Consider the following 214,973-nt stretch of genomic DNA (forward strand, 5'->3'; position numbering starts at 1 on the left):
GTCGAGATTGAGAAATCGATCAGCTTTTCCATCGAAGGCACTGAGATTTCCGCTGCCGTCACTTTTTTAGCCCCGAACTGGAACGACAACCCTGTGTACCGCTATCGGCCGGCGAAAACAGCAAACAGCGCGCCAAGGTGGTATAGGGAAAGGGATGGGTCTGACTGAGTTGTGCCTCAGCTCATTTCTATCAAGTTGGGTTGCGCGGTCTCCCGCCACCGCTGCTTGATGTAGACCTCGGTGGTGGCCTTACTCTTGTGCCCGCACAGCAACTGGATTCGCTCGATCGGCACGCCGGCGAGCCACATGTCGGTGGCGCCCTTGCCCTTGAGGTCTCGGAAGCCGAAGGACGCCATCGGCTCTTTCTTCCGCGCCTTGCGACGCTCATTGGCCACGGCGATCGAGCGACGCAACATCGAGCTCAGTCCGTCGTAGTCGTAGGCCTCGCCATCCAGGCGATGCACGAGCGGCTGACGGAGCTTCACGATGTTGTCCTCGGTGCCGAGCGCGCGGTCGAGAAGGTCGTTCACGCTCTTCGGCAGCTCGATGACGATGTCGGTCCCGGTCTTGTTCTGGCGGTGCTTCAGCAGGCGCTTGCCACCTTCCTTGACCAGGTTCTCCGAGGTCCAGTAGACGATGTCGCTTTCCGGCCGCTGCAGCGTGCGGTACGCCAGTTCCATCATCAGGCGCTCGCTGGCGCCGGCCACGGCGTAGACCTCCTTGAACTCGTCGTGGGTGACGTAGCGCGTGCGCCTCGTCTCCTTGTTGCGCTGCACGCCGCTCGCGCGCAGGCACGGGTTCACGAGCAGGCCGGGCACCTTGCCCGTGCGGAGCAGCCAGCTGAAGCATGCCGAAAGACATGCCCGTTCCCTGTTGGCAGGCGTCGGGCGGCCGAGCTCGGCCATCGTGATCAGGAAGTCCTGCACCATGGCCGGCGTCACATCGAGCGGGGTGCGCGGCGGCGCGAAGAACGTCCGCAGCGCGCCGCGGGTGCGGGTCTCGGTGGGCGGGACGATGGCGTCTTCGTAGTCGTCGTAGGTCCGCTGTTTGAGGGTACCGCCGTGGACGCGCTTGGCGCAGTGCAGCAGGAACTGGTCGAGCCAGTACACCATGGTCCCGTAGAGGCTTTCCGGGTCGTTGTGGATCCTCGCCTTGCGGTTGGCTTCGTCCTTGTCGGTCCCCAGGCGCTCCCACTTGCCGTTCTGGTGGACGTAGTAGAACGCCCCGTGGTTGAAGTAGACGCGCTGCTCGAGGTCGAGCGCTGATTTGCGGCGGCGGCCCATGTGGGTGTTGATCCTATGCAGCTTTCTTGCGGCCGAACAGCGCGATGACTGCTGCACGATCGCCGGTGGTGGGGCGCGGTGCGCCGGATTCAGGGTTGCCCGCGGCGGCCAGTTCCTCGGCTGCGGCCTGGGCGCGGCCGCTGAGCACGGCCTCGGCATGCGCGCGCACGACCAGGGGGCGGCCGTTGGGCTTGCGGTTGACGATCAGGCCCAGCGACTGCAGCCGCTTCACCTTCGCCGCGTGCGAGTTCGGGCCCAGGCCTTCGCAGATCTGGTCGATCTCGGGGTCGGTCAGGAACATGCCGTTCATGCCAGCTCCTGCAGCGCCGCAGCTAGCGCGCGCCTGCCGCGCTCGGCGAGGTGATCGCGGCACGCCGATTTGTCAGAGAAGTACGGCCACTTGTCGTCGGGGCGGATGGCGGGCTTCCCGCAGACCGCACAGCCCTCGATGAAGCGCTTCTGCCGGCGGGCGTCGGCCACCAGCATCGGGTGCAGCTCGGTGAAGTCGTCGTTGGCGACCAGGCACTCGTCGGGCAGCAGGGCGCGGAAGCCGTCGCGCACGCGCGGCGCGCCGTAGTAGGCGCCGGCGGCGAGGGCGTCGATGCCGCGCTGCAGGGCGGCCAGCGCCTCGGCGTCGCGCGGCCGCTCGTAGGAACCAACGAAGGCGGCGACGCGCGCGGTGCGGTCCTCGGTCCAGTGCTCGCAGAAGTCCCACAGCCGCACTACGTCGCCGGGCCGGAGCTCGACGCTGTGCAGCTTGCGGGCCTGCGGCTTGGCCGAGGCCCAGGCGTGCACGTTGCTGAAGCCGGCGTTGAGCGCGACCAGGTACACCCAACCGGTGCAGTCGAGGTGCGGATCGACGTTGGGCGCCCAGCCGTAGAGCTCGCACGAGCGCGTGTTCTCGGTGCCGACGACCTGCATGCGGGGATCCTCGTTCTGCACGAGGGTCATGGTGTTGGCCAAGGCCTCGCGCACGAAGCGGTGCTCAAGCACGGCGGGCGGGATCTCGATGTGGCCGACCACGGCCAGCGATGCGGGCGTCATCGCTTCTGGATCCACTTCAGCGCCTCGTCGCGCGCGGCATTGAGTTCGGCCATGCGCACGGGGTCGCCGCCGGCGCGATCGGGGTGGTACCGGCTGGCCAGGCGCTGGTAGGCGCGCCGCACGTCGTCCTCGGTGGGCAGCAGCAGGTCCCCTAGCTCGAGCACCAGCTGCCAGTCGCGCTTCATCCCGGCGACGATGGGCGGCGGCAGCGCCGCGAAGCCGGTGAAGGCGCGCTCCAGCACCACCGCGCCGCCGTGGCGCTCGATGGAGCGCATGGCCTCGATGGTGGCGGCCAGGGCCGCGATGTTCTGCTCGACCTTCGTGTAGCGATCGATCGCCATGCAGCGCGGCGCGACCGACCATGGGTCGGCCCAGTACACCGCGGCGCCGGGGTCGGCGGGCTGCGCCTGATCGCTGCGCGGCAGTCCGTCGAGGCGCAGGCGCAGGTTCGTGCTCAGCACCAGGTCATCGTCGCGCACGCCCATGCGCTCGAGCTCGGCGCGCAGGCGCTGGGTGGCCTCGGCGATCGTGATGCTTTGCACCGAGCGCCAGCTGCCGGCCTTGGATTGCTTCGTCGTGCCGAACTTGCCGAAGGCGCGGCGCTCCGCGGCGGTGCGCTTCCAGCCCGGCGGCCAGCACAGAGGGAATGCGGTGATCGTCATTGCTTTTGCCGCTCCTGCCACGCAGCGTTCTCGATCGCCCAGTGCCAGCGCGACCAAGCGCACCACGAGCCGACGCACAGCACGAAGATCGCGCCCAGCCAGTAGGCGTAGGCGGGCCATGGCAGGCTCGGGAACAGCAGCAGGGCCGAGCTGGCGGCCGTGCCGAGGATCACCAGCGTCAGGATGAGGAAGTCGATCCACATCACGCGGCTCCTTTTGCTTCGGCGACGGCGGCGCGGTAGGCGTTGACCGCAGCCTGTGCGATCTCGGCCACGCGGTCGCCGTCATGGCCCACGGTCGAGAAGTCGGCCGCGCTCATGGTGCCGTAGCCCCAGGCCGACCATGCGCGCGTGCAGTCGTAGGCGTCCCCCAGGGATTTCGCCACGGCCTCGCAGACCGCGTCGAAGCCCTCGGCGCTCAGGTCGGGCGCCGCGGCCGCGCGCTGCTCGCGATACCAGTCGAGCAGCCACATCACGAAGGCGAACGCGATCAGGAACATCAGGACAGCCCACTCGAGCATGTCCTTCCATTGGTCGACGGTCCAGGTGCTCATTGCGCGGCTCCCTTGGTGTCGCCGGCAGTAGCGGCCGGATCGGATTCGAGCGCTGCCTTGTTCTTCGCTTTGACTTGGTCGAGCATCGCGCGCAGGTCGGCTTCCGCGTGCTTTGCCCATTCGCTGCCGTGGCTCAGGTAGCGCATCAGCAGGAAGTGAATCACCGCGGCCTGTTCGTGCTCGGCCTTCGTCTTGATGTCGGTGCCGCAAAGACGCAGGGCCTGCGCGAGGCGGATGCACGTGAAGTTCGGCCGGCCGAGGATAGCGATCAGGTCGTCGTTCAGCGCCGCGAGGTCTCCCGCGTCGTTGCGCTGCACGGGAGCGAGCTGGTTGGCCGCCTCGGCCTCAGAGAGGCCGTGCAGTTTCAACCACGCTGGGTTGAGCATCTGCCCCTGCTCGATGTCGTGCGGGTCGTCGATCCACTTCGGCACGGGTGCCGGCTGGGCGAGCGAGTCGCGGTAGAGCGACAGCAGGAGCCGCGCCTTGCCGATGGATCGTGTCAGCACGTCGACGCTGTCCGTCGTCTGCGCGCGGTACAGCTCGTTGTGCAGGTCTTGCAGCAGGTCCGGCGCAGCCTCGCCGGGGGCCAACTGGGCAGCCGCTTCGAACCGTCGCTCGCACGCGGCGGGATCGTCGGCGAACTTCTGGCACGAGCAGGTGCCGTCGGGCGCGCAGAACGGTACCGCCGGTGTGGCCGCGAGGCGCGATGCGGCCGCGGCCAGCAGCTGACGCGCCAGGCCGCCAACGCCGTGCGGCACCAGCGCACCGGCGGCGTCGAGCCGCAACAGAGAGTCGATGCTCTTGATGAGGGCGGCGTTGTCGCCGCGGAAGGTGTCGTTCATTTCGGGTCGCTCCATTTGACGCAGTCCAAGGTCGAGCAGCGGCCGGTGGTGCGGCCGTCGATCGCGCTGGCGGTGTAGGTGAGGTTGCCGCCGCACTTCGTGCAGCGGATGGTTCCCTGCGTGGTCTGCGCAGGGCGGAAGTGGGGTGGGGTGCAGTGCTGGCGGCGCACCTCGGCCATTGCGCGCGCCACCGCACTGGAGAAAGCGCCGAAGCCCGGCCGCGTCATGGCCAGACCCTGATCGCGAACACGTGGACCGGCGACGGACCGAAGTGCTCGTGGGTGATCGTGGCGAGCTCGTAGCCGCGGAAAGGCAGCTCGAGCCGGCGCGCGGCATCGTTGGCCGGCGGGTAGCCCATGGTGAGCACGATCCCGCTGTAGAAGCGTCCCTCGAGCCGACGGCACCAGTAGGCCGTGCGGAGGCGGTATTCGAATCGCTTCTTGCCGTCGCGGATCTGCTCGAAGTACTCGCGCTTGAGCGGGAGGTGCAGCAAGCTGGCCGGTACCGGCGGGAACGGCTCGGTGTTGACCACTTCAGGCGGCGCCATGCTGAGACCTCCCGGCAGGGTCGAAGGAGGAGCGCTCGTCGGCCCAGGTGCGAACCTTCGCGATCAGCGCGCGCGCGGCCTTGCGGCGCTGGCGCGCGTTGCCGGACGGCCTCGTGTCCATCCACTCGATGTGAGCGGCGGTGTTGCACCAGGGGCAGGGGATATCGCCGCCCGACGTCAGGCCGCCGCCCGGCTCGTCGCAGCTGTCCAGGTCCCACATGAAGCCCTCGATGCAGGTCCCGTCCGGGTAGCGAGCGCCGAAGGTGGGCGCCTCGTAGTTGCAACCCAGGGGTTTAGGCATGGGTGGCCTCCCCGGGAAATTGGTGCCACGTGCGGCCGTCGAGCAGGCGGCCGGCGGCGCTCTTGCCGACCATCGACATGGTCGCAACGTCGGCGTTCTCGTCGCGGCCTTCGTCGGACAGCGGATCGACCATGGTGCCGTCCGGCCTGATCAGCGCGACCTTCTTGCCCTCGACGGTGCCGAAGGCTGGCTCGCCGGCCGAAACCCATTCCCCGTGCTGCTTGAACAGGAACGGCACGCCGACCGCCTGGCACTGATCGCGCAGGCTACGGGCCCAGTCGGGATGCATTGGCCGCGCATGTGGACCGCTCTCGCCGCCAGCGATCACCCAATGCAGCAGCGGCTTGTATCGAGTGCCGGGTTCGCTGAACCATGGCAGGTGCAGATCGACCGGGCCCAGCAGCGGCTCCATGCTCAGAAACCGCACGCGCGCTGGTACCCAGAGCAGCTTGGGGAGGTCGCGGTCGGCCTCGGCCTGGTTGACCACCGTAGCGCCGATCCAGACGTTCGCGGGCGCATCGCCCTCCAGCCAGCGCTCGATCCAGCGAAGCAGCGCGACGGTGGCTTCGGCCGCAGTCGTGAGCCGCTCGCGGAGCCATTCCGCTGCCGCCTCGAGCCGGCTGCGCCAATTGCCGATGCGCTTCGACAGCAGCAGCCAGTCGAGGTCCGGCGTGATGCGGATCAGGCCGAGCAGGTCGACCAGCAATTCCACGTCGACCGCGTTGTCGAGCCAGTCGGCCAGGCTGGCGCAGAACACGCGCTGCCGGCGTCCGTGCTCGGCGAAGAAGGCTTCGTGCTGGGCGTTCCAGCGACGCGGCTTCGCCCAGTTCGATGGGCTGGTGCGATGGCGTTCGGCGTGCGGGCCCCAGGTCTCGATGCCCCTGGCCCGCAGCACGCGGACCGGCGTGCTGACTTCCGCATAGCAGCCGTCGCAGCCGCCGCCGCACGTGGCGGCGGTGGAGACCTTCGTGCAGCCGATCCACGGGTTGAAGGTGTGGTCGCACCACTCGATCTTCGTGTCAGCGGCCACTGCGAGCCTCCCTGACCTGGTAGACCATCTCGTAGCGGCCCATCGCGAGCGGGGCGATCGGCTTGAGATCGATGGTGACGACGAGGCCGCGCTCGCGCGCGCTCTCGATGAGGTGCTGCGCGGCCATCTGTAGCGCGATGATGTCGTTCGCCCTGCTCGGTGCCGGCGTGGTGTCGATGAGGTGCATCACTATTCCCCCGCGCCGAACAGCAGGGGCTGCACGGCGCCGTTCTGGTAGACGACTGGCATGACCGTGTCGGCCGCGGGCTCGTCGCCCTCCCAGCCGTCGGGCCACGTGTTGGCGGCGATCAGCGCGCGGATGCGCGCCTCCTCGTCGCTATTGATGAGGCTGATCTGCGGGCGGCCCTCCGCGCGCGCCGCGTCGTTGCATTCGGTCTGGATGGCGAGGATCCGCTCGAGGCCCATCGTGCGTGCCTCGAGCGTGATTGGGCCCATGCGCTGCGGGTTCTTCGCGATGCTCCCGTCCTTGAGCCGCTCGAGCCCGGCCTTCTTGATCCTGTGCTTCGGCTCCCGTAGCTCGCGCCACAGCGGCTTGATGCCCTTGAGCGGCCGCAGGTACTGCCATTGCGGCACCAGCAGCACCGTGTCCAGCGCGGTGTCCTCGGCCGCCAGCGCGCAGCCGACGCAGCCGGTGCGCGCGTTGATCTCCTCGGCCTCGTCGCCGCCGTAGGCGTCCGCGATCATGGCCGTGCTCCAGTCGCCGAAGTCCGCCTCAGGCGCCCAGTGCTTGAGCCATTCCCAGACGTGGCACACCCGCCAGTGCAGCAGGGGCGCCAGCGTTGCGATGCGGCCGCGCAAGCCGCGCGCGTTGGGCAGCACCTGCTGGTACCAGCCCTGACCGCACTCGGCGCCGTCCTTGCCGCACGACATCTCGATGCGGCGGTCGCGGATCGCGCTCTCGCCCTGACGCACGCCTGTGATCATCAGGATCTGGCCGTCGAGCTGGTCGAGCCGATCGCGCAGCGCCTGCTCCATCGGGTCGATCTTGATCTGGCGCGTGCACCACCGCAGCGTGTTGTTGTTCGGCGGCGGCACGCCGCGGCCGAGGATGTAGACCATGAATCGCTTGTCCATGGGCGCGGTCACCACCTCGACGCGGATGCCGCGCTCGCGCAGCTCGTCCATGATCTGCTCGGCTGCGATTGCCAGCGGCGGCAGTTCCTGGCGCGTGTCGGCGTAGAAGACCGTCAGCGTCTCCGGCGCGCGGATCTTCCCGGTGTCGATCAGCCAGGTGACGACCGTCAACGTGGCGCTGCTGTCTTTGCCGCCCGACCAGGCAATGCCCCAGTGCGGGTGATCGGGCCCGTAGGCCTGCAGCGACTGGATCGTGAGCTCGATGCTCTCGGTCATCTGCAGGCGCTGGCCGCCGTCGAAGAAGCTGGGTTGGTGCTTCATACTGCTGGCCTCACAACCAGGAGAAGACGATGGCTACCTTGGACCCGAACAGCCTGCCCGACGCAGTGGAAATGCTGCGAAACCAGCATCTCAGTGCGCGAGATTTCGTGATGGAGACGCTCAAGATCCCTGTGAACAGAGAGGACTTCGCTATGGTGCTGGTCGGTGTATTGCAGGTCCTTGCAACAAACGAGCTGACCCTTGCGCAGAAGAAAGCGAAGGCGAAGTAGGGAATGCCGAAGCCCACCCGCACCGCAAAACAGCTGCGCGAACTGTTGCTCGAGCGCATCGAGGCCGTCCCTGACCTGGCAGGCCAGGAAACGGACGTGCACCGCGGCGGCGTGGTCGGCACGGGCGGCGACGGCGAGGGCGGCCCGAACTGGACCGTGCCGGTGCTGACAGACCGCGGCACCCATCGCGCTGACATCGCGCGGATCATTCGCGACCTGCAGCGGCAATACGATCTTGAGGACTGAGCCTGGCGCTACCGCCTCGCGCAAACGTGCAATGACACCATGATCGAGAAGCCTTTTTACGCTCCTGTCGCGACGCCGTATCGCGGGTACACCATCACGGCGGTCGCCCCAGACGTCAACGGGGAGCCTGCGGTTTCCACGTGTTCGATTCGTCGTCCGGACGACACGATCTGCGCGGTTGCTGTCGTCGGCCCGTTCCCGAGTAGAGAAGCTGCCCATGCCGCCATGCTTGAGGCCGCGAAGCTCAAAATTGACGAGGAACTGGCGGGCTGACATCAGTTCGCCCCCCTGACGGTAAGCGCCATAGCGACGTCGCGCACCCAGATCGGCTGCGCTGACAGCATGAAGGTCTCGCCGGTCATCGCCAGCAGCAGCGTGGTGCCCATCACCTCGGCGATCGCGCACGCGGCGTCGCTGGGCACTGCGTTGCCGATGCGCTCGCGCCAGGCCTGGTCGCTCAGGCCGTCCAGCTCGAAGCGCTCCTCGGGATCGAACAGCGATTGCAGGGCCGCGAGCTCGAGCGTCGTGAAAGGGCGATGCCACGTGCCGTCGAGCGCCTGAATGCGGCACACCACTTTGTCGGCCGCGGCGGGCATGCGCGGGTCGGCGACGCTCCACCGGCCGTTGTCGTGGCCGGCGGCCGCGCTGACCGCGCCGGCGGGCTCGTTCCACGACGTGACACCGTAGTGGCCGGCCGTCAGGTAGGCGTCGCCCTTGCTGCGCTGGATGCCGCTGCGAGGATCGGCCACCGCGTAGGCTCCCTGGCCGGTGGTGCTGCCACTGATCACGGTGCCGGCGGGCTCGCCGAAGCTGGTCACCGAGTACTTCGCGAATGGCAGGCCGGGCTGCCGCGGGTCTGCGACTGCGGTGCCGCCCGCCGACGGCCCGGTGCCGGCCGTGACCGTCGTGCCGGGCTTGTCCCAGGGCACCACGCGGAACACGTTGTTGTGGCGCACGCCGCTGGCGCGCGGGTCCTGCACCGCGTAGGCGCCCGAGTCGTCGCCGCCGATGACGGTGCCCGCGCTGGAATCCCACGGGGTCACCGCGTACTTGGCGAACGGCTTGCGGTCCTGAGGGCCGCGCGGGTCGGCGACGCTGAAAGTGCCCTGACCGGGCGACTTCACGCCGATCACCGCTCCCATCGGCTCGGCCCAGTCAAGCACGCCGTATTGCTGGTACTGCAGCGCGGCTGCGGGCGCGCGAGGATCGGCCACCGTGAAGCGGCCATTGCTCGGACGGCTTGATCCAGCTACCACGCCGAGCGGGTCGCCCCACGGGTGGACGCCGAAGGCGCGGTGATGCGCGCCCTCGGTGCGCGGATCAGCCACCGAAAACGCGCCATTGCTGGGGCCGCTGCGCGCCGCCACCAGCTTCGAATGGTCCTCCCAGCGGGTGACGCCGTAGGCGCCGGTGCCCTCCTGCGTGCTAGGCACGATCAGGTAGTCACGCAGGTGCCCGTTCTCGACGGCTAGCTTGTTCAGGCTCCGCCAGTCGCTGCCGGCCTCGACGAAGGCGAGGCGAACCCAGGTCTTCCACTGCAGCGCCGGAATGCGGTGCATCGGGCCGGCGCGCTCGTCGCCGGGCATCAGCATGCGGCCGAGCACGTCGCCCACGGCGCGCAGCGGGCGCTTCTCGGGCTCGTAGAGGAACGGCGGCACTTTCTCGATGTGCCTCGCAACCAGCAGGAAGCGCTTCCTGCTCTGCGCCAAGCCGCCGAGCTCGCCGCAGTCGTGCGTCGTCTCGGCCACGGCGTAGCCGTAGCTGCGCAGCAGGCTGGTGATTTGGTCGAGCAGGTGGCGCCCGCGCGTCGCGATGCGCGGCACGTTTTCGAAGACGAAGAGCTCGGGCGGATCGTTCTTCCAGGCCTCGAGCATCAGCCACACGCCGCGCAGCGTGAGCCGATTCAGCGCCTGGTACTTGTCGCTCTTGCTCTTGCCTTCGGCGAGCAAGCCGCTGAAGCCCTTGCAGGGCGCCGAGAGGAAGATGATGTGCGGCCGCTCGCCGCCCGCGGCGCGGTGGATGTCGGCCGGCATGGCCTCGCGCCAGCCCGCCGGCGGCGGCCGGCCATGGAAGGCCTCGAACTGGGCCCGGTCGAAGAGGTCGAGCACGGTGCCGGTGGCGTTGGCGAGACGGTTGAAGTCGCGGATCGCCGCGGCGTCGACGTCGATGCCGCCGATGCAGCGGAACTTCGCCTGCAGGTTGCCGACGCGCGGGTTGGCTTTGTTGAAGCCTCGCGCGCCTCCGCCCAGGCCGACGAAGGCGTGGAAGTGCCGGATCTCGACGTGCTTCATGCCGGCGCGTCCCCGCTGGGCTGTGCGGCGCCGAGCATGCGCGAGCGGATGGCCTTGGCCGCACCGCTCAGCGGCCGCGCGAAGCCAGCGCACTGGGGGGACTGGCGCATCATTCGGACGTCGTCGACCTGCCGGTAGTCGATGCTCGGCTCGCGCGGCTGGAGAGCGCGGCAGTCGAGCGCGGCTGCGGCGGCCGCACTGTCGCTGATGTCGATGGCCTCGCGCACGGCCTCGACGGTAATGCCGAGGGACTGCGCGGCGGCGTGCATTGCCGCCTTTCTGTCCTGGCCAAGGGCGAGGGCGCGCGCGAGCGCGTCCTTCACCTTCTCGATGGAGATGACGGCGAAGTCCATGCGGCTCAGTCCTTCGACGTGTCGGCGAAGATCTCTTCGGCCGTTTTGCCGCCCTTGCGGCGGCTGGCGGTGGCCGGCGCGTCGTCCTTGGGCGGGTCCTTCGGAGCATCGTTCGGGAACGGCCAGGGGCCGCCGTCCGCGGCCTGCTGCTGCTCGCCTTCGGGCTTCGAGGCAGCCGCCGGCGCGCTGGCAGCGGAATTCGCTTCGGTGTCTGCGTCGTCGAGCTGCTGCTGGCGCACTTCGGGCTCGAGCAGTTTGATCGGCACCTCGCGGCTCTTGAGCATCGCGAGCTCGGCCAGCACCATCTTCGGCACGTCGACCATCTCGAGGCTCCACCACGCCGCCACGGTGCCGCCTTCCTTGGCCTGGAAGCGCCAGTTGTCGAGCGAGGCATCGGTCACCGGCAGGTTGGATTTTCCGCCCATGCCGTGATCGATCTCGCCGCGGTAGCCGGTCAGCTTCTCGGACCACGACACCTTCTTAATGTGGCGAGCCATCGCGGTGAGGTGCGGCAGGTCGCTGATCTCTTCGACGCCGGGCAGGGTCTGCCGCTTGTCCTTCGCGCTGTTGGCAGCGGCCTCGCTCTTCGTAAAGAACGCGGTGCGCAGCGCGCCGTCGAAGTGCGACAGCACGTAATTCGGAAGGTCGGCCTGCATGTTGAGGCGCACGCCCGGGTTCGCGCCTGGCGGCCGGTTCTTCTGGCTCAGCAGGGTGACGTCGAGTATCTTGACCTTCGTGAACTCGGGGAGAGAAAACATGGAGTAGCTCCTTTGGGTTGGCGGGAATGAAAGAGGGCGCCGCTCGCGCGGGCCGGCCGGGAATGGAGGAGGAGGGAGGAGGAGGGAGCCCGGCCGGCTCGAATCGCCCGAAAAGGGGTGTCAGAACGGGATGTCGTCGTCGAGCTCGGGCTCGGGCCGCTTCAGCAGCGTGCAGGCCTCGACGGGCGCGTCGGCGGTGCGCCGCATCTCGGTCGCGTGCAGCACGTAGAACGATTTGCCCGGGTACACCGTGGCGAGCCGCTCCGCTTCGTCGGCCGCGGCCTTCGCGCTGTGGTGCTCGTGGCGAGGGGGACGCTCCCCCTCGGGACTCCACACCAGCCAGAACTCGAGGTGCTCCACGATCAGGCCGCGATCAGTTCGGCCGCAGCGCCGGTGGCCGCGAAGTAGACGACCTGGGCCGCGCGCACGTCGACGATCGCGCTGTGCGCGCCCTCGAGCTTCTTGCCGGTGAAGAACTCGTAGGCTTCGCCGAGGTTCGCGCTCTTGTGGTGGAAGCGCTTGGCCGCCTTCATCTTGGCCGTGGGCGGCAGCTTGAGGATCGGCGTGCTGATCAGCTGGGTGCACGCGGCCTTGCCGGCCTTCCACTCGTCGGCCGTCTCGGCATCCAGAAAGCGCATGCACGCGATGCGCGCGATCCGGGCGTCGAACGATTCGTTGTGGCCAATGCGGATCTCGGCGCGGCGCCACATCGACAGCAGCATGCGCAGCGCAATGTGCTCGGGGATGCCGACCTGCAGCGCGAGGTCGGTGGTGATGCCGTGGATTTCGGCGGTCTCGTCGGGAATCGTCCAGCCGTCGGGCTTCACGACGACGTCCAGCGTGCTGTAGACGCGCTGCGTCTCGAGGTCGACCAGCTCGGCGCCGACCTGCACGAAATGCGGCTGGCCGGGGTGCTCGCTTGGCTCATTGAAGAGCGGCAGCGCCTGGGTCTCGAAGTCGTAGAAGAGGGCGAGTTTCATGCTGCTTCCTTGAGTTGGCCGACGTGGCCGTTGTTGATCCACTCGGCCGCGACGGTCGCGGGGAGGTCGGAGGGCAGCGCCTTCAGCGTGCCGAAGAGGAGCGCGGTGTCGAGCTCGCCGTTCTGGGCGAGCACGTCGAGCCACAGCAGCAGGTCGCCGCGGCCCTGGGCGTCGAGCACATCGAAGCGATCGAGCACCAGCAGCTTCAGGCCGGACTGGAAGCTGATCGCCTCGGCCACCATGGCGTCGGCGCGCCAGCGCTCGGACTCGCTCAGCAGCCGGTACTCGCGCGCGCTGCCGCCCGGCGTCAGGCACGTGATCGACATGTCCGCCGAGATGCCGATGCGCAGCCATTCCGCGTCGAGGGAGCTCTGCTGCAGGCGCGTGTTGATCGGGTCGAGCGCCTCGGCGAGCATCTGGCCCGGGATGCCGTCGGGTGCGAGGTCGGCCGCGAGGGCGTCCCAGGCGACGACGTCGGCGTGGTGGCCGGCCGCGGTGGCGGTCTTCGATGCCGCTTCCTTGCCGGCCTGCACGAGCGCCTCGAGCTTGGCGACCTCGGCCGCGGCGTTGGCGCGCTTCTGCCGCAGCGTGGCCAGCCCTTGCGTCGCGGCGTCGATGTCGGACTGCTTCGGCGCGGCGGGCTGCTCGCCCTCGGTGAGCGTCTTGAGCTCGACGGCGGCGTCGCGCGCGGCTTGCAGGTCGCGCTTGTCGTTGGCGACTGCGGAGCGCAGCAGCTCGCGCGAGCGGACTAGCTCAGGCAGCGCGGCAGCGGCTTCTTCGTCGCGGACTCCATCGGGCACGGTGTGGGCCTTCAGCTCGCCGCCGGCCAGTTCGACCAGGCCGCGGCAATGCGGGCAGGTCAGGGGCTGCGTCGGCGCCGCGCCGGCAGCCTTGGCTTCGGCCTCTTGCACCTTGGCTTCCCAGCCGGCCAGATCCTTCTCGTCGGCCGCGAGCTTCGTTTCGACGCGCGCCACGCGCTCGGCCGGCGCGCGGAGCGCCTCGATGCGAGCCTCGCGCGCGGTGTGGGTGCGCATGTCGGCCTGCAGCGCGCCGAGCGCTTGGTTGGCCTCGGCGATCTGCTTGTCGGCGTCGGCGAGCTGCTGCTGCGCGGCTGTGAGCGCGGCCGGGTCGGTCGAGACGGCGGGCGCGGCCCAGCTGGCGGCCTTCACCGAGCCGTAGGTCTCTCCCGTGAGCGCGCGCCACGCGCCCTTGGCCTCGGTGGCCTTGGACTTCGCCTCGGTGCATGCGGCGTCGAAGCCGGCGCGCAGCGTTGGCGCCACGCGATCGACGCGGGCTTTGTCGTGGCCGGCGGCGAGCAGGCGCTGGGACACCGTCTCCGGGGTGATCTTGATGCCCATCAGCCCGAAGAGGAAGGCGCGGCGCGCCTTGTCGTCCATGCTGCTGAAGCGCTGCGCGTCGAGCACGTAGGGCAGGGCGGCCGGCGGCGTGAAGCCATTGCTGCGCGATGCCTTGCCGCTGGGCAGCACGATGCTCGCGGTCTCCTCGCCGATGCAGACCTCGGCGAAGCCGTTCTTCTCGCCATCGTTCACGAGCGCGGCGTATTCCTTCTTCAGCTCGACGCGGACCGTCTCGCCGGTGAGCGCCATGCGCACGGCTTCCTGCAGGCTGCTCTTCCCGGCGTAGTTGCCGCCGCCGAAGAGGGTGATGGGCCGATCGAGCGCGACGTCGGCGCGGCGGATGCCGAGGAAGTTCTCGGCGGTGATGTGGGTGATCTTCATGGTGGTGGTGCTCAGTCGACGGAGGGAGCCGCGCCGCGGGCGCGGCGGCTGGTGGGCGCCGGTGCCGGCGCGGCGGGGGCGGCAGGCGCGCCCTCGAGTTCGGTGGCGCGGCGCTGGTAGACGTCGCTGAGAACGGCGCGCTGCTCCTCGGTGGGGTTCAGGGCGCGCAGGCTGTCCATTGCTGCGTCGAGCGTGTCCTGGTCCTTGCAGGCGGCCAGCTTCTCGGAGAAGGCGTCGACGTCCAGGCCCGCGGGCTGCGTGGCGCCGGCGGCGGCACCGGATGCGGCGGCCGGCTCGTCGACGGCGCCGGGGCCCCGCTCGTCGCGCGAGTCCTCTGCGGTGTTCTTCTGCACGACCTCAGCGCCTCGCACGGGCTGGGTGCTCAGGTCCTCGACCGAGACGCCGGTCACGCGGCCCTCGTGGTCGACATCGAGCACGATCGCGTCCTGTGTCTCTTCCGTGGTGCGGCCCATGCCCATGACGATGTCGGGGGCGTGGATGTTCCCGAAGAAGCTGCCGGCCCGGTACTGCAGCATGAGGTGCCGCATCTCGGTCTGCCACTTCGAGCCGGACTTCCCGTACCAGCCTTCCTCGACCGCGAGCCGCATGCTCACGGGTGCGGACTCGATCACCGGCAGATTCGCGGCCTTGGCTTGGTCGAGCGTGCGGATCTGCGGCGGGAAGGCCACATTGCCGGGGAGGGCCCAGGCAACGCATTCCAGGTTCTCGACCTCGACGCTGATGTCCTTGAAGTCGTAGCGATTGAGCTGGCGGTTCCAGCCCTGCTTCTCCCGGTAGGTGGCCTTGATCACGCCCTTGTTCTTCACGTCGAAGCGCAGGGGCGTGAAGCGGCCGCTGGCGTTGATGGCGGCGATCTTGTATTGGCCGCTCCAGGTCAGCCGACCTTCGATCACGTTCGCGTTCTGCATCACCGCGGCGATGCTCATGCCCACCGACTGCGCGACCTCGATCGCGATCAGGCAATTGCCGAGCGCCGACGGGTTCTCGACCATCTCGACATTGCCGTCGCGACCCTTCTTCTCGGTGAACTGCCGGAAGGCGGCCGGCACGGCGTTGGAGGTCGACAGCGCGCGAGCGATACGCTGCGCCAGCTCGAAGCCTCGCAGCGAGAACATGCTGACGACGTGATCAGCAGGATCGGGCACGGTGGCGACCTGGTGCTGCTGCTGGCGCAGTTGTTGGACGCTGGCGGTGTTGACGGCCGGGGCCGCCACGGTTGCTGTTGCAGACATGGCTTTTCCTTCTTCGAGTGGGGGTCAGTCGTGGAACTTGCAGTGCGAGGCGTATGCCGGGCAGTACTTGCGCGAGCACAGCGTCGACTTCGGGTTCGGCGGGAACACGCCGCTCTTCAACATGCCGGCCGCGATCTCGATGAGCCCGGGCGTCTTGTCGTCGCCGAGTAGCGGGGTCTTCACGTCGGCGATCTCGCCCGTAGCACAGGGCGTTTCCTTGGTGGTCTGCAGGCCGATGATTTCGGCGGGGCCGTCCAGGCGCTCGCCAGTTGCCTGCTCAGCCATCAGCGTGTAGATGCCGAGCTGAATGTGGTGGCCCTTCGTCACTGCGCGCCGGCCGCCGCGCTCAAGGATCTCGGTCGCGCGGCTGCCAGTCTTCACGTCGGATATGCCCTTGCGGCCATCCTGCAGCTGTCGCACGCGGTCCGTGGTGCCGGTGACGCGCACGGTGCCGTGCTTCGTCGCGATGTCGAGCGCCGTGCACTTCACTTCCACCGCTGTGTAGGTGCGCGTCGGCGCGATGTCGTTGCAGTAGCGCGCCGTGAGCTTGACTGCGTAGGTGTCAGCAAGGGCCGGGGTGAGACCTTCATCCCAAGCGACCTCGTTCTCCGGCGCGGCCAGGGCTGCGCGCGAGGCGTCAACAGCATCGGTGACCGAAATGAACTTGCCGTCCAGGATGGACTGGTCGTAGGCCGCGGTGCCGACGTGCACGGCCGTGCCGAGATGCGCGGCGCCGCCCGAGAGGCTGCGCAGGCCGAAGATGTTCTGCCAATACCATTTGTACGAGCAGTCGAAAAGGCTGGGCCAGGAGCTGGCGCGCACGACCGCGAGGGGCCTGGTGTCGGTGGTGTTCACGAGTGCGGGACCTTTCAGCGATAGAAGAAGTGGAGGAGGACGCCGGCCGCTGCGATGCAGGCGGCGGCGACGAAGAAGGCGCGACGCGCCAAGGTGAGGAGGGCGTCGATCGCGGCGTAGGGCTGCGCGATGGGCTCGGGCGTGTCCGGGGGGAACGCGGCGGCGCGCGGGCCGCGCGTGTTGTCGACTGCGATGCGAACGGCCATGGCGGTCTCAGTGGTAGTTGTTGAAGGCGATGGCGACCACGAACCCGACCAGACCCGCGATGAAGAGGGCGATGTCGGCGAGGGTCTGCTCGAGGCGGCTCACGCGCGGACCTCTTGGCTCAGGCGCTGTTCGCGCGCGGCGTACATGTCGGCGAGCGCTTTGTGGTGCTCGGCCGCGGCCTGGTGCTCGAGGCGTGCCTGCTGGGCCTGCTGCAGCTGCTGGCGCGCGATGCGCTCCGCAGTGAGCGGCGCGAAGGGGGAGAAGAGTTTGCGGATCACGATGGCTTCCTCGCGTTGACGGCAGCCACGACCGCGGCGCACTGCGCCACGTCGAACCACCCGATGTGGCACTGCTCGACGTCAGCGATGCCGAGCGCGCTGGCGAGCCATGCATAGGCCTCGCTGCGCGTCATGGAGCCCTGCTGCCAGAGCGGGTTGAAGACTTGCTTCGCAGCCTTTCGCGCGCGGCGAATCTCAGGCGTGGCCAGCGTTCCGAGTGGAATACCGGTGAAAGGATGCAGGCCGACATAGGAGTCGCAGCCGGTGCACATCAAAGCCCAGGGCCACTCGCCGTACTCGCGGCCGTAGATCGTTGCGTTTGAGCCGATCCAGACCCGAGAGCCGCAGTGCGGACATATCTCGGGTACGGGCAGCGGGTTCGACACCCGTGCAACGGCGCGGCGCGATGGGGCCCACGGCGTGACTGGCGATGTACGCTTCGGACGAAGCGGTGCCAACTGCTCGGCGATCGTGCGGCTCATGCGACACCCCTGCGTGCTTTGATGCAGTCCCGGTCGTGCTCACCGAGCCAATCGCCGCAGTGCGGGCAGCGGTTCGGCTTGTGCTCGGCGGCCTGGGCGCCGCGCTCGACGGGCGCGCGCTCCTGGGACTTGATCTGCCAAACTGGCGCCGTGACGTAGCCGCTCTGTGCGGTCCCGAGGTCCTCGCGCAGAACAAACAATCCACTGGCGAAGGCCTCGTCAGCGATGGCCTCGTTCTCTTCCCATTGCTTCACGTAGAAGCAGTCGGCGGGCAGGCGGCTCGAGTCGTGCGAGCACTCCGGCCTGTACATGTTGACGCTCAGCGTCGCGAGGGGACCCTCATCGGTCACGAGCTGCACGGCGACGGGGCCGTCAGCGCGTTGGTAGTGCCCCCGCAGGACCGTGACTTGGCCCCAGCGGCGCGATTGGAATGTGCCGACGGTGTTCATGCGGTCCGCCCGTTGCGCTGCGAGAGGTCCAGCTCGCGCTGGGCGAAGTGAATGGCGAACAGCCGCGCCGCGGCATCGCCATCCACCGTCTGCACGCTGATCGCGGCCTTCACCGCGCCCGCCAGCACGTGCATGCTGTCGAAGAGGAAGTGCGGGCCGTTCACAGCGCACCACCGTGGCGGAGGTCCAGCTCGAGCGCGCTGCGCTGCTGGTCCTGCTGGAGGAGGCCGCTGTCCTTGGCGGCCGCGTAGGCGCTGTCGAAGGCAGCGAGCTGCTCTTCGGAGAACTCGAAGGCGTCGGGGTGGCGCTTGACCTCGGCGCGCTCGCGGCGCGCGTCACGGCGCCGCGAAAGGTTGGACTGCGTGAAGCGGCTCATCACGCTTCAACCGAGAGGGCGCCGACGTTGCTGTGGCCATCGTTGCCGAGGTAGATCACCTTGGCGGCCGTCGGCGCCTTGCAGACCTTGAGGCGGTCGCTCATCTTGGCGAGCTGCCGGTGCACCAGCCGCGTCATGTCCTCGCCGTAGTTGCCCGGATTCATGCCGTTGAGCAGGCCGCGGCGGAAGTCGTGCGCCGTGGCCACCAGCGGGATACCCCAGAAGCGGCACACCGCCGCGATCGCCTTGTCGACCAGCGCGTCGGAGCAATCGCGGTTGCAGAACACGTAGTCGGCGCCGAAGTGCACCTGCTCGCCGTCGACCATGGCGTAGGTGCTGCCCTTCAGGTCGATCGAGCCGTCGAAGTAGGAGCCCTTGAAGACGTGCGCGACGGCTTCGACCTGCTTCTCGTTCGGCCCGTCAGTCCAGCGCACGCGGACGCTGGCGCCGCCGCTGTAGACGTCCGAGCGGACCGAGAACTTGACCCCGGGGAACGCTTCCTTGAGCGCCTTGCGAATGAGCTTCGCGGTTTCGGCGCAGCTGATGAATTTCGTCATGCCCATCTCCTGTGTTGATGGGCTGCACTTTAGATGAACCTAAAGTAAAGAGTCAAGGAAAACCTAAAGAAATCTACGTTTGACTTGTCTGAGGTGCTTCAGTGGCTGAGACAGTGCGACGACGTCTGACGGTCTGCGTTCCGGGAACGGCCGAAGATGTCAGACATGTCTGCCCTTCGCCATTTGGCCGTCACCGTCATCCAGTCCGCCAGCAAGGCCTACCGCTGGTGCATAGGGGAGCTCACACCCGACGGCAAGTGGTCAGCCGTCGACGAGCAGGAGGAGGCCGCCAAGGACTACAGCGCGGCAATGGCGGCCGGCCTAGTACAGCTGCAAGGGTTGGTCGAAGATCTGGCGGTCGGGCCGCGCGAGGAGGATCCGGAAGCGCCACCGCCCAAGCGGAAGGAAGGGCTGTTTGGGTTCGGGTTCGGCGTGCCGCAGGCGTAAAAAAGCCCGCCGGAGCGGGCTGGTGGATCTGCATCTGGTCGATGTGGCCGCCGTCACCCTCTAGGTATCGGGCTCTCGCTGAGGGGCGCCCCCATTTCACACAGCAATGCAATTCGCGGCACCCGAATCCCGGGAGCAAGACGGCCGCAAACGACAAAGCCGCCCGAAGGCGGCTCAACGAGATCGCTCGGCATGCCGAACGAGCGCTAGCGACTGACTGTTAAGTAGCCGAACCCTGCGAGCAGGTCTTCGGACGGACCGACTCTTCCAGGTTGGAAGTGCACGCCCAATCGGCATTCGCAGCGGTGTAAGTGAAGGTGATGGTCTTGCCCTTCAGCTTGTCATTGACGCCTTCCGTCTTAAACGTCGCCACCAGGGCGCAGGTCGTGGAGGTCGCTGTGGCCACGATGCCGTTAACGTACTTACCCTTCAGCGTGAAGTTGTTGGCTTCGTTCAGGGCGCCAGCAGGGATTGCGGGGGTGGGGTTAGCGCCAGTCGTCGCGTCCACTGCCGCGTTGGTGCTGCAGGCTTGCGCCAGACCATTGCTGCCGGAGATGTCCATGACGGGGGTCTTCAGGCCGGCAAGCAGGTTCATCGCTTCCGTGGTCTGCGCGCGCGCCGTGTAGTTTTGGTACTGCGGCAGTGCGATTGCGGCCAGGATGCCGATGATCGCCACAACGATCATCAGTTCGATCAGCGTAAAGCCGGCTTGTGCGCGGCGAGCGAGAGTACGACGGTTCATGAGAATCCTCTGTTGGGTGGTCTTAACCGGAGGCCCTCCCCCGGCTGCAAGGTTCTTTGCAGGGCGCGTGCCAGGCGGGCCGTAGGCGGGAAAGACAGCAAAAGTTCTCAGAAGCAGGTGGACTTCACAGTGTCCAGAGCACTCAATGTCGCAACATTTGACACAAAAAGAAACGGACTCGACAAAAATGTCAAATGGACGACCGTGCGCGACGACCCAGCGTTACAGACACAAGCGCCCGCATACCTGCTTCCAGCGCGGTAGTGCCCCACGCGGTTATGGCGTGGTCGCCGCAGCGGGCAAGCCAGCCGGCGCGATCGAGATGGGCGCCATCGAACATGCCACCGGCCGTAACGGGCATGAGGTGTATTCGGTTGTGCTCGAGCAGGGGGCCGCCATGCTCCCACTCAGTGCTGAAGCGCGGGACAGGGCGCTCCCCGTGGCCATCTTCGTAGTAAACAAGACCCACATCAACGAATCGGACGCGTTGCCCGAGCGATTTGGCGACCCACATGTCGAGGTCGCGGTCGCTCAGGTTCTTGATCGTGGGGGCGAGCTCCGTCGGGGCCAAGACCAACAAGTCACTGACGAGTTGATCTACGGAAACGCTGAAGAACTTGGCAAGCGCGGAAAGCTCTGAAACGCCAGGTTCTCCGTCGCCGTTTTCCCATCGAAGGACGGTGCGAGTATTGACGCCGACGGCCGCGGCCAACTGACCTTGCGTTAACTGGCGAGCATTGCGCATGCTCTTGAGGTTCGGGACTTTAGATTCGGCCATGAAAGAATGGGCAATCGCGGGGTGAGTGTGATCACTAGCAGCTGAAGGTGTTGCCGGCGCCGCGCACGCAGAAGCGGCCGTCAGTGCCTTGGAGGTTGCCGCCTGCGACCCGGTTGTAGCGGACTCCGTTCTGGCTTCCCCAGCAGCCGGAGGCATCGCACCCTACCAGCGGGCCCGGCGCCGATGCTGCGCGCTCCTGTTGCTCGCGCTCGTATTGCTGATCCGCCGGCCCGCCACCGCCGTAGTAGCCGCGTCGCGCGGACCAGTTGGGGTTGCGGTTTCTCTCCCCGCCGTAGCAGCCGCGACGAGGAGAGACGGTGTCGCAGCCCTCGGCGTCCACTGCAACGCTCGGTGGGTGCATCGGCTCGAGCTGGCCGCGCTGAGTTGGCGCGCCCATCATGGCCGGGCCGCCTACCATCCCATCGCTCGTTGGCTCCTGAATGCTCCGAGAGGCGTTCTCGATGCTCCGCATGTTCCGCTCACGCCCATAGACCTCGTTCTCCCATCGGCGGTCGGTAGCGTTAGCGCCGAGCACGCGGACAGCACTCTTTGAACCGGTGGGGCAGGGCTGATCGCTAAAGGACGTTTTCCCGGCCGCGTCCACACATCGATGGACTTGAGCCGCAGCACCTGAAGCCATGCAGATAAAGAGAGCGGCGATGGCGATCCGATGGGGCATTCATCACCTCTTGGCTAGAGAAGGGTGCCCGTCCAGACCGCGTGCCCAAGCACCTCGAAATCGAGTTCCTCGGCTTCGGCGTAGATCTTGACCTTCGGGCTGAAATTGGAATTCTCTGCGGTCGCCACGACCCCAACGCCAGGCATCTTCGTGAGCCGCTTGATCAGCAACTCGCCGTCCACTCGAAACGCAAAGAATCGACCGTTGAGGTTGCTGTTGTCGGAGGTGTTGACAAGTACGACAGCTCCGTCACGGATCTTGTCTTCGTTGCTATTGCCGACGGCTTCCACGACCACGGCGCGCCCCGCGGGGATGCCCAACTTTCGAAGAAAGTCTGCTCGAAAAGACAGCGGCGGCTTGTCCTCAACGTGATAGACGATCTGGCCGGTGCCGTTCGAGAACTTCACGTCCGCGCGGCGGACCTGCACGAACTCCTCTTCTTCATCGTCAAGCGGCCCTCGATCATCGAAGCCGGTTTCGAAGTACCGATCGGGAAGGCGGAGTTCGAGTTCGATCTTGCGCGCCGAACGTTCCCCAAAGGCAAGACGGGAATCGAGCAGCTGGGAGATTCGGCCTTCAGAAAGGTTTGCCGCGCGAGAGAACTCGAGCTGGCTGCCGTTGTACGGCGCAGCGTCAATCAGCGCTCGCAGTCGGCGCTTCCGGTGCTTGGTCATCTCGTCCATCTTTAGGAGAGCGTAAACAAGTTGACTTTAGAAAAACCTTGACCTATCGGTTTAGGTTGACCTAAAGTTCAAGCCATGCACCTCAAACCATGGCTCAACGAGAAGCGGGGCCGCGCGACGGCCCTTGCGAAACACCTAGGCGTGTCCACTGGCCGCATCACGCAGATGGCCGATGACGGTGTCCCCGACAAGTTCAAGTTGAAGGTGCGCGACTTCTCCCATGGGACCGTCACCCTCGAGGAAATGGTCCGCGCACGCACGGCCCCCGACGACTCCACCCAGCAGGCGGCCTGAGTCATGACGCACCAAGACGTAATCGACGCCCTGGAGCAGCTGGGCCGCAAACGCAGCGCTGCATATCGAGAAGAGGAGGCACGCATCGCAGTCGAGCGGACTCGGCTGCAAGCCGAGTGCGCCCGGATCGGGCACTTCTTCGCCAAGTCGCGCTGGCCGGGTGACCTGCGCGCGGTTCGTATCTGCGTCTTTTGCTGCGCGGACGAGCCGAGTCCAGCAAAGCCGGATTGAATCGTGGCGAATCAGTCCAAATCGCTCGGCCGCGTCAGAAGGCGGTTGAACGTCTCTCGCATCACTGCGAGCTGCGCGTCTTCGATCGGCTGGTTTAGCGACGACGCGTCGAACTGCTCCAAAAGGGTCGGTAGAAGCCTGTATATCCCCTCGCGGTCGGGCAGCTTGGAGATGAGGTGGTGGAGCACTGCCTCTGTCGCGTTCTGCCGTGCCATCAGCGACCGGGCGAACCGCCTGAGATCGTCGATTTCCCTCTTCGTCTGGTCGTCCATTTTGTCCGCCCCTCGCGGGGTCCAAGTTGTGGTGACTCGGATTCTGCCCCGCGAGGGCGCGGACACCTCGGAGGTCTGACCCATGTTCGACCTCATCAACCAGCTTCCCGTCGGCGTGCAGGCCCTGTTCTTCGTCGGCGGCCTGGTGATCGCCGCCTGCATCGGCGGCCTCTATCTCGATGACGTCGCACGCCGGCGCCGCGCCCGCGACGCGGCGCTGCTCGGCGTGAAGGCGCTCGAGCAGTGCAAGCGCTAGGTCACCGATATGCGCCCAGCCATCCGTGTCTTTTCTGACGTTTCCGTCGCTCGCGCTGCTTGCCAGCGGGGTGCCTCCCAAGGCATCGGCAAAGGCGTTCGGGCACGTCAGAAAGGGCATGTTTTTCGGGTTCGGCATGCCTTCAGTTTTGCCCCGCGCCAACGGGTCATTCAACAGGTAATCCCATTTGATTTCTTCATAGAGGCACCTATGGAACAGCTGCAGCTCGCGCTGCTGGGGAGGCTCGACGCGCCAAGCGTCGTGGACCCGAGATTGATCGCCAAATGCACCACCTACCGCGACGCGGTGAAGCTCTGCTGGGAGTTGCGCCGTGTGCGCAACATGACGAAGTCGCAGCTCGCCGAGCGCGCCGGCCTCTACGCGCCGCACGTCACCACCTACCTGCGCGACAGCAAGCGCCAGCGCGATCTGCCCGGCTGGGCCGTGCGCGGCTTCGAGTGGGCCTGCGGCAATACCGCCATCTCCCAGTGGCACAACGTCGGCGCGAAGCTGGCGGTGGTCGAGGAGATGTCCTTCCTGCGGGCCGCGGCATGAGCGCCAGCGGTAAGCTCCTGGCGCTGCTGCGCGCCATCCACGAGCACGCGCCGCTCGACGGCACGGGTGTCAGCTACACCCAGATGTCGGCGATCACCGGCATCCCGTACCGGCTGCTCATGGCGAAGACCTCGCACCTCAAGGCGCGCGGCCTGATCGAGCGCGCGAACCCCGACGCGCCGAATCGAGACCAGGCCTTCTTCCTCGCCACATCCGCCGGCCGCGCGCTGCTGGCACCGCCGCCGGCCGAGCCGGTGATGGGCGAAACGATGGTGGCCGCCGCGATTCGCGCGCGGCCGGCGCTCGCGACGGTGTGGGGAGCCGCGTGATGGAGTACTCGGAGTTCCTCCGCTCCAAGGTCCAGGTCGCGCAGTCGCTGGGCTTCGAGATCACCGACAGCGACGTGAACCCGCTGCTGGCGCCGTTCCAGCGAGCGACCGTGCGCTGGGCCGTGGCCGGCGGGCGCCGCGCCATCTTCAAGCGCTTCGGCCTCGGCAAGACCTTCGACCAGATCGAGATCGTGCGCATCGTGCGCAACCACGCCGGCGGCATGGGCCTGATCGTGCTGCCGCTGGGCGTGCGCCAGGAATTCCTGATCGACGCACTCAAGCTGGCCACCGGCGACGACCCGAAGTTCTCGGACGCGCAGCGCGCCGAGCTGGTCGCGTGGCAGGCCGCGGGCCCGGGCCGCGTGCCCAAGCTGAAGTTCGTGCGCTCAATCGATGAGTGCGACGACCCCGAGGGCATCTACCTCACGAACTACGAGACGGTGCGCGACGGGAAGCTGGACCCCGAGAACTTCACCGTGACCAGCCTCGACGAGGCCGACTGCCTGCGCGGCTTCGGCGGCAGCAAGACGTTCCGCGAGTTCATGGCGCTGTTCGCTGGCGATGACCGGCGCAACATGCACCGGCGCGTGCGCCGCGGCGGCGTGCCGTACCGCTTCGTGGCCACGGCGACCCCGAGCCCGAACGAGTATGTCGAGCTGCTGGCGTACTGCGCCTACCTCGGCGTGATGGACGTCGGCCAGGCCAAGACGCGCTTCTTCAAGCGCAACAGCGAGAAAGCCGACCAGCTCACGATCCACCCGCACAAGGAGCGCGAGTTCTGGCTGTGGATGGCGAGCTGGGCGCTCTTCGTGCAGTTGCCGTCGGATCTCGACCCGAGCTTCTCCGATGAGGGCTACGTGCTGCCGGAGCTCGATGTCCGCTGGCACGAGATCCCGAGCGACCACAGCGAGGCCGGCGCCGACTCGCGCGGCCAGGGCCTGATGTTCAAGCACCAGGCCATCGGCGTCGTCGATGCCGCGCGCGAGAAGCGCGACAGCCTGCCGGCCCGGCTGGCCAAGCTGCAGGAGATCCGCGCCGAGGACCCCGCGGCGCACCGCGTGATCTGGCACGACCTCGAGGCCGAGCGCCACGCGATCGAGCGCGCCATGCCGGAGGTGGTCACCGTTTACGGCTCGCAGGAGCTGGAGGAGCGCGAGGCCTCGGTCATCGCGTTCGCGAATGGCCGCATCCGCGAGCTGGCGGGCAAGCCCGTGATGCTGGGCGCCGGCTGCAACTTCCAGCGGCATTGCCACTGGGAGGTGTTCCTGGGCATTGGCCACAAGTTCAAGGACTTCATCCAGGCGATCCACCGCGTGCAGCGCTTCCTGCAGGAGCACACGGTGCGCGTCGACCTGATCTACACGGAAGCCGAGCGGGAGGTGCGCCGCAACCTCGAGCGGAAGTGGCAACAAGACATCGAGCTGAGGCAAAAAATGAGCGAGATCATTCGCACCTACGGGCTGTCGCGCATCGCGATGGCCCAGACCCTGGCGCGCGCAATGGGCGTGCCGCGTGTCGAAGTCGCGGGCCCGGGCTACACGCTGGTCAACGAGGACTGCGTGCAGGAGACCCGCCGCATGCCCTCGGACAGCGTCGGCCTGATCCTGACGTCGATCCCGTTCTCGACGCAGTACGAGTACTCGCCGAACTACGCGGACTTCGGGCACACCGACACCAACGAGCACTTCTTCGAGCAGATGGACTTCCTGGTGCCGGAGCTGCTGCGCGTGCTGCAGCCCGGACGGGTGGCCGCCATCCACGTCAAGAACCGCATCGTGCCCAGCGGCATGGTGGCTGGCGTCGGATTCCAGACCGAGTACCCCTTCGACCTCGACACCGTGGCGTGCTTCCGTCGGCACGGCTTCCACTTCGTTGGCCGCAAAACGATCGTGACTGACGTGGTGCGCGAAAACTCGCAGACCTACCGCCTGGGCTGGACCGAGCAGTGCAAAGACGGCTCGCGCATGGGCTTCGGCATGAACGAGTACCTGCTGCTGTTCCGCAAGGCACCGACGGACGCCTCCCGCGGCTACGCCGATGTGCCGGTGGTGAAGGACAAGGCGAAGTACTCGCGCGCGCGCTGGCAGGTCGACGCGCATGGCTTCACGCGCTCGAGCGGCGACCGGCTGCTGCAGCCCGAGGACCTGGTCGGCATGCCGGCCGACGTGATTTTCAAGCTGTTCAAGGCGCACTCGCTGCGCGAGGTCTTCGACTTCGAGCACGACGTGCGGATCGGCGAGGCGCTGGCCGCCAAGGGCATGCTCCCGCCCTCATTCATGCTGCTGCAGCCGCAGTCCTGGCACGACGACGTCTGGACTGACATCACGCGGATGCAGACCCTGAACAACGCCCAGTCGGCGGCCGGGCGCGAGATGCACTTGTGCCCGATGCAGTTCGACATCGCGGACCGAGCGATCACCCAGTACTCGAATGCCGGCGACGAGGTCTACGACCCCTTCGGCGGCCTGATGACGGTGCCGTACCGGGCCATGAAGCTCGGGCGGCGCGGCCGAGGCTGCGAGCTCAGCCCCAGCTACTTCGCCGACGGCGTGCTCTTCTGCGAGTCCATGGCGCGCGAGCTCAGCACGCCCAGCCTGTTCGACCTCATCGAGGTCGATTCCGCCGCGGAGGTCGCATGACGTCTCTCGCGATCGCTCGCAATCTGCGGAAGGGAGGCTGATGGCCCGCGCACGCAACATCAAACCCGGGTTCTCCACAAACGAAGATCTCGCGGAATGCTCCTTCCAGGCGCGGCTGTGCTTTGCGCTGCTGCCGACGCTGGCAGACAGGGAAGGGCGCCTCGAAGATCGACCGAAGCGCATCAAAGGTGAGCTCTTCCGTTTCGATTCACTCGATGTCGAGCCGCTGCTGGTCGAGTTGGAGCAGCGGGACTTCATCCTGCGCTACGAGATCAACGGGCAGCGCCTAATCCAGATCCTCGCCTTCGGCAAGCATCAGAACCCTCATCATCGGGAGCCGCCGAGCACGTTGCCAGTGCACCCGAGCCTGAGGCTTGATGGGGATGGCAAGTACTTCAAGCCTGAGGCCGACCCACCTTCCGATGAAGGTAAAGCCTCGGTCGAGCCTGAGGCGGATGGTGCATCGGAAGTCGATGAAGCCCCGGGCAAGCCTGAGGCCAGCCCAGGGCTTGCCCCCCCAAGAGACGACTTGGCAAGGGGGTCTAGCCGTGCTGATTCCGGATCCCTGATTCCTGATCCCCCTTCCCGGATACCGGATTCCGGAACCCTGATCCCTGATCCCGGACTGTTTGCGGGGGCGCCTCCGGCACCGCCGCCGCCGGCTGCACCGCCGCCAGCCGCGAAGCCGCGCAAGGCGGCCGAGCCAAAGCCCGAGGCGCCGACGGTGGGGACCTGGAAGGCCTACGCGAACAGCTACGAGGTCCGCTACGGCGTGGCGCCGCTGCGCAACGCGATGGTGAACGGGCAACTGGCGAACCTGGTGGCTCGAATCGGCGCCGAGGAGGCGCCGGCCGTGGCGGCGCACTACGTCCGCAGCAACAACCAGCGATACGTCCAGGCGGGCCACTCCGTCGGAATGCTGCTCATGGACGCGGAGAAGTTGCGCACCGAGTGGGCGACCGGCCGCCACGCCACGGCCACGCAGGCGCGCCAGGCCGATCAGACCCAGACCAACGCCAATGCCTTCGCCGGCATCCTTGCCGAGGCTCGGCAGAAGGAGGCCCATGGCCAGCATTGAGCTCATCCAGGCCGTCGCGGTGACTGCCGAGCTTTGCGGGCGCACCTTCAGCGAAGCCGCGGCGCGGATGTTCGTCCAGGACCTATCGCTGTACCCGGAGGCGGCCGTTCTCGGCGCGCTGACGCGGTGCCGGCGCGAGGTACGCGGCGTGCTGACGGTGCAGGACGTGGTCAGCCGTCTCGACGATGGCCGCCCGGGCGTCGATGAAGCGTGGGCGATGCTGCCCTTCGACGAGCAGATGTCGGTCGTGTGGACCGACGAGATGTCGGCCGCGTTCGGCGTGGTGCGCCCGCTCCTGCGCGAGGGCGACCGCACCGCCGCGCGCTTCGCATTCCGTGAGGCGTATGCGAAGGCGGTGAACGCTGCGCGCGACGCCGCGCGGCCGGTGTCGTGGTGGGCATCGCTCGGCCATGACCTAGAAGGGCAGAGCGCTGTCTTGCGAGAGGCGGTCGACAAAGGGCGCCTCACGCTCCAGCAGGCGCAGGAGAAGGTGCCGCAACTGCCCGGCGCCGCTAAGGTGGCGGCCCTCGCGCTGGGCGCCATCGCTCGCATCGAGGTGAGCCATGACCACTGAGACCGACGGCCGGCAGTACCGATGCCTCGTGAACTTCTGCCCCATGACGGGCGGCATTTTTCTCGCAGGGCCGCATGCGCCTGGCATCTGCTGCTACCACTACGGCATGACCGGCCGCGAGGTCGAGCGCGTCACCCAGATCCTGCTGGACTGGGAGTGCGTGACCTACGAGATCAACGCCTGTCGCACGGCTCACCTGAAGGTCGAGATCGACAAGGCCGCCCTGGCCAAGGCCTGGACTCGACTGCAGCCGGCGCTCGGCGGCCAGTACGCGGCCGAACTGGCACCACCGGTCGACTGCAGCTATGGGCAGTGGGGACATCGGCTCGTGAAATTCGTGGAAGCCCGCGTGCGCGAGGCCATCCAGAAGAAGCAGGAGCCATCCCCTGTCGCGCCGTTCGAGGAATTCGAATGATCGAGAAGGCCATCACCCTGCACAAGCTGCTGCGCCTAGGGGCGCTGGATCCTGATGACGCCCGCGTCATCTGCGGCTGGGGCCCGGACGTGTTCCACGAGGCGCTGCATTGCGGCATCGAGTTCGGTCTCGTTGCTTGGTCGCGCCACCCGTCGAACCACCAGATGACCCACATCGCGGCCGCTTTCGATGGCCGTCTCGCCGAGGCGCGCGCGTTGACGCGGGCGATTCCCACCACCAGTCAAGTGCGCGTCGCGCGCGCATCGAAAGGAGACCTGTGATTCTTCAATTCCACGTGCCGGGCCAGCCCTACGGCAAAGGCCGCCCACGCATCGGCAAGGTGGGCGCCCATGCCCGCATGTTCACGCCCGAGAAGACCGTGAACTACGAGAACCTCGTGAAGTACTCGGCGCAGCAGGCCATGGCCGGCGCGGCGCTGATCGAGGGGGCCTGCGACGTCAAGCTGCGCATCGACTGCCAGATCCCGGCGAGCTGGTCGCAGAAGAAGCAGCGCGCCGCGGCCGCCGGCGAGATCCGACCGACAAGCAAGCCCGACGCGGACAACGTCATCAAGGCCGTATTCGACGCGATGAATGGCGTGGTGTGGAAAGACGACGTCCAGGTGGTCGACATCGCGGTGTCGAAGTTCTACAGCGTGGCGCCCGGCGTCGGCGTGCGCGTCGAACTGCTCGGCGCCGACGCGCCGGCGCAGGTGGACCTACTCGGAGCTGTGGCATGAAGCGGCTGCGCGAACGAATCCTGGACTGGGCCCGCGGCCGCCGGCCCGATGTCGTGATCGGCGGCGAGGAGCGCCCGTACCTCCGCCGCTGGTGGCTGATCCCCCGCAACCCGATCTTCAACGTCTACGTGCACGAGTTCCTGCGCAGCGACGACGACCGAGCCCTGCACGATCACCCATGGGTGAATCTGAGCGTTCTGCTCGAGGGGCAGTACACCGAGCACGAGATCCTCGCGGGCGGCGTGCACCAGAAGACCGTGCGCAGCGCTGGAGATTGGCGCTTCCGCCGCTCCGGCCGCATAGCCCATCGCATTGAGCTCACGCACGGGCGCTGCTGGACGCTCTTCATCACCGGGCCGCGGTACCGGCACTGGGGATTTCATTGCGAGCGCGCCGGCTGGGTGCACTGGCGGCTGTTCACGAGCGACGACGGCCAAGACGTCGGGAAGGGTTGCGACCAATGACGAAGCCATCTGCCATCCTCATCATGAAGGCCCAGCCGCTCGAGGCCTGGAGCGAGCGCGACCTGTCCGTCGTGCGCCGCTTTATCTTCGACGGCATCCGCGGGCTCAATGCCCAGCACGAGGCGCGCTGGCGCCGGTTCTGGGGTCGCATCTGGAAGGCCGAGCCTGGCCAGGTCTTCCAGCTCGACAACGTGGTCGAGCGCTCGGGCCCGTTCCACCGCATGCACATGGGCATGGAGCAGCGGCTGTTCGAGAGCCAGGAGCGCTGGGGCCAGCTCGAGCCCTTCCGCAACTGGCTGAAGACCGGGGCAGGGTGGGGCGAGTACCAGCGGCACGACGGCGGCCCCATGAAGTTCGTGCCGCGCAGCACCGCCTACGAGCACTGCAGCGACGACGAGATGCGCGAGGTCCACGAGGCCATGGTGGCGTTCCTGCGCACGCCCTACGCGCTGCGCCGGCTGTGGCCGCATCTTCCCGAGCCGCGGCGCCAGGAGATGCTCGAGACGGTGCTGGCCGACCGCCGCGAGGGAGCCGGAGCATGAAGGAGCGCTCGATCGCGCGCCGCGCGCCGCACCAGCACCGCGATCCTGATCGCGTTCGCTCGACGCCGACCCCGTCGACTGCGTTCCGGATGCCCGCAGCGATCGGCGCCGCGCCGGCGCCCGCGCGGCCGAAGACGGCGCGCGCTCGGAACCCGCACCTGCTGGGGATGGTCCGCGGGCGGCCGTGCCTGCTGCTGGTGCCGGGCATCTGCGTTGGTGGCACGGACACCACCGTGCCCTGCCACAGCAACCTCATCCGGCACGGCAAGGGCCTGGCCCGCAAGGCCAACGACCAATACCACGTGCCCGGCTGCGTGGCCTGTCACCGGTGGCTCGACCAAGGGCCGGCGCCGGCTGAGAAGAAGCTGGCCACCTTCATGCGCGCGCACGCCGACCAGGTGCTGCACTGGCGCGCTGTGCTGGCCGACATGTCGCTGCCGCAGCGCGACCGCGACGCCGTGCGCTGGGCCCTCGATCTCCTCAACGCGACCCCGGTGGTCCTGTTCACCCCATGAGCGCCGCCCTCACGCCCAAGCAGGCCGACGTGCTCGCGTTCATGCGCGAGTTCTTCGCCGAGAACGATCAGCTGCCGGCCGGCCCGGAGATCGCGCGCCATTTCGGCTTCCGCAGCCCGAATGCCGGCTTCGAGTACCTCATCGCGCTCGAGAAGAAGGGCTGCATCGAGCGCAACGCCGTCGGCCGGTACCGTTTCACGAGGAGCACGCCGTGCACCGACGCCGCGAGCCAAAGCTGAGCCTGCTCGAGCGGGCCGTGATCGAGAAGCAGTGGCACAGCACCACGGTCACAGCCCGCATCCACACGCTGATCGGCAACAGCAGCGAGGGCATGGTCAATGCCGCCGGCCGCGTCTTCTTCGTGGTGCTGGGCGCTGCGGTGGCCGAGCACAGCGATGCCGAGCAAGTCGACATCCGCATCATCCGCGGCGCCGTCAACTCCGTCTTCGACCTGGCTGGCCAAGAAGACATTTCCGATGAGCGCCGCGCCTCGATCGACAGCGGGCTGCGCGCGGCCGAGCGCCTGGTGCCGACCTTCGCGCGCCGCAGCCTGACCGATTCCGCGTGCGAGCTCGAGCTGAAGCTGCGCGGCCACCACGTCCACATGAGCGACTTCGCCGCGGTGCTGGCGAACCTCGCGCCCCAACACGCCACTCCCACCACCGGAGCCCGATGAACCAGAAGCCACCACCGCCGCAGCGCCGCAACGTCGGCGAGCTGGTCTACCAGACGATCCTCGACCTGCACAACGCCGGCCGGATCGCGACGCGCTCCGTCGTCAAGGAGATGACGGGCCAGAGCTACAGCGTGGTCGACGACCACGTCAAGCGGATGCTCGAGGACGGCCGCCTGCGCCGCGTCGCGCCCGGCGTCTTCGAGCCGGTCGAGGATCTGCCGCCGGCGCAGGCCATCTCGCTGACCGTGCTGCCCAACGGCATGGCCAAGCTCGAGGTCGGCGACACCTGCCTCGACCTCAACCCTTCCGACCAGCGCCGCATCGGCTCGCTGTTCCGTGGCAGCGCCGAGGAGCTGGCCGGCCTGCAGAACGCGCGCGAGCTCGCCGACAGCGTGGCCGAGCTGCGCCGGCACCAGGTCGCGGCCGCGGCGCGCGAGAAGGACCGCGACGACGTGCTGCGCAAGCTGCAGGGCATCCCCGAGCAGACCGAGATCACCTTCACATAACCGGCCGCGAGGCCACAACCCCGGGCTCCGGCCCACTTCAACCAGGAGAAGACCATGAACCTCAGTTCCACCAGCGGCCTAACGATGGGCCGCGCCATCCCCGCCATCCCCGCCGGCGACGCCCAGCCGCGCGAGCGCGAGATCCCCGACCTGCTTGGTCAGCTGAAGGACGCCGCGGAATCCGCGTCGACGTCGCTCGGCATGCTGGTTCAGCGCATCGGTCCGGTCATGCGCGCGGAGGGCCCCTCGGCCACCGGCAGCGCCGTCGAAGGGCCGGCCTACACCGATCTCGGCGGCGCGCTGCACGATGTGCTGCGGCGCGTGCGCGGCCTCGACACGCAGGCCCGCGACGCTCTCAGCCGCCTCGAGCTGCCCTGAGGAGCACGCCGGCATGATGCCCAGGAAGAAACTCAACCCCAGGGGCTTTGCCGTGGGAGTGCTGATGCGCGCGGTCGAAGACGCGGCGCTGGCGCCCGTGCGCGCCGAGGCCGAGCAGAAGCTGACCGCCTGGCTGACGGCGGCCAAGGCGCGCTACCAGGAGCGCTGCGGCGACAGCATCCCGAACGAGGCGGCCGAGGAGTGCGCTCAGACCTGCTACTCGCTGAACTGCATGACGGGCGCGCCGGGCCACTACACGCCGAGGCCCTTCGCCGAGTGGCCGGACCCGGTCGAGGCGGCCGATGAGGACATGGCGCGCTGGGCGCAGCCGGGGGCTGCCGCGTGACGGTCATCGTTTGGGACGGCAAGACCCTGGCCGCCGACCGAGAGGCCGGCACCAGGTACATCAAGTGCACGCTCATGACCAAGATCCAGCGCCTGGCCGACGGCCGCCTGCTCGGCGTGGCCGGCGACGCCGCGCTGGCGCGAGAGCTGGCGGAATGGGTGAAGGCCGGCGCGAAGCCGGACAGCTTTCCGGCCGAGTGCCGGCCGGGAAAGGCCAACACGGCCATGGTGATGGTGATCACGACGGCCGGGCGCGTGCAGGTCTACGAGTCCGGCCCGTACCCGCTGGAGTTCCTGAACGACCGGCACGCGATCGGCGCCGGCACCGATGCCGCGCTGGCGGTTTTGGCCCTGGGCCATGACGCGGAGACGGCGGTGCGGATTGCCAGCGAGGTCTGCAACGGTGTCGGCGGGGGCATCGACATCCTGCAGCTCGCCGGCCACGTGTCGGCACCCCAGTAGGGATTGGGCGCGCAGTGGGGCGGCCAGAAGATTCGGGCCTGTCAACACATTGAGGCCCCCATGACCACCACCGTCCACATCGCCATCACCGGCAACAAGCAGGTCGCCGTCGAGACCGAGTCCGGCGCGACGCTCCTGCAGCCCGGCGCTCACCATGCCTTCCTGGTCCACGGTGACGGCGAGATCAAGATCCGCGAGCACGGCGATTTCGTGGGCGCGCCCGAACTGCCGCTGGTGCGCACGCTCCAGCCCGCGCCGAACGCCTGATCACCGGCAGGGTCCGCCGCGCGTGCGCCGCGCGGTGGCTAAGCGGGCGCGCCCGACCTGGCCGGTGACCAGCACCACTCCTCCCCGCCATGGCAAGGGGTTCCCGCCGATAGCCGCGGCACACCACCTCGGAGGTTCTCCCTCATGGCTCACGCCCGTTCGTTCCGCTCGTTCGCCGTTCTCGTCGCTGGCTGCATGCTGGCCGTGGCCGGCGCCTGCTCCACCGCGTTCCACCAGGCGCGCTGCATCGTGGTCGCCGCGCGCGACTTCGCGATCGAGACCGCGCGAGCCGTGGTGGAGAAGTTCGAGCAGCCGGCGCTGCGCCTGGCCGCCCGCCCGGTCGATCTGGTGCAGGCCTGCGCCCACGCCTTGAGCCTGGCCAAGCGCGAGCGGCCCCGCCTCATGCCGGGCTGGCACATGTGCCCGTCGACCTGATCACCCCGAAGGGCAAGCCGCTGTAGCAAGAGCAGGGCCGGAGGCAACCGCTGACCTTTCGAGAATCGCCCTCTCTGTCAGAGAATTGACCTTCTAATGTTTTGGAGGGTCGATGGTTGAAGATGAAGACGCGAAAGTTCGGCGCAACTTGGTCGCTGTGTCCTCTGTAATCTTGCTGCTGGCTTGGCTCGATGTGCCGCTTTCGGCTATTGCTGGAAGACTTCTCGGCGAAAAGCCTGAGTCCGCCACTTTTGTATTGCCAGCCTGGAAAGTTTGGTTAGCAGGTTTGGTACTGCTGAACTATTGCCTCGTGAGGTACCTGTACTCGGATGAGGCAGAAAAAGGAAGGAGTGCGCTTGCGATCGCTCAGCAGGCGCGGTTTGCGGAACTTCTAGAAAGGCATATCGCTCGACTCGGCCGCGCTATCGAGCGACGAGCGCTCCCACCAGGCGCGTTCCGTGACTCCATCAATTCGTTCATCGAGCAAGTGGGGCGCAATCGTGGTCGGTCCGACGACTTTCGAACGGCTCGAATTCACGCGAAGCTGTCCCGTGCCAGTGGAGGGCCGCCAGCACTTGGACTGGACCACAATCTGTCGATCGTTCTATCGTTTGACAGAGACCTGGGCGCTAATGCCACCAGGAGCGTCACTCGCTATTCGATGAGTCCGCGGTTGAATTGGTGGATGAATCGGCGCGCAGAAGTGGAGGCCGCCGTACTGTCGAAGGGAGCTGTCGCGCATGCGTGGCCGCTGGGGATCGCTGGCGTGGCGGTCGCGGTAATACTCTGGAAGCTTGGGCGCGCAATCCTTGATCTGCTGATCTAGGCGACCCCCACTAAGGTTCGCAAGTTCGCACCGCCCCGGGAATCATCCCGGCCCATGACAGACGCGCGCGAACCTGAAGACAAGCCGATAGCCCACTGGCCGACCATCGAGGCCGACTTCCGCGCCGGCATCAAGAGCATCCGCCAGATCGCCCGCGAGCACGGCCTCTCCGAGACGGCGATCCGCAAGCGGGCCAAGGCCGAGGACTGGACCCGCGACCTCTCCGCCGCCATCCAGGCCAAGGCCGACGATCTGGTTCGCAGGGAAGCGGTTCGCAATGAAGTTCGCGCTGCGAACCAAATCCCCGACAAAGTCGTCGTCGACGCCAACGCGAACGCTGTCTACCGCGTGCAGATGGCGCACCGCGCCGGGCTGACGAAGCTCTCCGCGCTGCGCGACGGCTTGCTGTCGGAGCTCGAGCAGGCTGCCACGCCGACGGCCGCGCCGGCGCCAGAGGCCGCCGACGGTGAGAAGGGTGAGGACGCGGCCGACCCGCAGCCCGCGCCAGGCTTGACCCTGCCGACGCGCATCGCTGCTCTGAAGCAGCTGTCCGAAGTCGACGAGAAGATCCGCCGCGGCGAGCGCGAGGCCTACGGCATCGACAAGATCCAGCCTGACGAAGGCGGCATCGTCAGCAAGCTGACCGACGCCGAGCGCGCCAGCCGTCTGGCCGCGCTGTTCGCGATCGCGCGGAAGAGGGCGGCCGATGGCGCCTGACATCGACGTTCCCGAGCTCGTGAAGCTGATGCCGTTCCTCTCGGACGGCGAGCGGGCCGAACTCGACCTGCTGCTGACCGACGGCCTGCCGCTGTGGATGCCCCAGGTCGGCCCGCAGATGGCCGCGCTGGAGTCGAAGGCCGACATCCTCTTCTACGGCGGCTCGGCCGGCGGCGGCAAGACCGACCTGCTGCTGGGCGCGTCGCTCACCGAGCAGGAGCACAGCATCATCTTCCGGCGCGAGGCCGTTCAGCTGGTCGGCATCGAGGAGCGTATGGCCAAGATCCTGGGCACCCGCAAGGGTTACAACAGCCAGGACGGCGTCTGGCGCCTGCCGGGCAAGCGCGTGCTCGAACTCGGCAGCGTGAAGGAGCCCGACGACTGGACGAAGTACCAGGGCCGGCCCCACGACGCCAAGCTCTTCGACGAGATCACCCACTTCCTGGAGCTGCAGTTCCGCACGCTGATCGGCTGGATGCGCACCGACAACCCGAAGGTGCGCCAGCGCGTGATCTGCGCCGGCAACCCTCCGACCAGCAGCGAGGGCGAGTGGGTGATCAGGTTCTGGGCGCCCTGGCTCGACCCCAAGCACCCGAACCCGGCCAAGCCGGGCGAGCTGCGGTGGTTCGTCACCGACGAGGCCGGCAAGGACATGGAGGTGCCCGGGCCCGAGCCGGTGATGGTCGGCAAGGAACTGATGACGCCGAAGAGCCGGACCTTCATCCCGTCCAGCGTCGACGACAACCTCTATCTCAGCACCACGGGATACAAGGCCACGCTGCAGGCCCTGCCGGAGCCGCTACGCTCGCAGATGCTGCGCGGCGACTTCCTGGCCGGCCGAACCGATCCGGTCTGGCAGCTGATCCCCACGGAGTGGATCAAAGCGGCCCAGGCGCGCTGGAAGCCCAAGGACAAGAAGGGGCCGATGACGGCCCTTGGCTACGACGTTGCCCGCGGCGGCCTCGACAACTCGTCGGCCGCGCGCCGGCATGGCAGCTGGATCGACGAGCTCGTGACGGTGCCTGGCATCGCGACCAACGACGGCCCCAAGGGCGCGGCCTTCGTGGTGCCGCTCATCCGCAACGGGGCGCCGGTGGCTGTGGACGCGATCGGCGTCGGCACCTCGGTGCTCGACTTCCTCGTGGGTCTCGGCGTGCTCTGCGTCCCCGTCGTCGGCTCGGAGAAGAGCGACGCCATCGACAAGACCGGCAACCTTCGCTTCCGCAACAAGCGCGCCGAGATGTACTGGCTGCTGCGCGAGGCGCTCGACCCCACGGCCGAGGACCCGCTTGCCCTGCCGCCCGATCCCGAGCTCACCGCCGACCTCTGCGCCGTTCGCTACAAGGTTGTGCAGCTCGGGCGCTTCGCCGCCATCCTGATCCGTGACAAGGACGAGATCCGCGAGGAGCTCGGCCGCTCGCCCGACAAGGGCGACAGCGTCGCGCAGACCTTCCTTTCCGACATCCCCGAAGCCGTCGCTCTAGCCGAGACCTCGCCTCGCGAGGATCCCGACTGGCGCTCTTTCTGAGAACCACCATGACAGCCCTGACCACCGAGCTCAACGGCCCGCGCACCGGCGCGCCCGACACCGACATGCAGACCGGCGCGCTAACGCTGCAGGAGTTCACCGACTTCTTCCACGAGATCGAGGAGCAGCCGGCCTGGCGCGCGAAAGCCGATCGCGAGATGGAGTACTACGACGGCAACCAGCTGAGCTCGGAGATCCTGCAGAAGCAGCAGCAGATCGGCATGCCGCCCGCGATCGAGCCGCTGATCGGGCCCGCGATCGATGCCGTGCTCGGCCTCGAGGCGAAGACCCGCGCCGACTGGCGCGTGCTGCCCGACTCGCAGGATCAGAGCGGCGACGAGGTCGCGCAGGCGCTCAACTTCAAGCTGAACCAGGCCGAGCGCCACAGCAAGGCGGACAAGGCCTGCTCGGACGCCTTCAAGACCCAGGTCGCGGCCGGCATCGGTTGGGTCGAGGTCTCGCGCAACCCGAACCCCTTCCAGTTCCCGTACCGGTGCAAGTCCATCCACCGCAACGAGATCTGGTGGGACATGCTGGCCACGGAGGAAGACCTCAGCGATGCCCGCTACCTGATCCGCCGGCGCTGGACGCCCACGGTGCAGGCCAAGCTGTTGTTCCCGGCCAAGGCCGACCTGATCGGCCAGGTCGTCAGCGGCTGGCCGATCTACGAAGGCCTAGGGTCCACCGAGGGCGGCACGTCGACCGACCTGGTCAGCGCATGGGACCAGCAGCGTGGCTGGAGTGTCGAGGAGCAGCAGTGGCGCGACATGACGGGCAAGCGCGTGTGCCTGTTCGAGGTCTGGTACCGGCGCTGGAGCCGTGTGCTGGTGCTCAAGATGCCCGACGGCCGCGTCGTCGAGTACGACAAGCGCAATGCCCTGCACGTGCAGTTCGTCGCCATCGGCGCCACGGTGCCGGAATGGGCGATCGTGCCGAAGATGCGAGTGTCGATGTGGATGGGCCCGCACCGCCTTTCCGACGGACCCACGCCGTACCGGCACCAGAAATTCCCCTACGTGCCGTTCTGGGGCAAGAAGGAGGATCGCACCGGCGTGCCCTACGGGTTGGTGCGCGGCATGATGTACATGCAGGACAACGTCAACGCGACGAACAGCAAGCTGCGTTGGGGCCTGGCCGCGGTGCGCACGACGCGCACCAAGGGCGCCGTCAACGGCACCGATGCCCAGTTCCGGCGCGAGGTGGCACGCGTCGATGCCGACATCCTGCTCGACCAGGTGCACATGTCCAAGCCTGGCGCCACATTCAAGGTCGAACGAGACTTCGAGCTCAACCAGCAGCAGTACCAGATGCTCCAAGACTCGCGCGCGGGCATTCAGCGCGTCAGCGGCATCTCGCCGAGCTTGCAGGGCGCACAGAGCGGCGCCAACTCCGGCCTGCAGGAGGCCACCCAGCTCGAGCAGAGCACCCAGGCCCTGGCCGAGGTCAACGACAACTTCTCGACCAGTCGCGCCGAGGTCGGCGACCTGCTGCTGTCGCTGCTGGTCGAGGATGTCATTGGCAAGGAAGAGGTCGTCACCATCAAGGGCGACCCGCTGCGCGACGAAAAGCAGGTGCGGCTCAACGTGCCGGCCCAGGACGAGGACGGCATCACCTATCTCGACAACGACGTCGAGCGCACGAAGCTGAAGGTCGCGCTCAACGACGTGCCCAGCACCCCGAGCTACCGCAGCCAGCAACTGTCGGCCATGTCGGAGGCCTTCAAGGCCATGCCGCCGCAGTTCCAGCAGGTCGCGATGCCGTACCTGATTGCCCTGATGGATCTGCCGAACCGCGAGGACATCATCAAGGCCGTGCGCGAGGCCGCGCAGCAGATGACGCCCGAGCAGATGCAGGAGCGCATCGACGAGGCCGTCAATCAGGCCCGCATGGCCGACGCCCGCGACCTCAAGCTGCAGGAGCTGTCGCTGCGGTATCCGAAGGAGAAGCTCGACGCCGAGATCGGCAAGATCCTGGCCGACTCCTTCAAGACGGTGGTCGAGGGCCTCTACTCGGCGAACCAGACCGCGGCGACCATTGCGATGAACCCGGAGATTGCGCCGGTGGCGGACGCCGTGGCCGAGGCCGCGGGCTATCGGCAACCGACGCCGGCAGGTGTCGATCCGAACCTGCCGGTGCCGGCCGGGCTGCCACCTGCTGCGGTGATGGACGCCACGGGGACGCCGGGTGTCGCGGAGAACACCAGCCCTGCGCTGCCGCCGGTGGCACCGAGTCCAGGTTCGCCGATGGATGGTGGCGGACGCGGCATCGAGACCGAGCGCACGAGCGATAACGTGCCAGCCTAAACAAGTGTCAGGTTAAAGTTGCCCGTGTTCTGGAAGTCGATCGATCGCTCTCCTAATCCGGGCAACTCGAGCGTCATCCGCATGGCTGAAGTGAAGGTGCCGACCAGTTCCTGACCTGACAAGTGTCCGATGGCCTCGTATGTCATCTGGAAGTGCATGTCTACCGGCGCGTCGCCTTCTTGCCAAGTGTTGATGTCGATTGAAGGGGTTCCTTTCGGCACCACGACTGATTTCGAAGCTCGAAACGTCGTAGGGTGCGCTGGATCGGTCGAAAACACATCCTCATCGGAAAGCAGCTCGACAAAATTAAGGCCGATCTGCTCGTTCATAGCTTGCAATTTGGCTACAGCCACCTCGGAACGGTAGGTTAATGAGATCCCTCGCTCTGGCCTTCGGGTAACGAAGCCATCGACGATGAAAAGCGTCAGCCGATCGACCGGGGCAATAGGCGGTTCCAATCTTTCCACCCGGAGACGTCCACTGCTAATGCGCGCAGTGGACCGCAGTCCGGGCCCGAGAGGCTCTCCTTCATCGATTTGCACGTCAGGGAAGTCGCGCAACAGACTTGCCGGAGCCAAGGTATTGAGGATCGCCTGCATTCTCGCCTCAAGTTCTTCGAATTGAAATTCCAATGCAGGCGGGGCGTCTGGTCCCCGGTTGGTGACATAGAGCCGGAATAGTCGCCCATTCGTCACCAGAAAATAGACAGCCCGGACATCTGGGTGGTTTGCATAGGACCATGCCTGAGCCTCAATCAATTCGTCCAATACCTCGGACGGCGCCTTGGCCTCTATCACCCAACGAACCTTTCCACCTGCCTCGAGGATGTAGTCGGCCTTCCCTCGAAGGGGCGGATCGGTCGCTTTCTCGCGTCCGAGTTGCGTCCGGCTATAGCGCAACTCGAGCTCCCTCCGCACGTTGTGAACGGTGCCGGTTTGATAGCCCAGCCTCCAGATGAGGGGTGCGAGCACTTCTTCTCGAACATCCGCTTCATTCATCGCCTCGAACACTGGCGCTTTCGGTCCCATGGTCTGACCCTCCTGCAGCAAGCGTAGCGCAGGGTGAAGTACCACCCCCAGTAGGGTTCGCCCGCTTGTCCCTCCCTCGACACCATCACGCCCAGCAACGCCATCCCGGCGAAGCAACCACCAAGACCTTTGGCGGCCACGGCGAGATGTGGCAAGGAACTGGAACACATGGCAAACATCGAGCAGCTACTGGAACAGCACGCGGATGCCGACGGCAACGTGAGCGACGAAGCGATGGCGCGCCTCCTGACGGGCGGCCTCGAGGGCGAAACCGCAGCACCACCGGCTGCGGAAACCGGCGCGCCCACCGCCGGCGCCGACGCAGCGAACCCCGACGACACCCCCGCGGCAGCACCGGCTGCACCAGCACCCGCGTCTGCAGCGGGCGCACCGGCCTCCGCGCCGGCGGCACCGCCCGCAGATGCTCCGGCACCCACGCCTGCCCCGGCACCCGCTGCAGCTCCGGCCGCAGCGGAGTCGGAGCAGGTGATCCTGGCAAAGGATGGCAAGCACACCATCCCGTACCAGAAACTGGTGAGCGCTCGGGAAGAAGCGAAGGCGGAGAAAGCGCGCGCCGACGAGGCGGAGCGCCAGGCGGCGGAGCTGCGCGACCAGCTGGCGAGGGCGAAAGCTCCCGCCGCTGCGCCGGCGCCGGCGCCGGCCGCTGCGCCGGCGGCGCCCGAGGCGCCGTTCGGCGATTACTCGGACGAGGCGGTGAGGAAGGGCGTGAACCAGCTCGTGGCGGATGCCCTGGGCAAGTTCAAGTCCGAAGTCGCTGCTGAGCTCGAGCCGGTCAGGAAGCAGGCCGCCGAGACTGCCGCCGAAGCGCACTTCCGCGCCATCTACAGCAAGCACCCCGACACGGATTCCGTCGTCGAGAGCGCCGAGTACCAGCAATGGCTCACCGCGCAACCGTCGATCGTGCGTCGTACGTACGAAGCCGTGCTCGAGAAGGGGACCGCTGCAGATGTGATCGAGATGCTGGATGCCTACAAGGCTGCTCGACCCGCCACCGCGCCCGCGCCGGCGCCTGCCCCCGCCGCGGCACCTGCCCCGGCCGTGGACCCGCAGAAGAAGGCCGACCAGGTCATCGCCACCGTCAAGCCGAAGACGCCCACCAGCCTGACGGATGTTCCGGCCGGCTCGCAGGCGGTCCACGACGAAGCGGAAGCGATGGCCGAGATGAGCCCGCTGGACCTCATGGCCAAGTTCGAGGGCAAGACGCCCGCGCAGATCGAAGCCCTGATGCGTCGGCTGGTTTGACCACACCCCGCCACACGGAGTCTTGAATGTCGAAAACCAACATCCCGTACGGCTCGCCGCTCGCGCTCAAGGCGCAGTCGGTCGGCCTCTTCGCTGCCACCATGCAGCGCCTCACGCAGATCAACCGGCTCACCGGCCAGATGCCCACGCAGGCCGACGCCGAAAGCAAGCTGCGGGTGCAGTCCAGCACCGACATGCCGATCGTGCGATGCATGGACCTGACCAAGGTCGCCGGTGACGAAGTCACCTTCGACCTTGTGAACCCGATCGGCGGCAAGCCGATCATGGGCGGCCGCATGGCCGAGGGCCGCGGCGAGCGCCTGGACCTTCAACAGGACAAGCTGCGGATCAACCAGTCGCGCAAACCGATCTCGGCTGGCGACACGATGACGCAGCAGCGCACGCCCCACCAACTGCGCCAACTCGCGCGCGCGGCCGGGCAGGGCTACATGCTTCGCCTGGAAGACCAGCGCACGCTGGTGCACCTGGCCGGCGCCCGCGGCTACCACAGCAACATCGAGTGGGCAGTGCCGCTCGAGACCGATCCGGACTTCCCCGAGATCATGGTGAACCCGGTGAAGGCGCCCACGCGAAACCGCCACTTCATGTCGACCGGCACCGGTATCGAGCAGATCAAGGCCTCGGGCAACGAGATCTCGATCGCGACCACGGACGTGATGAACATGGACGTGGTCGATGCCATCGCGACGGTGATCTCGTCGATCCCGCTGCCGCCCCCGCCCGTCAAGTTCGAGGGCGACTCGATGGCCGACGACGCGCCGCTGCGCGTGCTGCTGGTCTCCGCCGAGCAGCACATGTCCTTCGTGAAGTCGGGCAACTTCCGCCAGCTGCAGGCCTCGGCCATGGCCCGGGCCCAGCAGGCGAAGAACAACCCGCTGTTCGTGGGCGATGCCGGCCTCTGGGCGAACGTGCTGCTCGTGAAGATGCCCAAGCCGATCCGCTTCTACGCGGGCAACGTGCTGCGCTGGTGCGCGAGCCTCACCGACGAAACCGAGACGACCACCGATGTGGTACCGGCGAGCTTCGGAACCGCGTTCGCGGTCGATCGCGCCATCCTGCTCGGCGGCCAGGCGCTGGCCGAGGCCTGGGGCAAGAACAGCCGCTCCGGCAACCCGTTCTTCTGGAGCGAGAAGGAGCTCGACCACGGCGACAAGCTGGAAGTGCTGATCGGCTCCGTCGGCGGCAAGAGCAAGGTGCGCTTCGACGTGAACTACGGCGACAGCTACCAGCCGACCGACAACGGCGTGATCGCGATCGACACCGCGGTCGCCATCGCCGGCCAGTGATCAGTGGGGCCGGCTGCGGCCGGCCCTCCTGACACTTTCCACCAAACGAATCAGGAGCCTCAACATGGCAACCATCTCCCGCAAGTTCTCGTCGACGCAGTTCGGCGGCACGCCCTACGGCAACAAGACCACGCACCACTTCGTGCTCGAGACCAACGCCGCCGGCGCAGTCGTCAACAGCGACAGCACGGCCGCGATCGGCGCCACCGACAAGGTGCGCCTCGGCATCCTGCCGCAGGGCTTTCGCCTCGACGACGCCATCGCCATCATCTCGGACGCCTTCACGGCCACCATCACCGGTGACCTCGGCTTCGAGTACGTGGACGGCGTCGACGATGCTGCGGTGCCGCAGGACGCCGACTACTTCTTCGCCGACCTCAATGCCGCGGCGACCGGCCGCACGCGCATGGCGCTGGCGAACAAGCCGGTCACGCTGCCGAAGGACGCCTACCTGATCTGGACCAACCAGGTCGCGGCGCACGCCTCGGTCGGCCGCGCCGACTTCTACGTCGACGGTGAGGACCGCGGTCCGCTGTAACCCCTTTCGTCGAGGGCCCGTTCCGGGGCGGGCTTCGGTCCGCCCCTTTTTACTTCCGCAGGAGATACCGATGAACCGAGAACAGATCGCGCAGGTGGCCCACGAGGTGAACCGCGCCTACTGCGCCTCGCTGGGCGACACCAGCCAGCCGGCCTGGGCCGACGCGCCGCAGTGGCAGCGCGAGAGCGCGCTGGCCGGCGTCGACATGCACCTCAAGAATCCCGATGCGTCGCCCGAGGCCAGTCACCTGAACTGGTACGAGGCCAAGCTTGCCGACGGCTGGGTCTACGGCGAGGTCAAGGACACCGAGAAGAAGGAGCACCCCTGCATGGTGCCCTACGAGGAGCTGCCGCCCGAACAGAAGGCCAAGGACTACCTGTTTCGCGGCGTCGTGCACGCCCTGGCCGGTGTCGCTGCGGCCGAGCCGCCTGTCGAAGGCAATGTTTCGCCCCCGGCATTCCACCCACCCATTCCCGCAGGGCAGTCCGTACCGGCGCAGGGCGTGCGCTACATCGGCCGTCGGGAGACCCACGACGACACGCTGTACGGCTCCGGCACGTGGGCGCAGGGCCAGGTCAAGCCGGTGTCCGCCGCGCTCGGCCGCCGGCTTCTGCGCCACCGCGACGTCTTCGAGGAGGTCGAACTCAGCGATCCCGTCGTGGCCGGCGCGGTCGTGCAGCCCGTCAAGGCGGGCGAGACGCCCGACGAGGCATCCCAGGCGCTGCGCGACCAGGTGCAGAACATGGACAAAGCCGCGCTGAAGGAATTCGCGCAAACCCACTACCGGGTGAAGGTCGACGGTCGCCTGTCGCTGACGGACACCCGCTCGCACGTCATCCAGCTGATCGACCGCTACGGCGCGAACTAATCAGCCACCGAAAGGAATGCCAATGAGCACCGACTCCATTGAGAACGCCATCCTGGCGGCTGGGAAGACCGCCCCGCGCGTCACGCCATCCGACATCGAGGCCGCCATCACCGGCACCTACTATTTCACGGCAGCAAACGGAGCCGAGGGTGCCCGCCTGGAGCGGCGCGGCCACCTCGCCGGCGCTGGCGATCAGCACGAAGAGTTGGGGCTGCTGACCTTCTGCGTACTGGTGCTGCGCAACGGTTTCACCGTCACGGGTGAGAGCGCGTGCGCCAGTCCGGAGAACTTCGACGCCGAGATCGGCCGGAGGATCGCGCGGGCGAATGCGGTGCAGAAGATCTGGCCGCTGATGGGCTACGCGCTCAAGCAGCAGTTGCACGACGCCGCGAAGGGCTGAGCCATGAACCTCGCCGAACTCATCGAATCGTTCCGGGTCGACGCTGACGACCAGTCGAACAGCGTTGGTGGCGGTGACGCAGACGCGCTTTGGAAGGACACGGATCTGGCGCGCTGGTTCGGCGAGGCGGAGGAGGAGGCGGCCATCCGAAAGCGGCTTCTCTTCGATGACTACACGCTTTCGATCGTGAGCATCAATGTGGTGGCCGGTCAGAGCTCATACCCTCTCGACTCGCGCATGTTCGAGATTTCCCGGGCACGGCTGCTGAATGCGAGCACCGGCCGATTCCTCGAGGACCTCTACATCACCAAGCGGGACGCGCTCGACCAGAGCTGCCCGGGCTGGCGTGATGAGCGTCGGAGGCCCAAGACCATCGTGCAGGACGACACCCGTGTGATGCTCCCCGGCATCGTCGATCGCGCTTACACGCTGCGCCTTGAGGGCTACCGCACGCCGCTGGCGCCGATCACCGCGGACAGCGATCCCGAGAGCACGACACCCGAGATCGGTGCGGTGCATCATCGCTTTCTTGTGCACTGGGTGCTACACCGGGCATACAGCAAGCCTGACAGCGAAGTCTTCAATCCCGAGAAGGCGGCAACCGCGCTTGCCGCATTCGAGCAGTACTTCGGGCCGCGGCCGGACGCTGATCTTCGTAAGGATCAGCAGGCTGACCAGCCGCACCACAACACCTCCTGGTGGTGACCACCCATTAGGGTTCGACGGGTCATTGTCTGCCGGGAACACTGCCCGGCATGGCAATGCGCACCGTCGATCTCGGCACCTTCGCTCCCGGGCTGAACAATCGGCTTCAGCCGACGCAGCTCGGCCGCACGCTGGCCGATCGATCGCGGGCGACCTTCTTGTCCGCGGGCGAGAACATCGACATCACTGGCCGCGGCTACCTCAAACGTCGCCGCGGCATAGCGTTGGCGCGCGCCGGCGCGGCAACGCATTCGGTCTGGGGCGATGACGCCGAGGGCTACTGTGCATTCGGGAGCGACCTCCTGCGCCTGGAGCCGGTTGGCGACGAGCTGGCTGCCACGACCGTGCTGTCCGGCCTGCCCGAGCTGGCGCCGATCAGTTACACCCGCATGCCCGATGGTGATGTTGTGTGGTCAAACGGCCAGCGCATCGGCCGACTGCGCGCAGCTGCTGCGCTACCGCTCGCGACACTGCGGCCGCAGGTCGTGCCGTCGGTCTCGGCGATCGCAGGCGCGCTGTCCGCTGGTCGGTACCAAGTAGCGTTTACCGAGATCGGGCCGCTGGGCGAGTCCGGCTCCACGCCCCCAGTCGCGATCACGCTGCCGGATTCGGGCGGGCTGCGCATCACTGGCCTCGGCCCGAGCACCATCGTCTACATGACCGGGCCCAACGGCTCGGTTTTCAACGCGATCGCTACGGACGGCGACATCGTGACGCTGGCCAACAGCGGGGCCATGCTGCGCACGCTGCTGCTGGCGGACATGCCGGCGGGCTCGACCGTGCGGCACTACAAGGGCTCGCTGTTGGTCGCGGCCGGCAACCTGCTGTTCAAGTCGGAGCCGTTCCTGTATGGGCTGTTCTCGCCGTCGCAAGGCTACATCCCGTTCCCGGCCCCCATCACCGTTGTGGAGCCCTGCGAAACCGGAGTCTTCGTGTGCGCGGACCGCACCTACTGGCTGGCCGGCGGCCTGCTCGATACGGCGCCCGCGGTCGTGCTGCCCTACGGCGGCCTGCAGGGCTCGGGCGGCTCCGTGCGTACGCCGGACGGCCAGGGCACGCAGCAGGCCTTCTGGCTGTCGCCGCGCGGCCTCGTGATCGGCACGCCCGACGGCGCGGCGAACAACGTTCAGGAGCACGCGCTGAAGTTCGGGCGCGCGCGTGCTGGCGCAACGCTGTTCCGGGAACAAGACGGCGCCAACCACATCCTCTGCGCGCGGCAGGAGCCGGCGCGGCCCCTGGGCGCGGCGCAGGGCTTCTTCGCCGTCGAAACCATCGTCAAGGATCTTGACCCATGAACCACCCTCAAGCAGGCGTGCTGTACCGCGCGCTTTCGTGGAGCCCGGATGGCCGGCTGCTCGCCGACGACCCGCCCCGGCTGAACCGCGTGCCCATGGAAGGCCTGAACTTCCTGCTCGGCTTGGCCTTCAAGAGCGTCACCCAGGTGCCGACTTGGTACATCGGCCTCTTCGAGGGCGACTACACGCCCACTGGCAGCGAGACCGCGGCGACGATCTCCAGCGTCGCAACCGAGTGCACTGCCTATACCGGCGCGCGCAAGGAGTTCGATGAAGGCGCCGTCTCCGGTGGCTCGGTAAGCAACGCCGCGAGCCTGTCGGAATTCGTCTTCACTGCCGACAAGACCGTGATGGGCGCCTTCATGGTGTCCGCCTCCGCCAAGGGCAGCACCGCGGGCGTTCTGCTGAGCGTCGTGCGCTTCGCTTCTCCGAAGGTGCAGGCCAGTGGCTCGAAGCTGCAGGTCTTCGCCGGCCCGACCGCAACCCCCACTCCCTGAAAGGACCAACATGCTCAAGCTCTCGACCGGCCTGCGCAACTACATGCTCGACACCGGCGCGCTCAAGGCTGCGCTGGCCGGTGGCGAGATCCGCATCTACGCCGGGACAGTCCCCGACACCGCCGATGCGGCGCTCGGCGGCGCCACGCTGCTGTGCGTGGTCAAGAACGGTGGCGCGGGCATCAACTACGACGCCTCTGCCGCGGGCGGCGTGTTGGCCAAGGCTCCCGGCGAGACCTGGAGCGGCACCAACGTCGCCACCGGCACCGCAACGTTCTTCCGTCACGTGCTGGCGAGCGATGACGGCACGCTGTCGACCACGCAGCGTCGCATCCAGGGCACGCTGGGCACCGGCGGGACCGATGGCGTCCTGACCAGCGTTGCGCTGGTGAGCGGCGCACCGCAGGCGGTCGACTTCTACACCACGGCTCTGCCGAGCGGCTGAACGTGGCGCTGATCTTCGAGGACCTGTTCGCAGGAGCGGTCGACACGCTCCTGTCGAGCCACACCCCAGACCTCACGGTCGGGCCGCTGTGGCTCGACCGGTTCTCGGACGCGCGCGCCAAGCTCGACGGGGGAGGCCACGCGGTGCCAGGTGCCTCGGGTGGCATCCCCTACATCCGCAGTCGGCTCGAGTTCGAGCTGACGGGGGAGGAAAGCAAAATCGAGGCGACCGTGGCCTCGCGCTTTGCTTCCGGCGACGGTCAGCTGCGCCTGCGCCTCTACCGCCTGAGCGGGCCCGACACCACGTTGGGTCCGGGCATCGTCGAGTTCACGACGTTCGTAGAGAACTTCGGTGGCCACCTAACATTCAACAACACGGTGGGTGTTGAGAGCCTGGCAGGCGTCAACACGAACCAGACCCAGCGCCACGGCAGTTCGGACAGCTACGTCATCGATAGCTTTCACGTGTTCAAGCTGCTGGTTGACCCGAGCGCGTTGGAGGCCTCGCTGCTGATCGACGGGGTGCTCATCATCAACATGCCTGCCAATGCCTTCGCGAGCACGGACGGGCTGCTGACCGACTGGGGCGTGCGCATTGACTGGGACTTCGACGGACAGCCGGGATCCGTGTTCCTGTCCGAAGCCTTTGGCGTCGACATGGGCACCGACGGCCCCACGCCTCCGGGTCCGCCACCCGACTTCTGGACGAACTTCGTCAACACGCGCGAGGTCGCATGAAGCCGGTCAAATTCCGCGATGGCTTCAGCGGGCAGGGCGGGATGGATGCGCAGTTCCTGGATTCATCGTCGCCCGTGCCCTTCCTGAAGAAGCGTCGCTTCGACCCGGCGACCGGCGGCCAGGTCGTCGCGCACAAACGCGGCGACTTCCTGGAGGTGACCCGCGACGCCGTGCTCGAGGATGGGTTCTACAGCATCGGCATGATCGGCGAAGAGAAGCGCGTGGTCGGCTCGGCCAGCGCGCGCGGCCGCTTCACCGATCGCGGCACCTTCGTTTCCGACGAGGGCCTGGTCGAGGTCGAGCGCATCCGCTACTACGGCCTCGGGCTGGGCCTGGACACCACAGCAGCGCTGCTGGGCACGGCAACGGACTTCGACGGCAAGCCCTGCAACGCCTACAAGCTGCAGACCTACCGCACGCGCAACGGGCGGCGCTTCGTGCCGTTCTACGACTTCTTGGCCTTCGCGCCTTTCGGGTACGGGACGCAGTTCACCTTCGTGCCGGGCGAGGTCTACGGGCCGACCGGCGCGCGGCGCTTCCAATCGGCCTACGCCTACCAAGGTCTGACCGAGGCAGGGCAGCACTACCACGCCTTCCTGCGCGATGACGGTGACGGCCGGGAGCTCGGTGGCACGCTGCACCTGCCCAACCAGCTCGCGAGCTTCCCGACGGTGCATCGCGTGTCGCCCGGGCAGTACGTGATGATGGGCGCCTACCTGCGGCCGCACTACTCGGGCTCAAGCGTCGACGCCGCCGCGTGCCCAGGCCTGACCTTCCAGTTCTCGAGCGATGGCGGCGCGACATGGGCCGAGGGCGCGTCCCATGAGCTGTTCTCCGAGTTCTTCGACACCGTCCAGCCGCTGCCCATCGCCGCCTACGCCAGCATGTTCAACACCGCGGTGAACGCCTGCGGCCTGTACGCGGCGCCGCTGAGCGCCGGTCGCGCGTTGGCCTACGCTGTAGTGCCCTACGCGCCCAATCCTGGCGTCGACTTCGTGCTGCGGGCGAAGGTGAAGCTGGGCATCATCAACGCGAGCGCACGCACGCTGTTCGGCACGCTCACGCTGTTCGATGGCGAGGTGAACGCCGCGCTCGCGTTCTGGAGCGGCGGGTGCGTGGGCGTTGCCGGCGGAGCGGTGGTTGTGACGCGACCGTTGGCCTCGGTCTACACCAACATCCAGAACGAGCCGCCGGTGATGCTGTTCACGCCCGATGGCGTCAGCGTGCAGATGATGCCGCCAGGCCCGCAGCCGAACTACCGCATGGGCGTGGTCACGGCGATTGCGCCGGGCGTGCTGGTCGCGCCGATGTACGACGGCGCGCACTCGCTGTATGAGTCGCGCGACCGCGGTGCCTCGTGGCGGCGCCGCGCGTTGCTTACAGACCGCGCGGACGCGCCGGCGCCGGAGGTCGGGACGTTCCAGCTGCAGCACTTCGCCGCGCTGACGTTCCTGCGCCGCAACGGGCAGCCGGCCGGCGGCACGCCAGGCACGCCGTGGGCGTCGGACAGCCGCATCGCGCCGCCTGTGCTCTGAGGATCTCCATGACGAACCAACTCATCAGAAACGGCTACAGCTACACGGTGCCCGAGGTCCCGTACCAGCCGGCGCGGCCGGCGTACTGGAGCTCTGAGACGCGCACCGGCGTGCGCATCGGGCCGCCGAACACCACGCGCGGCGCCTGGGTGACCACGACCGACCCGGTGACGAACCGCACAAGCACGATCTGGGACCCGAACTACCCCGTCAACCAGTCGCCGCTGATCCCCTACACCTACACGGTGCAGGTCTTCCATCCGGCCAGCGCCGAGGTGATTGGTTCGCCAGCTTTCGCTGTCGACGTGCCGCCGCAGGGCTGGACCTCCTTCGCGCACTCGATCGCAGCGGCGCGCGGCGGCGCGCGCATCAGCTACAAGGTGCCCCAAGGCGTAATGGGCGCGGTAGTCGGGGTCACCCGCGAAGCCGGCGCGCCGCCCGCGGGCTACGGCCACATCCTGAACGGGCTACTCTTCACTGGCGGCGTCATCAAGACGCTGACTGGTGCGCCGTTGGCGAGCTACCTGTCCAGCGACACGATCCGGATGGACGTCGCCGCCGGGGGCCTGGCCGTCTTCCTGAAGAACGGCAACGTGATCGGCACGCAGCTCTCTGCTGTGCCGCCCGGCGCCGACCTGTTCATGGCGGCTACGCTGTTCAGCGCGGGCGACAACGTCGACGAGCCCGCGATCGGCGTGTACCGTTCGGGCGGCGTCGCGGGTGTCTTGCCGCCGGCGCGCGGGCTTCTCAGTGAAAGTGTGACCGCCTCTCAGTTCGTCACCTACATGCCTGCGGTCGCGGGCTCCCTGAGCGTCGGCAACGGAATCCGCGCCAGCACGCCTGCGGCGACCGGCTTCCTGGCCAGTATTGACTTCGCGCAGATCGCGGGCGTGTTGCCGGCGCTACAGGGCGCGATGTACGGCGGCACGCCGGTGGTCGTGTCCAACAACAAGGTGATCGGCTCCATGCCGCCGGCCTCGGGCGCGATGAACGTGGTGTCCGGCCAGGTCTTCACCAGCGCGGGGCAGGTGAGGGCGGCCAGCGGCTTCCTGTCGGACCATCCGGGCGGCCAGGTGATCGGACTCGCCGCGGCGGCGGTTGGCACGCTCGGTGCAGAGTCCTCGCAGACCCTGCGCTACATGCTCGACGGCATCGCCTTCGGCGTGCGCATGGAGGCCTTCGGCGTCAACCTGGCGGACGCGCGCGACGCCTTCGTGGTCGACATTCCCATGACCGGTCTCGGCGTGGTCGTCGTCGACATGCGCGATGCATTCGGCTTCGACGTGCCACTGAACATCGCTGGCGGCGTGGACCTTGCCGATATCCGTGAGGGCTTCCTCTTCGATGTTGCGCTGAGCACGCCCGGCGCGGACCTCGAGGTGCACGTCGTGAACCTCGACGGAAACGGCAGTACGACCTACGCCAACTATGGATTCAACAGCTTCGCATGCATCGGCGGCCGCTACTACGGCGCGAAGCTGGGCGGCCTGTTCCTGCTCGAGGGCGACAACGACGCTGGCGTGCCGATCCAGGCTGCCATCTGCCCGGGGAAGCTCGACTTCGGGAACAGCCAAGAGAAGACCGTTGCAGAGGTCTACCTGGGCGTCGCGTCCGAAGCGCCGATGCTGCTGAAGGTCGCGGGGCCAGCCGGCGCCTTCAGCTACGAGGCGATGAGCCATTCCGCCGAGCTCAAGCAGCACCGCTTCAAGCCCGGAAAGGGCCTCAAGGCGAACTACATCACCCCCGTCTTCTACAACCAGGACGGCGCGGACTTCGAGATCGACCACATCGAATTCATCGTCGCAGACCTCACGCGAAGGACCAAGGCATGACCAACCCCATCAATCCTGGAGACCTTGTCTCGATCCCAGACCCGAGTGGCGGCGGTGCCGGCGCGCCGGTCGTAGTTTCCCAGGTCATCAATGGCAAGTGGCGCAACGCGGTGACGTTGCTGAACGCTTCGTCCGAACGTGCCGATGACGCGATCGCGTTGACCGATCCCGCTCCACAGATCCCGCTGGTGGACTTGGACACCAGCTACGTGCCGCCGCTGAAGCCGGTGCTGCCGGACAACAACCCGGCCGACGCGAAAGCTATCTTCGACGACGCTCGCGACGAGATCCACGACGAAATCACGCAGGGCTTCGTCGACTACCTGCAGACCTACTTTCCGGACCGTTCCTACTTCGATGCCGCGGTCAGCTGGATCAATCGCGCGCTCACCACGGGCGGCAGCGGGATCAACATCGCTGTGGAGCAGCAGCTGTGGGAGCGTGGGCGCGCGCGCCTGCAGACGGAGGCGCTGCGCGCCGAGAACGACGCCATCCAGAGCTTCGCCAACCGCGGCTTCCCACTGCCTCCAGGAGCGCTCGTGCACCAAGTGCAGCTGATCCGCCAGGACACGCGGGACAAGCTCGCCGAGCAGAGCCGCGACATCAGCATCGAGGCCTTTCGCGCCGAGCTGGAGAACGCGCGGCTGGCCGTGCAGCAGGCGCTCGACGTCTGGATGCGCGCGATCGCCAGCGCGAGCAGCTTCATCACCACGCTGTTGCAGGGCAATCAGGTTGCCTCGAGCTTGGCCACGGCCATGGTCAGTGTGCGCAGCGATCTCGCGCGCAACCTGGTTGCGCTCTACCAGGCCGAGAGCGCGGCGCTCGAGCCGCGCGTGCGCTTGGCGATCGCCGATGCGCAGCTCAAGCAGGCCGGCAACGAAGCGAACCTGCGATCGAAGAACCTGACTCTCGGTGACCGGGTGCAGGCCGCGATCGCGGCTTTGACGACGACCACCCAAGTCGCAGCCGCGTCGCTCAATGGCATCAGCGCGGGCGCGAGCATCAGCGGGAGCGATTCCTCGCAAGTCTGACACCCCCCGTAGGGTTCGCGCGGAAGCTCTTGCGTCGGCACGATGCCGGCATCCAAGGAGCCTCCCATGACCATCCAGATGGGCGCAACGCTGCGCAACGCGCGCAGCGCCGCAATCGAAACCACCATCGGTACGACGCCGAAGATCCAGATTCGCACCGGCGCGCAGCCTGCCAATTGCGCGGCGGCCGACAGCGGCACGCTGCTCGCGGAGTTCACGCTGCCTTCCGATTGGTCGACCCAGGCGAGCGGCGTGCTGACCTTCAGCGGCGTGCCGTTGTCCGCCACGGCTGGTGCCGCCGGTACGGCCGGCCACTACCGCATCAAGGACAGCGCGGGCACCACCACGCACATTCAAGGCAGCGTGACCGCCACGGGCGGCGGTGGCGACCTGACCGTCGACAACGCCGTGATCGCGAGCGGCCAGACCGTACAGATCACCGGCTGGACCATCACCGAGGGCAACGCCTAAGCCATGGCCGATCCCGTCACTTTCAGCGCTTCGCGCAAGGGTGCGGGGGTAACGCTGAGCGGCGGGGACCTGACCGCCACGTCGTCGCAAGCCGACAGTGTGCTCACCAACAGCTCGAAGACGTCGGGCAAGTGGTATTGGGAAATTCTGGTCGGCACTCAGAGTCAAGCCGACTACGGCACGGTGGGACTTGCGTTCGTTACCCAGAACACCGGTTCCGGCACTTTGTCCCCGTACTACTGGCTGTCGGGCGGCAACACGTCCTGGTCGTCCCCCGGAGTGAAGTGGGTGGCCGGCAACGTGCTTGGCTTCGCCCTCAACCTTGACGACCTCGTCAGCGGTCAGCCCACGAATGCGCGCGAATTTCGCGTCTATAAGAACGGTACGCTCGTCGAAACGGCGTACCCGAATACGAGCACAGCGGCCGTCTCCCCAGCAGTCGGGGATGTGTACGGCGACACCTCGACCTTCGCCTACACCGGCAAGTTCGCTTCGTCTTCGTTCACGTACACGCCTCCGAGCGGGTTCCAGGCGCTGACGGCAGACGCGCCGTCTGCTGCCATTGCTGGCGCACAGACACTCGCTGGTGTATCGCAAGCGGCGACGGCCACCGTTGCTGCGGCAGGCACAGCCTCCTTCACCGCCGTGCAGGCGCTCGCCACCGTAGCCCAGGCGGCCACCGCTGCCGAGCTGGCGAAGCTGGTTGCCACGCAGACCTTGGCTGGTGTAGCGCAGGGTGCAGTCGCTTCCGTGCAGGCGAAGACCTCGGCCGCTCAGACGCTGGCCGGCGTAGCGCAGGCAGCTACAGGCGTGGTCACCGGCGCGTCGGGATCGTTCTCTGGCGCGCAGACGCTCGAGGCCGCCGCGCAGCTCGCCGCGGCGGCCGCGATTGCCCGCGCGAGCGCTGGGCAGGCGCTAGACGGCGTAAGTCAGGGCGCGGCCGCCGCGGCGGGTGCGCGCGTCGCTGCCGCGCAGACGCTGGACGCAGCAGTGGGAGCGGCCACGGCCATCGCGATCGCCAGTGCACACGCCGCGCAGACCCTGGCCATCGTCTCGCAGGTCGCCACAGGCACCGTGTCCAACACCATCAGCCGCATGGTGGGCGCGCAGCTGCTGGCCGGCGTGCTGCAGGTCGCGCGCGTGCGTCACGCCTATGCCGTCGAGCGCAACGAGCGCACGGTGCGCGTGATCGCCGAGGACCGCAGCATCCGAGCCGTGCCCGAATCCCGCCGCGTCGCGATCGTCGGCGAGCGCCGCGCCGCGGCCTTCACCGACTGAGAGACCTCCATGGCCACCCAGAAGCCCACCACCTACGTGCTCGACCGGGGCGACCTCGTGATCGAGAAGGATCCGAACGCGGTCCTCGACTACGCCTTCGACTGGTCAGCTTGGCTCGCGCTCAACGGTGGCGACACCATCGCGTCCGTCGAGTTCGTCGTTGATCCCTCGCTCACCGTTGTCGACTTCGGCTTCGACGGCACGACCGCGACGGTGTGGCTCTCCGGCGGCGTGAAGCCAGTCAGCGGCCCCAACAAGCTGCGAGTCACGTGCCGCATCACGACCAACAACAACCCTGCGCGGATCGACGATCGGTCCGTGTTCCTCAAGATCGTGGAGCGGTGATGGACGAGAAGCCAAGCCTGGACCCCATCGAGGTCGCGCGCGTCGCAGCCGGACTGCTGATGTCGGCGAAGTTGGCTGCTGTGGTCGGCCCCTACTCGCTGATCTTGCTCGCAGCGATCGCGGGCGCGGCGATCCGGCTGGCGAATCGCCCGTCGACCGGCCGCTCGGCCTCGTTCTTCTTCTTCCTCGGCGCGACCTTCGCGTCGCTGGTGCTCACAGTGCCGATCGCGTCCCTGGTGGCCAGCTACAAGGACACGTGGGAGGCGCAGTGGTTCTTCATGCCGCTGGCAGTGGCGCTCGCCTACACCGCCGACCGCTGGAAGGACATCGCCAACGTGCTGGTCGATGCCGTGAAGACCTTCATCCGCAACTGGGCGAACAAGGGCTCCAAGCCATGAATTATGACCTCCTGATCCTGCTGCACTTCGCAGCCAACGGCCTCGTAGGCGGCATCTGCGTCTGCCGGCTCGGGAAGATGCACGGTGTGCTGATGCGGGTAAAAGCCCAGTACATCGGCCTGCTGGTGATGTCGGCTGCCAACGGGTTCTCTCCGATCCTGTTCTCGCAGTGGCCCACGGCGGTGTCGATCCTCTACGTGCTGTGGGTGTTGTTCATCCTGTGGAGCGATGGCTACCAGTGGCGAGAGGGCGCGCCGAAGCCAGCGCTCAGCGCAGACCACTGGGTGATGGGCGCCGCGGCGCAGGCCTGGTCGCGGGGGCGCGAGTTGCTGCGGGAGGCTCGGAAGAAGCTCGTCGAGCTTGCACGGAGGATTCGCCATGGCCGCTGAGCTGCACCTGGGCGCGGAGGGAACCTACCTCTGCCACTACTTCGAGAAGCTGAAGCTGCGAGCCTATCCCGACCCGCACTCGCCACTCTTCAAGGCGCTGACGGGCGACAGCATCGATCCCTACTCACTGCAGGCTGTGCCGGCGAAGTTCGCCCAATTCAGCGGCGCGCCGTGGACTATTGGCTGGGGCGACACAGGGCCCGACGTCGTGCCCGGCCTCGTGATCACCGCCGAGCAGGCTGACCAGCGCTTCGCGCGGCGCATGTCGACGGAGTTCGAGCCCGGGGTGCGTGCGGCCGTGCGCGTGGCGCTGGCTCAGAACGAGTTCGACGCCCTGGTCTCGATCTTCTACAACGCGGGCGTAGGTGCGCTCGGCAAGTCTACGCTGGTGCGCAAGCTCAATGCCGGCGATCGTGCCGGAGCGGCCACAGAGTTCTCGCGCTGGAATATGGCCGGCGGCGAACGCAGCAAGGGGCTGGATCGCAGGCGAGAGGCCGAGCGACTGGTGTTCCTGGGCACTGCGGCGCGCGAGGCCATCGCGACTGCGCTGCGCAAGTTCTCATAGGCGGAGGCGACAGATGCCCGACCTGCGCAACTACCTGCTGCTCGCACTGGTGGCGCTGGCCGGCGTGCTGGGCCTGTCGACCTGGCACTACCGCGGGCAGGCCAAGACGGCGGGCTTGGCGCTGCAGGTTCAGAACGCAGCGGTGGTGGCTACGAACCGCGCCGCCGCGCAGCTGCTCGAGCAGCGCACCAAGGAACGCGATGCCAAGCAAGCCGCACTCGATAAGCGCCACCAGGCGCAGGAGAAGACCGATGCAACTGCTGTCACAAAAATCGCTGCTGACGATCGCCGCCAGCGCAGCGCTCCTGTCGTTGTCCGGGTGCGCGACTGCGCCCGCGATGCCGGGGGCGGTGGTGGAGGCGCCCCAGGTGGTGCCGCCACCGCCGCCGAAACTGGTGCAGGAGACGCCACCGCGGCCAGTGGGCTACTTTCGGAAGCTGGTGCTCGACGCCTTGCAGACGCCCTGACCGAGATCGAAACGATGAGCGCGGCCTATGCGTCGTGCCGAACCCGGGTCGTGGACTGAGCGCTGACGCGGCTACGCGGAAAGCGTGGTGTCCGAAGAGCCGCCTTTGAGGATCTGCTCCAGCGCCAGCTTGCCGCCGATCTTCACAAGGTCGAAGGACAGCGCCAGGCCTTTATCCTTGGCGGTCTTCTTCAGCCTTTCCCAGACGCTCTGCGAGCGGATGGTTGCCAACAACTGGTGACCTTCCCACGTCAAGTCTGGCAGCATCAATCGATCTCTGTCGCTGTCGTCGGCGCGAATGCCCTTCACGAAACCGGCTTCGCCGAGCAAGAGAACATGGCGCGCCCGGACATCTGCGGCTGTCTCTCCGTCGTAGTCGGCTTCGAAGCTGGCTTCATTTTTCTGCAGAGCGGACATCTCCTCGATCTCGGTCAAAACATCTCGGACTAGATCCCAATCGAGCTTCATGACGTTCCTCGTTCCCGTTCGGAAGCAGCAATAGTACGACGCCCCCGGTAGGGTTCGACCCCGCGCGAGGGCGCGCGAAGAATGCCGCGGAACCTCAGGAAGCTCCCATGGCGACACAACTCTTGCCCGATCAAACCGGCTACGGCGTGCGCCGGCCGCCCGCGGCGCCCGCCCCCGTTGGCACCGTGCCGCCCCCAGCCGCTGGCGATGTGATTGGCCGCCGGCCGACGATCAACATGGGGATGGCGGATGTCGTGCCGCCGCCGCAGATCGCGCCGAGCGCCGCAGGTGCTCCGGTCGCTGCGTCTTCGCCTACGGGCGTCGCAACTCAGGCGCCAGCAGCGGCACCGGCAGGTGAGCTGATCGGCCGACGACCTGCCGTCAACATGGGCGCTGCGGAGGTGGTGCAGCCGACGAGGTTGCCCGCCGTGGCGAGCGCGGCCGCCGCGCCGGCCGCAGCTTCGGGTCTCGGCCTGCCGGTGGCGCGCGCCGTCGGCGGGGCAGGGGTTGCACTCGGAGTCGGGCTCGAGGGCAAGCAGGTCTACGACGTGGCGACGAATCCGAATGCGACGGGCCTTGATGTTGCCGCGCAGACCGCACAAGGGGTGGGGCGCCTAAGCGCCGCGGGCGCCGGCGCGAGTGGCGGTGCGGCCATGGGATCGGCACTCGGGCCTGCTGGCTCCGTCGTGGGTGGCCTGATCGGCGGAGGCCTGGGCTACTTGGCCGCTGACCGCGCGATAGCCGGTGGCCGGGCAGCGCTGGGCGCGGATCCGCGCGCGCCAGTCGACCGCCTCACAGTTCCGGCGCCGGTTGCTGCGCCCGACCCGCAAGGCGGCGGTGGTGCAGCATTCGGGATCTACCCGCGGCCGAGCAGCCAGTTCAGCACGAACCTCAACGACGCGGCGCTGCAGCGCGGCGTTATCGCGACGGGACCGCGCAGCTTTGCGCCGGCGACGCCGGTCGGCACTGGCGTTGCCGCAGCAGCGCCCGCGGCGCGGCTGAACAATCTGACAGACCCGCGCAGCCTCGAATACCAAGGCGGTGCGACGCCCGCGGCCGGGGTGGTGTCCGCAGCACCGGCAGCGTACGGCGAGCCCTTGGCCGACTCGATGGCGGGCCTCGGCGCGCTTCCGCCTGCCGCGGCACCTGCAGCACCATCCGGTCTTCCTCTCGGCGTCACGCGCAGCGGGAACAGTTTTTCCGGCACGAATGTCGGCACGCCAACGGCTGCTGATCCGAATGCCCTCGGTGGATTGGCCGACACGAACGCGCGCCTCGCGCGCCTGCAGGCCTCGAATGCTTCGGTCCCGCAGGGTGCATTGACGGTGATCGAGAACCCGGGCCCAGCGGCAGCGCAGTCGATGTTCGACGGCGCGGCGCTGCGCACGTTGGCCGCGCGAGGCGCGCCTCCGGGCCGCAATGGAGCGCAGGTCTTCGCGCAGCAGGTCGATGCTGCTCTGACGCCGCTGCAGCAGCGTGCGCAGGCTGCAGCCCTCGCCACGCGCGAGGCCGGCGACACACAGCGCACCTTGATCCAGGAGCGCGCGACTCAGGCGCGCACCGCGGCGCAGACAGCCCAGCAGCAAGAGGCCAACGCGATCGATCGCGCCCGTCTCGGCATCGAGGCCGTGCGCGCCAGCACCGCAGGCCTGCCAGCCGGCTATCGGCTGAAGGCCGACGGCAGCGGCCTCGAGTTCATTCCTGGCGGCCCGGCCGACCCTGACACCGCCAAGGGCAAGAACGCGCTCACCGAAGGGCAGAGCAAGGCGCTGCTGTTCGGCTCGCGCATGCAGACCGCCAACAAGATCCTCGGTGACCTGCAGGCCTCCGGGAAGTTGTTCTCCACGCCGGGGGCAAACACCCCGGTCGTGGGCGGTCTCGTGAACCTGGTGAACAGCGAGCAGGGCCAGCAGCTCGATCAGGCCAAGCGCGACTTCCTAAATGCGACGCTGCGCCGCGAGTCGGGCGCCGTGATCTCGCCAGCCGAGTTCGACAACGGCGACAAGCAGTACTTCCCGCAGCCCGGCGATTCGTCGAAGGTGATCGAGCAGAAGCGCCAGAACCGCGAGGTTGCGATCCGAGGCATCCTTGCCGAGGTGCCGAATTCGGAAGCGCGTGCGGCAACGGTCGTGGGCAACGCCGGGAACGCCGCCGCGCCTGCCACGCTGCCGGCCGGCATGTCGCGCCAGGTGGGAACCTCTGGCGGCAAGCCGGTCTACGAAGACGCGCAGGGCCGGCGCTTCATCGGGAGCTGAGATGGCGCTGAAACCCTTCGACGGTCAACTCGACGCCGCGCCCGCGGCACCCGCGCTGCAGCCGTTCAACGGCCAGCTCGACACCCCGACGCCGAGCGTCAGTCCGGTCGCCGGGTTCCTGGCTGGCGTCGGCCGCGGCGCCCGCGATGTCATCGACACCGGCGCGCAGCTGCTGGCCACCGGCTTCGACAAGGTGGCCGGTACGAAGGAGGGCGAGCGCGTCGCTGCCATCAACAAGGCCGGCACCGACGAGTTCCGGCGCGACTTCGGCGGCAGCACGGCCGCCGAGGTCGGCCGCGTGGGCGGGCAGATCGCAACCACGCTGCCGGTGGGAGGCGCGCTAGGCCTTGGTGTGCGCGCAGCTGGCGCCGCGGCCGCCGCGCCGCGTGTGGCGGCTCTGGGTGAAGCCATCGCTTCGGGCGGACTCAGCGCGCAGGGCGCGGGGTTGGGCGTCCGCACCGCTGGCGGCGCGATCTCGGGCGGCGTCACGGCCGGCCTGGCTGACCCCGAGCAGGCCGGTACCGGCGCCGCGTTGGGCGCCGCGGTCCCCCCCGTGGCGCGCGGCTTCGGCGTCGCTGGCCAGGCCATTGGAAGGGCCGTCCGAGGCCCTGAGGTGCCACTGGGCGTGCGGCAGGCCGCACAGGATGCGCAGGCCCTCGGCTACGTCATTCCGCCAACGCAGGTCGCGCCCACGCTTGGGAATCGCATCATCGAAGGCTTGGCCGGCAAGATCACCACGGCGCAGAACGCCAGCGCGCGCAATCAGGAGACGACCACGGCGCTCGCCAAGCGTGCTCTCGGCGTTGCCGACAGCGATCAGCTGACGCCCGAGCTGTTGCAGAACATCCGACAGCGCGCCGGCGCCGCATATGACGCGGTGGGCAGCACCGGCACTATCACCCCGTCCTCGGCCTATACCAAGGCACTCGACGACATCACGGCACCGTACCGCCGTGCGGCCCAGGGCTTCCCCGACGCGGCCCCGAACCCGGTCATCGCGCAGATCGACTCGCTACGGTCCGGCGCCTTCGATGCGCGCAGCGCGATCGACAAGATCCGTGAGCTCCGCGGCATGGCCGATGCGGCGTATCGCCGCGGCGAGAAGGACATGGGCAAGGCCTTCCGAGACGGCGCTGGCGCGCTAGAGAACGTGATCGAGCAGCACCTGGCCACGAATGGCTTCCCGCTCGTGATGCTCGATGAGTTCCGCAACGCGCGGCAACTGATCGCGAAGACATATTCGGTGGAGCGTGCTCTCAATCCAACGACAGGCAGCGTCTCGGCGAAGGATCTTGCGGCGCAGCTCAAGCGAGGGCGGCCGCTGTCGGGCGAGCTCCGGCAGGCCGGCGAGTTCGCCACCGCTTTCCCGACCGCTGCGCAGGTGACCGAGCGCGTAGGCAGTCGCCCGCAGGCCTCGCCGCTCGACTGGGCGCTGGCTGGTGGGCTAGGCGCGATCTCGGGGGGAAATCCTCTGTCGCTGATCGGCCTCGGTGCGCGACCAGCAGCTCGAGCTGCAGCACTCTCAGGGCCGATTCAACGGGCGCTAGCCGCAGCGCCGCCTGCAGCGCTGCAGCCCGCGCTTGGCGTCAGTCGCGCTTCTCAGGCGATTGGCCGGGCCGCTCCAGTCGTCCTCTCAAATCGCGACCAGTGAGCCCGCAGTAGATTCCCCAGACCAGAGCAGCGACGGCTACGAAGATGAGCTTGCCGATCTGGTAGGTGGTGAAGGTCATCGCGGGAATGTATCAGGGCTTCGAGCGCCGCTCGCGCCGCCATTCCCAAGGCGCCATCGCCCGCTTGTCCACCCAGAGCCCGGCGCCCTTCGCTCGGGCCTCCTGCTCGGCGAACTCGTACTGGCCGCGCTCCTGCGGCGTCTGCTCGCGTGCGTAGTCCCGGTACCACCATGCGAGGCCCAGCGTGATCATGGCCAGGCCGGCGTCGAGCGTAGCCGGGCCGCGCGGCGCCGAGGCTGGAGCGACGTGCACGCGGCACACGCTGCGGCCGTAGCGATCCGTCTTGCGGCAGTCGAGCTCGACGGTCTTCATGTAGACCAGGTCGGACATCGCCTGCTTCGCGCGCTCGCCGAATGGCTGCCGCTTTTCCGGCGCGTCGATGCCGTTGAAGCGCACCTTCACCTGTTCGTAGCTGCCCGCGGCGCCGCAGCGCGCGGTGATGGTGTCGCCGTCGCTGACGCCGACAACGAGGCACGTCCGGGACTCGGCCGCGGCGAAGAAGGGCAGGGCGAGTAGGGCAGCAAGGATGCTTGCTTGCCGGAAAAGTCTATGCAGGCTGCCCCCAATTTTTCGCTAGTAAAATTTTTGACGCTCGGGCATCCGCTCGACCGTGCGACCGCGATGGCGCACCCGCCGATCGCTCGTGGCACGGCGCCCGCTCTGACACTGTGTGCATCGGGGACTCTAAGTTCAACCTTTGGAGTTCCCTGCATGGGCACACATCGCATTTCGACCCTTCGAAGCCTCGCCTGCAGCGCGCAAGATGGTAAATGTTTTTACTGTTATCGAGCGATGGGTCGCGAGGTCACGGCCGAGCATCTGAAGGCTCGCATGGACGGCGGCCGCAACGCGCGCGAGAACATCGTTGCGGCCTGTCGATACTGCAATCAGCAGCGCCACGCGCTCTTTGGCCGAAGCGCGCCAGGCCCTGACACCTATGGGTTCTACGTTTTGTTGATGTTGGCTGCTGGTCTCTGGGGGCCTGATCACTCCGGCACCTCGGCCCCGAAGCGAGCAGCAACGATTGCGCGGCCGACAGCGACGCGCGGCGTGGCCCCTTCCTGCCAGGGCGCTCGGCCGTCCGGGAAGCGGCTTCCAGGTTTGCCAGTGACGATCGCGCACCATGTGTGGCCCTTCCCGGGCATCGGCGCGACGTGAATGGCCTCGCGCTCGAGCAGCCGGTCGAATGCCGGCCAGTCGTTGACGTAGTCGATGACGACCGGCTCGCCCAGGGCCTTCGCGATCCAAGCATTGAGCGCCGCGCCGGCGAGCTCGGCAGTCTTCATGCGTCGGGGGTTCCGAGCAGCGCGACCTCGGCGCCGTCGGCCGCGACCATCACGCCGGGCGTGCCCTCGGTGAGCTCGATCGGCACGCCCATGTGCACCATGCTGTCGGTCGGCGGGAAGCTACCTATGACGCGCAGCCGCTCGTACTCCTTGTGCTGCGCCGGCGTGAGGATGAACTTCTTCGGGTAGGTGTTGCCCGTGGCCTTCCAGTGCGCAACGAGCTTCTCGGTCATCGAGAGGTAGAGGGATGCCATGCCGCTCACCTCGAGCCGCGGCGGATCTCGACAGGGCCGATGCCACTGTAGACGGTCGAGCCGTCCTTCAACGAGGTGACCGTCCAGCGCTCGCCGGGCGTCACCTTGTAGTCCCCGGGCGCCAGCCGCAGCTCGGTTTCGTCGTGGGCTTCGGCGCTGTACCAGGTCGGCGTGCGGAGGATCGTGGACTCGGAGGGGAAAAATTCAGCTTGCATGGTTCGATTGTCGAGGGTCGCACTATCCGAGCTTTTCGCTCTTCATGCCGATGCGGGAGACGAGCCATGCTTGCAACTTTTCTTCTTCAGGTGTCTTTGCCCTACCGTTGTGCTTGATCTGGTTGCGCTGCATTTCTTCCGCCGTTTCGGGCAGGCTGCGCACCTCTCGGGTGCTCATGATCGGCGTGGCCTCTGGACATCGCTGCGCCGCTTGCTCGATCGACATCTTGAAGCTCGACGGGTGCGGCTTCTTCTTCCAGATGCTCGGCGGCATCATGAATGTGAAGTACTCGACGTCTTTCATGGTCAGAACGGCACATCTTCTTCACTGGCTGGCCAAGCCTGCGGTGCCGGCGTGTGCGGCAGTTCAGGCTTCGGGCTGTTCTCGTAGTGCTCCTGCGCGACCTCTTCGGGAGATCGTGCCTTGAGGACCGGGTAGAGGGCTTCTCCAACCTCGATCAGATGCTCGTGATTGGCTTGGCCGTCGGCGGCCCTGTTCCAGGCATTGGTAAAGCTGGAAACCCAGGCGAAACGGTCTGTGGCTGCTGTCATCGGAATCTCCGAAAGTACTGGATGGGTGTACAGTATCTTCTCGGCCCCGGTTGACCGTCAACGGGTATCCGAGCGCAGAATCTAGACCATGTGCACCCGTTACATTTCCGCTGAGGACCGCGAGATCGAAGCCTTCTGGGCGATCGACCGGAAGACCAATCGCCGCAACGACTGGAAGAACCTGCTGCAGGTGTTTCCGCTGTCAGGTGCAGCCTTCATACGCCGCGCGCGCGACGTGACGGAGTACGAGCGGGAGATGGTGTTTGGACAGTGGGGGATGATCCCGCCGTGGTCACCGACGCACATCCCTCAGGCGAAGCAGACGAAGGAGCAGAAGGAGAAGGACCAGCCGGGCAAGAGGCTCAGCACGGTCAACTCGCGCACCGACCGTATGGAGAAGTCCTTCACTTTTCGCAATGCGTGGAAGCGGGGGCAGCGGTGCATCATCCCGGCCAGCAGCTTTGATGAGCCCAACTGGGAAACCGGGAAGAACGTCTGGTGGCGCTTCCGTCGCGCCGACGCGAAGCCTTGGGGCCTGGCTGGTCTTTGGGACGTCTGGAAGGACCCAAAGACCGGCGAAGAGTGGGACAGCTACACGATGCTCACCCTCAACGCGAACCTTCACCCGTTGATGTCGCGCATGCACAAGATCGAGATCGATCGGAAGACGGGCCAGGAGATCTTCGACAAGCGGTCGGTCGTGCCGCTCGAGGAGCACAACTTCGATCGTTGGCTGACGTGCACCGTGGACGATGCGCGGCAGATGCTCGAGCTGCCGTCAGCGGACTTGATGGCGGCCGGCCCGGCTGGAGAAGGCGGAGCGCCAGAGGCCGAGGAAGAGGCCGCCGAGGCTTGAGGACTACCGCGGCGGCCAGGGCCCGAGGCACCGGGCCAGCCACGGACCCACAGCCTTCAACCTGAGGTTGCGCTCGCGCGCGGCAATCTCGGTCTCCAGGAACTCGGGCATCTCGAATGTCAGGGTGACGTAGACGAGCTTCGCAGCTCGCCGCGGCTCACCATCGAGCGCAAGCGGATAGATCGCGTCGCAGATCGAGTGCAGCCAGTCGTCGTCGACGGCGCCATCGGCAAGTTCGTGGAATTCATCGTGGAACGCTCGCCGCCAAGCCTCCTGCGCGGTGAGGGGATGGCCAAGCTCGTCGTGTGAATCTGGCGGGGTCCACATGGGCCGGATGGTAGCGGCGCGGCGTGTGCCGAACTACTGGATATTTGGCGACTGCCAAATAAACGGCCTAAAAAGGAAAAGCCCTGCTACCTTTTGAGTAGCAGGGCATCCAGAGGCCTTGCGGCTTATAGTGGCTCCTCGACCTGGGCTCGAACCAGGGACCTACGGATTAACAGTCCGGCGCTCTACCGACTGAGCTATCGAGGAACAAGCCTCAGATTATAGCGTCGTTTTTGAGGGTCTGGCAAACCGACGCAACTTTTCGCTAAAAAAGTTCAGAGCGCGATACTCACGCCGAGCCGCAGCGTGCGCGGTGCGCCCGGGAACAGGTAGACGTGGCTGAACTGATAGGGCGATTCCTTCCAGTAGCGGCGATCGAAGACGTTGTCGACGGCCAGCGACCAGCTGGTGTTCACGCCGTTGAGCCTGGTGTCGTAGCGCAGCACCGCATCGAGACGCGTCCACGACGGCAGGCGGATCGAACCATCGAGCAGCACGTTGCGCCGGCCTTCGTACGACAGCTGTCCCGCGATCTCGAGGCCCGCCACCGCGGGCACGCGGTAGGCGACCTGCGCGCGCAGCACCTGCTTGGGCACGTTGGTCGGCGACTGCCCGTTGAGCGCGGGATCGGCCGTGCTGCCGCGGCGCTTCGCATCGATGACCGACACGCTGCCGTCGAGCCGCCAGGGTCCCTGGTTCCATTGCGCGCCGGCCTCCAGCCCGCGATGCACGGCGCGGCCGTCGTTGCGCACCGTGCACGATTCGCCGCAGGCATCGAGGTTGGTCAGCGGCCGCGAGATGTCGAACCACGCGAGCTGCCAATTGAAGGCCTCGTTGCCGCCCTTGAGGCCCAGCTCCCATTGCCGCGACGCGAGCGCCGCGAGCGCCTGCCCCGCATTGCTGTAGAGGTCGGGCCGGTTCGGCACCACTTGCGATTCCACGCCCTTGCCCCAGCTCGCATAGGCCAGCAGCTCGGGCCGCAGCACGTAGCTCACGGCCACCCACGGGGTGGTCACCTCCTGCTTGTAGCCGGTCGGGTCGGAGCCGTCGTTGCCGATGCTGCTGCGGTCGAGCCGCGTGTGGCGCACGCCGACCCAGGTGGTGAAGCGCTCGTTCCAGCGGATCGCGTCCTGCAGGGTGAGCTCGGTCGAGCGCTCGTCGCGGTTGGTCTGCGGCGTGGCGGCGTCGGGCGCCGGCGGCACGAACGAGGTCGCCCAGATGTTGCCGGTGCCCGCGTAGTTGTAGGCCTGGTTCTGGAAGCGGTTGCGCACGCGGCTTTGCAAGAGGCCGATGCCGAGCTCGTGCCGCACGCTGCCGGTCATCACGTTGCCCTTGAGGTTGAGGCTGCCCGCGGTCTGCGTGCGGCGCTCGTTCTCGCTGCGGAAGTCGTAGACGTCGAAGGTGCCGTCGCTGCAGTAGCGGTCGTAGTTGCCCTCGGCGCCGCAGCCGAAGGCGTAGGCCAGGCGGTCGTCGGTGCGCAGCCGCTGCCGGCCGATCTGCGCGCTCCAGCGCCAGTCGGCGTTGATGGCCTGGCTGAAGCGCAAGGTGCCGGTCAGCGCATCGAATTCCGAAGGCTGCGACCAGGGCTGGTTGTTGAGGTTGATGCGCGGATCGACCGGCGCCGGCAACCGGGCACCCAGCAGGCTGTAACCGTTCTGGCTCGGCTGCGTCTTGCGGCTCTTCTCGATCTCGAACTCGAGCACCGAGTCGCGCGTGATGCGCCAGTCGGCCGCGAGCGAGAACAGGTTGCGGTTGCCGTCGAGGTCGTGCACCAGCGGCTTGAGGTTCTCGGCCGCGACGTTGATCCGGTAGCCGAACTCGCGCTGCGCGCCGAAGCGTCCGCCGAAGTCGACCGCGCCGAGCAGGCTGCCGCGGCTCGTGGTCTCGATGCGCACGGTGCGCAGATCGTGTTCGGTCGGCCGCTTGACCACGTAGTTGACGAGCCCGCCCGGCGCGCTGGTGCCGGCCTGGATGCCGCTGGTGCCGCGCAGGATCTCGACGCGCTCCTTGTTGTCGAGCGGGATCGAGGTCTCGGCGCTGATCGGCAGGCCCTCGCGCCGATAGTTGAAGCGGTTGTCGAGCACGAAGCCGCGCACCGTGAGGTAGTCCCAGTAGCCGGCTGAGTTGTAGGCATCGGTCACCGAGGCATCGAACTGCGTGAGGTCGGCGAGACGGCGCGCGCCGCTCGCGCGCAGCTGGTTGCTGTCGATCACGGTGGCCGACAGCGGCAGCTCGCGCAGCGGCACGTCGCCGAAGCCGCTGACCTCGGCCGGCGGCGCGACGGCGGCCGGGTTCACGGTCACGGCGGGCAGCGCGGTGGTGTCCTGTGTCTGGGCGAAGGCGCCGTGGGCGGCGAGCAGGGCGGCCATCGCGCAGGCAATGGGCGTGCGCGAAAGAAGGAGAGAAGGATGCGTCATTCGGTCGGGTTCAGGGCTTCGCAGCCGATGCGGTGCGGTGGGCGTCGATGGCGGCCATCCATTGCGCGGCCGTGCCTTCGGGGTCCTCGGCGGCCACCAGCGCGCGCACCACGGCGACGGAACCGACGCCGGTGGCGAGCACCTCGGGCAGGCGCAACGCGTCGATGCCGCCGATGCCCACCTGCGGATAGCCGCGCAGCAATCGCGCATAGGCCGCGAGCCGCGCCACGCCCTGCGGCGCGGTCGCCATCTTCTTGAGCGTGGTCGGATAGACCGCGCCCATCGCGATGTAGCTCGGGCTCACGGCGTCGGCGCGCACCATCTCGGCATAGCCGTGCGTGCTGACGCCCAGGCGCAGGCCGGCGGCGTGGATCTGTCGCAGTTCCTCGGGCGCGAGCGCATCGAGGTCTTCCTGGCCCAGGTGCACGCCGTAGGCACGCGCCTCGATCGCCACGCGCCAGTGGTCGTTGATGAACAGCAGCGCGCCGGTGCCCTGCACGGCCTCGACGGCCGCGCGCACTTCGCGCGCCACGGCCGTCGCGTCCTCGGACTTGAAGCGCAGCTGCACCGTCGGCACGCCCGCGCGCGCCATGCGGCCGACCCAGGCCGCATCGGGCAGCACGGCATAGAGGCCGAGCTGCTCGGGGCAGGGCGCGAAGGCGTTGTCGCGCGCCGCCGGCGGAAATTCGCGCAGGCCGAAATCGGCGGGCGCATCGGGCCAGCGCTGCGCATCGAAGCCGCCGAGGCGCTCGCTCTGCGCGCGCCAGGCGCGTGCGATGCATTCGGCGTCGATGCCGATGAAGCCAAGCGCGCCGCAGGCCTGTCGCGCGCCGCGGTAGATGGCGTCGTCGGCGCTGTAGGCGATGGCGGCCGCGGGGGCCGAGGTGGCGGCGCCGAAGCGCAGGCCATGCGCCGCGACGATCTCATGCGCGACGCGCGCGCGGTCCGGTTGCCGTTCGTGGTTCATGGCGCCGCTCATCCCGCGTGATGCCAGAACGGCGTGCCCAGCACCGGCGTGCTGGCCTGCGCCGCATCCTGCGCGGCCATGGCGCCGGCGCGGCGCGCGGCCCGGCCGGCCTGCACCGCATCGGCGAAGGCACCGGCCATCGCGACCGGGTCCTGCGCGAGAGCGACGGCGGTGTTCAGCAGCACGCCGTCGAAGCCCCACTCCATCACCTGGCAGGCATGCGAGGGCAGGCCCAGTCCCGCGTCGACCAGCATCGGCACCTCGAGCCGGTCGCGCAGCACCTGCAGCGCATAGGGGTTGACCGGCCCGCGGCCGGTGCCGATCGGCGCGGCCCACGGCATCACGGCCTGGCAGCCGATGTCGACCAGCCGCTGGCACAGCACCAGGTCCTCGGTGCAGTAGGGCAGCACCTTGAAGCCGTCGCGGATCAGCTGCGAGGCGGCATCGACCAGGTTCAGCGTGTCGGGCTGCAGCGTGTAGTCGTCGCCGATCAGCTCGAGCTTGATCCACGGCGTGCCGAACAACTCGCGCGCCATCTGCGCGGTGGCGACCACCTCCTGCACGCTGTGGCAGCCCGCGGTGTTGGGCAGCACCGGCACCTCGAGCCGGCGCAGCAGCTCCCAGAAGCCGTTGCCGAGCTCGCTGTTGCCCGAGCCCTGGTTGGCGGTCTGGCGCCGCAGCGAGGCCGTGAGCATCGCGGGCTTCGCGCGCTTCACGGCGGCCTCGAGCAGGTCGGGCGAGGGGTAGCGCGCGGTGCCCAGCAGCAGGCGGCTGTGGAAGGTCTCGCCGTAGAGCACCAGCGGATCGTTCGGGGTCGTGGTCATCGGTCTTGTCTCCATCAATGCGTTCAGCCGCCCGTCACGGGGCGGATCACTTCGACGCGGTCGTCGGGCCGCAGCGCGCGCGCGGCATAGGCCGAGCGCGGCACGAACTCGCGGTTCACGGCCACCGCGAAGGGCGGCGTGGCATTCAGCGCGGCGAGTGCGTCGGTCAGCGTGGCGTGCTCGGGCAGCGCGAAGGGCTTGTCATTGATCAGGATGTTCATCGTCGTCATGGGGTCTCCAGGCCGAAGCCCTGCGCCAGCGGCGAGCGGCCCTGCGCGAGCCACTCCATCGCGACGTCGAGCAGCGCGGGCGCGATCATGAAACCGTGGCGGTACAGGCCGTTGATCTGCAGCACGCGCGGCCGCGGCTGGCGCAGCGCGGGCAGGTTGTCGGGCAGGGTGGGGCGGCACTGCGTCGCGATCTCGACGATGCGCGCCTCGGCGAAGCCGCTGTGCACCGCATAGGCGGCACTCAGCAGTTCGAGCGTCGAGCGCACGCTCGCGGGCGACATGTCGTTCGATTCGATCTCGGTCGCGCCGATCACGAACAGGCCTTCGGGCTTGGGCGCGATGTAGAGCGGATAGCGCGGATGCACGAGCCGCGTGGGCCGCGCCAGCGTCACGTCGGGCGCATGTACGCGGATCACCTCGCCGCGCACGCCGCGCAGCGCGTTCCACTGCGGCCGGGCACCGAGGCCGCGGCAGTCGATCAGCCAATCGGGCTGGCCCGGCGAACCGGGCGCGAAGTCCTCGGGCGCGCGCGGCGACTGCCAGTGCAGCGTGACCTTGTCGTCGGCCTGCAAGGTCGCGAGCAAGGCGGCCAACAGCGCGCGGTTGTCGAGCTGGCCTTCGCCGGGCAGGAACAGCCCGCTGGCGAAGCGCCGGCCCAGCGAGGGCTCGAGCGCCTCGATGCCCGCTCCATCGAGCGTGCGCATCGGCGCCAGCTCGGGCACCTGCGTGCCGGTGTGGGCCAGCACGCGCGCGAGCCGCGCGGCCTCGTTCGCATCCTGCCGGTGCCACAGCACCAGCGTGCCTTCGCGCTGGAAGAACACCGGCCGCGCCAGCGGAGCGAGCAGCTCGGGCCAGCGTGACAGCGCGTGGTGGCCCATGCGCACCAGCGGCACCGGCGCCACCGCCGACTCGGCCAGCGGCGCGAGCATGGCCGCCGCCACGCGCGCGGCCGCGCCTTCGGCCTCGGCGCTGCCCGCTTCGTAAAGGTCGACACGGCAGCCGGCCCGCGCGAGCGTCACGGCCATCAGCCGGCCCATGAGGCCCGCGCCGAGGATCGCCATCGATCGAAAGGGCAGGTTCATCGCCATGCTCCTCGGGCCTTCGAATCGCGTCGATAATTTTCGGCATGACCCAAGGACCCACCCAGCGCTATGCGCGCGTGCTCTCGATCGCCGGCTCCGACAGCGGCGGCGGCGCCGGCATCCAGGCCGATCTCAAGACCTTCGCGGCCCTCGGCTGCTACGGCATGACGGCCATCACCGCGCTCACCGCGCAGAACACGCTCGGCGTCACGGGCATCCACGGCGTGCCGCCGGCCTTCCTCAAGGCGCAGATCCAGGCCGTGGTCGAGGACATCGGCGTCGACGCGGTCAAGCTCGGCATGCTGCATGCGCCCGAGGTGGTCGAGGTCGTGGCCTGGGCCATCGACCACTACCGCCTGCCGAACGTGGTGCTCGATCCGGTGATGGTCGCCACCAGCGGCGACCGCCTGATCGCGGCCGAGACGGTGCAGGTGCTGGTGCGCGAACTGTTCCCGCGCGCCGCGGTGGTCACGCCCAATCTCGACGAGACGGCCCTGCTGATCGGCCATGCGATCGACGGCATCGGCGCGCTCGATGGCGCGGCCGACGAGCTGCTGGCGCTGGGCGCGCGCGCCGTGCTGCTCAAGGGCGGCCACCTGCCGGGCAGCGAGGTGGTCGACGTGCTGTTGCAATCCAGTGGGGAACGCACGCGCCTGGCCTCGCGCCGTATCGAGAGCCGCAACCTGCACGGCACCGGCTGCACGCTGTCGTCGGCCATCGCCGCGCACCTGGCATTGGGTGCTGCGCTGCCCGAGGCGGTGGAGCGCGCACGCGCCTACATCCTCGGCGCGATGGCGGCCGCTGTCGACGTGCGGGTCGGCGCCGGTCATGGCCCGCTCAACCACGGCTTTGCGCCAGTGCCGACGCAGCGCCTGCCGCTGCGGGCTTCGGCCGGCTGAGCCAGGCCAGCACGAAGGTCAGCGCGAGCGTCGGCAGCGCCGAGCCGAACTGCGGCGCCCACTTCGCGAGCGCGTGGTAGGCCGCAATGCCCGCGATCCAGATCAGCGCCGCCGCCAGGTCGACCTTGGGGCGCGCGCCGGCCGGCGCCACCGCGCGGCCGCCGCCCAGCCGCCCGAGGATCACGCCGTAGAGCGGCACGAACACCGAGCTCAGCAGCAGCAGGAAGGGCTCGAGCGTGTGCATCGGTAGCACCAGCGCGAGCGCGATGCACAGCACGGCCAGCAGCAGGCCCCAGCGCTTCACGCTCCAGCGCGGCAGCAGGCTGTGGGTGGAGACCGAACCCGAATAGACGTCGCCATAGGCGTTGTCGAGCTCGTCGATCAGGATCAGGCCCAGCGCCACCAGCCCGCCCTGCGCCAGCAGCAGCGCCGTGACCAGGCTGGTGCCGGGCTCGGCCACGCTGACCACCATCACGCCCAGCGCATAGCACCAGATGTTGGCCAGCGCATAGCCGATCCAGGTGCCGCTGAAGGCGCTGCCGAGCCCGCCGGCGCTGCGCTTGCCGTGGCGCGCATAGTCGGCCACCAGCGGCAGCCACGACACCGGCATCGCGATCACGAGGTCGAGGGCGCCGAACATGCCCATGCTGCCGTCGCCCGGGCGCGACCAGAAGGCATCGAAGCCCTTGGCATGCAACTGCGTTGCGAATTGCCAGCTGAGCCACAGCAGCGACAGCACCACCAGCGGCAACCCGAAGCGGCTCACGAAGCGCCGCACCAGCTTCACCATCGAGCCCGCGAGCAGCGCCAGCAGCACCGCGCCCCACAGCAGCGTGGTCGCCACGCCGCCCCAGGCACTGCCCAGCCATGGCCCGGCCACCGACTGGCCGATGGCCTGCGTGCCCTCGCGCATGATCACCAGCTCGAAGGTGGTCCAGCCCACCAGCTGCACGATGTTGAGCAGCACCGGCAGCCGCGCGAAGGCGCTGCCGTAGGTGGCATGCATCAGGCCCGCGCTGGCCAGACCGCTCTCGCAGCCCAGGCGCGCGGTCCAGGCCAGCAGCGCGGCGCCGAGGCACGAGCCCAGCGCGATCGCGATCGCCGCGTCGCGCGTGCCCACGGCCGGCACCAGGTAGGCGCCGATCTGCATCACCAGCAGGCCCACGCCCAGGCTGAACCAGAGCGAGGCATGGTCGTGCCAGCCGAAGACGCGCTGCGACGCCGGCAGCGGCGTCAGCGCCTCGTTGGCGAGAGGGTTCGATGTGTCGTCGTGTGCCATCCGTTTTGCTCCGGGCAAAAGGTTTGGCAGGTGGGCGAGGCTCCAGCGGCGCGGCCGGCACGCGAGAGAACGTGACAGGCCGCCGGACCAGCTTCCCTGCGCGAGGATTACCTCAATCAGGTTCAAAGGGACTTTCTCAGCCGGGTCGGCAAGCCGACCCAACACCCCTAGCGAACCGCCATTTTAGGCCTGTCGCGGCGTACCGGGGGCATTCCGCGAAGTCCGGGACAATCCGCGCCACAACGAACGCGGGCGCGCATGAGCGCGCAGGAAGGGAATCACATGGCAGACGCTGCTCCATCCGCGGCCCCCACGGAGGCCGGCCGGCCACCCCCGGCCGCCAGCCGCATGCGGCGCTTCCGGGTCGATGTCGGCACCATCATCTGCGCCGTCGCGCTGGTGCAGTCGCTGCTGCTGGTGGCGCTGGGCTACTGGGGCGCGCAGCGGCTGGTGTCGCGCATCGGCGAGTCGGCGCACAAGGTCCACCACGACCGCATCGAGGACAACGTGCTGGCCTTCCTCGCCAAGACCCAGGCGGTGGTGCACGCCGTCGGCGAGTCGCCGAGCCTGCATCCGCTGGGCGAGGACGGCGAGCGCAGCGCCGAGCTGCTGTGGACCCTGCTCGAGGAAGCGACCGAGCTCGACAGCCTCGGCGTGGCCAGCGACGACGGCCACCTGCTGATGGCCGAGCGCTACCCGGTGTCGGCGATCCGCCAGGTGGTGCGCGATCCGGCCTTCAGCACCGAGACCTGGGAATACAAACGTCCGTTCGACGTCGAGGGCGGCGATCCGCGCCAGCGATTCGCGACCACGCGCATCGAGTCCTTCCGCAGCGACCACGACGCCACCGAGCGCGCCTGGTTCCGCGAGGCGCTGGCGCGGAAGGCGTCGGTGTGGACGCCACCGTTCCGTTTCGACGACGGCGAGGAGCTTGGCGTGAGCTACGCCCAGCCGGCCGAGCGGCTCGACGACGAGGGGCACACGCCGCAGTCGCTGGTGGTGGTCGGCCACCTGTCGCTGGGCCACCTGTCGACGCTGGTGCGCCAGTTCGGCAGTCGCGGCCCCGGCGAGAGCGTGCTGCTGAGCGACGACCACCACGTGCTCGCGCGCAGCGACCATCCCGACCCCGTGCGCGAACTGCGGCTGCCCGAGGGCGGCGTGCTCGGCGCGGTGCATGCGTACATGCTGGCGCACGGCATCTCGGAGAACGTGGAAGACGAGAATTTCGTCGTCACCCACGCGGGCGAGCGCTACCGGGTCGAGTCTTCGCGCATCGGCCCCACGGGCTGGGAACTGATCAGCTGGGAGCCCGAATCGGTGCTGCTCGCCGGCGTGGAGCGCCTGGTGCGCTGGGGCCTGCTGCTGACCCTGGCCTTCCTGGTGTTCGCGCTCTTCGTCTCGCTGCGGCTGTCGAAGCTGGTGACCGCGCCGATCGAGAAGCTGTCGCACACCGCGCGCCGCATCGGCCGGCTCGAGCTCGACGACCTGCCGCAGCAGCCCAGCCGCGTGCTCGAGATCCAGCACCTGAACCAGGCGCTCGACGACTCCGCGCGCAGCCTGCGGGCCTTCAGCAAGTTCGTGCCGGTGCACCTGATCCGCCAGCTCGTGGCCGAGGGCCATGCGCTGGCACCCGGCGGTTCGCCGCGCCGCATCACCGCGATGTTCACCGACGTCGAGGGCTTTACCAGCATCGCCGAATCGCTGCCGGCCGACCTGCTGGTGCGCCAGCTCACCGAGTACTTCAACCTCGCGCAGCGCGTGTTCGCGCGCCATGGGGGCGTGGTCGACAAGTACATGGGCGACGGCATCATGGTGCTGTGGGGCGCGCCGCTCGAACTGCCCGATGCCGAGTACCGCGCCTGCCTGGCCGCGCTCGAGCTGCATGCCGAGATGGCCGAGCTCAACCGCCGCTGGCAGGCCGAGGGGCTGCAGCCCTTCCACACGCGCATCGGCATGCACACCGGCGTGGTGATCGCCGGCGTGCTCGGGTCCAGCGACCGGCTCTCCTACACCGCGCTCGGCGACGTGATCAACGCCGCGAGCCGCATCGAGGGCAGCAACAAGGAGCTGGGCACGCGCACGCTGATGTCCGACACCACGCACGAGGGGCTCGCGGGGCGGCTGCCCACGCGCCGCATCGAGGAGCAGGTGCTGCTGCGCGGCCGGCAGACGCGCATGGTCCTGCACGAACTGCTCGAGGACCCCGAAGCCTCCTAGAGATCGAGCACCAGCCGCGGCGAACGCGCGCGCGAGCAGCAGGGCAGGAACTGGTCGTTGGCGGCCTGCTCGGCGGGCGTGAGGAAGAGGTCGTGGTGCGCGACCTCGCCCTCGAGCACGCGCGTGAGGCAGGTGCCGCAGACGCCCTGGGCGCAGGACACCGGGATCTCGATCCCCTCGGCCGCGAGCGCGTCCACCACGCTGAGCGCGGCCGGCACGCGCACCACGCGGCCGCTGCTGCGCAACTGCACCTCGAAGCTGCCGGCCTGCTCGGCGGGCAGCGACGCGCCCGTGAAGCATTCGAAATGCACGCGCTCCTCGGGCCAGCCGAGCGCGCGGGCGGTGGCGCGCACCGCTTCGATGAAGCCGTTCGGCCCGCAGACGTAGAGATGGCGCCCGGGCGCCGGCGCGCCGATGGTGGCGGCCAGGTCGATGCGCTGCGCGGGCGGGCCGTCGTCGTCGTGGAAGAAGACCCGGTCGGCGAAGGCCTCCGCCCGCAGCCGCGCACGATACGCCGCACGTGCCGCGCTGCGGCTGCAGCAGTGCAGCGCGAAGTCGCGGCCCAGCGCTACGAGCCGGTGCGCCATCGCGAGCAGCGGCGTGATGCCGATGCCGCCGGCCAGCAGCAGGCTGTGGCCGGCCTCTTCGTCGAGCGCGAACAGATTGCGCGGCGCGCTGACCTGCAGCAGCGTGCCCTCGGCCACCGCCTCGTGCAGCGCGCGCGAGCCGCCGCGCGAAGCTTCCTCGCGCAGCACGCCGATCTCGTAATGGCCGGGCGCTTGCGCGGGCGGGTTGCACAGCGAGTAGGGCCGTACCAGGCCGCCGGGCAGCAGCACCTCGATGTGCGCGCCGGCCTCGAAGGACGGCAGCGCGCCGCCGTCGGCCGCTTCGAGCCGGAAGCCCGCGATGCCCTCGGCCTCGATCGTCTTGCGCGCGACGCGCACCGCGATGCGTTCGACGGCCGCGCTCATTCGCCCTGCAGGAAGTTGCCGGCCTCGAAGCGCACCGGCGGCGCATCGGCGTCGAAGCTCACGCCGGCCGGGTCGCGGCCCTCGCGCAGCGCGTCGAGCTGGCGCTGCAGCAGCCGGCGCAGCATCACGATGCCACGGTCGGAGCTCGCCAGGTGCTCCTCCGAATGCGCGGTGATCGCGCCCTGGCTCACCTGGGCCTCGTAGTCGCCGGGAAAGCGGCGGTGCTCCTCCTCGCTGAGTTCCTCCCACAGCTTGCCGTTGAGGCGCGAGCGCACCCGCGCGAGGTCGCCGGGCTCCTTCACCCGGCCCACGGTGTAGATGCGGAAGCTGTGGTCGTCGATCGGCAGCACCCAGCCGATCGACTCGACCCGGCCATAGGCCGCCACGCGCGGGTTCGGCACCACGCGCAGGGTCGGCAGCACCGGCCCGGCCACGCGGCGGAACACGCGGCCGTCCTCGAGGCGGCGGATCGAGGTGATCATCACGCCGGTCTCGGTGCTCTCGAAGTTCACCTCGGGCATCTGGCCCATCAGCGCCACGAACTGGGTGCCGCTGAAGCTGCCGTGCAGCACCGGCACGTGGAAGGGGTCGGCCACGTTTTCGTAGTGCTGCAGCCAGTTGCAGGGAACGATCCGCGGCCCGCCGCCGCCGATGCTGTTGTCGTCGGCCTCGAGCGTCTCGCCCTCGTCGAGCACCTCCAGGCAGTCGTAGCGCGGCAGCACCGGCTTCTTCTCGGCCGGGCCGAGGTAGGCCCAGACCAGGCCGTAGCGCTCCTCGACCGGGTACCAGGGCTGGCGCACGCGGCCGCGGGTGCGCGCGCCGTTCTCGGGCTCGCAGGGCTGGTCGACGCAGTGGCCCTGCACGTCGAACATCCAGCCGTGGTAGCAGCAGCGGATGCCGCCTTCCTCCACGCGGCCGTAGTAGAGCGAGGCGCCGCGGTGGGCGCAGCGCCAGTGCACCAGGCCGGGCCGGCCGCCCTTGTCGCGGAACAGGATCAGGTCCTCGCCGAGCACGCGCACCTGGCGCGGCGTGTCGGTGGCATCGGCGGCCAGCCCGATCGGATGCCAGTAGCGCCGCAGCAGCTCGCCCATCGGCCTGCCGGCGCCGACCTCGGTCAGCTCGGCCTTGTGGCTCGGCGGCTTGCGGCCGTAGGCGGTGCCGGTGTCGAACGCGACCGGCTGCCATTCGGACGCGGAAGAGGAAGAAGAGGGGGGAAGGACGGTGCTCATTCGGGGGTGACTCCTGCGGCCTTGATCAGGTCCGCGACACGGGGGAAATCGGCTTTCTGGCCGGCGCGGAACTCGGCCGGCGTGCTGCCCAGCGGCTCGAAGCCGAAGCCGGCCAGCCGCTCCTGCACGTCGGGCTGGCGCGTGACCGCCTGCAGCGCGGCGACCCATTCGTCGATCACGGGCTGCGGCGTTTTCGCGGGCGCGTAGACGCCGATCCAGCTGTCGAGGTCGAAGCCCGCGAAGCCCTGCTCGGCGAAGGTCGGCACCTCGGGCATCGAGCGCACGCGGCGCCGGCCGGTGATGCCCAGCACCTTGATGCGGCCGGCCTGCGCCAGCCCGCGCGCGGTGGCCGGGTTGGCCCAGGCCACGCCCAGCGCCTCGCCGAACAGGTCGTTGTGCGCGGCCGCCTCGGCCTTGTAGGGCACGTGGATCAGGTCGATGCCGGCCTGGCGCGCGAGCAGCTCGCCGAACAGGTGGGCGTTCGAGCCGTTGCCCCAGGTGCCGTAGCTGATGCCGCGGTGCGCCTTGGCGTAGGCGACGAACTCGCGCACGTTCGAGAACGGCGCCGAGGCGCGCGCGATCAGCATCGGCCCGCCGGTCGCGAGCTGCGACAGCGGCTCGAAGTCCTTCACCGGGTCGTAGGGCAGGCGCGGCTGCAGCACCACGTTGTTGATGTGCGTGAGCGGCAGCGTCAGCAGCACCGTGTAGCCATCGGGCGCCGCCTTGGCGACCGCGTCGGCCGCGATGGTGCCACTCGCGCCGGGCCGGGGTTCGACGATCACCGGCTGGTTCCAGCGCGTCTTGAGCTTGTCGGCGTAGATGCGCGCGATCGAGTCCATCGGCCCGCCGCCCGAGCCGAAGGGGATGATGCGCACCACGCGGGTGGGAAAGCTGGGTGGGCTCGCCTGCGCGAAGGCCGGGCCGGCGGCGCCGGCCATGACGGCGCCGAGAAGGCCGAGCGCGCGTCGGCGCGTCGGCTGGGGTCGCAACGGATTCATCGTGTCTCCAGGTCGTGCTGTACTTGTGGACCCGACGATAAGTACCGCCCGTGCCCCGGGCAATTCGAAGCTTTGGATATGAGATATGGCCCGACGTGATATCCGCAGCCTCGACGTCGGCATGCTGCGGACCTTCGATGCGCTGATGCGCGAGCGCAGCGTGTCGCGCGCGGCAACGCGCCTGTTCCTGAGCCAGCCCGCGGTGAGCGCCTCGCTCAACCGGCTGCGCGAGACCTTCGACGACCCGCTGTTCACGCGCACCGCGCACGGCGTGCAGCCGACCGCGCGCGCCACCGCGCTCGCGGGCCAGGTCGAGCGCGTGCTGGCCGACCTGTCGGCCATGCTCGAGCCCGACGACCGCTTCCAGCCCGAGCATTCGCAGCGCATCTTCCGCATCTCGGGCGGCGACTACGCGAGCCACCTGCTGCTGCCGCGGCTGGCCAACGAGCTCGTGGCCTGCGGCTCGCGCGTGCGGCTGTACTGGGAGACCAGTTCCTTCCTCACGCTGACCGAGCGGCTGCGCAAGGGCGATTTCGACGTCGCCGTGCTGCCGCGGCTGCAGCCGCCGAGCGACTGCGAATCGGCGCTGCTCTACGAGGACCGCTACGTGGTCGCGGTGCGCCGCGGCCATCCGACCCTGGGCGAGGCCGCCTCGCTCGACGACTTCTGCGCCGCGCCGCACGTGTTCCTGGGCTACGGCAGCTCGGCGCTCGACGACCTGATCGACCAGGTGCTCGCGCGCCAGGGCCGTCAGCGCAGCATGAGCGTGGCCATGACCAGCTTCGGCCAGATCGTCGACCTGCTGGCGCAGACCGACCACGTGGCGGTGATGCCGCTGCGCGTGGCCGCGCGCTTCGACGCGCTGCTCGCGGTGCATCCGCTGCCCTTCGAGCTGCAGGGCTACCGCTCGGTCGTGTGCTGGAACCGGCGCTCGAATTTCGACGCCGGCGTGCTGTGGCTCAAGGACGCGCTGCTGCGCATCGGGCGCGAGGCCGATACGGTGCCGATGCCCGTGCCTACGTCGGCCTGACGCGCCGCGCGAAGGCCTCGAGGCCGTCGATGGTCATCTGGACGTGGCGCTCGAAGCTGCTGTCGAGCGGCACCGTGCTGCCGTTGTCCCAGCGCACGATGAAGGCGCGGTTGGCCAGGAGCGGCAGGTTGCGCGAGAGCACCGGGTGGTCGAGCGGGCGGATGGTGTGGACGCGCTCGCGCAGCTCCTCGGCCCAGGTCTGGGTGTTGTCCGAGGGTAGCGGCGAGAACTCCATCGTGAGGAAGCCCAGCATCGCCGCGATCGTGCAGTTGTAGGCCTCGCGCAGCGGCTCGCCCTCGAAGCCGGCCTCGGTCAGCGCCGTGAGCACGCCCTCGACCAGCGCGGTCGGCAGGCTGCCGTTGGACACCAGCTGCGCGCCCAGCAGCTGCGCGACGTTGGGATGGCGCCGCACGGCCGCTCGGCAGCGGCGGAACAGCTCGGCGATCCAGGCCTGCCAGTCGGGCTGCGCGACATCGGCGGGCGGCGCCACCTCGGCCATGACCGCGGCCGCGACCTCGGCCAGCAGCGCCTCGCGCGAGCTCACGTGCCAGTGCACCGTGGCCGGGTAGACGCCGAGCCGCGCCGCCACCTCGCGCAGGCTGAAGGCGCCGAGGCCGGCCTCGTCGATCAGCGCCAGCGCGACCTCGGCGATCCGGCCCTTGGTCAGCGCGGCGCCGCCCGCGGGTCGGCCGGCGGTGCGGGGCGGGGGAGCGGCTTTCTTGCGCGCGGTGGTCATCGGGTGGGTGCCATTGTTCGGTCGGTGAATTGATTGTATAAACATCGGAAAATTGAGCATCGAACAATTAATGCTGAGCCGAGCGCCAATTCCAGCCGTCCCACCCTTTCCAGGAGCCGCCATGACCCTTGCCCCCATCGACCACGCCCTGGCCGAGGCGCACCGCCGCTTTACCGAGGCCAACCCCGCCAGCCGGCGCCAGTTCGAGGCCAATGCCGAGTCCATGCCCGGCGGCAACACGCGCTCGGTGCTGTTCTACGCGCCGTTCCCGCTGACCATCGCGCGCGGCGAGGGGGCTGCGCTGTGGGACGCCGACGGCCACCGCTATGCCGACTTCATCGCCGAGTACACGGCCGGCGTCTACGGCCACTCGGCGCCCGAGATCCGCGAGGCGGTGATCGAGGCGATGCAGGGCGGCGTCAACCTCACGGGCCACAACCTGCTCGAGGGCCGGCTGGCGCGGACCATCCGCGAGCGCTTCCCGCAGGTCGAGCAACTGCGCTTCACCAACTCGGGCACCGAGGCCAACCTGATGGCGCTCACGGCCGCGCTGCACTTCACGGGGCGGCGCCGCATCGTGGTGTTCTCGGGCGGCTACCACGGCGGCGTGCTGGGCTTCGGCGACCAGCCCCTGCCCACCACCGTGCCCTTCGACTTCCTCGTGCTGCCCTACAACGACGCCGAGACGGCGCGCGCGCGCATCGCCGAGCAGGCCTCGCAGATCGCGGCCGTGCTGGTCGAGCCGATGCAGGGCGCGGCCGGCTGCATCCCGGGGCAGGCCGACTTCCTGCGGGCGCTGCGGGAAGCGGCCACGGCGGCAGGCGCGCTGCTGGTCTTCGACGAGGTCATGACCTCGCGGCTGGGCCCGCGCGGTCTGGCCAACGAGCTGGGCATCCGCGCCGACCTCACGACCCTGGGCAAGTACATCGGCGGCGGCATGTCCTTCGGCGCCTTCGGCGGCCGCGCCGACGTGATGGCGCAGTTCGACCCGCGCACCGGCGCGCTCGCGCACTCGGGCACCTTCAACAACAACGTGATGACCATGGCGGCCGGCCAGGCGGGCCTGACCCGGCTCTTCACGCCCGAGGCAGCCGGCGCGCTGGCCGAGCGTGGCGAGGCGATGCGCGCGCGGCTCAATGCGCTGAGCGCGAAGGAGGGCGTGGCGCTGCAGTTCACGGGCGTGGGCTCGCTGATGAACGCGCATTTCCTGCAGGGCGAGGTTCGGCGCGTGGCCGATCTCGCGGCGGTCGACGGGCGGCTGCGCCAGCTGCTGTTCTTCCACCTGCTGAACGCGGGCATCTACACCTCGCCGCGCGGCTTCGTGGTGCTGTCGCTGCCGCTGGGCGACGCCGACATCGAGCGCTACCTGGGGGCCATCGGCGGCTTCATCGCCGAGTACCGCGCGCTGCTGCCCGCCCTGGGCTGACGTGGCTCAGGCCTTGGCGCCGGCCACGCCCAGCAGCTCGTGCAGCCGGGTGCTGGTGGTCGTGTACTGCAGCGGGATCGCCTTGCCCGGGAACACCAGGGCCGCGGCGCCCCAGGCGGCCAGCGTGGCCTCATGGAAGCCGCAGACGATCAGCTTTTTCTTGCCCGGGTAGGTGTTGATGTCGCCGACCGCGAACACGCCGGCTTCGCGCGTCTGGTACTTCTCGGTGTCGACCGGCACCTGCTTGCGCTCGAGCTCGAAGCCCCAGTCGGCGATCGGCCCGAGGCGCGGCGAGATGCCGAGGCAGGCGACCAGCGCGTCGAGCGGCAGCTCGACCGTGCTGGCATCGGGCGTGGCGATGCGCAGCACGTGGCCGTCGAAGCCGCTGGGCTGGCCGACCTGGAAGCCCAGCCGGCCCTCGGCCACCAGCGCGCGCATCGCGGCCACCGTGGCCTCGTCGGCCTGGAAGCCGTCGCGCCGGTGCACCAGCGTGACCTGCCTGGCGATGGCCGTCAGCGCGATCGCGGTTTCGAGCGCCGTGTCGTCGCCGCCGTTGACCACCACGGCCTGGCCCGCGAAGCGGTCGAGCGAGTCGGGGTGATAGAACAGCGATTGGCCTTCGAAGCGGCCGATGTCGTCCAGCGCGATGCGCTTGGGCACGAAAGCGCCGACGCCGGCCGCGATGAACACCGTCTTCGCGAGGAAGCGGTGGCCGGCCGAGGTGCCCAGCAGCAGCCGCTGGTCGGCCTGGCGCTCGAGCGTGGCGACCTGCTCGCCGAAATGGAAGACCGGCTTGAACGGCGCCACCTGCGCCAGCAGCGACTGCGCGAGCTCGCGCCCGCTGGTCACCGGGGTGCCGGGAATGTCATAGATCGGCTTGTGGCCGTACAGCGCCACGCACTGGCCGCCCGCGGCGGGCAGCGCATCGACGATGTGACAGGAGATCTCGAGCAGGCCGAGCTGGAAGGCCTGGAACAGCCCCACCGGGCCGGCGCCGATGATCAGGGCGTCGGTCTCGATGGGGGCGGGGGACTGGCTCAGCGCACCAGCTCCGAGATCTTGCCGGCCTTGTCCTTCCACTCGTCGGCGTCGGGCAGGGCGGGCTTGCGCTTGGTGATGCTCTTCCAGCCGTCGGCCTGGGCCAGCTCGGCATTGAGCTTGATGAAGGCGATCTGGTCGGCCGGCAGGTCTTCCTCGGCGAAGATCGCGTTGGCCGGGCACTCGGGGATGCAGACCGCGCAGTCGATGCATTCGTCCGGGTCGATCACCAGCATGTTGGGACCTTCGCGGAAGCAGTCGACGGGGCAAACGTCCACGCAGTCGGTGTATTTGCAACGGATGCAGGCTTCGGAGACGACGTGGGTCATTTGGCGTTGTATGCGTTCTGTGGTCGGGAAAAACCCTTGATTTTAGGCCTTTGCGGCGCTCGGCTGCACGAGCACGGCCGCGGAGGTGCGATGCGAGGCCGTATCGACCAGCACCAGCGAGCCCAACGTGCGCGAGCGCGTGAACGGCAGCACCGCCAGCGGCTGCTGCAGCGCCAGCACCACGTCGCCGATGGCATTGGCCTCGAGCTGGGTCGCGGGCTCGGATTCGAGCGTCGTGATGTTGATCCGGTCGACGATGCGCGCGACCTTGGCCTTGACCCAGCGGTGCCCCTGCAGCGCCCAGTAGACGCGGCCCGCGACCAGCGGCTCGTCGTCGAGCCAGGCCACGGTGGCGGTGATCTCGCGCACCGGCTCGAAGGCCTCGGGCGCCAGCAGCCAGTCGCCGCGCGACACGTCGACCTCGCGGTCGAGCACGATGCCGGCGCTGTGGCCCGCATGCACGGTCTTCGGCTGGCGCGCGTGGCTCAGCACCTGGGCCACGGTGGCCGTCTGGTTGCTCGGCAGCACGGTCACGCGCTGGCCCGGCTCGACATGGCCCGAGGCCACGCGGCCCCAGAACACGCGGCGGCCCTGCGAGGTGTCGGCCGAGGACGAGAACTTCTCGACCCACTGCACCGGGAAGGCGAAGGGCACCGATTCGTCCTGCGCCGTCACCGGCAGCTGTTCGAGCAGCTCGAGCAGGCTCGGGCCTTCGTAGCCGACCCAGTCGGCATGGCGCGTGGCCACGTTCCAGCCCTTGAGCGCCGAGATCGGCACGATCGCGGCCACCCGCACGCCCGCTGCTTCGGCGAAGGCGTTGAGCGCGGCCGAGATGCGTTCGAAGGCCAGGCCGGCATCGGCGATGGCGTCGAGCTTGTTGACCGCGAACACGATCGACTGCACGCGCAGCAGGTGCGTCAGCAGCGTGTGGCGGCGCGTCTGCGGCAGCAGCTCGCGCTTGACGACCGTGCCGTCCTCCACCTCGGCGGCCCAGGCCAGCTTGGTGGCATCGACCAGCACCACGGCGGCGTCGGCGGCCGAGGCGGCCGTCACCATGTTGCGCGTGTACTGCTCGTGGCCCGGCGCGTCGCCGATGATGAACTTGCGTTTGGCGGTCGAGAAGTAGCGGTAGGCCACGTCGATCGTGATGCCTTGCTCGCGCTCGGCCGACAGGCCGTCGGTCAGCAGCGCGAGATCGGTTTCGCCGCCGCGCTGCACGCCAGCGAGCTGGTCCTGCAGCACGGTCTTGCTGTCGACCAGCAGGCGGCCGATCAGCGTGCTCTTGCCGTCGTCGACCGAGCCGCAGGTGATGAAGCGCAGCGCGGTGCCGGTGTCGGCTGTGATTTCGGGTTGAAGCGTGGTGGCGGTCATGGGTTTCTTTCGGGAGACACCGCGGAACCGGCTTTGCCGGGCCGCTGGTGTCGCCCCCTTGAGGGGGGAGTCGAGCTACACGAAGTGAGCGAGGGACGGGGGTGGGTCAGAAGTAACCGTCTTTCTTGCGTTTTTCCATCGAAGCTTCGGAGGTCATGTCGTCCATCCGGGTGGCGCCGCGTTCGCTGACGTCGACCGACAGCGTCTCGAGCACCACGTCGCCCGCGTCGGCCGCGAGGCTCTCGACCGGGCAGGTGGTCGTGATGTCGCCCACGGTGCGGAAGCGCACGTCGCGCACCTGCACGGTTTCGCCGTCGCGCGGCGGGGTCAGTTCGGTCACCGGCACCAGCAAGCCGCGGCGCTCCACCACCTCGCGCTTGTGCGTGTAGTAGATCGAGGGCAGGCCGACGTGCTCGCGCTCGATGTACTGCCAGACGTCGAGTTCGGTCCAGTTCGAGATCGGGAACACGCGGAAGTGCTCGCCCGGCGCCAGGCGGGTGTTGAACAGGGTCCAGAGCTCGGGGCGCTGGTCCTTGGGCTGCCATTGGCCGAAGCTGTCGCGGTGCGAGAAGATGCGCTCCTTGGCGCGGGCCTTCTCCTCGTCGCGGCGCGCGCCGCCGATCAGCGCGTCGAAACGGAATTCCTCGATCGCCTCGAGCAGCGTCACCGACTGGTGCGCGTTGCGCGATTCGCCCGGGTGCGCGAGGCGCACCGTGCCGCGCTTCATCGAGTCCTCGACGCTGCGCACGATCAGCTCGGCGCCCAGTTCCTTGGCGCGCTGGTCGCGGTAGTCGGTCACTTCGGGGAAGTTGTGGCCGGTGTCGATCATCAAGAGCGGATAGGGCAGGCGGCCGACGCCGAAGGCCTTCTCGGCGCACTTCAGCAGCACCAGCGAGTCCTTGCCGCCCGAGAACAGCAGCGCGGGGCGCTCGAAGGCCGCGGCCACTTCGCGCAGGATGAAGATGGTTTCTTCTTCCAGCGCATCGAGGTGCGTGTTGGACAGGTGCGCGGGCGGCAGCAGCAGATCGGATTCGGTACGGGCGTTCATCGGGTGGGGCACTGGAGATTCGGAGTCGGTGGAGCGTGCGTTCAATGCGAGAGGTGCAGGCCGCATTCGCGGTTGTCCTCGCCCTTGGTCGGGTCCACGTAGTCGAAGTTGTTCGGCAGGCCGTGCGCCTCGCAGTAGGTGTAGAGGTCCTTGGACGACCAGTGCAGGAGCGGCGCGACCTTGATCAGGCCGTCGGGGTTGATGCTGACCGGCTCCATCTGCGCGCGCACGGCCGTGTCGGTGGCGCGCAGCGCGGTGAACCAGACCTTGGGCGCCGTCTCGCGCAGGGCACGCGCGAAGGGCTCGAGCTTCACTTCCTCGGTGAAGGCGGCATGGCGCGGATCGTCGAGCGCGGGCGTCGGGCCGTCGACCGCCTCACGGTGCGCGCGCGAGCGGCCCGGCAGGTAGATGTGCAGGTCCAGGCCCAACTGCTTCGTCACCTCGTCGGCGAAGCGGTAGGTGGCCTCGGTGTTGTAGCCGTTGTCCATCCAGATCACCGGCACGTCGCGCTTGGCGCGCGTCACCATGTGCAGGATCACAGCCTCGAAGGGCCGGAAATTGGTGGTGACGATCGCGTTCTGGCCCAGGCCGATGGCCCAGTCCACCAGGCCTTCGGCGTTGCGGCCGAGTTCGGTGTTGATGCGTGCGAGGTCGATGCTCATGGATGAATCAGGCGTTGCTGTGGGAACTCAATTGCCGGCCGCGAAGTGCGGCGCGGTCTGCACCGCGTCGCCCTGGTAGAAGGCCGAGAAGCGGTCGAACTGGCGCTGCGCGTCGGAGGCGTCCACGCCTTCCTTGAGCACGGCGCTCGAGAAACCGGTGCGTTCCATCTGCACCAGCTGGTCGATCAGCACGTCGCCGGTGGCGCGGATGTCGCCCTTGAAGCCCAGGCGGCGGCGCAGCAGGAAGGCCTGGCTGTAGGCACGGCCGTCGGTGAACTTCGGGAAGTGCAGGTCGATGCGTTCGATGTCCGACAGGCAGACCTCGATCGCGAGCGGATCGGCGTCGTTCGCCAGTTGCAGCACCTTCGGGTCGCCGTCGTCGACGTGTTCCTCGGCCGCGAGGATGTTCAGGGTCTTGTTCATGCTGCTTCCTCCACCTTGAAACGCGCACCGTTGGCCGCGGCCTTGAACGGGTCGGGTCCCACGCGGCGCAGCGTGTCGATGAAGTTCTCGCCGTTCTCGCGCGTGTCGCGGTAGGTCGTGAGCACGGCCTCGATCACGCCGGGCACTTCGGCCGCCGAGAACGAGGGGCCGACCACCTTGCCGGCCTGCGGCGCGCCGCTGAGGGCCGAGCCGTCGGAGCCGCCGAGGGTGACCTGGTACCACTCCTTGCCGTCCTTGTCGACGCCCAGGATGCCGATGTGGCCGCTGTGGTGGTGGCCGCAGGAGTTGATGCAGCCGCTGATGTGCAGGTCGATCTCGCCGATGTCGTCGAGCTCGTCGAGGTCCTGGTAGCGCTCGGTGATCGCCTCGGCGATCGGGATCGAGCGCGCATTGGCCAGCGCGCAGAAGTCGCCGCCGGGGCAGGCGATCATGTCGGTCAGCAGGTGCACGTTGGCGCTCGCGAAGCCGGCCGCGCGGGCGGCGAGCCACAGCGCATGCAGGTCTTCGGCATGCACCCAGGGCAGCACCACGTTCTGGTCGTGCGTCACGCGGGCTTCGCCGGCCGAGAAGCGGTCGGCCAGTTGCGCGAGCGTGTCGAGCTGGTCGGCCGAGGCATCGCCGGGCGCCTGCTTCAGGCGCTTGAACGACAGCGTGACCGCGCGCAGGGCCGGGTTCTTGTGCGGCGCCACGTTGCGCGCGAGCCAGCGCGCGAACTGCACGTCGTCGGCGGCATGGGCGCGCAGCTCGGCGTCGGTCTTCTCGGCGCCCTGCAGCACGCGGGTGGCCAGTTCCGGCGGCACGAAGGAGGCGGCCACGCGGTCGAACTCTTCCTGCGTGATGGTGTGCGGCGCGCCGTCGTGCTCGAGGATCTGCTTGTACTCGGCATCGACGTCGTCGATGTAGCGCTGGCCTTCGGCCTTCACCAGGATCTTGATGCGCGCCTTGTAGATGTTGTCGCGGCGGCCGTAGCGGTTGTAGACCCGGATCACGGCCTCGAGGTAGTTCATGATCTGCTGCCACGGCAGGAACTCGCGCAGCACCGTGCCCACGATCGGCGTACGGCCCATGCCGCCGCCGACCTGCACGCGGAAGCCGATCTCGCCGGCTTCGTTCTTCACCAGCTTCAGGCCTACGTCGTGCCAGCCCGTGGCCGCGCGGTCCTCGTCGGCGCCGGTGATCGCGATCTTGAACTTGCGCGGCAGGAACGCGAACTCGGGATGCAGCGTGCTCCACTGGCGCATGATTTCGGCGTAGGGGCGCGGATCGGCCACCTCGTCGATGGCGATGCCCGCGCGCTCGTCGCTCGTGATGTTGCGGATGCAGTTGCCGCTGGTCTGGATGCCGTGCATGTCGACCGAGGCCAGCAGGTCCATCACGTCGGCCGACTTGGCGAGCGGGATCCAGTTGTACTGGACGTTCTGGCGGGTCGAGAAGTGGGCGTAGTGGGTGGGCAGCTTCTGGCTGCCGAGCTGGCCCTGGGTCTCGATGGCCTTCTTGTAGACCTCGGCCTCGGGCTCGTCGTACTCGCGGGCGATCTTCGCAAGCACGCGCAGCTGGCGGCTCGAGAGTTCGCCGTAGGGCACGGCCACGCGCAGCATCGGGGCGTAGCGCTGCACGTACCAGCCGTTCTGCAGGCGCAGGGGACGGAACTCGTCTTCGTGGAGACGGCCCTTTTGCCAGCGCTCGAGCTGGTCGCGGAATTGGGCGGCTCGTTGATGAACGAACTGGCGGTCGAAGTCTGTGTATTGGTACATCGTGCGTGAGTCTTGTCTTGAAGTGCGGTGCGTCCAGCGCGCCAGCAAGAAGCCGGGATTCTGAAAGCGAGCCTTATGGAACCAAACTATTTTTTGGTTCGCGCCTTATGCGGATAAGCTTATTCGCCAGTGTTCATGCGGGTTTGCGGGCGGTTGGATGCTTATTCTGGATAAGGGCGGGTGCGGGGCGCAGGGTGGATTTTAGGAAGCCTTAAGGTGGGGTGTTTGGACTGGGTGTTCTCTTTGTTTAGGCTGTTGGCCGGGTCTCGCCCCGGCGGGCGAGTCACTTTCTTTTGCTTCGCCAAAAGAAAGTAACCAAAGAAAAGGCGACCCACTGTCTGCGTCCCTCCGCTTCGCTGCGGGCAACCTGCGGTGCTCGCGTTTCGCGGGGTCTCGCAGAACTCGCTCCGCTGCGCTGCGCTCAGACAGCTGCGAGCCCTTATCCGCGAAACGCTGCGCTCCTCGGCGCAGCCAGAGGGGGTGGGTCGGGCCTTTGCTTCGCTCGGCCTTGGAATGCTGCTCGGGCCATCGCTTCGCTCGGCCTTGTGTTTGTCTTGTCCCCTCTCCCTCTGGGAGAGGGTTAGGGTGAGGGCACCGGGCCTCACCGAGGGTCTGACGGTATCCATCGCCCAGTGCCCTCACCCCAGCCCTCTCCCAGAGGGAGAGGGGGCAATACCAATGCCGAGCGAAGCGATGGCCTGTTAGGTACCCGCGGCCGAGCGAAGCGATGGCCCGTTGGGTATGCCAGGCCGAGCGAAGCAAAGGCCCGAATCACCCCCCTCTGGCTGTGCCGAGGAGCGCAGGGGAAAGCGGGATCAGGGCCGCAGCTGTCTGAGCGGAGCGCAGCGCAGCGAGTTCTGCGGACCCCCGCTTTCCCCGAGCACCGCAGGTTGCCCGCAGCGAAGCGGAGGGACACAGACAGTGGGGTCGCCTTTCTTTGCTTACTTTCTTTGGCGAGACAAAGAAAGTGAGCCGCCCGCCGGGGCGGGACCCGGCCTACGGCCTACGCAAAAAAAAGAACGCTCAGATCTCACCGCAACATCGAAGACATCGCAGAACAGCAGTTCAACATCCGAACCGCACTCTCGACATCTGCAGCCACAAACCGAAGAGTCACCCCATCGACCCGCTCAAACCCCGGCCACTGGCAAAACAGATCCGCCAGCGCCGCAGTCTGCGCCCTCAGCGTCACAGTCTGCGGCCCTTCGAACACCAGCGGATGAACCTTGGCCCGCGAAGACAGCGCGACTCGAACCCCCGCCCGAATCGCCTCACGCGACTTCTCAGGCGACAACGAAACCCCACTGGTATTCCCCGTAGCCTTCTTCGTCTCCACGAACACAGCGTGAGGAAACAAGCCACGGTTCTCGGCAATGAACACATCGTCCCCACTGCCCATCACCACCGGCACCCCATATTCCCCCGCCAGCGCCCCATAAAGCCCAGCCTCACCCAGCTCCTGCCCGCCGAGCGAGACACCCGCGAACGCAAAGCTGTTGATCGTGTGCGCCAGAATCCCGCGCCCCTGCGCCCGCGAGTGGTAGCCGATCATGCAGACCGCTTCGACCCCGTCTTCCTCCACCCCCGCCACCATGCTCAGATAGCGCGGCTTCCCCTGCACCACGCGCGCCCGAGGATCGAGCACATCGGGCGGCATGTTGCGAAACCCTCCGTGCGAGTCGTTCACCAGCACCTCGTCGGCCCCCGCATCGAAGGCCCCCGCGATCGCCGCATTGGCTTCCTGCGCCATCAGCAGCCGGGCACGTTCGTATTCGGGATTGCCTTGCCGCGTCTGCTCGGGGTGATAAACACCCGCCACGCCTTCGATATCGGTGGAGATCAGCACTTTCATGAGGGCACCCGGCAAAAGAGAAAAATCAAGAAAAGAGAGAAGGGGACAACAGCTCGCCCAACGCGGCACGGTGGTTGCCGTCGCGCCCGGTCACCGGCTCGGCCCGCCACAGCGCATGCAGGATCGCCTGCTCGGTCCCATCGGCCGCCGCCTGGAACAAACCGTCGAGCTGCGTCTCGTGCAGCATCGCCACTGTCGGCATCGCGCGCTCGGCCCGGTCGGGCACGGTGTAGGCGGTCGAGAAGGCCAGCACGATGTCCCCGCTGCCGTGGCCGAAGACCGAGCCGGTGCGCGCCAGCCCGGCCCCCGCGCGCAGTGCCAGCCGGCGCAGCTGGCGCGCATCGAGCGGCGCGTCGGTCGCGACCACGACGATGATCGAGCCCTTCTCGGGCTCCTGCGCCATGGCCGGTTCGGCCACGAGCGCGGCAAGACGGGCGCCCACCGCATGCCCCGCCAGCCGCAGCTCGGGCTGCCGCCCATAGTTCGCGAGCACCAGCGTGCCCACCGTGTGCGAAGCCGCGCCCACCGGCACGACCCGCGAGGCACTGCCGATCCCGCCCTTGAGCTGGAAGCTCGACATGCCGCGTCCCGCGCCCACCGAACCCTGCGCGAAATCCGCGCCCGCGTCGGCCAGCGCGCGCTGGTAGTCGGCCTCGCCCACGGCCAGCCGCTGGATATCGTTGAGAAAGCCGTCGTTGCACTCGAACACCAGCGGATTCACGGTCGGCAGCGAGCGCCCGGTCTCGGGGTTGTGCGCGATGCAGTCGCGGATCTGCGCGCCCGCCACGGTGCCGACCGAGAAGGTGTTGGTCAGCGCGATGGGTGTCTCGAGCACGCCGAGTTCCGCGAGCTGCACCAGCCCGATGCTCTTGCCGAAGCCGTTGAGCACCACGGCGGCCGCCGGCACCTTGTCGCGGAACGGGTCGCCGGCATGCGGGCGAATCACGGTCACGCCGGTCTGCACCGGGCCCTCGGCGAGGGTGCGGTGGCCCACCGTCACGCCCGCGACGTCGCTGATCGCATCGCGCGGACCCGGGCGCAGCCCCCCGATGCGGGGCAGGGCGTTCGCGCTCATTGCCGGTCGATCTTCGGATCGAGCGCGTCGCGCAGGGCGTCGCCCAGCAGGTTGAAGGCCAGCACGGTGAAGAAGATCGCGAGGCTGGGGAACAGCGCCACGTGGGGCGAGGTCACCATGTCGGCGCGCGCCTCGCTGAGCATCGCGCCCCATTCGGGCGTGGGCGGCTGCGCGCCCATGCCGAGGAAGGACAGGCTGGCCGCGGTGATGATCGAGGTGCCCACGCGCATGGAGAAATACACCACGATCGAGGAGATGGTGCCCGGCAGGATGTGGCGCACGACGATGGTCCAGTCCGAGGCGCCGATGCTGCGCTCGGCCTCGATGTAGGTCTGCTGCTTGAGCACCAGCGTGTTGCCGCGCACCAGCCGCGCGAAGGCCGGCACGCTGAACACCGACACGGCCACCACCACGTTGGTCATGCTGCTGCCGAGGATCGCGACCACGCCCAGCGCCAGCAGGATGCCGGGGAAGGCGAACAGCACGTCCGAGATGCGCATCACGATGCGGTCCCACCAGCCTTCGTAGTAGCCCGCGAGCAGGCCGAACGCGGTGCCGACGAAGCCGCCGACCAGCACCGACAGGAAGCCCGCCATCAGCGAGATGCGCGCGCCCGCGAGGATGCGGCTGAAGATGTCGCGGCCCAGCGGGTCGACGCCGAACCAGTGCGTGGCCGAGGGCCCGCTGTTGAGCATGTCGTAGTCGAAGTAGTTCTCGGGATCGAAGGGCACGATCCACGGCGCGAACACGGCGACGAACACCAGCAGCAGCACGAACAGGGCGGCGACGATGCCCACGGGCTGCTTCTTGAAGCGGCGCCAGCATTCGCCCCACGGAGTGCGGACCTTGCCCGCGGTCTGGAGCGTCGTGACCGGCGCGGCGGCGGGAAGGGTGGATTCGGCAGGCACGCCGGTGGCTTGGGTCATGGCGGCGGCCTCACTTGTAGCGGATGGTCGGGTTGATGAAGCCGTACAGCACATCGACCACGAGATTGATCAGGATGAACTCGAGCGAGAACAGCAGCACCAGCGTCTGGATCACCGGGTAGTCGCGCATCTGCACCGCGTCGACCAGCAGGCGGCCGAGGCCGGGCCAGTTGAACACCGCCTCGACCAGGATCGAGCCGCCGAGCAGGAAGCCGAACTGCAGACCCATCATCGTGACCACCGGGATCAGCGCATTGCGCAGGCAGTGCTTGACGATCACGCTGCGCTCGCGCACGCCCTTGGCGCGCGCGGTGCGCACGAAGTCCTCCTGGATCACCTCGACGAACGAGGCGCGCGTGAAGCGCGCCATCACGGCCGCCACGGCCGCGCCCAGCGTGATCGAGGGCAGGATGTAGTGCTTCCAGGTGGCCGCGCCCACGGTGGGCAGCCAGCCGAGCTGCACAGAGAAGATCTGCATCAGCAGCATGCCCAATGCAAATGCGGGAAAGGAGATGCCCGACACCGCCAGCGTCATGCCGATGCGGTCGGGCCATTGGTTGCGGTACACGGCCGACACGATGCCGATGCCCATGCCGAAGATCACGGCCCACACCATGCTGGTGACGGTCAGCATCACCGTCGGGAAGAAGCGCTCGGCGATCTCCATCGACACCGGCCGCCGCGTGCGGATCGAGGTGCCGAAGTCGCCCTGCAGCATGTGGGTGAAGAAGTTCGCGAACTGCTGCGGCAGCGGCTTGTCGAGGCCGAGCTCCGCGCGGACCATGGCCACGGTCTGCTCGTCGGCCTCCTGGCCGGCGGCAAGGCGCGCCGGGTCGCCGGGCAGCATGTGGACGAACAGGAACACCAGCACCGCCACGATGAGCAGCGTGGGGATCAGGCCCAACAGTCGTTTGAGGAAGTAGTTCAGCATGGGTAGCAGGGGCCGCGAACGGCCGGCGGCGGGGTGCCGCCGGCCATCGCGCGGTCAGTCAGGAAACGGAGAGACCCGCGATCAGTTCGCCACCGACATCGCGTCGATGTTGATGTTGGCGTCGGGCATCACGAACACGCCCGTCAGCCGCTTCGAATGCGCCGACAGGTTCTGCTCCGTCACCAGCGGCAGGCGCGGCAGGTCCTTGCGGATCTGTTCCTGCGCGGTCTTGTAGAGCGCGGCCTTCTCGGTTTCGTCGACCGACACCAGCGCCTTGGCCAGCGCGTTGTCGACCACCTCGCTCTTGTAGAACGACATGTTGTTGAGCTTCGGCGCCCACGACTCGGAGGCGAACAGCGGGCGCAGGCCCCAGTCGGCCTCGCCGGTCGACGAGGACCAGCCGGTGTAGTACAGGCGAACCTTGGCGGTCTTGGGATCGGGCCAGGCATCGACCTGCTCGGTGCGCTGGCCCACTTCGAGCGCCTGCACCTGCAGCTTGATGCCGACCTGCGCGAGCTGCTGCTGCACGAACTGGATGGTCTTCTGGCTGGTCGTGTTGTTGTAGGCGCTCCACAGCACCGACTCGAAGCCGTTCGGGTAGCCGGCCTCGGCCAGCAGTTCCTTGGCCTTCTTCACGTCGTAGGGCACGGGTGCCATCTTCTCGGCGTACTTCACGCCCTGGGGCATCACGCCCTGCGCGGGGATCGCATAGCCGCCGAAGGCCACCTTGGCCAGCGCTTCCTTGTTGATGGCGTAGCCGATGGCCTCGCGCACCTTCTGGTTGTCGTAGGGCTTCTGCAGCATGTTGAAGGCCAGGAAGCGCGTGATGATCGAGGGCGAGGCCACGACCTCGAGCTTGTCGCTCTTCTTCAGCAGTTCGGCCTGCTCGTAGGGGATCGGGAACGCGAAGTCGGCCTCGCCGGTCTGCATCATCGCGGCGCGCGTGTTGTTCTCGAGCACCGGCTTCCACTGCACGGTGTCGACCTTCGGGAAGCCCTTCTTCCAGTAGCCGTCGAACTTCTTGGCCTTGACCGCCTCGGTCTGCTTCCATTCGACGAACTCGAAGGGGCCGGTGCCCACGGGGTGGAAGGCGATGTCCTTGTTGCCCCACTTCTTGAGCGCGGTCGGCGAGATCATCGCGGCCGAGGCATGGGCCAGCGAGTTGATGAAGGGGCCGAAGGGCTCCTTGAGCGTGATGCGCACGGTGGTCGGGTTCAGCGCCTCGACCTTGCCCACGCGGTTGAACTGGTTGTAGCGCAGCAGCTTGTTGTCCTGGTTCAGCACGCGCTCGAGCGTGAACTTCACGGCCTCGGCGTTGAAGTCGGTGCCGTCGTGGAACTTGACGCCGCTGCGCAGCTTGATGGTGTAGACCAGGCCGTCCTTCGAGACCTCGTAGCCCTCGGCCAGCACGTTCTGCACCTTCAGGTCCTTGTCGAACTGGAACAGGCCTTCGTAGAAGGTCTTGGTCACGGCCGTGGTGATGGTGGTGTTGGTGTTGTACGGGTCCAGCGTCTCGGGCTGGTAGCCGATGGCGAGCACCACGTCTTTGGCGGCCAGGGCCGAGCCCGAGGCGGCGAGCGCGGCCAGGCCCAGCAGCGCGGATGCCCATCGCAGGGAGGAAGAGGATGGCTTCATGGGAAGAACTCCAGTCGATTCGTGAAAGAGAGGGAGGAACAAAAAAGCAGGGGGCCCTGCGACGGAAAAACGAAGGAAAAACTCAAAGGCGTCAGAAAGCGCCGCCGATGGCGTGCCGCGCCACGAAATGGCCCGGCGCCACCTGTACCAGCGGCGGCACCTCGGGCTCGTCGCCCACGGCGCGGATCGGGCTCGGGATCTCGCCCTCGAGCAGCGCGCGCTGCTTGTGGCGGCGCGAGGGATCGGCCACCGGCACCGCCGCCATCAGCTTGCGCGTGTAGGCATGCTGCGGCGCCTCGAACACCGCGCGACGCGGGCCGATCTCCACGATCTGCCCGAGGTACATCACGGCCACGCGGTGGCTGATGCGCTCCACCACCGCCATGTCGTGCGAGATGAACAGGAAGGCCACGCCGAGCTCGCGCTGCAGGTCGAGCATCAGGTTGACGATCTGGGCCTGGATCGAGACGTCGAGCGCCGACACCGATTCGTCGGCCACCACCACCTTGGGGTTCAGCGCCAGGGCGCGCGCGATCGCGATGCGCTGGCGCTGGCCGCCCGAGAACTCGTGCGGATAGCGCTGCGCCGCCTCGGGCGGCAGGCCCACCTTCTGCAGCAGCCAGTCGACGCGCTGCTGCGCCTCGGCGCCCTTGGCGATGCCGTGGATCAGCAGCGGCTCCATGATCGAGAAGCCCACCGTCACGCGCGGATCGAGCGAGGCGAAGGGGTCCTGGAAGATGAACTGGATGTTGCGGCGCAGGGCCTGCAGCTCGCGCGTGGGCAGCTCGCGGATGTTCTGGCCGCCGAACTCGATCGCGCCGCTCTGGCTCTCGACCAGGCGCAGCAGCGAGCGGCCGGTGGTCGACTTGCCGCAGCCCGACTCGCCGACCAGCGCCAGCGTCTCGCCGGGGTAGAGGTCGAAGCTGATCTTCTCGACCGCATGCACGCGCCGCTTCACGCGGCCGAAGACGCCGCTGCGCACGTCGAAGCGCGTGACCAGCTCGCGCACGCGCAGGATCGGGCCGGCCTCGGCGCGCACCGTGTCGTGCGGCTCGGTGCGGGTGCCGGGCTCGGCCTGCGCGCCGGTCTCGGTGCGCAGCAGCTCGAACTTGGCCGGCAGCTCGGTGCCCTGCATGGCGCCGAGCTTGGGCACGGCCGACAGCAGCGCGCGGGTGTAGGGATGCTGCGGCGCGCCGAACACGGTGTCCGACGGGCCCGCCTCGACCTTGTCGCCGCGGTACATCACGAGCACGCGGTCGGCGATCTCGGCCACCACGCCCATGTCGTGGGTGATGAACAGCACGCCCATGCGCATCTCCTGCTGCAGCTCGCGGATGAGCTGGAGGATCTGGGCCTGGATCGTCACGTCGAGCGCGGTGGTCGGCTCGTCGGCGATCAGCAGCTGCGGCTTGCACGACAGCGCCATCGCGATCATCACGCGCTGGCGCATGCCGCCCGAGAGCTGGTGCGGGAAGCGGTCGAGCACGTTGCGCGCCTCGGGGATGCGCACCAGCTCGAGCATGCGCAGTGCCTCGGCGCGCGCCGCCGCGTTGCTCTTGCCCTGGTGGATGCGGATGGCCTCGGCGATCTGGTCGCCCGCGGTGAACACCGGGTTCAGCGAGGTCATCGGCTCCTGGAAGATCATCGCGATGTCGGCGCCGCGGATGCCGCGCATCGTGTGGTCGCGCGCCTGCGCGAGGTCGAGCACCTCGCCGTTGCGGCGGCGAAACGCCATGCGGCCGTCGAGGATGCGGCCGCCGCCGTGCTCCACCAGGCGCATCAGCGCGAGCGAGGTCACGGACTTGCCCGAGCCCGATTCGCCCACCACCGCGAGCGTCTCGCCGTGGTCGACGTGGAAGGACAGCTTCTTGACGGCATCGACCGTGCGCTCCGAGGTGGTGAAGCGCACGCTGAGGTCGTCGACCGCGAGCACGCGGTTTTCGGGCAGGTTGGGCAGAGGGGGGAGGGAGGTCGCAGCGGACATGGCGGTCGGGAAGGGAAGCGGTGGCGTCAGGCGAAGATCGCCGTCTTCGGGGTCTCGCGGCCGCGCGCATGGGCGCGGTACATGCCCTCGGTGTTGAAGGGCAGCGCGAGGTTGCCGTGGCGATCGACGGCGATCAGGCCGCCGGTGCCGCCGATGGCCGAGAGCGACTCCATCACCACCGTGCGGGCGGCGGCTTCGAGCGTGGCGCCGGCGTAGGCCATGCGCGCGCAGAGGTCGTGCGCGGCGGCGATGCGGATGAACATCTCGCCGCTGCCGGTGCACGAGACCGCGGCGGTGGCGTCGTCGGCGTAGGTGCCGGCGCCGATCAGCGGCGAATCGCCGATGCGGCCCACGCGCTTGTTGGTCATGCCGCCGGTGGAGGTGGCGGCGGCCAGATGGCCGTGCATGTCGAGCGCGACCGCGCCGACGGTGCCGAACTTGCGGTCCTCGTCGAGCGGGGCATGCGCGAGCGAGGCCATGGCCGCGCCCTCGTGGTCGACCACCACGCGGCCGGTGTCGCGCACGCGGTGCAACTGCTGGCGGCGCGCCTCGGTCGAGAAGTAAGAGGGCTCGACCATCTCGAGCCCGCGCTCGCGCGCGAAGGCCTCGGCCCCGGCGCCCGCGAGCAGCACGTGAGCGCCGTCCTCGAGCACCGCGCGCGCCAGGCGCACCGGGCGGCGCACATGGCACACGCCCGCGACCGCGCCGGCGGCGAGCGTGGCGCCGTCCATCACGGCGGCGTCGAGCTCGTGGGTTTCTTCGTGCGTGAAGACCGCGCCGTGGCCGGCGTTGAACAGCGGGCAGTCCTCGAGCAGTTCGACCGCGAGGCAGGTGGCGTCGAGCGCCGAGGCGCCCTGCAGCAGCGCGGCCTGCGCGGTGGCCACGATGTGGCGCAGCGCCTCGTGATAGGCCGCCGCCTGTTCGGGCGTGGTGTTGCCCGCGCTGATGGTGCCGGCGCCGCCGTGGATGGCGATCACGGGCACGCGCGGGGTGGAAGCGTTGTCGTTCTGGGTGGGGCTGTTCATCGGGAGGTCTTCTTCTTCGGGATGCTGTCCGCGGGCGGCGTGGCCTGCTGGGTCGTGCCGTTCGCGCCATTCGTGCGAGGTCCGTTGCCCCCGTGCAGCCACGGCCGCACCGCCTGCAGGATGCGGCCCGCCGACTGCACCGCGCCCGGCGCGCGCAGCGCCACGGCGCTGGTCAGCGCCTCGATCAGCGCGAGCACGCTGGTCTCGCAGTTGGGGCGGTAGCTGGTCTCGGTCTGGCAATAGAGCGCCACGTCGGCCAGCGGTGCCAGCGGTGAGCTCGGCCGGTCGGTCAGCGCGAGCACCGCGCAGCCCTGGCCGCGCGCGATCTGGGCCAGCGCGATGGTGTCGGTGAGGTAGCGCGGGAAGGTCACGCCGATGAACACGTCCTGCGGCCCCGCATGCATCAGCGTGCGCGCGGCATGGGTCACGCCGCTCACGCCCGAGAGCAGGCGCACGTCGCTGCAGCTGCTGTCGAGCCCGTGCTGCAGCAGGCCCGCGAGCCAGGCGCTGGCGCCGAAGCCGCCGATGTAGATCGAGCGCGCCTTGCCGATGCGCTCCACCGCCGCCTCGCAGGCCGCGTAGTCGAGCGACTGGCGCGTGGCGTCGATGTTGCGGCGGCTCTCCTCGAGCGCCGCGGCGAACACCTCCGACACCGTGGTCGGCCGCTCGAGGTTGCCGCGCAGCCGCTCGACGGGCGCCACCAGCGGCTCGAAGCCGCGCACCAGCTCGGCCCGGAAGGCCGGGTAGCCGTCGAAGTCGAGCGCGCGCGCGAAGCGGTTGGCCGTGGCCACCGACACGCCGGCCGCAGTGGCCAGCTCGTCGATCGGCAGCGTGGCCACCTGCAGCGGATGCTCGAGCACGTAGTCGGCCACCTGCCGGTGCGAGCGGGACAGCCGCGGCAGGGCCTGCGCGATGCGCTGGGCCACGGTGGTGCCTGGAGGGTCGACGTTGGTGCTCATGGGGTTCGGAAGGGCGCCGGAACGGTGCAAATTTGAAAACTGATTTACAAATATAAGTCAGTTAAGAAAATTTTCTGTCATTTTTGGCCGAGTTTGCAAGTTGCGGGCCAGTGCCATGGGGAGATCGGGGCGGGTGAGGGAGGGCGCTGCGCGGGTGCTTTTCCCTCTGGGCGAGGGCGCGCGCGGGCACGGCTGCGAGCGCGGGCTTGGGGATTTCCCTAGGGTCGCGTCAGAACGCGGTCTTGGAGGCCGCCGAGGCCTGCTGCTCGAGCGATTGCGCGAGGAAGTCGACGAAGGCCCGCACCCGCGCCGCGAGCTGGTGGCGCTGCGGGTACACCGCGTAGATGTCGGCATCGGGCGTGTGGAAGGGGCGCAGCACCTGCACCAGCCGGCCGCTGCGCAGGTAGCGCGCGATGTCCCATTCGGCGCGCATCAGGATGCCGTGGCCCTCGAGCGCCCAGTTGACCGCGATCTCGCCGTCGTTGGTGGTCAGCGTGCCGCGCGTCTTCACGGCCTGCGTGCTCGCGCTCGCGCCGCGCCCGCTCGACAGCCGCCACAGGCCGTAGGCCTCCTCGCCCTGGCGGATGCCGATGCAGTTGTGGCGCGTGAGGTCGTTCGGCACCCTGGGCGTGCCGTGCTTCGCGAGGTAGGCCGGCGCCGCGCACAGCAGCCGCCGGTTGGCCGCGATGCGCCGTGCGATCACGCGCGCCTCGGGCGGCGCGCCGAAGCGCACGCAGACGTCGAACGAATCCTCGGTCAGCGGCGGCGGGTTCACCGACAGCTGCAGCTGCACCTCGACCTCGGGATGCCGGCGCACGAACTTCGAGATCAGCGGCGCCACGTGGCTGCGCCCGAAGCCCAGCGTGGCGTTGACGCGCAAGAGGCCCTGCGGCACCGCCTTCGACACGCCGAGCTGCTCGCCCAGGCTCTCGATGTCGGCCAGGATGCGCCGCGCCTGCGCGAGGTAGAGCTCGCCTTCGGGCGTGAGGCCCATGCGCCGCGTGGTGCGGTTGACCAGGCTCACGCCGAGCCGCGCCTCCATTTGCGCGAGATGCTTGCTCACGGCGGCCGTCGTGATGCCGAGTTCGCGCGCCGCCGCGCTGAGGCTGCCGGCGCGCGCCAGCGCCGAGAAGAAGCCGAGGTCGGCGGGTTGGATCTCGTGGGCCATCGCGGTTCTGACTGTTGACTTGAAGTTGACGATGGATTGACTTTAGGGGCGATCCGATCGCGCGTCGAGTTCCTACAGTCGAAGCCATTCCAACACCGCAGCGACGCAGCTACACCATGAAGACCTACAGGATCGCAACCATTCCCGGCGACGGCATCGGCAAGGAGGTGGTGCCGGCCGGGCGCGAGGTGCTCGAGGCGCTGGCCGCCGGCAGCGAGCGCTTCGGCTTCGAGTTCGAGGATTTCGGCTGGGGCGGCGACTACTTCCGCGCCCACGGCGAGATGATGCCGGCCGACGGCCTCGACGCGCTGCGCGACAAGGACGCGATCCTGTTCGGCTCGGCCGGCGATCCGCACATCCCCGACCACGTCACCCTGTGGGGCCTGCGCCTGAAGATCTGCCAGGGCTTCGACCAGTACGCCAACGTGCGGCCCACGCGCATCCTGCCCGGCATCGACGGCCCGCTCAAGCGCTGCGGCCCCGGCGATCTCGACTGGGTCATCGTGCGCGAGAACTCCGAGGGCGAGTACGCCGGCGTCGGCGGCCGTGTGCACCAGGGCCATGCGATCGAGGCTGCGACCGACGTCTCGATGATGACCCGCGCCGGCGTCGAGCGCATCATGCGCTTCGCCTTCTCGCTGGCCCGCTCGCGGCCGCGCCGCCAGCTCACCGTGATCACCAAGAGCAATGCCCAGCGCCATGCGATGGTGATGTGGGACGAGATCGCCGTGCAGGTGGCCAGGGAGTTCCCCGACGTGCGCTGGGACAAGGAACTGGTCGACGCCGCCACCGCGCGCATGGTCAACCGGCCGGCCTCGCTCGACACCATCGTCGCGACCAACCTGCATGCCGACATCCTCAGCGACCTGGCCGCCGCGCTCGCGGGCAGCCTCGGCATCGCACCCACCGGCAACATCGATCCCGAGCGCCGCTTCCCCTCGATGTTCGAGCCCATCCACGGCTCGGCCTTCGACATCATGGGCCAGGGCCTGGCCAACCCGGTCGGCACCTTCTGGTCGGTGGTGATGATGCTCGAGCACCTCGGCGAGCCCGAGGCCGCCGCGCGTCTGATGCGCGCCATCGAACAGGTCACGGCCGACACCTCGCTGCACACGCGCGACCTCGGCGGCAGCGCCACCACCGCCGACGTGACCCGCGCCGTCTGCGCGCTGCTGGCCCCGCTGCCCGAGCGCCAGGCCGCCTGAGTTTTCCGCCCCCGGGGCCGGAGAGGGCGTGCGCGCACGGCCGGCCATTGCCACGACAAAAAAGGAGACAACCCGTGACCCAGCCCATCGTCCGCCGCCGCGCGGCACTGACCGCGCTCGCCGCCGCCTTCACCCTGGCCCTGGCCACCACGACCGCGGCCGCCCAGGCCTGGCCGGCCAAGCCCATCAACCTCGTCGTTCCCTTCCCGCCGGGCGGCAGCTCCGACGTGCTGGCGCGCTCATTGAGCGACAAGCTCTCGCAGAGCCTGGGCCAGCCCGTGGTGGTCGAGAGCCGCCCCGGCGCCGGCGCCACGCTCGGCGCCGACTACGTGGCCAAGGCGCGGCCCGACGGCTACACCCTGCTGATGGGCGCCGTGCACCACACCATCGCCACCAGCGTCTACCGCAAGCTGCCCTACGACTTCGAGAAGAGCTTCGCGCCGATCACCACCGTCGCGCTGGTGCCCAACGTGATGGTGGTCAACGCCAAGTCGCCCGCGCGCGATGCGCAGGCGCTGATCGCCCAGGCCAAGGCCGCGCCGGCCAGGCTTTCGTATGGCTCGAACGGCAACGGCACCGTGCAGCACCTGATCGGCACCCAGCTCTCGGCCCTGTCGGGCATCGAGTTGCTGCACGTGCCCTACAAGGGCAGCGCGCCGCTCACAACCGACCTGCTCGGCGGCCAGGTCGACATGTCCTTCGACACCCTGACGCCCGTGCTGCAGCACATCCGCGCCGGCAAGCTGCGCGCGCTCGCCGTGACCACCGCCAGGCGCTCGAGCAGCCTGCCCGACGTGCCGACCCTGGCCGAGTCGGGCCTGAAGGATTTCGATCAGGGCACCTGGTTCGGCATCCTCGCACCGGCGGGCACGCCGAAGGAGATCGTGGACAGGCTCAACGCCGAGATGGTGAAGATCATCCAGTCGCCGGAGTTCAGGAAGCGCATGGAGGAGATCGGGGCGGAACCGGTGGGGGATACGCCGGCGCAGATGGCGGCGCAGATTCGCGGGGATACGGCGAAGTATGCGAGGTTGGTGAAGGAGGCGAGGGTGGCGATCGACTGACGAGGTTGCGCAGGCGTTGTCGCATGGGAAGCCTGCGATTGCCACGACCACCTTGTGGAGCGCTACAGCTCGCAGCCCGAAGCTACCCATTCGTGAAGGGCCTCGGCCACCGCGACGAAGTCGGCGCGCGACATGCTGCCGTGACCCACCAGGTACACCGCGGTCGGCCACCGGTCCGGTGCCACGACGATGGCGCTGCCTCCACCGTCATCGCCGATCGTCAGCCAGCCGGGGCAGTACGTCCTGGTCTCGTAGGTCTCGTTGCGTTCGAGCAGGTCGGCGGGGGCGTAGAAGTGGGCGAGGTCGCCGACGGTGGCACCGTTCAGGCTGGAGAGCAATGCGCGCAAGGGTGATGAGATGGCGCATCCGCTCCATTCTTCGACTGCGCGAAATGGGTCCTCGTGATTCATCGGCTGTGTGCTTGTTGGATGGAGCTGTTTGTGGCAACAGCAGTCGCATGGCTTGTCATAGCGAGCGGTCCGAATCGTCTTGATTGTGCGCATGCTTGCGCGAGGCCGTCCTTCTCCGATTCAGGACAACGAGCTTGCATCCACCACCACAGACCTTCTTCATAGGCCAAAAGGCCGTGCAGCCAAATCATCGGAATTCCTGACAATGGCGCCGTCCATTTCCGGAGTCATCGATGCGTCCGCGTTCCGTCCTCGCCTTCCTTCGGCTGCTGGCCGCCCCGGCATTCGCCGGGCTGTTGTTCCTCTCGACGCTCGTGTGCGCGCAGGACCTGCCCGGCGCCAAGGACAACCCACTGCTCAAGCGCTTCGCGGGCTCGACCATCGTCGGCTACGACTTCAAGCGCTTCGACGAATACCTGGTGCCGACGGGGACCTACAAGGGCTACGACACGACGTCGAGGAAGCGCAGCTGGACCAGCTCCGTGCCGGTCGAGGGCGCGTTGACGCGCCTGTGGTACGAATCGGCGGGCGACACGTCCACGGCGGAGCTGATTCGCAACTACCAGAACGAGGTGCAGGCGGCCGGCGGCGTCACGCTCTACGACTCGGGGCGCGACGAGAACTTCAAGAGCCGCTCCTGCTTCCTCTGCCCCTACAGCTGGAACGAGATCAAGACGAGCCGCAGCACCTACACCTTCTCGGCCGCCGAGGTCGCGACGGCACGCCTGGCGAGCTTCAAGATTCCGCGGCCGCAAGGCGATCTCTACGTGGTCGTCGAGGCCGTGCAATGGGCCAAGGACAGCAAGGACTACAAGGCGGTCAAGGGCGCCTACGCGGCGGTCGACATCATCGAGGTCGGGGCGATGAAGCAGAACATGGTGACGGTGAGCGCGAGCGACATGTCGAAGGCCATTGCCGCCACCGGGCGCGTGGCGCTCTACGGCATCCTGTTCGACACCGCCAAGGCCGACATCAAGCCCGATTCCAAGCCGGCGCTGGACGAGATCGCCAAGCTGCTCAAGGCCGAGCCGGCGCTCAAGCTGCGCGTGGTCGGCCACACGGACAACCAGGGCACGCTGGACAGCAACATCGCGCTGTCGAAGCGGCGCGCGGAAGCGGTCAACGCGGCCCTGGCCAGCCAGTACGCGATCGCGGCCAACCGGCTCGCCGCGTATGGCGTGGCCGATCTGGCGCCGGTCGCCAGCAATGCGGCCGAGGACGGCCGCGCGAAGAACCGGCGCGTGGAGCTGGTGCCGCAGTAGTCCAGCTTCGGGTGCCGCGAAGAGCTTCCACAGCCTGGAAGAGCTGTGCGCGGAGCGACCGCCTACCGCCGAGCCTCCAGGCTCAGCCATTCGCGTTGCGCTGCCAGTACCTCATCCGCGGAGCGGCCCAGCAGTCGTGCATAGACCGAAGGCGCTGTCGCTCCCTCGGTGCTGATCAGGAGCACCTTCGACGAAGCATCGAGCCCGGCCTGCGCCTTCGCCGTCTCGGAGAGCGCGAGCTGCAGCAACGCGGCCGCGCCCGCGGCGCCCGATTCCCCGCTGACCACCGCCACGTCGCGCGCCGATCCCTCGGCCAGCCGCCGCATCGCAGCCACTGCCTCTTCATCCTCCAGCGTGAGGAAGACATCGACCGAGGGCTCGAGGAAGCGCCAGGCCAGGGTCGAGGTCTCGCCGCAGGCGAGGCCGGCCATCACCGAATCGACGCTGCCGGTGGCCACGGCCGGCCGGCCTTCGATGGCGCTGCGCGTGAGGCAGTCGGCCTGGCGCGGTTCGGCGACGATGAGCACGGGGCGGCGCTCGCCGAAGCGTTCCCAGAGGTAGCTCGCCACGCCGGCCGCGAGGCCGCCGACGCCGCCTTGCAGGATCACGTGGGTGAAGGGGCAGGCGCCGCCGGGCTCGGCGGCGAGCTGCTCGAGCGCCTCGTCGACCATCGTGCCGTAGCCCTGCATCACGTCGCGCGGCACATCCTCGTAGCCGGGGTACGCGGTGTCGGACACGACCTGCCAGCCATGCCGTTCGGCGAGCTGCGCGGCATGCGCGACCGAGGCATCGTAGTTGCCCTCGATGCGCACGATCTCGGCGCCGAAGTCGGCAATGGCGCGTTCGCGCTCGGCGCTCACGTGCCGGTGCAGCACGATCACGCAGCGCACGCCCACGCTGCGCGCCGCCGCGGCGAGCGCGCGGCCGTGGTTGCCGTCGGTGGCGCTGATGACGACGAGGTCCTTCAAGGCACGCGCGTGTTCGCCGCGCAGCACCGCGTCGGCGTTCCAGTGGGAATGGCGCCGCAGCACCAGCCGCACCAGCGCGGCCGGTGCGCCGAGCGCCTTGAAGCTGCCGAGCGGCGAGCGCAGCGACTCGTCCTTGAGGAACACTTCGGCGATGCCGCAGGCCTGCGCCAGGTCGCTCAGGCGGCGCAGCGGCGTGGGTTCCGGCGCGAGCAGCGACCAGCGCGAGAGCCACGCGCGCGTGGCGCGTGCCTCGTCGATGCAGAGGATGCGGCGCAGCGCCTCGGGGTAGGGCGCGCGCACGGCGCGGGCATTGCGGACCAGCATGTCGAGCTTTCGAAGGAAGGGAGGGGGATCAGCGCGGCAGCCGCATGCGCACCAGCTCCGCGAAGTAGCGCGCGCCGATCTCGAGCACCTCGTCGTTGAAGTCGTAGCCCGCGTTGTGCAGCGGCGTGCCGCCAGGCTGGCCGTCGGCACCGTTGCCGAGGAACACGAAGGCACCGGGTACGACGCGCAGGAAGGCGCCGAAGTCCTCCGAGGCCATCATCGGCACGGTGTTCGCGTCCACGCGCGCGGCGCCGAGCACCGCGGTCGCGGCGGCCACGGCATGCGGCACGCATTCGGGCCAGTTCACCGTGGGCTCGAACTCGTGCGTGTACGAGAACGCGCATTCGGCGCCATGCAGTCGGCAAACGCCCTCGCTGATCTCGCGCATGCGCCGCTCCAGCGTGGCCTGCACGGCGGGGTCGTAGCTGCGGGTGTCGCCCTTGATGACGACGTTCGAGGGGATCGCGTTGCGGATGCCGTCGGTGATGAACTCGGTGCACGAGACCACGGCCTGCGCGCCCGGGTCGAGGCTGCGCGAGACGATGGTCTGCAGCGCGAGCACGATCTCGGCGCCGATCACGATCGGGTCGATGCCCATGTGCGGCCGCGCCGCATGGGTGCCGCGGCCGCGCACATGGATCGTGAAGTTGTCTTCGCTTGCCATGATGCCGCCCGCGCAGGTGGCGATGGTGCCGGCCGCGATGCCGGGCATGTTGTGCAGGCCGTAGATCTCGTCGACGGGGAAGCGCTCGAACAGGCCGTCGGCCATCATCGCCTTGGCGCCGCGGCCGTGTTCCTCGGCGGGCTGGAAGATGAAGCGCACGGTGCCGTCGAAGTCCTGGCGTTCGCGCAGCAGCCGCGCCGCGCCGAGCACGATCGACATGTGGCCGTCGTGACCGCAGGCGTGCATCTTGCCCGGCGTGGCCGAGGCATGGGCGCGGCCCGGCGCCGACTCGGCGATGTCGAGCGCATCCATCTCGGCGCGGATGCCGATCGCGCCGCGGCCGTCGCCCACGCGCAGGTTCGCCACCAGCCCGGTGCCGCCGATGCCCTCGTGCACCTCGAGGCCCAGCGCGCGCAGCGTGCGCGCGACGAAGGCCGAGGTGCGGTGCTCGGCGAAACCGGTCTCGGGAATGGTGTGCAGGTAGCGGCGCCAGCCCGAGAGTTCGGCATCGAGCGGCGCGTCGGGGGCGAGGGTGGCGGTGTCATGGGCAACAATGCTATTTCGCCGACCCCTGAATTTGCGCGCATTGAAGGGGCTGTCGGCGCAATTTCATTCCACCCGCCACGCCTGCCGGTCCCGCCCATGCCCACGCCCCTCGATGCCTACGACCTCAAGCTGCTGGCGCTGGTGCAGCAGGACGCGCGCCTGCCGCAGGGCGAGCTGGGCCAGCAGGTGCACCTGTCGGCCGCGGCGGTCAACCGGCGCCTGAAGCGCATGGCCGACGAGGGCGTGATCGAGCGCCATGCGGCGATCGTCAACCCCGATGCGGTGGGCTGCGAGCTCACGGTGATCGTCGAGGTCGAGGTGGAGAGCGAGCGCGTCGACCTGCTCGATGCGATGAAGCGCAGCTTCCAGGCCTGCCCGCAGGTGCAGCAGTGCTACTACGTGGCGGGCGAGTGTGACTTCGTGCTGATCTTCGCGGTGCGCAGCATGGCCGACTACACGCGGCTCACGCGCGAGCTGTTCTTCGAGAACAACAACGTGAAGCGCTTCAAGACGCTGGTGGCCATGAGCCGGGTGAAGGTGGGGCTCACGGTGCCGGTGGACGAGGCCCTCAAGGAGATCGCGCCCTGACCGCATCGTCGTTGTCGCTCGGCATGCGGCCATAGGCGCCATCGTGCCGTCGCGAGGCGTGTGGACATGGCGCCACAGCCGGGCCGATCCGACCGGCGAGGTTGACGCTGCCCGGCCCCCGGCGCAGCATCCCGCCCGGCACGACGTGTGCCGGGGTAGAAGAAGAGGAACCACATGAGACAAGAAAGATGGCGCCGCGCACTCGCGGCCGTGTGCGGTTGCGTGCTGGTCGCGGCGATGGCGGCCTGCGGTGGGGGCGGCGGTGGCGGTGGAGGCGGCGGCCTCCCGATCCTGCCGCCGGCTCCGGCACCCGAGCAGCCCGCGCCGCCGCCGCCATCCTCCACCGGCCGCGTGGTCAGCGAGACCGTCAGCGCCAAGGCCTATGGCGTGGACTACCGCATCGACATCTACATCCCGGCCGGCTACGACGCCGGCACCGATTCATTCGCCACCATCTATGCGCTCGACGGCGATGCCACCAACGGCCTGCCCGACACGCGCTTCGTGAACCTCAAGAACATCCTGCAACGGCGTGGCACCAAGGCCATCCTGGTGGGCATCGGTGGCAGCGCGCGGCGGCAGGAGGACTACAACTTCCCGGGCGCCAACGGCTACCACGCCTTCCTCGTGAAGGAGCTGGTTCCCTACCTCGAGTCGAAGTACCGCATGGACCCGAAGCGCCGCATGCTCTCGGGCTTGTCGACCAGCGGCAACCTGGCCGCGACCGCGATGTTCCTCGAGGCGCCCGACCAGCTGGTGTTCTCGTACTTCCTGTCCACCGAAGCCGCCTTCTGGCAGCAGAAGGACGTCAACTACGACCTCGAGCAGAAGATGTTCACCGCGCTGGCCGGCAAGTCGCTGCCCGCGACCATGGTGCTGGCGCGCTGCGACGCCAACTGCAACGGGCCGGTGGTCAAGGAGATGTACGACCGGCTCGCGGCCCGCAACTACAAGGACTTCAAGCTGACGCAGACGGTGTTCAACTCCACGCACGTCGGTTCGGACGTGCTGGCCTTCGAAGACGCAATCTCCAAGCTGCTGCCCTAGAAGCCCGACTGCCGGCCAGGGTTCAGTCCCGCGGCCAACAATGGCTGCCATCCGCGGGCCGTCGGCCCGCACCACATGGCCCGCGGGCCGAAGGAGCAGCATCTTGGAATACCGTCATCTGGGCCGATCGGGCCTCAAGGTCCCCGTCCTGAGCTTCGGCACCGGAACCTTCGGGGGCAAGGGCGAGTTCTTCCAGGCCTGGGGCAGCACCGACGTGGCCGAGGCCCGCAAGCTGATCGACATCTGCCTCGATGCGGGCGTCAACATGTTCGACAGCGCCGACATCTACTCGGGCGGCGCAGCCGAGTCGGTGCTCGGCGAGGCGATCAAGGGCCGTGCGCGCGACAAGCTGCTGATCTCGACCAAGGCCACCTTCCGCAGCGGCGAGGGCGCCAACGAAGTCGGTTCCTCGCGCTACCACCTGGTCGCCGCGGTCGACGCCGCGCTTAAGCGCCTGGGCACCGACTACATCGACCTGTTCCAGCTGCACGGCTTCGATGCCGCCACGCCGGTGGAAGAGACGCTCTCGACGCTCGACGACCTGGTGCGCGCCGGCAAGCTGCGCTACGTGGGCGCCTCCAACTTCTCGGGCTGGCACCTGATGAAGTCGCTGGGCGTGGCCGAGCGCTACGGCTATCCGCGCTACGTGGCGCACCAGGCCTACTACTCGCTGGTGGGCCGCGACTACGAATGGGAGCTGATGCCGCTGGCGCAGGACCAGGGCGTGGGCGCGGTGGTGTGGAGCCCGCTGGGCTGGGGCCGCCTCACCGGCAAGATCCGCCGCGGCCAGCCGCTGCCGGCCAACAGCCGCCTGCACGTGACGGCCGACATGGGCCCGCCGGTGCCCGACGAGCTGCTCTACCGCGTCGTCGATGCGCTCGAGAAGATCGCCGGCGAGACCGGCAAGACGGTGCCGCAGGTGGCGCTGAATTGGCTGCTGCAGCGCCCGACGGTGTCGAGCGTGGTGATCGGCGCGCGCGACGAGCAGCAGCTGCGCCAGAACCTCGGCGCGGTGGGCTGGAACCTCACGAAGGAGCAGGTGGCCGAGCTCGACGTGGCGAGCACGACGACGCTGGCCTATCCGTACTGGCACCAGCGCGGTTTCGCCGAGCGCAACCCGGCGCCGGTCTGACCAGGTATTGACTCCTTCCCCCTTTGGGGGAGGTCGGGATGGGGGCACCGGGCGCATCCATCGCTTCACGGTGTCGACGGGTCGGTGCCCCCACCCCGGCCCTCCCCCAGAGGGGGAGGGAGCAAGAAAAAGACAGGCCGCTCAATCCTTCGCTGCTTCCGGCGTCAGGCTCAGCACCCAGCGCTCGAAATGCTCGAGCGCCCCCGAGGCCGGCCGGCCTTCGGGATAGGCGAAGTAGTAGCCCTGGCTCACGTCGAGGCTGCGGTCGATCGGGATCACGAGCTCGCCGGTGCGCAACTCGTGCTGGATCAACAGGCGCGGCGCCAGGCCCACGCCCATGCCGGCCGCGGTGGCGGCCGTCACCATGGTGAAGAGCTCGTAGCGCGGCCCGCGCGAGGCGTGCACCGTGTAGTCCCAGCCCTGCTGCGCATACCAGTCGCGCCAGGCATGGGCGCGCGTGCTCAGGTGCACATGGCGGCAGCGCGCGAACGCGGCCTCGTCCCAGGGGCCGTTGGCATCGCGGAAGGCCGGGCTGCACACCGGCACCATCTCGCCCTCGGAGAAGATTCGGCCGCCGCGCGTGTCGGGCCAGAACTGGTCGCCGAAGTAGATCGCGGCGTCGTAGGCGTTCTCCTGGAACGAGAAGGGCTGCGAGCGCGCCGACAGGTTGACCGTGATGTTGGGATGCAGCCGGCTGAAATCGGGCAGGCGCGGAATCAGCCACTGGGTGGCGAAGGTGGGCACCACCGCCACCTCGAGCACGAAGCCCATGTCGTGGCCGGCGGCGATCTCCAGCGTGTCGCGCCGGATCTGGTCGAGGTGGCGGCGGATGCGCGCCGCGTACTCGCGGCCCACGTCGGTCAGCGTGAGCCGGCGCCGCACGCGCGAGAACAGCGCCACGCCGAGCCGCTGCTCGAGCATCGCCACCTGGCGGCCGACCGCGCTCTGCGTGAGCGCCAGTTCGCTCGCGGCGCGCGTGAAGCTGCCCAGCCGCGCCGAGGCCTCGAAGGCCTGCAGCGCGCCGAGGTTGGGTATGTCTTTTCTCATCTCGCCTGCTTGTCCTGGTGGGCCGATTCTGGCGCGGCCCGCTTTGCGCCCGCCAGCGCCACTCTAATCGGCGTCAGCCCTGCCGCGACGACATGGCCGAAGTGCCGGCCGCGCTGCTGCGCCGCGGTCGCGTGTTTGTGGGTACGCTGGAGGGCGCGCGCCGCGGCTGGCGCATGACGCGGGGCAGTGACGATGACGAGCGAAGCGAAAGGCATTCCATGCGGCGTGTGGTGATCATCGGCGGCGGGGCCATCGGCTCGGCCATCGCCTATTTCCTGACCGGCGATCCGGCGCAGGAGCCCTTCGAGGTCACGGTGGTCGAGCGCGACTTCTCGTACAGCCAGGCTTCGTCGGCGCTGTCGGCCAGCTCGATCCGCCAGCAGTTCTCGACCGCCATCAACATCGAGATGTCGCGCTACGGCATCGACTTCTTCCGCGGCCTGGGCCGGACGCTGCGCGTGGGCGACGACGAACCCGACATCGGCCTGGTCGAGCCCGGCTACCTCTACCTGGCCTCGGCGGCGGGCGAGGGCGTGCTGCGCGAGAACCATGCGCTGCAGAAGGCCCATGCGGTCGATGTGGCGCTGCTCGAGCCCGAGGCGTTGAAGGCGCGCTTTCCGTGGCTCGACACCGAGGGCGTCGCGCTGGGATCGCTGGGCCTGTCGGGCGAGGGCTGGTACGACGGCTACAGCCTGCTGCAGGCTTTCCGCAAGAAGGCCGTGTCGCAGGGCGTGCGCTATGTGCAGGCGCAGGCGACCGGGCTGCAATGCGAAGGGCGCCTCGTGCGCGGCGTCGTGCTCGCCGACGGCCAGGCCCTGCCGGCCGACGTGGTCGTCAATGCCGCGGGCGCCTGGGCCGCGACGGTGGCGCGCTGGGCCGGCATCGACCTGCCGGTGCGCGGTCGGCGCCGCAGCGTGTTCAGCTTCTCGTGTCCCGAGGCCTTGCCCGGCTGCCCGCTGGTGATCGACACCTCGGGCATCTGGCTGCGTCCCGAGGGCCGCCAGTTCATCTGCGGCTTCGCGCCGCCCGAGGACCAGGACCCCGACGACGCGCCGCTCGAGGTCGAGTACGAGGCCTTCGACAGCTTCATCTGGCCCACGCTGGCCGAACGCGTGCCGGCCTTCGAGGCCATCCGCATGACCGGCGCCTGGGCCGGCTACTACGAGATGAACCTGTTCGACCACAACGCCATCCTCGGCCTGCACCCGGACTGCGACAACCTCTACTTCGCCAACGGCTTCTCGGGCCATGGCCTGCAGCAATGCCCGGCGGCGGGGCGCGGCGTGGCCGAACTGATCCGCTTCGGCGGCTACCGCAGCCTCGACCTGTCGGCGGTGGGCTTCGAACGCATCCTGCGCAACGCGCCGCTCTTGGAGCGCAACGTCATCTAGGGACAAGTCTTGCGGGCGTAGGATGGCCCCCGAAAGGTGTCCCGACATGACCGCCAAGACATTGACCGACACGGCCGCCGCGCTGCTGGCCGCCGACAAGGGGCTGCTCGCGATGGACGAGAGCAACGCCACCTGCAACAAGCGCTTCGCCGCGCTCGGCATCCCACAGACCGAGGCGGCGCGGCGCGACTGGCGCGAACTGATCGTCACGGCGCCGGGGCTCGCCGACAGCATCGGCGGCGCGATCCTGTTCGACGAGACGCTGCGCCAGACCACCAATGCCGGCGTGCCCTTCGCGCAGGCCCTGGCCGCCGCGGGCATCGTGCCGGGCATCAAGGTCGACACCGGCGCCAAGCCGCTCGCGGGCCATCCGGGCGAAACGGTGACCGAGGGCCTCGACGGCCTGCGCGAACGGCTGGCCGAGTACGCGGGCCTGGGCGCGCGCTTCGCCAAGTGGCGCGGCGTGATCGCGATCGGCGCGGGCCTGCCCAGCAGCGCCTGCATCCACGTCAACGCGCATGCGCTCGCGCGCTATGCGGCGCTGTGTCAGGAAGCCGGGCTGGTGCCTATCGTCGAGCCCGAGGTGCTGATGGACGGAGACCATTCGCTCGCGCGCTGCGCCGAGGTGACCGAAGAAGTGCTGCACCGCACCTTCGCCGAGCTGCGCGCGCAGGGCGTGCTGCTCGAGGGCATGCTGCTCAAGCCGAACATGGTGCTGCCGGCGCAGAACGCCGCCGTGCAGGACGACGTGGCCGCGGTGGCCGATGCCACGGTGCATTGCCTGCTGCGCAGCGTGCCGGCGGCGGTGCCGGGCGTGGCCTTCCTCTCGGGCGGGCAGTCGGCGCAGCTCGCGTCGGCGCGGCTCAATGCGATGAATGCCCGCTTCGGCGCGCGGCTGCCGTGGGCGCTGAGCTTCTCGTTCTCGCGCGCGGTGCAGCAGCCCGCGCTCGATCTCTGGAAGGGCGACCCGGCCCGCGTGGCCGAGGCGCAGAAGGCCTTGGTGTTCCGCACGCGCTGCAACCGGGCCGCGCGGCGCGGCACCTACGATGCGCGCAACGACGCGCCGCTGTAGGCACGACCCCTGTTCGCAACCCAAAGAGGAGACGAGACGCTTCATGGACTTCCAGGACCAGTACCGCCGCAAGCGCGCGAGCGCCGCCGATGCCGTGCGCCAGGTGCGCAACGGCGACATGATCATCGTGCCCACGGGCGTGGGCGAGCCGCCCGCGCTGCTCGAGGCGCTGTCCGAGCAGCGGCGCGATTTCCGCGACGTCAAGGTCGCGCAGATCCTCGCGATGCGCAAGTACGCCTACATCGATCCCGAGACGGTGGCGCACGTGCGCCACGTCGCGCTGTTCTTCGGCGGCGCCACGCGCGCGGGCGGGCAGGAGGGCTGGATCGATTTCCTGCCCAACTACTTCTCGGAGATCCCGGCGCAGATCGAGCGCGGCCAGATTCCGGCCGACGTGGTCTTCAGCATGGCTTCGCCGATGGACGCGCACGGCTACTTCGCGCTGAGCCTGGGCGCGGACTACACGATGGCCGCCGTGGCCAGGGCGCGCGCGGTGGTGCTCGAGGTCAACCCGAACGTGCCTTTCGCGCATGGCGCCTGCCATGTGCACGTGTCGCGGGTGGCGGCGCTGGTCGAGAGCGAGGCGCCCGTGCTCGAGGTGGGCCTGCCCAAGATCGGTCCGGTGCAGCAGGCCATCGGCAAGTACGTGGCCGAGCGCATCGACGACGGCTCGACCCTGCAGATCGGCTATGGCGGCATTCCCGACGCGGTGGTGATGCAGCTCACCGCCAAGCGCGACCTCGGCATCCACACCGAGATGATCGGCGACGGCATCCTCACGCTGGTGGAGAGCGGCGCCGTGACCAACCGGCGCAAGAACCACCTGCCGGGCAAGTCGATTGCGACCTTCGCGCTCGGTTCGAGCAAGCTCTACCGCTTCATGGACCGCAACCCGGCGCTCGAGATGCATCCGGTGAACTTCACCAACGACCCCGCGCTCGCCGGCCTCAACGACAACCTGGTCGCGATCAACGCCACCATGCAGATCGATTTGCTGGGCCAGTGCGGTTCCGAGAGCCTGGGCCATGCGCCGTATTCGGGCACGGGCGGGCAGTCGGACTTCGTGCGTGCGGCCAACCGATCGCGCGGCGGCAAGGCCTTCATCGTGCTGCCCTCGACCGCCAAGGGCGACACCATCTCGCGCATCGTGCCCTCGCTGTCGCCCGGCACGCACGTGAGCACGAGCAAGAACGACATCGACTACGTGGTGACCGAGCATGGCGTGGCGCAACTGCGTGGCAAGTCGGCCAAGCAGCGCGCGCGCGAGCTGATCGCGATCGCGCATCCGGACTTCCGCGCCGAACTCGAAGAGCAGGCGGGGCGGCAGAGGCTGCTCTAGGAGCGTTCGGCGCTGGCGCGCTCGCGGCGCCAGTGTCTGAGCAGCAGGTTGCCGAGCCACCCGCCCACGAGCACGCAGACCGCCTGCACCGCGAGCGCGATGACGAAGGCCTGCGACAAGTCGCTTTCGCTCTGGGCCCGGGTCGTCTCGTACCAGTGCCCGACCGCGCGCAGCGCTTCGTTGGCGGCCAGCCCGAGCAGCAACGCGCCGGCGAGGACGAAGGCGATGCGAAGCAGCACGCTCATGGGCGCATCAAACGCCCTTCGCCGCGCTCACCAGCGCGGGCGCCGAGCGATAGCTCTCGGGGAAGAGCTTCTTCAGATCGTCGATCTTGGGCCAGTCGTTGACGACGATGTAGCCGTGATCCGGGTGCTTCGTGAGGAAGTCCTGGTGGTAGTCCTCGGCGGCGTAGAAGGGCTTGCCCGTCTCGATGGTGGTGGCGAGCGGCTTGCCAAAGGTCTTGGCCTGGTTCAACTGGGCGATGTAGGCCTTCGCGATGCGCGCCTGCTCGGCGTTCTCGGCGAACACGGTGGAGCGGTACTGGGTGCCGGAGTCGGGGCCCTGGCGGTTGAGTTCGGTCGGGTCGTGCGCGACCGAGAAATAGATCTGCAGCAGCTTGCCGTAGCTGATCTGCTTCGGGTCGTAGGTGATGCGCACCGATTCGGCATGGCCGGTGCGGCCCGAGCCGACCTCGTCGTACTTGGCGGTCTTCGCATCGCCGCCCGCATAGCCCGAGACGGCGTTGCTCACGCCCTGCACGCGCTGGAACACGCCCTGCACGCCCCAGAAGCAGCCGCCCGCGAAGACGGCGGTTTCGGTCTTGGCGGCGGGTGGCGCGACGAGGTCGGCGGTGGGGGCGGGCACGCGGCGCGCGGGCTCGGCCGACGAGGGCACGGCATGCCAGACCAGGGCCGCGGCGGCGAGGGTGGCGGCGGTGAATGCGAGGGATTTCATGGAGGATCCTTGAGGGGAGGTGGCCACGCGGGAGCGACCGCCGGAGGCGACATTGCCGCCGATTCCGGCGGCCGTCAATGCCGCGTCGGGTTCGGGTGCCTTTTCTTACTTCTTCATCGCGTCCTTGCCCATGGCATCCTTCTTCATCGCGTCCTTGGACATGGAGTCTTTGGCCATCGAGTCCTTCTTCATGCCGTCTTTCGACATGGAGTCCTTCGCCATCGAATCCTGCTTCATGGCATCTTTGGACATCGAGTCCTTGGCCATGCCATCCTTGGCCATCTCGTCGGCGGCAAAAGCGGAGGCGCCGGCGAAGGCGAGGCAGGTGGCGAGCAGGGTTGCGCTGAGCTTGTTCATTGGGAAGTCTTTCGGGTTGAGGTTTCACTTTTCAAGAGAGGCGCGGTTCGTCGAGGAACACGGCCTCGCGCTTTCATCGGCAGGCGAATCGTCGCGGGCGACGACTCAGCTCCCTCCGAACCAGTTGTAGCCCTGGTCTTCCCAGTAGCCACCTGAATAGGTATTGCTGACGAACATCGCCTGGATATGCTTGGGGTTCTTGTAGCCAAGCTTGGTCGGCATCCGCAGCTTCATCGGAAAGCCGTACTTCGGCGGCAGCACCTCGCCGTCGTAGGTCAGCGCCAGCAGGGTCTGAGGATGCAGCGCGGTCGCCATGTCGATGCTGGTGTAGTAGTCATCGGCGCACTTGAAGCCGACGTAGCGCGCGGTTATGTCGGCACCGACGTGGCGCAGAAAATCGGCGAAGCGCACGCCGCCCCAGCGGCCGATGGCGCTCCAGCCTTCCACGCAGATATGGCGCGTGATCTGTTCGTGCTGCGGCATGGCGCGCAGCTCGGGCAGGGTCCAGCGGCGCTTGTCGGCGACCAGGCCGGTCACCTCGAGCCGGTAGCTTTCCCCGTCGACCTCGCGGATCTCGTCCTCGCCGTAGTAGGCATTGAACGGAAACGGCCGCGTGATCATCGAGGCGGGATAGGTCTCGGCGAGCTGCGTGGGGCTGAAGATCAGGCCTTGCACCTTGTCGTTGATGCGCGAGATCTTCGAGAGCGCGGCTTCGACGTGGGTGTCGTCGCTGATGCTGCAGCCTGTGAGCAGTGACAGGCCACCCAGGGTCAGTGAGCGTTGAAGGAAGGCGCGGCGTTCGGGGCGGTCGATCTTCTTCGCGATCAGTTGGCGGGCTTCTTTCACCACTGCCTCGCTGTCGACGGCGGTCATCCTTGGGGCTTTGAAGATTCTCATGTCGGGTGGTTGTCGTTTGGGTTCGTGGCGCGTGCACAGGACAGCGGGTACTTCCCTCCGCGAATGTCCCCCGCCTTCGGCTCCTCCTTTATTTCGCTGCGGGAAGCACCCGCTGCCCTGTGCACGTGGACGCAGCGGTTGTGCAGCCGGTTCGACCGGCGCGTCCCAGGCTCACGTCGATGGGGTACTCCCCGCAGCGAAATAAAGGAGGAGGCCGAAGGCCGGGGGACATTCGCGGAGGGGAGTACCCCGTCGGCGTGAGCCCGCCCCGAACGCAGCACATCAAGAACCAGGGCGTTCATTTCAGACCCCGAGAAGAACGACCCCAAAAAACCATCGCAAGCAAGGTGCGCGGAACCAGCGCCACCATCACCAGATGCACCACGACAAAGGCAACCAAAGAGGCCATGCCGAAGAAGTGAATGCGCCGTGCGAACTCGTAGCCACCCAACAGATCGCGCAACACAGCGAACTGCACCGACTTCCAGAGCACCAGCCCCGACAGCACGATCAAGACGATGTCGAGCATCACGAACAGATAGGCCAGCCGTTGCACGTTGTTGTAGCGGCGCGGATCGGCATGCGAGAGCCGCCCCTTGAGCGCCGACAGCGCGTCGTGCCACACACCGCCGGGCGTGACCGGAAAGAATTTGGTGGCCAGCCGTCCGCTCGCGATGTTGAGCGCCAGGTAGACGAAGCCGTTGAACACCAGCAGCCACATCGCCGCGAAGTGCCACTGCAGCGCCCCGCCGAGCCAGCCGCCGAGCGTTGCCCCGGACGGAAAGGTGAAGGGAAAGAAGGGCGCCGCGTTGTAGATGCGCCAGCCGCTCGTCACCAGCATCAGCACCGCCAGCGCGTTGAGCCAGTGCGTGATGCGCATCCACAGCGGATGGATGGGACGGGTGTCCGGGGCGGCGAGGGCGGTGCTGTTCATGGGGCGGATTCTTGGGCCCACCCCCTGGCCGATTCATCACGCAAAGTTCAAAGAATCGTGATAACTCGGGAATCCGTATCGCGGGACAATCGGCGCCATGGACACCCCCAAGCGCGTGCTGCTGGTCGAAGACGACGCCCATATCGCCGAACTGTTGCGCATGCACCTGCGCGACGAAGGCTATGCGGTGGTGCATGCGGCCGATGGGCACGCGGGCCTGCGCGAACTCGAGCGCGGCCAGTGGGACGCGTTGGTGCTTGACCTCATGCTGCCCGGAATCGACGGGCTCGAGATCTGCCGCCGCGCACGCGCCATGGCACGTTACACCCCGATCATCATCATCAGCGCGCGCTCGAGCGAGGTGCACCGCATCCTCGGCCTCGAGCTCGGCGCCGACGACTATCTGGCCAAGCCCTTCTCGGTGCTCGAGCTGGTGGCGCGCGTGAAGGCGCTGATCCGCCGCACCGATGCGCTGGCGCGCAATGCGCGGCTGGAGTCGGGCAGCCTCGCGCTCGGCAACCTCGAGATCGAGCCGCTCGCACGCGAGGTGCGCGTGGACGGCAAGCCCATCGAGCTCACGCCGCGCGAGTTCGACCTGCTGTATTTTTTCGCGCGCCACCCGGGCAAGGTGTTCTCGCGGCTCGACCTGCTCAACCAGGTCTGGGGCTACCAGCATGACGGCTACGAGCACACCGTCAACACCCACATCAACCGGCTGCGCACCAAGGTCGAGGCGGACCCGGCCGCGCCGCGGCGCATCCTCACCGTGTGGGGCCGCGGCTACAAGCTCTCGGCCACGGCCGATGGCAAGGACGAGGGCGCCGCATGATGGGCTGGGCCACGCTCTCGCGCCGGCTGTCGCTGGTGTTCGCGCTGCTGCTGCTGGTGTGCTGCGGCGCCTCGGCCTGGCTGCAGGTGCGCGCGAACGGGCGTCACGAGCAGGAGGTGATCCAGCGCCTGTCGGGCGGCCTGGCCGCGCACATCGCCGAGAACGCCGAGCTGATGCGCCCGGGCGGGCTCGACCCGGCCGCGGTCAAGCGACTGTTCGACCAGCTGATGGCCGTCAACCCCAGCGTCGAGGTCTACCTGCTCGCGCTCGACGGCCGCATCGAGGCCCAGGCCGCGCCCGAGGGGCACCTCAAGCGCGACCGCGTCGACCTCGCGCCCGTGCGGCGTCTGCTGGCCGGCGCGCCGATGCCGATCCTCGGCGACGATCCGCGCAACCTGCAGACCGCCAAGGTCTTCAGCGCCGCGCCGCTGCGCATGGACGGCCGCGACGCCGGCTATGTCTATGTCGTGCTGCAGGGCGAGGACCACGATGCGCTCGCCGCGCACGTGGCGGCCGACAACGCGCTGCGCACCACGCTGTGGTCGATGGGGCTGGTGGCGCTGCTCGGGCTGGTCGCGGGCACGGCCGCGTTCTGGCTCATCACGCGGCCGCTGCGCGAACTCACGGCCGCGGTGCGGCGCTTCGAGACCGAGGGCATCGATGCGATCGAGGGCCAGGCGCCGACGCTGGAGCGCATCGCGCGTGGCGGCGGCGAGATCGCCTTGCTGGCGCAGGCCTTCGCGCAGATGACGCGGCGCATCGCCGAGCAGTGGCGCGAGCTCACCTTGCAGGACCAGCAGCGGCGCGAGCTGTTCGCCAACGTCTCGCACGACCTGCGCACGCCGCTGACCTCGCTGCACGGCTACCTCGAGACCTTGCGCCTGAAGGCCGGCACGCTCGACGAGGAGGAGCGCCGCCGCTACCTCGACATCGCGCTCGACCAGAGCCGCAAGGTGGGGCGGCTCGCGCAGGAGCTGTTCGAGCTGGCGCGGCTCGAGTACGGCGTGGTCAAGCCCGAGAAGGAGCGTTTCGCGCTGGCCGACCTGGTGCAGGACGTGTTCCAGAAGTTCGAGCTCGCGGCCGAGTCGCGGCAGCAGAAGCTGCGTCCCGACATCGCGCCGGGCCTGCCGGTGGTGTCGGCCGACCTCGGGATGATCGAGCGCGTGCTGACCAACCTGCTCGACAACGCGATCCGCCACACGCCGGCCGGCGGCGAGATCGTAGTGCAACTGCGAGCGGCCAGCGGCGACGAGGGCACGGGCGTGACGGTGCAGGTCAGCGACACCGGGCCCGGCATTCCGCGCGAGCTGCAGCCCGGCCTGTTCAAGCGCCCGGCCTTCACCGGCAGCGTGCGCAGCGACGGCTCGGGCGGCGGCGGGCTGGGGCTGGTGTTCGTGCAGCGCATCCTGCAGTTGCATGGCAGCGACATCCGGCTGGTGCCGCAGGCCGGACGCGGCGCGGTGTTCCGCTTCCGGCTCTCGGGCGCCTGAGCACGGGGCGCATCGGTGCAAGCGCCGGTTGCGCGCGCGGCGGCCGATGCTACAAGCGGATGCGGGACGCAGGCACGTCGACCTGCGACCGACGATCCACCCAGGAGACACCGCCCATGCCCGACTTCCGCACCGTCGTCATCGACAAGGACCCGCAGCATCCGCGCATCGCGCGCCTCGTGCTCAATCGCCCCGAGAAGCTCAACGCCATCGCCGAGACCACGCCCACCGACATCCGCCACGCGGTGGAGTGGGCGCAGGCCGAAGACGCGGTGCACGTGATCGTGGTCGAGGGCGCGGGCCGCGCCTTCTGTGCCGGCTACGACCTCGGCGACTATGCCGAGGGCCACGGGCGCGAGGGGCAGGGCGAGCATCCGTGCCGGCAGGAGAAGACGCCGTGGGACCCGATGCTCGACTACGCCGCGATGAAGCGCAACACCGACGACTTCATGGCGCTGTGGCGCTGCACCAAGCCGACCATCGCCAAGGTGCATGGCTATGCCGTGGCCGGCGGCAGCGACATCGCGCTGTGCTGCGACCTGCTGACCATGGCCGACGATGCGCGCATCGGCTACATGCCCACGCGCGTGTGGGGCTGCCCGACCACGGCCATGTGGACCTACAGGCTCGGCGCGCTGCGCGCCAAGCAGCTGATGTTCACCGGCGACACCATCGACGGCGCGCAGGCGGCCGACTGGGGCCTCGCCAACTTCGCGGTGCCGGCCGAGGAACTCGACGCCGCCACGCTGAAGCTCGCGCTGCGCATCGCGGGCGTGCCGCGCTCGCACCTGATGATGCACAAGCTGGTCGTCAACCAGGTCTGGCACTCGATGGGCCTGGAGCAGAGCCAGATGTTCGCCACCGTGTTCGACGGCATCACGCGCCACAACCCCGAGGGCATGTGGTTCCGCCGCCAGGCCGAGGCCGAGGGCTTCAAGAGCGCGGTGCAGTGGCGCGACAGCGGGCGCGACATCCCCGAGGGCGACGAGGCGAGGGCGCTGATCGCGGTGCTCGAGGCGAAGCTGGCCGCGCGCTCCTGAGCGCGCGCGGCTGCGGCAACGGACGACGGCGGGAGCGGTCCGAAGACCGCTGCCGTCCCTTGCCGCTCAGGGCGGGCAGGGATGCGCGCCGGCCGCCACGGTGCGCGAGGCGATGCTCGTCTCGTCCACCGCGCCGAGCGGACGGGTGAACTTGCAGCCATAGGCCGGATCGGCCACCGTCGCCGCGGTCACCACGTCGTCGCCCGCGGGCTTCACGCCGTCGCGCTCCCACTTGATCATCGCGTCGAAGGCCTCGACCTGCTCGGCCTGTGTGAAGTCGCAATGGGTGATGCCGCGCACCGCGCGCTGCACCAGCCAGCCGCTGTTGCCCTTGGCCGCCACGCGCTTGTTGTAGATCTGCTCCATGCTGAAGGGCACGTAGAGGTCGCCGAGCGTGTGCAGGGTGACCACCGGGATCTTGAACTCGCCGTTGGCCTTGGGAATCCAGCGCAGTCCGTCGCGGCGCAGGCGGTTGGCATCGGGCACGGCGGTGAGCTTGAGCACCGAGCCGTTGAGCGCCGTCGAGCCGGCCGCATCGCCTTCGATGGTGTAGGTGAAGCGGTTGGTGTCGAGCGTGCTCTTGTTGAGGATGCCGTTGACCGTGCCGTCGCTGCCGAGCACGCCCCACACGAAGGCGAAGGAGCCGCCCGACTTGAAGCCGAGGTCGAACATCGGACGGGGGCCACCGGTGAGGTTCTCGATCACCGAGGCGTACTTGGTGCCGGTGGGCGTGGTGGTGATGTTGGGGATCGGCGAGACCGTGAAGTCGGTGAACAGCGTGCCCGTGACCTGCGCCGCGATGTCCGACCAGTTCACCGTCGGGTACTTAGGCAGCCCCGCCAGCGCCTGCGCCGTGACCTGCGCGCCCGCGAAGTAGTCGAACAGCTCGGTGTCGCCGACCACGCCGCACATCGGCACCGCGCCGTTGTAGCGCACCTTGTGGTTGGCCGTGGCATAGGCCTCGTCCTCGATCGCCGCGGCCGTGATGTGGCCGCCCATCGAGTGGCCGGTGATGTAGATCTTCGACGGCGCGGCGAGCTCGCGGCCATTGGCCTTGGCGATCTTGTTGAACTCCAGCGCCAGCGCGTTGGTGTCCTCCACGCCCACGCGCACGTCGTAGAAGTTCTTGCTGTAGCTCGAGGCGGCCCAGGCATAGCCGTTCTGGATCAGGTAGCGGCGGATCGAGGGATTGCTGACCGCGAGCACGTTGCCTTCGCCGGCATAGCCGTGCGCGTACATCACGAGCTTGCCGTTCCAGTTGGCCGGCACCTCCACGCGGTAGGCCGCGCCGCCGAGCACGCCGGCCCAGCGGCTGGTGGTGGCGTTGTCGATCGCGTCGCCGGCGGCGGCGGCCAGGGCCGTGAAGGTGGTGGCCGCGGCATCGGCCGGCGCGAAGGAATTGCGGTCGTCCTGCGCGCGGCGTTCCTCGGGCGCGGGGGTGCGGGCGGCGGCGGGGGCGGCGCCGGCGGCGCGGGGGCGGGCGCGGGCGGCACGATCGGGAAGACGGCGCCACCGCCGCCTCCGCCGCCGCAGGAAGCGGCGGCGATGCTGGCGGCGATGACGATGAGCTTGAGGCGCGCGGAATGCATGGTTCGTTGTCTCCGTTTTCTGGGGGCGAGGAATGCCGGCCGCCGTCGTCGGGAGGTGCCCATGAAGCTGGCACGACCGTGCTTTTCTTTCGGGCCGGCGGGGCAGCGTAGAGGCGCCGCCCCTGCAATCGGTGGGGGCTTTCCCGTAGCCGCTATCGCCTGCGCGACAGCAGCGCCGCGCGCGGCGCGCTCAGTTGCGCCGGCGCGTGACCGTCACCGTGGCCTCGAGGCCTTCGTAGGCCTCGGCCGGGCCGTACCAGCTGCCCGAGATCGGCGCGCCCTGGGCCGGGTCGCGCGTCACGCCGACGCGGATCAACTGGCCGCTGCCCATGAGGTTGTTGGTCGGATCGAACGCGACCCAGCCCGCGCCCGGCAGGTAGGCCTGCAGCCAGGCATGGGTGGTGCCGGCGCCGGTCATGGCCTCGCCCTTGGCCTGCACCGTGCTGTCGAGCGCGGCGTCGTAGATGTAGCCCGAGACGAAGCGCGTGGCGATGCCCAGGCGGCGCACCGCCTCCATCATCAGCAGAGCGTAGTCGCGGCAGCTGCCGCTGCCCAGCGCCAGTGTCTCGAGCGGCGTCTGCGTGCCTTCCTCGTCGCGCGCCAGGTACTCGAGGCTCTGGCCGATGTGGGCGTTCATGCGCGTGAGCACCTCGCGCGTGCTGTTGGGCTTGTCGGTGTGCAGGAACTGGTGGGCCCAGCGGATCAGCGTGCCGTCGGGGTCGTCGTGGTGCGGGCGCAGGTAGTGCTCGAGGTCGAGCCGGTCCTGCAGCGAATAGGCGAAGGGCAGGAACTCCGCGGCCGGGTCGATCGCGAGCTGGTCCTGCGCGGCCGCAGGCACGGTCTCGATGGTGAACGAGCAGACGATGCGCAGCTCGGTGGCCTCGCCCATCGGCTGCACCAGCGCCACCGAGTTGGAATGCGGGTCCTGGATCAGCCGCGTGTGGGCCGACGGGCTCACCTGCAGGTCGGTGGCCAGCACGCGCAGGTCGTGGCTGTCGCGCGGGCGGAACATCACGCGGTGCAGCCCGAAGCTGACCGGCTCGTTGTAGCGGTAGATCGTGGTGTGGCGGATGTCGTACTGGGTGCTGGGCATGGGGCATTCTCCTGCGTTCGTGTGTCGCCGGACATGTCCGTGGCGACGGGGCCGGCAGGACTGCCGCATAATCCGCGCCCCCTCGGCCCGCGTGGCCGCACCGTTCGCCCATGGAGGACCATGTACGCATCGACTTTCATCTTCGCCACCCGCCAGTTCGACGACGCCTTCCACCGGCTCGACCAGGCGATCGCCGAAGCCGCCCGCGCGCTGCCCGGCTACCTGGGCGAGGAGAGCTGGGAGAACAGCGCCAACGGGCTGGTGTCGAACGTCTACTACTGGCGCTCGCTCGAGGCGCTGCAGGCGCTGATGACGCACCCCTCCCATCTGAAGGCCAAGGCGGCGCAGGCGAACTGGCTCGACGGCTATCGGGTGGTGATCTCGGAGGTGGTGCGCAGCTACGGCGATGGGCGCATCGACCATCTGCTGCCGGCACTCGACGCCGTATAGCGGGAGCGGACTTCCGGACGCAGAGGACGCGAAGGTTCCGCGAAAGGCGCGAAAAAGAAAACCGAGATTTTTTCTGGATTCCTTTTGCGTCCTTCGCGGAACCTTCGCGTCCTCTGCGTCTGGCTGTTCGTGCTTTATCAGTCCCGCGCGGCACGCCGCGTATCGAGCGCCTTCGCCAGCGCCGCCGGCAGCGGCAGCGGCTCGCCATGCCACTGCGCGGCCAACAGCTCAGCGCACAGCGCGGCGAAGCTGAGCCCGCGCGAGCCTAGCGCCGTGCAGGCCCACAGGCCCTTGTCTTCCAGCGCATCGCCCAGCGGCCCGACCAGCGGTCGGCGGTCGCCCGAGGCGCAACGCACGCCGACCCAGGCCTGGGCCTCGCCGCGTGCGAAGGCCTGGTCGATCGATTCGGCACTGGCCGGATGCAGCCGTGCGGCGCGTTCGCGCACGGCTTCGGCGTCGCTGTCTCGCGGCGCGAGGTCATGGCTGTCGCGGTCGAAGGTGGCGCCGGCCAGCCAGAGCGGCGCGCCGCCATCGGGCTCGGGCACGCCAGCGATCAGGTGGCCATCGCCATTCACGGGCGCGGCGGGCAGCGCCGCCGCGTCGCTGCGGCCCCAGGCCACCTGGCCGCGCACCGGCTGCAGCGGCAGGCGTGGCGCCAGCAGGCCCGAGCCATGGCCCATCGCGACCACCACGCGGTCGGCCTCGGCCAGCACGCGGCCGTCTTCGGCCAGCAGCCGCCAGCCGCCGGTGGCCGGATCGCGCTCCAGCCGCTCGACGCGGCAGCCACCGCGGAACGCGATGCCGGGCTCGCGCAGCCAGGCTTCGACCAGCGCACGCGGCCGCACCCAGGCGGCGCGCGCATGCCAGAGCGCGGGCGCGTCGGGCGGCAGGCCCGCGGCCGCGAGCTGCGCTGCGCTCGCAGGCCAGGATTCGTTGGGACCGTCGGCCTGCCAGCCCGCGGGCACGCGCACGTCGCCATCGGGCCGGCGCTCCAGCGTGCCGGTGCCGCGCCAGTCGCGGCCTTCTTCCAGGCGCTGCGCCAGTTCGTTCCAGGTCGCGCGGATGCCGGCACGCGTGAGCCGCGAGAGCAGGGCGTCGTCGGGCGACACATGGGGCGCGAGCAGGCCCACGGGCAAGCCGAGGCGCCTTCGGCGGGGCGCGCGGCGGCGTCGAGCACCTCGACTCGCCAGCCGCGCCGCGCGAGGCTGGCCGCCACGGCCGCGCCCGCGAGGCCGGCGCCGATCACGGCGCAGCGGCCCGGCGCTGAAACGGTCTCGGGCAGCGGCTCGCGCCGGCGCACGGTCCAGGCCGGCGCGAAGCGCGCGCCCAGGCAGTCGCGCTTGGGCGGCAGGCCGGGGCGGCGTTCGAGCTGGAAGCCGTTCTGCGCCAGCGCGTCGCGCACGGCGCGCGCATAGGTCCAGGTGCCGAGCAGGGTGCCCGGGCGCGCGAAGCGCGAGAGCGCCTTCAGCGTCTCGGCCGACCACATCTCGGGATTGCACTGCGGGCTGAAGCCATCGAGATACAGGCTGTCGGCCTCGAAGCGCTGGGCGCGCAGCATGGGCTGCACCTCGCCCACGCAGACCGTGAGCAGCACCCGGCCGTCGTCGAAGGCGAGGCGGTGGAAGCCCGGCAGCAGGCCGTGCCAGCGCGCGGCCAGCCCGCGCGCGAGCGGCGCGAGTTCCTCATAGGCGCCGGCGGCGCGCAGCAGGCTTTCGGCCGCGACCGGCCAGGCCTCGATCGAGACGAAATGAAGCAGCCGCGGGCGTGCCGGATCGGCGCGCCACGCGGCCCAGGTCGCGAGGAAGTTGAGGCCCAGCCCGAAGCCGGTTTCGAGAATGCGCCACTGCGGCTGGCCGGCCCAGGCGGCCGGCAGGCCGCAGCCGCCGAGGAAGACGTGGCGCGACTGCGCGAGCGCGCCGGCCTCCGTGTGATAGATGTCGCCGAAGCGCTCGCTGTGCGGTGTGCCGTCCGTGCGCCAGGCGACCGGTTCGGCCGTCACTGCAAGTAGGTGCGCGGCCTCAGGCCGACGGCGGGACGTAGCCCTGGGCGACGTCGGCGCCCTCGCCGAAGAAGTGCTTCTCCATCTGGCGTGCCAGGTACTGGCGGGCGCGCTGGTCGGCGAGGTTCAGGCGGTTCTCGTTCACCAGCATGGTCTGCTGCTTGAGCCAGGCGGTCCAGGCTTCCTTGCTGACGCTCTCCCAGATGCGCTTGCCGAGTTCGCCGGGGTAGGGCGGGAAGTCGAGCCCTTCGGCTTCCTTGCCGAGCTTGATGCACTGAATCATGCGTGCCATGTCGATTGCCTTTGGGTGGGGGAGCGCGAAAAAGCTGCTCTTAGTTGATTTAGCTATTTAGAACTGAAAACTTGGTCGTTCCAGTTCCTATATGTCGTATTGAGAATACGCAGCTTCATTGATATGCCATTCGAGAACGACACCATGAGCCTCCGCCGCGACTTTATCAAGCTTTCCCTCGGTGCCGGCGTGGCCGGCGCCATGGCCCTGTCGGCGCTGCCGGCGTTCGCCCAGGGCAGCGCCGCCGGCCCGGTGACGCTGCTGAACGTCTCCTACGACCCCACGCGCGAGCTGTACGTGGACTACAACCAGGCCTTTGCGAAGTACTGGAAGGGCAAGACCGGCCAGGACGTGACGATCAAGCAATCGCACGGCGGCTCGGGCAAGCAGGCCCGCTCGATCATCGACGGCATCGACGCCGACGTGGCCACGCTGGCCCTCGGCGGCGACGTCGACGCGCTGGTGACCCATGGCGGCCTGCTCAAGGCCGACTGGCAGAAGCGCCTGCCGCACAACTCGGCGCCCTACACCTCGACCATCGTGTTCCTGGTGAAGAAGGGCAATCCCAAGGGCCTGAAGGACTGGGACGACCTGGTCAAGGCCGGCGTGCAGGTGATCACCCCCAACCCCAAGACCTCGGGCGGCGCCCGCTGGAACTACCTCGCGGCCTGGGAATTCGCCAAGCGCAAGTACGGCGGCGATGCCAAGGCCAAGGAGTACGTCGGCAACCTGTTCAAGAACGTGCCCGTGCTCGACACCGGCGCGCGCGGCTCGACCATCACCTTCGTCCAGCGCGGCGTGGGCGACGTGCTGCTGGCCTGGGAGAACGAAGCCTTCCTGGCGCTGAAGGAATTCGGCCCCGAGAAGTTCGAGATCGTGGTGCCGTCGATCTCCATCCTGGCCGAACCCACCGTGGCGGTGGTCGACAAGGTGGTCGACAAGAAGGGCACGCGCGCCGTGGCCGAGGAATACCTGAAGTACCTGTATTCCGACGAAGGCCAGGACATCGCGGGCCGCAACTTCTACCGCCCGACCTCGGACAAGGCGAAGGCCAAGTACGAGAAGCAGTTCCCCAAGCTGACGCTGGTGACCATCGACCAGGCCTTCGGCGGCTGGAGCAAGGCCGACAAGGACCACTTCGCCGACGGCGCCTCGTTCGACCAGATCTACACCGCCAAGCAGAAGTAAGCGCGGCATTCGCCCCGCGGCCACCGGCCCCGATGGCGCCCGTCTCGACGGGTGCCGGGGACCGGTTCGCTTCGACCCTTCCGATACCGCCACCCGAAAGCCTTCCGTGTCCGTTCTCCTGATTGCCGGCAGCCCCTCGGCGCCCTCGCGCTCCACCGCCTTGCTCGACGCGGTGGCCGAGCGCCTGGCGCGGCGCCATGCGCAGATCGAACGGCTCGCGATCCGCGACCTGCCGGCGCAGGCGCTGCTGCTGGCGGACTGGAACCATCCGGCCATCGTGCAGGCCATCGCCCAGGTGACGCGAGCCCGCGCCATCGTGGTGGCCACGCCGGTCTACAAGGCCGCCTACAGCGGCGTGCTCAAGGTCTTCCTCGACCTGCTGGCGCAGAACGCGCTCAAGGGCAAGACGGTGCTGCCGCTGGCCACCGGCGGCAGCCCGCACCACATGCTCGCGCTCGACTACGCGCTGCGGCCCGTGCTGCAGTCGCTCGCGGCGCGCCACATCCTGCCGGGCGTCTACGCGAGCGATTCGCAGATCGCGCTGACGCCCGAGAACGCCTACCAGGTGCACAACGACCTGGCGGAGCGGCTCAACGAGGCCGTCGAGGTGCTGGCCACCGAGGGGCTGAAGCTGCCGGCGACACACGGCTTCGAGCCGGTGCCGTTCTCGCGCGTGCGATGTAGCGTCTGAAGCCGGCCGGCGCACGACCCGGCCGCCACCACCGCTTCATCCCATTCCCGACCCTTCCGAACGCGGCGATTCGCGCCGCGCGGGGATGGCTTCGCCTCCAGTTTCGATTCAGTCCAAGGACCACCCCGCATGAACCCCGTTGCCACCGAAGATTCCGTGCTCGACGTGCCACCGCGCTCGCTCTGGCGCGCATTGCGCGACCTCGCCGTCAGCATCGTCGTGGTCGCCGCGATCGCATTGATCGTGAGCTTCCTGTCCGCCACCTCCGCGCATGCGCAGGGCAAGGCCGGCGCCGCCAGGGAGCTGCGCATCGGCTACCAGAAATCGGCAAGTCTCTTCGTGCTGCAGAAGGCGCAGGGCTCGCTCGAGAAGCGCCTCGCGCCGCTGGGCGTGGGCGTGAAGTGGGTCGAGTTCCCGGCCGGCCCGCAGCTGCTCGAGGGCCTGAACGTCGGCGCCGTCGACGTCGGCTACGTGGGCGAGGCGCCGCCGATCTTCGCGCAGGCCGCGGGCGCCAAGTTCGTCTACTTCGGCTACGACCCGGCCGCGCCGCGCGCCGAGGCGATCCTGGTCACCAAGGATTCGCCGATCCAGTCGGTGGCCGACCTCAAGGGCAGGAAGGTCGCGCTCAACAAGGGCAGCAACGTGCACTACCTGCTCGTGAAGCAGCTCGAGAAGAACGGCCTGAAGTTCAGCGACATCCAGCCCGTGTATCTGGCACCGGCCGATGGCCGCGCCGCCTTCGAGAGCAGGAACGTCGACGCCTGGGTGATCTGGGATCCGTTCCAGGCCGCGGCCGAGAAGGCCACCGGCGCGCGCGTGCTCGCCGACGGCACGCCGGGCGTGGTCAGCAACTACCAGTACTACCTGGGCGAGCGCGGCTTCGTGAAGAACAACCCGAAGGTGATCGAGGCCCTGTTCGAGGACTCGGTGGCCCAGGGCATCTGGCTCAAGAAGAACCTGCGCCAGGCGGCCGAGCTGATCGCGCCGCTGCAGGGCCTGCCGGTCGACGTGGTCGAGCTCGCGCTGCGCCGCTACGAGTTCAACGTGAAGCCGATCACGCCCGAGGTCGCCGCCGACCAGCAGCGCATCGCCGACACCTTCCACGCGCTCAAGCTGATTCCGAAGCCGATCAAGGTCAGCGACGCCGTCGTCGCGGCCCAGCCCTGAGCACCGGTCCCCTTCATCTTTCGCAAGCCACACCCGCCATGACCACCATCTCCCTCCCGCGCCGCCGCCTGCTGCAGGGCGCCGCCGCCGCCATCGCGCTGCCTTCCGCCCTCGGTGCGCTGGCGCAGGCGCCCGCGCGCCAGTTCCGCATCGGCAACCAGAAGGGCCTGCTCAACATCCTCAAGGGCCGCGGCACGCTCGAGAAGCGCCTCGCGCCGCTGGGCGTGAGCCTCAAGTGGACCGAGTTCACGGCCGGCCCGGTGCAGCTCGAGGCGCTGAACGTCGGCTCGATCGACTTCGGCGACGTGGGCGAGGCGCCGCCGATCTTCGCGCAGGCCGCCGGCGCGCCGCTGGCCTACGTGGGCGCCACGGTGCCGCGTCCGCAGTCGGAAGCGGTGCTGGTGCCCAAGGGCTCGGCCATCAAGACGGTGGCCGAACTCAAGGGCAAGAAGATCGCGCTCAACAAGGGCTCGAACGTCCACTACTTCATCGTCAAGCTGTTCGAGAAGCATGGCCTCTCGTATGCCGACCTGAACCTGGTCTACCTGCCGCCGGCCGATGCGCGCGCGGCCTTCGAGAAGGGCTCGATCGACGCCTGGGTGATCTGGGACCCGTTCCTGGCCGCGGCCGAGAAGACGCTCGATGCGCGCGTGCTGGCCGACGCCACCGGCGTGGTGGGCAACCGCGCCTACTACTTCTCGTCGCTCGACTACGCCGCGAAGAACGCCGACGTGGTGGCGATCGCGATCGAGGAACTCAACAAGGTCGACGCCTGGGGCTCGGCCAACCGCGGCGAGCTCGCGACCGAGCTGGCCGCGCTGTGGGGCCTGCCCAAGCCGGTGGCCGACCTCACGGTGGCGCGGACCGCCTACGGCACCACGCCGATCACCAAGGCCATCCTCGGCGAGCAGCAGAAGATCGCCGACACCTTCTTCGACCTCAAGCTGATTCCGAAGAAGATCAACGTGCTCGAAGCCGCCACGGGAATCGCGTGATGCAGATCTTCTGGTTCCTGCCCACGCACGGCGACAGCCGCTACCTCGGCACCAGCGAAGGCGCGCGCCCGGTCGACCTCGACTACCTGCAGCAGATCGCGGGCGCGGCCGACCATCTCGGCTACGAGGGCGTGCTGATCCCGACCGGCCGCTCGTGCGAGGACCCGTGGGTGATCGCCTCGAGCCTGATCGGCGCCACCAAGAAGCTCAAGTTCCTGGTCGCGGTGCGACCCGGCCTGCACCAGCCCAGCCTGGCCGCGCGCATGGCCGCGACCTTCGACCGGCTCTCGAACGGACGCCTGCTGGTGAACCTCGTGACCGGCGGCGACCAGTCCGAGCTCGAGGGCGACGGCGTCTACCTCGACCATGCCGCGCGCTACGAACAGTCGGCCGAGTTCATCCGCATCTGGCGCGAGATCCTCGCGCGCAGCCATGACGGGCAGGCCTTCGACTACGAGGGCAAGCACCTGAGCGTGAAGGGCGCCAAGCTGCTCTATCCGCCGGTACAGAAACCGCATCCGCCGGTGTGGTTCGGCGGCTCGTCGGCCGCGGCCCACGAGCTCGCGGCCGAGCAGGTCGATGCCTACCTCACCTGGGGCGAACCGCCGGCCGAGGTGGCGAAGAAGCTCGCCGACGTGCGCGCGCGCGCCGAGCGCCGGGGGCGCCAGGTGCAGTTCGGCATCCGCCTGCACGTGATCGTGCGCGAGACCGAGGAGGCCGCCTGGAAGGCGGCCGAGGACCTGATCAGCCGCGTCGACGACGAGACCGTGATCCGCGCCCAGGCCGCCTTCGCGCGCATGGACTCCGAAGGCCAGCGCCGCATGGCCGCGCTGCATGCGGGCGGTGCCAGGCGCACGCGCGCCGAACTCGAGATCGCGCCCAACCTCTGGGCCGGCGTGGGGCTGGTGCGCGGCGGTGCCGGCACCGCGCTGGTAGGCGACGCAAAGACCGTGGCCGCGCGCATCGAGGAATACGCCGCGCTCGGGCTCGACCGCTTCATCCTCTCGGGCTACCCGCACCTCGAGGAGGCCTACCGCTTCGCCGAGCTGGTGTTCCCGCTGCTCTCGCGCAAGGCCAAGGCCCGGCTGGCCGGCGGCTCGCTGAGCGGGCCCTTCGGCGAGGTCGTCGCCAACCTCGACGCGCCTTCGCGCCTCGTCTCGCAAAGCTGAAGGACACGCCATGACGGAACAGGTTCAGGAACTGCCGGCGGTCGCGCCGGCCGAGGGCGCGGGCTCCGCGCTGCGTGGCTTCGGCCTCAATGTGGCCAGGCGGCTGGTGCCGTGGCTGGTGCCCGTGGGGCTGATCGTGGTGTGGCAGATCGCGTCGTCGCTGGGCTGGCTCAGCACCCGCGTGCTGCCGGCGCCGGTCGACGTGGTGAAGGCCGCATGGAACCTCACGGTGTCGGGCGAGCTGTGGACGCACGTGAAGGTCAGCGCGGGCCGCGCGCTCGCGGGGCTGGCCATCGGCGGCGGCGCCGGGCTGGCGCTGGGCCTGCTCACGGGCTCGGTCAAGTTCTTCGAGACGCTGCTCGACTCCACCATCCAGATGGTGCGCAACATCCCGGCGCTGGCGCTGATCCCGCTGGTGATCCTGTGGTTCGGCATCGACGAGTCGGCCAAGCTGTTCCTGATCTCGGTGTCGGTGTTCTTCCCGATCTACCTCAACACCTTCCACGGCATCCGCAACGTCGACCCGCAGCTGATCGAGATGGGCCGCACCTACGGCCTCACGCGCTGGCAGCTCTACCGCGAGGTGATCCTGCCGGGCGCGCTGTCCTCGATCCTGGTCGGCCTGCGCTTCTCGCTGGGCCTGATGTGGGTGATCCTGATCGTGGCCGAGACCATCTCGGCCCAGGCCGGCATCGGCTACCTGACGATGAACGCACGCGAGTTCCTGCAGACCGACATCGTGCTGGTGGGCATCCTGCTGTACGCGCTGCTCGGCAAGCTGGCCGACCTGTTCGCGCGCGGCCTCGAGCAATGGTGGCTGCGCTGGCATCCGGGCTACCAGAAGAAGACCACGAAGTGAGGGCAGGGCAATGACGCACACGACCATCTCCCGCCGCCAGGCGATCGCGACGCTCGGCGCAGCCGGCGTGCTCGGCCTGGCGGGCACGTCCGCCGCCTTCGCGCAGGGCACGGCCACGCGGCCCGCCACCGTGCGCCTGGGCTACCAGAAGTCCTCGACGCTGATCGCCGTGCTCAAGGCGCAGGGCGTGCTCGAGAAACAGCTCGCGCCGCTCAATGCCACCCTGAGCTGGCACGAGTTCACCAGCGGCCTGCCGCTGCTCGAGGCGCTGAACCTCGACAACCTCGACATCAGCGCCGACGTGGCCGACACCGTGCCGGTGTTCGCGCAGGCGGCCGGTGCCGAGCTGACCTTCATCGCGCAGGAAGCGCCGTCGCCCGCGGCGCAGGCGATCCTGGTGCGCGAGGACTCTCCGCTCAAGACCGTGGCCGATCTCAAGGGCAAGAAGATCGGCTTTGCCAAGGCGGCCGGCGCGCACTACCTGCTGATCGCCGCGCTCGACAAGGCCGGCCTCTCGTTCAAGGACATCGAGCCCGCCTACCTGACGCCGGCCGACGGCCGCGCCGCGTTCGAGAAGGGCGCGATCGACGCCTGGGTGGTGTGGGACCCGTTCCTCGCCGCCGCGCAGCGCCAGTCGAAGGTGCGCGTGCTGGCCGACGGCGCGGGCATCGCGTCCTACCAGCGCTACTACCTCGCAAGTACCAAGTTCGCGAAGGCGCGGCCCGACGTGTTGCGCGTGGTCTATGCCGAGCTCGAGAAGACCGGCAGGTGGGTCAAGCAGAACCCCAGGGAGGCGGCCGCGCTGCTGTCGCCGGTGTGGGGCCTCGACGCCGCCACCATCGAGCAGGCCAACGGCCGCCGCAGCTACGCGGTGCGGCCGGTGGTGCCCGAGGTGCTTGGCGAGCAGCAGCGCATCGCCGACGCCTTCCTGGCCGAGAAGCTGCTGCCCAAGAAAATCAATGCGCTCGACGTGGCGCTGTTCAAGCCTGGAGCCTGAGATGAGTGCCGTCCTCGACCGACCGCAGAACGACGCGCCGCTGGCGATCCCCGGTGGCGTGCGCCTGGAAGTGCGCGGCCTGCACAAGCGCTACGGCGAACGCGAGGTGCTGCGCAACACGCAGCTCGCGATCGAGCCGGGCCAGTTCATCGCCATCGTGGGCCGCAGCGGCTGCGGCAAGAGCACGCTGCTGCGCCTGATCGCCGGCCTCGAGGAGGCCTCGTCCGGCGCGCTCTACACCGACGGCAAGCCGGTCAGCGGCCTGCACGACGACACCCGGATCATGTTCCAGGAGGCGCGCCTCCTGCCCTGGCGCCGCGTGCTCGACAACGTGACGCTGGGCCTCGCGAAGGACGCCAGGGCGCGCGGCAAGGAGGTGCTGGCGCACGTCGGCCTGGCCGACCGCGAGAACGAATGGCCGGCGCGCCTGTCGGGCGGCCAGCGCCAGCGCGTGGCCCTGGCACGCGCGCTGGTGCACCACCCGCGGCTGTTGCTGCTCGACGAGCCACTGGGCGCGCTCGACGCGCTCACGCGCATCGAGATGCACCGGCTGATCGAGAACCTGTGGCAGCGCCACCGCTTCACCGCGCTGCTGGTCACGCACGACGTGCAGGAAGCCGTGGCGCTGGCCGACCGCGTGATCCTGATCGAAGACGGGCGCATCGCGCTCGACGAGAACATCGCCCTCGCGCGTCCGCGCTCGCAGGGCGACCCGGCCTTCGCGGCCATCGAAAAACGCATCCTCGACAGGGTGCTGCAAAAGCCCGGGACCACCGAAGAGGCTGAAGGCGGCACCGAAGCAAGCTGGCTCGGCAAGCCCGCGCATGAACTGCGCTGGGCGATCTGAGACGGATGGAACCGTTCGGGCCGAGCTGTCGAAGCCTCGCGCGGCGCTTCGACAGGCTCAGCGTGAACGGGCTTGTTCTTCTTCCTATCTGAAAGGCTCTTGTATGTCGCAAAACTGGAAATTCGAGACCCTGTCGGTGCACGCCGGCTATTCGCCCGACCCGACCACGCGCGCCGTGGCGCCGCCGATCTACCAGACGGTGGCCTACGCCTTCGACAGCGCGCAGCACGGCGCCGACCTGTTCGACCTCAAGGTGCCGGGCAACATCTACACCCGCATCAACAACCCGACGCAGGACGTGCTCGAGCAGCGCATCGCCGCGCTCGAGGGCGGCATCGCCGCGCTGGCGCTGGCCTCGGGCCAGGCGGCCGTGACCTACGCGATCCAGACCATCGCGGAGGCCGGCGACAACATCATCAGCAGCACGGCGCTCTACGGCGGCACCTACAACCTGTTCGCCCACACGCTGCCGCAGTTCGGCATCACCACGCGCTTCGCCGACCACCGCGATCCGAAGAGCTTCGAGAAGCTGTTCGACGAGAAGACCAAGGCGGTGTTCGTCGAGTCGCTGGGCAACCCGGCCGGCAACGTGACCGACATCGCGGCCATCGCCGAGATCGCGCACCACCATGGGGTGCCGCTGATCGTCGACAACACCGTGCCCTCGCCGTACCTGAGCCGGCCGATCGAGCATGGCGCCGACATCGTCGTGCACTCGCTGACCAAGTACCTCGGCGGCCACGGCACCAGCATCGGCGGCGCGATCGTCGATTCGGGCAAGTTCCCGTGGGCGCAGCACAAAGAGCGCTTCAAGCGCCTGAACGAACCCGACGTGAGCTACCACGGCGTGGTCTACACCGACGCGCTGGGCCCGGCCGCCTACATCGGCCGCGCGCGCGTGGTGCCGCTGCGCAACACGGGCGCGGCGATCTCGCCGTTCAACGCCTTCCTGATCCTGCAGGGCATCGAGACGCTGTCGCTGCGCGTGGAGCGCATCAGCGACAACGCGCTGGCCGTGGCACGGCACCTGAAGGCGAACAAGTCGGTGAAATGGGTCAACTACGCGGCGCTCGAGGACCATCCCGACCATGCGCTGGCGCAGAAGTACCTGGGCGGCAAGGCCAGCGGCGTGCTGACCTTCGGCATCGAGGGCGGCCGCGAAGCGGGCGCGAAGTTCCTCGACGCGCTGAAGCTGTTCACGCGCCTCGTCAACATCGGCGACGTGCGCTCGCTCGCCACCCATCCGGCCTCGACCACGCACCGCCAGCTCTCGCCCGAGGAACTCGCGCGCGCCGGCGTGAGCGAGGAGACCGTGCGCCTGTCGGTCGGCATCGAGCACATCGACGACCTGCGCGCCGACCTCGACCAGGCGCTCACCGCGGCCGCGGCCTGAAGCCGCGCGAAAGCAAAACCATGACAACACTGCAATCCATTCCCGACGCCGCGCTCGACCAGCTGTTCCGCAAGGCGCGCACCGTGCATGCCTTCAAGCCGGTGCCCGTGAGCGACGAGACCATCCGCCAGCTCTACGAGCTGCTGAAGTGGGGCCCGACGGCCTACAACGCCCAGCCCGCGCGCTACGTGTTCGTGCGCAGCGAGGAGGCCAAGGCCAAGCTCAAGCCCGCGCTGTCGTCGGGCAATACCGCGCAGACGCTGGCCGCGGGCGTGACCGTGATCGTGGCGCACGACACGCGCTTCTACGACCACCTGCCGGTGCTGTTCCCGGCCTACGACGCCAAGCCCTTCTTCGAGAAGAGCGCCGAGGCGGCGCAGGCCACGGCGTTCCGCAACAGCAGCCTGCAGGGCGCCTACCTGATCCTCGCGGCGCGCGCGCTCGGCCTCGATGCCGGGCCGCAGTCGGGCTTCAACGCCGAGCTGGTCGACAAGGCCTTCTTCCCCGACGGCCGCTGGCGCGCCAACTTCCTCGTCAACCTCGGCCTGGCCGACCATGCCGGCACCTTCGAGCGCGGGCCGCGGCTCGCGTTCGACGACGTGGCCGAGATCGTCTGAGCGCCACGTTCTTCCTTCACCGATCCATCCATCCACACCATCCAACCAAAGGGAACCATCATGTCCATTCAAGCCATCAACGTGCGCAACCAGTTCAAGGGCAAGGTCCGCGAGATCATCCGCGGCGACGTCGTCTCCGAAGTCGATGTCGAGACCGCCTGGGGCATCGTGACCTCGGTCATCACCACGCGCTCGATCGACGAGCTGCAGCTCAAGGTCGGCTCCGACGTCGTCGCGCTGGTGAAGTCCACCGAAGTGTCCATCGCCAAGCTCTGAATCCCCTGGAGTGCGCGTGGCGCATTCCCCCTCGGCCCGGCGCCAGCGATGGTGCCGGGCTTTTTTTCGTCGGCCGGCTCAGTACTTGATCGTGATGCCGGCCTTCACGCCGTTGTTCTGCTTGCCGTCGGACTCGACGCCGGCCGAGAACGAGGTGTTGCCGCCGGTGCTGCCGCCCACCGAATAGATCGGGCGCGAGCCCGAGGTGTCCATGCCGCCATAGGCCGTGGCGCCGCTGGGGCGCTGCACGCCGACGGTCGCGCCGAGGGTGTCGGCCGATTTCTCGGTGGGCACGATCTTGGGCGCGACGTAGAGGACGGTGCCGTCGTCGGTCTTCACCGGGAGCTTGGGCTCTTCGGCCCGGGCGAGGGCGGCGGCGGTGCAGCCCGCGGCCAGGATCAGGGTGGAGCGAATGCGAATATCCATCTGGCCGAGCAGACACCATCGAGGCCGGCCACGGCGTAGGCGATGGCCGACAACCGGCGAGCGGCGAGCACGCTGCCGGCACGTGCGAGGAACGCTCCCGCCATCGATCGAAGCGCTTAGAACAGCCGGTTGTTAAGAACCGACTTTTCAGTTGTTTGAAGATCGCGGGCCCGCTCCTACAGTGGTGGTCATCGCCACCAATGGCGCATGCATCCACACAGCAACGCACACCAGGAGCCCGCACACCATGTCCGTGGAAGTTGAAGACCTCGTCCTGCCCGAAGCGCTCGAGAAGGCGCGCGCCCATGCCGTCGAAGCCGGCTGGCCTTACGCCGGCGGGGTGACCCCGCCCGTGGCCTGGCAGCTGGTGCAGGAAGGCAAGGCCGTGCTGGTCGACGTGCGTTCGGGCGAGGAACGCAAGTTCGTGGGCCACGTGCCCGAGAGCGTGCACGTGGCCTGGGCCACCGGCACCGCGCTCACGCGCAATCCGCGCTTCGTGCGCGAGCTCGAGGCCAGGCTCGCGAAGGACGGCGGCAAGGACGCGGTGGCGCTGCTTCTGTGCCGCAGCGGCAAGCGCTCGGCGCTCGCGGCCGAGGCCGCGGCCAAGGCCGGCTTCTCGCAGGTCTACAACGTGCTCGAAGGCTTCGAGGGCGAGATCGACGGGCAGCAGCATCGCGGCGGTTCCGACGGCTGGCGCTTCCATGGCCTGCCGTGGGTGCAGGACTGATCTCTCCCCACGCACGGAAGGAAGAACGGCCCATGGCCCATTTCGAAGTCGCGGAGATCGTCGCCGCGCTGCATGCGGTGCGCAACGAATGGCGCGACCTGCAGCGCCGCTCGCGCGAACCCGGCGCGCGCGAGTTTCCCTCGCGCGACGCGCTGGCCCAGATCGTGGAGTCGCTCAAGGGGGCGCTGTTTCCGATGCGGCTCGGCCCGCACGACCTGCGCCACGAGAGCGAGGATTTCTATGTCGGCCACACGCTCGACGCCGCCTTGCAGGCGTTGCTGACGCAGGCAAGGCTGGAACTGCATTTCAACGCGCGCCATGTGCCGCGCAGCGCCAGCGAGATCGACGAGGCCGCCACCGCGGCGGTGCGCAGCTTCGCGAACCGCCTGCCCGAGCTGCGCCGGCTGCTCGACAGCGACGTGCTCGCCGCCTACCAGGGCGACCCGGCCGCGCGCAGCGTCGACGAGGTGCTGCTGTGCTATCCGGGCGTGCTCGCGATGATCCATCACCGGCTCGCGCATGAGCTCTACCGCCTCGACCTGCCGCTTTTGGCGCGCATCGTGGCCGAGCTCGCGCACGGGCAGACCGGCATCGACATCCATCCGGGCGCGCGCATCGATGCCGGCTTCTTCATCGACCACGGCACCGGTGTCGTGATCGGCGAGACCGCGGTCATCGGCAAGCGCGTGCGGCTCTACCAGGCCGTGACGCTGGGCGCCAAGCGCTTCCCGACCGACACCGAGGGCAACCTGCAGAAGGGCCTGCCGCGCCATCCGGTGGTGGAGGACGACGTGGTGATCTACGCCGGCGCCACCATCCTCGGGCGCGTCACGCTCGGCAAGGGGGCCGTCATCGGCGGCAATGTCTGGATCACCGACGACGTGCCGCCGGGCGCGAGCGTCACGCAGGCCAGCCTGCAGAAGAACAACGCACCGAGGGGGTGAACACACCATGAATGCATTCGTCGAAGATTTCGGAGTCGCCGTGCGGCAGTTGCGCGAGGCCCATGGCTGGTCGCAGGAGCAACTCGCGGAGCGCTCGGACCTCAACCGCTCCTACGTAGGCGAGGTGGAGCGCGGCCGCGTGATTCCCTCGATCGTCACCGCGCACAAGCTCGCCACCGCGCTCGAGATCAACATCGTCCATCTGCTGTCGCGCTGCGAGCAGCTCGGCCAGTCGCGCCTGGCACGCCGGATCAACTTGGCGGCTATAGCCTGTTGAGGGGAAACCCTTGGCGCCGGGACACTCCCGCCGTCAGTCGCGTTCGTCCCTTTTCTTCATTCCCACGGCCTTTCGGAGTCGCCGGCACCGTTCGCGGTGACCCGGTGGGCCTGACCACATCGGAGTTTTCTTCATGACCGCAACCGTCGGTGGAACCACCGCGCTCGGCGACAACGCCGCCAGGCAGTTGGCCAATGCCACCAAGACCGTTCCCCAGCTCGAGACCATCAGCCCGCGCTGGCTGACGCACCTGCTCCAGTGGGTGCCGGTGGAGGCGGGCATCTACCGCGTCAACAAGGTCAGGAATCCCGAGTCGATCAAGGTCACCTGCACCTCGCGCGAAGAAGAGAACCAGCTGCCGCGCACCTTCGTCGACTACGAGGAGAACCCGCGCGAGCACTACCTCAATGCCGTGAGCACCGTGCTCGACGTGCACACGCGCATCTCCGACCTCTACAGCAGCCCGCACGACCAGATCAAGGAACAGCTACGCCTGACGATCGAGACGATCAAGGAGAACCAGGAGAGCGAGCTCATCAACAACCCCGACTACGGCTTGCTGGCCCAGGTCAGCGAAGAGCAGCGCATCTTCCCGCTGACCGGCGCGCCCACGCCCGACGACCTCGACGAGCTGCTGACCAAGGTCTGGAAGGAGCCGGCCTTCTTCCTCACGCACCCGCTGGCGATCGCCGCCTTCGGCCGCGAAGCCACGCGCCGTGGCACGCCGCCGCCGACCGTGAGCCTGTTCGGCTCGCAGTTCATCACCTGGCGCGGCATTCCGCTGATCCCGTCGAACAAGGTGCCGGTGGCCGACGGCAAGAGCAAGATCCTGCTGCTGCGCGTGGGCGACAAGCGCCAGGGCGTGGTCGGCCTGTTCCAGCCGGGCCTGGCGGGCGAACAGAGCCCGGGCCTGTCGGTGCGCTTCATGGGCATCAACAACCATGCGATCGCTTCGTACCTGATCTCGCTGTACTGCTCGCTCGCGGTGCTGACCACCGATGCGCTGGCGGTGCTCGACGACGTCGAGATCGGCAAGTACCACGACTATCCCGACACCTACAAGTAAGCCGCAGTGAGCTCCCCACTGACTCCAGGCGGCCTGCCTTCGGTGCCGTCGTCCGCCGAGGCGCCGTTCGATCCGGCGCTGCTGGCGCGCATGGCGAGCGCGATGTTCGCCGCGCTGCCGGGCACGCCGCCGACTTCACTACCGGGGGCTGCCAGCGGGCTGGTGCCGGGCGCGCAGTTCCCCGCCAACATCGCGCCGCCGGGTTCGCCGCTCGTGAGCCCGGCCGGCTTCGGCCCCAGCGTGCCGGGCACGCCGATCCCGCAGGGGCAGGTGCCGGGCACCAACCTGCTGCCGGCCTCGCCCACGCAACTGCCTTCGCTCGCCAACCGCGCGCCCGCGCTGCTGCCGCATGCGGTGGCCGGCAACGGCGTGCCCGACACGGTGCTGTCGGTGGCGCCGGCCTTCGAGCCACGCTCGGGCGGCCACGTGCTCGGCGTGCCGCCGGTGCAGCCCTCGCAGGCCGCGTCGAGCGCCGCCTCGCCGTACTACTTCCTCGGCGGCAGCCATGGCCAGCCGGCCGGTGCCGGCGGCTTCGCGGTGCACGATCCCTTCGCCGACCTCGCGGCGCTGGCCGTGTCGCGCGAGCCCGCCGCGCCGCCGTCGGCACCGCCCGTGCCCTCGGCACTGGGCAATGGCCGCGACGCGCAGTTCTACTTCGTCGACGCGGTGCGGCTGCCCAGCGGCTTCGTCACGCCGGCCAAGGCCGATCCGCGCGGGCCCGAGGCGGTGCCGCTGGCCGGCAGCGGCCAGCATCCGCCGTTCGACGTCAACGCCGTGCGGCGCGACTTCCCGATCCTGCAGGAGCGCGTGAACGGCAGGCAGCTCGTGTGGTTCGACAACGCGGCCACCACGCACAAGCCGCAGTCGGTGATCGACCGCATCGCCTATTTCTACGAACACGAGAACTCGAACATCCACCGCGCGGCGCATGAGCTGGCCGCGCGCGCCACCGACGCCTACGAAGGCGCGCGGGAGCGCGTGCGCCGGTTCATCAACGCGCCCGAGGTGGAGGAAGTGATCTTCGTGCGCGGCACCACCGAGGCCATCAACCTGGTGGCCAAGAGCTGGGGCGGCCAGCACGTTGGCGAGGGCGACGAGATCATCGTCTCGAACCTCGAGCACCACGCCAACATCGTGCCGTGGCAGCAGCTCGCCGCCGCCACGGGTGCGAAGCTGCGCGTGATCCCGGTCGACGACTCGGGCCAGGTGCTGCTCGACGAGTACCGAAAGCTGCTCAACGATCGCACAAAGATCGTCGCCGTCACCCAGGTGTCGAACGCGCTCGGCACCGTGGTGCCGGTGAAGGAGATCGTCGAGCTGGCGCACCGCGCGGGTGCGAAGGCGCTGGTCGATGGCGCGCAGTCGGTCTCGCACATGCGCGTGGACGTGCAGGACATCGGCGCCGACTTCTTCGTGTTCTCGGGCCACAAGGTGTTCGGGCCTACCGGCATCGGCGTGGTGTGGGGCAAGCGCGAGGTGCTCGAGGACATGCCGCCGTGGCAGGGCGGCGGCAACATGATCGCCGACGTGACCTTCGAGAAGACCGTGTTCCAGCCGATCCCGAACAAGTTCGAGGCCGGCACCGGCAACATCGCCGACGCGGTGGGCCTGGGCGCGGCGATCGACTACGTCAACAAGGTCGGCATCGAGAACATCGCGCGCTACGAACACGACCTGCTGGTCTACGGCATGGCGCAGCTCGGCGCGATTCCCGGTGTGCGGCTGATCGGCACCGCGGCCGACAAGGCCAGCGTGATGTCCTTCGTGCTCGACGGCTATAGCACCGAGGAGGTGGGCCATGCGCTCAACGAGGAGGGCATCGCGGTGCGCACCGGCCACCATTGCGCGCAGCCGATCCTGCGTCGCTTCGGCGTCGAGACCACGGTGCGGCCCTCGCTGGCCTTCTACAACACCTTCGACGAGATCGACCGGCTCGTGGCGGTTGTGAGAAGGCTCGCGGGCCAGCGGCGCGCGGGCTAGTTCGACGACCCGAGGTGCTGCCTGAAGAAGGCCAGCACCTCGGCGTTGAAGGCCGCATGAAAAGCCGCGCGGTCGAAGCCCGCGCCGTCGCGGCAGATCTCCGGACTCGCCGCGAGCTGCGCGGCGGAGCAGGGCGCGAGAAAGCCGAAGTGGCCGGCCTTGTCGGCCACGTGCCAGTCCGGTGCCGTCGGCAGGTTGCGCCGCGCGGCCGCCACGCTGTCGGGCGTGACGCCATCGCCGCCATGGGCCGAGGCCCAGAGCTGCACCGGCACCTTCACCCGTTTCAGGCCCTCGGCATCGAACAGCGTGCTGAGCGGATCGGCGATCACCGCGGCCTTGATGCGTTCGTCGTGCGCCAGCGGTGCCGCGAGCAGCGCGCGAAAGCGCTGCCGCATGGCCGTGCAGGCCGAGCCCTGCGGCGCCGCGGTACAGGGCGAACCGGGCAGCGGCGGCAGCTTCTCGAAATCGGGCCGCGCGCCGATCAGCACCAAGCCCGTGTAGCCGCCGCGCGAGAAGCCGTAGAAGCCGACCTTGTCGGCCGCGAGCGTCGCATGCGCGGGCCAGCGCGCGACCATGTGGTCGACCAGGCGGCGGATGTCGGTGGTGCGCGTTGCGAGCGCCACGATGCTGTCCTCGGGGCCGCCACGGATGCGGAAGTTGTCGTCCGAGTGGTTGATCGCGGCGACCACGAAGCCCGCGTTCGCGAGCGCTTCGGCCGTGTCGTGATGGCCGAGGAAGGAGCCGCCGTAGCCGTGCGACAGCACCACCAGCGGCAGCCGGTCGCCCGCGATCGGGCAGTCGCGCACGCCGGGCAGCGTGTTGCGCTCGAGCTGGATCTGGCCGTCGGGCGCGGCGCAGGGCGTCCACACCGCGCCGCGCAGCGCCGGGCCGTCGGCATCGGCCGGTATCTCGAGGGTGCTGAAACCGGCGGCCTGGGCGCAGGCCACCCCCAGGCCGAGCGCGAGGGGAAGAAGGAAGCGAAGAAGGTTCATGGCGGGGATGAAGGCCGGGGTCGGCCGGCGGGACGGATCGGAATCAGCAGGTCGGTGCGCAGCGCGGCCTGCGCGACCTGGCGCGGCGAGTTCAGGTAGTGCTCGAGCGTGGGCCGGTCGTCGGGCTCGTAGCCGCTGCCGGGCAGCCAGCGTGCGTAGAGCGCGTAGACGGCGGCGTTGATGCGCGCATAGGGGCCCGCGAGGGTGTGGACCGCATAGAGGCCGCCCGGCATGTCGAAGGCCTCGATCTCCGCGTCGTCGGCCGGCCAGGGATCGGGCGAGGCCGCCGCCACGTAGTAGCGGAAATCCGGCCGTGCATCGGGATTGCCGCAGGAGATGCCGAACCAGCCCGACACCCGGCGCGGGCCCAGCCGGGCGCGCAGCCGCCGGTGCGTGTGCGGGATGGTGGAGGCCGGCCCGTGGTGGCGCAGCGCATGCACCGGCTGCGCCGGGCGCTCGACGATCCGCACGGCGGGCGGCGCCTCGTCGCTCCGGTCCCGCGCCGCGGGCATCGCATCGAGCACCACCGCGTGCATCTGCTGCTGGAATTCGCGCGGCGACTGCCCGGTGAACTGCCCGAAGGCGCGCGTGAAGGCCTGCGGGCTCTGGTAGCCCACGGCCAGCGCCACGTCCGTGACGCTCTGGCCGCCGCGCGCCAGCAGCCGCGTGGCCATGGCGAGGCGCACGCGCCGCACCGTGGCCGCCACGGTCTCGCCCGCGACGCTCTGGTAGATGCGGTGGAAGTGGAAGGGCGAGAAATGCGCGAGCGCCGCCAGGTCCTCGAGCCGGTGGTCGGCCATCGGGTCGGCCACGATGGCGGCGACGGCGCGCGCCACGCGTTCGCGGTAGTCGTGTTCGGCACGGGGCGCGGTCATGCCCCGCAGTGTGCCGCCGGGCGGCCGCCGCCGCTTAGCCGACTTTGCGGAGTCCGCGACGCACAGGCTATGCTTTGCGGTCGTCGACAACGCAGCCGCCCCTCGCATGTCCCAGTCTCCCGCCTCCGCTTCCGCCTCCCCGGCCACCGATGAATCCTGCGACGTGCTCGTCGTGGGCGGCGGTCCCGCCGGTTCCACCATCGCCGCGCTGCTGGCCAGGCAAGGCCGCAAGGTGGTGCTGCTCGAGAAGGAGCACCACCCGCGCTTCCACATCGGCGAATCGCTGCTGCCGGGCAACGTCGAGCTGTTCGACAAGCTCGGCGTGCGCGACCAGGTCGAGAAGATCGGCATGCCGAAGTTCGGCATCGAGTTCGTCTCGCCCGACCACGAGCACCGCAGCTACGTCGATTTCGCCGAGGGCTGGGACAAGTCGCTGGACTCGGCCTGGCAGGTGCGCCGCTCCGACCTCGACGAGATCCTGTTCCGCAACGCGGCGGCGCGCGGCGCCGAGGCGCTCGAGGGCTGCAAGGTGCGCGACGTGCGCTTCGACGCCGACGGCGCCACGGTGCGCGCCCAGATGGACGACGGCGAGCGCCGCAGCTGGCGCGCGCGCTTCGTGGTCGATGCGACCGGCCGCGACACCCTGCTGGCCAACCAGTTCCGCTGCAAGCAGAAGAACCCCGAGCACAACAGCACCGCGCTGTTCGGCCATTTCCGCAACGCCAAGCGGCTCGAGGGCCGCAAGGAAGGCAACATCAGCATCTGCTGGTTTCCGCACGGCTGGTTCTGGTTCATCCCGCTGGCCGACGGCACCACCAGCGTGGGCGCGGTCTGCTGGCCCTACTACCTGAAGTCGCGCGAGAAGCCGCTCAAGGACTTCTTCTACGACACCATCGCGCTGTGCCCGGTGCTGGTCGAGCGGCTGAAGGACGCCGAGCTGGTCGACGACGCGGTGCATGCCACCGGCAACTTCTCGTACTCGAGCACCCACGCCACCGGCGACCGCTACCTGATGCTCGGCGACGCCTTCACCTTCATCGACCCGATGTTCTCCTCGGGCGTCTACCTCGCGATGCACAGCGCCTTCGACGGCGCCGAGGCCGTGGCCAAGGCGCTCGACCGCCCGATGGAGTACGCGGGCGCGCGCGCCGACTTCGAGGCCATGATGCGCAAGGGCCCGCGCGAGTACTCGTGGTTCATCTACCGCGTGACCAACCCGACGATCCGCGAGATGTTCATGTACCCGGGCAACCCCTTCCGCGTGAAGGAGGGCCTGATGTCGCTGCTGGCCGGCGACATCTACCGCGGCACGCCGTTCTGGGGCGCGCTGCGCATGTTCAAGGCGCTGTACTACTTCATCTCGGCGATGCACCCGCGCCGCACCTGGGCCGGATGGAAGCGGCACCGCGACAACATCCGGGACATGGGGGCGTTGAAGGGGGAGACGATCCTCAAGTCCGATTGAGCCTGCGCGCCGCGGCGGCGGCTTCAGCCGGGGTCGGCGAGCCGTGCGTTCTCGCGCGCGGTGGCGCGGAAGCCGGCCGTGATGCGCGTGTCGGCCGCGGCGGCGCGCCAGAACAGCGTGGCGAGTTCGCGCGCGCGCGGCCATTCCTCGAGGGTGTCGACCGTGGGCGCGAGGCTTTCGGCCGCGAGTTCGCGCGGCGGCAGTTCGCCGTTGACCGGGGCATAGAGCGTCGGCAGCACGTCGTAGGCGGGCGCCAGCCGCCAGCGGCCATCCTCGATCAGCAGCGAGATGTTGCCGTAGTGCCGGTCGGTGTTGCCGATCAGACGGCCGAAGGCTTCGAGGAAGCGCAGGCGCCGGGCATCGTCCGCCGTCAGCAGTCCGCGCGAGGCCATGCGGTTGGCGGTGGCGGCCCAGTTGTCGATCCTGCCGACGTGCTGCGCGTCGTAGGCCATCAGCGACACCATGCCGATGCGGCCATGCGCGGTGCGGTCGAAGCGCTCGACCTCGAGGAAGACGCGGCCCGCCTCGAGAAAGACCCGGGTGGCGGCGGCCGCGACACCGGCTTCCTGCAGCGTGCGCAGCGCGATGTGCTCGCACACCAGCAGGTCGCGTGCGCGCCGCTCGGCGGCCGAGCTGCCCGAGGGGGAGAACTTGACGATCACCTGCCGGCCTTCGCGCACCGTGCAGAACTTGGGCTGCTCGCCGCCGGCCGACGAGCCCGGCAGGCTGCCCTGCATCGCGCGGTCGGCCATCGCGGGGTAGTCGGCGGTCGTCACCAGCGGGGCCGGGCGCGCCGCGATCGCCTGGAAACGCTGGAAGGAGCCGGCGCCGACCACGAGGTTGCCCGGCAGGTCCTCGCCATTGAGCGCCAAGGCTTGGAGCACGTCGTCGTCGGTCCAGTGCTCGGGGTTGGCGGGCAGGCCGAGTTCGGGGTGTCCCTGTGCGAAGGCACGGCCGATGAAGCCTTGCGGCCGCATGTCGGCAATGAACCAGGGCAGGCCGTCGTGCAGGGCGCTGAGGCCCTCGCGTTCGTCCATCCAGCATCGGCCGCCATGCAGCGGCACGAGGCGGCCGAAGGGCGCGGCCTTGCCTTGCGCATCGATCCTGACGACCGGAACCTCGGTGCCCACGCGCTCGACGGATCGCGGCGCCACGTAGGTCTGCGAGCGCGCGGCGCCGACCTTGAGGAGCTCGGCGCCGCGCACCAGCGGCGCCAGCGCGCGCGAGGCCGTGGGCTGGCTGACGCCGAGCCGCGCCTGGACCTCGGCGCTGGTGGCCGCGCCCTGCGCCCGGATGAAGGCGAGGGCGGTTTCAGCCGGGGTGGCAGCGGAAGAGGCTGGCATTGAATACCAATGTGAATAGATAAATTATTCTATTCTTCATTGGGAAAATGCCGAAATTGAATGCATTGGTGAATAGATACTCGGAGCAGACGGGCCGGCGGTGCCCGGCCATCCGCCTCAGTTCGCCGCCGCCTGCGCGCGGGCGCGCTGCACCTCGTAGGCCTTGAGATGCACATAGGCGACGCGCAGCACCGAGGGCACGGCGGGCGCGGGCTGCGGTGCGCGGCTCAGCAGGTCGCCGAGGATGTGGTCGGCCTCGACGGCACCGCCGCGCGCGAGGTCCTTGTACATCGAGGCGGTGATCGGCGAGCCGGCCGCGGTCATGAAGGCATGGCCGCGCTCGACGGCGCCGGGGCGCACCGTGAAGCCGTTGTGCGCGGCGATGGCGGCGCATTCGTCGAACAGGGCCAGCGCCACGTCCTGGCCGCCCGCGGCGGCCACGTCGCCGATGGAGCCGCGCATCAGGCTGGTGAGGCCGGCGATCGAGGCGATGAAGACCCACTTCTCCCACATGTCCTGCAGCACGCTGTCGCTGGCCTTGGCCTCGAAGCCCGCGCCCTCGAACTGCCGCTGGATCGCCTGGATGCGCGGCGGGATGCCGCCCGCGCGGTCGCCGTAGGTGAGGCCGTGCGAGTCGTTGAGGTGCAGCACGCGGCCCTCGTCGTCGAGCGTGGCGGAGATCAGGCACAGGCCGCCGAGCACGCGGTCCTCGCCGAAGCGCTCGACCAGGGCGTCGATGTGCTGCATGCCGTTGAGCAGCGGCAGGATCAGGGTCTCGGGGCCGACGGCGGGCGCGAACGAATCCATGGTCGAGGCCAGGTCGTAGGCCTTGCTGCCGACCACGACCACGTCGTAGGGGCCGCCGATGTTCTCGGCCGACACGTGGGGCGGCGAGGGGATGTGCAGGTTGCCCTGCGGGCTCTGGATCACGAGGCCGGTGGCCGCGATCTGCGCCGCGCGTCGCGCGCGCAGCAGGAAAGTGACGTCGCGTCCCGCCGCCAGCAGGCGGCCACCGAAATAACCACCGAGTGCGCCGGCACCCACCACCAGAAATCTCATCGCGCTTGCTCCTGAATCAGACGAAGAACCGGCGGCGATGATGCCGAAGATCGCGCGAGGCTGCTCACGCAGCGGGCTTCTCCAGCAGGCGCTGGCGGGCAAAGGGCGAGAGGTCGAGCGTGCTCGCGCGCCCCAGCACATGATCGGCGATGGCGTCGCCGAGACCGGCCGAGTGCTTGAAGCCATGGCCTGAGCAGGCCGAGACCACCAGCACGCCGGGCACGCCGTCGAGCGCGTCGATGACGAAGCGGCGGTCGGGCGTCACGGTGTACATGCAGGCACGGGCCTTGAGGGCGCGGCCCTCGATCCGGGGAAAGCGCCCGGCCACGCGCTCGCGGAACATCGCGGCGCTCTCCTCGGGCCGCACGCTGCGGTCGATGTCGTCGGGCGTGGTGGCTTCCACGTACTGCTCGGTCGCGACCTTGAGCGCGGGCTGCGCGGGGTCGGAGGACGGAAAGCCGTACATGTAGTCCTCGGGGCCGTCGCCGAACATCCAGATGAAGACCGGGAAGCGGCCGGGCGCGAAGTCGGCGGCGGCCGCGCCGGTGTCGAACCAGTGCATGACCTGGCGGTGCACCGAGAAGTCGCGCTGCCAGTCGGCGCGCGCCTGCCGGCCCAGGAACTCGGGCAGCCAGGCACCGGCCGCGACCACGACGCGCCCGGCCTCGAAGCTCGCGCTGTCGGTGCGCACGCGCACGGTGTCGCCGTTGCCCACGGGTTCGACGGCCAGCACCTTCTCTCCGGTGCGGATCTGCGCGCCCGCGGCGCGCGCCACCGCGAGCTGGGCCTCGATCGCCGCCTCGGGCCGCACGAAGCCGGCCTCGCGCTCGTGGTAGCCGATCTCGTCGCCCTGCAGCTGGAACTGCGGGAAGCGCGCGCGGATGCCGGCCGCGTCGAGCACCTCGTGCGCGATGCCGAAGCGCTCGGCGCAGGCGATGGTGCGGCGCACGAAGTCGGGCTTGCCGTGGTGCTCGGCCACGCGGCCCTGCGGTGCCAGCACCAGGCCGCCGGTGGTGGTCATCAGCGAACGGCCGGTGCGCGCTTCCAGGTCGCGCCAGATCGCGTGCGAGCGCTGCACGAAGGGCACGCACTCGTCGCCTTCGCCGATCGCGAGCCGCGTGATGCGCGAATCGCCGTGCGAGGAACCGAGCTCGTGCGGCGGCGCGAACTGGTCGATGCCGAGCACACGCGCGCCGCGTTGCGAGAGCTGGTGCAGCGTGGCGGCGCCGAGCGCGCCGAGACCGATGACGATGACGTCGTGGTGGGAGCTGGAAGTCAAGAGGGCAGCGGTGTCAGACGAGGTTCAGGTCCAGGAAGGCGTCCTTCACCTCGATCGGTTTGGGAATGAGCTTGAGCTGCGCGAACACGTCGGCCAGGCCCTGCTGTTCGCGTGCGATGGCCGGCGTGAGCGCGACCACGCCATATTGACGCCGTTCGGTCGCCAGCGCCAGCACCTTGGGCTCGACCTTGAGCTGCGGTGCCAGCGTGGCCACCACCTCGGCCGGATGGGCCTGGGCCCAGTCGTTGGTCTTGCGCAGCTCGGCGAACACGGTGCGCAGCAGATCGGCATTGGCGCGCGCGAACTCGGGTTGCGCGAAGTGGTAGGTGCGGTTGCCGCTGAGGCCGGTGCCGTCGAACAGCAGGCGCGATTCGGTGGCCTGCTGCGCGCCGGCCAGGAACGGGTCCCACAGGCCGATGGCCGCCACGCTGCCCGACTGGTAGGCCGCCACCGTGTCGGAGGCGGTGACGATGTAGACCGGCTCGATGTCCTCGTAGCGCAGGCCGGCGGCCTCGAGCGCGCGGATCAGCACGTACTGCGTGTTGTAGCCGCGGCCCGTGACCACCTTCTTGCCCTTGAGGTCGCGCACGGAGCGGATCGGCGAATCGCGCGGCACCAGGAAGCCGACGCCGCCGGGGTAGGGGCTCTCGGCCGCGAGGTAGACCAGGCCCTTGCCGCTGGCCTGCTGGAACACGCCGATGCCGTCGGAGGCATGGCCGAAGTCGATGGCGCCGGCGGCCAGCGCCTCCGACAGCTGTGCACCGCCGAGGAACTCGGCCCATTCCACCTTCACGCCCGCGCTCGCGAGCGCCTGCTCGAGCCGGCCCGTGCCCTTGAGGATGTTGAGCGTGTTGAACTTCTGGTAGCCGATGCGCAGGGTCTTGGCGCGGGTCTGCGCGAACAGCGGCGTGGCGGCCGCGGCGATGGCGGCACCGGCGCCGGCGCGAAGCACGAGGCGCCGCGAGAGCGCGGAGGAGGACAAACGGGGAGTGTTCATGGCGATGCCGCGCGCGGCGCGGTGGGAGAAGTGAGCGTGGAGGCCGGCGACTCTAGGGGCCGCGCGCGCATCGCGCGACGAAGCTTTTCGCATGAGCTCATGCGCAACTCCGCGGGGCATATGCAAGCGGAAATTGCTTCGTTGGACGCGGCGCGCGCGCTGCCTAGAGTCGCGGCTTTTCATTCCGAAGAGCAGGCATGACCCGCAGCACATTCATTCTCTCGAGCCTGGCACTGGCCATCGGCTCCTTCACCCTGGCCGGCGCCGCCTGGGCCGACCGGCTCGATGATGTCAAGAAGGCCGGCGTCCTGCGCGTGGCCGCCTTCGACGGCAATCCGCCGTTCGGCTACATCGACCCGGCCAGCAAGAAGCAGGTGGGCCACGACATCGACCTCGCGACCGAGTTCGCGAAAAGCCTGGGCGTGAAGATCGAGCTGGTGCCGACCAACCCCGCCAACCGCATCCCGCTGCTGACCTCGGGGAAGGCCGACGTGGTGTTCGCGAGCTTCACCATCACCGACGAGCGCGCCAAGGCGGTGGACTTCACCACGCCGTACTTCCTGGTCGGTCAGCAATTCCTTGCGAAGAAGGGCCTGCTGAAGGACGTGGCGCAGATCAACGAGATCCGCATCGGCACCGAGAAGGGCACGACGATGGAATCGAACCTGCGCAAGAACTACCCCGAGGCCAAGGTCGTGCTCTACGACGACTCGCCGTTCGCGCTGGCCGCGCTGCGCAACGGCAATGTGCAGGCCATCACCAACGACGGCGTGAAGCTCACCGCGCAGTGGAACGCGCTGCCCGACAAGGAGAAGTACGAGATCCCGGCGATCACGGTCTCGAAGGAGTACCTGGGCGCGGCCGTGCCCAAGGGCGAGACCCGGCTGCTCGAGGCGCTCAACACCTGGCTGGCCGAGAGCGAGAAGAACGGCCGCGCGCTGGCGATCTACGACACCTGGTTCGGCCCGAACAGCAAGGCGCCGCTGCCGCGCCTGCTGAAGATCGGCGACCAGCGCGTGGCCTCGCGCTGAAGGCGCCACGGCCTTGATCGATCTCCTGCGCGAGCAGCTGCTCGCGCCGCGCTACCTGGGCTGGCTGCTCGACGGCTGGCTGACGACGATGTGGAGTTCGCTGCTGGTGGTGGCCGGGGCCACGGTGCTGGGGGTGGTGGTCGCGGCCGGCCGTTCCTCGGACCGGCCCGCGCTGCGGCGCGCCACCGCGGCCTACGTTTCGCTGTTCCGCAACACGCCGCTGCTGGTGCAGCTCTTCTTCTGGTACTTCGGCGCGCCCTCGGTGTTGCCCGAGGCCGCGCGCGAATGGCTCTACGCGGGCCACGTGCTGTCCTTCGAGCTGCTGTCGGCGCTGGTCGGGCTCACGCTCTACGCGGCCGCCTACGTGGGCGAGGACATCCGCTCGGGCATCCGCGGCGTGCCCGTGGGCCAGACGCTGGCCGCGTCGGCACTGGGCTTCACGCGCGCCCAGGTACTGGCGCAGGTAGTGCTGCCGCAGGCGCTGCGCATCGCGCTGCCGCCGCTCCTGGGCCAGTACATGAACATCGTCAAGAACACCTCGCTCGCGATGGCGGTCGGGCTGGTCGAGCTGTCCTATGCCTCGCGGCAAGTCGAGGCCGAGACCTTCAAGACCTTCCAGGCCTTCGGCATCGCGACCTTGCTCTACATCGCGACCATCGGCGCGATCGAGCTGCTGGCGGCCTGGGCCGCGCGGCGGCAGGCGAGGGCGGCATGACGGTGTTCGAGACGCTGTGGGACAGCCTGCCGTACCTGCTGTGGGGCGCCTTTCCGCAGGGGCCGTTGGGCGGCGTCGCGCTCACGCTGCTGCTGAGCGCCGGCTCGGCCGTGGCCTCGGCGCTGCTGGGGCTGGCCGGGGGCATCGGGCTCGCCACGGCGCGCGGCGGCCTCAAGGCGCTGCTCGTGCTGGTGCTGGGCTTTCTGCGCGCGATCCCGGTGCTGATGCTGATCTTCTGGACCTACTTCCTGCTGCCCTTCGCCTTCGGCGTCAGCGTGCCGGGGGTGCTGTCGGTGATGTGCGCGCTGTCGCTGGTGGGCGGCGCCTACCTCGCGCATGCGGTGCACGCGGGCATCCGCGGCGTGGGAGCCGGGCAGTGGGCGGCGGGACTGTCGCTCGGGCTCACGCGCTGGGGCACCTTGCGCGTCATCGTGCTGCCGCAGGCGCTGCGCATGATGCTGCCCTCGTTCGTCAACCAGTGGGTCACGCTGGTGAAGGACAGCTCGCTGGCCTACATCGTCGGCGTGGGCGAACTGTCGTTCGTGGCCGCGCAGGTGAATGCGCGCACCATGGTCTATCCGGCCGAGATCTTCATGCTGGTGGGCGCGATCTACTGGCTGCTGTGCAGCGGGCTCGACCGGCTGGCGAATGCCTGGCTGCGGCGGGCGCGCACCGAGGGCGCCGAGGCCAAGAACTTTTCCGGAAAAGGTCTTGAACGCTTCGCATAATCGCCAGCGTCATTCGACACCCTCACTACGACTCTCTCATTCAAGGAGCTTCACCCATGGCCCAGACCCGGATCGCCGTCATCGTCGGCAGCCTGCGCAAGGACTCGTTCAACCAGAAACTGGCGCTCGCGCTGGCCAAGCTGGCGCCCGAGGACTTCACCTTCGAGCACGTGCGCATCGACGACCTGCCGCTGTACAACCAGGACGAGGACGGCAACCAGGCCGCGTCGGTCAAGCGCCTGAAGACCGAGATCGCGGCGGCCGACGGCCTGCTGTTCGTCACGCCCGAATACAACCGCTCGGTGCCCGGCGTGCTGAAGAACGCGATCGACCATGCCTCGCGCCCCTACGGCCAGAGCGCCTGGGCCGGCAAGCCGGCCGGCGTGGTCGGCATCTCGGTCGGCGCCATCGGCACCGCGCTGGCGCAGCAGCACCTGCGCAACGTGCTGGCCTACCTCGACGTGCCCACGCTCGGCGCGCCCGAGGTGTTCCTGCAGAACAAGGACGACCTGTTCGACGACAAGGGCCACATCGGCAACGAAGCCTCGAAGAAGTTCCTGCAGGGCTGGATGGACAAGTACGTGGGCTGGATCAAGAGCCACAAGGCGGCCTGAGCACGGTCCGCACGCGGGTTCAATAGAGGATCACCAGCACGGTCTCGCCGCCGAAGGCCTCGTCGCGGGCCACGGCGGCCGTGACCGGCCGGGTGGCGACCTTGCCCGCCTTGCCGTCCTTGTCGATCCTCGGCGGCAGGGGCGCGTTCAACTGCACGTAGCGCACCTGCGCCGGCGCGGCGGCGAACTCGGCCACCGCACGCAGCGAGGTCGCGCCGGGCGGCGGCGCCACCGCCTGCATCTGCTGGTTCACGCGCTGCGAGAGTTCCTGCAGCGCCTTGAGGTCGCCGCGTGCCGCCGCGGCCTGCAATTCCTGCTTGATCGAATCCATCGACTTCATCGCCGCCTCCTGCTGCTTGCGGCCGGGCACCTGCGAGCCGTCGAAGGTCTTCTGGCCCTTGGCCACCAGCTGCAGCACCTGTTCGGGCGACAGTCGCGTGGTGAAGACCGCGCGGCCTTCGCGCGCGTCGCTCGCGAACGGGCGCCAGCGCAGCGTGGCCGCATCCTTCGCGCCGACGGCGCTGGCCAGGCCCAGCCGCGTGGCATCGGGCTGCTCGTCGGGCACCAGCGCGCCGAAGCCGTTGCGCTGGCCGGCGCGCATCCACGGTCCCAGGCCCTTGCGGAAGCGGTCGTCCTGCACCTCGAGCATCTGGCGCGCGATCGCCCGCACGCCGGGCGAGGTGTGGTCGAGCGCGGCCAGCACCGCTTCGCGGTCCTCGGGCGAGCCGATCTTGCCGAGCCTGCGCAGGCCCATCTCGGCCAGCATGGGGAAGCGGGCGCGCGCGGCGCTGCGCAGTACTTCGCGGTCGATCTCGCCGCGCGACTGCAGCATCTGCAGTTCGCCGTAGAGCGCCAGTTCGAGTTCGGTGCGCAGGCCGGGGCAGGCGGCGTTCCAGCGGCCGTCGACGCACTGGGCCTCGAAGCGCGGCAGCACCTGCTCGGGCGGGATCTCGGTGCGCGGGCCGGCGATCAGCAGCGCAGCGCTCAGCAACAGGGCTTCGTTCATGGCGATGACTCCGGAGGGGGGCTCACTGCGTGGCGCGGCGCATCGCGCTGCCCTTGGCCTTCACGTTCTTCGTCAGCGTGACGATCTCCTCGGGCGTCGGCACCACCATGCTGTTGTCGGGCTTGCGCACGTTGGTCGAGCCGGCCCACTGGCATTTGCGCGCCAGCGCGGCGATGTGGTCGCGCAGCACGCGCACGCCGGCGTCGTAGGCCTTGGCGTCGCTCTGCACGAACCATTCGACCGACTCAACCGACTTGTCGCCGGCCTTGTAGGCGGCCGTGCAGGCCTTGATGTGCGTGTTCTCGTGCTCGATGGTGAATTCGGCCAGCGGTTTGCACAGCTTCTGCCGGATCTGCTGCTCGGTCACCGGTCGCGTGGTCGGCGACTGGCCCGGGCGCGGAACGTACTCCACCAGCTGGCAGCTGCCGCCGCTGATCACCGTGCCGAAGGAGGGCGCCGCCGCCCCGGCCGTGCCGGCGTCGCTGGCCGGCGGCGCGAGCACGCCGTACAGGTTGGCTTGCATGGCCGCGGTGAGCGCGCTGGTGGCCTGTGTCTGCATCGCATCGATGCTCAGGGGGTAGTAAGCCTGGGAGATCCAAGTCTGGAACTTGGCGCGCAGGAATTCCTGCTCGAGCATTTCGCGGTACAGCCGCGGCAGGTCCTGGCAGCGGTCGCAGTCGGGCGCGGCCTGGGCGGCGGCGCAGCCGAGCGCGAGCGCCAGCGCGGCCAGCGCGCGCGAGGGGCGTGGAAGCAGCTTCACGGTGAGGGGCTCCTGGAAGGGACGTTCGGGGACGGCGTCTCGTCGGCCGCCAGCGAGATCGCGAGCGCCAGCGCCTGGGTGCGCGGTGCGTCGGCGTCGAGCGCGAGGGCCATGTCGATGCTTCGGCGTGCCTCGGCATCGCGGCCCGCGGCGGATTCGGCCAGCGCGCGGTTGTGCCAGGCGCGGGCCGACTGCGGCGCGCGTTCGGTGGCCTCGCGCCAGAGCGCGGCCGGGTCGGCCCAGGTGGCGGCGCGCCAGGCGCAGGTGGCCGCGAGTGCCGCCAGCAGGACCAGGCCCGGAACTGCGCGACCGGGCCGGCGCAGCCAGGTCGCGAGCAGGGCCCCCAGCGCCAGTGCGGGACCGATCCACGCGGGGTACAGCGGCTTTTCCACGACCCAGTCGAGCCGCGCGATCAGCGTGTGGGTCGGCGCGAGGATGGCCAGCGGCCACAGCAGTCCGAGCGTCGCCAGCGGCCAGCGCCGGCGCAGCGCGAGCGCGGCGAGCAGCAGACCTACGAGCGCGAGCGCGCCAGGCAGCATCGCATCAGCGCTCGGCGCCGGATGCTCGACCGACAGCGCCCAGGGCCGCAGCCACAGCGCCAGTGACAGCGGCAGTGCGGCGGCATGCCGGGCCAGGGCCTCGAGCGGATCGGCCAGCGCGAGCGAGTAGCCGGCCAGTTCGCGCAGCCGGGGGCCGAAGGTCCAGAGCAGCGCGGCGCCGGCGAGCGCGGCGAATGCGGGCCCGGCCATGCGCCGCGCGATGCGGCCGGCCGTGGCGTCGGTTCGGGTGGACTCCCACACCATCAGCATCAGCGGATAGATCAGCGCCACTTCCTTGGCCGACACCGCGAGCGCGAAGGCGACGAGCGACAGCGCCACGAAGACGGCGCGGCGCGCGCGGTCAAGGCCCTCGCGCCACGCATGTTCATGGGCCAGCAGCGCCAGCACCAGCCCCAGCGTCATCAGCCCGGTGGAGCGCCCGCTCGCGAAGCTCACCACCGCCGCGTGCGCGGGCTGCAGCGCGAACAGGGCGGCGGCCAGGAAGGCGGCCAGCGGATCGGCCAGCCGGCCGAGGGCCAGCCGCCACACGGCGAGCACCGTGGCCGCGTGCAGCGCGAGGTTGGTCGCCAGGAAGCCGGTGCCGTCGAAGCCCCACAGCGCATGGTCGGCGACGTAGCTCAGCCGCAGCAGCGGCCGGAAGCCGTTGGCCAGCCGCTCGCGCAGGGCTTCGCCGCCGGCCGTGGCCGGATCGAGCACGATGTTGGGCAGGTCGTCGTACTGGAAGCCGCCGGCCAGACCCGCGGCCCAGGCGGCGAGACAGAGCGCGAGCAGCGCGACCGCAGCCATGCGCTCGGTCGCGGGAAGAAGAGGGATGCGGGAAGCCGGAAGGCGGGCTGCGGGCATGCGGCGATTCTGTCGAGCGCGCCATGCGCCAGCCATTGGCCGAAGCGTCTATGTCAGCCGGGGTGCTGGCAGTCGTCGAATGCGGGTCGGCTTCGTGCCGTTTTAGCAATCCGTCGAGAGGGAAGGGCTGCCCGCCAAAGAATTTGCACCAGTTTCTTTGCGCTTTTATGCAAACAGGGGTTTGTGCCGCCACTTTTATGCAGACATTTATGTTCCTGCGCGGTACGAAGAAGGTGGGAAGCCCAAGTGCGCGACGGTGCGCATGACCGCAGTGAGCCGCTCGGCGGTCGGGGTCGATGTGGAGATCGCGCTAAGAAAACCGGAAGCCGTTTTCGGGACCGAGCTGTTTCGTCGCAGCGCGGTGTGGATGACGCTCAAGGAGCGCCGGACAAGCTTACGGCGGGACCAGACCCGGAAGATTCGGTGCTTGCCGTTCATCCTGCCCGTTTCCGCGCTCATCACGGAAAGCACCAAGGAGCGGGCCGACTACGACCGCGCGCTCGAGGCCTTCTCGCGCCCGCTCATGCAGCGCTACGGCGAGGCCGTGTCGTTCGGCAACGAAGAGCGCCACGAAGCCGACGGGATCAGGTCGAACTTCAACTTCTCGGCCTACGACGATGCGATGCCGGCCTGGCGCTTCCTGGATCTCACCAGCCACGTGACCTACCTCGGCCATGTGCTGCGATTCACCATCGAACAGGAGATGCACCAGCAGGCCAGGTTCTTCCGCTCCAACGACCTGGCGCGCAAACTCGTCAAGGATGTGATCGAAGGGCCGGACACCGATATCGACGCCATCATCCGCAGCGCGCGCGAGAACGGCGGCGCACTGTCGGGCAAGCTCGCCAAGCGCTTCCCGATCCTCGAGAAGTCGGGGCGATGGGATCGCGTGATGGCGGCGATCAACACCGCATTCGCCGATGGGCTGGACGGCGAGGTCCGGGGCCGCGAGAGCGGCGGCGACGCGATCGACGAGCCTCGGATGTAGTCGGCAAGTCCGTCGCCCACGAAAAAGCCGGCACTTCGGCCGGCTCGTCGTTCGGAAGCGCCGCGAACGGCGCGCCGTCATCAGGCTGCGAATCAGGCCGCGAGGGCCGCGACGCTCTGGTTGGCGGCTTCGGCGGTCGCCGTGCCGATGTCGCCGCGGGCCGAGGCCAGCGCGGCGTTCTTGACCGCGTCGCCCATGCCGAGGCCTTCGGCGCGCACGAAGCGCACGTCGGTGATGCCGAAGAAACCGAAGATCACCTTCAGGTAGCTCTCCTGGTGCTCGGTGGCCTGGCCGCCTTCGGTGGTCGAGTAGATGCCGCCGCGGCTCGAGGCCACGATCACGGTCTTGCCGCCGGCGAGACCGACCGGGCCCTTGTCGGTGTACTTGAAGGTGCGGCCGGCCTGCGCGAGGCGGTCGATCCAGGCCTTGAGCTGGCTCGGGATGGTGAAGTTGTAGAGCGGGGCGCCCACGACCACCACGTCGGCGGCGAGGAACTGGCTCACCAGCTTCTCGGACAGCGTGTTCTCGCGCTGCTGGGCTTCGGTCGGCTGGGCCTGCACGCCGGTCTTGATGCCGAGCGCGTCGGCGCTGAAGTGGGAGGGGGTGTCGACCGCGAGGTCGAGGTACTCGACCGTGGTGTCGGGATGGGCGGCGCGCCAGGCGGCCACGGTTTCGGCCGTCAGCAGGCGCGAGGTGGAGTTGCCGCTGAGGATGCTGGAGTCGATGTGGAGCAGCTTCATGGTGTTGGTCGCTTTCTTTCTTTCGATGTCGGCGCTCAAAGGTGGCCGGCGTGGCCAGAATTCTATTTTTGGTGCGAGTGGGTGATAAGTAGGTAAAAATAAGCCACATCGTTTCAAAAACAGGACAGTAGAGCCATGCAGGACCTCAACGACATGGTGTTCTTCGCCGAAGTGGCCGAGCGCGGCGGCTTCGCGGCCGCGAGCCGGGCGCTGGGCATTCCGAAGTCGCGGCTGTCGCGGCGCGTGGCCGAGCTCGAGGAGCAGCTCGGCGTGCAGCTGATGCAGCGCAGCACGCGGCGGCTGTCGCTCACGCCGGCCGGCGAGATCTACCTGCGCCACGCGGCCTCGGTGCGCGACGCGGCGCGCGCCGCCTCCGAGGCGGTGGCGCAGGTGCAGACCGAGCCCAGCGGGCTGGTGCGGCTCAGCTGCCCGGTCACGATCTCGCACAGCGGACTGGCGCAGGTACTGCCGAGCTTCCTCGAGCGCTATCCGGCGGTGCGCATCGACATGCGGGTGATCAACCGGCCGGTCGACCTGATCGAGGAAGGCATCGACATCGCGCTGCGCGTGCGGCCGCAGATCGAGGACAGTGCGACCCTGGTGGCGCGCACCTTCGGCACCAGCCGCGGCGTGCTGGTGGCCACGCCCGAGCTGGTGCGGCGGCTCGGGCCGATCGAGGGGCCGGAGGATCTCGCCAAGCTGCCGACCGCGGCGATGTCGGTCAACGGGGAGGGGCGCAGCGAATGGCGGCTCGAGGGGCCCAAGGGCCGGATCCACGTGCATGCCCACACGCCGCGCTACGTGGCCGACGACCTCGCCACCCTGCAGTACGCGGTGCTCGGCGGCGTGGGCGCGACCCTGCTGCCCGACTACATGTGCCGCGCCGACCTCAACGAAGGGCGGCTGACCCGGGTGCTGTGCGACTGGGGGCCGGCGCCGGTGGTCGCGCACATGGTGTTTCCGGCGCGGCGCGCGCTGGTGCCGGCGGTGCGGCGGCTGATCGACTTCCTGGTCGAGCACCTGGAACACGGGGCCCACCGCATGTTCTGACGGCGATTTCGAGGCGCTGGACCGCGTCGATATGCAAAAAACGTCATAACCAAACAATCAGATATTCGTTTGGCATCCTTGGCGGGGTTCGGACAATCCAGGTCTTCCATTCCATCCAAGGAACGACCATGGCAACCCTCCGTCTCGGCGACAGCGCCCCCGATTTCACCCAGGATTCCAGCGAAGGCCCGATCAAATTCCATGAGTGGGCCGGCGATTCGTGGGTCGTGTTCTTCTCGCACCCGGCCGACTTCACGCCCGTGTGCACCACCGAACTCGGCAAGACGGCGGCCCTGTCGGGCGAGTTCCAGAAGCGCGGCGTGAAGCCGATCGCGCTGAGCGTGGACCCGGCCGACAAGCACAAGGAATGGATCGGAGACATCAACGACACGCAGAACACCACGGTCAACTTCCCGATCGTGGCCGACGCCGACCGCAAGGTGTCGGACCTCTACGACCTGATCCACCCGAACGCCTCGGCCACGGCCACGGTGCGCAGCGTGTTCATCATCGATCCGAAGAAGACGATCCGCACCATCATCACCTACCCGGCCTCGACCGGCCGCAACTTCGACGAGATCCTGCGCGTGATCGACTCGCTGCAGCTCACCGACAGCCACAAGGTGGCGACGCCCGTGAACTGGAAGGACGGCGACGACGTGGTCATCATCCCGAGCCTGCAGGACCCGGCCGAGATCGCCCAGCGCTTCCCCAAGGGCTACAAGGCGGTGCGTCCCTACCTGCGCCTGACGCCGCAGCCGAACAAGTAAGCCGGCGGCATCGGCCCAGGCCCACCACCTTCGCATGCAGACCCGCATCGTCATCGTTCCCGGCTGGCGCGACTCCGGCCCCGGCCACTGGCAGAGCCTGTGGCAGGAGCGCATTCCGGGCGCCGCGCGCGTGCAGCAGGACGACTGGGCCTCGCCGCGGCGCGAGGCCTGGGTGTCGACGCTGGCGCGGCTGGTGCTCGAGTCGCCGCAGCCGGTGGTGATCGCGGCGCACAGCCTGGGCTGCATCGCCACGGCGCATCTGCCGGCGGAGGCCGCGGCCCGGATCCAGGGCGCGCTGCTGGTGGCGCCGGCCGATCCGGAGCGCCGTGCCGTGCTGTCGGACTTCGCGCCCGTGCCCTACGCGGCGCTGCCGTACCGCAGCATCGTGGTGGCCAGCAGCAACGACCCGTACTGCCCGATCCGCCTGGCCGGCGCATACTCGCGCGCCTGGGGCAGCGAGTTCGTTCGCATGCAGAATGCGGGCCACATCAACGTCGACTCGGGGCACGGGGAATGGCCGCTCGGCCTGGCCCTGCTCCAGTCGCTGACCGACGAGCCCGCCCCCTGGGCGGCGGGCCGTGATTTTTCAGAAACCTTGGCAACCACATGACTTCCAGAATCAAGACCTTCGCCGCCGTGTTCGCGCTGGCGTCCTCCGCACTCGTCGGCAGCAGCGCCCTGGCCCAGGGCAGCGGCCTGCTGAACGCCTCGTACGACGTGGCGCGCGAGTTCTACAAGGACTACAACGCGGCCTTCACGGCGCACTACAAGAAGGCCACCGGCAAGGACGTCAAGATCGACCAGTCGCACGGCGGCTCCAGCGCCCAGGCGCGCGCGGTGGCCGACGGCCTCGATGCCGACGTGGTGACGATGAACACCTCGACCGACATCGACTTCCTGGCCAACGCCGGCGTGGTCGCCAAGGACTGGACCAAGAAATTCCCCGAGAACGCATCGCCGACCACCTCGACCATGCTGTTCCTGGTGCGCAACGGCAACCCCAAGGGCATCAAGGACTGGGACGACCTGGTCAAGCCCGGCGTGCAGGTCGTGATCGTCAACCCCAAGACCGGCGGCAATGGCCGCTACGCCTACCTGGCGGCCTGGGGCTACGTCAAGAAGAAGGGCGGCACCGACGCCCAGGCGGCCGAGTTCGTCGGCAAGCTGTTCAAGAACACGCCGGTGCTGGCGCGCGGCGGCCGCGATGCCACCACCGCCTTCCTGCAACGCAACATCGGCGACGCGCTGATCACCTTCGAATCCGAAGTGGTCTCGATCGACCGCGAATTCGGCACCGGCAAGGTCGACTCGGTCTACCCGTCGATCAGCATCGTGGCCGAGAACCCGGTGGCCGTGGTCGAGCGCACCGTCGCCAAGAAGGGCACCGGCGAACTCGCCAAGGCCTACCTCGACTGGCTCTATTCCGAAGAAGCGCAGGAAATCGCCGCCAAGCACGCGCTGCGCCCGCGTTCGCAGACCGTGCTCAAGAAGTACGCCGCGACCTTCAAGCCGCTGCAGCTGTTCACGGTGCAGGAACTGTTCGGCAGCCTCGGCGAAGCGCAGAAGGTGCACTTCAACGACGGCGGCCAGTTCGACAAGCTCTACACGCCCGGCGCCCGGTAAATGAGCGGGGCAACCTCCTCGGCGCTGTCCTCACCGGCAGCGCCGTTTTCGCGTGCGGTCGGCGGCGGTGGCGCCAAGCGCGTGCTGCCCGGCTTCTCGATGACGCTGGGCTTCGCGGTCTTCTACCTCTGCCTGATCGTCCTGATCCCGCTGTCGGCGCTGGTCTTCAAGACCTTCACGCTGAACTGGGACCAGTTCTGGGTCGCCGTGACCGCGCCGCGCGTGCTGGCCTCGTACCGGCTGACCTTCGGCGCCTCGCTGCTCGCGGCGCTGGTGAACCTGGTGTTCGGGCTGCTCGTGGCCTGGGTGCTGGTGCGCTACAAGTTCCCGGGCAAGCGCATCGTCGATGCGCTGGTCGACCTGCCGTTCGCGCTGCCCACGGCCGTGGCCGGCATCTCGCTGACCGCGCTGCTGGCCGGCAACGGCTGGGTCGGGCAGTACCTCGAGCCGCACGGCATCAAGCTCGCGTTCACGCCCGCGGGCGTGGTGATCGCGCTGATCTTCATCGGGCTGCCCTTCGTGGTGCGCACGGTGCAGCCGGTGCTCGAAGACGCCGAGAAGGAACTCGAGGAGGCCGCCACCTCGCTGGGCGCGACGCGGCTGCAGACCTTCACCAAGGTGATCTTCCCCTCGATCGCGCCGGCGCTGCTCACGGGCTTCGCCATGGCCTTCGCGCGCGCGATCGGCGAGTACGGCTCGGTGATCTTCATCGCCGGCAACATGCCGATGATCTCGGAGATCACGCCGCTGATCATCATCGGCAAGCTCGAGCAGTACGACTACGCGGGCGCCACGGCGGTCGCGCTGGTGATGCTGGTGATCTCGTTCCTGCTGCTGCTGGTCATCAACGGCCTGCAGGCATGGCAGCGTCGCCGCGCGGGGGGTTGAGATGAGCGCACCATCCAAAGTCATTCGCCGCACCCAGGCCGGCACCACCGAGGCCGCCTGGGTCCGCTGGCTGCTGATCGGCCTCGCGCTGGTCTTCATGTTCCTGTTCCTCGTGCTGCCGCTGGCGGCCGTGGCCACTGAGGCGCTGCGCAAGGGCCTCGACGCCTACCTCGAGGCGCTGAAGGAACCCGATGCCTGGAGCGCGATCCGCCTGACGCTGATCACGGCCGCCATCGCGGTGCCGCTGAACCTGGTGTTCGGCGTGGCCGCGGCCTGGGCCATCGCCAAGTTCGAGTTCCGCGGCAAGGCCTTCCTCACCACGCTGATCGACCTGCCGTTCGCGGTGTCGCCGGTGGTGGCGGGCCTGATCTACGTGCTGGTGTTCGGCGCCCAGGGCTGGTTCGGCCCGTGGCTGGCCGCGCACGACATCAAGATCATTTTCGCCGTGCCCGGCATCGTGCTGGCCACCGTGTTCGTGACCTTCCCGTTCATCGCGCGCGAGCTGATCCCGCTGATGCAGGCGCAGGGCACCGACGAGGAACAGGCCGCGATCGTGCTCGGCGCGAACGGCTGGCAGACCTTCTGGCGCGTGACCTTGCCCAACATCAAGTGGGGCCTGCTGTACGGGGTGATCCTGTGCAATGCGCGCGCCATGGGCGAGTTCGGCGCGGTGTCGGTGGTCTCGGGCCACATCCGCGGCCAGACCAACACCATGCCGCTGCACGTGGAAGTGCTCTACAACGAATACCAGTCGGTGGCCGCCTTCGCGGTGGCCTCGCTGCTGGCGATCCTGGCGCTGGTGACGCTGGTGATCAAGTCGGTGATCGAGTGGCGCCACGAGCGCGAGATGAAGGCGATCGCCGAGCTGCCGCCGGAGCGGCCGACGGCGGCCTAGGAAGAAAGAATTTCATGAGCATCGAAATCCGCAACATCAGCAAGCAGTTCGGCACCTTCCGGGCCTTGAACGACGTCAACCTGAACGTCGAATCGGGCGAGCTCGTCGCGCTGCTCGGCCCCTCGGGCTGCGGCAAGACCACGCTGCTGCGCATCATCGCCGGGCTGGAAACGGCCGACGCCGGCAGCATCCTGTTCTCGGGCGAGGACACCACCGACGTGCACGTGCGCGAGCGCCAGGTCGGCTTCGTGTTCCAGCACTACGCGCTGTTCCGCCACATGACCGTGTTCGAGAACGTGGCCTTCGGCCTGCGCGTGAAGCCGCGCAAGGAGCGCCCGAGCGAGGCCCAGATCAAGGCCAAGGTGACCGAGCTGCTCAAGCTCGTGCAGCTCGACTGGCTGGCCGACCGCTATCCGCCGCAGCTCTCGGGTGGCCAGCGCCAGCGCATCGCGCTGGCCCGCGCGCTCGCGGTCGAGCCCAAGGTGCTGCTGCTCGACGAGCCCTTCGGCGCGCTCGACGCCAAGGTGCGCAAGGAACTGCGCCGCTGGCTGCGCCGGCTGCACGACGAGCTGCACGTCACCTCGATCTTCGTCACCCACGACCAGGAAGAGGCGCTCGAAGTGGCCGACCGCGTGGTGGTCATCAACAAGGGCCACATCGAGCAGGTCGGCTCGCCGCAGGAGGTCTGGGATCAGCCCGCGAGCCCCTTCGTCTACGGCTTCCTCGGCGACGTCAACCTGTTCCACGGCCGCGCCGACAACGGCTCGGTGCAGCTGGGCGATCTGCGCCTCGATTCGCCCGAGCACAGCGGCGCGCGCGACGCCAAGGCGCTGGCCTACGTCCGTCCGCATGACCTGGATGTGACACGCCACGTGCCGGGCGCGACGAGCGGCATCGTCGCGACCTTGGCGCGCGCGATCGTCGTCGGTCCGATCGCGCGGCTGGAACTTGAACCCGTCGACACGAATCCAGACAATCCGGGCTCCGGAACCATCATCGAGGCGCAACTCCCTGCGCAACAGTTCCGTGACCTGGGCTTGAAGGAAGGCGACACCGTCGTCGCCACGCCGCGCAAGGCCAGGGTGTTCGTAGAAGAGGATTGGGTGTCTCCTTGATCGATTGGTACTTCGGCGCGCCGCGCCGCGCTTACGGCCTGATCTGCCTGGCCTGTGTGCTCATGCTGGCCTTCGGGCTCTACCTGCAGCACGTGGTGGGGCTCGAGCCCTGTCCGATGTGCATCGTCCAGCGCTATGCGCTGGTGCTGGTGGCGCTGTTCACCGGGCTGGCCGGGGCTTTCCGCGGCCGCGCGCTGCAGGTCGGCGGCGGCTTCCTGGCGCTGCTGGCCTCGATCGGCGGGGCCTACACGGCCGCCTCGCAGAGCTGGCTGCAGTGGTATCCGCCCGAGGTGGTGTCGTGCGGTCGCGACCTCTACGGCATGATCGAGACCTTCCCGCTCAAGCGGGCGCTGCCGATGATCTTCCGCGGCGGCGGCGACTGTTCCAAGATCGACTGGACGCTGTTCGGCCTCACGCTGGCGAACTGGTCCTTCATCGCCTTCACGGTGCTGACGGTCCTGCTGCTGGTGCTGCTGTTACGCCGGCGTCCGGCACGCTGAGCGCGGCGTTCGCCGCATCGGCCTTCGAAGGCGGACCGCGGGTCCGCCTTTCGTCTTTGTGGCGCCCGTCACGGTGGCGAGGGCTGTGAGGGCGGTGAGGGCGGAGTAACCCCGCGGCGGAACTCCGTCTTTAGGAACGCTTCAGACAGCGGGACTAGGATGACCCCATCCCTCCCGCATCGCGACCCGGCCGCAGAGCCCGGCGAATGCATCCCCCGCCCGTTCCACTTCCTTCCCGCTGCATGCCCCAGACTCCCCCCCGGCGTTCGCGCAAGCTCCTCTACGGCATCCTGGCCCTCGTCGTGCTCGGCATCGCGGCCGCGATCGTGCTCACGCCGGCCAAGAAACCCGAATACCTGACGGCGACGGTGCAGCGCGCCGACCTCGAGAACGCGGTGCTGGCCACCGGCGTGCTGCAGGCGCTGCGGCAGGTGGAGGTGGGCGCGCAGGTCACCGGCCAGCTCAAGTCGCTCAAGGTGTCGCTGGGCCAGACCGTCAAGAAGGGCGACTGGCTGGCCGAGATCGATCCCGCGATCTCGCAGAACACGCTGGCGCAGGAACAGGCCCGGCTCGACAACCTGCAGGCCCAGAAGGTGGCGAAGGAAGTGCGCGTCAAGCAGGCCGAGCTGGCCTGGGCGCGCCAGCGCGAGATGCTGGCGCAGGATGCCTCGGCGCGGCAGGACATGGAGAGCGCCGATGCCGAGCTGCGCGCGCTGCGCGCCGACGCGGTGTCGCTCGACGCGCAGATCCGCCAGCAGCGCCTGGCCGTGTCCTCGGCCCAGACCAATCTCTCGTACACCCGCATCATCGCGCCCATCGACGGCGACGTGATCTCGATCAAGACGCTCGAGGGCCAGACGGTGGTGGCTTCGTTCCAGGTGCCCACGCTGATGACCCTGGCCGACCTGTCGACCATGACGATCAAGGCCCAGGTGTCCGAAGCCGACGTGGTGCGCGTGCGCGCCGGGCTGCCGGTCTACTTCACCATCCTCGGCGACCCCGACAAGCGCTACCACGGCACCCTGCGCGCGGTGCAGCCCTCGCCCGAGAAGATCAACAACGCGGTGTTCTTCAACGCGCTGTTCGACGTGCCGAACCCCGACCGCACCCTGCGCGTGGACATGACGGCCCAGGTCGCGATCATGCTCGGCGAGGCGAAGCAGGCGCTGACCGTGCCGCTGACCGCGCTCGGCAACCGCGACAAGGAGGGCCGCTACGAGGTGCGCGTGCTCAAGGCCGACCACACGCCCGAGACGCGCAAGGTGCGCACCGGCATCACCAACAACTTCCAGGCCCAGGTGCTCGAGGGGCTGAAGGAGGGCGACCAGGTCATCACCGGCGACGCCTCGGCCGTGGAGCCGCGCGAGGGCGAGGCCAACGGCGGCGAGCGCCGCGGCAAGGGCCCATGACGCAGGCGCCACCACAAGCCCTGCTGTCGCTGCGCGGCATCGGGCGCAGCTTCCCCTCGGGCGAGACGCGGGTGAAGGTGCTCGAGGACGTGAACCTCGACATCGGCCACGGCGAGATGCTCGCGATCGTCGGCGCCTCGGGCTCGGGCAAGTCGACGCTGATGAACATCCTGGGCTGCCTCGACCGGCCCAGCAGCGGCAGCTACACGGTCTCGGGCCACGACGTGGGCACGCTCGACAGCGACGCGCTGGCCGAGCTGCGGCGCGAGCACTTCGGCTTCATCTTCCAGCGCTACCACCTGATGCAGCACCTGACGGCCACCGGCAACGTCGAGGTGCCGGCGGTGTACGCGGGTACCGACGGCGCGGCGCGCGAGGCGAGGGCGCGGCAGCTGCTCGCGCGGCTGGGCCTGGACGACCGCGGCGATCACCGGCCGAGCCAGCTCTCGGGCGGCCAGCAGCAGCGCGTGAGCATCGCGCGCGCGCTGATGAACGGCGGCCAGGTGATCCTGGCCGACGAGCCCACGGGCGCGCTCGACAGCCGCAGCGGCCAGGAGGTGATCGCGATCCTGCGCGAGCTGCATGCGCAGGGCCACACCATCATCATCGTGACCCACGACATGCCGGTGGCGAGCTGCACCGAGCGCATCATCGAGATCGCCGACGGCCGCATCGTGGGCGATCGGCCCAACGTGCCGACCGTGCCCGCGCCCGAAGCCACCGGCGCCGGCGAGGCACCGCAGCCCGTGACCCGGCCCGCCACGGGCGGCCGGCTGAGCACCGGCTGGTCGCGCTTCGCCGAGGCCTTCCGCATGGCCTGGCGCTCGATGATGTCGCACCGCATGCGCACCGCGCTCACCATGCTGGGCATCGTGATCGGCATCACCTCGGTGGTCTCGATCGTGGCGATCGGGGAGGGCGCCAAGCGCTTCGTGCTGTCCGACATCCGCGCCATCGGCACCAACACGCTCGACATCTACCCGGGCCGCGACTTCGGCGACGACAAGGCGCAGAGCATCCGCACGCTGGTGCCGGCCGACCTGCAGGCGATCGCGGCGCAGCCCTTCGTGCACAGCGTGACGCCCGCCACCATGCGCAGCCTGCGGCTGCGCTACCGCAGCATCGACATCAACGGCAACGTCAACGGCGTCAGCGACAACTACTTCGCGGTGCGCGACGTGCAGATGGCCAGCGGCATCGCCTTCAACGCCAACGACGTGCGGCACCAGTCGCAGGTGGTGGTGATCGACCAGAACACGCGCCGCAAGCTGTTCCCCGAGGGCGTGGATCCGCTCGGCAAGATCATCCTGGTCGGCAGCCTGCCGTGCACCGTGATCGGCGTGGCGCAGGAGAAGAAGAGCATGTTCGGCGAGAACAAGCAGCTCAACATCTGGCTGCCCTACAGCACGGCGGCGAGCCGGCTGTTCGGCCAGCAGCACTTCGACGGCATCACGGTGCGCATCCGCGACGAGCAGCCGACCAAGGCGGCCGAGGACGGCATCGTGAAGCTGCTGACCCTGCGCCATGGCGGCAAGGACTTCTTCACCTTCAACATGGACAGCATCGTGAAGACCGCCGAGCGCACCAGCCAGTCGCTGACCCTGCTGCTGTCGCTGATCGCGGTGATCTCGCTGGTGGTGGGCGGCATCGGCGTGATGAACATCATGCTGGTGTCGGTGACCGAGCGCACGCGCGAGATCGGCATCCGCATGGCGGTGGGCGCGCGCCAGAGCGACGTGCTGCAGCAGTTCCTGACCGAGGCTGTGCTGGTGTGCCTGGTCGGTGGGCTGATCGGCGTGCTGCTGTCCTATGGCATCAGCTTCCTGTTCTCTTTGTTCGTGAAGCAATGGCAGATGATCTTTTCGCTCGGTGCCGTGCTGTCGGCCTTCTTCTGCGCCTCGCTGATCGGCGTGCTGTTCGGCTACCTGCCGGCGCGCAACGCGGCGCGGCTCGATCCCATCGAGGCACTGGCCCGTGAGTAGCGCGCGCCTGCTCCCCGTGGCCCTGTCGGCGGCGCTGCTCGCGGCCGGCTGCACCGCGTTCCAGCCCGAGCGCCGGCCCGAGAAGCCGCTCGCGCTGCCCGCGGCCTGGCAGCAGCCGCAGGCGGGCAGCTCCAGCGCGGCGGCCGTGTTCCCCGCGAAGTGGTGGTCGGCCTTCGGCGATCCGCGGCTCGATGCGCTGGTCGACCAGGCGCTGCAGGTCAACAACGACCTCGCGGCCGCCGGCATCCGGGTGCAGCGCGCGCAGCTGCAGGCCGGGCTGGCCGATACGAATCTCACGCCCGGCGTGGTCGGCCAGGCCGCCACCAGCCGCGGCTACGACCTGAAGCGCGGCGGCGTCGCGGGCTCGAGTTCCAGTTCGCTCGTGACACTGAGCTACGAGCTCGACCTCTGGGGCCGGCTTGCGGCGGTGCGCAGCGCGGCCGACTGGGAGCTCCAGGCCACCCAGTCCGACCGGCAGGCCGCGGCGCTGGCGCTGGTCGCGACCACCGCCAATCTCTACTGGCAGACCGGCTACCTGAACCAGCGCATCGCACTGAGCGAGGCCGGCATGGAAGACGCGCGGCGCATCGTGGCGCTGGTGCGCGCGCGCTACGAGGCCGGCGCAGTGTCTGGCCTCGACGTGGCGCAGGCCGGCCAGAACCTCGCGAGCCAGGAGGCGGCGCACACGCAGCTGCTGCAGCAGCGCGTGGAAACGCGCAATGCGCTCGCGATCCTGTTCGACCGTCCGCCCGAGGCGGCGGCCGAGGAGCCCGCGAGCCTGCCCGACGCGGCGCTGCCCGCGATCGACGCGGGCCTGCCCGCCAGCCTGCTGGGTCGGCGCCCCGATCTGCGCGCGGCCGAGCAGCGGCTGCGCGGCGCGCTCGCCAATGTCGACGCGATGCGCACCGGCTTCTATCCGGCGCTGAGCCTCACGGGCTCGCTCGGCACCTCGAGCACCGCGCTGGGCGAACTGCTGCGCAACCCGGTCGCGACGCTGGGCGCGGGCCTGGCGCTACCGTTCCTGCAATGGAACACGGCGCGGCTGACGGTGGCGGTGTCGCAGAGCCAGTACGAGGAAGCGGTGGTGGGCTTCCGCCAGGCGCTGTACACGTCGCTGTCGGAGGTGGAGAACGCGTTGTCGTCGCGCACGCAGTTGCGCGACGAGAGCGCGAAACTGGTGGTGGCGCTGGAGCTGGCGCGGCGCGCCGAGCGGTTGTCGGAGGTGCGCTACCGCGCGGGGGCGACGGCGCTGCAGCCGGTGCTCGATGCGAAGGACCGGCGGCGCGCGGCCGAGGTGTCGCTGGCGCAGAACCGGGTCAACCAGCTCAACGCGACCATGACGCTCTACAAGGCGCTCGGCGGCGGTGCGCTGGAGTAGCTCGTCAGGGCTGGAACGGCGGTGCGCCGCGCAGCTTGCGCCAGAGCAGGCCCGGCAGCCGCAGCACGAACTCCACCATCAGCCGCGTGTGCATCCAGGTCAGCAGCACGTTGTCGCGCCCGTAGCGGAAATGCGAGACCCCGCCTTCCTCGGCCGTCAGGTACTTGACCGGTGCGTCGATGTTCACCGGCTTCACGCCGCGCCAGGCCAGCCGCACCACGGCCTCGGTGTCGAAGTCGAAGCGGCGCATCCAGGGCTGGCGCTGCATCACCGCGATCAGGTCCGTCACCGGGTAGACGCGAAAGCCGTAGAGCGAATCGCCGACGCCGGCGAACAGCGTCTCGAGCTGGGTCCAGCCGTTGGAGACGCGGCGCCCGCGCACACGCAGCAGCGGCGCGCTGGCGTCGAACACCGGGCGGCCCAGCACCATGGTCTCGGGCCGGGCCAGCGAGGCCTGCATGAAGGCGGGGATCAACGCGGCCGGATGCTGGCCGTCGGAATCCATGGTGAGCGCATGCGTGAAGCCGGCGTCGCGCGCCGCGCGCAGCCCGTGCAGCACCGCCGCGCCCTTGCCCTGGTTCTCGGGCAGCAGCCACACGCGCAGGCCGGGGCGGTCGGCGGCCATCCGCTGCAGCCGCTCGCCGGTGCCATCGTCGCTGCCGTCGACCACCACCCACACGGGGCTCCATTGCGCGAGCGCCGCCTCGACGGTGGAGAACAGGCGCTCGCCCGTGTTGTAGCTCGGGATCAGGACAAGGTGGGTGCGCGAGGCGTCTGGCATTCGGGAGATTCGGCGTCGGCGGCGCGCCGTTCCAGCTGGTGGCGGAAATATTGTTCGAGTTCGGATTGCAACACGTCGCTGTCCTGCGTCGGCGCGAAGCGCTGGCCCAGGCGCAGCTTGAACACGATCGGCAGCGGCGGCACGCGCCAGATCGGCCAGCCCTTGCCGAGGTAGGGCGAGTCGGTGTCGATGAACACGGTCTGGATCGGTGCCTGCGCCAGCTTGGCGATCAGCGTGACGCCGGGACGGAACGGATTGAGCGGCGGCGTGACGGTGCGCGTGCCCTCGGGAAAGATCACCAGCTGGCCGCCCTCGCGCAGGTCGGCCACCGCCAGCCGCACCATGGTGCGCGCCGATTCGTTGCTGATGTAGCGCGCCAGCCGCGCGCCCGCGCCCAGGAAGATGTTGTGCAGCAGCTCGGCCTTCATGATGCAGGCGCTGCGCGGCAGCCGCGCCACCAGCAGCAGCGCGTCGAGCATGGTGGGGTGGTTGGCCACGAAGATCACGCCGGGCTCGTCGCGCAGCGCATCGAGGCAGCTCGCGTCGATGCGCATCATGCCGGTGACCGAGGCCAGGCCCCAGAAGGTGCGGTAGGCGAAGGCGATGGTGGCGCGGCCCAGCGCGCGCGCCGGCTTCACCGGCATCACCGGGTAGATCAGCATCGCGAAGGCGTTCCAGACCAGCGAGATCACGCCGAGGAACAGCAGCAGCGCATAGAGCATCAGCGCAAGCGGGACGGCCGTGAGAATGCGCAGCACGCGGAGGATCATCGGGAAGGGGTGGGGGCTGCCGTTCGAGCGTCAGTCCCGCCGCCGCCCGGGGGCGGTGGCATGGGCTTCGATCTCGACCAGCAGGTCGCCGCGGCAGATGTCGGCCTCGAGGTATACCGCGCCGCGCACCATCGGCGCGTCGGACCCGAGCGCGTCTTCGAGCACGCCGCGCACGGCTTCCAGATCGGCCGGGTGGCGCACGTAGACCACGCCGTCGAGCGCGGCCAGCGAGAAGCGCGCCGATCCCTGCGCGTTGGCGGCATTCACCACGGCCTCGAGGTTGCGCAGCGTCTCGCGGGTCTGCTCGCGCACGTCGCCGCGGTGCACGGTTTCGTGGCCGACGATGCTCGCGGTGCCCGAGATGAAAAGCGCGCAACGGTCGTCGCCGATGTCGGCCAGCGCCGCGCGCGAGAAGGTGGGCGCGCGCGGCCCGTAGGTCGAGGGATAGCGGTAGGCCGAGACCTGGCGCGGGTTCTCGATCGGCAGCGGGGTGCGGCGCCCGGCCAGGAAGCGCACCGACAGCGCGCCGCGGTGGATGCCCAGCGCACAGGCGGCCGGCGCGCCCTCGAAGGCGGCGCGGCCGGCTTCGAGGAAGGCGTCCTGCCGACCCAGGTTGAACTGGCGGTAGCGCTCGAGCCCGCCGCCGTCGCCGTTGATTTGCGGCAGGTAGTTCCAGATCCGCAGCGGATGGGCGATGCCGCTCTGGTCGAGCGTGGCGAACAGGTCGCGGTAGGCGCGGTGGGCCAGTTCGGCCAGGCCCTGCTTCTCGACGCTTTCGTCGAGGTCGATCGCGCCCAGCAGCCAGTGGTCGTCGGCGCGCCAGCGCACGAGGCCCGTGCGGCCGGTCCGCACGGCCGGCCCGGTGGCATGCCAGACGTCGGCGACGGCGCCGCGCGCCGAGAGCACGCTGGCGTCGACCGGCGGCATCCATTCGATGCGGTCGGGCGTGCCGTAGCCGATGGCGGCGAAGGGCGCCGGTCCGTCGGCGGCCAGCGCCAGGCTGTCCGCGAACGACAGGCGCTCCACGCGCAGGGAGGAGGAAGAGGAGGAGGGTGTTTCGCCCTGGAAGCGCACGATCAGGAAGCCTTTGCGAGGGGATCGGGGCCTGCCTGCGGGCGGTCCGCCCCGGTCGCGCGCGAGGCGTGGCGGGTGGGCGGCAGCGTCGGATATCCCGACCCGGCGAAAGGCAATGGCGTCATCGAGGGATTATCACCAAAAGGTTTGACCGGCCCGCCCGGCCGCGGCGCCGGTCCGTTGTGCGCGCCGGACAGTAAACTCGCACCCTGCTTCGAAAACACAGGACAGCGAGAGAAAAGCCATGGCCGGACACAGCAAATGGGCAAATATTCAGCACCGGAAGGGCCGGCAGGACGAAAAAAGAGGAAAGCTCTGGACCCGCGCCATCCGTGAAATCATGGTGGCGGCCCGGGCCGGCGGCGGCGACCTGAGCGCCAACCCCCGCCTGCGGCTGGCGGTCGAGAAAGCCAAGGCGGTCAACCTGCCCGCCGACACGGTCAAGCGCAACATCGACAAGGCCACGGGCAATCTCGAAGGCGTCAACTACGAAGAAATTCGTTACGAAGGGTACGGCATCGGCGGCGCGGCGATCATCGTCGACACCATGACCGACAACCGCGTGCGTACCGTGGCCGAAGTGCGCCACGCCTTCGCCAAGCACGGCGGCAACATGGGCACCGAGGGCTCGGTGGCCTTCCAGTTCAAGCATTGCGGCCAGTTCGTCTTCGCCCCGGGCACCGATGAAGACAAGGTGATGGAAGTGGCGCTCGAGGCCGGCGCCGAAGACGTCGTGACCGACGACGACGGCGCCATCGAGGTGATCACCGCGCCCGGCGACTTCGAGGCGGTGAAGAACGCGCTCGAGGCGGCGGGCCTGAAGCCCGAGGTGGCCGAGGTCACGATGCGGGCCGAGAACACCATTGACGTGACCGGCGAGGACGCCGCGAAGATGCAGAAGCTGCTCGACGTGCTCGAGGACCTCGACGACGTGCAGGAGGTCTATCACAACGCCTCGCTGTCCGAATGAGGGCCGGCACCCGGCAGCAGCAATGATGGAAAGAACACAGCGTATGAAGGCCCGAGAATGAAGGTACTGGTGATTGGGGGAGGGGGCCGCGAACACGCCCTGGCATGGCGGCTGGCGCAGGCCGTCCGGGTGAGCCGCATCTACGTGGCGCCCGGCAATGGCGGAACGGTCACCGACCCGCGCTACGACAGCATCGACATCACCGAGCCCGCCGCGCTGCGCGAGTGGGCGATCAAGGAAAAGATCGCGCTGACGGTGGTCGGGCCCGAGGCCCCGCTGGCCGCGGGCGTGGTCGACGAATTCCGCGCGCATGGCCTGCGCATCTTCGGCCCGACCAAGGCCGCCGCCCAGCTCGAGAGCTCGAAGGCCTTCTCCAAGGCCTTCATGAAACGCCACAAGATCTCGACGGCCGAGTACGAGGCCTTCACCGACGCCGCCGCCGCCCATGCCTACATCGACGCCAAGGGCGCGCCGATCGTGGTCAAGGCCGACGGCCTGGCCGCCGGCAAGGGCGTGGTCGTGGCCATGACCGCGCAGGAAGCGCACGACGCGGTCGACTTCATGCTGGTCGACAACAAGTTCGGCGTGTCGCACAACGAAGGCGGCGCGCGCGTCGTGATCGAGGAGTTCCTGCAGGGCGAGGAAGCCAGCTTCATCGTGCTGTGCGACGGCAAGAACGTGACCGCGCTGGCCACCAGCCAGGACCACAAGCGCCTGCTCGACAACGACGAGGGCCCCAACACCGGCGGCATGGGCGCCTACTCGCCCGCGCCCGTGGTCACGGCCGAGGTGCATGCGCGCGCGATGCGCGAGATCATCCTGCCGACCATCCGCGGCATGGAGAAGGACGGCATCCCCTACACCGGCTTCCTCTACGCCGGCCTGATGATCGACGCCCAGGGCCATCCCAAGACGCTCGAGTTCAACTGCCGCATGGGCGACCCCGAGACCCAGCCGATCATGATGCGGCTGAAGTCCGACCTGTTCGAGGTGTTCTGGCACGCCACCGACGGCACGCTCGACCAGGTCGAGCTGCAGTGGGACCGCCGCGTCGCGCTCGGCGTGGTGATGGCCGCGCACGGCTATCCGCTCTCGCCGCGCAAGGGCGACCGCATCGACGGCATTCCGGCCGAGGCGCCCGATGCCGTGGTGTTCCATGCCGGCACCACCGTGAAAGACGGCGAACTCCAGACCAGCGGCGGCCGCGTGCTCTGCGTGACCGTGCTGGCCGACAGCGTGAAGCTCGCGCAGCAGCGCGCCTACGAGGTGGCGGCGCGGGTGCGCTTCGACGGCGCCCAGTACCGCCGCGACATCGGCTTCCGTGCCGTGCAGGCGCGCAGCTACGGCACCAACGGTTGATGCAGCGGCACCCCTCCGATCCCCAGGCGGTCGGCGACTATCTGCGCGGGCTGCAGCAATCCATCGTCGCCGCGGTCGAGGCGGCCGATGGCGGCACCGCGGTGCGCGATGCCTGGCACAAGGCGCCCGACGAGCCGCTGCAGGGCAGCGGACTCACCTGCATCCTCGAAGGCGGCGAGCTGTTCGAGCGCGCGGGCTGCGGCTTCTCGCAGGTGCGCGGCCCGAAGCTGCCTCCGTCGGCCACGCAGAACCGGCCCGAGTTGGCCGGCGCGCCCTTCGAGGCGATGGGCGTGTCGCTGGTGTTCCATCCGCGCAACCCCTACGTGCCGATCGTCCACATGAACGTGCGCATGCTGGCGGCCTTGCCGGCCGGCGGCGAGCCGGTGTGCTGGTTCGGCGGCGGCATGGACCTCACGCCCTGCTACGGCTTCGAAGACGACGCGGTGCATTTCCACACCGTCTGCCGCGATGCGCTCGCGCCCTTCGGCGAGGACAAGTACCCGCGCTTCAAGACCTGGTGCGACGAGTATTTCTTCCTCAAGCATCGCAACGAGCAGCGCGGCATCGGCGGCATCTTCTTCGACGACTTCGCCGAGGGCGGGGTCGACAACGGCTTCGCGCTGATCCGCTCGGTCGGTGACGCCTTCCTGCCGGCCTACCTGCCGCTGGTGGAACGCCGCCGCGGCATGGCCTGGGGCGAGCGCGAACGCGCGTTCCAGCTCTACCGGCGCGGGCGCTACGTCGAGTTCAACCTCGTGTGGGACCGCGGCACGCACTTCGGGCTGCAGTCGGGCGGGCGCACCGAATCGATCCTGCTGTCGATGCCGCCGCAGGCGAGCTGGGCCTACCGCCGCGAGCCCGAGCCGGGGTCGCCCGAGGCGGCGCTCTACAGCGACTTCATCGTGCGCCGCGCGTGGCTGCCGTGAACGCCCCGAAGAACGCGCCGCGCATCGGCGTGTTCGGCGGCGCCTTCGATCCGCCGCACAACGCCCATGTGGCGCTCGCGAGGGCCGCGCTCGAGCAACTGGGCCTCGAGGCGCTCTACGTCTTCCCGACCGGGCATGCCTGGCACAAGGTGCGCGAGCTCACGCCCGCGAACGACCGCCTCGCGATGGCGCAACTGGCCTTCGGCGACATCCCGGGCGTGGTGGTCGATTCGCGCGAGATGCTGCGCGACGGCCCCACCTACACCATCGACACCCTGCACGAACTGCGGCAGGCGCGGCCCGACGCCGAGCTGGTGCTGGTCATGGGCGCCGACCAGGCGCGGGCCCTGCCGAGCTGGCACGGCTGGCAGGATATACTCGCGGTCGCTACTATTTCTGTAGCGTATCGCGCACTATCGACGGCCGACACCGCCCGTTTTGATCCGAATACACTGCCCGGCCTCCCGGCTGGCGCGCGTTTCGAGGCGCTCGAACTGCCTGCCATGGACATCAGCGCCACCGACATCCGGCGGCGTGCGTCGCTGGGCGAGGAGATTTCCTCACTGGTTCCGTCCACGGTTGCACGCTATATTGACCAACACTTCCTCTATCGCCCTGCCTGATGACCACTGAAGCCGCCGCCAAGAAAGACACCCAGAAACTCCAGCGAGCCATCATCGATGGGCTCGAAGACGTCAAGGCGCAGGACATCCAGGTATTCGACACCGAGCATCTCTCGCCGCTGTTCGAGCGCGTGATCGTGGCCTCGGGCACCTCGAACCGCCAGACCAAGGCGCTGGCCGCGAGCGTGCGCGACGCGGTGCGCGATGCCGGCTTCGGCAAGCCGCGCGTGGAAGGCGAGGAAAACGGCGAGTGGATCATCGTGGACTGCGGACAGGCCGTCGCGCACATCATGCAGCCGGCGATCCGCCAGTACTACCACCTCGAGGAAATCTGGGGCGACAAGCCCGTGCGCCTGAAGCTCGGCGCGAGCAAGCCGGCCCGCGCCTCCGAGGACAAGGAAGCCAAGCCCGCGGCCGCCAAGGCGCCGACGTCGCTGCGCCGCGCGAGCGCCGCCAAGACCGCGATCCGCGCGGCCGAGCGCGAGGCCAAGGAAGCCAAGGCCGCGCCGAAGAAGGCGGCGGGCAAGACTGGCGCCAAGACCGCCGCGAAGAAGACGCCGGCCAAAAAGGCACCGGTGGTGGTGGTCGGCAAGCCCGTGGCCAAGAAGGCCGCCGCCAAGAAGACCGTTGCCAAGCCCGCGGCGAAGAAGGCACCCGCGCGCAAGACCGCTTCGCGCGGCGCATGAAGCTGCTGGTGGTCGCAGTCGGGCAGCGCATGCCCGACTGGGCACAGACTGCCTGGGACGACTACGCCAAGCGCTTCCCGCCCGAACTCAAGCTCGAACTGCGCGCGGTCAAGACCGAGCCGCGCGGTTCCAAGTCGCTCGAGACCCTCTACGCCGCCGAACGCGAACGCATCGAGGCCGCCATCGCGCGCGGCATGCGCATCGTGGTGCTCGACGAGCGTGGCACCGCGCTGACCACCAAGGCCCTGGCCGCGCGGCTGCAGAGCTGGCAGGGCGAGGGCGACGACGTCGCGCTGGTGATCGGCGGCCCCGACGGACTCGACCCGGCCTTCAAGGCCGCGGCCCACGAGCGCATCCGCCTGTCCGACCTGACCCTGCCGCATGCGATGGCGCGCGTGCTGCTGGTGGAGCAGCTCTACCGCGCATGGTCGGTCAACGCGGGCCATCCCTACCACCGCGAATGAGCGGCGCGGCGAGGGCCTCGCCGCGTCCTCGCATCGACCCCGTCCTTTCTTCCGCGCCCAGGAACGACCGCCGTGCCGACCACTCCGACCTTCCTCTATCTCGCCTCGCAGAGCCCGCGCCGCGCCCAGTTGCTCGGCCAGCTCGGCGTGCGCCATGAACTGCTGCTGGCCGCCGACGACGAAGACGCCGAGGCGCTCGAGACCGTGCTGCCCGGCGAATCGCCGACCGCCTACGTGCAGCGCGTGACGGCGCTCAAGCTCGATGCCGCCGTGGCACGCCTGCGTCGCCGCGGCCTGGCCGATGCGCCCGTGCTGTGCGCCGACACCACCGTCGCGCTGGGCCGCACCATCCTCGGCAAGCCCGAGGACGCGCGCGATGCCGAGCGCATGCTCGCGCTGCTGTCGGGCGCCACGCACCGCGTGCTGACGGCCGTGGCGCTGCAGCAGGGCCGCCGCCGGCAGGCCGCGCTGAGCGTGTCGCGCGTGCGCTTCGCGCCCATGAGCCGCGCGCAGATCCGCCGCTACGTCGAAGGTGGCGAGCCGCTGGGCAAGGCCGGCGCCTATGGCATCCAGGGCGCGGCGGCCGCCTTCGTCGAGCACATCAGCGGCTCCTATTCGGGCATCATGGGCCTCCCCATGTTCGAGACCGCGCATCTGCTGCGGCGCGCCGGTTTCCCCATTTGAGACAACCGAGACAACCGAGAACTCCATGCAAGACATCCTGATCAACTGGTCCCCGCAGGAGACCCGCGTGGCGGTGGTCGAGCACGGCGCGGTGCAGGAGCTGCACGTCGAGCGCACGCTCGAGCGCGGACTGGTCGGCAACATCTACCTGGGCAAGGTCTCGCGCGTGCTGCCGGGCATGCAGTCGGCCTTCATCGACATCGGCCTCGAACGCACCGCCTTCCTGCATGTCGCCGATATCGTGGCGCCGTTCACGCCGGGCTCGCGGCCCAGCGCCGCGCCGGCCGAACGCGACCACCGCAACGGCGGCACCATGGTGCCGATCGAGAAGCAGGTGTTCGAGGGCCAGTCGCTGCTGGTGCAGGTCATCAAGGATCCGATCGGCACCAAGGGCGCGCGGCTGTCGACGCAGATCAGCATCGCGGGACGGCTGCTCGTGTTCCTGCCGCAGGACAACCACATCGGCGTGTCGCAGAAGATCCCGGCCGATCTGCGCGATGCGCTGCGCTCGCGCATGCTCGCGCTGATCGAGGCCGCCGCGGCCGCCGACAGTGGCGGCGTGGTGCCCGAGAACACCGGCGGCTTCATCCTGCGCACCAACGGCGAGGACTCGACCGACGCCGAGCTCGCCGACGACATCGCCTACCTGCGCAAGACCTGGTCGCGCATCCGCGAGGCCTCGACGCGGCTGCCGCCGATGTCGCTGCTGCACCAGGACCTGAGCCTCTTGCAGCGGGTGCTGCGCGACCTCACCACCGAGGACACGCAGACCATCCGCATCGATTCGCGCGAGCAGTTCGAGCTGTTGCTGAAGTTCGGCCTCGAGTTCATGCCCAAGGCGTCCGGCAAGCTGCAGCACTACCGCGGCGAGCGGCCGATCTTCGACCTCTATTCGGTCGACGAGGAGATCGCGCGCGCGCTCGGGCGCCGGGTCGATCTCAAGTCGGGCGGCTACCTCGTGGTCGACCAGACCGAGGCGCTGACCACCATCGACGTGAACACCGGCGGCTTCGTCGGCGCGCGCAACTTCGACGACACCATCTTCAAGACCAACCTCGAGGCGGCGCAGGCCATCGCGCGCCAGTTGCGGCTGCGCAACCTGGGCGGGATCATCATCGTCGACTTCATCGACATGGCGCGCGACGACCATCGCGAGCAGGTGCTCGGCGAGTTCCGCAAGCAGCTCGCGCGCGACCGCGTGAAGACCACGGCCGGCGGCTTCTCGCAGCTCGGCCTGGTCGAGATGACGCGCAAGCGCACGCGCGAATCGCTGGCCCACATGCTGTGCGAGCCCTGCGTGGCCTGCGGCGGCCAGGGCATCGTGAAGACCGCGCGCAGCGTGGCCTACGACGTGATGCGCGAGATCCTGCGCGAGGCGCGGCAGTTCACGCCGCGCGAATTCCGCATCGTCTCGTCGCCGCAGGTAATCGAGCTGTTCCTCGACGAGGAGAGCCAGCACCTGGCCGGGCTCAGCGATTTCATCGGCAAGCCGATCTCGCTGCAGGCCGAGCCGGCGATCGGGCAGGCGCAGTACGACATCGTGCTGCTCTGAGTCCCCTGGTCCTTCAACGCCGCGATTCGCGGCCCTGACGCATCCCGATGCTGGCGAGCGCCGCCAGCACCAGCAGCACGGCCATGGCGAGCAGGCCGTTGGTCGTGCGGCCCGTGCTCTGCTCGATCCATCCCATCACCGACGGCCCGATGAAGCCGCCCACGAGGCCGCAGGTGTTGACCAGCGCCAGCCCGCCCGCGAGCGCCGCGCCGGCCAGGCGCGAGGAAGCGAACAGGAAGATCACCGACTGCACCACGAAGAACATCGAGCCCGTGAGGCAGAAACCCGCGAGCGCGATGGCCGGGCTCGCGAAGGCCGCGATGCACAGCCCCACGGCCATGGCGGCCAGCCCGATCAGCAGCAGCAGACGCCCGCGTTGCGGTGTGACCGCGAGCCGCGGCAGCGCGATCGCGCCGACCGCGGCGGCGACCCAGGGCAGCGAGTTGAGCGCGCCGATGTGCAGCGGCGTGAGCTTGCCGTAGGTCCCGATGATGCTCGGCAGGAAGAAGATCACCGTGTAGATGCTGATCTGGTGGCAGAAGTAGACGAAGATCGCGAGCCAGATCTGCTTGTCGACCAGGCAGGCACGGAACGATTCGCCGACCTGGCCATGGGCCGCGTCCTCGGCGCGTTCGTCGGCCAGGCCTTGCTCGATGGTGCGCGCCTGCGCCGGCGTGAGCCAGCGGGCATCGGCCGGGCCGTCGGGCAGCTTGCGCCAGACCACGAAGGCCAGCGCCACGGCCGGCAGCCCCTCGATCACGAACATCCATTGCCAGCCGTGCCAGCCCAGCAGGCCGTCCATCTGCAGCAGCGCGCCGCCGACCGGGCCGCTGAGGATGTTGGCGATGCACACGCCGAGCAGGAAATAGCCGGTGGCGCGCGCCCGGTCCTTGCGGCCGAACCAGTAGTTCAGGTAGAGCATCACGCCCGGGAACAGGCCGGCCTCGGCCGCGCCGAGCAGCACGCGCATCACGTAGAACGAGGTCTCGCCGGTGACGAAGGCCATGCCGGCCGACAGCAGGCCCCAGGTGATCATGATGCGCGCGATCCACCAGCGCGCGCCCACGCGGTGCATCACCAGGTTGCTCGGAACCTCGAGCAGCGCGTAGCTCAGGAAGAACAGGCCCGCGCCCAGGCCGTAGGCCGCGGCCGAGATGCCGATGTCGACCGCCATGTGGTTCTTGGCGAGCGCGATGTTCGTGCGGTCGATGAAGCTGATCACGTAGGCCAGCACCAGCAGCGGCATCAGCTTGCGGAAGATCAGCGCATTGAGCGAGGCCTGCTCGTCGGTGGTGGCCGTGTCGGCCGCGGGCCCGAGACGGGCGCCGGGGATGGAGGTGTGTGCCATCGGTGTCTCTCTCTCTGAAGTCTTGTTCTGATGAAGGAATGCAGCGGCGCGCCGTGCGAGGCGGCGGCGCTGCGGGCGATGGTGAGGCGAGGACTTAGAAGTCGACCTTGGCCGCGCCTTTGAGGCCGAGGATCTCGCGCGCCTCGTCGGGTGTCGCGATGTCGATGTTCAGTGCCTCGAGCACGGCGCGGATGCGCAGCACCTGCTCGGCGCTCGAGGCGGCGAGCCGGCCCGGGCCGATCCACAGCGAGTCCTCGAGCCCGACGCGCACGTGCGAACCCATGGCCGCGCCGATGGTGGCCAGCGGCAGCTGGTTGCGGCCGGTGCCGAGGATCGACCACTGGAAGCGGTCGCCGAACAGGCGCGCCGCCGTACGGTGCATGTGCATCAGGTCCTCGGGATCGGCGCCGATGCCGCCGAGGATGCCGAACACCGTCTGCACGAAAACTGGCGCGCGCACCAGCCCGCGGTCCATGAAGTGGCGCAGGTTGTTGAGGTGGCTGACGTCGTAGCACTCGAACTCGAAGCGCGTGCCGTTGGCCTCGCCCAGGCGCAGGATGTTCTCGATGTCGGCGAAGGTGTTCTTGAAGATCAGGTTGCGGCTGTTCTCGAGATGCTCGCGTTCCCAGTCGTGCTCGAAGGACTTGAAGCGCTCGAGCATCGGGAACAGGCCGAAATTCATCGAGCCCATGTTGAGCGAGGCCAGCTCGGGCTTGAAGGTGGTGGCCGGGCGCATGCGTTCCTCCACGCTCATGTGCGGACTGCCGCCGGTGGTGATGTTGATCACGGCGTCGGTGGCGGCCTTGATCTTCGAGAGGAAGGGGCGGAACAGGTCCGGGTCCTGCGAGGGGCGGCCGTCCTTCGGATCGCGCGCGTGCAGGTGCAGGATCGCGGCGCCGGCGCGGGCGGCCTCGATCGAGGCGGCGGCGATCTCGTCGGCCGTCACCGGCAGGTGCGGCGACATGCTCGGCGTGTGGATCGCGCCGGTGGGGGCGCAGGTGATGATGGCTTTGGTGCGGGTGGCCATGAATACGGTCCGTTTGAAACTGGGAAGGGGAAGAGGGCGCTCAGCTCAGCGCCTGGGTGTGGCCGTCGACCACGAGCTCCTGGCCGGTGACGCTCGCGGCCAGGTCGCTGGCGGCGAACAGCACCATGTTCGCGATGTCGCCGGCCGTCACCATGCGGTTGAGCGCGGACTGCGAGGTGTAGCTGCGCGTGACATCCTCGATGGGCTTGCCGAGTGCCTGGGCCTTGGCGGCGATCACGGCGCGGATGCGTGGCCCGTCGACCGCGCCCGGCAGGATCGCATTGACGCGGATACCGTCGGGGCCGAGTTCGAGCGCGAGCGTCTTGGTGAAACCGATCACGGCCCATTTGGAGGCCGCGTAGGGCGAGCGGCCCGGCATGCCGAGGTGGCCGGCGGCCGAGGACAGGTTGACGATCGAGGGATTGCGGCCCTGGCGCAACCTCGGCACGGCGAGCCGGGCGCAAAGGAATTGGCCTGTGATGTTGACGGCCAGGGTTCGGTTCCAGTCGTCGAGCGAGAGGGTCTCGACGCCGCCGGTCGGGCCGGCCACGCCGGCGTTGTTGACCAGCACGTCGAGGCCGCCGAGCTTGCGGTCCGCGGCTTCGAACAGCCGGGCCACCTGTTCCTCGCTCGAGACGTCGGCGAGGCAGCTGCCGACCTCGGGCAGCTCGGTCGACAGCCGGTCCAGGCTCTCGGCCTGCACGTCGCAGACGAAGACACGGGCGCCGGCCGCGGCGAAGGCGCGCACGATGTCCAGTCCGATGCCGCTGGCGCCGGCGGTGACGAGCACGCGCTTGCCGGCGAGGGAATTGCCGTTCCACATTCTGAATAGCTCCTTGGGGTGTGACAGGGAATGGTCGGCATCGTAGATCTGTGATCACAGATATCGCATAGGGTATACCCCAAAACGTATACTCCTCGGCATGGAGCTCGCCGACCTCGTCACCCCGCTCAAGCGCCAGACGCTCAGCGCCAACGTTTACGACCAGTTGCGCGACCTGGTGATGAGCGGGCAGATGATGCCGGGCGAGCAGATCTCGCTGCGCAGCGCCGCCGCGGCGCTCGGCGTGAGCGTGATGCCGGTGCGCGAGGCGATGCAGCGGCTGGTGGCCGAGCAGGCGCTCGAGTTGACGCCCAGCCGCACCCTGCGCGTGCCGCGCATGACGCCCGCGCAGTTCAAGGAGATCACGGTGATCCGCACCAATCTCGAGGGGTTGGCGACCGAGGCCGCGGCCGCGGCGGTCGGCACGGTGGCGCTGCGCGAGATCGCCGAGCGCCACGATGCCTTCGTCGCCGAGATGAAGGCTACGAGTCCCGATGGCTCGAGGCTGGTCACCTTTAACAAGGAATTCCACTTCGCGGTCTATGCCGCGGCCGACATGCCGATGCTGCTGCAGATGATCGAGGCGCTGTGGCTGCGCATCGGGCCGATCCTCAACTACGACCTGCGCGCCGGCTCGCGCCGCGTGGGCGAGAAGGTGGCGGTGTCGCACCATGCGGCCTTGCTCGCGGCGCTCAAGCGGCGCGATGGTGCCAAGGCGCGGGCCGCGCTCGAGGGCGACATCCGCAGTGCGGCCGAGTTCATCCTCTCGGCGGGTGTGCTCGTGGCGGAGGGCGCCTCAGCGCCGGCGCCGGCCGGCGGCCGGGATCAGAGCGTCGGATCCTGACCCGCGGCCGCGCTGCGCACCGCATTGGTCTGCAGCCGCGCATAGAGGCCGTCGAGCGCCATCAGCTGCGCGTGCGAACCCTGCTCGGCCACGCGGCCCTGTTCCATCACGATGATGCGGTCGGCATGCTGGATGGTCGACAGGCGGTGCGCCACGATCAGCGTGGTGCGGTTCTGCATCAGGCGCTGCAGGGCGTCCTGCACCAGGCGTTCCGATTCGGTGTCGAGCGCCGAGGTGGCCTCGTCGAGCAGCAGCACCGGTGCATCCTTGTAGAGCGCGCGCGCGATCGCGAGGCGCTGGCGCTGGCCGCCCGAAAGCTGCGTGGCGTTGTGGCCCAGCACGGTGTCGATGCCGTGGGGCAGGCCCTCGACGTGGCTGCTGAGGTTGGCGGCCGCGATGCAGGCCAGCACGCGGTCGCGGTCGATCTCGGCGCCGGCGCCGAGCGCCACGTTGGCCGCGAGGGTGTCGTTGAGCATCACCACGTCCTGGCTCACCATCGCGAACTGCGAGCGCAGGCTCTTGAGCTCCCATTCCGAGATGTCGTGGCCGTCGAGCAGAACCTGCCCGCCGCTGGGCAGCACGAAGCGCGGCAGCAGGTTCATCAGCGTGGTCTTGCCCGAGCCCGAGGGGCCGACGAAGGCCACGTTCTGGCCCGGCTCGATCACGATGCTCACCCCGTCGAGGGCGGGACGCTCGTCGTCGCCGCGGTAGTTCACGCGCGTGTCGCGGAACTCGATGCGGCCCTGCGCATGCGCCATGCCGAAGCTGCCCTGCGGCTCGGTCGGTACCTCGTCGACCAGCGCCAGGCCGCGCTCGAGCGCCGCCAGGCCGCGCGTGATGGGGCCGGCCACTTCGGCGAGGCGCCGGATCGGCGCGATCAGCATCAGCATCGCCGTGATGTAGGCGACGAAACCGCCGACGGTGAAGCCCTGCTTGCCGCTCTGCCAGAGCGCGATCATCACCACCACCGACAGCGCCAGCGAGGCCATCATCTGCGTGAGCGGCGTGGTCGCGGCCTGGGCGATGGTGGACTTCACGGCCAGCCGGTTGAGCTTCTGGCTCAGCTGCTCGAAGCGCCTGGCCTGGGCCGTCTCGGCACCGTGCAGGCGCACCATGCGGTGGGCGAGCACGTTCTCTTCCACCACGTAGGCCAGCTCGTCGGTGGCCTGCTGCCCCTGCTGCGTCAGCTTGTAGAGGCGCTTGGAGAACACCTTCATGATCCAGGAGATGCTCGGCACCAGGAAGGCCACGATCAGCGTGAGCTTCCAGTTCAGGTAGACCAGGTAGCCCAGCAGCGCCACCAGCGTGAAGCCGTCGCGCGACAGCCCCAGCAGCGCCTGCACCAGCAGCATCGCGCCGGTCTGCACTTCATAGACCACGGTGTTCGACAGCGTGCTGGCCGACTGGCGCGCGAACAGCGCGAGCTCGGCGCCCAGCAGCCGGTCGAACAGCACCTTGCGCAGCCGTTGCATGCCTTCGTTGGCGATGCGCGAGAGCGCGTACTGCGAGATGAACTGGGCGATGCCGCGCACCGCGAACAGCAGCAGCACGGCGGCCGGCACGAACCACAGCGGCATCTCGCCGCGCGTGAAGCCGCGGTCGAGCAAGGGCTTGAGGAGGGCCGCCATCAGCGGCTCGGTGATGGCGGCGAGCATCGCGCCGCTCAGTCCCAGCGCCCACCACTGGCGCGAACCGCCGAACCAGGTCATGAGCCGCGCCAGCCGGCGCATCAGGGGAGGGCGTGTGGCTTCGCTGCCGGGGGGTGTCTGCATGGCGGCGGATTCTACGGGGCGGGTCGGAACACCCTTTCAGCGCCCCGGGCCCGGTGCCGCGGCGTTTTCCGGAAGCATTTTGTATGTAGGACCTGGCGCCGCATGGAACGTTTTGCCATGGCGCCATCAAAGCAATGTGTACCATGTGGCCCCGTTACAAGGGGAGAAACTTTTTCAACCCGAGATCTCTCCGAAACCGCATGAACAAGCCGTTGCAAGCCCTCTCTCCAACTCCTTCTTCATCGCTTTTGGGTCGCCGCACGGTCATCGCGGCCCTGGCTGCCTCCCCCGTCCTGCCCGCACTCGCCCAGTTCAAGGTCGAGGTGTCGGGCGTGGGGTTGACCCAGTTGCCCATTGCGCTCGTGCCATTCCGCGGCCAGGATTCCTCGCCGCAGAAGATCTCCGAGATCGTCCAGGCCGACCTCGAACGCAGCGGCCAGTTCCGCGGCGTCGATGCCTCGGGCCAGGCGCTCGACGAGGGCTCGCGTCCTGATTTCTCGGTCTGGCGCCAGCGCACCGCCGACTCGCTCGTGGTCGGCAGCGTCACGCGCTTGGCCGATGGCCGCTACGACGTGCGCTTCCGTCTCTGGGACGTGGTGCGCGGACCGAACGGCGGCGATCTCGGTGGCCAGAGCTACATCGTTCCGCAGGGCGACCTGCGGCTCGCGTCGCACCGCATCGCCGACTACGTCTACGAGAAGCTCACGGGCGACAAGGGCATCTTCTCGACCCGCATCGCCTACGTCACGAAGGGCGGCAGCCGCTACTCGCTGTGGGTGGCCGACGCCGACGGCGAGAACGCGCAGGCCGCGCTCGCCAGCCCCGAGCCGATCATCTCGCCGGTCTGGTCGTCCAACGGCCAGCAGTTGGCCTATGTGTCCTTCGAGTCGCGCAAGCCCGTCGTCTACGTGCACAACGTGGCCAGCGGCCAGCGCCGGCTGGTCGCCAACTTCCGCGGCTCCAACAGCGCGCCGGCCTGGGCGCCCGACGGCAGCACGCTGGCCGTCACGCTGAGCCGCGACGGCGGCTCGCAGCTCTACACCATCCCGGCCAGCGGCGGCGAGCCGCGCCGGCTGACCCAGAGCGCGAGCATCGACACCGAACCGGTCTATTCGGCCGACGGCAGCACCATCTACTTCGTGAGCGACCGCGGCGGCGCGCCGCAGATCTACAAGATGGGTGCCAATGGCGGCAACCCGACGCGGGTCACCTTCAGCGGTACCTACAACATTTCTCCTTCCGTCAGCGCCGACGGCCGGTGGTTGGCCTACATCTCCCGAGTGGGTGGGGCGTTCAAACTCCATGTGATGGAGTTGGCCTCCGGCAACGTCACCGCCATCACCGACACCTCGGCGGACGAGAGTCCGAGTTTTGCCCCCAATAGCAAGCTGATCGTCTACGCCACGCAACTGCAAGGTCGCGAAGCCCTCATGACGACCACGCTGGACGGAAAAATAAAGGCACGGCTGGCGGGTCAGGCAGGAGACATCAGGGAACCGGACTGGGGTCCGTTTCAAAAGCAATGATTAGGTTTATCTGAGGAGTTCGAAATGTTGAAACGTACGATTTATTCGCTGGCCATCGTGGCGCTGATCGCTGGCTGCTCGTCGGGCACCAAGCTCAACGACACGCCCGTGACCGACCGCTCCGGCAGCATGGGTGGCGCCGGCAACCAGGGCGCGGCCACGGCCGTGGCGCCGGTCACGATCGATCCCAATGCCGGCACCGCTCAGGGTCCGATGGGCGTCGAGCGCATCGTGTATTTCGACTACGACAGCTACACGGTCAAGCCCGAGTTCCAGTCGGTGATCGACGGCCATGCCCGTTTCCTCAAGGCCAACCCGCAGCGCCGAGTCTCGATCGAAGGCCACACCGACGATCGCGGCGGCCGCGAGTACAACCTGGCGCTGGGCCAGAAGCGTTCGGAAGCCGTGCGCCGTGCGCTCACGCTGCTGGGCGTGAACGACAGCCAGATCGAAGCCGTGAGCTTCGGCAAGGAAAAGCCCGCCGTGACCGGCGCGGGTGAAGAAGTCTGGGCGCAGAACCGTCGCGCCGAAATCCGCTACACCCGGTGATGCGTCCCGCCCAAAGCGCTCTATGGCGTGGCGCGGCTCTCGCGGCCGCGCTGTTGTGCGCCTCGGCCGGATCGCAGGCCGCGCTGTTCGAGGATGACGAGGCCCGCAAGGCCATCCTCGACCTGCGCCAGCGCGTGGAGGCCGTGCGCCAGCAGACCGATCAGCGTCTGACCGACGAAAACGGTCAGTTGCGGCGCAGCCTGCTCGACCTGCAGACGCAGATCGAGCAGATGCGCGGCGATCTGGCGCGCATGACCGGCCAGAACGAGCAGCTCACGCGGGCCGTGAGCGAGCTGCAGTCCAAGCAGACCACCATCGACGACCGTCTCAAGCAGAACGAACCGTCGAAGGTCACGGTCGATGGCCGCGAGTTCAATGCCGATCCGCGCGAGAAGGCCGACTTCGAAGCCGCGCTCGGCGTGTTCCGCGCCGGCCAGTTCGCGCAGGCCCAGACCGCCTTCGCCGAGTTCGTCAAGCGCTACCCGCAAAGCGGCTACAACGCCTCGGCCCTGTTCTGGCTCGGCAACGCCCAGTACGCTACGCGCAACTACAACGAGGCCATTGCCAACTTCCGTTCGATGCTCTCGCTCGCGCCCGACCACGCCAAGGCCCCCGAGGCCGTGCTGTCGATCGCGAACTGCCAGATCGAACTGAAGGACACGCGCGCCGCGCGCCGCACGCTGGAAGACCTGACCAAGGCCTACCCGCAATCGGAAGCCGCGCAGGCCGGCCGCGAGCGTCTCTCGCGCCTGCGCTAGTGCCGGCGGAGCCTTCCGCTTGAGCATCGTTCACGAGCCCGTCTCCACGATCGAACCGGCGACTGCCCCCGAGGCAGCCGCCGGTTTTGCCGCGTCTGGCGACGATGCCATGGCACCCGATTTCGCACGCCGCTTCGGCGGCCTCGAGCGCCTGTACGGCGTGAGCGGTGCCGCGCGCATCCGCAACGCGCATGTGCTCGTCGTGGGCATCGGCGGCGTCGGGTCGTGGGCCGTCGAGGCGCTGGCGCGCAGCGGGGTGGGGCGCCTCACGCTGATCGATCTCGACCACGTGTCCGAATCGAACATCAATCGCCAGATCCACGCGCTCGACAGCACCGTGGGCCAGGCCAAGGTCGAAGCCATGCGCGAGCGCATCGCGCAGATCAATGCCGAGTGCCGCGTGCTGCCGATCGACGAGTTCGTCGAGCCCGACAACTGGCCCGCGCTGCTCGAAGCAGCACAAGCCGCCAACGGCCCCGTGCATGCCGTCATCGATGCCTGCGATCAGGTGAAGGCCAAGCTCGCGATGGCCGCCTGGGCCCGCGGCGTCGCGCGCGGCACCGACTTCATCACCGTCGGCGCCGCGGGCGGCAAGCGGCTCGCGCACAAGGTCGACATCGACGACCTCTCGCAGGTCACGCACGACCCGCTGCTCGCGCAACTGCGGCAGCGCCTGCGCAAGTCGCACGGCGCGCCGCGCGAAGGCCGCAAGATCGGCGTCACGTGTGTCTTCAGCCGCGAGAGCGTGGCCCCGCCCGATGCGTCGTGCGCCATCGAGAGCGGCGACGGTTCGCTCAACTGCCACGGCTACGGATCGGTGGTCAGCGTGACCGCGACCTTCGGCCAGTGCGCGGCCGGGTGGGTTCTCGATCGGGTGGCTGCAAATACCACGCTATAATCTTTGGCTTTGCCGCGTTTGACAGCGGCGAAGCACCAAGAAAAACAAGAACGAGGAAGTCCCTGCGAAGGGAAGCCGAATTCGGGACGTTAGCTCAGTTGGTAGAGCAGCGGACTTTTAATCCGTTGGTCACTGGTTCGAATCCAGTACGTCCTACCAGAAGCAGATCCATCGATCTTCGAATGGGTCCGACAGCCTCAAGTGAAATCTTCACTTGGGGCATTTTTTTGCCCACGTGCGCTTGCTCGTTTCCACCGCGCAGGACAAAAGCATTCCAGCGGGACGTGCGATCTGCGACGCGACCTATGCCCAGGAGCGCCTCGCTTCACGCACCCTCGCTTCGTTGTTCTTCGCGACCCAGCGCGCCACCTTGGCGGAGACGTTGTGTCCATCCACGATGAACATTTCCTGTGGGTCACCGAACCAATGGCGACCCGCTGGAATGTTCTGGACATCGAGGCGAGGTTGAAACGCGATGCCCTCGAACCTGCTCCGATCGGCCACCACCAGCGCTTGTTCGCTGGACGACCTCATCGCGACTTCGGCGCCCAGCGCCTTCGAGCGGGTGACGCTCATTCTTCCGTGGCCTTCCAGAAAGACCTGGAGCCTGTTCATGTCGCTCGGGTCGGACTCCCGTCCCTCCAATACCGTACACGTCGTCGGTCGCAGGGTCTGAATCCAGGAGAGCAATCCGTCAGTCGTCTTGATGCCGCATTCAAGCCGTCTTTTGACTTCCGACAGATTCTCCAGAGACCAATCCAACTCGTCGATATCGCTGTCATAACGCCTGCGAGATCTCTTGAACATGATCTCCAATGGAGCGTTCGAACTCAGTTCTCCCGAGGGGTAGTGAAAAGCGCCGGCCCATCCCGTACTGGCGTTGTGCCCTGCAATCAACGCACACGACCACAGGTCCGAAGTCGTCACACGCAACTCACCTGTTTTCTTCGCCGGGTCGTATCCGGGAGCCAGAATGCCCTGACCCATTTCGATGAAGAACGATGCCATTCATTCGCTCCAGTTGGCTGCAAAGCGTGCAGCAGGAGCTGCGGCCGGTCGCTGTCATTCTCAGAAAGGCGGCCGACATGGGCAACTACCGGAATCCGCGGGCAGGCGGGATGCGGTGCGTTCGAGAGGCAGGTCGCCGCGCTAACTCTTCCGCGGCCAGAGCACATCCTTCCCCGCCGGCGTCAACTGATAGGCAAACCGCCGCGCAGGTCTCGTCTGAATCCGCACCGAAGGCGTATCGACCGGCACGATCAGCCCCGCCGTCTGCAGCGCCTCGAGGTGATGCCCTTCGACCTCGGGCCACGCGCCCGCGCTGACCCTTGCAAGGCAGGCGGTGACCAGCGTCTTGTTCTCGAGCATCGATGACTCCTTTTTTCGCAGGCCAGCGATTCTGTGCCTGCGGTGGAGTTCGATCTCTCCTCCGTTGGGAGGAGAGCTAGCACGCGAAGCAGCGCCCGGCTATTCGATGAATCGCGCCGCGATGTCCTCGAGCGAAGGCAGATCCATCTGCGTGTGTCCGCCCGCGTAGCCTTTCAGACTCAACTTCAGACCCTTGTAGTTGCGGCTCGAGATCTTGTCGTGCATCGCGGTGATCGTCGGGCCGCCAGTGTTGTTGAGGGCGTAGGCGAGCAGCAGCGTGACGGGAACGTCGCGCGTGGCGGCGTCGGCATACATCTGCTTCTCGAGCTGATCGACCTGCGCGGCGACGGGTCCGTTGAAGGGCGCTTCGGAAGAGAAGAAGTACTGGAAGGTGAATTGCCCCGAGCCCTCCATGAAGAAGGCGCTCGCGACGAAGATGCCGCCGTTCGACAGGCCCGAGAGCATGCGCCTGGCCGGGTTGGCGCGGTAGTTCGATTCGACGTAGGGCACGAGCTCGCGCGTGACGAAGGTGTGATACGCGGTGGAGCCCGGCGGCAGGTAGTCGGTGTTGCGGTGCGCGGTGCCGCCGATGCCGACGACGATGGCCTTCTTGCCCTGGCGTTCGAGGATGTCCACGAAATTCTTGAAGCGCGACACGCCGAGGTTGAAGCTCGCATCGCCATCCGTCAGGTACATCGCGGGGTAGCTCGCGTTCCCGCCATCGTAGGCGGCGGGCAGGTAGATCTGGATCGGATAGGTGTCGCCGTTCGCGTTGGACTTGAGCGTGGCGTTGATCACTCGGCTGGTGCTGGAGGGCGGCGGCGGGGGCGGCGGTTCACCGGCCACCGGCGGAAGCAGCGGCAACCCACCGCCGCCGCCTCCACCGCCACCACCGCCGCAGGCGGCGAGGCCGAGCACGAATGCGGCGGCCAGGGCCCATGTGAATCGGCGGAACATCCGATGAAGCTGCATGCTGAATCTCCTCGTGGTGCGGATGCGCGGCGCATCCTGCTTGTTCTCGCGGATGCGGGATGGCATCGCGCGGCCCATGGCTTGCGCATGGGTGGAGAGCGATTGGGTCAGAAGACGTCGTCGAATGGAAGTTACGAAGATCGTCGTAGTCACAGCGAGAGGCGATCGGCGCGGGCGCACGAAGAGCGGGGGATTGGCCGCGCGCTACAGTGGTCGACCTCCGGAACCACACAGCAGGGACGAACCATGACCACCCGAAGAAGCCGCCCCGCCTGCCTGCTGCTGGCACTGGCGGCCTGCTGCACGGCCGCTTCGGCCGCCACCATCGTCTGCACGCCGGGGCCCACCGCGGGCAATGCGCCGTTCAACGCGGTGCGCAGGATCGCGATCGACGAGTTCTCGCGCACGGTCAACCTCGACGTGGTGCGATCGAAGACGCGCGAGACCGAGACGCTGGGGAAGATGCGCGCCGACCTGGTCGGTATGGACGAGTCGCCGGGCGAGCCGGTCTACGTCTTCAATTCGATCCCTACCTCCGAGGTCGAGACCACCACGCTGTTCAAGCTGTTCAAGGCCGGTGAATGGCGGCTGACCAGCGCCACGCTGAGCTTCATGGGCAAGGTGCCCGTGCTGCGCAATGCGGACGGGGGCACGGTGTTCAACTGCAAGCGCTCGAGCCTGGGCTGAGCGAACGAGGGGCCGGGCTCAGGGCTGGGTGCGCGCCTTGATGAACTGGCCGCCGCGCAGCCGCACGCGTTCGATGGCCGCTTCGAGCGAGGGCTGACGCATCACGACGAGGTCGCCCTTGGGAATGCCGCGCCAGGTGATCCGGGCCACGCCCGAATAGCTGCCGCGCGCCGTTTCCTTGCAGAAGAACGAGCCGTTCCAGCCATCCTGGAGGTCGACGGAGATGTGAGCTGATTGCATGGGTGGCGAGCGTAGGCACGAGAGGCCTGCGAAGCCAGGAAATAGTACCTTGGTTCTCGTTTTATTGCCACCGGTCTCCGTGGGCCCCTTCAATTGAAGTCGGTCATGAAATACCAGATCGGCTCCAGCTTCGCTCCCGGCGCCGGCCGGTGGAGGTAGATGTCGTAGACGATCGTCCGGGGCTGCGGCCCCCGCTTGTACGCGATGCGCACCACGCCTTCGTCGACGCTGGCCGGGTCGGTGCGCCTGAGCCGAACCAGCTTGCCGTCGCCGCGGATCTCGAGGGCGTGGTGCTCGAGCGGCGCGACGGTGCCGGTGCCCTTGTCGACGAAGCGCACCCATTCGCCATCCCGCTCCCGTGCCTCGCTGGCCGACAGGTAGATGGTCGGATAGAGCAGCCGCTGGGCCTTGGCCAGCGCGCCGATGAAGGCCTCGCCCTTCCTGTTCCCGATGTCGTCGATCAGCCGGCGATAGACCTCGACCGCCTCGGCCTCGAGCTTCGGATCGGCTGCATCGAGCGGCACGCTGCGTTCCCAGCCGGCCAGGCCGTAGGGCACCTGGGCCTCGAACTGCACGGTCTGGCTGAAGCCCTTCGGGTCGGTGAACAGCGCCTGCCGGCCGTCGCGCAACGGAGGCAATTCGTAGAGCGTGGTGCTGCGCGGCGGCTCGGTCTTGCTGCGCACGACCAGTTCCACCTTGAGGTCGTCCGTGTCGGGCAAGCGCTCCTGCCCGGCCGCGGGCAGGAGGAGGATCGTGAGCTTCTGCGGACCGCTGCGCAGGATCGCCGGGTTGAGCGGCATGCCGATCGAGCCGATGCGTCGGGTGGGCAGGACCGAGATCGGCAGGTCGTTGACGTCCACGCGGAACGCCAGCTTCTCGGTCGACACCCTCAGGTCGTAGAGAGGCTGCTGCGCCTCTTTCCTCGAGGTGCCCGGATCGCCGGGCGCCTGCGCCGCGGCCGGCATGGCAGCCTGTAGCAACGCCGCGAGCATCAGGACGGCGGTGGACTTCCTCATTCGGCGATCTCCCTGCATATGAACGGGCGGCCATTATGCGAACGGGCCACTCGGGCAGGCTTCTTGCACGGCACCAGGGCCGCCCGCACCCCGGGCAACCGCCATGGCGGCTGGCGCCGATTGCCCGTAGATTGGTGCGCACAACAAGCGTCCGATTCCCACCTTGAAATCGCAGGAGTGTCCGTGGAAGCATGGTCGAGCCAGCAACTCTCGCCGCTGTACGGGCGCGAGGTCTTCCGTTCCCGCGCGGCGGACGAAACCCATGCGCGCATCGCCTGCGAGCTGAAGCCGCACCGCAGCGTCTGGCATCGCGGCGACGTCGATGCGATCTTCTGCCGCGCCGAACTCAGCGCACTCTCGCTGTGCATCCTGCGCTACGGCTGCGACGTGGACATCGAACCCGATGCGCTCGGCAACTTCGTGCTGGTGCAGATGCCGTTGCGCGGCCACGCTGACATCCACCATGCCGGCGGCAGCCTGCAGATCCATCCGGGGCAGGGCGCGGTGATCTCGGCCCACAGGCCGGTGCGGCTGCGCTGGCATGCCGACTGCGAACAGCTGATGCTCAAGATCGAGCTGAGCCGGCTGCAGGAGGTGGCGCGCCATGCCTTCCCGCTGCGTGGTGCCGATGCGGTGGGCGAGATCGACTTCGAGATGCCGTTCCGGCTCGACGACACGGCGGGCACGCAATGGCGCCGCATGGTGGCGAGCCTCGCGTCGCTGCTGCCGGCGGCGGGCGATGCCGGCTACGACGCGCGCTGGCTCTCGCACTGCGAGGACAACCTGATGCTCTACCTGCTGTGCCACCGGCCGAACTCGGTGCGCGAGCGGCACGACGAGGCGCGGCACGGCTCGGAGGCCGCGAGCCTGCGCCAGCTGCGGCGCGCCGAGGAGTTCATGCACCAGCGGCTCGACACCCCGCTGTCGCTCGAGGAGGTGGCGCGCGCCGCCGGCCTCACGCGCCGCGGGCTGGCGCTGCTGTTCCGGCGCTACCGCGAGCTCTCGCCCGGCGAGGTGCTGCGCAACATGCGGCTCGACGCCGCGCATGCGCAGCTCGCGCGCCACGACGGCGCCAGCGTGACCGAGGTGGCGCTCAACTGCGGCTTCTCGCACCTGAGCCGCTTCGCGGCCTGCTACCGCGAGCGCTTCGGCCACCTGCCGCGCGAGACCGCGCGGCATTGAGGCACCCAATCAGGACGGCTTCATCGCGCACTGCGCCGCGGTCGTGTCCTGGTAGTTCGTCAGCACGGTGCCGATCACCTTGTTGGCGATGCGGCCGCTGCCGTCCTTGGCGATCACGCGCAGGTAGTAGTTCTGCACCGGGAAGTTGTTGGCGCCATAGCGGAAGTCGCCGCGCACCGACTTGTAGTTGGCGGCCTTGATCGCCTTCAGCAGCGCGGGCTTGTCGGCCACCTTGCCGCCGACGTCGCGCACCGCCGCGTCCATCGCCATCAGCACGTCGTAGGCCTGGCCCGCGTAGAACGAGGGGTTGCGGCCGTTGTTCTGCTGCCGGAACGCGGCCACGAAGCGCTGGTTGGCCGGGTTGTCGAGGTCGAAGGACCAGTGCGCGGTATTGAACAGCCCGAGCATCGGCTCGCCGACCGCGGGGATCATGTCCTCGTCGGCCGAGAAGGCGGTGGAGATCAGCGCCACGTCCTTCGACAGGCCCGCGCCCACGAACTGCTTGATGAAGGCCACGCCCATCGCGCCCGGCAGGAAGAAGTAGAGCGCATCGGGCTTCGAGGCGCGGATCTGCGCGAGCTCGGCCGAGTAGTCGAGCTGGCCCAGCTTGGTGTAGAGCTCGTCGCCCGTGCCGCCCTTGTAGGTGCGCTTGAAGCCGGTGATGGCGTCCTTGCCGCCCGGGTAGCTGGGCGCGATCAGCGCCACCTTCTTGAAGCCCTTGTCGCCCGCGAACTTGCCGGCCGCCTCGTGATAAGCATCGTTGGGGTACGAGGCGCCGAAGAAATAGGGGTTGCAGCGCGCGCCCGAGAGGTCGCTCGGCCCGGTGTTGCTCGACAGGTAGGGCACCTTGGCCGCGAACAGCGGCGGCGCCACCGCCAGCGCCACCGACGAGCCGACCGGTCCGGTGAACAGATCGATCTTGTCGCGCATCAGCATGCGCTCGACCACCTGGCGCGCGGTCTCGGGGTTGCCCGCGGTGTCGGCCTCGACGAACTCGACCGGCACGCCGCCGAGCTTGCCGCCCAGCTGCTTGATCGCGACCGCGAAGCCGGCCTTCGACTCGGCGCCGCCGACCGCGAAGGGCCCCGACAGGTCCATCGCGATGCCGACCTTGACGGTCTGCGCCTCGGCGCGCGGCGACAGGGCCAGCAGGGCGGAGAAGGCGGCGAGGGCAAGGACCGAAGGGACGGTCGCCGTGCGCGGGCGGCTGAGCGGCATCGAGAAACTCCTCTGGCGATGGATACGCCGAACGTGGGTGGGAAGCGGGTGGCTGAAAGAGACCGGCGAACGGTCGCAGCCCGCAGTCTGGCAGCGCCGCGCGCCGCGGCTATCCGTTTCGTGCAGCGCGGCCTGCTGCACGAAATGGACAGACAGCCGCCACGCCTCGTCTCCAGAATCGCCGCCATCCCGATCCACCCCTTCGAGAGAGACACCCCGATGAGCCACTACATCGACATCCCGGCCGGCGACGGCGCGCAGAGCTTTCGCGGCTACCTGGCCCTGCCGGCCTCGGGCCGCGGCCCCGGCATCGTGCTGTGCCAGGAGATCTTCGGCATCAACGACTACGTGCGCGAGGTGGCCGACCTCTATGCCGAGGAAGGCTACGTGGTGCTCGCGCCCGACCTGTTCTGGCGCATGGAACCCGGCGTCGAGCTGGGCTACTCGCCCGAGGACTGGCAGCGCGCCTTCGGCTTCTTCCAGCAGTTCGACATCGAGGCCGGCATCGCCGACGTGACCGCCAGCGTGCAGGCGCTGCGCGCGCACCCGGCCTGCACCGGCAAGGTCGGCGCGCTGGGCTTCTGCCTTGGCGGCAAGCTGGCCTACCTCGCGGCCGCGCATTCGGGCGTGGACGCGGCGGTCGGCTACTACGGCGTCGGCATCGAGGGCGCGCTCGAGCTGGTGCCGAAGATCGCATGCCCGATCGCGCTGCACTTCGCCGAGCTCGACAAGTTCTGCCCGCCCGAGGCGCGCGCCCAGGTGCTCGAGGCCTTCACGGGCCGGCCCGGCGCGCAGATGTACGTCTACCCCGGCGTCGACCATGCCTTCGCGCGCACCGGCGGCGACCACTTCGACAAGCCCTCGACGTTGATGGCGCACCAGCGTTCCATGGCGCTGTTCAAGGAGGCGATCGGTCCGGTCTACGACCTGTCGGCGCTGTGGGACAAGCACTGCGAGTACGAGTTCGCCACGCGCGACGTGGTCGCCACCATGGGCACCATGGTCGCCGAGCCCTACGTCAACCACATCCCCACCATGACCGGCGGCGTGGGCGCGAAGGAGCTGTCGCGCTTCTACAAGCACCACTTCATTCCCACCACGCCGCCCGATACCCGGCTCACGCCGATCTCGCGCACCGTGGGCGCCACGCAGATCGTCGACGAGATGCTGTTCTGCTTCACCCACACGGTCGAGATCGACTGGATGCTGCCGGGCATCGCGCCCACGGGCCGGCCGGTGGAGATCCCGCTGGTGGCGATCGTCAAGTTCCGCGGCGACAAGCTCTATCACGAGCACATCTACTGGGACCAGGCCAGCGTGCTCGCGCAGATCGGTCTGCTCGATGCAACGGGCCTGCCGGTGGCCGGCGTCGAGACCGCGCGCAAGCTGGTCGACGAGCAATTGCCCTCGAACACGCTGATGCCGCGCTGGGCCAAGTCCACCGCGCTGACCATCGCCGACCCGGCGCTGCCGCTCGGATGAACCCCGCGCCTTCCATGCTCGAGCTGGTGGTGGCCTCGGCCAGCGCGCTCACGCCGGCCATCAAGGCCTTCGTGCTGCGCAGCGCGAACGGCGAGGCGCTGCCCGCGTTCGCGCCCGGCGCGCACCTGGGCGTGCAGGTGATGCAGTCCAACGGGCAGGCCGGCCAGCGTGCGTACTCGCTGGCGCAACCCCATGGCGCGCCGGACCGCTACGAGATCGCCGTGCTGCACGAGCCCGATGGCGCGGGCGGCTCGGCCTGGATGCATGGCCTGGCCGAGGGCGCGCGCGTGCTCGCGCAGGCCCCGCGCAACGACTTCGCGCTGCGCCAGGGCGAGGCCGCGCCGCTGCTGATCGCGGGCGGCATCGGCATCACGCCGCTCCTGTGCATGGCGCGCGCGCTCGCGGCCGAGGGCCGCTCCTTCGAGTTCCACTACGCCACGCGCAGCCCCGAGGCCACCGCCTACCTCGACGAGGTGCGCGCGCTCGGCGGCCGCGTGGTGCACGACGGCGGCGATCCCGCGCGCGGCCTCGACCTGCGCGCGCTGCTGGCCGCGCCGGTGCCCGGGCGTCATCTGCATGTCTGCGGCCCGCGCGGCCTGGTGCAGGCCGTGGTCGACACCGCGCGCGCCCAGGGCTGGAGCGACGACCACGTGCACTTCGAACTGTTCGCGGGCGCGCTCGCGCAGTCCGGCGATGCCGCCTTCGAGGTGCGCACCTTGCGCTCGGGCCACGTGCTGACGGTGCCGCCGGGCCGGAGCCTGCTCGACGTGCTGATCGCCGCGGGGCTCGACCCGCTCTACGATTGCCGCCAGGGCGACTGCGGCGTGTGCGCCGTCGACGTCGTCGAGGGCGTGCCCGACCACCGCGACCACAACCTGAGCCCGCGCGAGAAAGCCGACGGGCGCACCATCTGCACCTGCGTGTCGCGCGCCAGGACGCCGCAGCTGGTGCTCGACATCTGATCCCACGATTCCAGGAGACCCATCCATGACCATCGACCTGCAGTCCCTCGTGCAGCCCGACCGCGTCCACAAGCGCGTCTACACCGACCCCGCGATCTTCGAGCTCGAGATGGACCGCGTGTTTGGCCAGGCCTGGCTCTACGTCGGCCACGAGAGCCAGGTGCCCAAGCCCGGCGACTACTTCACCACCCGGCTCGGCCGCGAGCCCGTGGTGATGGTGCGCCACACCGACGGCCAGATCCACGTGATGTTCAACCGCTGCCCGCACAAGGGCGCCAAGATCGTGCCCGACGGCAGCGGCAGCGCCGGCAAGTTCCTGCGCTGCCTCTATCACGGCTGGACCTTCAAGTGCGACGGCAGCCTGCTGTCGGTGCCGCTGCGCAGCGGCTACGAGGACACGGGGCTCGACCTCAAGGACCCGCAGTACGGCGTGCGCAACGTGGCGCGCGTCGCCACGCACCGCGGCTTCGTGTTCGCGAGCCTGTCGAAGGAAGGCCCCGAGCTCAAGGAGTTCCTCGGCGGCGTCGCCACCTCGCTCGACAACTTCTGCGACCGCGCGCCCGAGGGCGAGGTCGAGGTGGCCGGCGGCGTGCAGCGCGTGATCCAGCGCAACAACTGGAAGATCTTCTTCGAGAACCTGCACGACACCATCCACGCGGTGGCCACGCACGAGTCGTCGTGGCGCGCGGCCAAGGAGGAGTTCGAGGCCATGCCGGCCGGCACGCAAAAACCCTTCGAGGTGGTGATCGTCGACGGCAACGGCGAGCCGCTCGAGTTCTGGGAGAAGCTCGAGCTCAAGGGCTACGACAACGGCCACGGCTTCATGGAAGGCATCTTCGTGCCGCCGACCGACCCGGTGAGCCTGGCCTACGTGGCCGCGCTCGAGGCGGCGCAGGGCGCCGAGCGCGCCGACCAGATCCTGCGCGTGAACCGCCACAACACCATCGTCTACCCGAGCTGCTCGCCCCACACCTCGTTCCAGCAGATCCGCGTGATCCGGCCGCTGTCGGTCGACCGCACGCTGGTCGAGATCTTCAGCTTCCGGCTCAAGGGCGCGCCCGAGGCCACCTTCCAGCGCACGCTCAAGTACACGAACATCGTCAACTCGCCCTCGTCGAACGTGATGCCCGACGACCTCGAGGCCTACAACCGGGTGCAGGAGGGCCTGGGTTCGAACGGCGGCGACTGGGTCAGCATGCACCGCGCCGTGGGACGCGACCAGCCGCTGCCCGGCGGGCGCGCCTCCAACGGCAACAGCGAGATGCCCGCGCGCAACATGTTCGGCGCCTGGGCCAAGTACATGGGCGTGGACACCGGGAGCGCCGCATGAACTTCCTCGACTGGAACGAACAGCAGGAGATCACGCAGTTCCTGCATCACGAGGCGCGGCTGCTCGACGAGCACCGCTGGGACGAATGGCAGCGCCTGTTCACGCCCGACGGCCTGTACTGGGTGCCGCTGGTGCACGGCCAGGCCGACCACCTCAACCATGCCTCGCTGTTCTGCGAGGACGCGCTGCTGCGCTCGATGCGCGCGCGCCGGCTCGAGCAGGCGCGCGCCTATTCGCAGCAGCCGCCCACGCGCACGGTGCACGTGGTGGGCAACATCGGCATCGAGGCGCGCGAGGAGGGCACAGAGGGCAAGGGGGCCGGCTGCACCGTGCGCTCCACCTTCGTGCTGCTCGAATGGCGCAAGACCGAGCAGCGCATGTTCGGCGGCAGCGTGCTGCACACGCTGCGCCGCCACGAGGGCGAACTGCGCATCCATCTCAAGCGCGTCGAGCTGGTCAATTGCGACGCCGCGCACGAAGCGTTGCAGGTGTTCGTGTGAAGGCCGCGCTGCTCGCGATGCACTACCAGAACGACGTGCTGCACGCCGACGGCAAGGTGCGCGTGGGTGTCGCGGCCGACGATCCGGCGCGCCCGCGGCTGATCGCCTCGGCCGGCCGGCTGATCGCGGGTGCGCGCGCCGCCGGCGTGCCGGTGATCTTCGTGCGCATCGCCTTCGCGCCCGGCTACGTCGACTGCCTCGACAACTGCACGCTGTTCCGCCGGGTCGCGCAGAGCGGCGCGGTGCAGGAGGGCAGCTGGGGTGCCGAGTTCTACGACGAGCTCGCGCCGCTGCCGGGCGAGGCCGTGGTCACGCACAAGCGCAACAACCCCTTCTGGGCCAGCGGGCTCGAGCAGGCGGTGCGCGCCACCGGCGCCGACCGGCTCTACGTGGCGGGCATCGCGACCAACCACGTGGTCGAGCACGGCGCGCGCCATGCGAGCGACCTGGGCTACGACGTGGCGGTGGTGGCCGATGCCTGCAACACGGCGCAGCCGCACCTGCATGCCGCGAGCCTGGAGAATCTGTCGATGCTCGCGCAGGTGATCGGCGTCGAGGACGCGCTCGCCCAGATGGGCCCCTGAACCGATGAAGGACATCTCATGAACATGCAAGGCAAGGTCGCGATCGTCACCGGCGCGGCCGCGATGCTGGGCAGCGCCATCGTGCGCACGCTGGCGGGGGCCGGCGCGCGCGTGGTCGCGGTCGACATCGACGCGGCGCGCGGCCAGGCGCTGGCGGAAGAGGTCGGCGCGGCTTGCCGCTTCGCCGCCTGCGACATCGCGAACGACGAAGCGCTCGACGCGCTGGTGGCCGATGCGCTGCGCATCGAGGGCCGCATCGACTGCCTGGTCAACAACGCCGTGGTCTACAACGACGGCGGCATGGGCGCGAAGCGCGCCGAATGGCTGGCCGCGCTCGACGTCAACCTGGTCTCGGGCGCATTGCTCGTGCACAAGGCGACCGAGGCGCTGGCCGCGCAGGGCGGGGCCATCGTCAACATGGGCAGCGTGGGCGGCAAGTTCGGCACCGCCGACCGCGCGCTCTATCCCGCGGCCAAGGCGGCGATCCTGCAGCTCACGCGCAACCAGGCCGCGACGCTGGCGCCGCGGCGCATCCGCGTGAACTCGGTGTCGCCGGGCTGGACCTGGTCGGACGCGCTCTCGCGCATGGCCGGCGGCGACCGCGCCAAGGCCGACCGCATGGCCGCGCCGCTGCATCCGCTGGGCCGCGCGGGCGACGGCGACGACGTGGCGCAGGTGGTGCTGTTCCTGTGCTCGGACGCGGCACGCTTCGTGACGGGAGCCGACATTCCGGTCGACGGCGGCTTTTCAATGCTCGGGCCCGATCAGGGCCGCTCGGCGCGCGACTGGTTCGCGAGCTAGTCGAAGCGCTTCTCCCACTCCCAGTTCACCGCCGGCAGGGTCTCGACCACCGGCCGCGCGAACAGGTAGCCCTGGAACAGCCGGATGCCGAGCTCGCGCAGCGCCATCGCCTCTTCCATCACCTCCACGCCCTCGGCCACCACGTGGATGCCGAGTTCGCCACAGGTCGAGACGAAGCCCTTGACCACGGCGCGGCGCACGCCGTCGGTGTGGATGTTGCGGATCAGCTCCATGTCGAGCTTCACGATGTGCGGCCTGAGCGCAACGAACAGCTCGAAGCCCGCGAAGCCGGCGCCGAAGTCGTCGATGGCCGAGGAGAAACCGTGCTGCTGGTGCATCTCGAAGGCCTGCACCAGGTGCGGCAGGTCCTCGACGCGCTCCGACTCGGTCACCTCGAAGATCAGCCGCTCCTTCGGGAAGCCGAAGCGCTCGGCGGTCTCGACCGCGCTCTGGAAGCATTCGCCCTGGCGCCCGGCGTCGTTGGGCATCACGTTGAGGCTCAGCCGCGAGGCCATGCGCAGCCCGGCCGCGAGCTCGATCGCCTTGGCGCGGCAGGCGCGGTCGAACTCGACGCGGTGGCGCGCATGCACCAGCCCGAGGATGTGGCCGGCGCCTTCGCCGTGGATGCCGCGCACCAGCGCCTCGTGCGCATAGACCTCGCCCTTGTCGACGTCGACGATGGGCTGGAAGGCCATGGTGAAGGCGGGGCAGCTCGCGGCGAAGTCGGGCACGGCCGAGGCATCGTTGCTGGCCTGGGTGGCCGGCTGCTGGAGGCGGTTGATGGTCAGCGCGCGCGCGGCGCTGCAGTAGCCCGGCGGACGGGCGGCGAATTCGCGGGCCAAGGGTGCCAGGCTGGACACGGATGGCCTTCAGACCCGGGGGCCGTGGATGAAAAGTCGTTGCGGGATGCCCGACATGGTGTTCTCCGGTTCCTGGGCGCGGCCACGCGGGGCCGCATGTCCGCTTTTTCGGCGCGGCGGCGCAAGACTTGAGGAGAAAAAGGGCCCGGCGGGCAAAAAAAGGAGGCGGCTCCTCCCAATGGAGGAGCCTCGGCCTAGAAGCCGCCCGCCGCGATCATCCGTAGCAGCGCGCGGTTGACTTCCTCGGCATCGACCGCATGCGTGCGGCGCAGGTTGCGCAGCGCGGTCGGGTTGCTCGATTCGAGCGCGATCGCGAGCTGCAGCGCCGGCGCGTAGGGGCCGTTCTGCGCGATGGTCGCGGCCACGATGCGGTCGGTCAGCGGGATGCGGCCGAAGCTGGTGCGCAGCGGCTCGCCCATCACCAGATCGAGCTGCGAGAACAGGCCGCACAGGTAGACCTCGCGCTTGAGGTCGTCCTCGATGCCGGCGTCCATCAGGTGGGCGACCAGGTGGCCGCGCATCGCCATCGAAGTGTTGAGCGGGCGCAGGTTGGCGTCCTCGCTGGCGGTCGGCAGCTGCTGCGACAGCCAGGTGCTCAGGCGCTGGAAGCCGATCATCATGAAGCCGTGGCGCAGCGAGGCCACGCGGTTCGGCAGCCCCAGGCCCGGCGAGTTCAGGTAGAGCATCAGCGCGTAGACCAGCGCGGCCTCGCGGCTCACGAGCTGGTCGATGCGCTCGAGCGACTCCTCGGCATCGATCGCGTTCATCACGCGCACGATGGCGCGCCGCGTCGGCGGCAGCGGCTGGCCGCCGTAGCCGTGCAGCACGTCCTCGCTGGGCCAGCCGGCCACGGCCCAGGCGTTCTGCTGGTCGAGCGCATGCTCGGCCAGCGCGCGGCTGGCCACGCCGTCGATCAGCGCCTCGGGGCGCACCGGGCTTTCGTCGCCGGGGTGCGCCATGCTGCGGTCGAACACCGTGGTGTCGCGCGTCACCTGCGCCAGGCGCAGCGCGTCCATCGCGTCCTCGGGCGCGAGCCGCAGCAGCCGGCGCTCGAACCACGGCGCTGCCTCGCCGTCGGGGATCTGGGTCGGCACGCCGCTCGCGACCATGCGCACGCCGCGGCGGGCCGCGGCGCGCACGGCGGGGCGCAGGCCGGCGTCCTGCATCCAGCCGAGCGGGATCTCGAGCATCGGGCCGGCCGCCTCGGCATTGCTCGCGATGTCGCGCAGGAACTCGGGCGTCTGGATCGACAGCAGGAGCGTCGGCGAATCGGCGTTCCAGGTCTCGGCCAGGGTGCGCAGCAGGTGGCGCCCGTCGATGCGTTGGCGGTCCTCGTGGACGAAGAGCTGGACTCCCGCGAGTGCGCGCGGCCGGTTCCAGAACGGGCGGTAGCCGAGGGTCAGGCTGCCGAGTACCGATTGAGACATGAAGACGAGAAGGAGAGAACGAACGAAAGGGCGGTCATGCCGCCTCAGCCGATGAAGTTGAACAGCGACAGCTTCTGGATTTCGGCATAGGAGCCGAGGGCCGCGGAGTAGGCGGTCTGCTGGGTCTTGAAGTCGGACAGCGCCTGGATCGTGTCGAGGTCCTCGGCGCGCGAGCGGTCGGCCTCGAGCTGCAGGCTGCGCGAGGACTGGCGGTCGGAGATGCTGTCGACCTGATTCAGCAGGTCGCCCGCGCGGCCCCGCGAGGCCGACAGCCGCGCGCTCGCGGCGTCGATCTGCACCAGCGACTGCGCCACGTTCTGCGCCAGCTGGCCGCTGCTGTTGCTGCCGTCCTTCACGCCCGCGATCGCCTGGTCGAGCACGCCGAACAGGCTGGTCTTGCCGCTGGGCGCGACGGTCAAAGCATTGCCGTCGGCCGGCACGCCGCTGGCCGTGAGCGAGATCCCGGCGAACTCGATCGCCTGGCCCGCGGTGTAGGGCTGGCCCGACTTGAGCGTGGCCTGCGTCGTGGTGTCGATCACGTCGTAGGTGGTCACGCCGTTGGCGACGCTGAAGGCGACGCGGTAGCCGTGGCCGGTCAGCGCAGAGGGATCGACCACCTTGCCGGCGTCGTTGTAGACGTTGCGCGTGCCGGCCGCCTGGCTCACGGTGAACACGCCGTTGCCGGTGGGCACGTCCATCCAGGTGGCGTGGCCGTCGAGCATCGAGGGGATGGCGGTGTCGCTGGCCGCGCCGGCCTGGCCCGCGATGCCGTCGAAGCGCACGCCGCTGCCGTTGTCGACGAAGGGCGCGGCGGTGCTGCCCAGGCCGCCGAACAGCGACTGGCCGTTGCTGTCCTGCGCGTTGGCATAGCCGAGCAGTTGCCCGCGCAGGGTGGTCAGGCGCTGCGCGATGGTGGCGCGGTCGGCCGCCGACAGCGTGGCGTTGCCGGCGTTCACCACCAGCGTGCGGAACTCGGCCATGGCCGCGGTCGCGCTGCCCAGGGTCGACTCGGCCGTCGACACCGCGTTGCGCTGCAGCTCGAGCGCGCGCTGGTCGGTGCTGACGCGCGCCATGCGCGTGATGGCGCGCTCGGCCTGCGCCGCGCCGGTCGGGTCGTCGCTCGGGCGCAGCACCTTCTTGCTGGCGCTGAGTTGCTCCTGCAGCTTCGAGAGCTGGGACTGGCGCGTGGTGAGCTGGCGCACCGCGTTGTCGTAGGTGGTGGCGCTGGCGAGGCGGGTGGCTGTCATGGTTCTTCCTGTCTCCCGATCAGTTCATGTTCTGCAGCAGCGAGTCGAAGATGCTCTGCGCGATCTGGATCATCTTGGACGAGGCCTGGTAGGCCTGCTGGTACTGCAGCAGCTTGGCGGCTTCCTCGTCGAGGTTCACGCCGGCCTGGCTGGTGCGGTCGGTCTCGAGCGAGGTGGCGATCGAGCTCGAGATCTCGGCCGCGTACTGCGCGCTCTGCGAGCGCACGCCGACCTGCGCCATCAGCGCGGCATAGCCGTCGGTCATGGCGGCGCCGTCGAACACCGTCTTGTCGCGCAGCGCCAGCAGCGCCTGCGCATTGCCGGCGTTGCTGCCGCCGTAGGCGGTGGTGGCGGCCTGGACGGTGATGGTGTCGCCGGCCTTGGGCGTGCCCGACAGCACGAGGGTCCAGCCGTTGTAGCTGATCGGCTGGCCCGCCACGTAGGGCACGCTGGTCGGGTTGCCGGTGCCGTTGCCGGCCACGTCGAAGCCGCCCGCGCCGTTGAAGGTCAGCGTGACCGGCTGGTTGAGGTTGGCGTTGGCCGAGGTCGCGGCCAGGCTGCCGACCGACATGCCGCCGGTGTTGCCGGTGCCCACGCGCGCCTCGACCGGGCTGCCCGCGGCCAGCCCGCGCGCCGAGTGCAGCACGGTGGCCATGTCGCCGGCGGCCGAGGCATAGGGCTTGAGCACGAAGCTGTCGCCCGCGGCCGCGCTGCCCGCCTTGAGGTCGAGCTTGATGCCGTCGACCTCGATCGGCATCGGGCCGGTGAAGCTGGTGGTCTTGCCGTCCGACAGGCGCTGCACTTCGATGCTGCCGCCCGCGCCGAACTTGAGCTGGTAGCTCGAGGCCGCGAGCGCCGAGGTGTTGGACACCGTGGCGCCGATCACCGCGTTGCCGGTGTTGCTCGCGGCGCCCATCGCGTCGGGGATGGCGATCGGCTTGAAGAAGTCGCCGCCGGGGTTGCCGTCGAGGTCCACGCCGAGCCGGTGCTGGGCATTGATCTCGGTGGCCAGCGTGAGCGCCATGCGGCCCAGGCCGTCGCGCGCCTCGGCCAGGTCCGAATTCTGGAAGCGCAGCAGTCCCGCCACCGCGCCGCCGCCCAGCGTGGCCTCGTCGATGGTGGTCGCGAGGCCGTTGCGCATCAGCGTCAGCTTGCTCTGGTTGGCGTCGTCGGTGCTCATCGCGACCTGCGCCGCCTTGTTGCCCAGCACCAGCGCCTGGCTGCCCACGAACACGCTGAGCGAGCCGTCGTCGGCCTGCACCGTGGTGGTCTGCACCTGCTGGTTGAGCTCGCGCAGCAACTGGTCGCGCTGGTCGAGCAGGTCGTTCGGGCTCTGGCCGCCGCCGCTGGCGCGCGCGATCTGCTCGTTGAGCGTGGCCAGCCGCCCGGCCAGGCCGTTGATGCTGCGCACCGCGTCGCCGAGCTGCGAGTTCACGCCCTTCTGCAGGTCGTCGAGCCGGGTCTGGGCGTCGCGCATGCGCGCGGCCATCTCGTCGGCGCGCGTGATCACCACGTTGCGCGCCGTCACGTCGGTCGGCGCGCTCGCGATGTCGGAGAAGGCGTTGAGCAGGTCCGACACGGCCGCGCCCAGGCCGGTCTTGCCGCCCTTGAAGATGTCCTCGAGCGACGACAGGCGCGCCGCGCGCGTCTCGTCCATGGCCTGCACCGACTGGGCGGCCGCGGCCTGGCGCGTGAGGAACTCGTTGTGGGCGCGCTCGATGGTCGTGACCTCGACGCCCTTGCCGATGTAGCCGCTGCCGGTGTATTGGCCCGCGACCTGGCCCATCACGGCGGTCTGGCGCGAATAGCCGACGGTGCTGGCGTTGGCGATGTTGTGGCCGGTGGTCGACAGCGCGACCTGGTTCGCGAGCAGGGCGCGGGCGCCGACGTTGAGCAGACTCATGGCGGGATCTTTCTCGGCGCTTCAGGTGCGCTGGATCTTCAGCGTGGTGTGGATCGCGCGGCTGAGCTTGGCCGCGTAGGCCGGGTCGGTGGCATAGCCGGCGCGGTGCAGTTCGCTCGCGTAGGCGCTGACCGAGCTCACGCTGGCGCGCGCCTTCTCGTAGCGCGGCGAGTTGCCGATCAGGCGCGCGTAGTCGCGGAACGACTCCTCGTAGGAGTCGTAGGCACGAAAACGCGCCGTCACCTTGCGCGGCTCGCCGCCGATGTATTCGGTGGTGGTCACGGCCACGGTGGGGCCGGTCCAGCTGCCGCCGGCCTTGATGCCGAACAGGTTGTGCGAGGGGCTGCCGTCGCGGTGGCGGATCTCGCTGCGGCCCCAGCCGGTCTCGTGGCCGGCCTGGCCGATCATGAAGCTGGCGGGAATGCCGGTCTCGCGCGACACGCGCTCGGCCGCGTCGTCGTGCTGCTCGACGAAGCTGCGCTGGTTGGCGGCCGGCTTGATGCGCGCGGCCTCGGCGCCCAGCGCGATGGTCGGTGCCTTGGCGGTGCCGCTCATCTGCTGCGTGAGCTGGCGCGTGATCGCGTCGGTGAGGCCGCCGGGCAGGCCCGAGAGCTGCACCGCGAACTGCTGGTCGAGCAGGTCGGTGCCGAGCTTCTCGCCGTCGCTGTCGAGCAGGCCCGACTTCATGGTCGCCTCGCGCATGCTCTTGATCAGCTCGCGCATGAACAGCGACTCGAACTGCTTGGCCGCCTCGCGCACCGCCTTCGGGTCGTTGCCGTTGGCCGCGAGCTTGAGCGCGTCGAGCGAGCGCGCATCGGCCGCCAGCCCCTGGCCGGTGGACGGCGACATGGACATCGCCGACAGCGAGGTCTGCATCGACATCAGATCACCTCGAGTTCCGCGTTGAGCGCGCCCGAGGCCTTGATGGCCTGCAGGATCGCGAGCAGGTCCTGCGGCGTGGCGCCCAGCGAGTTGAGGGCGCGCACCACGTCCGACAGCAGCGGCGCGGCCGGCACCTGGATCATGGTGCCAGGCTCCTGCTTGATCTGGATCGAGGCCTGCTCGGCCACCACCGTGCGTCCGCCCGACAGCGGCGCGGGCTGGCTGATCACCGGCGCCGAGCTGATCGTGACCGACAGGTTGCCGTGCGCGATGGCGCAGGGCCCGAGCGTCACGGCCTGGTTCAGCACGATCGAGCCGGTGCGCGCATTGATCACCACCTTGGCCGCGGGCGTGCTGGCCTCGAGCGTGAGCTCCTCGAGCTCGGCGATGAAGTTCACGCGCGCATTGGCGTCGGTGGGCGCGCGCACCTGCACCGTGCGGCCGTCCATGGCGCGCGCGGTGCCGGTGCCGAGCCGGCGGTCGATGGCCTGGGCCACGCGGCGCGCGGTCTGGAAGTCGACCGCGTTGAGGTCGAGGTTCACGCTGTCGCCGTCGAGCAGCGGCGAGGGCACGCTGCGTTCCACCTGCGCGCCGTTGGGCACGCGGCCCGCGCTCAGGTGGTTGATCTGCACCTTGCTGCCGGCGGCCGCGGCGCCGGCGCCGCCCACCACCATGTTGCCCTGCGCGAGCGCGTAGATCTCGCCGTCGGCGCCGCGCAGCGGCGTGGCGACCAGCGTGCCGCCCTTGAGCGACTTGGCATTGCCCATCGAGGAGACGTTGACGTCGAGCTGCTGGCCCGGCTGCGCGAAGGCCGGCAGCTGCGCGGTGACGATCACCGCCGCCACGTTCTTGAGCTGCAGCTGCGAGGCGCGGTTGTCGGGCAGCGTGATGCCCAGCTGCTGCAGATAGTTGGCCACGCTCTGCGTGGTGTAGGGCATCTGCGTGGTCTGGTCGCCGGTGCCGTCGAGCCCGACCACCAGGCCGTAGCCGGTGAGCTGGTTGCTGCGCACGCCCTGCACGGCGGCGACTTCCTTGATGCGCAGCGCATGCGCCTGCTGGGCGGGGCCGAGCGCGAGCAGCAGCATGCCGAGCAGGCCGAAGGAGAGCGCGGCAACGCGGCGGCGCAGGCGGTGCTGGGACGTGAAGGACATGGCGTCGTGCATCCTCAGAACGGCAGCACGCTCATGAAGAAGCGGCCCAGCCAGGGCATGACCTGCGATTCCTGCTGCGCGCCGCGGCCGCGCGACTCGATGCGCACGTTCGCCACCTGCGTCGACAGCACGTTGCTGCCGGCCTGGATCGAGCGCGGATCGATGGTGCCCGAGAAGCGCAGCACGTCCACGTTCTGGTTCACGCCGATCTGCTTCTCGCCGGTCACCACCAGGTGGCCGTTGGGCTGCACGTCGATCACCGTCGCCGTGATCGAGCCCTGGAAGGTGTTGGCGCTCTCGGTGCCGCCCTTGCCCGCGAAGTTGTGGGCCGACTCGGCATTGGCGCCGGCGCGGCCGAAGGAGTTGGCGGCGAAGAAGGGCAGCGCCGCGATGCTGGTGTCGATGCTGCTGGTCTTGCCGATGGTCGAGGTCGACTTCTGGCTCGCGCTCACGTTCTCGACGATCGAGATCGTCACCGTGTCGCCGATCATGCGCGCGCGCCGGTCCTCGAACAGCGGCCGGTAGCTCGCGCTGCGGAACAGGCTGCCCGTGGCCTGGCGCGGCACGGCCGCCATCGGCGAGGCGCTCACCGGCGGCGGCGCGGTCGAGGGCATCTCGACCTGCGGCGTGTTGGCCAGCGTGGTGCAGCCGCTGGCCACGACGAGGGCGAGGGCGGCGAAGGCCGCGCGGAACAGGGAAGGTCTCACAGCTGCCCCAGCTTCTGCAGCATCTGGTCGCTGGTCTGGATGGCCTTCGAGTTCATCTCGTAGGCGCGCTGCGTCTGGATCATCGAGACCAGCTCCTGCACCACGTTCACGTTCGAGGTCTCGAGGAAGCCCTGCATCACCGTGCCCAGGCCGTTGGTGCCCGCGGTGCCGCCGTTGGGCTGGCCCGAGGCGGCGGTCTCGGCATAGAGGTTCTCGCCCAGCGGCTCGAGGCCGGCCGGATTGATGAAGTTGACGATCGCGAGCGAGCCGATGTTCTGCGGCGTGGCATTGCCCGACAGCGTGGCCGAGACCGTGCCGTCGCTCGAGATGCTGACGCTGGTCGCGGTGGCGGGCACCGTGATGCCGTTGGCCACCGGCAGGCCGGAGGAGGTGACCAGCCGGCCCTGCGCGTCGACCTGGAACGAGCCGTCGCGCGTGTAGCCGATGGTGCCGTCGGGCTGCGTGACCTGGAAGAAGCCGTTGCCCTTGATCGCCAGGTCGAACTGGTTGTTGGTCTGCTGCATGCTGCCCTGCGAGAACGAGCGGCTGGTGGCGACCGTGCGCACGCCCAGGCCCAGCTGCAGGCCGGTGGGCAGCTGCGACTGCTCGGTGCTGTTGGCGCCGACCTGGCGCAGGTTCTGGTACATCAGGTCCTCGAACACCGCGTTGGCGCGCTTGTAGCCCGTGGTCGAGACGTTGGCGAGGTTGTGCGAAATCACGTCCAGCTGGGTCTGCTGGGCTTCCATGCCGGTCTTGGAGATCCAGAGCGAATTGATCATGGCGAGGGTCTTTCTTCTCTTGCAGCGGGCATCAGCCCTGGACGTTGAGCAACTGCGCGGCCGACTTGTCGGAGTCCTGCGCGGACTGCAGCAGGCGCAGCTGGCTGTCGAACTGGCGCGCGGCGGCGATCATCCCGACCATGGTCTCGATCGGGTTCACGTTCGAGCCCTCGAGCGCGCCGGTCTCCACGCGCGCGGTGGCGTCCGAGGGCAGCGGCTCCTGCGAGGCGGTGCGGAACAGGCCGTCCTCGCCGCGGCGCAGCGGGTCGTCGGCCGTGGGCGTGGCGAGCTTGAGGCGGCCCAGGGTGGAGGAGGGCTGGTCGCCGGTCTTGGCGCTGACCGTGCCGTCGCTGCCCACCGACAGCGTCGAGCCCGGCGGCACGTCGATCGGCGCGCCGCCGTCGGACAGAAGCGGCAGGCCCGAGCTGGTCATCAGCGTGCCTTCGGGCGAGACCTGGAAGGCGCCGGCGCGGGTGTAGGCCTCGGTGCCGTCAAGGCCCTGCACCGCGAACCAACTGCGGCCCTGCGCCACCATGTCGAGCGCGCGGCCGGTGCGCTGGATCGCGCCGGGCTTGTCGTCGTGGCCCGAGGTGGCTTCCATCGCGAACACGCGCGTGCTGGCGCCGTCGCCGCGCAGCGGCACCGCGCGGAAGGTCGAGAGCTCGGCGCGAAAGCCCTGGGTCGAGGCATTCGCCAGGTTGTTGGCGAGCACGCTCTGGCGCTGCGCCGCGGCGCTCGCGCCGCTCATGGCGGTGTAGATCAGGCGGTCCATCGCGCGTCGCTCCCGGTGCGTTCGATCAGCGCAGGTTGATCAGCGTGGACATGACCTGGTCCTGCGTCTTGATGGTCTGTGCATTGGCCTGGTAGGCGCGCTGCGTGCTCATCATGTTGACCAGTTCGGCCGTGAGGTCGACGTTCGATTCCTCCAGCGCGCCCGAGCGCAGCTGGCCGAAGGTGCCTTCGCCGGGCGCGCCGCGCACCGGCTGGCCCGAGGACGCGGTCTCGACCCAGTAGCCCGAGCCGCTGGGCGCCAGGCCCTGGGCATTGCGGAAGCTCACCAGCGCGACCTGGCCCGCGGCCTGGGTCTGGCCGTTCGAGTAGGTGGCGGTGATGACGCCGGTGTCCTCGATCTTGATGCCGGTGAGCTGGCCGGCGGTGTAGCCGTCCTGCGTCAGGTCCGACACCGCGAAGCGCGCGTTGACCTGGGTCATGTTGCTGAGGTCGAGCGAGGCGGTGAAGGTGCGCGTCGGGTCGTTGGGCGAGGACAGCGTGATCGCCGGCACCGTCGAGGTGGTGGTGTTGAGGCTGCCGTCGGCGTTGAAGTTGAGCTGGAACGGCGTGGAGGCCGCGGGGTCGCTGCCGTTGACGCTGGTGTAGACGTTCCAGCTGTTATTGGCGGCCTTCTGGAAGTACAGGCCGACCGGCACCTCGAGGCCCTGGGCGTCGTAGGCGGTCAGCGAGGTGCCGTAGGTGCGGATCGGCGTCGGCGGCGTGGCGGTGGAAGCCACCACGGCGCTGGCGTCGAGCGTGATCTCGGCCGCCATCTTGGTGGTCTGCTTGGCCGGAATCGGCGCGCCGGTGGGCAGCTTCAGCGGGATCGCGTCGTAGCTCTGGCGCACGCCGTTGGCGTCGGTGGCATAGCCCATCACCTGCGCGCCGCTGTTGGTGATGATGTTGCCCTGCTTGTCCTGCTTGAAGTTGCCGGCGCGGGTGTAGGCGGTGGAGCCGTCGGGCGCCTTCACCTGGAAGAAGCCGCCGCCGTTGATGGCCACGTCGAGGTCGTTGCCGGTGATCGACAGCGAGCCCTGCGAGAACTGCTGCGAGACGTCGGCCACGCCCACGCCCAGGCCCACGTTGGTGCCGCCGATGGCGCCGGCCGAGCTGGCGTAGATCTCGGCGAACTCGGCGCGCGAGGACTTCATGCCGGTGGTGCCCGCGTTGGCGATGTTGTGGCCGATCACGTCGAGGCTGCGGCTGGCGGCGTTGAGACCCGAGAGTGCCTGTTGAAAGCTCATGGAGTGGCTCCTGTGTGCTGGATGGGAAGGGGTGTCTGTCAGAGAACGGCGTGCACGTTGGCGTAGGGCGTCTTGCCCGCGGTCAGCAGCGTGAGCGTGAGGCCGCCGCTGGCGTCGCTGCCCACGGCCACCACCTTGTCGCGCATCAGCGCCACGGCATCGACCTTCTCGCTGCCGTTGGTGGCGATGACCTTGAACTGCAGCGGCGTGTCGGCCGGGTACTTGGAGGAATCGAGCGTGAAGCCGTGCTGGCCCGCGTCGAGCTCGCCGAGCGAGACGGTGTCGACGATCTGGCCGCCGGCCGTGGTGACCTGGATCTTCACGTTGCTGGCCTTGGCCGGCAGCTCGATCGCGCCCACCGCGGTCTTGGCCGTGGTGTCGAAGGCCAGCTGGTTGCCCTCGGTCAGCACGCCATGGCCCACCAGGTTGCCGGCCTGCAGCACCTGCATGGCCGACATCTGGGTGTTCATGTTCTTCATCGTGTCGTTGAGCTGCTGGATGCCCGTGACCGTGTTGATCTGCGCGATCTGCGAGGTCATCTGCGCGTTGTCCATCGGATTCATCGGATCCTGGTTCGCGAGCTGGGCGACCAGCAGCTTGAGGAAGCGGTCCTGCGCCTCGGCGGTGCCGCTGGCGGAGATCGACTTGCTGTCCGCGCTCGAGCTCGGCACGTAGGTGGTGCCGGTGAGGTTGGAGGTGGCGGCGGTGGAGGTCATGCGCGGGCGTCCGGAAGAAGGGTGTGCGGTGGGGTGGCGGTCACTGGCCGATCTGCAGCGTCTTGAGCAGCAGGTTCTTGGCCGTGTTCATCACCTCGACGTTGTTCTGGTAGGAGCGCGAGGCCGAGATCATGTTGACCATCTCCTCCACCGCGTTCACGTTCGAATGGGTCACGTAGCCCTGGGCGTCGGCCATCGGGTTGGCGGGCTCGTGCACCTTGCGCCCGGGCGTCTGGTTCTCGGTCACCGAGTCCACGCGCACGCCGGCGCCGGTCTCGCCGTCGAGCGCCACGGTCTGGAACACCACCTGCCGCGCCTTGTAGGGCTGGCCGTCGGGGCCGGCCACCGCGTCGGCATTGGCCAGGTTGCTGGCCACCACGTTCAGGCGCTGCGACTGCGCGCTGACCGCGCTGCCGGAGATGCCGAAGATCGAGAACATCGACATGGCTTATTGCCCCTGGATGGCCGCGAGCAGCGTCTTGCCCTGGCCGTTGATGAAGCGCAGCGTGGCCTCGTAGCGCACCGCGTTGTCGGCGAAGGCCGCGCGCTCGCGGTCGAGGTCGACGCTGTTGCCGTCGAGCGAGGGCTGGGTCTGGACCGCGTAACCACCAGTGGCGCCGCTCGCGCCGCTGCCACCGGTTCCGCCGCCCGAAGTCAGCGGGATGTGGCGCGCGTCGGTGCGCCCGTCGGCGCTGGCACCCGAGGCGGCGCGCGGCGTGCCGCCGCCCGTGGCCTCGCGCATCGCGTCGGCGAAGCTGAAGTCGCGCGCCGCGTAGCCGGGCGTGTCGGCGTTGGCGATGTTGCTCGCGATGTCGCGCTGGCGGTCGGCACGCAGCACCAGGGCTTTCGCCTGGAAATCCAGTGAGTTCGTCAGTTTGTCGAGCATGGGCCGGGGTCCTCGCGAAGGGTGTGGGCGTGAGCGCCCGTGCGGAAATTGTGGGAGCCGCGCCGATTTCGGAAGCGCGGATGAAAGGCGGCTTTTTCGGCCTTATCGCGGCTTTGGGGTCGGGGCGTACTGCCTACAGTGCGGGTCGCGCTGCGGTGGGCCGAGGCACGCGCGTTCCGCATTTCCGTCCCTGCACACCCCGGAGGAGCCCATGGCCGTCCCCGCATTCCCTCTCGCTGCCGGCGCGCTGCTGCTCGCCGCCTGCACCGCCTTCAGCGCCTTCGCCCAGCAGGCGCCGTCCGAAGGCGCCGAAGCCGGCGAGGCCTTCGCCGCCAGCACCCGCCAGTGGCTCGACGACGCCGTGGCCCAGGCCCAGTCGGCCAATCCCGCGCCGCTGCGCATGGAGGTCGCCATCGGCGCGCTCGACAACCGGCTGCGCCTGGCACCCTGCAGCCGCGTCGAGCCCTACATCCCCACCGGCCTGCGCCTGTGGGGCCGCACCCGGCTCGGGCTGCGCTGCGTCGAGGGCGGCGCGCGCTGGAACGTCTTCCTGCCGGTCACCATCAAGGCCTTCGGCCCGGCCTGGGTGCTGCGCGACAACGTGCTGCCCGGCACCGTGCTGAGCGCGGCCGACGCGGTCGAGGCCGAGGCCGACTGGGCCGCTGAGCCCTCGCCGGTGATGGCCGAGGCCACCCAGTGGGTGGGGCAGGTCGCCTCGCGCTCGCTGCAGGCCGGCCAGCCGCTGCGCCAGTCGATGGTGAAGCCGGCCCAGGCCTTCGCGGCCGGCACCCAGGTGCGCGTGGTGGCCCAGGGCCAGGGCTTCGAGATCGCCACCGAGGCCCAGGCGCTGACGCCGGGCGTGGTCGGCCAGATGGTGCGCATCCGCATGGAGAATGGCCGCATCACCACCGGGGTGGTGCAGGATCCGCGCACCGTGCGCCTCTCGATGTGACCGTCGCGGCGCAAAAAACTTCGAAAAAGTCCTCAAGTCCGTCGAACGGCGGTCGAAATCCTGGGGACGAAGCCCCCGCCCGGGGCCAGGAGCCGCCATGAAGATCAACCCGTTGCAAGATCCCGCCGTCGCGGCCGCCACCGGCGTGACCGCGGCCGCGAAGACCGGCCGGGGCGCCACGCCCGCGGTGGCCGATGCCGGCGACGCCACCGGCACGCCGGTCAGCGTGTCGGCCTCGGCCCGCACGCTCGAGGCCGCCGCCACGGCCGGCAGCGGCATCGACGAGGCGAAGGTGGCCGCGGTGCGCGCCGCCATCGCCAACGGCAGCTTCAAGGTCGATTCCGGCGCCATCGCCGACAAGCTCCTGGCCAACGCCCAGGAATTCCTGAGCCGCGCAAGGAACTGATGCCATGCCCGATACCCGTGCTTCCGCCGAGATGCTGCTGAGCGAAGTCGAGGACCAGCTCGACCTGGTCGATGCCGGCCTGCGCCGCGCCGAGCCCTCGGACCTGCTGCAGGCCAGCGGCGAGCTGCGCCGCTGCGCCACCGGTTTCGCGCGCGCCCTCGAGGCCGCGCTGTCGGCCGAGGCGCTCGACGCCGAATTCCGCCGCCGCGTCGAGGCCGTGGCCCAGCGGCTGTCGAACCAGCGCGACAGCGTCGCGCGTCGCACCGTCATCGTCGACCGCAGCCTGGCCTCGCTGCTGGGGCCGCGCCCCGACGCCACCTACACCATGCCCGGCGAGCGCAGGGTGTTCGCGGGGCTGCGCTCGGCCTCGATGCCGGCGCACTGACTACGACGGCTTCGGCACGCGCTCGAAGCGGTAGAACAGATTGGGTTCCGACAGCAGGTAGAGCCGCCCGTCGGGACCGACCGCCACGCCCTCGGGCTGCGGCACCTTGCGCCGCAGGCCGCCGAAGCCGCGCCACAGCGGCAGCATGCTGACCGGGCGCCCGTCGCTCGCGTACTCCACCACCAGCGCCGACTCGTCGCTCAGCAGCAGCAGGTGGCCGGTCGGGTCGTGCAGCGTGACCGAGGACAGGTCGCTCATGAACAGCGAGCCCGCACGCGAGGACTTCCATTCGCTGATGTCGATGTTGAAGCCGCTCGCGGAGGGCGTGTCGGGATCGAGCCCGGTCACCATCAGCACGCGCATCGGCAGCTTCTCGCGCACCACGTACAGCCGCTTGTGCACGCCGTCCCAGGAGATGCCCTCGA

245 protein-coding genes, 2 tRNA genes, 3 pseudogenes and 1 riboswitch (2 of these 251 cut by a window edge) are annotated in these 214,973 nt (G+C 69.0%); of the genes and pseudogenes, 130 read left to right on the plus strand and 120 right to left on the minus strand.

The annotated features are described in order from the left end of the window. Positions 1-168 carry the 3' portion of a hypothetical protein gene (locus INQ48_13615; protein ID QRF60182.1) on the plus strand. 81 nt of this gene lie to the left of the window's left edge, so 168 of the gene's 249 nt are visible here — the last part of the coding sequence; the start codon falls outside the window, past its left edge; its stop codon occupies positions 166-168. An 8-nt stretch (positions 169-176) separates the two neighbouring features. Here the strand turns inward: INQ48_13615 and INQ48_13620 are convergent, their stop codons facing one another. Genes INQ48_13620 through INQ48_13680 form a run of 13 tightly spaced genes read right to left on the minus strand, consistent with a single transcriptional unit; the run spans position 177 to position 7,678 of the window. Beyond that, positions 177-1,283 carry a tyrosine-type recombinase/integrase gene (locus INQ48_13620; GenBank protein ID QRF60183.1) on the minus strand — a complete coding sequence of 369 codons (1,107 nt, stop codon included), beginning with the start codon at positions 1,281-1,283 and terminating at the stop codon, positions 177-179. A gap of 13 nt (positions 1,284-1,296) precedes the next feature. Continuing rightward, entirely contained in the window at positions 1,297-1,593 is a 297-nt protein-coding gene (locus INQ48_13625; protein QRF60184.1) for a hypothetical protein, read from the minus strand. After that, the gene (locus INQ48_13630; protein ID QRF60185.1) at positions 1,590-2,327 is read right to left on the minus strand and encodes a hypothetical protein; all 738 of its coding nucleotides are present in this window, start codon (positions 2,325-2,327) and stop codon (positions 1,590-1,592) included. The genes INQ48_13625 and INQ48_13630 overlap by 4 nt, the downstream gene beginning before the upstream one ends. After that, complete coding sequence (locus INQ48_13635; GenBank protein ID QRF60186.1) at positions 2,324-2,989, minus strand: J domain-containing protein; 666 nt, start codon at positions 2,987-2,989, stop codon at positions 2,324-2,326. Before INQ48_13635 ends, INQ48_13630 begins: the two co-directional genes overlap by 4 nt. Then, positions 2,986-3,192: a hypothetical protein gene (locus INQ48_13640; GenBank protein ID QRF60187.1), complete on the minus strand. Its 207-nt coding sequence runs from the start codon at positions 3,190-3,192 to the stop codon at positions 2,986-2,988. The genes INQ48_13635 and INQ48_13640 overlap by 4 nt, the downstream gene beginning before the upstream one ends. Further along, positions 3,192-3,542, minus strand: coding sequence for a hypothetical protein (locus INQ48_13645; GenBank protein ID QRF60188.1), 351 nt, complete (start codon positions 3,540-3,542; stop codon positions 3,192-3,194). The genes INQ48_13640 and INQ48_13645 overlap by 1 nt, the downstream gene beginning before the upstream one ends. After that, positions 3,539-4,384, minus strand: coding sequence for a hypothetical protein (locus INQ48_13650; protein ID QRF60189.1), 846 nt, complete (start codon positions 4,382-4,384; stop codon positions 3,539-3,541). Before INQ48_13650 ends, INQ48_13645 begins: the two co-directional genes overlap by 4 nt. Beyond that, positions 4,381-4,611 (minus strand): hypothetical protein, encoded by a 231-nt coding sequence (locus tag INQ48_13655; GenBank protein ID QRF60190.1) that lies wholly within the window; start codon positions 4,609-4,611, stop codon positions 4,381-4,383. Before INQ48_13655 ends, INQ48_13650 begins: the two co-directional genes overlap by 4 nt. Beyond that, entirely contained in the window at positions 4,608-4,931 is a 324-nt protein-coding gene (locus INQ48_13660) for an ASCH domain-containing protein (GenBank protein QRF60191.1), read from the minus strand. Before INQ48_13660 ends, INQ48_13655 begins: the two co-directional genes overlap by 4 nt. Continuing rightward, complete coding sequence (locus INQ48_13665; protein ID QRF60192.1) at positions 4,918-5,232, minus strand: hypothetical protein; 315 nt, start codon at positions 5,230-5,232, stop codon at positions 4,918-4,920. Before INQ48_13665 ends, INQ48_13660 begins: the two co-directional genes overlap by 14 nt. Then, positions 5,225-6,262, minus strand: coding sequence for a phage Gp37/Gp68 family protein (locus tag INQ48_13670; GenBank protein QRF60193.1), 1,038 nt, complete (start codon positions 6,260-6,262; stop codon positions 5,225-5,227). Before INQ48_13670 ends, INQ48_13665 begins: the two co-directional genes overlap by 8 nt. After that, the gene (locus INQ48_13675; GenBank protein QRF60194.1) at positions 6,252-6,449 is read right to left on the minus strand and encodes a hypothetical protein; all 198 of its coding nucleotides are present in this window, start codon (positions 6,447-6,449) and stop codon (positions 6,252-6,254) included. Before INQ48_13675 ends, INQ48_13670 begins: the two co-directional genes overlap by 11 nt. A 2-nt stretch (positions 6,450-6,451) precedes the next feature. Then, positions 6,452-7,678 carry a phosphoadenosine phosphosulfate reductase family protein gene (locus INQ48_13680; protein ID QRF60195.1) on the minus strand — a complete coding sequence of 409 codons (1,227 nt, stop codon included), beginning with the start codon at positions 7,676-7,678 and terminating at the stop codon, positions 6,452-6,454. 29 nt (positions 7,679-7,707) lie between these two features. Here INQ48_13680 and INQ48_13685 point away from each other — a divergent pair, with 29 nt between their 5' ends. From INQ48_13685 to INQ48_13695, 3 genes are read left to right on the plus strand one after another with little or no spacing between them, the layout of a single operon-like run. Further along, positions 7,708-7,908 carry a hypothetical protein gene (locus INQ48_13685; GenBank protein ID QRF60196.1) on the plus strand — a complete coding sequence of 67 codons (201 nt, stop codon included), beginning with the start codon at positions 7,708-7,710 and terminating at the stop codon, positions 7,906-7,908. A gap of 3 nt (positions 7,909-7,911) precedes the next feature. After that, positions 7,912-8,154 carry a hypothetical protein gene (locus tag INQ48_13690; protein QRF60197.1) on the plus strand — a complete coding sequence of 81 codons (243 nt, stop codon included), beginning with the start codon at positions 7,912-7,914 and terminating at the stop codon, positions 8,152-8,154. A 39-nt stretch (positions 8,155-8,193) separates the two neighbouring features. Continuing rightward, positions 8,194-8,427, plus strand: coding sequence for a hypothetical protein (locus tag INQ48_13695; GenBank protein QRF60198.1), 234 nt, complete (start codon positions 8,194-8,196; stop codon positions 8,425-8,427). Positions 8,428-8,429: 2 nt separating this feature from the next. Here INQ48_13695 and INQ48_13700 read toward each other — a convergent pair whose 3' ends face one another. The 15 genes from INQ48_13700 to INQ48_13770 all read right to left on the minus strand — a co-directional run bounded on the left by INQ48_13700 (position 8,430) and on the right by INQ48_13770 (position 18,732). Next, positions 8,430-10,445 (minus strand): DNA cytosine methyltransferase, encoded by a 2,016-nt coding sequence (locus tag INQ48_13700; GenBank protein ID QRF60199.1) that lies wholly within the window; start codon positions 10,443-10,445, stop codon positions 8,430-8,432. Beyond that, positions 10,442-10,798 (minus strand): hypothetical protein, encoded by a 357-nt coding sequence (locus INQ48_13705; protein ID QRF60200.1) that lies wholly within the window; start codon positions 10,796-10,798, stop codon positions 10,442-10,444. The genes INQ48_13700 and INQ48_13705 overlap by 4 nt, the downstream gene beginning before the upstream one ends. Positions 10,799-10,803: 5 nt before the next feature. Continuing rightward, positions 10,804-11,556, minus strand: a complete 753-nt coding sequence (locus INQ48_13710; GenBank protein QRF60201.1) for a hypothetical protein — start codon at positions 11,554-11,556, stop codon at positions 10,804-10,806. Positions 11,557-11,676: 120 nt separating this feature from the next. Then, positions 11,677-11,916 carry a hypothetical protein gene (locus INQ48_13715; GenBank protein QRF60202.1) on the minus strand — a complete coding sequence of 80 codons (240 nt, stop codon included), beginning with the start codon at positions 11,914-11,916 and terminating at the stop codon, positions 11,677-11,679. A 2-nt stretch (positions 11,917-11,918) separates the two neighbouring features. Further along, a complete protein-coding gene (locus INQ48_13720; GenBank protein ID QRF60203.1) occupies positions 11,919-12,536 on the minus strand; it encodes a 3'-5' exonuclease in 618 nt (205 codons plus the stop codon). Next, positions 12,533-14,275: an AAA family ATPase gene (locus tag INQ48_13725; GenBank protein ID QRF60204.1), complete on the minus strand. Its 1,743-nt coding sequence runs from the start codon at positions 14,273-14,275 to the stop codon at positions 12,533-12,535. Before INQ48_13725 ends, INQ48_13720 begins: the two co-directional genes overlap by 4 nt. An 11-nt stretch (positions 14,276-14,286) precedes the next feature. After that, a complete protein-coding gene (locus INQ48_13730) occupies positions 14,287-15,528 on the minus strand; it encodes a hypothetical protein (protein ID QRF60205.1) in 1,242 nt (413 codons plus the stop codon). 24 nt (positions 15,529-15,552) lie between these two features. Further along, on the minus strand, positions 15,553-16,350 hold the full coding sequence (locus INQ48_13735; protein ID QRF60724.1) for a PD-(D/E)XK nuclease family protein: 798 nt from the start codon (positions 16,348-16,350) through the stop codon (positions 15,553-15,555). 47 nt (positions 16,351-16,397) lie between these two features. Beyond that, entirely contained in the window at positions 16,398-16,589 is a 192-nt protein-coding gene (locus tag INQ48_13740; GenBank protein QRF60206.1) for a hypothetical protein, read from the minus strand. A 99-nt stretch (positions 16,590-16,688) separates the two neighbouring features. After that, the gene (locus INQ48_13745) at positions 16,689-16,868 is read right to left on the minus strand and encodes a hypothetical protein (GenBank protein QRF60977.1); all 180 of its coding nucleotides are present in this window, start codon (positions 16,866-16,868) and stop codon (positions 16,689-16,691) included. Continuing rightward, positions 16,865-17,350 (minus strand): hypothetical protein, encoded by a 486-nt coding sequence (locus INQ48_13750; GenBank protein ID QRF60207.1) that lies wholly within the window; start codon positions 17,348-17,350, stop codon positions 16,865-16,867. The genes INQ48_13745 and INQ48_13750 overlap by 4 nt, the downstream gene beginning before the upstream one ends. After that, positions 17,347-17,799 (minus strand): hypothetical protein, encoded by a 453-nt coding sequence (locus tag INQ48_13755; protein QRF60208.1) that lies wholly within the window; start codon positions 17,797-17,799, stop codon positions 17,347-17,349. The genes INQ48_13750 and INQ48_13755 overlap by 4 nt, the downstream gene beginning before the upstream one ends. Next, positions 17,796-17,963 (minus strand): hypothetical protein, encoded by a 168-nt coding sequence (locus INQ48_13760; GenBank protein QRF60209.1) that lies wholly within the window; start codon positions 17,961-17,963, stop codon positions 17,796-17,798. Before INQ48_13760 ends, INQ48_13755 begins: the two co-directional genes overlap by 4 nt. Then, positions 17,960-18,175 carry a hypothetical protein gene (locus INQ48_13765; protein QRF60210.1) on the minus strand — a complete coding sequence of 72 codons (216 nt, stop codon included), beginning with the start codon at positions 18,173-18,175 and terminating at the stop codon, positions 17,960-17,962. The genes INQ48_13760 and INQ48_13765 overlap by 4 nt, the downstream gene beginning before the upstream one ends. After that, positions 18,175-18,732 (minus strand): hypothetical protein, encoded by a 558-nt coding sequence (locus INQ48_13770; GenBank protein ID QRF60211.1) that lies wholly within the window; start codon positions 18,730-18,732, stop codon positions 18,175-18,177. The genes INQ48_13765 and INQ48_13770 overlap by 1 nt, the downstream gene beginning before the upstream one ends. Positions 18,733-18,897: 165 nt before the next feature. On the opposite strand from INQ48_13770, the gene INQ48_13775 reads away from it, so the two are divergent. Continuing rightward, a complete protein-coding gene (locus tag INQ48_13775; GenBank protein ID QRF60212.1) occupies positions 18,898-19,179 on the plus strand; it encodes a hypothetical protein in 282 nt (93 codons plus the stop codon). A gap of 220 nt (positions 19,180-19,399) precedes the next feature. On the opposite strand, the gene INQ48_13780 is transcribed toward INQ48_13775, so the two are convergent. From INQ48_13780 to INQ48_13795, 4 genes are all read right to left on the minus strand, one after another. Continuing rightward, a complete protein-coding gene (locus tag INQ48_13780; protein QRF60213.1) occupies positions 19,400-19,921 on the minus strand; it encodes a pilin in 522 nt (173 codons plus the stop codon). A 190-nt stretch (positions 19,922-20,111) separates the two neighbouring features. Continuing rightward, positions 20,112-20,699: a helix-turn-helix domain-containing protein gene (locus tag INQ48_13785; GenBank protein QRF60214.1), complete on the minus strand. Its 588-nt coding sequence runs from the start codon at positions 20,697-20,699 to the stop codon at positions 20,112-20,114. Positions 20,700-20,733: 34 nt separating this feature from the next. Continuing rightward, positions 20,734-21,378, minus strand: coding sequence for a DUF4124 domain-containing protein (locus INQ48_13790; GenBank protein QRF60215.1), 645 nt, complete (start codon positions 21,376-21,378; stop codon positions 20,734-20,736). A gap of 14 nt (positions 21,379-21,392) precedes the next feature. Beyond that, positions 21,393-22,061, minus strand: a complete 669-nt coding sequence (locus INQ48_13795; protein QRF60216.1) for a LexA family transcriptional regulator — start codon at positions 22,059-22,061, stop codon at positions 21,393-21,395. 75 nt (positions 22,062-22,136) lie between these two features. Between INQ48_13795 and INQ48_13800 the strand changes: the two genes are divergently transcribed. Together INQ48_13800 and INQ48_13805 are read left to right on the plus strand one after the other, a co-directional pair. Next, complete coding sequence (locus INQ48_13800; GenBank protein ID QRF60217.1) at positions 22,137-22,355, plus strand: hypothetical protein; 219 nt, start codon at positions 22,137-22,139, stop codon at positions 22,353-22,355. 3 nt (positions 22,356-22,358) lie between these two features. Continuing rightward, positions 22,359-22,586 carry a hypothetical protein gene (locus INQ48_13805; GenBank protein QRF60218.1) on the plus strand — a complete coding sequence of 76 codons (228 nt, stop codon included), beginning with the start codon at positions 22,359-22,361 and terminating at the stop codon, positions 22,584-22,586. A gap of 11 nt (positions 22,587-22,597) precedes the next feature. On the opposite strand, the gene INQ48_13810 is transcribed toward INQ48_13805, so the two are convergent. Further along, positions 22,598-22,858, minus strand: coding sequence for a hypothetical protein (locus tag INQ48_13810; GenBank protein QRF60219.1), 261 nt, complete (start codon positions 22,856-22,858; stop codon positions 22,598-22,600). 82 nt (positions 22,859-22,940) lie between these two features. Between INQ48_13810 and INQ48_13815 the strand changes: the two genes are divergently transcribed. From INQ48_13815 to INQ48_13930, 24 genes are all read left to right on the plus strand, one after another. Then, complete coding sequence (locus tag INQ48_13815; GenBank protein QRF60220.1) at positions 22,941-23,114, plus strand: hypothetical protein; 174 nt, start codon at positions 22,941-22,943, stop codon at positions 23,112-23,114. Positions 23,115-23,324: 210 nt separating this feature from the next. Then, the gene (locus tag INQ48_13820; GenBank protein QRF60221.1) at positions 23,325-23,669 is read left to right on the plus strand and encodes an XRE family transcriptional regulator; all 345 of its coding nucleotides are present in this window, start codon (positions 23,325-23,327) and stop codon (positions 23,667-23,669) included. Continuing rightward, entirely contained in the window at positions 23,666-23,998 is a 333-nt protein-coding gene (locus INQ48_13825; GenBank protein ID QRF60222.1) for a hypothetical protein, read from the plus strand. Before INQ48_13820 ends, INQ48_13825 begins: the two co-directional genes overlap by 4 nt. Further along, complete coding sequence (locus INQ48_13830) at positions 23,995-26,637, plus strand: DNA methylase N-4 (protein ID QRF60223.1); 2,643 nt, start codon at positions 23,995-23,997, stop codon at positions 26,635-26,637. The genes INQ48_13825 and INQ48_13830 overlap by 4 nt, the downstream gene beginning before the upstream one ends. Before the next feature lie 40 nt (positions 26,638-26,677). Beyond that, a complete protein-coding gene (locus tag INQ48_13835) occupies positions 26,678-27,715 on the plus strand; it encodes a hypothetical protein (protein QRF60224.1) in 1,038 nt (345 codons plus the stop codon). Further along, on the plus strand, positions 27,702-28,289 hold the full coding sequence (locus INQ48_13840) for a hypothetical protein (GenBank protein QRF60225.1): 588 nt from the start codon (positions 27,702-27,704) through the stop codon (positions 28,287-28,289). The genes INQ48_13835 and INQ48_13840 overlap by 14 nt, the downstream gene beginning before the upstream one ends. Then, the gene (locus INQ48_13845) at positions 28,279-28,704 is read left to right on the plus strand and encodes a hypothetical protein (GenBank protein QRF60226.1); all 426 of its coding nucleotides are present in this window, start codon (positions 28,279-28,281) and stop codon (positions 28,702-28,704) included. The genes INQ48_13840 and INQ48_13845 overlap by 11 nt, the downstream gene beginning before the upstream one ends. After that, positions 28,701-28,985 (plus strand): hypothetical protein, encoded by a 285-nt coding sequence (locus INQ48_13850; GenBank protein ID QRF60227.1) that lies wholly within the window; start codon positions 28,701-28,703, stop codon positions 28,983-28,985. The genes INQ48_13845 and INQ48_13850 overlap by 4 nt, the downstream gene beginning before the upstream one ends. Beyond that, complete coding sequence (locus INQ48_13855) at positions 28,985-29,443, plus strand: RusA family crossover junction endodeoxyribonuclease (GenBank protein ID QRF60725.1); 459 nt, start codon at positions 28,985-28,987, stop codon at positions 29,441-29,443. Before INQ48_13850 ends, INQ48_13855 begins: the two co-directional genes overlap by 1 nt. Continuing rightward, complete coding sequence (locus tag INQ48_13860) at positions 29,440-29,907, plus strand: hypothetical protein (GenBank protein QRF60228.1); 468 nt, start codon at positions 29,440-29,442, stop codon at positions 29,905-29,907. The genes INQ48_13855 and INQ48_13860 overlap by 4 nt, the downstream gene beginning before the upstream one ends. Further along, positions 29,904-30,449, plus strand: coding sequence for a hypothetical protein (locus INQ48_13865; protein ID QRF60229.1), 546 nt, complete (start codon positions 29,904-29,906; stop codon positions 30,447-30,449). Before INQ48_13860 ends, INQ48_13865 begins: the two co-directional genes overlap by 4 nt. Beyond that, positions 30,446-30,964 carry a DUF1364 family protein gene (locus tag INQ48_13870; protein QRF60230.1) on the plus strand — a complete coding sequence of 173 codons (519 nt, stop codon included), beginning with the start codon at positions 30,446-30,448 and terminating at the stop codon, positions 30,962-30,964. The genes INQ48_13865 and INQ48_13870 overlap by 4 nt, the downstream gene beginning before the upstream one ends. Beyond that, on the plus strand, positions 30,961-31,203 hold the full coding sequence (locus INQ48_13875; protein QRF60231.1) for a hypothetical protein: 243 nt from the start codon (positions 30,961-30,963) through the stop codon (positions 31,201-31,203). Before INQ48_13870 ends, INQ48_13875 begins: the two co-directional genes overlap by 4 nt. Further along, positions 31,176-31,640 carry a hypothetical protein gene (locus tag INQ48_13880; GenBank protein QRF60232.1) on the plus strand — a complete coding sequence of 155 codons (465 nt, stop codon included), beginning with the start codon at positions 31,176-31,178 and terminating at the stop codon, positions 31,638-31,640. The genes INQ48_13875 and INQ48_13880 overlap by 28 nt, the downstream gene beginning before the upstream one ends. Further along, the gene (locus INQ48_13885; GenBank protein ID QRF60233.1) at positions 31,637-32,146 is read left to right on the plus strand and encodes a hypothetical protein; all 510 of its coding nucleotides are present in this window, start codon (positions 31,637-31,639) and stop codon (positions 32,144-32,146) included. The genes INQ48_13880 and INQ48_13885 overlap by 4 nt, the downstream gene beginning before the upstream one ends. Positions 32,147-32,200: 54 nt before the next feature. Beyond that, positions 32,201-32,524 carry a hypothetical protein gene (locus tag INQ48_13890; GenBank protein ID QRF60234.1) on the plus strand — a complete coding sequence of 108 codons (324 nt, stop codon included), beginning with the start codon at positions 32,201-32,203 and terminating at the stop codon, positions 32,522-32,524. Positions 32,525-32,537: 13 nt separating this feature from the next. Then, positions 32,538-32,870, plus strand: coding sequence for a hypothetical protein (locus tag INQ48_13895; GenBank protein QRF60235.1), 333 nt, complete (start codon positions 32,538-32,540; stop codon positions 32,868-32,870). After that, a complete protein-coding gene (locus INQ48_13900; protein ID QRF60236.1) occupies positions 32,867-33,331 on the plus strand; it encodes a hypothetical protein in 465 nt (154 codons plus the stop codon). Before INQ48_13895 ends, INQ48_13900 begins: the two co-directional genes overlap by 4 nt. A 60-nt stretch (positions 33,332-33,391) precedes the next feature. Beyond that, positions 33,392-33,598 carry a hypothetical protein gene (locus INQ48_13905; protein QRF60237.1) on the plus strand — a complete coding sequence of 69 codons (207 nt, stop codon included), beginning with the start codon at positions 33,392-33,394 and terminating at the stop codon, positions 33,596-33,598. A 144-nt stretch (positions 33,599-33,742) separates the two neighbouring features. After that, positions 33,743-34,033, plus strand: a complete 291-nt coding sequence (locus tag INQ48_13910) for a hypothetical protein (GenBank protein QRF60238.1) — start codon at positions 33,743-33,745, stop codon at positions 34,031-34,033. Between the two features lie 112 nt (positions 34,034-34,145). Next, positions 34,146-34,859 carry a hypothetical protein gene (locus INQ48_13915; GenBank protein QRF60239.1) on the plus strand — a complete coding sequence of 238 codons (714 nt, stop codon included), beginning with the start codon at positions 34,146-34,148 and terminating at the stop codon, positions 34,857-34,859. Positions 34,860-34,913: 54 nt separating this feature from the next. Next, positions 34,914-35,576 carry a hypothetical protein gene (locus tag INQ48_13920; protein ID QRF60240.1) on the plus strand — a complete coding sequence of 221 codons (663 nt, stop codon included), beginning with the start codon at positions 34,914-34,916 and terminating at the stop codon, positions 35,574-35,576. After that, on the plus strand, positions 35,566-37,104 hold the full coding sequence (locus INQ48_13925; GenBank protein QRF60241.1) for a terminase: 1,539 nt from the start codon (positions 35,566-35,568) through the stop codon (positions 37,102-37,104). Before INQ48_13920 ends, INQ48_13925 begins: the two co-directional genes overlap by 11 nt. Before the next feature lie 65 nt (positions 37,105-37,169). Beyond that, on the plus strand, positions 37,170-39,407 hold the full coding sequence (locus INQ48_13930) for a hypothetical protein (protein ID QRF60726.1): 2,238 nt from the start codon (positions 37,170-37,172) through the stop codon (positions 39,405-39,407). Here the strand turns inward: INQ48_13930 and INQ48_13935 are convergent. Further along, complete coding sequence (locus INQ48_13935) at positions 39,404-40,435, minus strand: type I restriction enzyme HsdR N-terminal domain-containing protein (protein ID QRF60242.1); 1,032 nt, start codon at positions 40,433-40,435, stop codon at positions 39,404-39,406. The genes INQ48_13930 and INQ48_13935 overlap by 4 nt on opposite strands. A gap of 168 nt (positions 40,436-40,603) precedes the next feature. Between INQ48_13935 and INQ48_13940 the strand changes: the two genes are divergently transcribed. From INQ48_13940 to INQ48_14035, 20 genes are all read left to right on the plus strand, one after another. After that, positions 40,604-41,698, plus strand: coding sequence for a hypothetical protein (locus tag INQ48_13940; protein ID QRF60243.1), 1,095 nt, complete (start codon positions 40,604-40,606; stop codon positions 41,696-41,698). 26 nt (positions 41,699-41,724) lie between these two features. Beyond that, entirely contained in the window at positions 41,725-43,005 is a 1,281-nt protein-coding gene (locus tag INQ48_13945) for a N4-gp56 family major capsid protein (protein ID QRF60244.1), read from the plus strand. A 64-nt stretch (positions 43,006-43,069) separates the two neighbouring features. Further along, positions 43,070-43,543: a hypothetical protein gene (locus INQ48_13950; GenBank protein ID QRF60245.1), complete on the plus strand. Its 474-nt coding sequence runs from the start codon at positions 43,070-43,072 to the stop codon at positions 43,541-43,543. A gap of 70 nt (positions 43,544-43,613) precedes the next feature. Then, a complete protein-coding gene (locus INQ48_13955; GenBank protein QRF60246.1) occupies positions 43,614-44,411 on the plus strand; it encodes a hypothetical protein in 798 nt (265 codons plus the stop codon). A 22-nt stretch (positions 44,412-44,433) separates the two neighbouring features. Continuing rightward, positions 44,434-44,811, plus strand: coding sequence for a hypothetical protein (locus INQ48_13960; protein QRF60247.1), 378 nt, complete (start codon positions 44,434-44,436; stop codon positions 44,809-44,811). Positions 44,812-44,814: 3 nt separating this feature from the next. Beyond that, positions 44,815-45,516 carry a hypothetical protein gene (locus INQ48_13965; protein QRF60248.1) on the plus strand — a complete coding sequence of 234 codons (702 nt, stop codon included), beginning with the start codon at positions 44,815-44,817 and terminating at the stop codon, positions 45,514-45,516. A 50-nt stretch (positions 45,517-45,566) separates the two neighbouring features. Beyond that, positions 45,567-46,811: a hypothetical protein gene (locus INQ48_13970; GenBank protein QRF60249.1), complete on the plus strand. Its 1,245-nt coding sequence runs from the start codon at positions 45,567-45,569 to the stop codon at positions 46,809-46,811. After that, complete coding sequence (locus tag INQ48_13975; GenBank protein QRF60250.1) at positions 46,808-47,308, plus strand: hypothetical protein; 501 nt, start codon at positions 46,808-46,810, stop codon at positions 47,306-47,308. The genes INQ48_13970 and INQ48_13975 overlap by 4 nt, the downstream gene beginning before the upstream one ends. A gap of 10 nt (positions 47,309-47,318) precedes the next feature. Continuing rightward, on the plus strand, positions 47,319-47,753 hold the full coding sequence (locus INQ48_13980; protein QRF60251.1) for a hypothetical protein: 435 nt from the start codon (positions 47,319-47,321) through the stop codon (positions 47,751-47,753). A 2-nt stretch (positions 47,754-47,755) separates the two neighbouring features. Next, complete coding sequence (locus tag INQ48_13985; protein QRF60252.1) at positions 47,756-48,490, plus strand: hypothetical protein; 735 nt, start codon at positions 47,756-47,758, stop codon at positions 48,488-48,490. Next, on the plus strand, positions 48,487-50,025 hold the full coding sequence (locus INQ48_13990; protein ID QRF60253.1) for a hypothetical protein: 1,539 nt from the start codon (positions 48,487-48,489) through the stop codon (positions 50,023-50,025). The genes INQ48_13985 and INQ48_13990 overlap by 4 nt, the downstream gene beginning before the upstream one ends. A gap of 8 nt (positions 50,026-50,033) precedes the next feature. Beyond that, positions 50,034-51,857: a hypothetical protein gene (locus INQ48_13995; GenBank protein QRF60254.1), complete on the plus strand. Its 1,824-nt coding sequence runs from the start codon at positions 50,034-50,036 to the stop codon at positions 51,855-51,857. Beyond that, positions 51,854-52,888 (plus strand): hypothetical protein, encoded by a 1,035-nt coding sequence (locus INQ48_14000; protein ID QRF60255.1) that lies wholly within the window; start codon positions 51,854-51,856, stop codon positions 52,886-52,888. Before INQ48_13995 ends, INQ48_14000 begins: the two co-directional genes overlap by 4 nt. A gap of 66 nt (positions 52,889-52,954) precedes the next feature. Further along, positions 52,955-53,359 carry a hypothetical protein gene (locus INQ48_14005; protein ID QRF60256.1) on the plus strand — a complete coding sequence of 135 codons (405 nt, stop codon included), beginning with the start codon at positions 52,955-52,957 and terminating at the stop codon, positions 53,357-53,359. 3 nt (positions 53,360-53,362) lie between these two features. Next, a complete protein-coding gene (locus INQ48_14010) occupies positions 53,363-54,637 on the plus strand; it encodes a hypothetical protein (GenBank protein ID QRF60257.1) in 1,275 nt (424 codons plus the stop codon). Positions 54,638-54,646: 9 nt separating this feature from the next. After that, positions 54,647-54,982 carry a hypothetical protein gene (locus INQ48_14015; GenBank protein ID QRF60258.1) on the plus strand — a complete coding sequence of 112 codons (336 nt, stop codon included), beginning with the start codon at positions 54,647-54,649 and terminating at the stop codon, positions 54,980-54,982. Then, positions 54,982-55,380 carry a hypothetical protein gene (locus tag INQ48_14020; GenBank protein QRF60259.1) on the plus strand — a complete coding sequence of 133 codons (399 nt, stop codon included), beginning with the start codon at positions 54,982-54,984 and terminating at the stop codon, positions 55,378-55,380. The genes INQ48_14015 and INQ48_14020 overlap by 1 nt, the downstream gene beginning before the upstream one ends. Continuing rightward, on the plus strand, positions 55,377-55,769 hold the full coding sequence (locus INQ48_14025; protein ID QRF60260.1) for a hypothetical protein: 393 nt from the start codon (positions 55,377-55,379) through the stop codon (positions 55,767-55,769). Before INQ48_14020 ends, INQ48_14025 begins: the two co-directional genes overlap by 4 nt. Then, positions 55,759-56,334 (plus strand): lysozyme, encoded by a 576-nt coding sequence (locus INQ48_14030; GenBank protein ID QRF60261.1) that lies wholly within the window; start codon positions 55,759-55,761, stop codon positions 56,332-56,334. The genes INQ48_14025 and INQ48_14030 overlap by 11 nt, the downstream gene beginning before the upstream one ends. Before the next feature lie 13 nt (positions 56,335-56,347). Continuing rightward, entirely contained in the window at positions 56,348-56,860 is a 513-nt protein-coding gene (locus INQ48_14035; GenBank protein QRF60262.1) for a hypothetical protein, read from the plus strand. Between the two features lie 12 nt (positions 56,861-56,872). Here the strand turns inward: INQ48_14035 and INQ48_14040 are convergent, their stop codons facing one another. Beyond that, on the minus strand, positions 56,873-57,268 hold the full coding sequence (locus INQ48_14040; GenBank protein ID QRF60263.1) for a DUF2513 domain-containing protein: 396 nt from the start codon (positions 57,266-57,268) through the stop codon (positions 56,873-56,875). A 107-nt stretch (positions 57,269-57,375) separates the two neighbouring features. Here INQ48_14040 and INQ48_14045 point away from each other — a divergent pair, with 107 nt between their 5' ends. Together INQ48_14045 and INQ48_14050 are read left to right on the plus strand one after the other, a co-directional pair. Continuing rightward, on the plus strand, positions 57,376-59,523 hold the full coding sequence (locus INQ48_14045; GenBank protein ID QRF60264.1) for a hypothetical protein: 2,148 nt from the start codon (positions 57,376-57,378) through the stop codon (positions 59,521-59,523). Between the two features lies 1 nt (position 59,524). Continuing rightward, on the plus strand, positions 59,525-61,174 hold the full coding sequence (locus INQ48_14050) for a hypothetical protein (GenBank protein QRF60265.1): 1,650 nt from the start codon (positions 59,525-59,527) through the stop codon (positions 61,172-61,174). Between the two features lie 91 nt (positions 61,175-61,265). Here the strand turns inward: INQ48_14050 and INQ48_14055 are convergent, their stop codons facing one another. Continuing rightward, positions 61,266-61,781, minus strand: coding sequence for a thermonuclease family protein (locus tag INQ48_14055; protein QRF60727.1), 516 nt, complete (start codon positions 61,779-61,781; stop codon positions 61,266-61,268). A gap of 183 nt (positions 61,782-61,964) precedes the next feature. Between INQ48_14055 and INQ48_14060 the strand changes: the two genes are divergently transcribed. Beyond that, the gene (locus INQ48_14060; GenBank protein QRF60266.1) at positions 61,965-62,411 is read left to right on the plus strand and encodes an HNH endonuclease; all 447 of its coding nucleotides are present in this window, start codon (positions 61,965-61,967) and stop codon (positions 62,409-62,411) included. A gap of 124 nt (positions 62,412-62,535) precedes the next feature. Here the strand turns inward: INQ48_14060 and INQ48_14065 are convergent, their stop codons facing one another. From INQ48_14065 to INQ48_14080, 4 genes are read right to left on the minus strand one after another with little or no spacing between them, the layout of a single operon-like run. Then, positions 62,536-62,793, minus strand: coding sequence for a hypothetical protein (locus INQ48_14065; GenBank protein ID QRF60267.1), 258 nt, complete (start codon positions 62,791-62,793; stop codon positions 62,536-62,538). 5 nt (positions 62,794-62,798) lie between these two features. Then, complete coding sequence (locus INQ48_14070) at positions 62,799-63,008, minus strand: hypothetical protein (GenBank protein QRF60268.1); 210 nt, start codon at positions 63,006-63,008, stop codon at positions 62,799-62,801. Positions 63,009-63,030: 22 nt separating this feature from the next. Beyond that, the gene (locus INQ48_14075) at positions 63,031-63,312 is read right to left on the minus strand and encodes a hypothetical protein (GenBank protein ID QRF60269.1); all 282 of its coding nucleotides are present in this window, start codon (positions 63,310-63,312) and stop codon (positions 63,031-63,033) included. Positions 63,313-63,314: 2 nt separating this feature from the next. Continuing rightward, complete coding sequence (locus INQ48_14080) at positions 63,315-63,560, minus strand: hypothetical protein (GenBank protein QRF60270.1); 246 nt, start codon at positions 63,558-63,560, stop codon at positions 63,315-63,317. Between the two features lie 88 nt (positions 63,561-63,648). Here INQ48_14080 and INQ48_14085 point away from each other — a divergent pair, with 88 nt between their 5' ends. Continuing rightward, a complete protein-coding gene (locus tag INQ48_14085) occupies positions 63,649-64,416 on the plus strand; it encodes an SOS response-associated peptidase family protein (GenBank protein QRF60271.1) in 768 nt (255 codons plus the stop codon). A gap of 3 nt (positions 64,417-64,419) precedes the next feature. Here INQ48_14085 and INQ48_14090 read toward each other — a convergent pair whose 3' ends face one another. The 7 genes from INQ48_14090 to INQ48_14120 all read right to left on the minus strand — a co-directional run bounded on the left by INQ48_14090 (position 64,420) and on the right by INQ48_14120 (position 70,263). Next, a complete protein-coding gene (locus tag INQ48_14090) occupies positions 64,420-64,743 on the minus strand; it encodes a hypothetical protein (GenBank protein QRF60272.1) in 324 nt (107 codons plus the stop codon). A 131-nt stretch (positions 64,744-64,874) separates the two neighbouring features. Further along, a tRNA-Asn gene (locus INQ48_14095) sits at positions 64,875-64,950 on the minus strand. Between the two features lie 68 nt (positions 64,951-65,018). Then, positions 65,019-67,160 carry a TonB-dependent siderophore receptor gene (locus INQ48_14100; protein QRF60273.1) on the minus strand — a complete coding sequence of 714 codons (2,142 nt, stop codon included), beginning with the start codon at positions 67,158-67,160 and terminating at the stop codon, positions 65,019-65,021. 10 nt (positions 67,161-67,170) lie between these two features. Next, a complete protein-coding gene (thiE, locus tag INQ48_14105; GenBank protein ID QRF60274.1) occupies positions 67,171-68,127 on the minus strand; it encodes a thiamine phosphate synthase in 957 nt (318 codons plus the stop codon). A gap of 8 nt (positions 68,128-68,135) precedes the next feature. Further along, positions 68,136-68,951 (minus strand): thiazole synthase, encoded by an 816-nt coding sequence (locus tag INQ48_14110; protein ID QRF60275.1) that lies wholly within the window; start codon positions 68,949-68,951, stop codon positions 68,136-68,138. 23 nt (positions 68,952-68,974) lie between these two features. Further along, the gene (gene thiS / locus INQ48_14115; protein ID QRF60728.1) at positions 68,975-69,172 is read right to left on the minus strand and encodes a sulfur carrier protein ThiS; all 198 of its coding nucleotides are present in this window, start codon (positions 69,170-69,172) and stop codon (positions 68,975-68,977) included. 5 nt (positions 69,173-69,177) lie between these two features. Further along, entirely contained in the window at positions 69,178-70,263 is a 1,086-nt protein-coding gene (locus INQ48_14120; protein ID QRF60276.1) for an FAD-dependent oxidoreductase, read from the minus strand. 44 nt (positions 70,264-70,307) lie between these two features. On the opposite strand from INQ48_14120, the gene thiD reads away from it, so the two are divergent. Beyond that, positions 70,308-71,162 (plus strand): bifunctional hydroxymethylpyrimidine kinase/phosphomethylpyrimidine kinase, encoded by an 855-nt coding sequence (gene thiD / locus INQ48_14125; protein ID QRF60277.1) that lies wholly within the window; start codon positions 70,308-70,310, stop codon positions 71,160-71,162. Here the strand turns inward: thiD and INQ48_14130 are convergent. Then, positions 71,101-72,441, minus strand: a complete 1,341-nt coding sequence (locus INQ48_14130) for a cytosine permease (protein ID QRF60278.1) — start codon at positions 72,439-72,441, stop codon at positions 71,101-71,103. The two genes, thiD and INQ48_14130, sit on opposite strands and share 62 nt — an antisense overlap. 76 nt (positions 72,442-72,517) lie before the next feature. Further along, positions 72,518-72,620, minus strand: a riboswitch (TPP riboswitch). Between the two features lie 79 nt (positions 72,621-72,699). Here INQ48_14130 and INQ48_14135 point away from each other — a divergent pair. Then, the gene (locus INQ48_14135) at positions 72,700-74,658 is read left to right on the plus strand and encodes an adenylate/guanylate cyclase domain-containing protein (GenBank protein QRF60279.1); all 1,959 of its coding nucleotides are present in this window, start codon (positions 72,700-72,702) and stop codon (positions 74,656-74,658) included. Here INQ48_14135 and INQ48_14140 read toward each other — a convergent pair. From INQ48_14140 to INQ48_14150, 3 genes are read right to left on the minus strand one after another with little or no spacing between them, the layout of a single operon-like run. Further along, the gene (locus tag INQ48_14140) at positions 74,655-75,629 is read right to left on the minus strand and encodes an oxidoreductase (protein QRF60280.1); all 975 of its coding nucleotides are present in this window, start codon (positions 75,627-75,629) and stop codon (positions 74,655-74,657) included. The genes INQ48_14135 and INQ48_14140 overlap by 4 nt on opposite strands. Beyond that, complete coding sequence (locus tag INQ48_14145; protein QRF60281.1) at positions 75,626-76,858, minus strand: aromatic ring-hydroxylating dioxygenase subunit alpha; 1,233 nt, start codon at positions 76,856-76,858, stop codon at positions 75,626-75,628. The genes INQ48_14140 and INQ48_14145 overlap by 4 nt, the downstream gene beginning before the upstream one ends. Next, positions 76,855-77,856 carry a tripartite tricarboxylate transporter substrate binding protein gene (locus INQ48_14150; protein QRF60282.1) on the minus strand — a complete coding sequence of 334 codons (1,002 nt, stop codon included), beginning with the start codon at positions 77,854-77,856 and terminating at the stop codon, positions 76,855-76,857. Before INQ48_14150 ends, INQ48_14145 begins: the two co-directional genes overlap by 4 nt. Positions 77,857-77,941: 85 nt before the next feature. On the opposite strand from INQ48_14150, the gene INQ48_14155 reads away from it, so the two are divergent. Further along, a complete protein-coding gene (locus INQ48_14155) occupies positions 77,942-78,886 on the plus strand; it encodes a LysR family transcriptional regulator (protein QRF60283.1) in 945 nt (314 codons plus the stop codon). Here INQ48_14155 and INQ48_14160 read toward each other — a convergent pair. Further along, complete coding sequence (locus INQ48_14160) at positions 78,873-79,622, minus strand: TetR/AcrR family transcriptional regulator C-terminal domain-containing protein (GenBank protein ID QRF60284.1); 750 nt, start codon at positions 79,620-79,622, stop codon at positions 78,873-78,875. The two genes, INQ48_14155 and INQ48_14160, sit on opposite strands and share 14 nt — an antisense overlap. Positions 79,623-79,743: 121 nt before the next feature. On the opposite strand from INQ48_14160, the gene INQ48_14165 reads away from it, so the two are divergent. After that, on the plus strand, positions 79,744-81,048 hold the full coding sequence (locus INQ48_14165; GenBank protein QRF60285.1) for an aminotransferase class III-fold pyridoxal phosphate-dependent enzyme: 1,305 nt from the start codon (positions 79,744-79,746) through the stop codon (positions 81,046-81,048). A gap of 6 nt (positions 81,049-81,054) precedes the next feature. On the opposite strand, the gene INQ48_14170 is transcribed toward INQ48_14165, so the two are convergent. From INQ48_14170 to INQ48_14245, 16 genes and pseudogenes are all read right to left on the minus strand, one after another. Continuing rightward, positions 81,055-82,128 (minus strand): NAD(P)/FAD-dependent oxidoreductase, encoded by a 1,074-nt coding sequence (locus INQ48_14170; protein QRF60286.1) that lies wholly within the window; start codon positions 82,126-82,128, stop codon positions 81,055-81,057. Next, positions 82,086-82,415 carry a ferredoxin family protein gene (locus INQ48_14175; GenBank protein ID QRF60287.1) on the minus strand — a complete coding sequence of 110 codons (330 nt, stop codon included), beginning with the start codon at positions 82,413-82,415 and terminating at the stop codon, positions 82,086-82,088. The genes INQ48_14170 and INQ48_14175 overlap by 43 nt, the downstream gene beginning before the upstream one ends. A gap of 42 nt (positions 82,416-82,457) precedes the next feature. Further along, complete coding sequence (locus tag INQ48_14180) at positions 82,458-83,786, minus strand: sulfate adenylyltransferase (protein ID QRF60288.1); 1,329 nt, start codon at positions 83,784-83,786, stop codon at positions 82,458-82,460. Positions 83,787-83,892: 106 nt separating this feature from the next. Continuing rightward, positions 83,893-84,834 (minus strand): sulfate adenylyltransferase subunit CysD, encoded by a 942-nt coding sequence (gene cysD, locus INQ48_14185; protein ID QRF60289.1) that lies wholly within the window; start codon positions 84,832-84,834, stop codon positions 83,893-83,895. 41 nt (positions 84,835-84,875) lie between these two features. Continuing rightward, a complete protein-coding gene (locus tag INQ48_14190) occupies positions 84,876-85,496 on the minus strand; it encodes a phosphoadenosine phosphosulfate reductase family protein (GenBank protein ID QRF60290.1) in 621 nt (206 codons plus the stop codon). Between the two features lie 27 nt (positions 85,497-85,523). Further along, positions 85,524-85,919 (minus strand): DUF934 domain-containing protein, encoded by a 396-nt coding sequence (locus INQ48_14195; GenBank protein ID QRF60291.1) that lies wholly within the window; start codon positions 85,917-85,919, stop codon positions 85,524-85,526. After that, entirely contained in the window at positions 85,916-87,694 is a 1,779-nt protein-coding gene (locus INQ48_14200) for a nitrite/sulfite reductase (GenBank protein ID QRF60292.1), read from the minus strand. Before INQ48_14200 ends, INQ48_14195 begins: the two co-directional genes overlap by 4 nt. A 1,030-nt stretch (positions 87,695-88,724) precedes the next feature. Beyond that, the gene (locus INQ48_14205) at positions 88,725-89,546 is read right to left on the minus strand and encodes a M55 family metallopeptidase (GenBank protein QRF60293.1); all 822 of its coding nucleotides are present in this window, start codon (positions 89,544-89,546) and stop codon (positions 88,725-88,727) included. 25 nt (positions 89,547-89,571) lie between these two features. Beyond that, positions 89,572-90,621, minus strand: a complete 1,050-nt coding sequence (locus tag INQ48_14210; protein ID QRF60294.1) for a P1 family peptidase — start codon at positions 90,619-90,621, stop codon at positions 89,572-89,574. Continuing rightward, entirely contained in the window at positions 90,618-91,547 is a 930-nt protein-coding gene (gene gsiD / locus INQ48_14215; protein QRF60295.1) for a glutathione ABC transporter permease GsiD, read from the minus strand. Before gsiD ends, INQ48_14210 begins: the two co-directional genes overlap by 4 nt. Before the next feature lie 10 nt (positions 91,548-91,557). Continuing rightward, positions 91,558-92,478, minus strand: coding sequence for a glutathione ABC transporter permease GsiC (gsiC, locus tag INQ48_14220; GenBank protein QRF60296.1), 921 nt, complete (start codon positions 92,476-92,478; stop codon positions 91,558-91,560). Between the two features lie 81 nt (positions 92,479-92,559). Beyond that, positions 92,560-94,113, minus strand: coding sequence for a glutathione ABC transporter substrate-binding protein GsiB (gsiB, locus tag INQ48_14225; GenBank protein QRF60297.1), 1,554 nt, complete (start codon positions 94,111-94,113; stop codon positions 92,560-92,562). A 91-nt stretch (positions 94,114-94,204) separates the two neighbouring features. Further along, a complete protein-coding gene (locus tag INQ48_14230) occupies positions 94,205-96,097 on the minus strand; it encodes a dipeptide ABC transporter ATP-binding protein (GenBank protein QRF60298.1) in 1,893 nt (630 codons plus the stop codon). A 26-nt stretch (positions 96,098-96,123) separates the two neighbouring features. Next, entirely contained in the window at positions 96,124-97,122 is a 999-nt protein-coding gene (locus INQ48_14235; GenBank protein QRF60299.1) for an isoaspartyl peptidase/L-asparaginase, read from the minus strand. A gap of 89 nt (positions 97,123-97,211) precedes the next feature. Continuing rightward, positions 97,212-98,081, minus strand: a pseudogene (locus INQ48_14240) (MurR/RpiR family transcriptional regulator). A gap of 229 nt (positions 98,082-98,310) precedes the next feature. Next, complete coding sequence (locus INQ48_14245) at positions 98,311-99,249, minus strand: LysR family transcriptional regulator (GenBank protein ID QRF60300.1); 939 nt, start codon at positions 99,247-99,249, stop codon at positions 98,311-98,313. Between the two features lie 116 nt (positions 99,250-99,365). Between INQ48_14245 and INQ48_14250 the strand changes: the two genes are divergently transcribed. Together INQ48_14250 and INQ48_14255 are read left to right on the plus strand one after the other, a co-directional pair. Further along, the gene (locus tag INQ48_14250) at positions 99,366-100,454 is read left to right on the plus strand and encodes a tartrate dehydrogenase (GenBank protein ID QRF60301.1); all 1,089 of its coding nucleotides are present in this window, start codon (positions 99,366-99,368) and stop codon (positions 100,452-100,454) included. A 74-nt stretch (positions 100,455-100,528) separates the two neighbouring features. Beyond that, on the plus strand, positions 100,529-101,518 hold the full coding sequence (locus tag INQ48_14255; protein QRF60302.1) for a tripartite tricarboxylate transporter substrate binding protein: 990 nt from the start codon (positions 100,529-100,531) through the stop codon (positions 101,516-101,518). A gap of 62 nt (positions 101,519-101,580) precedes the next feature. On the opposite strand, the gene INQ48_14260 is transcribed toward INQ48_14255, so the two are convergent. After that, positions 101,581-101,928 carry an SMI1/KNR4 family protein gene (locus INQ48_14260; protein QRF60303.1) on the minus strand — a complete coding sequence of 116 codons (348 nt, stop codon included), beginning with the start codon at positions 101,926-101,928 and terminating at the stop codon, positions 101,581-101,583. Between the two features lie 233 nt (positions 101,929-102,161). Here INQ48_14260 and INQ48_14265 point away from each other — a divergent pair, with 233 nt between their 5' ends. Then, positions 102,162-103,190, plus strand: coding sequence for an OmpA family protein (locus INQ48_14265; GenBank protein QRF60304.1), 1,029 nt, complete (start codon positions 102,162-102,164; stop codon positions 103,188-103,190). Between the two features lie 62 nt (positions 103,191-103,252). Here the strand turns inward: INQ48_14265 and INQ48_14270 are convergent, their stop codons facing one another. Continuing rightward, positions 103,253-104,482: a diaminopropionate ammonia-lyase gene (locus INQ48_14270; GenBank protein QRF60305.1), complete on the minus strand. Its 1,230-nt coding sequence runs from the start codon at positions 104,480-104,482 to the stop codon at positions 103,253-103,255. A 28-nt stretch (positions 104,483-104,510) separates the two neighbouring features. Then, positions 104,511-105,701 (minus strand): amidohydrolase, encoded by a 1,191-nt coding sequence (locus INQ48_14275; GenBank protein QRF60729.1) that lies wholly within the window; start codon positions 105,699-105,701, stop codon positions 104,511-104,513. Between the two features lie 87 nt (positions 105,702-105,788). On the opposite strand from INQ48_14275, the gene INQ48_14280 reads away from it, so the two are divergent. The 3 genes from INQ48_14280 (at position 105,789) to INQ48_14290 (ending at position 108,459) form a co-directional block, all read left to right on the plus strand. Beyond that, a complete protein-coding gene (locus INQ48_14280) occupies positions 105,789-106,280 on the plus strand; it encodes an Lrp/AsnC family transcriptional regulator (GenBank protein ID QRF60306.1) in 492 nt (163 codons plus the stop codon). Between the two features lie 174 nt (positions 106,281-106,454). Beyond that, complete coding sequence (locus INQ48_14285) at positions 106,455-107,327, plus strand: alpha/beta hydrolase (GenBank protein ID QRF60307.1); 873 nt, start codon at positions 106,455-106,457, stop codon at positions 107,325-107,327. 103 nt (positions 107,328-107,430) lie between these two features. Further along, entirely contained in the window at positions 107,431-108,459 is a 1,029-nt protein-coding gene (locus tag INQ48_14290) for an aldo/keto reductase (GenBank protein ID QRF60308.1), read from the plus strand. Between the two features lie 141 nt (positions 108,460-108,600). Here INQ48_14290 and INQ48_14295 read toward each other — a convergent pair whose 3' ends face one another. Together INQ48_14295 and INQ48_14300 are read right to left on the minus strand one after the other, a co-directional pair. Next, on the minus strand, positions 108,601-109,506 hold the full coding sequence (locus INQ48_14295) for a LysR family transcriptional regulator (protein QRF60309.1): 906 nt from the start codon (positions 109,504-109,506) through the stop codon (positions 108,601-108,603). Beyond that, positions 109,503-109,721 carry a hypothetical protein gene (locus INQ48_14300; protein ID QRF60310.1) on the minus strand — a complete coding sequence of 73 codons (219 nt, stop codon included), beginning with the start codon at positions 109,719-109,721 and terminating at the stop codon, positions 109,503-109,505. Before INQ48_14300 ends, INQ48_14295 begins: the two co-directional genes overlap by 4 nt. Positions 109,722-109,724: 3 nt before the next feature. Between INQ48_14300 and INQ48_14305 the strand changes: the two genes are divergently transcribed. Genes INQ48_14305 through INQ48_14315 form a run of 3 tightly spaced genes read left to right on the plus strand, consistent with a single transcriptional unit; the run spans position 109,725 to position 113,308 of the window. Continuing rightward, positions 109,725-110,897 (plus strand): FAD-binding oxidoreductase, encoded by a 1,173-nt coding sequence (locus INQ48_14305; GenBank protein ID QRF60311.1) that lies wholly within the window; start codon positions 109,725-109,727, stop codon positions 110,895-110,897. Positions 110,898-110,943: 46 nt separating this feature from the next. Beyond that, the gene (locus INQ48_14310) at positions 110,944-111,969 is read left to right on the plus strand and encodes a fructose-bisphosphate aldolase class I (protein ID QRF60312.1); all 1,026 of its coding nucleotides are present in this window, start codon (positions 110,944-110,946) and stop codon (positions 111,967-111,969) included. Between the two features lie 43 nt (positions 111,970-112,012). Continuing rightward, a complete protein-coding gene (locus tag INQ48_14315) occupies positions 112,013-113,308 on the plus strand; it encodes an acetyl-CoA hydrolase/transferase family protein (protein ID QRF60313.1) in 1,296 nt (431 codons plus the stop codon). Here INQ48_14315 and INQ48_14320 read toward each other — a convergent pair. The 5 genes from INQ48_14320 to INQ48_14340 form a co-directional block, all read right to left on the minus strand. Beyond that, entirely contained in the window at positions 113,305-113,553 is a 249-nt protein-coding gene (locus INQ48_14320; protein QRF60314.1) for a hypothetical protein, read from the minus strand. The two genes, INQ48_14315 and INQ48_14320, sit on opposite strands and share 4 nt — an antisense overlap. A 7-nt stretch (positions 113,554-113,560) precedes the next feature. Then, complete coding sequence (msrA, locus tag INQ48_14325) at positions 113,561-114,262, minus strand: peptide-methionine (S)-S-oxide reductase MsrA (GenBank protein QRF60315.1); 702 nt, start codon at positions 114,260-114,262, stop codon at positions 113,561-113,563. 105 nt (positions 114,263-114,367) lie between these two features. Continuing rightward, on the minus strand, positions 114,368-114,619 hold the full coding sequence (locus INQ48_14330) for a pentapeptide MXKDX repeat protein (GenBank protein QRF60316.1): 252 nt from the start codon (positions 114,617-114,619) through the stop codon (positions 114,368-114,370). 105 nt (positions 114,620-114,724) lie between these two features. After that, on the minus strand, positions 114,725-115,516 hold the full coding sequence (locus INQ48_14335) for a molybdopterin-dependent oxidoreductase (GenBank protein QRF60317.1): 792 nt from the start codon (positions 115,514-115,516) through the stop codon (positions 114,725-114,727). Between the two features lie 298 nt (positions 115,517-115,814). After that, positions 115,815-116,450: a cytochrome b/b6 domain-containing protein gene (locus INQ48_14340; protein QRF60318.1), complete on the minus strand. Its 636-nt coding sequence runs from the start codon at positions 116,448-116,450 to the stop codon at positions 115,815-115,817. 97 nt (positions 116,451-116,547) lie between these two features. Between INQ48_14340 and INQ48_14345 the strand changes: the two genes are divergently transcribed. The 3 genes from INQ48_14345 to INQ48_14355 all read left to right on the plus strand — a co-directional run bounded on the left by INQ48_14345 (position 116,548) and on the right by INQ48_14355 (position 119,809). Further along, entirely contained in the window at positions 116,548-117,279 is a 732-nt protein-coding gene (locus INQ48_14345) for a response regulator transcription factor (protein QRF60319.1), read from the plus strand. Further along, entirely contained in the window at positions 117,279-118,769 is a 1,491-nt protein-coding gene (locus tag INQ48_14350) for a HAMP domain-containing protein (protein ID QRF60730.1), read from the plus strand. The genes INQ48_14345 and INQ48_14350 overlap by 1 nt, the downstream gene beginning before the upstream one ends. Positions 118,770-118,885: 116 nt before the next feature. Further along, positions 118,886-119,809 (plus strand): crotonase/enoyl-CoA hydratase family protein, encoded by a 924-nt coding sequence (locus INQ48_14355; protein ID QRF60320.1) that lies wholly within the window; start codon positions 118,886-118,888, stop codon positions 119,807-119,809. Between the two features lie 66 nt (positions 119,810-119,875). On the opposite strand, the pseudogene INQ48_14360 reads toward INQ48_14355, so the two are convergent. Further along, positions 119,876-121,398, minus strand: a pseudogene (locus tag INQ48_14360) (alpha/beta hydrolase). 190 nt (positions 121,399-121,588) lie between these two features. Continuing rightward, the gene (locus tag INQ48_14365; protein ID QRF60321.1) at positions 121,589-122,491 is read right to left on the minus strand and encodes a transglutaminase family protein; all 903 of its coding nucleotides are present in this window, start codon (positions 122,489-122,491) and stop codon (positions 121,589-121,591) included. A 120-nt stretch (positions 122,492-122,611) separates the two neighbouring features. Here INQ48_14365 and INQ48_14370 point away from each other — a divergent pair, with 120 nt between their 5' ends. After that, a complete protein-coding gene (locus tag INQ48_14370; GenBank protein QRF60322.1) occupies positions 122,612-122,941 on the plus strand; it encodes an antibiotic biosynthesis monooxygenase in 330 nt (109 codons plus the stop codon). A gap of 137 nt (positions 122,942-123,078) precedes the next feature. Here INQ48_14370 and mnmC read toward each other — a convergent pair. Both mnmC and INQ48_14380 read right to left on the minus strand, forming a co-directional pair. Further along, positions 123,079-124,940, minus strand: a pseudogene (gene mnmC, locus INQ48_14375) (FAD-dependent 5-carboxymethylaminomethyl-2-thiouridine(34) oxidoreductase MnmC). A gap of 19 nt (positions 124,941-124,959) precedes the next feature. Then, positions 124,960-125,232 (minus strand): oxidative damage protection protein, encoded by a 273-nt coding sequence (locus INQ48_14380; protein ID QRF60323.1) that lies wholly within the window; start codon positions 125,230-125,232, stop codon positions 124,960-124,962. Positions 125,233-125,376: 144 nt separating this feature from the next. Between INQ48_14380 and INQ48_14385 the strand changes: the two genes are divergently transcribed. The 11 genes from INQ48_14385 (at position 125,377) to INQ48_14435 (ending at position 135,431) form a co-directional block, all read left to right on the plus strand. Next, entirely contained in the window at positions 125,377-126,420 is a 1,044-nt protein-coding gene (locus tag INQ48_14385; GenBank protein ID QRF60324.1) for a sulfate ABC transporter substrate-binding protein, read from the plus strand. A 106-nt stretch (positions 126,421-126,526) separates the two neighbouring features. After that, positions 126,527-127,111 carry an NADPH-dependent FMN reductase gene (gene ssuE, locus INQ48_14390; GenBank protein QRF60325.1) on the plus strand — a complete coding sequence of 195 codons (585 nt, stop codon included), beginning with the start codon at positions 126,527-126,529 and terminating at the stop codon, positions 127,109-127,111. A gap of 129 nt (positions 127,112-127,240) precedes the next feature. Then, the gene (locus tag INQ48_14395) at positions 127,241-128,278 is read left to right on the plus strand and encodes a sulfonate ABC transporter substrate-binding protein (GenBank protein ID QRF60326.1); all 1,038 of its coding nucleotides are present in this window, start codon (positions 127,241-127,243) and stop codon (positions 128,276-128,278) included. Between the two features lie 38 nt (positions 128,279-128,316). After that, positions 128,317-129,273 (plus strand): sulfonate ABC transporter substrate-binding protein, encoded by a 957-nt coding sequence (locus INQ48_14400; protein QRF60327.1) that lies wholly within the window; start codon positions 128,317-128,319, stop codon positions 129,271-129,273. After that, on the plus strand, positions 129,273-130,442 hold the full coding sequence (gene ssuD, locus INQ48_14405) for an FMNH2-dependent alkanesulfonate monooxygenase (GenBank protein ID QRF60328.1): 1,170 nt from the start codon (positions 129,273-129,275) through the stop codon (positions 130,440-130,442). The genes INQ48_14400 and ssuD overlap by 1 nt, the downstream gene beginning before the upstream one ends. Before the next feature lie 10 nt (positions 130,443-130,452). After that, positions 130,453-131,301 (plus strand): aliphatic sulfonate ABC transporter permease SsuC, encoded by an 849-nt coding sequence (gene ssuC, locus INQ48_14410; protein ID QRF60329.1) that lies wholly within the window; start codon positions 130,453-130,455, stop codon positions 131,299-131,301. Positions 131,302-131,311: 10 nt separating this feature from the next. After that, positions 131,312-132,298 carry an aliphatic sulfonate ABC transporter substrate-binding protein gene (locus INQ48_14415; GenBank protein QRF60330.1) on the plus strand — a complete coding sequence of 329 codons (987 nt, stop codon included), beginning with the start codon at positions 131,312-131,314 and terminating at the stop codon, positions 132,296-132,298. 1 nt (position 132,299) lies between these two features. Continuing rightward, entirely contained in the window at positions 132,300-133,145 is an 846-nt protein-coding gene (locus INQ48_14420) for an ATP-binding cassette domain-containing protein (GenBank protein ID QRF60331.1), read from the plus strand. Positions 133,146-133,248: 103 nt separating this feature from the next. Further along, a complete protein-coding gene (locus INQ48_14425) occupies positions 133,249-134,538 on the plus strand; it encodes an O-acetylhomoserine aminocarboxypropyltransferase/cysteine synthase (protein ID QRF60332.1) in 1,290 nt (429 codons plus the stop codon). 20 nt (positions 134,539-134,558) lie between these two features. Further along, a complete protein-coding gene (locus INQ48_14430; protein ID QRF60333.1) occupies positions 134,559-135,155 on the plus strand; it encodes a malonic semialdehyde reductase in 597 nt (198 codons plus the stop codon). Positions 135,156-135,215: 60 nt separating this feature from the next. Then, a complete protein-coding gene (locus tag INQ48_14435; GenBank protein QRF60334.1) occupies positions 135,216-135,431 on the plus strand; it encodes a TOBE domain-containing protein in 216 nt (71 codons plus the stop codon). A gap of 78 nt (positions 135,432-135,509) precedes the next feature. On the opposite strand, the gene INQ48_14440 is transcribed toward INQ48_14435, so the two are convergent. Continuing rightward, positions 135,510-135,857, minus strand: a complete 348-nt coding sequence (locus INQ48_14440; protein ID QRF60335.1) for a hypothetical protein — start codon at positions 135,855-135,857, stop codon at positions 135,510-135,512. Positions 135,858-136,104: 247 nt separating this feature from the next. Here INQ48_14440 and INQ48_14445 point away from each other — a divergent pair, with 247 nt between their 5' ends. From INQ48_14445 to sufS, 5 genes are all read left to right on the plus strand, one after another. Next, on the plus strand, positions 136,105-136,584 hold the full coding sequence (locus INQ48_14445; protein QRF60336.1) for a rhodanese-like domain-containing protein: 480 nt from the start codon (positions 136,105-136,107) through the stop codon (positions 136,582-136,584). Positions 136,585-136,616: 32 nt separating this feature from the next. Then, entirely contained in the window at positions 136,617-137,528 is a 912-nt protein-coding gene (locus INQ48_14450; GenBank protein QRF60337.1) for a serine acetyltransferase, read from the plus strand. A 7-nt stretch (positions 137,529-137,535) separates the two neighbouring features. Continuing rightward, a complete protein-coding gene (locus INQ48_14455; GenBank protein ID QRF60338.1) occupies positions 137,536-137,805 on the plus strand; it encodes a helix-turn-helix transcriptional regulator in 270 nt (89 codons plus the stop codon). 133 nt (positions 137,806-137,938) lie between these two features. Continuing rightward, positions 137,939-138,871, plus strand: coding sequence for a hypothetical protein (locus INQ48_14460; protein ID QRF60339.1), 933 nt, complete (start codon positions 137,939-137,941; stop codon positions 138,869-138,871). 18 nt (positions 138,872-138,889) lie between these two features. Further along, positions 138,890-140,851, plus strand: a complete 1,962-nt coding sequence (gene sufS, locus INQ48_14465) for a SufS family cysteine desulfurase (protein ID QRF60731.1) — start codon at positions 138,890-138,892, stop codon at positions 140,849-140,851. Here the strand turns inward: sufS and INQ48_14470 are convergent. Both INQ48_14470 and INQ48_14475 read right to left on the minus strand, forming a co-directional pair. Continuing rightward, positions 140,848-141,843: a dienelactone hydrolase gene (locus INQ48_14470; GenBank protein QRF60340.1), complete on the minus strand. Its 996-nt coding sequence runs from the start codon at positions 141,841-141,843 to the stop codon at positions 140,848-140,850. The genes sufS and INQ48_14470 overlap by 4 nt on opposite strands. Further along, positions 141,840-142,718 (minus strand): GyrI-like domain-containing protein, encoded by an 879-nt coding sequence (locus tag INQ48_14475; GenBank protein QRF60341.1) that lies wholly within the window; start codon positions 142,716-142,718, stop codon positions 141,840-141,842. Before INQ48_14475 ends, INQ48_14470 begins: the two co-directional genes overlap by 4 nt. 106 nt (positions 142,719-142,824) lie before the next feature. On the opposite strand from INQ48_14475, the gene INQ48_14480 reads away from it, so the two are divergent. Further along, positions 142,825-144,183 (plus strand): tryptophan 7-halogenase, encoded by a 1,359-nt coding sequence (locus INQ48_14480; GenBank protein QRF60342.1) that lies wholly within the window; start codon positions 142,825-142,827, stop codon positions 144,181-144,183. A gap of 23 nt (positions 144,184-144,206) precedes the next feature. On the opposite strand, the gene yjjJ is transcribed toward INQ48_14480, so the two are convergent. The 4 genes from yjjJ to INQ48_14500 all read right to left on the minus strand — a co-directional run bounded on the left by yjjJ (position 144,207) and on the right by INQ48_14500 (position 148,861). Then, complete coding sequence (yjjJ, locus tag INQ48_14485; GenBank protein QRF60343.1) at positions 144,207-145,526, minus strand: type II toxin-antitoxin system HipA family toxin YjjJ; 1,320 nt, start codon at positions 145,524-145,526, stop codon at positions 144,207-144,209. A 117-nt stretch (positions 145,527-145,643) separates the two neighbouring features. Continuing rightward, a complete protein-coding gene (locus INQ48_14490; GenBank protein ID QRF60344.1) occupies positions 145,644-146,585 on the minus strand; it encodes a ketopantoate reductase family protein in 942 nt (313 codons plus the stop codon). A 64-nt stretch (positions 146,586-146,649) separates the two neighbouring features. Continuing rightward, positions 146,650-147,864 carry an N-methyl-L-tryptophan oxidase gene (solA, locus tag INQ48_14495; protein QRF60345.1) on the minus strand — a complete coding sequence of 405 codons (1,215 nt, stop codon included), beginning with the start codon at positions 147,862-147,864 and terminating at the stop codon, positions 146,650-146,652. 13 nt (positions 147,865-147,877) lie between these two features. Beyond that, on the minus strand, positions 147,878-148,861 hold the full coding sequence (locus INQ48_14500) for an aliphatic sulfonate ABC transporter substrate-binding protein (GenBank protein ID QRF60346.1): 984 nt from the start codon (positions 148,859-148,861) through the stop codon (positions 147,878-147,880). Between the two features lie 197 nt (positions 148,862-149,058). Here INQ48_14500 and INQ48_14505 point away from each other — a divergent pair, with 197 nt between their 5' ends. The 4 genes from INQ48_14505 to INQ48_14520 are packed head-to-tail and all read left to right on the plus strand — an operon-like array spanning position 149,059 to position 151,949. Then, on the plus strand, positions 149,059-149,892 hold the full coding sequence (locus INQ48_14505) for an ABC transporter substrate-binding protein (protein QRF60347.1): 834 nt from the start codon (positions 149,059-149,061) through the stop codon (positions 149,890-149,892). A 25-nt stretch (positions 149,893-149,917) separates the two neighbouring features. After that, positions 149,918-150,607, plus strand: a complete 690-nt coding sequence (locus INQ48_14510) for an amino acid ABC transporter permease (protein ID QRF60732.1) — start codon at positions 149,918-149,920, stop codon at positions 150,605-150,607. Beyond that, entirely contained in the window at positions 150,604-151,335 is a 732-nt protein-coding gene (locus INQ48_14515; protein QRF60348.1) for an amino acid ABC transporter permease, read from the plus strand. The genes INQ48_14510 and INQ48_14515 overlap by 4 nt, the downstream gene beginning before the upstream one ends. 56 nt (positions 151,336-151,391) lie before the next feature. Beyond that, positions 151,392-151,949, plus strand: coding sequence for an NAD(P)H-dependent oxidoreductase (locus INQ48_14520; GenBank protein ID QRF60349.1), 558 nt, complete (start codon positions 151,392-151,394; stop codon positions 151,947-151,949). 19 nt (positions 151,950-151,968) lie between these two features. Here the strand turns inward: INQ48_14520 and INQ48_14525 are convergent, their stop codons facing one another. The 3 genes from INQ48_14525 to INQ48_14535 are packed head-to-tail and all read right to left on the minus strand — an operon-like array spanning position 151,969 to position 155,118. After that, positions 151,969-152,955 carry a hypothetical protein gene (locus INQ48_14525; protein QRF60350.1) on the minus strand — a complete coding sequence of 329 codons (987 nt, stop codon included), beginning with the start codon at positions 152,953-152,955 and terminating at the stop codon, positions 151,969-151,971. A gap of 22 nt (positions 152,956-152,977) precedes the next feature. Beyond that, positions 152,978-153,715, minus strand: coding sequence for a hypothetical protein (locus INQ48_14530; protein QRF60351.1), 738 nt, complete (start codon positions 153,713-153,715; stop codon positions 152,978-152,980). After that, positions 153,712-155,118 carry a hypothetical protein gene (locus INQ48_14535; protein ID QRF60352.1) on the minus strand — a complete coding sequence of 469 codons (1,407 nt, stop codon included), beginning with the start codon at positions 155,116-155,118 and terminating at the stop codon, positions 153,712-153,714. Before INQ48_14535 ends, INQ48_14530 begins: the two co-directional genes overlap by 4 nt. A gap of 262 nt (positions 155,119-155,380) precedes the next feature. Here INQ48_14535 and INQ48_14540 point away from each other — a divergent pair, with 262 nt between their 5' ends. Next, on the plus strand, positions 155,381-156,106 hold the full coding sequence (locus INQ48_14540; GenBank protein ID QRF60353.1) for a hypothetical protein: 726 nt from the start codon (positions 155,381-155,383) through the stop codon (positions 156,104-156,106). A 92-nt stretch (positions 156,107-156,198) separates the two neighbouring features. Here the strand turns inward: INQ48_14540 and INQ48_14545 are convergent, their stop codons facing one another. Next, positions 156,199-156,846 (minus strand): FMN-dependent NADH-azoreductase, encoded by a 648-nt coding sequence (locus INQ48_14545; GenBank protein QRF60354.1) that lies wholly within the window; start codon positions 156,844-156,846, stop codon positions 156,199-156,201. A gap of 135 nt (positions 156,847-156,981) precedes the next feature. Here INQ48_14545 and INQ48_14550 point away from each other — a divergent pair, with 135 nt between their 5' ends. The 11 genes from INQ48_14550 to INQ48_14600 all read left to right on the plus strand — a co-directional run bounded on the left by INQ48_14550 (position 156,982) and on the right by INQ48_14600 (position 168,456). After that, entirely contained in the window at positions 156,982-157,896 is a 915-nt protein-coding gene (locus INQ48_14550) for a LysR family transcriptional regulator (GenBank protein QRF60355.1), read from the plus strand. A 128-nt stretch (positions 157,897-158,024) separates the two neighbouring features. Beyond that, positions 158,025-158,666, plus strand: coding sequence for a peroxiredoxin (locus INQ48_14555; protein QRF60356.1), 642 nt, complete (start codon positions 158,025-158,027; stop codon positions 158,664-158,666). 34 nt (positions 158,667-158,700) lie between these two features. Further along, positions 158,701-159,276: an alpha/beta hydrolase gene (locus tag INQ48_14560; protein QRF60357.1), complete on the plus strand. Its 576-nt coding sequence runs from the start codon at positions 158,701-158,703 to the stop codon at positions 159,274-159,276. Next, positions 159,273-160,289: a sulfate ABC transporter substrate-binding protein gene (locus tag INQ48_14565; GenBank protein QRF60358.1), complete on the plus strand. Its 1,017-nt coding sequence runs from the start codon at positions 159,273-159,275 to the stop codon at positions 160,287-160,289. The genes INQ48_14560 and INQ48_14565 overlap by 4 nt, the downstream gene beginning before the upstream one ends. After that, positions 160,290-161,177 carry a sulfate ABC transporter permease subunit CysT gene (gene cysT, locus INQ48_14570; GenBank protein ID QRF60359.1) on the plus strand — a complete coding sequence of 296 codons (888 nt, stop codon included), beginning with the start codon at positions 160,290-160,292 and terminating at the stop codon, positions 161,175-161,177. It begins immediately after the preceding gene. Between the two features lies 1 nt (position 161,178). After that, positions 161,179-162,072 (plus strand): sulfate ABC transporter permease subunit CysW, encoded by an 894-nt coding sequence (gene cysW / locus INQ48_14575; GenBank protein ID QRF60360.1) that lies wholly within the window; start codon positions 161,179-161,181, stop codon positions 162,070-162,072. A 14-nt stretch (positions 162,073-162,086) separates the two neighbouring features. Then, positions 162,087-163,187: a sulfate ABC transporter ATP-binding protein gene (locus INQ48_14580; protein ID QRF60361.1), complete on the plus strand. Its 1,101-nt coding sequence runs from the start codon at positions 162,087-162,089 to the stop codon at positions 163,185-163,187. Further along, on the plus strand, positions 163,184-163,687 hold the full coding sequence (locus INQ48_14585; GenBank protein QRF60362.1) for a disulfide bond formation protein B: 504 nt from the start codon (positions 163,184-163,186) through the stop codon (positions 163,685-163,687). The genes INQ48_14580 and INQ48_14585 overlap by 4 nt, the downstream gene beginning before the upstream one ends. 242 nt (positions 163,688-163,929) lie before the next feature. Further along, a complete protein-coding gene (gene macA / locus INQ48_14590) occupies positions 163,930-165,096 on the plus strand; it encodes a macrolide transporter subunit MacA (protein QRF60363.1) in 1,167 nt (388 codons plus the stop codon). Continuing rightward, complete coding sequence (macB, locus tag INQ48_14595) at positions 165,093-167,078, plus strand: macrolide ABC transporter ATP-binding protein/permease MacB (protein ID QRF60364.1); 1,986 nt, start codon at positions 165,093-165,095, stop codon at positions 167,076-167,078. Before macA ends, macB begins: the two co-directional genes overlap by 4 nt. After that, a complete protein-coding gene (locus INQ48_14600; GenBank protein QRF60365.1) occupies positions 167,071-168,456 on the plus strand; it encodes an efflux transporter outer membrane subunit in 1,386 nt (461 codons plus the stop codon). Before macB ends, INQ48_14600 begins: the two co-directional genes overlap by 8 nt. A 4-nt stretch (positions 168,457-168,460) precedes the next feature. Here INQ48_14600 and INQ48_14605 read toward each other — a convergent pair whose 3' ends face one another. From INQ48_14605 to INQ48_14615, 3 genes are read right to left on the minus strand one after another with little or no spacing between them, the layout of a single operon-like run. After that, entirely contained in the window at positions 168,461-169,237 is a 777-nt protein-coding gene (locus INQ48_14605; GenBank protein ID QRF60366.1) for a glycosyltransferase family 2 protein, read from the minus strand. Beyond that, complete coding sequence (locus INQ48_14610) at positions 169,204-170,004, minus strand: 1-acyl-sn-glycerol-3-phosphate acyltransferase (GenBank protein ID QRF60733.1); 801 nt, start codon at positions 170,002-170,004, stop codon at positions 169,204-169,206. Before INQ48_14610 ends, INQ48_14605 begins: the two co-directional genes overlap by 34 nt. Before the next feature lie 33 nt (positions 170,005-170,037). Beyond that, positions 170,038-171,081, minus strand: a complete 1,044-nt coding sequence (locus INQ48_14615; protein QRF60367.1) for a hypothetical protein — start codon at positions 171,079-171,081, stop codon at positions 170,038-170,040. 244 nt (positions 171,082-171,325) lie between these two features. On the opposite strand from INQ48_14615, the gene INQ48_14620 reads away from it, so the two are divergent. From INQ48_14620 to rng, 8 genes are all read left to right on the plus strand, one after another. Continuing rightward, positions 171,326-172,051, plus strand: coding sequence for a YebC/PmpR family DNA-binding transcriptional regulator (locus INQ48_14620; GenBank protein QRF60368.1), 726 nt, complete (start codon positions 171,326-171,328; stop codon positions 172,049-172,051). 57 nt (positions 172,052-172,108) lie between these two features. Further along, entirely contained in the window at positions 172,109-173,410 is a 1,302-nt protein-coding gene (gene purD / locus INQ48_14625; GenBank protein ID QRF60369.1) for a phosphoribosylamine--glycine ligase, read from the plus strand. Next, positions 173,410-174,336, plus strand: coding sequence for an oxygen-dependent coproporphyrinogen oxidase (gene hemF, locus INQ48_14630; protein QRF60370.1), 927 nt, complete (start codon positions 173,410-173,412; stop codon positions 174,334-174,336). Before purD ends, hemF begins: the two co-directional genes overlap by 1 nt. Beyond that, entirely contained in the window at positions 174,333-174,959 is a 627-nt protein-coding gene (gene nadD / locus INQ48_14635) for a nicotinate (nicotinamide) nucleotide adenylyltransferase (GenBank protein ID QRF60371.1), read from the plus strand. The genes hemF and nadD overlap by 4 nt, the downstream gene beginning before the upstream one ends. Beyond that, positions 174,959-175,645: a ribosome silencing factor gene (gene rsfS / locus INQ48_14640; GenBank protein ID QRF60372.1), complete on the plus strand. Its 687-nt coding sequence runs from the start codon at positions 174,959-174,961 to the stop codon at positions 175,643-175,645. Before nadD ends, rsfS begins: the two co-directional genes overlap by 1 nt. Then, positions 175,642-176,109, plus strand: coding sequence for a 23S rRNA (pseudouridine(1915)-N(3))-methyltransferase RlmH (rlmH, locus tag INQ48_14645; protein QRF60373.1), 468 nt, complete (start codon positions 175,642-175,644; stop codon positions 176,107-176,109). Before rsfS ends, rlmH begins: the two co-directional genes overlap by 4 nt. Before the next feature lie 72 nt (positions 176,110-176,181). After that, positions 176,182-176,793: a septum formation inhibitor Maf gene (gene maf / locus INQ48_14650; GenBank protein ID QRF60374.1), complete on the plus strand. Its 612-nt coding sequence runs from the start codon at positions 176,182-176,184 to the stop codon at positions 176,791-176,793. Positions 176,794-176,818: 25 nt separating this feature from the next. Then, entirely contained in the window at positions 176,819-178,345 is a 1,527-nt protein-coding gene (gene rng, locus INQ48_14655; GenBank protein ID QRF60375.1) for a ribonuclease G, read from the plus strand. Between the two features lie 13 nt (positions 178,346-178,358). Here rng and INQ48_14660 read toward each other — a convergent pair whose 3' ends face one another. From INQ48_14660 to INQ48_14670, 3 genes are all read right to left on the minus strand, one after another. Beyond that, positions 178,359-179,693: an MFS transporter gene (locus tag INQ48_14660; protein ID QRF60376.1), complete on the minus strand. Its 1,335-nt coding sequence runs from the start codon at positions 179,691-179,693 to the stop codon at positions 178,359-178,361. 94 nt (positions 179,694-179,787) lie between these two features. Continuing rightward, positions 179,788-180,720, minus strand: coding sequence for a 3-keto-5-aminohexanoate cleavage protein (locus INQ48_14665; protein ID QRF60377.1), 933 nt, complete (start codon positions 180,718-180,720; stop codon positions 179,788-179,790). Between the two features lie 40 nt (positions 180,721-180,760). Next, positions 180,761-181,543, minus strand: a complete 783-nt coding sequence (locus INQ48_14670) for an SDR family oxidoreductase (protein ID QRF60378.1) — start codon at positions 181,541-181,543, stop codon at positions 180,761-180,763. A gap of 100 nt (positions 181,544-181,643) precedes the next feature. Between INQ48_14670 and INQ48_14675 the strand changes: the two genes are divergently transcribed. After that, a complete protein-coding gene (locus INQ48_14675) occupies positions 181,644-182,387 on the plus strand; it encodes a GntR family transcriptional regulator (protein QRF60379.1) in 744 nt (247 codons plus the stop codon). Here INQ48_14675 and msbA read toward each other — a convergent pair. After that, positions 182,369-184,159: a lipid A export permease/ATP-binding protein MsbA gene (gene msbA, locus INQ48_14680; GenBank protein QRF60380.1), complete on the minus strand. Its 1,791-nt coding sequence runs from the start codon at positions 184,157-184,159 to the stop codon at positions 182,369-182,371. The genes INQ48_14675 and msbA overlap by 19 nt on opposite strands. A 200-nt stretch (positions 184,160-184,359) precedes the next feature. Here msbA and tolB point away from each other — a divergent pair, with 200 nt between their 5' ends. The 5 genes from tolB to INQ48_14705 all read left to right on the plus strand — a co-directional run bounded on the left by tolB (position 184,360) and on the right by INQ48_14705 (position 188,049). Continuing rightward, the gene (tolB, locus tag INQ48_14685; protein ID QRF60381.1) at positions 184,360-185,685 is read left to right on the plus strand and encodes a Tol-Pal system protein TolB; all 1,326 of its coding nucleotides are present in this window, start codon (positions 184,360-184,362) and stop codon (positions 185,683-185,685) included. A 24-nt stretch (positions 185,686-185,709) separates the two neighbouring features. Further along, positions 185,710-186,234, plus strand: a complete 525-nt coding sequence (pal, locus tag INQ48_14690) for a peptidoglycan-associated lipoprotein Pal (GenBank protein ID QRF60382.1) — start codon at positions 185,710-185,712, stop codon at positions 186,232-186,234. Continuing rightward, a complete protein-coding gene (gene ybgF, locus INQ48_14695; GenBank protein ID QRF60383.1) occupies positions 186,234-186,992 on the plus strand; it encodes a tol-pal system protein YbgF in 759 nt (252 codons plus the stop codon). Before pal ends, ybgF begins: the two co-directional genes overlap by 1 nt. 109 nt (positions 186,993-187,101) lie before the next feature. After that, a complete protein-coding gene (locus tag INQ48_14700; protein ID QRF60384.1) occupies positions 187,102-187,890 on the plus strand; it encodes a tRNA threonylcarbamoyladenosine dehydratase in 789 nt (262 codons plus the stop codon). An 83-nt stretch (positions 187,891-187,973) separates the two neighbouring features. Next, positions 187,974-188,049 (plus strand) — tRNA-Lys (locus tag INQ48_14705). 144 nt (positions 188,050-188,193) lie between these two features. Here the strand turns inward: INQ48_14705 and INQ48_14710 are convergent. The 3 genes from INQ48_14710 to INQ48_14720 form a co-directional block, all read right to left on the minus strand. After that, on the minus strand, positions 188,194-188,898 hold the full coding sequence (locus INQ48_14710; protein ID QRF60385.1) for a hypothetical protein: 705 nt from the start codon (positions 188,896-188,898) through the stop codon (positions 188,194-188,196). Positions 188,899-189,039: 141 nt separating this feature from the next. Further along, positions 189,040-189,258: a hypothetical protein gene (locus INQ48_14715; GenBank protein ID QRF60386.1), complete on the minus strand. Its 219-nt coding sequence runs from the start codon at positions 189,256-189,258 to the stop codon at positions 189,040-189,042. Positions 189,259-189,357: 99 nt separating this feature from the next. Next, positions 189,358-190,296 (minus strand): alpha/beta hydrolase, encoded by a 939-nt coding sequence (locus INQ48_14720; protein ID QRF60387.1) that lies wholly within the window; start codon positions 190,294-190,296, stop codon positions 189,358-189,360. Positions 190,297-190,476: 180 nt separating this feature from the next. On the opposite strand from INQ48_14720, the gene INQ48_14725 reads away from it, so the two are divergent. Beyond that, entirely contained in the window at positions 190,477-190,917 is a 441-nt protein-coding gene (locus INQ48_14725; GenBank protein QRF60388.1) for a hypothetical protein, read from the plus strand. Positions 190,918-190,935: 18 nt separating this feature from the next. Here INQ48_14725 and INQ48_14730 read toward each other — a convergent pair whose 3' ends face one another. Together INQ48_14730 and INQ48_14735 are read right to left on the minus strand one after the other, a co-directional pair. Next, on the minus strand, positions 190,936-191,157 hold the full coding sequence (locus tag INQ48_14730; protein QRF60389.1) for a hypothetical protein: 222 nt from the start codon (positions 191,155-191,157) through the stop codon (positions 190,936-190,938). Between the two features lie 89 nt (positions 191,158-191,246). Next, positions 191,247-192,173: a hypothetical protein gene (locus tag INQ48_14735; protein QRF60390.1), complete on the minus strand. Its 927-nt coding sequence runs from the start codon at positions 192,171-192,173 to the stop codon at positions 191,247-191,249. A 183-nt stretch (positions 192,174-192,356) separates the two neighbouring features. Here INQ48_14735 and INQ48_14740 point away from each other — a divergent pair, with 183 nt between their 5' ends. After that, positions 192,357-193,355 (plus strand): AraC family transcriptional regulator, encoded by a 999-nt coding sequence (locus tag INQ48_14740; protein QRF60391.1) that lies wholly within the window; start codon positions 192,357-192,359, stop codon positions 193,353-193,355. Positions 193,356-193,364: 9 nt separating this feature from the next. Here INQ48_14740 and INQ48_14745 read toward each other — a convergent pair whose 3' ends face one another. Beyond that, on the minus strand, positions 193,365-194,507 hold the full coding sequence (locus tag INQ48_14745) for an ABC transporter substrate-binding protein (GenBank protein ID QRF60734.1): 1,143 nt from the start codon (positions 194,505-194,507) through the stop codon (positions 193,365-193,367). Positions 194,508-194,792: 285 nt separating this feature from the next. Here INQ48_14745 and INQ48_14750 point away from each other — a divergent pair, with 285 nt between their 5' ends. Genes INQ48_14750 through INQ48_14775 form a run of 6 tightly spaced genes read left to right on the plus strand, consistent with a single transcriptional unit; the run spans position 194,793 to position 200,232 of the window. Further along, entirely contained in the window at positions 194,793-196,055 is a 1,263-nt protein-coding gene (locus INQ48_14750; GenBank protein QRF60392.1) for a dienelactone hydrolase family protein, read from the plus strand. Next, positions 196,052-197,017 carry an oxidoreductase gene (locus tag INQ48_14755; GenBank protein QRF60393.1) on the plus strand — a complete coding sequence of 322 codons (966 nt, stop codon included), beginning with the start codon at positions 196,052-196,054 and terminating at the stop codon, positions 197,015-197,017. Before INQ48_14750 ends, INQ48_14755 begins: the two co-directional genes overlap by 4 nt. A gap of 25 nt (positions 197,018-197,042) precedes the next feature. Further along, positions 197,043-198,347 carry a Rieske 2Fe-2S domain-containing protein gene (locus INQ48_14760; GenBank protein QRF60394.1) on the plus strand — a complete coding sequence of 435 codons (1,305 nt, stop codon included), beginning with the start codon at positions 197,043-197,045 and terminating at the stop codon, positions 198,345-198,347. Further along, positions 198,344-198,847 (plus strand): aromatic-ring-hydroxylating dioxygenase subunit beta, encoded by a 504-nt coding sequence (locus INQ48_14765; protein ID QRF60395.1) that lies wholly within the window; start codon positions 198,344-198,346, stop codon positions 198,845-198,847. The genes INQ48_14760 and INQ48_14765 overlap by 4 nt, the downstream gene beginning before the upstream one ends. After that, a complete protein-coding gene (locus tag INQ48_14770) occupies positions 198,844-199,431 on the plus strand; it encodes a cysteine hydrolase (protein ID QRF60396.1) in 588 nt (195 codons plus the stop codon). Before INQ48_14765 ends, INQ48_14770 begins: the two co-directional genes overlap by 4 nt. 18 nt (positions 199,432-199,449) lie before the next feature. Beyond that, positions 199,450-200,232: an SDR family oxidoreductase gene (locus tag INQ48_14775; GenBank protein QRF60397.1), complete on the plus strand. Its 783-nt coding sequence runs from the start codon at positions 199,450-199,452 to the stop codon at positions 200,230-200,232. Here the strand turns inward: INQ48_14775 and INQ48_14780 are convergent. From INQ48_14780 to flgB, 13 genes are all read right to left on the minus strand, one after another. Further along, a complete protein-coding gene (locus INQ48_14780; protein ID QRF60735.1) occupies positions 200,229-200,927 on the minus strand; it encodes an EAL domain-containing protein in 699 nt (232 codons plus the stop codon). The two genes, INQ48_14775 and INQ48_14780, sit on opposite strands and share 4 nt — an antisense overlap. Before the next feature lie 359 nt (positions 200,928-201,286). After that, positions 201,287-202,519: an HDOD domain-containing protein gene (locus INQ48_14785; GenBank protein ID QRF60398.1), complete on the minus strand. Its 1,233-nt coding sequence runs from the start codon at positions 202,517-202,519 to the stop codon at positions 201,287-201,289. A 44-nt stretch (positions 202,520-202,563) separates the two neighbouring features. Further along, positions 202,564-203,766, minus strand: coding sequence for a flagellar hook-associated protein FlgL (flgL, locus tag INQ48_14790; protein ID QRF60399.1), 1,203 nt, complete (start codon positions 203,764-203,766; stop codon positions 202,564-202,566). Between the two features lie 19 nt (positions 203,767-203,785). After that, complete coding sequence (gene flgK, locus INQ48_14795) at positions 203,786-205,669, minus strand: flagellar hook-associated protein FlgK (protein ID QRF60400.1); 1,884 nt, start codon at positions 205,667-205,669, stop codon at positions 203,786-203,788. Between the two features lie 21 nt (positions 205,670-205,690). Beyond that, on the minus strand, positions 205,691-206,545 hold the full coding sequence (gene flgJ / locus INQ48_14800) for a flagellar assembly peptidoglycan hydrolase FlgJ (GenBank protein ID QRF60736.1): 855 nt from the start codon (positions 206,543-206,545) through the stop codon (positions 205,691-205,693). 5 nt (positions 206,546-206,550) lie between these two features. After that, complete coding sequence (locus INQ48_14805; GenBank protein ID QRF60401.1) at positions 206,551-207,702, minus strand: flagellar basal body P-ring protein FlgI; 1,152 nt, start codon at positions 207,700-207,702, stop codon at positions 206,551-206,553. Between the two features lie 14 nt (positions 207,703-207,716). After that, positions 207,717-208,316, minus strand: a complete 600-nt coding sequence (locus INQ48_14810) for a flagellar basal body L-ring protein FlgH (protein ID QRF60737.1) — start codon at positions 208,314-208,316, stop codon at positions 207,717-207,719. Between the two features lie 89 nt (positions 208,317-208,405). After that, on the minus strand, positions 208,406-209,188 hold the full coding sequence (gene flgG, locus INQ48_14815; GenBank protein QRF60402.1) for a flagellar basal-body rod protein FlgG: 783 nt from the start codon (positions 209,186-209,188) through the stop codon (positions 208,406-208,408). 31 nt (positions 209,189-209,219) lie between these two features. Then, a complete protein-coding gene (gene flgF, locus INQ48_14820) occupies positions 209,220-209,960 on the minus strand; it encodes a flagellar basal-body rod protein FlgF (GenBank protein ID QRF60403.1) in 741 nt (246 codons plus the stop codon). Between the two features lie 25 nt (positions 209,961-209,985). Continuing rightward, positions 209,986-211,203 (minus strand): flagellar hook protein FlgE, encoded by a 1,218-nt coding sequence (gene flgE, locus INQ48_14825; protein QRF60404.1) that lies wholly within the window; start codon positions 211,201-211,203, stop codon positions 209,986-209,988. Positions 211,204-211,241: 38 nt separating this feature from the next. Beyond that, positions 211,242-211,919, minus strand: coding sequence for a flagellar hook assembly protein FlgD (locus tag INQ48_14830; protein QRF60405.1), 678 nt, complete (start codon positions 211,917-211,919; stop codon positions 211,242-211,244). Between the two features lie 40 nt (positions 211,920-211,959). After that, positions 211,960-212,364, minus strand: a complete 405-nt coding sequence (gene flgC, locus INQ48_14835; protein ID QRF60406.1) for a flagellar basal body rod protein FlgC — start codon at positions 212,362-212,364, stop codon at positions 211,960-211,962. Positions 212,365-212,367: 3 nt separating this feature from the next. After that, positions 212,368-212,805, minus strand: coding sequence for a flagellar basal body rod protein FlgB (flgB, locus tag INQ48_14840; GenBank protein ID QRF60407.1), 438 nt, complete (start codon positions 212,803-212,805; stop codon positions 212,368-212,370). A gap of 211 nt (positions 212,806-213,016) precedes the next feature. Here flgB and flgA point away from each other — a divergent pair, with 211 nt between their 5' ends. The 3 genes from flgA to INQ48_14855 all read left to right on the plus strand — a co-directional run bounded on the left by flgA (position 213,017) and on the right by INQ48_14855 (position 214,548). After that, on the plus strand, positions 213,017-213,757 hold the full coding sequence (flgA, locus tag INQ48_14845) for a flagellar basal body P-ring formation protein FlgA (GenBank protein QRF60408.1): 741 nt from the start codon (positions 213,017-213,019) through the stop codon (positions 213,755-213,757). A 97-nt stretch (positions 213,758-213,854) separates the two neighbouring features. Then, a complete protein-coding gene (flgM, locus tag INQ48_14850) occupies positions 213,855-214,163 on the plus strand; it encodes a flagellar biosynthesis anti-sigma factor FlgM (protein ID QRF60409.1) in 309 nt (102 codons plus the stop codon). Between the two features lie 4 nt (positions 214,164-214,167). After that, entirely contained in the window at positions 214,168-214,548 is a 381-nt protein-coding gene (locus INQ48_14855; GenBank protein QRF60410.1) for a hypothetical protein, read from the plus strand. Here INQ48_14855 and INQ48_14860 read toward each other — a convergent pair whose 3' ends face one another. After that, positions 214,549-214,973, minus strand: the 3' end of a protein-coding gene (locus tag INQ48_14860) for an SdiA-regulated domain-containing protein (GenBank protein ID QRF60411.1). 499 nt of this gene lie beyond the right edge of the window; 425 of the gene's 924 nt are visible here — the last part of the coding sequence; the start codon falls outside the window, past its right edge; its stop codon occupies positions 214,549-214,551.

This window comes from Variovorax paradoxus, assembly GCA_016806145.1.
GTDB lineage: Bacteria > Pseudomonadota > Gammaproteobacteria > Burkholderiales > Burkholderiaceae_C > Variovorax.

Excerpts from the sequence above, each read along its gene's own strand:
- INQ48_13620 (QRF60183.1), bottom strand. The coding sequence starts at position 1,283 with ATGGGCCGCCGCCGCAAATCAGCGCTCGACCTCGAGCAGCGCGTCTAC.
- INQ48_13625 (QRF60184.1), bottom strand. The coding sequence starts at position 1,593 with ATGAACGGCATGTTCCTGACCGACCCCGAGATCGACCAGATCTGCGAA.
- INQ48_13630 (QRF60185.1), bottom strand. The coding sequence starts at position 2,327 with ATGACGCCCGCATCGCTGGCCGTGGTCGGCCACATCGAGATCCCGCCC.
- INQ48_13635 (QRF60186.1), bottom strand. The coding sequence starts at position 2,989 with ATGACGATCACCGCATTCCCTCTGTGCTGGCCGCCGGGCTGGAAGCGC.
- INQ48_13640 (QRF60187.1), bottom strand. The coding sequence starts at position 3,192 with ATGTGGATCGACTTCCTCATCCTGACGCTGGTGATCCTCGGCACGGCC.
- INQ48_13645 (QRF60188.1), bottom strand. The coding sequence starts at position 3,542 with ATGAGCACCTGGACCGTCGACCAATGGAAGGACATGCTCGAGTGGGCT.
- INQ48_13650 (QRF60189.1), bottom strand. The coding sequence starts at position 4,384 with ATGAACGACACCTTCCGCGGCGACAACGCCGCCCTCATCAAGAGCATC.
- INQ48_13655 (QRF60190.1), bottom strand. The coding sequence starts at position 4,611 with ATGACGCGGCCGGGCTTCGGCGCTTTCTCCAGTGCGGTGGCGCGCGCA.
- INQ48_13660 (QRF60191.1), bottom strand. The coding sequence starts at position 4,931 with ATGGCGCCGCCTGAAGTGGTCAACACCGAGCCGTTCCCGCCGGTACCG.
- INQ48_13665 (QRF60192.1), bottom strand. The coding sequence starts at position 5,232 with ATGCCTAAACCCCTGGGTTGCAACTACGAGGCGCCCACCTTCGGCGCT.
- INQ48_13675 (QRF60194.1), bottom strand. The coding sequence starts at position 6,449 with ATGCACCTCATCGACACCACGCCGGCACCGAGCAGGGCGAACGACATC.
- INQ48_13680 (QRF60195.1), bottom strand. The coding sequence starts at position 7,678 with ATGAAGCACCAACCCAGCTTCTTCGACGGCGGCCAGCGCCTGCAGATG.
- INQ48_13685 (QRF60196.1), top strand. The coding sequence starts at position 7,708 with ATGGCTACCTTGGACCCGAACAGCCTGCCCGACGCAGTGGAAATGCTG.
- INQ48_13690 (QRF60197.1), top strand. The coding sequence starts at position 7,912 with ATGCCGAAGCCCACCCGCACCGCAAAACAGCTGCGCGAACTGTTGCTC.
- INQ48_13695 (QRF60198.1), top strand. The coding sequence starts at position 8,194 with ATGATCGAGAAGCCTTTTTACGCTCCTGTCGCGACGCCGTATCGCGGG.
- INQ48_13700 (QRF60199.1), bottom strand. The coding sequence starts at position 10,445 with ATGAAGCACGTCGAGATCCGGCACTTCCACGCCTTCGTCGGCCTGGGC.
- INQ48_13705 (QRF60200.1), bottom strand. The coding sequence starts at position 10,798 with ATGGACTTCGCCGTCATCTCCATCGAGAAGGTGAAGGACGCGCTCGCG.
- INQ48_13710 (QRF60201.1), bottom strand. The coding sequence starts at position 11,556 with ATGTTTTCTCTCCCCGAGTTCACGAAGGTCAAGATACTCGACGTCACC.
- INQ48_13720 (QRF60203.1), bottom strand. The coding sequence starts at position 12,536 with ATGAAACTCGCCCTCTTCTACGACTTCGAGACCCAGGCGCTGCCGCTC.
- INQ48_13725 (QRF60204.1), bottom strand. The coding sequence starts at position 14,275 with ATGAAGATCACCCACATCACCGCCGAGAACTTCCTCGGCATCCGCCGC.
- INQ48_13730 (QRF60205.1), bottom strand. The coding sequence starts at position 15,528 with ATGTCTGCAACAGCAACCGTGGCGGCCCCGGCCGTCAACACCGCCAGC.
- INQ48_13740 (QRF60206.1), bottom strand. The coding sequence starts at position 16,589 with ATGGCCGTTCGCATCGCAGTCGACAACACGCGCGGCCCGCGCGCCGCC.
- INQ48_13750 (QRF60207.1), bottom strand. The coding sequence starts at position 17,350 with ATGAGCCGCACGATCGCCGAGCAGTTGGCACCGCTTCGTCCGAAGCGT.
- INQ48_13755 (QRF60208.1), bottom strand. The coding sequence starts at position 17,799 with ATGAACACCGTCGGCACATTCCAATCGCGCCGCTGGGGCCAAGTCACG.
- INQ48_13765 (QRF60210.1), bottom strand. The coding sequence starts at position 18,175 with ATGAGCCGCTTCACGCAGTCCAACCTTTCGCGGCGCCGTGACGCGCGC.
- INQ48_13770 (QRF60211.1), bottom strand. The coding sequence starts at position 18,732 with ATGACGAAATTCATCAGCTGCGCCGAAACCGCGAAGCTCATTCGCAAG.
- INQ48_13775 (QRF60212.1), top strand. The coding sequence starts at position 18,898 with ATGTCTGCCCTTCGCCATTTGGCCGTCACCGTCATCCAGTCCGCCAGC.
- INQ48_13780 (QRF60213.1), bottom strand. The coding sequence starts at position 19,921 with ATGAACCGTCGTACTCTCGCTCGCCGCGCACAAGCCGGCTTTACGCTG.
- INQ48_13785 (QRF60214.1), bottom strand. The coding sequence starts at position 20,699 with ATGGCCGAATCTAAAGTCCCGAACCTCAAGAGCATGCGCAATGCTCGC.
- INQ48_13790 (QRF60215.1), bottom strand. The coding sequence starts at position 21,378 with ATGCCCCATCGGATCGCCATCGCCGCTCTCTTTATCTGCATGGCTTCA.
- INQ48_13795 (QRF60216.1), bottom strand. The coding sequence starts at position 22,061 with ATGGACGAGATGACCAAGCACCGGAAGCGCCGACTGCGAGCGCTGATT.
- INQ48_13800 (QRF60217.1), top strand. The coding sequence starts at position 22,137 with ATGCACCTCAAACCATGGCTCAACGAGAAGCGGGGCCGCGCGACGGCC.
- INQ48_13805 (QRF60218.1), top strand. The coding sequence starts at position 22,359 with ATGACGCACCAAGACGTAATCGACGCCCTGGAGCAGCTGGGCCGCAAA.
- INQ48_13810 (QRF60219.1), bottom strand. The coding sequence starts at position 22,858 with ATGGACGACCAGACGAAGAGGGAAATCGACGATCTCAGGCGGTTCGCC.
- INQ48_13815 (QRF60220.1), top strand. The coding sequence starts at position 22,941 with ATGTTCGACCTCATCAACCAGCTTCCCGTCGGCGTGCAGGCCCTGTTC.
- INQ48_13820 (QRF60221.1), top strand. The coding sequence starts at position 23,325 with ATGGAACAGCTGCAGCTCGCGCTGCTGGGGAGGCTCGACGCGCCAAGC.
- INQ48_13825 (QRF60222.1), top strand. The coding sequence starts at position 23,666 with ATGAGCGCCAGCGGTAAGCTCCTGGCGCTGCTGCGCGCCATCCACGAG.
- INQ48_13835 (QRF60224.1), top strand. The coding sequence starts at position 26,678 with ATGGCCCGCGCACGCAACATCAAACCCGGGTTCTCCACAAACGAAGAT.
- INQ48_13840 (QRF60225.1), top strand. The coding sequence starts at position 27,702 with ATGGCCAGCATTGAGCTCATCCAGGCCGTCGCGGTGACTGCCGAGCTT.
- INQ48_13845 (QRF60226.1), top strand. The coding sequence starts at position 28,279 with ATGACCACTGAGACCGACGGCCGGCAGTACCGATGCCTCGTGAACTTC.
- INQ48_13850 (QRF60227.1), top strand. The coding sequence starts at position 28,701 with ATGATCGAGAAGGCCATCACCCTGCACAAGCTGCTGCGCCTAGGGGCG.
- INQ48_13860 (QRF60228.1), top strand. The coding sequence starts at position 29,440 with ATGAAGCGGCTGCGCGAACGAATCCTGGACTGGGCCCGCGGCCGCCGG.
- INQ48_13865 (QRF60229.1), top strand. The coding sequence starts at position 29,904 with ATGACGAAGCCATCTGCCATCCTCATCATGAAGGCCCAGCCGCTCGAG.
- INQ48_13870 (QRF60230.1), top strand. The coding sequence starts at position 30,446 with ATGAAGGAGCGCTCGATCGCGCGCCGCGCGCCGCACCAGCACCGCGAT.
- INQ48_13875 (QRF60231.1), top strand. The coding sequence starts at position 30,961 with ATGAGCGCCGCCCTCACGCCCAAGCAGGCCGACGTGCTCGCGTTCATG.
- INQ48_13885 (QRF60233.1), top strand. The coding sequence starts at position 31,637 with ATGAACCAGAAGCCACCACCGCCGCAGCGCCGCAACGTCGGCGAGCTG.
- INQ48_13890 (QRF60234.1), top strand. The coding sequence starts at position 32,201 with ATGAACCTCAGTTCCACCAGCGGCCTAACGATGGGCCGCGCCATCCCC.
- INQ48_13895 (QRF60235.1), top strand. The coding sequence starts at position 32,538 with ATGATGCCCAGGAAGAAACTCAACCCCAGGGGCTTTGCCGTGGGAGTG.
- INQ48_13905 (QRF60237.1), top strand. The coding sequence starts at position 33,392 with ATGACCACCACCGTCCACATCGCCATCACCGGCAACAAGCAGGTCGCC.
- INQ48_13910 (QRF60238.1), top strand. The coding sequence starts at position 33,743 with ATGGCTCACGCCCGTTCGTTCCGCTCGTTCGCCGTTCTCGTCGCTGGC.
- INQ48_13915 (QRF60239.1), top strand. The coding sequence starts at position 34,146 with ATGGTTGAAGATGAAGACGCGAAAGTTCGGCGCAACTTGGTCGCTGTG.
- INQ48_13920 (QRF60240.1), top strand. The coding sequence starts at position 34,914 with ATGACAGACGCGCGCGAACCTGAAGACAAGCCGATAGCCCACTGGCCG.
- INQ48_13925 (QRF60241.1), top strand. The coding sequence starts at position 35,566 with ATGGCGCCTGACATCGACGTTCCCGAGCTCGTGAAGCTGATGCCGTTC.
- INQ48_13930 (QRF60726.1), top strand. The coding sequence starts at position 37,170 with ATGCAGACCGGCGCGCTAACGCTGCAGGAGTTCACCGACTTCTTCCAC.
- INQ48_13935 (QRF60242.1), bottom strand. The coding sequence starts at position 40,435 with ATGGGACCGAAAGCGCCAGTGTTCGAGGCGATGAATGAAGCGGATGTT.
- INQ48_13940 (QRF60243.1), top strand. The coding sequence starts at position 40,604 with ATGGCAAACATCGAGCAGCTACTGGAACAGCACGCGGATGCCGACGGC.
- INQ48_13945 (QRF60244.1), top strand. The coding sequence starts at position 41,725 with ATGTCGAAAACCAACATCCCGTACGGCTCGCCGCTCGCGCTCAAGGCG.
- INQ48_13950 (QRF60245.1), top strand. The coding sequence starts at position 43,070 with ATGGCAACCATCTCCCGCAAGTTCTCGTCGACGCAGTTCGGCGGCACG.
- INQ48_13955 (QRF60246.1), top strand. The coding sequence starts at position 43,614 with ATGAACCGAGAACAGATCGCGCAGGTGGCCCACGAGGTGAACCGCGCC.
- INQ48_13960 (QRF60247.1), top strand. The coding sequence starts at position 44,434 with ATGAGCACCGACTCCATTGAGAACGCCATCCTGGCGGCTGGGAAGACC.
- INQ48_13965 (QRF60248.1), top strand. The coding sequence starts at position 44,815 with ATGAACCTCGCCGAACTCATCGAATCGTTCCGGGTCGACGCTGACGAC.
- INQ48_13970 (QRF60249.1), top strand. The coding sequence starts at position 45,567 with ATGGCAATGCGCACCGTCGATCTCGGCACCTTCGCTCCCGGGCTGAAC.
- INQ48_13975 (QRF60250.1), top strand. The coding sequence starts at position 46,808 with ATGAACCACCCTCAAGCAGGCGTGCTGTACCGCGCGCTTTCGTGGAGC.
- INQ48_13980 (QRF60251.1), top strand. The coding sequence starts at position 47,319 with ATGCTCAAGCTCTCGACCGGCCTGCGCAACTACATGCTCGACACCGGC.
- INQ48_13990 (QRF60253.1), top strand. The coding sequence starts at position 48,487 with ATGAAGCCGGTCAAATTCCGCGATGGCTTCAGCGGGCAGGGCGGGATG.
- INQ48_13995 (QRF60254.1), top strand. The coding sequence starts at position 50,034 with ATGACGAACCAACTCATCAGAAACGGCTACAGCTACACGGTGCCCGAG.
- INQ48_14000 (QRF60255.1), top strand. The coding sequence starts at position 51,854 with ATGACCAACCCCATCAATCCTGGAGACCTTGTCTCGATCCCAGACCCG.
- INQ48_14005 (QRF60256.1), top strand. The coding sequence starts at position 52,955 with ATGACCATCCAGATGGGCGCAACGCTGCGCAACGCGCGCAGCGCCGCA.
- INQ48_14010 (QRF60257.1), top strand. The coding sequence starts at position 53,363 with ATGGCCGATCCCGTCACTTTCAGCGCTTCGCGCAAGGGTGCGGGGGTA.
- INQ48_14015 (QRF60258.1), top strand. The coding sequence starts at position 54,647 with ATGGCCACCCAGAAGCCCACCACCTACGTGCTCGACCGGGGCGACCTC.
- INQ48_14020 (QRF60259.1), top strand. The coding sequence starts at position 54,982 with ATGGACGAGAAGCCAAGCCTGGACCCCATCGAGGTCGCGCGCGTCGCA.
- INQ48_14025 (QRF60260.1), top strand. The coding sequence starts at position 55,377 with ATGAATTATGACCTCCTGATCCTGCTGCACTTCGCAGCCAACGGCCTC.
- INQ48_14030 (QRF60261.1), top strand. The coding sequence starts at position 55,759 with ATGGCCGCTGAGCTGCACCTGGGCGCGGAGGGAACCTACCTCTGCCAC.
- INQ48_14035 (QRF60262.1), top strand. The coding sequence starts at position 56,348 with ATGCCCGACCTGCGCAACTACCTGCTGCTCGCACTGGTGGCGCTGGCC.
- INQ48_14040 (QRF60263.1), bottom strand. The coding sequence starts at position 57,268 with ATGAAGCTCGATTGGGATCTAGTCCGAGATGTTTTGACCGAGATCGAG.
- INQ48_14045 (QRF60264.1), top strand. The coding sequence starts at position 57,376 with ATGGCGACACAACTCTTGCCCGATCAAACCGGCTACGGCGTGCGCCGG.
- INQ48_14050 (QRF60265.1), top strand. The coding sequence starts at position 59,525 with ATGGCGCTGAAACCCTTCGACGGTCAACTCGACGCCGCGCCCGCGGCA.
- INQ48_14060 (QRF60266.1), top strand. The coding sequence starts at position 61,965 with ATGGGCACACATCGCATTTCGACCCTTCGAAGCCTCGCCTGCAGCGCG.
- INQ48_14065 (QRF60267.1), bottom strand. The coding sequence starts at position 62,793 with ATGGCATCCCTCTACCTCTCGATGACCGAGAAGCTCGTTGCGCACTGG.
- INQ48_14070 (QRF60268.1), bottom strand. The coding sequence starts at position 63,008 with ATGCAAGCTGAATTTTTCCCCTCCGAGTCCACGATCCTCCGCACGCCG.
- INQ48_14075 (QRF60269.1), bottom strand. The coding sequence starts at position 63,312 with ATGAAAGACGTCGAGTACTTCACATTCATGATGCCGCCGAGCATCTGG.
- INQ48_14080 (QRF60270.1), bottom strand. The coding sequence starts at position 63,560 with ATGACAGCAGCCACAGACCGTTTCGCCTGGGTTTCCAGCTTTACCAAT.
- INQ48_14085 (QRF60271.1), top strand. The coding sequence starts at position 63,649 with ATGTGCACCCGTTACATTTCCGCTGAGGACCGCGAGATCGAAGCCTTC.
- INQ48_14090 (QRF60272.1), bottom strand. The coding sequence starts at position 64,743 with ATGTGGACCCCGCCAGATTCACACGACGAGCTTGGCCATCCCCTCACC.
- INQ48_14100 (QRF60273.1), bottom strand. The coding sequence starts at position 67,160 with ATGACGCATCCTTCTCTCCTTCTTTCGCGCACGCCCATTGCCTGCGCG.
- thiE (QRF60274.1), bottom strand. The coding sequence starts at position 68,127 with ATGAACCACGAACGGCAACCGGACCGCGCGCGCGTCGCGCATGAGATC.
- INQ48_14110 (QRF60275.1), bottom strand. The coding sequence starts at position 68,951 with ATGACCACGACCCCGAACGATCCGCTGGTGCTCTACGGCGAGACCTTC.
- thiS (QRF60728.1), bottom strand. The coding sequence starts at position 69,172 with ATGAACATCCTGATCAATGACAAGCCCTTCGCGCTGCCCGAGCACGCC.
- INQ48_14120 (QRF60276.1), bottom strand. The coding sequence starts at position 70,263 with ATGAACCTGCCCTTTCGATCGATGGCGATCCTCGGCGCGGGCCTCATG.
- thiD (QRF60277.1), top strand. The coding sequence starts at position 70,308 with ATGACCCAAGGACCCACCCAGCGCTATGCGCGCGTGCTCTCGATCGCC.
- INQ48_14130 (QRF60278.1), bottom strand. The coding sequence starts at position 72,441 with ATGGCACACGACGACACATCGAACCCTCTCGCCAACGAGGCGCTGACG.
- INQ48_14135 (QRF60279.1), top strand. The coding sequence starts at position 72,700 with ATGAGCGCGCAGGAAGGGAATCACATGGCAGACGCTGCTCCATCCGCG.
- INQ48_14140 (QRF60280.1), bottom strand. The coding sequence starts at position 75,629 with ATGAGCGCGGCCGTCGAACGCATCGCGGTGCGCGTCGCGCGCAAGACG.
- INQ48_14145 (QRF60281.1), bottom strand. The coding sequence starts at position 76,858 with ATGAGCACCGTCCTTCCCCCCTCTTCTTCCTCTTCCGCGTCCGAATGG.
- INQ48_14150 (QRF60282.1), bottom strand. The coding sequence starts at position 77,856 with ATGAATCCGTTGCGACCCCAGCCGACGCGCCGACGCGCGCTCGGCCTT.
- INQ48_14155 (QRF60283.1), top strand. The coding sequence starts at position 77,942 with ATGGCCCGACGTGATATCCGCAGCCTCGACGTCGGCATGCTGCGGACC.
- INQ48_14160 (QRF60284.1), bottom strand. The coding sequence starts at position 79,622 with ATGACCACCGCGCGCAAGAAAGCCGCTCCCCCGCCCCGCACCGCCGGC.
- INQ48_14165 (QRF60285.1), top strand. The coding sequence starts at position 79,744 with ATGACCCTTGCCCCCATCGACCACGCCCTGGCCGAGGCGCACCGCCGC.
- INQ48_14175 (QRF60287.1), bottom strand. The coding sequence starts at position 82,415 with ATGACCCACGTCGTCTCCGAAGCCTGCATCCGTTGCAAATACACCGAC.
- INQ48_14180 (QRF60288.1), bottom strand. The coding sequence starts at position 83,786 with ATGACCGCCACCACGCTTCAACCCGAAATCACAGCCGACACCGGCACC.
- cysD (QRF60289.1), bottom strand. The coding sequence starts at position 84,834 with ATGAACGCCCGTACCGAATCCGATCTGCTGCTGCCGCCCGCGCACCTG.
- INQ48_14190 (QRF60290.1), bottom strand. The coding sequence starts at position 85,496 with ATGAGCATCGACCTCGCACGCATCAACACCGAACTCGGCCGCAACGCC.
- INQ48_14195 (QRF60291.1), bottom strand. The coding sequence starts at position 85,919 with ATGAACAAGACCCTGAACATCCTCGCGGCCGAGGAACACGTCGACGAC.
- INQ48_14200 (QRF60292.1), bottom strand. The coding sequence starts at position 87,694 with ATGTACCAATACACAGACTTCGACCGCCAGTTCGTTCATCAACGAGCC.
- INQ48_14205 (QRF60293.1), bottom strand. The coding sequence starts at position 89,546 with ATGAAAGTGCTGATCTCCACCGATATCGAAGGCGTGGCGGGTGTTTAT.
- INQ48_14210 (QRF60294.1), bottom strand. The coding sequence starts at position 90,621 with ATGAGCGCGAACGCCCTGCCCCGCATCGGGGGGCTGCGCCCGGGTCCG.
- gsiD (QRF60295.1), bottom strand. The coding sequence starts at position 91,547 with ATGACCCAAGCCACCGGCGTGCCTGCCGAATCCACCCTTCCCGCCGCC.
- gsiC (QRF60296.1), bottom strand. The coding sequence starts at position 92,478 with ATGCTGAACTACTTCCTCAAACGACTGTTGGGCCTGATCCCCACGCTG.
- gsiB (QRF60297.1), bottom strand. The coding sequence starts at position 94,113 with ATGAAGCCATCCTCTTCCTCCCTGCGATGGGCATCCGCGCTGCTGGGC.
- INQ48_14230 (QRF60298.1), bottom strand. The coding sequence starts at position 96,097 with ATGTCCGCTGCGACCTCCCTCCCCCCTCTGCCCAACCTGCCCGAAAAC.
- INQ48_14235 (QRF60299.1), bottom strand. The coding sequence starts at position 97,122 with ATGAACAGCCCCACCCAGAACGACAACGCTTCCACCCCGCGCGTGCCC.
- INQ48_14245 (QRF60300.1), bottom strand. The coding sequence starts at position 99,249 with ATGGCCCACGAGATCCAACCCGCCGACCTCGGCTTCTTCTCGGCGCTG.
- INQ48_14250 (QRF60301.1), top strand. The coding sequence starts at position 99,366 with ATGAAGACCTACAGGATCGCAACCATTCCCGGCGACGGCATCGGCAAG.
- INQ48_14260 (QRF60303.1), bottom strand. The coding sequence starts at position 101,928 with ATGAATCACGAGGACCCATTTCGCGCAGTCGAAGAATGGAGCGGATGC.
- INQ48_14265 (QRF60304.1), top strand. The coding sequence starts at position 102,162 with ATGCGTCCGCGTTCCGTCCTCGCCTTCCTTCGGCTGCTGGCCGCCCCG.
- INQ48_14270 (QRF60305.1), bottom strand. The coding sequence starts at position 104,482 with ATGCTGGTCCGCAATGCCCGCGCCGTGCGCGCGCCCTACCCCGAGGCG.
- INQ48_14280 (QRF60306.1), top strand. The coding sequence starts at position 105,789 with ATGCCCACGCCCCTCGATGCCTACGACCTCAAGCTGCTGGCGCTGGTG.
- INQ48_14285 (QRF60307.1), top strand. The coding sequence starts at position 106,455 with ATGAGACAAGAAAGATGGCGCCGCGCACTCGCGGCCGTGTGCGGTTGC.
- INQ48_14295 (QRF60309.1), bottom strand. The coding sequence starts at position 109,506 with ATGAGAAAAGACATACCCAACCTCGGCGCGCTGCAGGCCTTCGAGGCC.
- INQ48_14300 (QRF60310.1), bottom strand. The coding sequence starts at position 109,721 with ATGCCTTTCGCTTCGCTCGTCATCGTCACTGCCCCGCGTCATGCGCCA.
- INQ48_14305 (QRF60311.1), top strand. The coding sequence starts at position 109,725 with ATGCGGCGTGTGGTGATCATCGGCGGCGGGGCCATCGGCTCGGCCATC.
- INQ48_14310 (QRF60312.1), top strand. The coding sequence starts at position 110,944 with ATGACCGCCAAGACATTGACCGACACGGCCGCCGCGCTGCTGGCCGCC.
- INQ48_14315 (QRF60313.1), top strand. The coding sequence starts at position 112,013 with ATGGACTTCCAGGACCAGTACCGCCGCAAGCGCGCGAGCGCCGCCGAT.
- INQ48_14320 (QRF60314.1), bottom strand. The coding sequence starts at position 113,553 with ATGAGCGTGCTGCTTCGCATCGCCTTCGTCCTCGCCGGCGCGTTGCTG.
- msrA (QRF60315.1), bottom strand. The coding sequence starts at position 114,262 with ATGAAATCCCTCGCATTCACCGCCGCCACCCTCGCCGCCGCGGCCCTG.
- INQ48_14330 (QRF60316.1), bottom strand. The coding sequence starts at position 114,619 with ATGAACAAGCTCAGCGCAACCCTGCTCGCCACCTGCCTCGCCTTCGCC.
- INQ48_14335 (QRF60317.1), bottom strand. The coding sequence starts at position 115,516 with ATGAGAATCTTCAAAGCCCCAAGGATGACCGCCGTCGACAGCGAGGCA.
- INQ48_14340 (QRF60318.1), bottom strand. The coding sequence starts at position 116,450 with ATGAACAGCACCGCCCTCGCCGCCCCGGACACCCGTCCCATCCATCCG.
- INQ48_14345 (QRF60319.1), top strand. The coding sequence starts at position 116,548 with ATGGACACCCCCAAGCGCGTGCTGCTGGTCGAAGACGACGCCCATATC.
- INQ48_14350 (QRF60730.1), top strand. The coding sequence starts at position 117,279 with ATGGGCTGGGCCACGCTCTCGCGCCGGCTGTCGCTGGTGTTCGCGCTG.
- INQ48_14355 (QRF60320.1), top strand. The coding sequence starts at position 118,886 with ATGCCCGACTTCCGCACCGTCGTCATCGACAAGGACCCGCAGCATCCG.
- INQ48_14365 (QRF60321.1), bottom strand. The coding sequence starts at position 122,491 with ATGCCCAGCACCCAGTACGACATCCGCCACACCACGATCTACCGCTAC.
- INQ48_14370 (QRF60322.1), top strand. The coding sequence starts at position 122,612 with ATGTACGCATCGACTTTCATCTTCGCCACCCGCCAGTTCGACGACGCC.
- INQ48_14380 (QRF60323.1), bottom strand. The coding sequence starts at position 125,232 with ATGGCACGCATGATTCAGTGCATCAAGCTCGGCAAGGAAGCCGAAGGG.
- INQ48_14385 (QRF60324.1), top strand. The coding sequence starts at position 125,377 with ATGAGCCTCCGCCGCGACTTTATCAAGCTTTCCCTCGGTGCCGGCGTG.
- INQ48_14395 (QRF60326.1), top strand. The coding sequence starts at position 127,241 with ATGAACCCCGTTGCCACCGAAGATTCCGTGCTCGACGTGCCACCGCGC.
- INQ48_14400 (QRF60327.1), top strand. The coding sequence starts at position 128,317 with ATGACCACCATCTCCCTCCCGCGCCGCCGCCTGCTGCAGGGCGCCGCC.
- ssuD (QRF60328.1), top strand. The coding sequence starts at position 129,273 with ATGCAGATCTTCTGGTTCCTGCCCACGCACGGCGACAGCCGCTACCTC.
- ssuC (QRF60329.1), top strand. The coding sequence starts at position 130,453 with ATGACGGAACAGGTTCAGGAACTGCCGGCGGTCGCGCCGGCCGAGGGC.
- INQ48_14415 (QRF60330.1), top strand. The coding sequence starts at position 131,312 with ATGACGCACACGACCATCTCCCGCCGCCAGGCGATCGCGACGCTCGGC.
- INQ48_14420 (QRF60331.1), top strand. The coding sequence starts at position 132,300 with ATGAGTGCCGTCCTCGACCGACCGCAGAACGACGCGCCGCTGGCGATC.
- INQ48_14425 (QRF60332.1), top strand. The coding sequence starts at position 133,249 with ATGTCGCAAAACTGGAAATTCGAGACCCTGTCGGTGCACGCCGGCTAT.
- INQ48_14430 (QRF60333.1), top strand. The coding sequence starts at position 134,559 with ATGACAACACTGCAATCCATTCCCGACGCCGCGCTCGACCAGCTGTTC.
- INQ48_14435 (QRF60334.1), top strand. The coding sequence starts at position 135,216 with ATGTCCATTCAAGCCATCAACGTGCGCAACCAGTTCAAGGGCAAGGTC.
- INQ48_14440 (QRF60335.1), bottom strand. The coding sequence starts at position 135,857 with ATGGATATTCGCATTCGCTCCACCCTGATCCTGGCCGCGGGCTGCACC.
- INQ48_14445 (QRF60336.1), top strand. The coding sequence starts at position 136,105 with ATGTCCGTGGAAGTTGAAGACCTCGTCCTGCCCGAAGCGCTCGAGAAG.
- INQ48_14450 (QRF60337.1), top strand. The coding sequence starts at position 136,617 with ATGGCCCATTTCGAAGTCGCGGAGATCGTCGCCGCGCTGCATGCGGTG.
- INQ48_14455 (QRF60338.1), top strand. The coding sequence starts at position 137,536 with ATGAATGCATTCGTCGAAGATTTCGGAGTCGCCGTGCGGCAGTTGCGC.
- INQ48_14460 (QRF60339.1), top strand. The coding sequence starts at position 137,939 with ATGACCGCAACCGTCGGTGGAACCACCGCGCTCGGCGACAACGCCGCC.
- INQ48_14470 (QRF60340.1), bottom strand. The coding sequence starts at position 141,843 with ATGAACCTTCTTCGCTTCCTTCTTCCCCTCGCGCTCGGCCTGGGGGTG.
- INQ48_14475 (QRF60341.1), bottom strand. The coding sequence starts at position 142,718 with ATGACCGCGCCCCGTGCCGAACACGACTACCGCGAACGCGTGGCGCGC.
- INQ48_14480 (QRF60342.1), top strand. The coding sequence starts at position 142,825 with ATGTCCCAGTCTCCCGCCTCCGCTTCCGCCTCCCCGGCCACCGATGAA.
- yjjJ (QRF60343.1), bottom strand. The coding sequence starts at position 145,526 with ATGCCAGCCTCTTCCGCTGCCACCCCGGCTGAAACCGCCCTCGCCTTC.
- INQ48_14490 (QRF60344.1), bottom strand. The coding sequence starts at position 146,585 with ATGAGATTTCTGGTGGTGGGTGCCGGCGCACTCGGTGGTTATTTCGGT.
- INQ48_14500 (QRF60346.1), bottom strand. The coding sequence starts at position 148,861 with ATGAACACTCCCCGTTTGTCCTCCTCCGCGCTCTCGCGGCGCCTCGTG.
- INQ48_14505 (QRF60347.1), top strand. The coding sequence starts at position 149,059 with ATGACCCGCAGCACATTCATTCTCTCGAGCCTGGCACTGGCCATCGGC.
- INQ48_14515 (QRF60348.1), top strand. The coding sequence starts at position 150,604 with ATGACGGTGTTCGAGACGCTGTGGGACAGCCTGCCGTACCTGCTGTGG.
- INQ48_14520 (QRF60349.1), top strand. The coding sequence starts at position 151,392 with ATGGCCCAGACCCGGATCGCCGTCATCGTCGGCAGCCTGCGCAAGGAC.
- INQ48_14525 (QRF60350.1), bottom strand. The coding sequence starts at position 152,955 with ATGAACGAAGCCCTGTTGCTGAGCGCTGCGCTGCTGATCGCCGGCCCG.
- INQ48_14535 (QRF60352.1), bottom strand. The coding sequence starts at position 155,118 with ATGCCCGCAGCCCGCCTTCCGGCTTCCCGCATCCCTCTTCTTCCCGCG.
- INQ48_14540 (QRF60353.1), top strand. The coding sequence starts at position 155,381 with ATGACCGCAGTGAGCCGCTCGGCGGTCGGGGTCGATGTGGAGATCGCG.
- INQ48_14545 (QRF60354.1), bottom strand. The coding sequence starts at position 156,846 with ATGAAGCTGCTCCACATCGACTCCAGCATCCTCAGCGGCAACTCCACC.
- INQ48_14550 (QRF60355.1), top strand. The coding sequence starts at position 156,982 with ATGCAGGACCTCAACGACATGGTGTTCTTCGCCGAAGTGGCCGAGCGC.
- INQ48_14555 (QRF60356.1), top strand. The coding sequence starts at position 158,025 with ATGGCAACCCTCCGTCTCGGCGACAGCGCCCCCGATTTCACCCAGGAT.
- INQ48_14560 (QRF60357.1), top strand. The coding sequence starts at position 158,701 with ATGCAGACCCGCATCGTCATCGTTCCCGGCTGGCGCGACTCCGGCCCC.
- INQ48_14565 (QRF60358.1), top strand. The coding sequence starts at position 159,273 with ATGACTTCCAGAATCAAGACCTTCGCCGCCGTGTTCGCGCTGGCGTCC.
- cysT (QRF60359.1), top strand. The coding sequence starts at position 160,290 with ATGAGCGGGGCAACCTCCTCGGCGCTGTCCTCACCGGCAGCGCCGTTT.
- cysW (QRF60360.1), top strand. The coding sequence starts at position 161,179 with ATGAGCGCACCATCCAAAGTCATTCGCCGCACCCAGGCCGGCACCACC.
- INQ48_14580 (QRF60361.1), top strand. The coding sequence starts at position 162,087 with ATGAGCATCGAAATCCGCAACATCAGCAAGCAGTTCGGCACCTTCCGG.
- macA (QRF60363.1), top strand. The coding sequence starts at position 163,930 with ATGCCCCAGACTCCCCCCCGGCGTTCGCGCAAGCTCCTCTACGGCATC.
- macB (QRF60364.1), top strand. The coding sequence starts at position 165,093 with ATGACGCAGGCGCCACCACAAGCCCTGCTGTCGCTGCGCGGCATCGGG.
- INQ48_14605 (QRF60366.1), bottom strand. The coding sequence starts at position 169,237 with ATGCCAGACGCCTCGCGCACCCACCTTGTCCTGATCCCGAGCTACAAC.
- INQ48_14620 (QRF60368.1), top strand. The coding sequence starts at position 171,326 with ATGGCCGGACACAGCAAATGGGCAAATATTCAGCACCGGAAGGGCCGG.
- purD (QRF60369.1), top strand. The coding sequence starts at position 172,109 with ATGAAGGTACTGGTGATTGGGGGAGGGGGCCGCGAACACGCCCTGGCA.
- hemF (QRF60370.1), top strand. The coding sequence starts at position 173,410 with ATGCAGCGGCACCCCTCCGATCCCCAGGCGGTCGGCGACTATCTGCGC.
- rsfS (QRF60372.1), top strand. The coding sequence starts at position 174,959 with ATGACCACTGAAGCCGCCGCCAAGAAAGACACCCAGAAACTCCAGCGA.
- rlmH (QRF60373.1), top strand. The coding sequence starts at position 175,642 with ATGAAGCTGCTGGTGGTCGCAGTCGGGCAGCGCATGCCCGACTGGGCA.
- rng (QRF60375.1), top strand. The coding sequence starts at position 176,819 with ATGCAAGACATCCTGATCAACTGGTCCCCGCAGGAGACCCGCGTGGCG.
- INQ48_14660 (QRF60376.1), bottom strand. The coding sequence starts at position 179,693 with ATGGCACACACCTCCATCCCCGGCGCCCGTCTCGGGCCCGCGGCCGAC.
- INQ48_14665 (QRF60377.1), bottom strand. The coding sequence starts at position 180,720 with ATGGCCACCCGCACCAAAGCCATCATCACCTGCGCCCCCACCGGCGCG.
- INQ48_14670 (QRF60378.1), bottom strand. The coding sequence starts at position 181,543 with ATGTGGAACGGCAATTCCCTCGCCGGCAAGCGCGTGCTCGTCACCGCC.
- INQ48_14675 (QRF60379.1), top strand. The coding sequence starts at position 181,644 with ATGGAGCTCGCCGACCTCGTCACCCCGCTCAAGCGCCAGACGCTCAGC.
- msbA (QRF60380.1), bottom strand. The coding sequence starts at position 184,159 with ATGCAGACACCCCCCGGCAGCGAAGCCACACGCCCTCCCCTGATGCGC.
- tolB (QRF60381.1), top strand. The coding sequence starts at position 184,360 with ATGAACAAGCCGTTGCAAGCCCTCTCTCCAACTCCTTCTTCATCGCTT.
- pal (QRF60382.1), top strand. The coding sequence starts at position 185,710 with ATGTTGAAACGTACGATTTATTCGCTGGCCATCGTGGCGCTGATCGCT.
- ybgF (QRF60383.1), top strand. The coding sequence starts at position 186,234 with ATGCGTCCCGCCCAAAGCGCTCTATGGCGTGGCGCGGCTCTCGCGGCC.
- INQ48_14700 (QRF60384.1), top strand. The coding sequence starts at position 187,102 with ATGGCACCCGATTTCGCACGCCGCTTCGGCGGCCTCGAGCGCCTGTAC.
- INQ48_14710 (QRF60385.1), bottom strand. The coding sequence starts at position 188,898 with ATGGCATCGTTCTTCATCGAAATGGGTCAGGGCATTCTGGCTCCCGGA.
- INQ48_14715 (QRF60386.1), bottom strand. The coding sequence starts at position 189,258 with ATGCTCGAGAACAAGACGCTGGTCACCGCCTGCCTTGCAAGGGTCAGC.
- INQ48_14720 (QRF60387.1), bottom strand. The coding sequence starts at position 190,296 with ATGCCATCCCGCATCCGCGAGAACAAGCAGGATGCGCCGCGCATCCGC.
- INQ48_14725 (QRF60388.1), top strand. The coding sequence starts at position 190,477 with ATGACCACCCGAAGAAGCCGCCCCGCCTGCCTGCTGCTGGCACTGGCG.
- INQ48_14730 (QRF60389.1), bottom strand. The coding sequence starts at position 191,157 with ATGCAATCAGCTCACATCTCCGTCGACCTCCAGGATGGCTGGAACGGC.
- INQ48_14735 (QRF60390.1), bottom strand. The coding sequence starts at position 192,173 with ATGAGGAAGTCCACCGCCGTCCTGATGCTCGCGGCGTTGCTACAGGCT.
- INQ48_14750 (QRF60392.1), top strand. The coding sequence starts at position 194,793 with ATGAGCCACTACATCGACATCCCGGCCGGCGACGGCGCGCAGAGCTTT.
- INQ48_14755 (QRF60393.1), top strand. The coding sequence starts at position 196,052 with ATGAACCCCGCGCCTTCCATGCTCGAGCTGGTGGTGGCCTCGGCCAGC.
- INQ48_14760 (QRF60394.1), top strand. The coding sequence starts at position 197,043 with ATGACCATCGACCTGCAGTCCCTCGTGCAGCCCGACCGCGTCCACAAG.
- INQ48_14765 (QRF60395.1), top strand. The coding sequence starts at position 198,344 with ATGAACTTCCTCGACTGGAACGAACAGCAGGAGATCACGCAGTTCCTG.
- INQ48_14775 (QRF60397.1), top strand. The coding sequence starts at position 199,450 with ATGAACATGCAAGGCAAGGTCGCGATCGTCACCGGCGCGGCCGCGATG.
- INQ48_14780 (QRF60735.1), bottom strand. The coding sequence starts at position 200,927 with ATGGCCTTCCAGCCCATCGTCGACGTCGACAAGGGCGAGGTCTATGCG.
- INQ48_14785 (QRF60398.1), bottom strand. The coding sequence starts at position 202,519 with ATGTCTCAATCGGTACTCGGCAGCCTGACCCTCGGCTACCGCCCGTTC.
- flgL (QRF60399.1), bottom strand. The coding sequence starts at position 203,766 with ATGACAGCCACCCGCCTCGCCAGCGCCACCACCTACGACAACGCGGTG.
- flgK (QRF60400.1), bottom strand. The coding sequence starts at position 205,669 with ATGAGTCTGCTCAACGTCGGCGCCCGCGCCCTGCTCGCGAACCAGGTC.
- flgJ (QRF60736.1), bottom strand. The coding sequence starts at position 206,545 with ATGCAGACCTCGCTGTCGGCGATGTCCATGTCGCCGTCCACCGGCCAG.
- INQ48_14805 (QRF60401.1), bottom strand. The coding sequence starts at position 207,702 with ATGTCCTTCACGTCCCAGCACCGCCTGCGCCGCCGCGTTGCCGCGCTC.
- INQ48_14810 (QRF60737.1), bottom strand. The coding sequence starts at position 208,316 with ATGCCCTCGACCGCGCCGCCGCCGGTGAGCGCCTCGCCGATGGCGGCC.
- flgG (QRF60402.1), bottom strand. The coding sequence starts at position 209,188 with ATGATCAATTCGCTCTGGATCTCCAAGACCGGCATGGAAGCCCAGCAG.
- flgF (QRF60403.1), bottom strand. The coding sequence starts at position 209,960 with ATGGACCGCCTGATCTACACCGCCATGAGCGGCGCGAGCGCCGCGGCG.
- flgE (QRF60404.1), bottom strand. The coding sequence starts at position 211,203 with ATGAGCTTTCAACAGGCACTCTCGGGTCTCAACGCCGCCAGCCGCAGC.
- INQ48_14830 (QRF60405.1), bottom strand. The coding sequence starts at position 211,919 with ATGACCTCCACCGCCGCCACCTCCAACCTCACCGGCACCACCTACGTG.
- flgC (QRF60406.1), bottom strand. The coding sequence starts at position 212,364 with ATGTCGATGTTCTCGATCTTCGGCATCTCCGGCAGCGCGGTCAGCGCG.
- flgB (QRF60407.1), bottom strand. The coding sequence starts at position 212,805 with ATGCTCGACAAACTGACGAACTCACTGGATTTCCAGGCGAAAGCCCTG.
- flgA (QRF60408.1), top strand. The coding sequence starts at position 213,017 with ATGGCCGTCCCCGCATTCCCTCTCGCTGCCGGCGCGCTGCTGCTCGCC.
- flgM (QRF60409.1), top strand. The coding sequence starts at position 213,855 with ATGAAGATCAACCCGTTGCAAGATCCCGCCGTCGCGGCCGCCACCGGC.
- INQ48_14855 (QRF60410.1), top strand. The coding sequence starts at position 214,168 with ATGCCCGATACCCGTGCTTCCGCCGAGATGCTGCTGAGCGAAGTCGAG.